The sequence below is a fragment of the Tumebacillus flagellatus genome (genome assembly GCF_000714935.1).
Classification (GTDB): Bacteria; Bacillota; Bacilli; order Tumebacillales; family Tumebacillaceae; genus Tumebacillus; species Tumebacillus flagellatus.
Genome location: NZ_JMIR01000002.1, coordinates 54,458 through 258,537, shown reverse-complemented (window position 1 = coordinate 258,537; position 204,080 = coordinate 54,458). Strand labels below are relative to the sequence as shown.

The 204,080-nt window shown below is 56.0% G+C and carries 194 protein-coding genes, 7 pseudogenes and 1 riboswitch (1 of these 202 cut by a window edge); of the genes and pseudogenes, 135 read left to right on the top strand and 66 right to left on the bottom strand.

Annotation, left to right across the window (positions count from 1 at the left end; all coding sequences use genetic code 11):
• Window positions 1-302: pseudogene (locus EL26_RS25290) on the top strand (hypothetical protein); the annotation flags it as partial.
• Between the two features lie 79 nt (window positions 303-381).
• Here the strand turns inward: EL26_RS25290 and EL26_RS02815 are convergent.
• Window positions 382-777, bottom strand: coding sequence for a hypothetical protein (locus EL26_RS02815; protein WP_038084200.1), 396 nt, complete (start codon window positions 775-777; stop codon window positions 382-384).
• Window positions 778-972: 195 nt separating this feature from the next.
• Between EL26_RS02815 and EL26_RS02810 the strand changes: the two genes are divergently transcribed.
• A complete protein-coding gene (locus tag EL26_RS02810; RefSeq protein ID WP_038084198.1) occupies window positions 973-1,455 on the top strand; it encodes a glutathione peroxidase in 483 nt (160 codons plus the stop codon).
• Between the two features lie 20 nt (window positions 1,456-1,475).
• A complete protein-coding gene (locus tag EL26_RS02805) occupies window positions 1,476-1,955 on the top strand; it encodes a MarR family winged helix-turn-helix transcriptional regulator (RefSeq protein ID WP_038084195.1) in 480 nt (159 codons plus the stop codon).
• On the opposite strand, the gene EL26_RS23340 is transcribed toward EL26_RS02805, so the two are convergent.
• The gene (locus EL26_RS23340; RefSeq protein ID WP_052035910.1) at window positions 1,936-3,135 is read right to left on the bottom strand and encodes an MFS transporter; all 1,200 of its coding nucleotides are present in this window, start codon (window positions 3,133-3,135) and stop codon (window positions 1,936-1,938) included. The two genes, EL26_RS02805 and EL26_RS23340, sit on opposite strands and share 20 nt — an antisense overlap.
• 117 nt (window positions 3,136-3,252) lie before the next feature.
• Between EL26_RS23340 and yycF the strand changes: the two genes are divergently transcribed.
• The 5 genes from yycF to EL26_RS02775 all read left to right on the top strand — a co-directional run bounded on the left by yycF (window position 3,253) and on the right by EL26_RS02775 (window position 8,863).
• Window positions 3,253-3,942 carry a response regulator YycF gene (gene yycF / locus EL26_RS02795; RefSeq protein ID WP_038084326.1) on the top strand — a complete coding sequence of 230 codons (690 nt, stop codon included), beginning with the start codon at window positions 3,253-3,255 and terminating at the stop codon, window positions 3,940-3,942.
• A gap of 6 nt (window positions 3,943-3,948) precedes the next feature.
• Window positions 3,949-5,748 carry an ATP-binding protein gene (locus EL26_RS02790; protein ID WP_038084191.1) on the top strand — a complete coding sequence of 600 codons (1,800 nt, stop codon included), beginning with the start codon at window positions 3,949-3,951 and terminating at the stop codon, window positions 5,746-5,748.
• Window positions 5,745-7,118 carry a two-component system activity regulator YycH gene (yycH, locus tag EL26_RS02785; RefSeq protein ID WP_038084189.1) on the top strand — a complete coding sequence of 458 codons (1,374 nt, stop codon included), beginning with the start codon at window positions 5,745-5,747 and terminating at the stop codon, window positions 7,116-7,118. The genes EL26_RS02790 and yycH overlap by 4 nt, the downstream gene beginning before the upstream one ends.
• Window positions 7,105-8,004 (top strand): two-component system regulatory protein YycI, encoded by a 900-nt coding sequence (gene yycI / locus EL26_RS02780; protein WP_038084187.1) that lies wholly within the window; start codon window positions 7,105-7,107, stop codon window positions 8,002-8,004. Before yycH ends, yycI begins: the two co-directional genes overlap by 14 nt.
• 61 nt (window positions 8,005-8,065) lie before the next feature.
• Window positions 8,066-8,863: an MBL fold metallo-hydrolase gene (locus tag EL26_RS02775; protein ID WP_038084324.1), complete on the top strand. Its 798-nt coding sequence runs from the start codon at window positions 8,066-8,068 to the stop codon at window positions 8,861-8,863.
• A 90-nt stretch (window positions 8,864-8,953) separates the two neighbouring features.
• On the opposite strand, the gene EL26_RS02770 is transcribed toward EL26_RS02775, so the two are convergent.
• Window positions 8,954-9,166 carry a hypothetical protein gene (locus tag EL26_RS02770; protein ID WP_038084185.1) on the bottom strand — a complete coding sequence of 71 codons (213 nt, stop codon included), beginning with the start codon at window positions 9,164-9,166 and terminating at the stop codon, window positions 8,954-8,956.
• Between the two features lie 246 nt (window positions 9,167-9,412).
• Between EL26_RS02770 and EL26_RS02765 the strand changes: the two genes are divergently transcribed.
• From EL26_RS02765 to rlmH, 3 genes are all read left to right on the top strand, one after another.
• Complete coding sequence (locus tag EL26_RS02765; RefSeq protein ID WP_038084183.1) at window positions 9,413-10,624, top strand: S1C family serine protease; 1,212 nt, start codon at window positions 9,413-9,415, stop codon at window positions 10,622-10,624.
• A gap of 112 nt (window positions 10,625-10,736) precedes the next feature.
• Entirely contained in the window at window positions 10,737-10,907 is a 171-nt protein-coding gene (locus EL26_RS02760; RefSeq protein WP_081856932.1) for a CxxH/CxxC protein, read from the top strand.
• Window positions 10,908-10,942: 35 nt separating this feature from the next.
• Window positions 10,943-11,422: a 23S rRNA (pseudouridine(1915)-N(3))-methyltransferase RlmH gene (rlmH, locus tag EL26_RS26115; protein ID WP_238546042.1), complete on the top strand. Its 480-nt coding sequence runs from the start codon at window positions 10,943-10,945 to the stop codon at window positions 11,420-11,422.
• A 540-nt stretch (window positions 11,423-11,962) separates the two neighbouring features.
• Here the strand turns inward: rlmH and EL26_RS26110 are convergent.
• Window positions 11,963-13,012 (bottom strand): annotated as a pseudogene (locus tag EL26_RS26110) (recombinase family protein); the annotation flags it as partial.
• Entirely contained in the window at window positions 13,012-13,494 is a 483-nt protein-coding gene (locus tag EL26_RS02750) for a helix-turn-helix domain-containing protein (protein ID WP_038084179.1), read from the bottom strand. The gene EL26_RS02750 and the pseudogene EL26_RS26110, both read right to left, overlap by 1 nt.
• Window positions 13,495-13,651: 157 nt before the next feature.
• Between EL26_RS02750 and EL26_RS25285 the strand changes: the two genes are divergently transcribed.
• The 6 genes from EL26_RS25285 (at window position 13,652) to EL26_RS02725 (ending at window position 18,624) form a co-directional block, all read left to right on the top strand.
• Window positions 13,652-13,822, top strand: a complete 171-nt coding sequence (locus EL26_RS25285) for a hypothetical protein (RefSeq protein ID WP_161780649.1) — start codon at window positions 13,652-13,654, stop codon at window positions 13,820-13,822.
• A 214-nt stretch (window positions 13,823-14,036) separates the two neighbouring features.
• Window positions 14,037-14,402 carry a hypothetical protein gene (locus EL26_RS02740; RefSeq protein WP_038084175.1) on the top strand — a complete coding sequence of 122 codons (366 nt, stop codon included), beginning with the start codon at window positions 14,037-14,039 and terminating at the stop codon, window positions 14,400-14,402.
• 17 nt (window positions 14,403-14,419) lie between these two features.
• Window positions 14,420-14,593 carry a hypothetical protein gene (locus EL26_RS25280; protein WP_161780648.1) on the top strand — a complete coding sequence of 58 codons (174 nt, stop codon included), beginning with the start codon at window positions 14,420-14,422 and terminating at the stop codon, window positions 14,591-14,593.
• A gap of 1,012 nt (window positions 14,594-15,605) precedes the next feature.
• Window positions 15,606-16,937, top strand: a complete 1,332-nt coding sequence (locus EL26_RS23335) for a helix-turn-helix domain-containing protein (protein ID WP_052035908.1) — start codon at window positions 15,606-15,608, stop codon at window positions 16,935-16,937.
• A gap of 2 nt (window positions 16,938-16,939) precedes the next feature.
• Window positions 16,940-17,119 (top strand): hypothetical protein, encoded by a 180-nt coding sequence (locus EL26_RS02730; RefSeq protein WP_038084173.1) that lies wholly within the window; start codon window positions 16,940-16,942, stop codon window positions 17,117-17,119.
• 212 nt (window positions 17,120-17,331) lie between these two features.
• Entirely contained in the window at window positions 17,332-18,624 is a 1,293-nt protein-coding gene (locus EL26_RS02725; RefSeq protein WP_038084170.1) for a helix-turn-helix transcriptional regulator, read from the top strand.
• Here EL26_RS02725 and EL26_RS26630 read toward each other — a convergent pair.
• Both EL26_RS26630 and EL26_RS02720 read right to left on the bottom strand, forming a co-directional pair.
• Complete coding sequence (locus EL26_RS26630; protein ID WP_081856918.1) at window positions 18,592-18,801, bottom strand: Spo0E family sporulation regulatory protein-aspartic acid phosphatase; 210 nt, start codon at window positions 18,799-18,801, stop codon at window positions 18,592-18,594. The two genes, EL26_RS02725 and EL26_RS26630, sit on opposite strands and share 33 nt — an antisense overlap.
• Before the next feature lie 376 nt (window positions 18,802-19,177).
• Window positions 19,178-19,540, bottom strand: a complete 363-nt coding sequence (locus tag EL26_RS02720) for a helix-turn-helix domain-containing protein (RefSeq protein WP_038084169.1) — start codon at window positions 19,538-19,540, stop codon at window positions 19,178-19,180.
• 147 nt (window positions 19,541-19,687) lie between these two features.
• Between EL26_RS02720 and EL26_RS02715 the strand changes: the two genes are divergently transcribed.
• The 3 genes from EL26_RS02715 to EL26_RS02705 all read left to right on the top strand — a co-directional run bounded on the left by EL26_RS02715 (window position 19,688) and on the right by EL26_RS02705 (window position 22,430).
• Window positions 19,688-20,131 carry a hypothetical protein gene (locus EL26_RS02715; protein ID WP_038084167.1) on the top strand — a complete coding sequence of 148 codons (444 nt, stop codon included), beginning with the start codon at window positions 19,688-19,690 and terminating at the stop codon, window positions 20,129-20,131.
• A gap of 323 nt (window positions 20,132-20,454) precedes the next feature.
• Entirely contained in the window at window positions 20,455-21,432 is a 978-nt protein-coding gene (locus tag EL26_RS02710; protein WP_202962841.1) for a DNA methyltransferase, read from the top strand.
• 2 nt (window positions 21,433-21,434) lie between these two features.
• Window positions 21,435-22,430: a hypothetical protein gene (locus EL26_RS02705; protein ID WP_038084159.1), complete on the top strand. Its 996-nt coding sequence runs from the start codon at window positions 21,435-21,437 to the stop codon at window positions 22,428-22,430.
• A gap of 1,218 nt (window positions 22,431-23,648) precedes the next feature.
• On the opposite strand, the gene EL26_RS26625 is transcribed toward EL26_RS02705, so the two are convergent.
• Together EL26_RS26625 and EL26_RS24855 are read right to left on the bottom strand one after the other, a co-directional pair.
• Window positions 23,649-23,765: a putative holin-like toxin gene (locus EL26_RS26625; protein ID WP_420802047.1), complete on the bottom strand. Its 117-nt coding sequence runs from the start codon at window positions 23,763-23,765 to the stop codon at window positions 23,649-23,651.
• A gap of 383 nt (window positions 23,766-24,148) precedes the next feature.
• Window positions 24,149-24,268 carry a putative holin-like toxin gene (locus EL26_RS24855; RefSeq protein WP_152559151.1) on the bottom strand — a complete coding sequence of 40 codons (120 nt, stop codon included), beginning with the start codon at window positions 24,266-24,268 and terminating at the stop codon, window positions 24,149-24,151.
• 299 nt (window positions 24,269-24,567) lie between these two features.
• Here EL26_RS24855 and EL26_RS02700 point away from each other — a divergent pair, with 299 nt between their 5' ends.
• The gene (locus EL26_RS02700) at window positions 24,568-25,230 is read left to right on the top strand and encodes a Type 1 glutamine amidotransferase-like domain-containing protein (protein WP_038084157.1); all 663 of its coding nucleotides are present in this window, start codon (window positions 24,568-24,570) and stop codon (window positions 25,228-25,230) included.
• A 158-nt stretch (window positions 25,231-25,388) separates the two neighbouring features.
• On the opposite strand, the gene EL26_RS25780 is transcribed toward EL26_RS02700, so the two are convergent.
• Complete coding sequence (locus tag EL26_RS25780; RefSeq protein ID WP_162835153.1) at window positions 25,389-25,955, bottom strand: hypothetical protein; 567 nt, start codon at window positions 25,953-25,955, stop codon at window positions 25,389-25,391.
• A 344-nt stretch (window positions 25,956-26,299) separates the two neighbouring features.
• On the opposite strand from EL26_RS25780, the gene EL26_RS02695 reads away from it, so the two are divergent.
• The 8 genes from EL26_RS02695 to EL26_RS02660 all read left to right on the top strand — a co-directional run bounded on the left by EL26_RS02695 (window position 26,300) and on the right by EL26_RS02660 (window position 34,030).
• The gene (locus EL26_RS02695) at window positions 26,300-26,794 is read left to right on the top strand and encodes a hypothetical protein (protein WP_038084155.1); all 495 of its coding nucleotides are present in this window, start codon (window positions 26,300-26,302) and stop codon (window positions 26,792-26,794) included.
• A 2-nt stretch (window positions 26,795-26,796) separates the two neighbouring features.
• Window positions 26,797-27,171 carry a GntR family transcriptional regulator gene (locus EL26_RS02690; RefSeq protein WP_038084152.1) on the top strand — a complete coding sequence of 125 codons (375 nt, stop codon included), beginning with the start codon at window positions 26,797-26,799 and terminating at the stop codon, window positions 27,169-27,171.
• Between the two features lie 14 nt (window positions 27,172-27,185).
• Entirely contained in the window at window positions 27,186-27,866 is a 681-nt protein-coding gene (locus EL26_RS02685) for an ABC transporter ATP-binding protein (protein WP_338010847.1), read from the top strand.
• Window positions 27,867-28,028: 162 nt separating this feature from the next.
• A complete protein-coding gene (locus EL26_RS02680) occupies window positions 28,029-28,289 on the top strand; it encodes a hypothetical protein (RefSeq protein ID WP_202962839.1) in 261 nt (86 codons plus the stop codon).
• 311 nt (window positions 28,290-28,600) lie between these two features.
• On the top strand, window positions 28,601-30,031 hold the full coding sequence (locus EL26_RS02675) for a YfcC family protein (protein ID WP_038084146.1): 1,431 nt from the start codon (window positions 28,601-28,603) through the stop codon (window positions 30,029-30,031).
• Window positions 30,032-30,058: 27 nt separating this feature from the next.
• Window positions 30,059-31,183, top strand: a complete 1,125-nt coding sequence (locus tag EL26_RS02670; protein ID WP_038084144.1) for a M20 family metallopeptidase — start codon at window positions 30,059-30,061, stop codon at window positions 31,181-31,183.
• Window positions 31,184-31,300: 117 nt separating this feature from the next.
• Entirely contained in the window at window positions 31,301-33,439 is a 2,139-nt protein-coding gene (locus EL26_RS02665) for a sigma-54 interaction domain-containing protein (RefSeq protein WP_052035907.1), read from the top strand.
• Window positions 33,440-33,688: 249 nt separating this feature from the next.
• Window positions 33,689-34,030: a zinc ribbon domain-containing protein YjdM gene (locus EL26_RS02660; protein WP_038084141.1), complete on the top strand. Its 342-nt coding sequence runs from the start codon at window positions 33,689-33,691 to the stop codon at window positions 34,028-34,030.
• 53 nt (window positions 34,031-34,083) lie between these two features.
• On the opposite strand, the gene EL26_RS02655 is transcribed toward EL26_RS02660, so the two are convergent.
• A complete protein-coding gene (locus tag EL26_RS02655; protein ID WP_052035906.1) occupies window positions 34,084-35,121 on the bottom strand; it encodes a DNA/RNA non-specific endonuclease in 1,038 nt (345 codons plus the stop codon).
• Between the two features lie 237 nt (window positions 35,122-35,358).
• Between EL26_RS02655 and EL26_RS02650 the strand changes: the two genes are divergently transcribed.
• The 13 genes and pseudogenes from EL26_RS02650 (at window position 35,359) to EL26_RS02590 (ending at window position 48,739) form a co-directional block, all read left to right on the top strand.
• Entirely contained in the window at window positions 35,359-35,922 is a 564-nt protein-coding gene (locus EL26_RS02650) for a response regulator transcription factor (RefSeq protein WP_038084139.1), read from the top strand.
• A 160-nt stretch (window positions 35,923-36,082) separates the two neighbouring features.
• Window positions 36,083-36,718, top strand: coding sequence for an HD domain-containing protein (locus EL26_RS02645; protein WP_038084138.1), 636 nt, complete (start codon window positions 36,083-36,085; stop codon window positions 36,716-36,718).
• 230 nt (window positions 36,719-36,948) lie between these two features.
• A pseudogene (locus EL26_RS02640) lies at window positions 36,949-37,206 on the top strand (SRPBCC domain-containing protein); the annotation flags it as partial.
• A 12-nt stretch (window positions 37,207-37,218) separates the two neighbouring features.
• Window positions 37,219-37,566, top strand: a complete 348-nt coding sequence (locus tag EL26_RS02635) for an SRPBCC domain-containing protein (RefSeq protein ID WP_238546041.1) — start codon at window positions 37,219-37,221, stop codon at window positions 37,564-37,566.
• A 362-nt stretch (window positions 37,567-37,928) separates the two neighbouring features.
• The gene (locus EL26_RS02630) at window positions 37,929-39,023 is read left to right on the top strand and encodes a threonine aldolase family protein (protein ID WP_038084137.1); all 1,095 of its coding nucleotides are present in this window, start codon (window positions 37,929-37,931) and stop codon (window positions 39,021-39,023) included.
• A 116-nt stretch (window positions 39,024-39,139) separates the two neighbouring features.
• On the top strand, window positions 39,140-39,550 hold the full coding sequence (locus tag EL26_RS02625; protein ID WP_038084135.1) for an HD domain-containing protein: 411 nt from the start codon (window positions 39,140-39,142) through the stop codon (window positions 39,548-39,550).
• Between the two features lie 1,034 nt (window positions 39,551-40,584).
• Window positions 40,585-41,478, top strand: a complete 894-nt coding sequence (locus tag EL26_RS02620) for a phosphotransferase family protein (protein WP_038084133.1) — start codon at window positions 40,585-40,587, stop codon at window positions 41,476-41,478.
• Between the two features lie 116 nt (window positions 41,479-41,594).
• Window positions 41,595-43,238 (top strand): glutamine--tRNA ligase/YqeY domain fusion protein, encoded by a 1,644-nt coding sequence (locus EL26_RS02615; protein ID WP_038084131.1) that lies wholly within the window; start codon window positions 41,595-41,597, stop codon window positions 43,236-43,238.
• A 159-nt stretch (window positions 43,239-43,397) separates the two neighbouring features.
• Window positions 43,398-45,140, top strand: coding sequence for an ABC transporter ATP-binding protein (locus tag EL26_RS02610; RefSeq protein WP_038084130.1), 1,743 nt, complete (start codon window positions 43,398-43,400; stop codon window positions 45,138-45,140).
• 19 nt (window positions 45,141-45,159) lie between these two features.
• Window positions 45,160-45,834 (top strand): response regulator transcription factor, encoded by a 675-nt coding sequence (locus EL26_RS02605; RefSeq protein WP_038084128.1) that lies wholly within the window; start codon window positions 45,160-45,162, stop codon window positions 45,832-45,834.
• Complete coding sequence (locus EL26_RS02600; RefSeq protein WP_038084126.1) at window positions 45,831-46,904, top strand: sensor histidine kinase; 1,074 nt, start codon at window positions 45,831-45,833, stop codon at window positions 46,902-46,904. The genes EL26_RS02605 and EL26_RS02600 overlap by 4 nt, the downstream gene beginning before the upstream one ends.
• Window positions 46,905-47,040: 136 nt before the next feature.
• On the top strand, window positions 47,041-48,168 hold the full coding sequence (locus tag EL26_RS02595) for an NADH-dependent flavin oxidoreductase (RefSeq protein WP_038084311.1): 1,128 nt from the start codon (window positions 47,041-47,043) through the stop codon (window positions 48,166-48,168).
• A gap of 175 nt (window positions 48,169-48,343) precedes the next feature.
• Window positions 48,344-48,739, top strand: a complete 396-nt coding sequence (locus tag EL26_RS02590) for a DoxX family protein (RefSeq protein WP_038084309.1) — start codon at window positions 48,344-48,346, stop codon at window positions 48,737-48,739.
• On the opposite strand, the gene EL26_RS02585 is transcribed toward EL26_RS02590, so the two are convergent.
• Window positions 48,730-49,572 (bottom strand): P-loop NTPase family protein, encoded by an 843-nt coding sequence (locus EL26_RS02585; protein WP_052035904.1) that lies wholly within the window; start codon window positions 49,570-49,572, stop codon window positions 48,730-48,732. The genes EL26_RS02590 and EL26_RS02585 overlap by 10 nt on opposite strands.
• Before the next feature lie 256 nt (window positions 49,573-49,828).
• Between EL26_RS02585 and EL26_RS02580 the strand changes: the two genes are divergently transcribed.
• The 6 genes and pseudogenes from EL26_RS02580 (at window position 49,829) to EL26_RS02560 (ending at window position 54,156) form a co-directional block, all read left to right on the top strand.
• Entirely contained in the window at window positions 49,829-50,047 is a 219-nt protein-coding gene (locus tag EL26_RS02580; protein ID WP_038084124.1) for a DUF3311 domain-containing protein, read from the top strand.
• Window positions 50,047-51,555, top strand: coding sequence for a sodium:solute symporter family protein (locus EL26_RS02575; protein ID WP_038084122.1), 1,509 nt, complete (start codon window positions 50,047-50,049; stop codon window positions 51,553-51,555). The genes EL26_RS02580 and EL26_RS02575 overlap by 1 nt, the downstream gene beginning before the upstream one ends.
• A gap of 108 nt (window positions 51,556-51,663) precedes the next feature.
• The gene (locus tag EL26_RS02570; protein WP_081856914.1) at window positions 51,664-52,317 is read left to right on the top strand and encodes a DsbA family oxidoreductase; all 654 of its coding nucleotides are present in this window, start codon (window positions 51,664-51,666) and stop codon (window positions 52,315-52,317) included.
• A gap of 198 nt (window positions 52,318-52,515) precedes the next feature.
• Window positions 52,516-52,647: pseudogene (locus EL26_RS26105) on the top strand (SDR family oxidoreductase); the annotation flags it as partial.
• A 28-nt stretch (window positions 52,648-52,675) separates the two neighbouring features.
• Complete coding sequence (locus EL26_RS02565) at window positions 52,676-53,323, top strand: futalosine hydrolase (protein WP_052035903.1); 648 nt, start codon at window positions 52,676-52,678, stop codon at window positions 53,321-53,323.
• A complete protein-coding gene (locus tag EL26_RS02560) occupies window positions 53,320-54,156 on the top strand; it encodes a 1,4-dihydroxy-6-naphtoate synthase (protein ID WP_038084120.1) in 837 nt (278 codons plus the stop codon). Before EL26_RS02565 ends, EL26_RS02560 begins: the two co-directional genes overlap by 4 nt.
• A gap of 58 nt (window positions 54,157-54,214) precedes the next feature.
• Here the strand turns inward: EL26_RS02560 and EL26_RS25865 are convergent, their stop codons facing one another.
• Together EL26_RS25865 and EL26_RS25840 are read right to left on the bottom strand one after the other, a co-directional pair.
• A complete protein-coding gene (locus EL26_RS25865; RefSeq protein ID WP_038084303.1) occupies window positions 54,215-54,538 on the bottom strand; it encodes a CHY zinc finger protein in 324 nt (107 codons plus the stop codon).
• 60 nt (window positions 54,539-54,598) lie between these two features.
• A pseudogene (locus tag EL26_RS25840) lies at window positions 54,599-54,892 on the bottom strand (DUF1284 domain-containing protein); the annotation flags it as partial.
• A gap of 116 nt (window positions 54,893-55,008) precedes the next feature.
• Between EL26_RS25840 and EL26_RS02545 the strand changes: the two are divergent.
• Window positions 55,009-55,407 (top strand): GNAT family N-acetyltransferase, encoded by a 399-nt coding sequence (locus EL26_RS02545; RefSeq protein ID WP_038084118.1) that lies wholly within the window; start codon window positions 55,009-55,011, stop codon window positions 55,405-55,407.
• 18 nt (window positions 55,408-55,425) lie between these two features.
• On the opposite strand, the gene EL26_RS26100 is transcribed toward EL26_RS02545, so the two are convergent.
• Together EL26_RS26100 and yedE are read right to left on the bottom strand one after the other, a co-directional pair.
• A complete protein-coding gene (locus EL26_RS26100) occupies window positions 55,426-55,605 on the bottom strand; it encodes a sulfurtransferase TusA family protein (protein ID WP_274518863.1) in 180 nt (59 codons plus the stop codon).
• Window positions 55,606-55,682: 77 nt separating this feature from the next.
• Window positions 55,683-56,933: pseudogene (yedE, locus tag EL26_RS02540) on the bottom strand (selenium metabolism membrane protein YedE/FdhT); the annotation flags it as partial.
• 153 nt (window positions 56,934-57,086) lie between these two features.
• On the opposite strand from yedE, the gene EL26_RS02535 reads away from it, so the two are divergent.
• The 5 genes from EL26_RS02535 (at window position 57,087) to EL26_RS02515 (ending at window position 63,315) form a co-directional block, all read left to right on the top strand.
• Window positions 57,087-58,802 carry an ABC transporter ATP-binding protein gene (locus EL26_RS02535; protein WP_038084114.1) on the top strand — a complete coding sequence of 572 codons (1,716 nt, stop codon included), beginning with the start codon at window positions 57,087-57,089 and terminating at the stop codon, window positions 58,800-58,802.
• Between the two features lies 1 nt (window position 58,803).
• Complete coding sequence (locus EL26_RS02530; RefSeq protein ID WP_038084112.1) at window positions 58,804-60,678, top strand: ABC transporter ATP-binding protein; 1,875 nt, start codon at window positions 58,804-58,806, stop codon at window positions 60,676-60,678.
• 271 nt (window positions 60,679-60,949) lie between these two features.
• A complete protein-coding gene (locus EL26_RS02525) occupies window positions 60,950-61,564 on the top strand; it encodes an AAA family ATPase (RefSeq protein WP_038084110.1) in 615 nt (204 codons plus the stop codon).
• 70 nt (window positions 61,565-61,634) lie between these two features.
• Window positions 61,635-62,090, top strand: coding sequence for a PTS sugar transporter subunit IIA (locus tag EL26_RS02520; protein ID WP_038084108.1), 456 nt, complete (start codon window positions 61,635-61,637; stop codon window positions 62,088-62,090).
• A 115-nt stretch (window positions 62,091-62,205) separates the two neighbouring features.
• Complete coding sequence (locus EL26_RS02515) at window positions 62,206-63,315, top strand: NADH-dependent flavin oxidoreductase (protein ID WP_038084106.1); 1,110 nt, start codon at window positions 62,206-62,208, stop codon at window positions 63,313-63,315.
• Between the two features lie 43 nt (window positions 63,316-63,358).
• On the opposite strand, the gene EL26_RS02510 is transcribed toward EL26_RS02515, so the two are convergent.
• Together EL26_RS02510 and EL26_RS02505 are read right to left on the bottom strand one after the other, a co-directional pair.
• Window positions 63,359-64,288, bottom strand: coding sequence for a hydroxyacid dehydrogenase (locus EL26_RS02510; RefSeq protein WP_038084103.1), 930 nt, complete (start codon window positions 64,286-64,288; stop codon window positions 63,359-63,361).
• Between the two features lie 2 nt (window positions 64,289-64,290).
• Window positions 64,291-65,184 (bottom strand): YheC/YheD family protein, encoded by an 894-nt coding sequence (locus EL26_RS02505; protein ID WP_052035902.1) that lies wholly within the window; start codon window positions 65,182-65,184, stop codon window positions 64,291-64,293.
• Between the two features lie 104 nt (window positions 65,185-65,288).
• On the opposite strand from EL26_RS02505, the gene panD reads away from it, so the two are divergent.
• From panD to EL26_RS26395, 9 genes are all read left to right on the top strand, one after another.
• Window positions 65,289-65,657 carry an aspartate 1-decarboxylase gene (gene panD, locus EL26_RS02500; protein ID WP_038084101.1) on the top strand — a complete coding sequence of 123 codons (369 nt, stop codon included), beginning with the start codon at window positions 65,289-65,291 and terminating at the stop codon, window positions 65,655-65,657.
• 137 nt (window positions 65,658-65,794) lie between these two features.
• Window positions 65,795-67,423, top strand: a complete 1,629-nt coding sequence (locus EL26_RS02495; protein WP_038084099.1) for a catalase — start codon at window positions 65,795-65,797, stop codon at window positions 67,421-67,423.
• Between the two features lie 96 nt (window positions 67,424-67,519).
• The gene (locus EL26_RS02490; protein WP_038084098.1) at window positions 67,520-67,846 is read left to right on the top strand and encodes a metal-sensitive transcriptional regulator; all 327 of its coding nucleotides are present in this window, start codon (window positions 67,520-67,522) and stop codon (window positions 67,844-67,846) included.
• 136 nt (window positions 67,847-67,982) lie between these two features.
• A complete protein-coding gene (locus EL26_RS25275) occupies window positions 67,983-68,129 on the top strand; it encodes a hypothetical protein (RefSeq protein ID WP_161780647.1) in 147 nt (48 codons plus the stop codon).
• A 63-nt stretch (window positions 68,130-68,192) separates the two neighbouring features.
• Complete coding sequence (locus EL26_RS02485; protein ID WP_038084296.1) at window positions 68,193-69,584, top strand: DJ-1/PfpI family protein; 1,392 nt, start codon at window positions 68,193-68,195, stop codon at window positions 69,582-69,584.
• A gap of 51 nt (window positions 69,585-69,635) precedes the next feature.
• Entirely contained in the window at window positions 69,636-70,133 is a 498-nt protein-coding gene (locus EL26_RS02480) for an NUDIX domain-containing protein (RefSeq protein ID WP_038084097.1), read from the top strand.
• Between the two features lie 172 nt (window positions 70,134-70,305).
• On the top strand, window positions 70,306-70,998 hold the full coding sequence (locus EL26_RS02475) for a hypothetical protein (RefSeq protein WP_038084096.1): 693 nt from the start codon (window positions 70,306-70,308) through the stop codon (window positions 70,996-70,998).
• A 300-nt stretch (window positions 70,999-71,298) separates the two neighbouring features.
• Complete coding sequence (locus EL26_RS02470; RefSeq protein WP_038084095.1) at window positions 71,299-72,489, top strand: helix-turn-helix domain-containing protein; 1,191 nt, start codon at window positions 71,299-71,301, stop codon at window positions 72,487-72,489.
• Entirely contained in the window at window positions 72,489-72,620 is a 132-nt protein-coding gene (locus EL26_RS26395; RefSeq protein ID WP_274518862.1) for a hypothetical protein, read from the top strand. The genes EL26_RS02470 and EL26_RS26395 overlap by 1 nt, the downstream gene beginning before the upstream one ends.
• A gap of 159 nt (window positions 72,621-72,779) precedes the next feature.
• Here the strand turns inward: EL26_RS26395 and EL26_RS02465 are convergent, their stop codons facing one another.
• A complete protein-coding gene (locus EL26_RS02465; RefSeq protein WP_038084093.1) occupies window positions 72,780-73,079 on the bottom strand; it encodes a hypothetical protein in 300 nt (99 codons plus the stop codon).
• Window positions 73,080-73,197: 118 nt separating this feature from the next.
• Window positions 73,198-73,764 carry a hypothetical protein gene (locus EL26_RS02460; protein ID WP_038084091.1) on the bottom strand — a complete coding sequence of 189 codons (567 nt, stop codon included), beginning with the start codon at window positions 73,762-73,764 and terminating at the stop codon, window positions 73,198-73,200.
• 286 nt (window positions 73,765-74,050) lie between these two features.
• On the opposite strand from EL26_RS02460, the gene EL26_RS24845 reads away from it, so the two are divergent.
• From EL26_RS24845 to EL26_RS25270, 5 genes are read left to right on the top strand one after another with little or no spacing between them, the layout of a single operon-like run.
• Entirely contained in the window at window positions 74,051-74,605 is a 555-nt protein-coding gene (locus tag EL26_RS24845) for a tetratricopeptide repeat protein (protein ID WP_152559149.1), read from the top strand.
• Window positions 74,544-74,897 (top strand): hypothetical protein, encoded by a 354-nt coding sequence (locus EL26_RS02455; protein WP_038084089.1) that lies wholly within the window; start codon window positions 74,544-74,546, stop codon window positions 74,895-74,897. Before EL26_RS24845 ends, EL26_RS02455 begins: the two co-directional genes overlap by 62 nt.
• A gap of 25 nt (window positions 74,898-74,922) precedes the next feature.
• On the top strand, window positions 74,923-76,221 hold the full coding sequence (locus tag EL26_RS02450) for a helix-turn-helix domain-containing protein (RefSeq protein WP_038084087.1): 1,299 nt from the start codon (window positions 74,923-74,925) through the stop codon (window positions 76,219-76,221).
• Window positions 76,221-76,463: a helix-turn-helix domain-containing protein gene (locus tag EL26_RS26620; RefSeq protein ID WP_038084085.1), complete on the top strand. Its 243-nt coding sequence runs from the start codon at window positions 76,221-76,223 to the stop codon at window positions 76,461-76,463. Before EL26_RS02450 ends, EL26_RS26620 begins: the two co-directional genes overlap by 1 nt.
• A gap of 19 nt (window positions 76,464-76,482) precedes the next feature.
• The gene (locus EL26_RS25270; protein WP_161780646.1) at window positions 76,483-76,653 is read left to right on the top strand and encodes a hypothetical protein; all 171 of its coding nucleotides are present in this window, start codon (window positions 76,483-76,485) and stop codon (window positions 76,651-76,653) included.
• 33 nt (window positions 76,654-76,686) lie between these two features.
• Here the strand turns inward: EL26_RS25270 and EL26_RS02440 are convergent, their stop codons facing one another.
• The gene (locus EL26_RS02440; RefSeq protein WP_038084083.1) at window positions 76,687-77,709 is read right to left on the bottom strand and encodes an aldose 1-epimerase; all 1,023 of its coding nucleotides are present in this window, start codon (window positions 77,707-77,709) and stop codon (window positions 76,687-76,689) included.
• A 145-nt stretch (window positions 77,710-77,854) separates the two neighbouring features.
• Between EL26_RS02440 and EL26_RS02435 the strand changes: the two genes are divergently transcribed.
• Complete coding sequence (locus EL26_RS02435) at window positions 77,855-78,319, top strand: MarR family winged helix-turn-helix transcriptional regulator (protein WP_038084080.1); 465 nt, start codon at window positions 77,855-77,857, stop codon at window positions 78,317-78,319.
• Window positions 78,316-81,480 (top strand): MMPL/RND family transporter, encoded by a 3,165-nt coding sequence (locus EL26_RS02430; RefSeq protein WP_038084078.1) that lies wholly within the window; start codon window positions 78,316-78,318, stop codon window positions 81,478-81,480. The genes EL26_RS02435 and EL26_RS02430 overlap by 4 nt, the downstream gene beginning before the upstream one ends.
• Window positions 81,481-81,747: 267 nt before the next feature.
• On the opposite strand, the gene EL26_RS25265 is transcribed toward EL26_RS02430, so the two are convergent.
• A complete protein-coding gene (locus tag EL26_RS25265) occupies window positions 81,748-81,915 on the bottom strand; it encodes a hypothetical protein (RefSeq protein ID WP_161780645.1) in 168 nt (55 codons plus the stop codon).
• A gap of 25 nt (window positions 81,916-81,940) precedes the next feature.
• The gene (locus tag EL26_RS02425) at window positions 81,941-82,474 is read right to left on the bottom strand and encodes a hypothetical protein (protein WP_152559148.1); all 534 of its coding nucleotides are present in this window, start codon (window positions 82,472-82,474) and stop codon (window positions 81,941-81,943) included.
• Between the two features lie 136 nt (window positions 82,475-82,610).
• On the opposite strand from EL26_RS02425, the gene cls reads away from it, so the two are divergent.
• On the top strand, window positions 82,611-84,083 hold the full coding sequence (gene cls, locus EL26_RS02420) for a cardiolipin synthase (protein ID WP_052035901.1): 1,473 nt from the start codon (window positions 82,611-82,613) through the stop codon (window positions 84,081-84,083).
• A 46-nt stretch (window positions 84,084-84,129) separates the two neighbouring features.
• On the opposite strand, the gene EL26_RS02415 is transcribed toward cls, so the two are convergent.
• Window positions 84,130-84,540 (bottom strand): VOC family protein, encoded by a 411-nt coding sequence (locus EL26_RS02415; protein ID WP_038084073.1) that lies wholly within the window; start codon window positions 84,538-84,540, stop codon window positions 84,130-84,132.
• Window positions 84,541-84,580: 40 nt separating this feature from the next.
• On the bottom strand, window positions 84,581-85,708 hold the full coding sequence (locus EL26_RS02410) for a PepSY-associated TM helix domain-containing protein (protein WP_038084071.1): 1,128 nt from the start codon (window positions 85,706-85,708) through the stop codon (window positions 84,581-84,583).
• A 204-nt stretch (window positions 85,709-85,912) separates the two neighbouring features.
• On the opposite strand from EL26_RS02410, the gene efeO reads away from it, so the two are divergent.
• The 4 genes from efeO (at window position 85,913) to EL26_RS02390 (ending at window position 91,269) form a co-directional block, all read left to right on the top strand.
• Window positions 85,913-86,782 (top strand): iron uptake system protein EfeO, encoded by an 870-nt coding sequence (gene efeO, locus EL26_RS02405; RefSeq protein ID WP_038084290.1) that lies wholly within the window; start codon window positions 85,913-85,915, stop codon window positions 86,780-86,782.
• Window positions 86,782-88,095 carry an iron uptake transporter deferrochelatase/peroxidase subunit gene (gene efeB, locus EL26_RS02400; protein ID WP_038084070.1) on the top strand — a complete coding sequence of 438 codons (1,314 nt, stop codon included), beginning with the start codon at window positions 86,782-86,784 and terminating at the stop codon, window positions 88,093-88,095. Before efeO ends, efeB begins: the two co-directional genes overlap by 1 nt.
• Before the next feature lie 14 nt (window positions 88,096-88,109).
• Entirely contained in the window at window positions 88,110-89,894 is a 1,785-nt protein-coding gene (locus tag EL26_RS02395) for an FTR1 family iron permease (protein WP_038084068.1), read from the top strand.
• A gap of 142 nt (window positions 89,895-90,036) precedes the next feature.
• Window positions 90,037-91,269, top strand: a complete 1,233-nt coding sequence (locus EL26_RS02390) for a C39 family peptidase (RefSeq protein WP_052035900.1) — start codon at window positions 90,037-90,039, stop codon at window positions 91,267-91,269.
• Between the two features lie 127 nt (window positions 91,270-91,396).
• Here EL26_RS02390 and EL26_RS02385 read toward each other — a convergent pair whose 3' ends face one another.
• Together EL26_RS02385 and EL26_RS02380 are read right to left on the bottom strand one after the other, a co-directional pair.
• Window positions 91,397-93,346, bottom strand: a complete 1,950-nt coding sequence (locus EL26_RS02385) for an N-acetylmuramoyl-L-alanine amidase (RefSeq protein WP_038084066.1) — start codon at window positions 93,344-93,346, stop codon at window positions 91,397-91,399.
• Between the two features lie 178 nt (window positions 93,347-93,524).
• Window positions 93,525-94,886 (bottom strand): MATE family efflux transporter, encoded by a 1,362-nt coding sequence (locus tag EL26_RS02380; protein WP_038084064.1) that lies wholly within the window; start codon window positions 94,884-94,886, stop codon window positions 93,525-93,527.
• A 164-nt stretch (window positions 94,887-95,050) separates the two neighbouring features.
• Between EL26_RS02380 and kynA the strand changes: the two genes are divergently transcribed.
• Window positions 95,051-95,890: a tryptophan 2,3-dioxygenase gene (kynA, locus tag EL26_RS02375; protein WP_038084061.1), complete on the top strand. Its 840-nt coding sequence runs from the start codon at window positions 95,051-95,053 to the stop codon at window positions 95,888-95,890.
• A gap of 103 nt (window positions 95,891-95,993) precedes the next feature.
• Complete coding sequence (locus tag EL26_RS02370; RefSeq protein ID WP_052035899.1) at window positions 95,994-98,429, top strand: penicillin acylase family protein; 2,436 nt, start codon at window positions 95,994-95,996, stop codon at window positions 98,427-98,429.
• 142 nt (window positions 98,430-98,571) lie between these two features.
• Here the strand turns inward: EL26_RS02370 and EL26_RS02365 are convergent, their stop codons facing one another.
• Entirely contained in the window at window positions 98,572-98,967 is a 396-nt protein-coding gene (locus tag EL26_RS02365) for a globin domain-containing protein (RefSeq protein ID WP_038084059.1), read from the bottom strand.
• A 104-nt stretch (window positions 98,968-99,071) separates the two neighbouring features.
• On the opposite strand from EL26_RS02365, the gene EL26_RS02360 reads away from it, so the two are divergent.
• From EL26_RS02360 to EL26_RS02350, 3 genes are all read left to right on the top strand, one after another.
• Window positions 99,072-99,995, top strand: a complete 924-nt coding sequence (locus EL26_RS02360) for a phosphotransferase (RefSeq protein ID WP_038084057.1) — start codon at window positions 99,072-99,074, stop codon at window positions 99,993-99,995.
• A 116-nt stretch (window positions 99,996-100,111) separates the two neighbouring features.
• Complete coding sequence (locus EL26_RS02355; protein WP_038084056.1) at window positions 100,112-100,690, top strand: matrixin family metalloprotease; 579 nt, start codon at window positions 100,112-100,114, stop codon at window positions 100,688-100,690.
• 15 nt (window positions 100,691-100,705) lie between these two features.
• The gene (locus EL26_RS02350; protein ID WP_038084053.1) at window positions 100,706-101,374 is read left to right on the top strand and encodes a hypothetical protein; all 669 of its coding nucleotides are present in this window, start codon (window positions 100,706-100,708) and stop codon (window positions 101,372-101,374) included.
• Between the two features lie 68 nt (window positions 101,375-101,442).
• Here the strand turns inward: EL26_RS02350 and EL26_RS02345 are convergent, their stop codons facing one another.
• Genes EL26_RS02345 through EL26_RS02335 form a run of 3 tightly spaced genes read right to left on the bottom strand, consistent with a single transcriptional unit; the run spans window position 101,443 to window position 104,015 of the window.
• On the bottom strand, window positions 101,443-102,429 hold the full coding sequence (locus EL26_RS02345; protein WP_038084052.1) for an ABC transporter ATP-binding protein: 987 nt from the start codon (window positions 102,427-102,429) through the stop codon (window positions 101,443-101,445).
• 13 nt (window positions 102,430-102,442) lie between these two features.
• The gene (locus EL26_RS02340) at window positions 102,443-103,228 is read right to left on the bottom strand and encodes an ABC transporter permease (protein WP_038084050.1); all 786 of its coding nucleotides are present in this window, start codon (window positions 103,226-103,228) and stop codon (window positions 102,443-102,445) included.
• A gap of 7 nt (window positions 103,229-103,235) precedes the next feature.
• A complete protein-coding gene (locus EL26_RS02335; protein ID WP_052035898.1) occupies window positions 103,236-104,015 on the bottom strand; it encodes an ABC transporter permease in 780 nt (259 codons plus the stop codon).
• 86 nt (window positions 104,016-104,101) lie between these two features.
• Here EL26_RS02335 and EL26_RS02330 point away from each other — a divergent pair, with 86 nt between their 5' ends.
• The 3 genes from EL26_RS02330 (at window position 104,102) to EL26_RS02320 (ending at window position 106,520) form a co-directional block, all read left to right on the top strand.
• Window positions 104,102-105,385 (top strand): cytochrome P450, encoded by a 1,284-nt coding sequence (locus EL26_RS02330; RefSeq protein ID WP_038084049.1) that lies wholly within the window; start codon window positions 104,102-104,104, stop codon window positions 105,383-105,385.
• Window positions 105,386-105,511: 126 nt separating this feature from the next.
• Window positions 105,512-106,117: a deaminase domain-containing protein gene (locus EL26_RS02325; protein WP_081856909.1), complete on the top strand. Its 606-nt coding sequence runs from the start codon at window positions 105,512-105,514 to the stop codon at window positions 106,115-106,117.
• Window positions 106,098-106,520: a hypothetical protein gene (locus EL26_RS02320; RefSeq protein WP_038084045.1), complete on the top strand. Its 423-nt coding sequence runs from the start codon at window positions 106,098-106,100 to the stop codon at window positions 106,518-106,520. Before EL26_RS02325 ends, EL26_RS02320 begins: the two co-directional genes overlap by 20 nt.
• A gap of 31 nt (window positions 106,521-106,551) precedes the next feature.
• On the opposite strand, the gene EL26_RS02315 is transcribed toward EL26_RS02320, so the two are convergent.
• Complete coding sequence (locus EL26_RS02315; RefSeq protein WP_038084043.1) at window positions 106,552-107,112, bottom strand: PadR family transcriptional regulator; 561 nt, start codon at window positions 107,110-107,112, stop codon at window positions 106,552-106,554.
• 108 nt (window positions 107,113-107,220) lie between these two features.
• On the opposite strand from EL26_RS02315, the gene EL26_RS02310 reads away from it, so the two are divergent.
• On the top strand, window positions 107,221-108,684 hold the full coding sequence (locus EL26_RS02310; protein ID WP_038084040.1) for a DHA2 family efflux MFS transporter permease subunit: 1,464 nt from the start codon (window positions 107,221-107,223) through the stop codon (window positions 108,682-108,684).
• Between the two features lie 55 nt (window positions 108,685-108,739).
• On the opposite strand, the gene EL26_RS02305 is transcribed toward EL26_RS02310, so the two are convergent.
• Window positions 108,740-110,014 (bottom strand): ATP-binding protein, encoded by a 1,275-nt coding sequence (locus EL26_RS02305; protein ID WP_038084038.1) that lies wholly within the window; start codon window positions 110,012-110,014, stop codon window positions 108,740-108,742.
• A 126-nt stretch (window positions 110,015-110,140) separates the two neighbouring features.
• Window positions 110,141-110,629: a lecithin retinol acyltransferase family protein gene (locus tag EL26_RS24840; protein WP_161780644.1), complete on the bottom strand. Its 489-nt coding sequence runs from the start codon at window positions 110,627-110,629 to the stop codon at window positions 110,141-110,143.
• 183 nt (window positions 110,630-110,812) lie between these two features.
• Here EL26_RS24840 and EL26_RS02295 point away from each other — a divergent pair, with 183 nt between their 5' ends.
• Window positions 110,813-112,222 carry a bifunctional metallophosphatase/5'-nucleotidase gene (locus tag EL26_RS02295; protein ID WP_052035896.1) on the top strand — a complete coding sequence of 470 codons (1,410 nt, stop codon included), beginning with the start codon at window positions 110,813-110,815 and terminating at the stop codon, window positions 112,220-112,222.
• Entirely contained in the window at window positions 112,219-112,995 is a 777-nt protein-coding gene (locus EL26_RS02290) for an SDR family oxidoreductase (RefSeq protein ID WP_038084036.1), read from the top strand. Before EL26_RS02295 ends, EL26_RS02290 begins: the two co-directional genes overlap by 4 nt.
• Before the next feature lie 24 nt (window positions 112,996-113,019).
• Here EL26_RS02290 and EL26_RS02285 read toward each other — a convergent pair whose 3' ends face one another.
• The 3 genes from EL26_RS02285 to EL26_RS02275 form a co-directional block, all read right to left on the bottom strand.
• A complete protein-coding gene (locus tag EL26_RS02285) occupies window positions 113,020-113,898 on the bottom strand; it encodes a dCTP deaminase domain-containing protein (protein WP_038084034.1) in 879 nt (292 codons plus the stop codon).
• A 72-nt stretch (window positions 113,899-113,970) separates the two neighbouring features.
• Window positions 113,971-114,420 (bottom strand): dihydrofolate reductase, encoded by a 450-nt coding sequence (locus EL26_RS02280; protein WP_420802048.1) that lies wholly within the window; start codon window positions 114,418-114,420, stop codon window positions 113,971-113,973.
• Window positions 114,421-114,437: 17 nt separating this feature from the next.
• Entirely contained in the window at window positions 114,438-114,956 is a 519-nt protein-coding gene (locus EL26_RS02275; RefSeq protein ID WP_038084029.1) for a metallophosphoesterase family protein, read from the bottom strand.
• Window positions 114,957-115,054: 98 nt separating this feature from the next.
• Here EL26_RS02275 and EL26_RS02270 point away from each other — a divergent pair, with 98 nt between their 5' ends.
• Window positions 115,055-116,578, top strand: a complete 1,524-nt coding sequence (locus tag EL26_RS02270; protein WP_081856905.1) for a protein O-GlcNAcase — start codon at window positions 115,055-115,057, stop codon at window positions 116,576-116,578.
• 94 nt (window positions 116,579-116,672) lie between these two features.
• Window positions 116,673-117,641, top strand: a complete 969-nt coding sequence (locus tag EL26_RS02265; RefSeq protein ID WP_038084027.1) for an alpha/beta hydrolase — start codon at window positions 116,673-116,675, stop codon at window positions 117,639-117,641.
• A 46-nt stretch (window positions 117,642-117,687) separates the two neighbouring features.
• On the opposite strand, the gene EL26_RS02260 is transcribed toward EL26_RS02265, so the two are convergent.
• The 10 genes from EL26_RS02260 to EL26_RS02215 all read right to left on the bottom strand — a co-directional run bounded on the left by EL26_RS02260 (window position 117,688) and on the right by EL26_RS02215 (window position 127,257).
• Window positions 117,688-118,635 carry an ATP-grasp domain-containing protein gene (locus tag EL26_RS02260; protein ID WP_038084025.1) on the bottom strand — a complete coding sequence of 316 codons (948 nt, stop codon included), beginning with the start codon at window positions 118,633-118,635 and terminating at the stop codon, window positions 117,688-117,690.
• 107 nt (window positions 118,636-118,742) lie between these two features.
• Window positions 118,743-118,982: a YiaA/YiaB family inner membrane protein gene (locus tag EL26_RS02255; RefSeq protein WP_038084023.1), complete on the bottom strand. Its 240-nt coding sequence runs from the start codon at window positions 118,980-118,982 to the stop codon at window positions 118,743-118,745.
• Between the two features lie 97 nt (window positions 118,983-119,079).
• Window positions 119,080-120,456: a sensor histidine kinase gene (locus tag EL26_RS02250; protein WP_038084021.1), complete on the bottom strand. Its 1,377-nt coding sequence runs from the start codon at window positions 120,454-120,456 to the stop codon at window positions 119,080-119,082.
• A gap of 5 nt (window positions 120,457-120,461) precedes the next feature.
• Window positions 120,462-121,136: a response regulator transcription factor gene (locus EL26_RS02245; RefSeq protein WP_038084274.1), complete on the bottom strand. Its 675-nt coding sequence runs from the start codon at window positions 121,134-121,136 to the stop codon at window positions 120,462-120,464.
• Between the two features lie 2 nt (window positions 121,137-121,138).
• Window positions 121,139-121,990, bottom strand: a complete 852-nt coding sequence (locus EL26_RS02240; RefSeq protein WP_052035895.1) for an RnfABCDGE type electron transport complex subunit D — start codon at window positions 121,988-121,990, stop codon at window positions 121,139-121,141.
• On the bottom strand, window positions 121,987-122,907 hold the full coding sequence (locus tag EL26_RS02235) for an FAD:protein FMN transferase (RefSeq protein ID WP_052035894.1): 921 nt from the start codon (window positions 122,905-122,907) through the stop codon (window positions 121,987-121,989). The genes EL26_RS02240 and EL26_RS02235 overlap by 4 nt, the downstream gene beginning before the upstream one ends.
• Window positions 122,908-122,940: 33 nt before the next feature.
• On the bottom strand, window positions 122,941-123,573 hold the full coding sequence (locus EL26_RS26095) for an FMN-binding protein (protein WP_038084019.1): 633 nt from the start codon (window positions 123,571-123,573) through the stop codon (window positions 122,941-122,943).
• A 125-nt stretch (window positions 123,574-123,698) separates the two neighbouring features.
• A complete protein-coding gene (locus EL26_RS02225) occupies window positions 123,699-124,484 on the bottom strand; it encodes an alpha/beta hydrolase family protein (RefSeq protein ID WP_038084017.1) in 786 nt (261 codons plus the stop codon).
• Window positions 124,485-124,596: 112 nt separating this feature from the next.
• Window positions 124,597-126,048: an NAD(P)/FAD-dependent oxidoreductase gene (locus EL26_RS02220; RefSeq protein ID WP_038084014.1), complete on the bottom strand. Its 1,452-nt coding sequence runs from the start codon at window positions 126,046-126,048 to the stop codon at window positions 124,597-124,599.
• Between the two features lie 14 nt (window positions 126,049-126,062).
• Window positions 126,063-126,160, bottom strand: a riboswitch (purine riboswitch).
• Window positions 126,161-126,249: 89 nt separating this feature from the next.
• Complete coding sequence (locus EL26_RS02215; protein ID WP_052035893.1) at window positions 126,250-127,257, bottom strand: metallophosphoesterase family protein; 1,008 nt, start codon at window positions 127,255-127,257, stop codon at window positions 126,250-126,252.
• 219 nt (window positions 127,258-127,476) lie between these two features.
• Between EL26_RS02215 and EL26_RS02210 the strand changes: the two genes are divergently transcribed.
• On the top strand, window positions 127,477-129,258 hold the full coding sequence (locus EL26_RS02210; RefSeq protein ID WP_038084011.1) for an AAA family ATPase: 1,782 nt from the start codon (window positions 127,477-127,479) through the stop codon (window positions 129,256-129,258).
• On the top strand, window positions 129,255-129,953 hold the full coding sequence (locus tag EL26_RS23320; protein ID WP_052035892.1) for an HNH endonuclease: 699 nt from the start codon (window positions 129,255-129,257) through the stop codon (window positions 129,951-129,953). The genes EL26_RS02210 and EL26_RS23320 overlap by 4 nt, the downstream gene beginning before the upstream one ends.
• 51 nt (window positions 129,954-130,004) lie before the next feature.
• Here the strand turns inward: EL26_RS23320 and hrpB are convergent, their stop codons facing one another.
• The 4 genes from hrpB to EL26_RS02185 form a co-directional block, all read right to left on the bottom strand.
• Window positions 130,005-132,632, bottom strand: coding sequence for an ATP-dependent helicase HrpB (gene hrpB, locus EL26_RS02200; protein WP_038084009.1), 2,628 nt, complete (start codon window positions 132,630-132,632; stop codon window positions 130,005-130,007).
• 269 nt (window positions 132,633-132,901) lie between these two features.
• Window positions 132,902-134,512 carry a gamma-glutamyltransferase family protein gene (locus tag EL26_RS02195; protein ID WP_038084006.1) on the bottom strand — a complete coding sequence of 537 codons (1,611 nt, stop codon included), beginning with the start codon at window positions 134,510-134,512 and terminating at the stop codon, window positions 132,902-132,904.
• 48 nt (window positions 134,513-134,560) lie between these two features.
• A complete protein-coding gene (locus tag EL26_RS02190; protein WP_038084003.1) occupies window positions 134,561-135,502 on the bottom strand; it encodes an ABC transporter ATP-binding protein in 942 nt (313 codons plus the stop codon).
• Window positions 135,499-136,491: an ABC transporter ATP-binding protein gene (locus EL26_RS02185; protein ID WP_038084001.1), complete on the bottom strand. Its 993-nt coding sequence runs from the start codon at window positions 136,489-136,491 to the stop codon at window positions 135,499-135,501. Before EL26_RS02185 ends, EL26_RS02190 begins: the two co-directional genes overlap by 4 nt.
• 175 nt (window positions 136,492-136,666) lie before the next feature.
• On the opposite strand from EL26_RS02185, the gene EL26_RS02180 reads away from it, so the two are divergent.
• Genes EL26_RS02180 through EL26_RS02160 form a run of 5 tightly spaced genes read left to right on the top strand, consistent with a single transcriptional unit; the run spans window position 136,667 to window position 141,191 of the window.
• Entirely contained in the window at window positions 136,667-138,223 is a 1,557-nt protein-coding gene (locus EL26_RS02180; RefSeq protein WP_038084000.1) for an ABC transporter substrate-binding protein, read from the top strand.
• A gap of 27 nt (window positions 138,224-138,250) precedes the next feature.
• The gene (locus tag EL26_RS02175; protein ID WP_038083999.1) at window positions 138,251-139,207 is read left to right on the top strand and encodes an ABC transporter permease; all 957 of its coding nucleotides are present in this window, start codon (window positions 138,251-138,253) and stop codon (window positions 139,205-139,207) included.
• Window positions 139,204-140,109, top strand: coding sequence for an ABC transporter permease (locus EL26_RS02170; RefSeq protein WP_038083998.1), 906 nt, complete (start codon window positions 139,204-139,206; stop codon window positions 140,107-140,109). The genes EL26_RS02175 and EL26_RS02170 overlap by 4 nt, the downstream gene beginning before the upstream one ends.
• A gap of 22 nt (window positions 140,110-140,131) precedes the next feature.
• Window positions 140,132-140,623: a chromate efflux transcriptional regulator ChrS gene (locus EL26_RS02165; protein ID WP_038083996.1), complete on the top strand. Its 492-nt coding sequence runs from the start codon at window positions 140,132-140,134 to the stop codon at window positions 140,621-140,623.
• A gap of 28 nt (window positions 140,624-140,651) precedes the next feature.
• Entirely contained in the window at window positions 140,652-141,191 is a 540-nt protein-coding gene (locus EL26_RS02160) for a chromate transporter (RefSeq protein ID WP_038083995.1), read from the top strand.
• A gap of 96 nt (window positions 141,192-141,287) precedes the next feature.
• Here the strand turns inward: EL26_RS02160 and EL26_RS02155 are convergent, their stop codons facing one another.
• The gene (locus tag EL26_RS02155) at window positions 141,288-141,635 is read right to left on the bottom strand and encodes a DUF1904 family protein (RefSeq protein ID WP_038083994.1); all 348 of its coding nucleotides are present in this window, start codon (window positions 141,633-141,635) and stop codon (window positions 141,288-141,290) included.
• A gap of 122 nt (window positions 141,636-141,757) precedes the next feature.
• On the bottom strand, window positions 141,758-142,573 hold the full coding sequence (locus tag EL26_RS02150) for a hypothetical protein (RefSeq protein ID WP_038083992.1): 816 nt from the start codon (window positions 142,571-142,573) through the stop codon (window positions 141,758-141,760).
• A gap of 156 nt (window positions 142,574-142,729) precedes the next feature.
• Between EL26_RS02150 and EL26_RS02145 the strand changes: the two genes are divergently transcribed.
• From EL26_RS02145 to EL26_RS02135, 3 genes are all read left to right on the top strand, one after another.
• The gene (locus EL26_RS02145; protein WP_152559145.1) at window positions 142,730-143,239 is read left to right on the top strand and encodes a DUF3291 domain-containing protein; all 510 of its coding nucleotides are present in this window, start codon (window positions 142,730-142,732) and stop codon (window positions 143,237-143,239) included.
• Between the two features lie 77 nt (window positions 143,240-143,316).
• Window positions 143,317-144,678, top strand: coding sequence for a cytochrome ubiquinol oxidase subunit I (locus EL26_RS02140; RefSeq protein ID WP_038083990.1), 1,362 nt, complete (start codon window positions 143,317-143,319; stop codon window positions 144,676-144,678).
• The gene (locus tag EL26_RS02135; protein WP_038083988.1) at window positions 144,671-145,705 is read left to right on the top strand and encodes a cytochrome d ubiquinol oxidase subunit II; all 1,035 of its coding nucleotides are present in this window, start codon (window positions 144,671-144,673) and stop codon (window positions 145,703-145,705) included. Before EL26_RS02140 ends, EL26_RS02135 begins: the two co-directional genes overlap by 8 nt.
• Before the next feature lie 50 nt (window positions 145,706-145,755).
• Here the strand turns inward: EL26_RS02135 and EL26_RS23315 are convergent, their stop codons facing one another.
• Window positions 145,756-146,589, bottom strand: a complete 834-nt coding sequence (locus tag EL26_RS23315; protein WP_052035890.1) for a MerR family transcriptional regulator — start codon at window positions 146,587-146,589, stop codon at window positions 145,756-145,758.
• 139 nt (window positions 146,590-146,728) lie between these two features.
• Between EL26_RS23315 and EL26_RS02125 the strand changes: the two genes are divergently transcribed.
• The 7 genes from EL26_RS02125 (at window position 146,729) to EL26_RS02100 (ending at window position 152,204) form a co-directional block, all read left to right on the top strand.
• On the top strand, window positions 146,729-147,547 hold the full coding sequence (locus tag EL26_RS02125; RefSeq protein ID WP_038083986.1) for a GNAT family N-acetyltransferase: 819 nt from the start codon (window positions 146,729-146,731) through the stop codon (window positions 147,545-147,547).
• A gap of 6 nt (window positions 147,548-147,553) precedes the next feature.
• Window positions 147,554-148,567, top strand: a complete 1,014-nt coding sequence (locus tag EL26_RS02120) for a phosphotransferase enzyme family protein (RefSeq protein WP_038083984.1) — start codon at window positions 147,554-147,556, stop codon at window positions 148,565-148,567.
• A 39-nt stretch (window positions 148,568-148,606) separates the two neighbouring features.
• A complete protein-coding gene (locus EL26_RS23310) occupies window positions 148,607-149,698 on the top strand; it encodes an alpha/beta hydrolase family protein (RefSeq protein WP_152559144.1) in 1,092 nt (363 codons plus the stop codon).
• A gap of 47 nt (window positions 149,699-149,745) precedes the next feature.
• On the top strand, window positions 149,746-149,883 hold the full coding sequence (locus tag EL26_RS25260) for a hypothetical protein (protein WP_161780643.1): 138 nt from the start codon (window positions 149,746-149,748) through the stop codon (window positions 149,881-149,883).
• A 99-nt stretch (window positions 149,884-149,982) separates the two neighbouring features.
• Window positions 149,983-150,699: a purine-nucleoside phosphorylase gene (gene deoD / locus EL26_RS02110; RefSeq protein ID WP_038083981.1), complete on the top strand. Its 717-nt coding sequence runs from the start codon at window positions 149,983-149,985 to the stop codon at window positions 150,697-150,699.
• Between the two features lie 6 nt (window positions 150,700-150,705).
• Window positions 150,706-151,398 carry a YdeI/OmpD-associated family protein gene (locus tag EL26_RS02105; RefSeq protein ID WP_038083979.1) on the top strand — a complete coding sequence of 231 codons (693 nt, stop codon included), beginning with the start codon at window positions 150,706-150,708 and terminating at the stop codon, window positions 151,396-151,398.
• 98 nt (window positions 151,399-151,496) lie between these two features.
• Window positions 151,497-152,204 carry a YetF domain-containing protein gene (locus EL26_RS02100; RefSeq protein WP_052035888.1) on the top strand — a complete coding sequence of 236 codons (708 nt, stop codon included), beginning with the start codon at window positions 151,497-151,499 and terminating at the stop codon, window positions 152,202-152,204.
• 64 nt (window positions 152,205-152,268) lie between these two features.
• Here the strand turns inward: EL26_RS02100 and EL26_RS02095 are convergent, their stop codons facing one another.
• Together EL26_RS02095 and EL26_RS02090 are read right to left on the bottom strand one after the other, a co-directional pair.
• Window positions 152,269-152,994 carry an NAD(P)-dependent oxidoreductase gene (locus EL26_RS02095; protein WP_038083977.1) on the bottom strand — a complete coding sequence of 242 codons (726 nt, stop codon included), beginning with the start codon at window positions 152,992-152,994 and terminating at the stop codon, window positions 152,269-152,271.
• Between the two features lie 20 nt (window positions 152,995-153,014).
• Window positions 153,015-154,607 carry a serine hydrolase domain-containing protein gene (locus EL26_RS02090; protein ID WP_052035887.1) on the bottom strand — a complete coding sequence of 531 codons (1,593 nt, stop codon included), beginning with the start codon at window positions 154,605-154,607 and terminating at the stop codon, window positions 153,015-153,017.
• 82 nt (window positions 154,608-154,689) lie between these two features.
• On the opposite strand from EL26_RS02090, the gene EL26_RS02085 reads away from it, so the two are divergent.
• From EL26_RS02085 to EL26_RS26090, 3 genes are all read left to right on the top strand, one after another.
• On the top strand, window positions 154,690-155,505 hold the full coding sequence (locus tag EL26_RS02085; protein ID WP_038083974.1) for an aminoglycoside adenylyltransferase domain-containing protein: 816 nt from the start codon (window positions 154,690-154,692) through the stop codon (window positions 155,503-155,505).
• A gap of 54 nt (window positions 155,506-155,559) precedes the next feature.
• Window positions 155,560-157,773, top strand: coding sequence for a DNA helicase RecQ (gene recQ / locus EL26_RS02080; RefSeq protein ID WP_038083971.1), 2,214 nt, complete (start codon window positions 155,560-155,562; stop codon window positions 157,771-157,773).
• A gap of 137 nt (window positions 157,774-157,910) precedes the next feature.
• A complete protein-coding gene (locus EL26_RS26090) occupies window positions 157,911-158,030 on the top strand; it encodes a putative holin-like toxin (RefSeq protein ID WP_238546035.1) in 120 nt (39 codons plus the stop codon).
• Between the two features lie 188 nt (window positions 158,031-158,218).
• Here the strand turns inward: EL26_RS26090 and EL26_RS02075 are convergent, their stop codons facing one another.
• The 3 genes from EL26_RS02075 to EL26_RS02065 form a co-directional block, all read right to left on the bottom strand.
• Window positions 158,219-159,661, bottom strand: coding sequence for a PAS domain-containing sensor histidine kinase (locus EL26_RS02075; protein ID WP_052035886.1), 1,443 nt, complete (start codon window positions 159,659-159,661; stop codon window positions 158,219-158,221).
• A gap of 179 nt (window positions 159,662-159,840) precedes the next feature.
• On the bottom strand, window positions 159,841-160,599 hold the full coding sequence (locus EL26_RS02070; protein ID WP_038083969.1) for a DUF4931 domain-containing protein: 759 nt from the start codon (window positions 160,597-160,599) through the stop codon (window positions 159,841-159,843).
• Window positions 160,574-161,818, bottom strand: a complete 1,245-nt coding sequence (locus EL26_RS02065) for an MDR family MFS transporter (protein WP_038083967.1) — start codon at window positions 161,816-161,818, stop codon at window positions 160,574-160,576. Before EL26_RS02065 ends, EL26_RS02070 begins: the two co-directional genes overlap by 26 nt.
• A 111-nt stretch (window positions 161,819-161,929) precedes the next feature.
• Between EL26_RS02065 and EL26_RS02060 the strand changes: the two genes are divergently transcribed.
• Together EL26_RS02060 and EL26_RS02055 are read left to right on the top strand one after the other, a co-directional pair.
• On the top strand, window positions 161,930-162,775 hold the full coding sequence (locus tag EL26_RS02060) for an AraC family transcriptional regulator (RefSeq protein WP_038083964.1): 846 nt from the start codon (window positions 161,930-161,932) through the stop codon (window positions 162,773-162,775).
• Between the two features lie 5 nt (window positions 162,776-162,780).
• Window positions 162,781-163,077: a hypothetical protein gene (locus EL26_RS02055; protein ID WP_038084250.1), complete on the top strand. Its 297-nt coding sequence runs from the start codon at window positions 162,781-162,783 to the stop codon at window positions 163,075-163,077.
• A 130-nt stretch (window positions 163,078-163,207) separates the two neighbouring features.
• Here EL26_RS02055 and EL26_RS02050 read toward each other — a convergent pair whose 3' ends face one another.
• On the bottom strand, window positions 163,208-163,795 hold the full coding sequence (locus tag EL26_RS02050) for a beta-class carbonic anhydrase (RefSeq protein ID WP_038083960.1): 588 nt from the start codon (window positions 163,793-163,795) through the stop codon (window positions 163,208-163,210).
• Window positions 163,796-163,892: 97 nt separating this feature from the next.
• Here EL26_RS02050 and EL26_RS02045 point away from each other — a divergent pair, with 97 nt between their 5' ends.
• The 4 genes from EL26_RS02045 to EL26_RS02035 all read left to right on the top strand — a co-directional run bounded on the left by EL26_RS02045 (window position 163,893) and on the right by EL26_RS02035 (window position 166,655).
• Window positions 163,893-164,699 (top strand): phosphotransferase family protein, encoded by an 807-nt coding sequence (locus EL26_RS02045; RefSeq protein ID WP_081856904.1) that lies wholly within the window; start codon window positions 163,893-163,895, stop codon window positions 164,697-164,699.
• 98 nt (window positions 164,700-164,797) lie between these two features.
• Entirely contained in the window at window positions 164,798-164,941 is a 144-nt protein-coding gene (locus EL26_RS25255) for a hypothetical protein (RefSeq protein ID WP_161780642.1), read from the top strand.
• Between the two features lie 108 nt (window positions 164,942-165,049).
• Complete coding sequence (locus EL26_RS02040) at window positions 165,050-165,322, top strand: LPD28 domain-containing protein (RefSeq protein ID WP_038083957.1); 273 nt, start codon at window positions 165,050-165,052, stop codon at window positions 165,320-165,322.
• Window positions 165,323-165,452: 130 nt separating this feature from the next.
• Window positions 165,453-166,655, top strand: coding sequence for a multidrug effflux MFS transporter (locus EL26_RS02035; protein WP_038083954.1), 1,203 nt, complete (start codon window positions 165,453-165,455; stop codon window positions 166,653-166,655).
• A 64-nt stretch (window positions 166,656-166,719) separates the two neighbouring features.
• Here the strand turns inward: EL26_RS02035 and EL26_RS02030 are convergent, their stop codons facing one another.
• From EL26_RS02030 to EL26_RS02015, 4 genes are read right to left on the bottom strand one after another with little or no spacing between them, the layout of a single operon-like run.
• Complete coding sequence (locus EL26_RS02030) at window positions 166,720-166,947, bottom strand: hypothetical protein (protein WP_038083951.1); 228 nt, start codon at window positions 166,945-166,947, stop codon at window positions 166,720-166,722.
• Between the two features lie 6 nt (window positions 166,948-166,953).
• Complete coding sequence (locus EL26_RS02025; protein WP_038083948.1) at window positions 166,954-168,096, bottom strand: Ger(x)C family spore germination protein; 1,143 nt, start codon at window positions 168,094-168,096, stop codon at window positions 166,954-166,956.
• Window positions 168,093-169,175, bottom strand: coding sequence for a GerAB/ArcD/ProY family transporter (locus tag EL26_RS02020; protein ID WP_038083946.1), 1,083 nt, complete (start codon window positions 169,173-169,175; stop codon window positions 168,093-168,095). The genes EL26_RS02025 and EL26_RS02020 overlap by 4 nt, the downstream gene beginning before the upstream one ends.
• A gap of 14 nt (window positions 169,176-169,189) precedes the next feature.
• The gene (locus EL26_RS02015) at window positions 169,190-170,719 is read right to left on the bottom strand and encodes a spore germination protein (protein ID WP_081856903.1); all 1,530 of its coding nucleotides are present in this window, start codon (window positions 170,717-170,719) and stop codon (window positions 169,190-169,192) included.
• A gap of 186 nt (window positions 170,720-170,905) precedes the next feature.
• On the opposite strand from EL26_RS02015, the gene EL26_RS02010 reads away from it, so the two are divergent.
• The 4 genes from EL26_RS02010 (at window position 170,906) to EL26_RS01995 (ending at window position 176,273) form a co-directional block, all read left to right on the top strand.
• Window positions 170,906-172,156, top strand: coding sequence for an MFS transporter (locus tag EL26_RS02010; protein ID WP_038083944.1), 1,251 nt, complete (start codon window positions 170,906-170,908; stop codon window positions 172,154-172,156).
• Between the two features lie 72 nt (window positions 172,157-172,228).
• Window positions 172,229-173,179 carry a type I phosphomannose isomerase catalytic subunit gene (locus tag EL26_RS02005; protein ID WP_038083942.1) on the top strand — a complete coding sequence of 317 codons (951 nt, stop codon included), beginning with the start codon at window positions 172,229-172,231 and terminating at the stop codon, window positions 173,177-173,179.
• 109 nt (window positions 173,180-173,288) lie between these two features.
• The gene (locus EL26_RS02000; protein ID WP_038083940.1) at window positions 173,289-174,905 is read left to right on the top strand and encodes an ABC-F family ATP-binding cassette domain-containing protein; all 1,617 of its coding nucleotides are present in this window, start codon (window positions 173,289-173,291) and stop codon (window positions 174,903-174,905) included.
• A gap of 171 nt (window positions 174,906-175,076) precedes the next feature.
• Window positions 175,077-176,273: a GNAT family N-acetyltransferase gene (locus tag EL26_RS01995; protein WP_038083938.1), complete on the top strand. Its 1,197-nt coding sequence runs from the start codon at window positions 175,077-175,079 to the stop codon at window positions 176,271-176,273.
• A 54-nt stretch (window positions 176,274-176,327) separates the two neighbouring features.
• Here the strand turns inward: EL26_RS01995 and EL26_RS01990 are convergent, their stop codons facing one another.
• Window positions 176,328-176,630, bottom strand: a complete 303-nt coding sequence (locus EL26_RS01990; RefSeq protein ID WP_038083935.1) for a DUF4190 domain-containing protein — start codon at window positions 176,628-176,630, stop codon at window positions 176,328-176,330.
• Window positions 176,631-176,690: 60 nt separating this feature from the next.
• Window positions 176,691-177,914 carry an MDR family MFS transporter gene (locus tag EL26_RS01985; protein WP_038083933.1) on the bottom strand — a complete coding sequence of 408 codons (1,224 nt, stop codon included), beginning with the start codon at window positions 177,912-177,914 and terminating at the stop codon, window positions 176,691-176,693.
• A 258-nt stretch (window positions 177,915-178,172) separates the two neighbouring features.
• Here EL26_RS01985 and EL26_RS25860 point away from each other — a divergent pair, with 258 nt between their 5' ends.
• The 17 genes and pseudogenes from EL26_RS25860 to EL26_RS01900 form a co-directional block, all read left to right on the top strand.
• Window positions 178,173-179,099 carry a hypothetical protein gene (locus EL26_RS25860; protein WP_193789819.1) on the top strand — a complete coding sequence of 309 codons (927 nt, stop codon included), beginning with the start codon at window positions 178,173-178,175 and terminating at the stop codon, window positions 179,097-179,099.
• Between the two features lie 2 nt (window positions 179,100-179,101).
• Window positions 179,102-179,353 carry a hypothetical protein gene (locus EL26_RS26085; RefSeq protein ID WP_038083931.1) on the top strand — a complete coding sequence of 84 codons (252 nt, stop codon included), beginning with the start codon at window positions 179,102-179,104 and terminating at the stop codon, window positions 179,351-179,353.
• Between the two features lie 403 nt (window positions 179,354-179,756).
• Window positions 179,757-182,150 (top strand): penicillin acylase family protein, encoded by a 2,394-nt coding sequence (locus EL26_RS01970; RefSeq protein ID WP_052035883.1) that lies wholly within the window; start codon window positions 179,757-179,759, stop codon window positions 182,148-182,150.
• A gap of 58 nt (window positions 182,151-182,208) precedes the next feature.
• Entirely contained in the window at window positions 182,209-183,837 is a 1,629-nt protein-coding gene (locus EL26_RS23300) for a PAS domain S-box protein (RefSeq protein ID WP_052035882.1), read from the top strand.
• A gap of 37 nt (window positions 183,838-183,874) precedes the next feature.
• Complete coding sequence (locus tag EL26_RS01960) at window positions 183,875-184,081, top strand: YwbE family protein (RefSeq protein WP_038084241.1); 207 nt, start codon at window positions 183,875-183,877, stop codon at window positions 184,079-184,081.
• 85 nt (window positions 184,082-184,166) lie between these two features.
• Window positions 184,167-184,730, top strand: coding sequence for a nucleotidyltransferase family protein (locus tag EL26_RS01955; RefSeq protein WP_038083928.1), 564 nt, complete (start codon window positions 184,167-184,169; stop codon window positions 184,728-184,730).
• 109 nt (window positions 184,731-184,839) lie between these two features.
• Window positions 184,840-191,589: an S-layer homology domain-containing protein gene (locus EL26_RS01950; RefSeq protein WP_038083925.1), complete on the top strand. Its 6,750-nt coding sequence runs from the start codon at window positions 184,840-184,842 to the stop codon at window positions 191,587-191,589.
• Between the two features lie 281 nt (window positions 191,590-191,870).
• Window positions 191,871-193,080 (top strand): annotated as a pseudogene (locus tag EL26_RS26390) (GTP-binding protein).
• Between the two features lie 25 nt (window positions 193,081-193,105).
• On the top strand, window positions 193,106-194,038 hold the full coding sequence (locus EL26_RS01940) for a metal ABC transporter solute-binding protein, Zn/Mn family (RefSeq protein WP_052035881.1): 933 nt from the start codon (window positions 193,106-193,108) through the stop codon (window positions 194,036-194,038).
• A gap of 101 nt (window positions 194,039-194,139) precedes the next feature.
• A complete protein-coding gene (locus tag EL26_RS01935; RefSeq protein ID WP_052035880.1) occupies window positions 194,140-194,976 on the top strand; it encodes a metal ABC transporter ATP-binding protein in 837 nt (278 codons plus the stop codon).
• Entirely contained in the window at window positions 194,963-195,778 is an 816-nt protein-coding gene (locus tag EL26_RS01930) for a metal ABC transporter permease (protein ID WP_038083923.1), read from the top strand. Before EL26_RS01935 ends, EL26_RS01930 begins: the two co-directional genes overlap by 14 nt.
• A complete protein-coding gene (locus EL26_RS01925) occupies window positions 195,779-196,069 on the top strand; it encodes a hypothetical protein (RefSeq protein ID WP_038083922.1) in 291 nt (96 codons plus the stop codon). It begins immediately after the preceding gene.
• A 227-nt stretch (window positions 196,070-196,296) separates the two neighbouring features.
• Window positions 196,297-197,256 carry a 5-oxoprolinase subunit C family protein gene (locus EL26_RS01920; protein ID WP_038083920.1) on the top strand — a complete coding sequence of 320 codons (960 nt, stop codon included), beginning with the start codon at window positions 196,297-196,299 and terminating at the stop codon, window positions 197,254-197,256.
• Window positions 197,257-197,295: 39 nt separating this feature from the next.
• Window positions 197,296-199,701, top strand: a complete 2,406-nt coding sequence (locus EL26_RS23295; protein WP_052035878.1) for a bifunctional diguanylate cyclase/phosphodiesterase — start codon at window positions 197,296-197,298, stop codon at window positions 199,699-199,701.
• Window positions 199,702-200,043: 342 nt separating this feature from the next.
• Complete coding sequence (locus EL26_RS01910) at window positions 200,044-201,840, top strand: ABC transporter transmembrane domain-containing protein (RefSeq protein ID WP_052035877.1); 1,797 nt, start codon at window positions 200,044-200,046, stop codon at window positions 201,838-201,840.
• Window positions 201,797-203,533, top strand: coding sequence for an ABC transporter ATP-binding protein (locus EL26_RS01905; protein ID WP_052035876.1), 1,737 nt, complete (start codon window positions 201,797-201,799; stop codon window positions 203,531-203,533). The genes EL26_RS01910 and EL26_RS01905 overlap by 44 nt, the downstream gene beginning before the upstream one ends.
• A 129-nt stretch (window positions 203,534-203,662) precedes the next feature.
• Window positions 203,663-204,080, top strand: partial view of a hypothetical protein gene (locus EL26_RS01900; RefSeq protein ID WP_038083917.1) — the 5' portion only. The gene runs 29 nt beyond the window's last position; only the first 418 of its 447 coding nucleotides appear in the window; its start codon is at window positions 203,663-203,665; its stop codon lies beyond the right edge, outside the window.

Genomic DNA, 204,080 nt, shown 5'->3' with positions numbered 1-204,080 from the left:
CGCAAGGCGTCGACAAGCAAGCGGTGATCGACCTGCTCGTGAAGCAAGAAAACGCACGCCTCGACCAAGCGGTGACGGACGGCAAGATGACCTCCGATCAAGCGACGCAAATGAAAGCCAATGTCACCCAACACGTAACCGATCAAGTCGACGGCAAAGGATTCGGCGGCGGCAAAGGCGGTTTCGACGGCCAGCGCGGCGGTCACGGCAAAGGTCGCGGCGGCCATCAAAACGGCCAAGCGAACGGGCAACAAGGCCAAGCAACGCAAGGTCAATCCCAATCCACCCAGACCCAACCATAACGCAGCATGACAAAAAGACCGCCCCTCCCCCGGCGGTCTTTTTGTTTTTTCCTGAAAAAACGGAAGCGATACGGAGGGATCAGTGCATGCCGCCGCACTCGTTGATGATGTCCAGCGCTTGGTCGAGTTTCGCAATCGGCGCGACGACCGTCACGAGGTAGTTGCGACCGGACGTGCGCAATCCCTCGCGGTCGTCGTACCCGTCCGACATGCCGGAAACGGCGGGGTCGGACCCAAGCGCCACGCCGACGTTGCGGTCGATCCCGTCACCGCCTTCGACCAATTCGCCGTGCGAGCCGAAGTCGCCCTGAATCGGGTTCTCCAAGTTCTCCATCCCGTCGCCGGGCACCGCCGAGAAGCGGTCGACTTGCACGTCTTCGATGTCCAACTCATGCTGTACCCGTTCGGCGGCAATCTGCGCTTCGTCCGGGGAACTGAAGTAGGCGAGAATCGCTTGTTCCTGAGGTTGGTTCATGAGCAATCCCTCCTTTTCACTCGGTAGTTTGCACGGCGAGGGGGGAGAGGACACGCGGAAAGTTTTCACTAAGCACCGGAAAGTGTGCGCCCGCTCACATTGACCCGCCGACGGGGCATGCTAAGATAGTCTCAACGATAATTCGATTGCGCACAATCTAATTTGAAAAAACCAATCAGCCCAGGAGGGATCTCCATGTCCAATCTCTACGAACTGTCCGCGAAACGTCTGAACGGCCAAGAACAATCGCTGTCCGACTACCAAGGCCAAGTGTTGCTCATCGTCAACACCGCCAGCAAGTGCGGCTTCACTCCGCAATACACCGGCTTGCAAGAACTCTACAACAAATACCAAGATCAAGGTTTCACCGTCCTCGGCTTCCCGTCGAACCAATTCGGCAACCAAGAACCGGGCACGGCGGACGAGATCCAAGAGTTCTGCCAACTGAACTTCGGCGTCACGTTCCCGCTGTTTGAGAAATCCGATGTCAAAGGCCCGAACATCAACCCGGTCTTCAAGTATCTGACCGCCAACGCGGGAGGTTTCCTGACCGATTCGATCAAGTGGAACTTTACCAAGTTCCTCGTCGACAAACAGGGCAACGTCGTCGAACGCTACGCTCCGACCACCGATCCGGCGAAAATCGCGGCCGACATCGAAGCCCTGCTCGCGAAGTAAAAACAGAAAGGGGGCCGACCATGTCCGACGAGCATCTCCTCCTCGACAACCAACTCTGCTTCGCACTCTACGCCTGCACCCGTGAGGTGACGCGTCTCTACCGTCCGTTGCTCGAAGAACTCGGCCTCACCTACCCGCAATACCTCGCCCTGCTCGTGCTCTGGGAAGAGGGAGAAGCGACTGTCAAGCATCTGGGCGAGCGGCTCTTCCTCGATTCCGGCACGCTGACCCCGCTTCTGAAACGTTTGGAGTCGGCGGGGCTGCTCACCCGGGAACGGTCCCGTGCAGACGAGCGCGTGGTGATCATCCGCCTCACCGACGCCGGGCGTGAACTGAAAGCCCGAGCCTCCGAGGTGCCGCACAAACTCATGTGCAAAAGCAACCTCGCCCTCGACGAATACCATCGCCTCAAAAACGAATTCAACTCCTTGCTCCAGCGCCTGCACGCCCTGCAAGACGAAGACGACACAGAAAAAGCGCCTAGACCTCCGCGGGTCTAGGCGCTTTTTTCTTCTCCATCCAAATCGAACGCAACAGCGGCACCATGAGAATGAACACGGAGCCGAACACCGCAAACGAGACGGCGAGCACGTTGCCTTGGACATAGTATTGCAAGATCAGGAATACAACTAACCCGATCGTACGCCCGACTCCCAGCGGAATCTCGCGGATCACCACGTAGTCCAAGCGGCGGGCGGCGTACTGCGGGTCTTTTTCAAACGACGCGTACGTCCAGGCGTAGAACGACTGCGTGATCAAGTTCATGCCGACGTTGGAGAGCACGGTGTAGATCACCAACGCCACGAACACCATCTGCAAACTCAGCCAGATCGACGAGACGCACATCAGCAGCGCGCCGATGAAGTAGATCCGCAAGCGGTACTCCGGTTTGGACACCTTGGAGAGCACGAACGAAGTCAGCATGGAGATCACGGCTGCGAACGTGGTGATGCCCCCGAGGGACAGTTCGTTTTTGAGAATCGCGTAGCCCATCATCGTGATCAGGAACGTGCCGTACACGCCCTCCACGAAGCCGGAGCCGATCGTGATCCAGTACATGCCGCGCCACTCGCGGGTGGGGCGTTTCCAGACTTCGAGCAAGTGCGATTCCTTGGCGACGAACTGACCGCGAATCTTCATCGAGACGAGCACCGCCAGCAGATACCAGACGAGCGACACGGAGAACACGAAGTAGTACCCCGTCATCTCGTTGAAGCGGTCGATCAGGAAGCCGGACACGAGCGGTGCCGCGATTCCTGCCACACTGTTCAGTAAATTGCTGAGGTATAAGAACCGATCTCGCCCCGCATCCCGCGTCGAGTCGAGCGTCTGCATGTGCATCCCGATCGCAAAGAAACTCGACCCAAGCCCGGTGCCAAACCCGATCAACCAGATGAAATCGCCGGACGCTTCCTTCAAGTACAGCATCAGTCCGTACGTCACGATGAAGCAGAGAATCCCCAGCCGCAGACTTCCCATCGGCGATTGATGCCGCGCCAGTTTCGCGCAGAGCGGGAAACTGAGCACCACCACCAACGAGTAGATCATGCTGTAGACGGCAAGCAACGTAAACGAAGAGTGCAACTTCCAGATAAACACGTTGAGAAAAAGCCCCGACATCGTCGAGCCGAACGTAAAAAGCGCCATCATCAGCAGATACAAACGCGATTCCCGCTCCACACAAAGCCTCCTCTATTTCGGAACCCGAAATCGTTTTCGATACCTCTATCGTACTGCAACTCATCCCGAAGAAGAAGACCCAATATGCTACAATGGAGATTGGAGGTGACCCCCAACATGGACTACAAGATCCTCGTCGTCGACGACGAGCTTCCGATTGCAGATATTTTAAAATTTTCCCTGGAGAAGGAGGGCTACGAGGTCGTGCTCGCACACGACGGCCAAGAAGCGGTCGACCGCGCATCGGCCGAATCGCCCGACTTGATCCTGCTCGACATCATGCTCCCGAAGAAGGACGGGTTCGCCGTCTGCCAAGAAATTCGCACGTTCTCCACCGTCCCGATCATCATGCTGACGGCACGGGACACCGAGATCGACAAAGTGCTGGGCCTTGAGATCGGCGCGGACGACTACGTGACGAAGCCGTTCTCGAACCGCGAGCTGATGGCGCGCGTCAAAGCCAACTTGCGCCGCCAACAGCCGGAAACCGTCCGCAGCGAGCAAAAACCGAAGTGGACGGTCGGCGACCTCGTCATCGACACCGGCACGTACGAAGTGCGGAAAAAGGACGCCAACCTCGACCTCACGCACCGTGAATTTGAGCTGCTCGTGCACTTGATCAAACACCGCGGCACGGTGCTCACCCGCGAACAACTGCTCCAAGAAGTCTGGGGCTACGACTATTTCGGCGACGTCCGCACCGTCGACGTCACGATCCGCCGCCTGCGGGAAAAAATCGAAGACGATCCCAGCAACCCGGAGTACATCCTAACCCGCCGCGGCGTGGGCTACACGTTGAGGAGGTAGGCGCGGTTGCTTCGAAGCATCCAATGGAAATTGGTGTTGATGTACCTGCTCGTGATCTTGGTCGCGATCCAGGTGATCGGCTTTTATTTCATTCAGCGCGTCAACGAACACTTCCTGAACTCCTTTCAAGACAAAGTCAGCGGGCAGGTCAGCGTCCTCTCCGACGTGTTGCCGCGCTACTTGGGCGACAACGGCGAGCATCCGGAGAGCACCAGCGATCTCGATTACCTCGCCGACTCCTTCGCCAACGTCGCCGGAGCGGAGATCAACATCATCAACGCGAACTCGATTTTGCTCGCGACCTCCGGCAACAAGAACTACATCGGGCAAAAAAACCTCCAGACCGAAGTCACCCGCGCTCTTCTCGGCACGCAGGTGGAAGCGATCAAGGTCGACCCGAAAAACAACCAACGCTACCTCTACCTCTCCGTTCCCGTGAAAAAAGCTTCGCAGACGCTCGGCGTCGTCTACTGCATCGCGCCGCTTTCGTCGGTGTACCAGACGATCCACGACATCACGGTGATTTTTTACACGGGGACGGGGATTGCCGTACTGCTTACGGGCCTCTTGGTGATCCTGCTCTCGCGCACGATCACCCACCCGATCGTCGAAATCACGAAGAAAGCGGGCGCGATGGCGCGCGGCGATTTCGACCAAGAAGTCTCCGTGAAAAGCGACGACGAGATCGGGCAATTGGGCGAGATGTTCAACACATTGAGCCGCCGCCTGCGGGAAGCGCTCAGCGAGAACGCCCAAGAGAAGGACAAGCTCGAAGCGATTCTCGAACACATGTCGGACGGCGTGGTGGCGATCGGCTCCGACGGCCGCATCTTGCTCGCCAACGCCGCCGCCGCCAAGTTGCTCGGGGCGGACCATCCCGACCAACTGCTGGAGCAGCCGATGAACAGCGTCATCGTCCTGACCAGTTCCGACGGCGACGGGGAAACGGACACCGCGTCGGAGCTGTTGACCGGTGAGCACGAATTCACACTGAGCAACCCGTCGGGGCGCATCTTGCACGCCTATGCCGCATCGTTCCGCTCTTCGATTGAACAGCGCGGGGCGGTCATCGTGTTGCGCGACGTGACGGAGCAAGAGCGCGAAGACCGCGCCCGTCGCGATTTCGTCGCCAACGTCTCGCACGAAATCCGCACGCCGTTGACCACGATCAAGAGTTACATCGAAGCACTGGAGGACGGCGCCGTCGATTCGCCGAGCCATGCCCGCAAGTTCCTCTCCGTGATTCACACGGAGACGGACCGCATGGTGCGGATGGTGTCCGACTTGCTCCAACTCTCGCGCCTCGACTCCGGCCGGGAATCGTGGAAGTTCGTCACGCACAACTTGCGCGAACTGGTGCAGAACGCCTGCTTTCGTTTCGCCATGCAGTTGCAGCGCCGCGAAGTGTCGCTGGCGTTTGAAGTGCCGAGCAATTTGAGCGTCGCCGTCGACGCGGACAAGCTCGACCAAGTGTTTGACAACTTGATCTCCAACGCGATCAAGTACACCCCGGACGGCGGCCGCATTCGCGTCATTGCCTACCGACCGAGCGGCAAGTTCATCCTCGTGCAAGTGGTGGATACCGGCATCGGGATTCCCAAGCACGACTTGCCGCAGATCTTCACCCGTTTCTACCGCGTGGACAAAGCGCGGTCCCGCGCAGCCGGCGGCACGGGTCTGGGTCTCTCCATCGCCCGCCAGATCGTCGAAGCGCACGGCGGACAAATTCAAATCGACAGCGAGGAAGGCAAAGGCACAACCGTTTCCTTCACGCTGCCGGTCGGAACAGGAGGGAGCAGCGCATGAGAGAACGCGTCAAAAACGTCACCCTCACCGCTCTCGTCCTGATTTCGCTGCTGCTGTCTCTGGGCATCTGGGGCATCACGCCGCAGTACGAATCGATTGATGAGCCGCAGTACTCCTCGAACATCGGGGTGAACGACCCGAGTTACTACCGTGGGTTTGAAACGGTGGCGTCGCCCAAACAGATCGTGTTGCATCTGGGAGAAGGGAAGCACACCGTTTTATTTCCCGGGCAACCGAATTACGAAGACGGGATGTCGCTGCTGGAGAAGTCCACGTTTCTCGATACGCAATTGACGACCGAATACGGGGAGACGGAATGGCGCAAGATCGTCGACGAGATCCCCGGCCTGCAGTTTGAGTTTGACGCTTACATGCCCGCTCAAGCGTTGAGCGACAACGGCATGCTGAAATTCAACACGCAGATCGACCCGCAGATGCAGATTCGCTCGCTGTACCTGTTCAAGCTGCCCGAAGAAAACGACTACCGGGCGTTGATCTACGGAGGACCGGATGCTCGGATGTACCTCGCGCATGTGGTCGTGCCGAAGGAGAAAATGGCGGCGCTTCTGGACAAAGGGAAGCAGGAGCCGGAGTACGGCATGTTCGGGCAGAGTTTGTACAAAAACTTCTACTTGCCGCTGAACCGAATCCAGTTGCCGAAGTACGCGCTGGAGTTGAACTTGGAGACGCACAACCAGCGGTTGATCGATTCGTTTTTTCTCGACAATTCGTTGACGTCGCGGGTGTTGGAGAAAGACGGTTCGGAGATCGTGACCGACGGAAACCGTTCCGTGCGCGTCGGAGCGTTGGACAGAATCATCGAGTACCGCAATCTCACGGTCGACCGCACGTCGGTCCGGCGGCCGGAAGGGGAATACGGCGAAGTGCGGGCGCTCGATTTCGTGAACGAACACGGAGGGTTTGCGGGCAGTGTGTTTTTGTACGAAGCGCAGCGCAAGTCCGGGCAAAGCAACAAAAACGACATTCACGACTACCAGTTCCGCCTGTATCAAAACGGTTTGCCGGTGATCGGGGAGCAAACGACGGTCGACCTCCGCGTGTACCGAAGCGATGTCGCGCAGATGTCGCGTTCGCAGTACAACTACGTGAAGGCGTACAACGATCATACGGTCGAGATCCTCTCCGGGCCGGAGTTGCTCAAACTGGTGGAGAGCAGCGTGTGGCTGGATCGCAACCGGATCACCAACGTCTACTTGGCGTATCTGTTGGGCGAGCCGCGCGAGGGAATTTGCGCGCTGCGTCCGGTTTGGGTGGTCGAGCAAGCACCGGATGACCGCGTCGGCATGTTTGACGCGGCGACGGGGGAGAGGCTGCGCAGCGAGGAGGGGATGTTGCTTGGATTGGAGTAAAGCCAAAACCTACTTCATCGTGACGTTTCTGCTTCTCGATCTGCTGCTCGGGTATCAGTTTTACAGCGCGCAGAAGGAAGCGGCGGAGTATGTGCAGTCGTTTTCTTCTCAGCTGCAAGAGTTGAAGGACGTGCTCTCGGAGCGCAAGATGGTGTTGCAGACGGAAGTGCCCAAAGAGACGCCGGTGATGCACTTCTTGCAGGCGAGCCATCCCAAGGAACCGTTTGCCGACATCGCGCAGGACACGTTTCACGGGGTGTCGTTGGTTGAAGATGACAAGAGCAAGGGCACGATGAAGTTCAAGACGAACGACGGCGAGTTCGGCGTGACGGGCAACGGGTATTTTACGATGCGGTATACGCCGACGCTCAGGATGGACGGAGACTCGACGCCCTCAAAGCTCGGAGCGCTCGTCATGGCGAAAATCGACGGCACCGTGTGGCACCAAGATTTGTATCGGGAAGACCTGATCAACCATGACCGCTCCGTGGTTCGCTATCTGCAAAGTTACCAGAAGTATCCGATCTTCTCGGCGTTGTTGGAAGTGCACCTTCAAAATTCGGAGATCGTGGGCTATAATCAGAAAGCACTCGAGGTCGGGGACGAGCAAGAGAGCGGGCAGCGCGTGCTCTCGGCGATCAGCGCCGTGCGCGCCGTGGCCGACTCGCTCGATCCGGGGACGCCTGCGCATCTGCAACCGGCGAATGCCGGGGACGGGAACAGCGGCGCTCCGGTCGCCATCCGCGACATCAAACTTGGCTACTACAGCCCGAACTACGACGATGCGGACGTGTGGTACCTCTGGCCGATGTGGCGGATCGTCACCGATCAGAAAGTCTACTATGTCAACGCGTTTACGGGGCAAGTGGAAAACGGAACGCCGTAGGGGATTTTTTTCAGGAGTTTTTTCGAAACAGCTTAGAATTGGGCGGGAGGAACAGCAGTTGATACGCTTTAGCGTTTTGGCAAGCGGCAGTACGGGGAATGCGATCTTTGTCGAGACCGACGAGACCGCCGTGTTGATCGACGCGGGTGTCAGCGGCAAGCAAATCACCACGGCCCTGACGGAAATCGGCGCCGATGTGAAAAAAATAGAAGCCTTGCTCGTCACGCACGAGCACTCCGACCATGTGCGCGGCGTCGGGGTCATGTCCCGCAAACAGGACTTGGATGTTCACGCGACGGCGGGCACGTGGGAAGGCATGGAGAAGTACGTCGGGGAGATCGACCCGGCAAAGCAACATACGTTTTCGGTCGGAGATTCGCTGTCGTTCGGCGATCTGAAGATCGAGCCGTTTCCGATCTCGCACGACGCGCGCGAACCGGTCGGGTTTTGCTTCTATCACGGGGAGACCAAGTTGGCGCTCGCGACCGACTTGGGGTATGTGTCGACCCGGGTGAAAGACGCGATCACGGGGGCGGACGCGTTCATTTTTGAATCGAACCATGATGTGGAGATGTTGCGCGTCGGGCCGCATCCGTGGAACGTGAAGAAGCGCATCTTGGGCGACAAAGGCCATCTCTCCAACGAGACGGCGGGAGATGCGCTGACGGAAGTGTTGGCGGGGAACTCGAAAGACGTGTACCTCGCGCACTTGAGCCCGGACAACAACATGCCGGAGATCGCCGAGATCACCGTGCGCGGCATCTTGACGCAAAACGGCATTGCCGTCGGGCAGGATGTGGTGCTGCATGATACGTACCGCGACAAACCGACGCCGCTGAAGTCGATCAAGCGGCTGTGATTTTTTTATCAAAAAAAGGGCCCACCTCAAGCGAACGAGGTGGGCTTTCAATATAGAGAAGGGGGAGACAAAAGCAAGCTGGCTCACAGCTTAGTTGGCATACAGCGAACGATCGAGCTCCAGGGAGAGATCGGTATCGAGTTGGCGGGCTTTTTGGATGACTTCTTGTCGGGTTAGGAGGCCCTTGTCCACCAGAAGTTCCACAATCGCGGTGAGAACGAGAGTGTTTTTGTAATCCACTTCCTTCAAATCCGCGAGTTGGGCGATGATGTCGACCTCGCCGAAGCCTGCCAGTCGGTTCATGAGAAGATCCCTCCGTTTTGCGAACTTGTTTCGTCCGTGCCTAGTTGTCAGTATGGGCACGGAATTGGCAGCGTATACCTTCCCTTAGAAATTCCTTAGAGAAATGTGTAGAGACTGCAAACAACCCGTTGAACGAATTGTGAATTGGAAAGTTGAGCCCTTGAGGAGAAACCAAACAGGTTTGTATAATAAGGTCAACAACCGATACTGGTAAACAGAAACCTTACAAAATGGGAGGTTCTTCATATGGGATTCTACGATGATTTCGATAACAAGCCGAAGAAAAAGTCCGGCGGCAACTTGACGAGTTGGGTCGCGGTGGCGCTCGTGTCCGCGGTGATCGGATCGGGCACAACGCTGGTGATGGTGCCGAAGCTGATCAACGCCAACGTCATCAACGTGAACGGCAACAATTCTTCTTCGCATACTTCCACCACGGCGGGCAGCACCGCCATTGGCAACGCGACGAACATGAGCGTCAACGTCAACACGGGGATCACCGAAGCCGTGAACAAAGTCAAACCGGCGATTGTCGGCGTGTCGAACATGCAAAAGCAAAAAGACTTCTTTGGCCGCACCAAGACCAACGAAGACGAAGTGGGCACGGGTTCCGGCGTGCTGTTTGACGCGAAGGGTTACATCATCACGAACAACCACGTTGTGGACGGCGCGGACGATGTGCAAGTTTCGCTGCCGGACGGGAAGAAAATTCAAGCGAAAGTGTTGGGGACGGACTTCTACACCGACTTGGCGGTGTTGAAAGTGGACCCGAACGACGTGAAGGATATCACGCCGGCGAAACTGGGCAACTCCGACTCGCTGACGATCGGGGAGCCGGCGATTGCGATCGGCAACCCGCTGGGTGCGAAGTTCGCGCAGACGGTTACGGTGGGCGTCATCTCGGCGCTGAACCGCGAACTGCCGGTGACCGATGAGCAGTCGGGGCAGGAAGTGTATTCGATGAACGTTATCCAGACGGACGCCGCGATCAACCCGGGCAACTCCGGCGGCGCGCTGGTGAACATCAACGGGGAAGTGGTCGGCATCAACTCCGCGAAGATCGCGACCTCCGGCGTGGAGGGGATCGGCTTCTCGATTCCGATCACGGAAGCGGAGCCGATTGTGCAACAACTGATTGATAAGGGCAAGATCGACCGTCCGGTGATGGGGATCACGCCGGTTAACCTGTCCGACCTGTCCGCAAGACAGAAGCCGGCGGATGTAAGCGTGGATACCGGCGTCGTGATCTACGACATCTCCGACTACGCGAAAAAAGCGGGCCTGGCCGTCGGCGACGTCATCACCAAGATCGACGACACGCAGGTGGACGATCAGATCGCGCTGCGCAAGGCGTTGTATAAGAAGCAACCGGGGGATAAGATCACGGTTGAGTTCTACCGCGGGAAAGATAAGAAGACGATCACGATGACCCTTGGAAAGCAAGGGGACGTGAAGTAAAGCAAAAACAGGCAGATCTCATTTGAGGTCTGCCTGTTGTGTTTTGGACAAAATCGGGGGAGACTGCTAGTATAAGAGAACAAGCTAACGAGGTGAAACCGAGGTGGAATCTGTGTACGTTGTCTGCAAAGAGCATGTCGAGATCGCACTGGATGAATTCGTTGACGAGTATGAAGGCCAAGCGCCGGACGTGTACAACCTGAAGGAGATCTCCTTCACCGCATGGAGTGCGCCTGCGAAGTGCGAGTTCTGTGATCACGAGCCGAAGTATTTGATCGTCTAAGGTCTTTCGAGCGCACAGGGGGTAGGAGTCGAGGCGTGAATATTAACTTGCTGACGGTAGGAAAGTTAAAAGAGAAGTATTGGGTGGGAGCCGTGGAGGAGTATAAGAAACGGCTCTCTTCGTATGCCAAGGTAACGGTTGTGGAAATCCCGGACGAGCCGACGCCGGATAACGCCTCGCCCGCGCAGGAAGAGCAGATCAAGCGGAAAGAGGCGGAGAAGTTGCTCTCGAAAGTGGGGGAGAGGGATTATGTGATTGCCCTCGCGATTGAGGGGAAGTCGCTGACGAGCGAGGAGTTTGCGGAGCACCTGGATAAGATGGCGAATCAGGGGTACAGCACTTTTACGTTTGTCATTGGCGGGTCGCTCGGGTTGCACGAGACGGTGCTTCAGCGGGCGAACTACAAGCTGTCGTTCTCGAAGTTTACGTTTCCGCACCAGATGGTGCGGGTGGTTTTGTTGGAGCAGGTGTACAGGGCCTTTCGGATTCAGCGGGGGGAACCGTATCATCGCTAAGTGCGACATATGAAGTAGAGGGGAGACCTCGCCAACAGCTTTTTCCTGTTGGCTGAGGTCTTTTTGTGTTGGGGTCTTTCGCGGGATTTCTATATGGAGATTGATTTTGTCGAGCTTACGTTGAGGGGTCAGTGTGATGTCCTTGACCAGTGTTTTCAGGAACAGCTTTTTCTTCTCAGGCTCGGCAGTTGCGAACACGCGGGCAAAGTCTAGGATAACGTCGAGGATTTGTTTTTCAGGTAGCTCCGTGTCTTGATCGTCTTTCAGTTCAAACATGATCTCTTGACGACGCTTATCCATACCAACCTTCTCTTGTTCGAGTGCGTCCTTGCGTTTCTTTAGCTCATTGCTGTCGATTGCATCAGCATAGAACAGGTCAAAGGTCTTATCAATCTTGCCGTCGATCTGTCCGATCTGCCTTTCAAGTACAGCCAATTCTTCCTGTAATGGCTTGCTCCTTTGCTTGCGGGTCGAGTTCACTTTACGGATGATCTCACGGATAATCTCGGGCTGTTGTACGATCCCTGAGAGCCGTTCGGCAACTTCCTGTTCAATCACTTCCAACTTAACGGTATTGCTAGAACAAACAGACGAACCGCTTCGATGAGACCTTCCACAAACGTACTTTAGGTATTCCTTTCTCTCTCCACTAGCAAGGGTACGCTTGTCGTTCTTGCCGACCATTGCGGCTCCACATGTCGGACATCTGAGAAAACCCGCAAGGATGTGTTTTCCTGTGAACTGGCGGTTGTTCTTGGTGGTCTTCTTAGTAATCAGTCCTTGTGCTTGGTTCCAAACTTCGACTGAGATGATCGGTTCATGTTGACCGTCAGCAAGGAGAGGGTCTTTCTTGCCGTTGCGTCGTTTTTCGCTCCACTTCTCGACTTGCCCCCATCTGATCTTCCCGATGTAAGTTGGGTTGTGTACAATCGTGCGAATCGCACCGATAGAGAACGGGTTGCCCTTCTTGGTCTTGAATCCTTCCTTGTTCAGTTGGTTTGCAACGGCTTTAAGCCCTTTGCCTTGCGTGTAGAGGTCGAAGATGTGATGAACAAGGAGCTTTTCAGATTCGTTTACTACCAACTTCCCTTCTACGGTGTCATAGCCAAGAATTGTTCCTCCGTTCCATTCGCCTTCCTTGGCTTTTTGCTTCATCCCTAGCCTGACGTTTTCTCCAAGGGTTTCCCGCTCCAACTGAGCAAACGTACCTAGCAACGAGAAGAAGGCTCGACCGTTTGGGGTAGTGGTGTCAAATTGCTCTGTGATCGAGCAAATTTCCACGTTGTGACGTTGTAGCTGTTTCACGATAGTCCATTGGTCGTGCTGATCGCGGGAAAGGCGGGACAGTTTCCAGAAGATAACTTTGGAGAACAAGCCTTGTTCCGCATCCCTGAGCAACTGCAACAGCCCCGGTCTTCCCGTGATGTTCTTTGCACTAATCCCTTCATCCTTATATTCATGGACGATTCTGTAACCGTGTGTCTCACAGTAGGCGTTGAGGGTATTTGACTGTGCTTCGAGGCTGTAGCCTTCTTCCGCCTGTTCTTCTGTCGAGACACGAATATAAAGCGCGACATTGACCTTTTCCATCATTCTTCCTCCTTCAACATGTCGAGTTCAAACTTGATTCGCTTCATGAGCCTTTCAAGTTGCTTAGGGGTAAGGCTTGCTGACAGGTTCAGGACTTCCTTTTTGGAACTGACTATGCTGATCTGGTATTCACTTGTAGCGGGTTTGGCGGGGGCAACTATTTGCTCTATTTCCCCAACGTCCCCGAGTTTGAACGGCTTGTTCACGGTCGTATAGTATTCGTCGAATATGACGTTGTGCGGTACACGGTAGTAGTCGGCAAGAGCTTGAATGGTCTTCGCAGACGGGCTAGAAGTTTTGCCTGTTTCAATGGCAGATAAGCCCTGTGCTGAGATAGCCCCCGTGTCCTTCGCTACGCTATTAATGCTGTAGCCCTTTTTGTACATCGCCTGTAGTTGTTCACGTATCCATTTCAGGCGTTCCCCGATGGTCATTCCCCCGAGGAGTTCCAATTCTTTTGTGGTGACTTCTCTTACGATCACTACAGACACCTCCTTTCATCCACTAGCATACATCAACCGCCGTTTATAAGCAACCATATGTTATAGTCAAATATTCAACTGTTACAACTATACTTGATAAAAGGGGTCTGTTGTGGCATACTATCGTCAACGACAGTTGAAAGCGAGGTCATCAGCCGTGGATGAAGAAAAAATACAGTTGAGCGGCGAGACACTGGACTTGCTTGTCCAGATTGCCGCGCTGATCGTCAGCGAATACCTTGCAAAACAGGCTTCTAAGGAAGAAGGGGAAGAAGATCGGGGAGAAGATCACGACTCCGACACCGACCCGCTTATAGTCGAAAATTAGACTGTAAGGACACATTCGGAATACCCCGAAATGATGGTAGACCGATAGCATACTTTATAGGCTTGCCAGAAGCTTATAAGAGGAGAGGACGAAAAGGGTTTCCGCAACTTTCCCTTATCGTCGTCCCATCCTCCACTTCGATAGATGCGGCGGTGGGCTTGCCCACCCACCGCTGCCAACGTGTCACCAACAAACACGAAAGGAGTTGCAACACATGCGCGAAGTTCAAATGAAACGGACATACGGGAGCAACGGTCTGACGATCTATGTGACCGTTGACCCCAAGACACTGAGCCGGAGAACTAGCCTATACTTCGATCTGGCTTCCCTTGCGGAAGTCATGGGGGTGGATGAGCAGACGATCATGAGGGCGATGAATCTTGATCTGGCGGCGAAAGGCTCTCTGGCCTTGGTGAGAATGGGAGCAGGATACAGCCCATTGAAGCGGGGAGTTGACGCAACAAACCTAATCCACATGTTCAAAATGCTAGTCCACATGGTAGAGCCTGAGACCTTGCGTGCCGTGATGAATCTTTGTCAGGCAGTCAAACAGGAACTACAAAATGAAATTCTGACCTAGAAAGGAGCGAACTAAAGATGATCGAAACATTGATTCGCTTGGAGCCTGAGCAATACAGATTCCTCCAGCTATACAAAGTCACACATGGTCTTGCAATGACCGAAACAATTCGGACTCTTATTGACGATATGATGGCTTCTGAATCCGCATTGTGTGAGCAATTCGCCGATCTGATTTTCAAGGGGGAGTAACCCCCTTTACGTGCAGAACTTTTCAAAACGATTCCCTAATATAGATGCAACTTAATATCGACAGCGAGCCTACTTCCCGCCCGCGCTGTGGGGCATGAACGACATGGGAAGTAATACATGGAGCGTGGCTGTATATGAACTGGCTGATTGCAAGGTGTTTCCTTGTGTAAGCGAAGGGATTGTAGTGGTCATGCTGTGAAGTGTAAACCCAGACGCTAGACCAAAGTACATTTGGGTATTGCAGGAGCAATACGACGAGGGCGGATGTTGTGCATGGTGAGCACCCCGAACGTGGAGTTGCGCCATGTCGGGAAAGACTTGGTTAGAGCTGGGACAGAGCCGAGGACTGTTCTCTCGGTGGCAACAAATTCCAGATGTGGTTAGCGTGACACACGACTGACCGACCGTCCCGCTCACAGAGATGTGAGGGAGACGTGAACGAACAACACACACTCGATCAAGCCGGACCTGGCGAGTGCCCCACAAGGGGATAGTTCCCGTCTCTGCCCGTGGGGGGGGATATATCTTTTTCAGAAACTAAGTCAAGAAATACACGCCGTAAGGCGTACCAATCTCTTCCATGACTGGACTCACCGACAGAGAGATTGGTGAGTAAAGCTCGGGGTCAAGATAGTGATTACTACTGACGTAGAAGACCAGTTCCATAGTCAACTCGTCTAACATCTCGTTGACTTAGGAACTCAATCCCGTCAGGAAAGAGCTTGCGGGGTCAGAGACGGGATTGATATAAAATACTACTTTCGTCTTGATCTACCATACTTGAGTCTGTGGTATAAGATCATCGTGACCAAGACAAAGACGATCTCCAAGGCTCCAAGAGCATACATCCAAGGTTCGTACATCATTTCACTTCCTCCTGACACAGCTTTAGTTACATTGAAAGATCGGTTCTATAAATATGAATGGCGCAATAATAATTGAATCTATTCCAAGAACCGTTATTCTGTTATAATTGTCAGAAACAGTAACACTTCTCGGGAGGACTTCTCAAATGGGAACTGAAGTGAAGAATAGTGTTGGTGAAAAAATTCGAAGATTCCGTGAGGAACGCGGTTTGAGCCAAAAGGAGCTTGCTGACAAGGCAGACGTATCGCCGTCCACGATCAGCAAGGCAGAAGGCGGTATTTTTACACCTTCTCCAGATAAGTTGCAGCGCGTCAGCGACGCGCTGGGTATCCCGTTCCATGAACTGATTGAGGCTACCTCTGAGTTAGAAGTTAGTACCTTAGTGGTAATTGTCAAAATCTTTGTGGAGCGGAAGGAATACCACCATGCGTTAAAACACATTGCTGATTTAGAAAAGCGTGGCGATCTGCTAGAACATCAGAAGCAAGAAGTGTCCGTGTACAAAGCTGAATCATTCATGAGGACAAACAGAGCGGAAGAAGCCATTAATCTGCTCGCTGATCTTCGTGCAAGCCTCGAATCGGCCCAAGCAGACGAACACCTTGTTGCAGACGTGTTCAACCGATTAGGCAATGCTTACTTCCTTGCTTCAAACATGACCCATGCTCATGCACACTATCTGAGAGCACAACAGATTGCGTTGACGTTCGCTGTATTTGATGAACTGGCGGCGAAAATATCCTACAATCTTGGTATGGTGTGCAGTTGGCTGAAAAAGCCTTCGGAAGCAACGGAACATCTCGAAAAGGCAGAACAGTTCTTCCGTGAGATTTCTGACAACATCAGGCTAGCAGATACCCTATTTAGGCAGGGTCAATGTTATCGCGATCTGAACAAGTTGGAACTTGCAGAGAGGTATTTGAACGAATCCTTTGCCATATATAAATCACATAACCTATTGGAACTTGCTCAACATGTACGGTACAACCTTGCAAGCTCAGTTACAGCCGCAATAGAGATTGACCTTGCGATTGAGGAGCTTCAAGTTTGTGTTGAAAACTTTAAATCCCTCAAAGATTACTTCATGGTTGCTTACACATATGTAAGAATCGCGGAACTGCAATTGGAGAAAGCGCAAGTCAAAGAGGCAGATCAGAACCTAGTCGAAGCACTTCAAGTAATGCAGACGTTCGAGATTTCCGAGTTCTACCTGAATAATGGCTATGCCTTCTACTACAAGGTGCTGGCAAGATCGTTGTACGCAAAAGAAAAGTATGGTGAAGCGATTGAAACGTCTTTTAATTCATCGAAACTCTTTGGTAAAATAGGAGTTAAGAGAGACGAAGCTGATTCATTGGAGATTGCAGTTGACGCTTACTTGAAACTTGGTGACTCGAACGAGGCTATCCAGCTTTCAAGACGTATTAGTGACCTGTTAAGGCACTCTCTCGACCTATTCGCCAATCCGGAGGTGTAATGATGAAAAAACTCGTCAAGATCATGGCTTGTGCGGCTCTCGTTGGTTCAGTTCTTTGGGTGACTGCATCGCCAAAGCAACAAAACGCTGATGTAACAGGACCCGGCCCCATGAGTATTGGAAAACCAATTGCTGTCTTCGAGACTCCAGAACCTCATGGTATCGTCTCTTACAAAGGATAGTTACCTGTAAACGTTCCAAACCCTAGCTAACGCTGGGGTTTTTCTGTTTGAAGAACTCGAAGAATGACAACGATTATTTTGTCTTGCAATTCAACGTTTATTATTGCGCCTTTTCCCTTTAACATGACGGTATAAGCGGTTGACGGTAGTGGCATAAAGCTCTTTTGCAGATGAAGAAAACCGTTTAACCAATGTCAAAGGGGGCATTGAGTATGTCGTTAGGAAGCAAGATCAGAGAGCTTCGCGTGAAGAAGGGTCTAACTCAAAGTGACTTGGGTTCAGGGCTTGTCACTCCATCCATGATCTCACAGATTGAATCGGACAAGGCTAACCCTTCGTACAAGGTTCTTGAAGCGATTGCCGCACGGTTGGAGGAACCATTGGAATACTTCCTCGCCGATCTCGAAAGCCAACTAGAGCACCATACAGCCCACAAGGTTGCAAAGGCACTTATGTCCTCGGGGTCATTTGACCGTGCTGTCGATCTTCTGACAGTGGTTGTCCAGAATCCCTCCTCGAACCTGAATGTGGTAGACGTGAAGATTGATCTTGGGAAGTGCCTTATGGAACTGCATCGTTCCGATGAAGCAAGCGACGTTCTGAATGAATCCGTTGAGCTTGCCGTTGATAAGTTGCAATTCCAACGTGCGCTGTCTGCTCTGAACATATTGGGAGCCTTGGAGCAACGCCGCAAGAAGCACCACAGAGCGGTTTATTACTGGCGGAAGGGTTATGACCTCTTCCCGCAACTGACCGTTCCTGAGCCGTTTCTACAGGGGGAATTGCTTAACAATCTCGGGTCGATTCATAACGATCTCGGGGAGACACATGACGCTCTCACGTATTTTCAAGAAGCGAAGAAGCTCCTAGCTGACACGGACAACTTTGAGCAGATCGGGAAGACCTATCTAGGACTTGCGTTGAGTCTCCGCCAGCAAAGGGAGTTTGATCTTGCCGCCGAATACGCTTCGTATGCTGTTGCGCTGTTCGAATCGGTCAAGAACATGAAGCTGGCAATTGAGGTCAAACGCAACTTTGTCACCGCGGGCCAGAGCGGGAAGCCGACAGCCAAGGCTCTCAACAGCCTTGAAGAATGCTTAGAGCTTTGCAAGTCAAACAGCTTCACCGACGAGGCGGCGGTGATCTATGGTGACATTGCCCTGCTTTACATCCAGCAGAAGAAGCCACAGTTGAGCCTTAAAGCGTCTGAGGAAGGTCTTGCTATTGCACCCGCCGGTTCAGCGGCGGCTGCAACACTTCTCAGGGTCAGGGGTCTTGCCCTTGGGAGCTTGGACAAGCACATCGAAGCGGTACAGGCATTCGAACAAGCAATTGAACTGTATCAGTCGCATGACTTGAAAGCCGACATTGCAGATTGCTACTCGCTCTTAGCAGAGGTTCACCAGAAGGCGGGGGACGTGAAAACCGCTTATGACTGTCTCCGTCTCATGAGAGAGGTTATCCAAGACAGCCTAAAAGATCGAGGCTTTGTCTTCACCGCTTGACCCCGCTTCGCCCTGGCTCCCTTTAGTTTGTTGCTGAAACATCACAAGGTACAGATCAAGTTCTTGACTCAGGGCGATCACGGTTTCATGTCCGAGGTCGCCCACCATTTCATATGCCCGAACCATCTCAGTCCTGAGATGATGGATTGTTGTCTCAATGCTTGCCAAGTCCTCCACGGTTCCCACACCTCGCCGCTAGATGCTCAAAAAAATAAGGTAGCAGTAAGGCTTACCTGCTACCTCAATGAATGTCATTGTCCGTTTTCATTCGCGTCAATCAGCAGTAGTCGAGAACGTGGTGAGGGCAATGACATTTGGGAGGCCATCCAAAATGAGCAAAAGCCGCCACTGGCATGACTTTCACTCCTTAGATGGTTTGTAAGGACATCCCCTCTCAGGTGTTTAGCCCCCTACCCATTTCCCCATGTCGGAAGCTCCGGTAGCTGGATGCCCTTACAAGTGGATATTAACAAGGAAACTATACAGTAACAACGGTTTAATTTCGTGACAAGTTTTCTGGTTGCATTCTTGCCCAACAAAAAAAGGCATCCTGTCAGATGCCTTCGCGTTCATCGGGTCGCTGTGACTTTGAGAGTTCCTTTAGTATGTTCCGAGCGGATACAAGTCCGTTGACTCCGAACGTCTCCAGTATGGCGGTTATCTGGTGCAGAAGCTCTGTCTTCTCTGCATCCTCGTCGTCATGGTGTAAGTTCGTGAAGAACTCGAACACTTCCACGTCAAGGCATTCGGCGATCTTCTCCAACGTTTTGACAGTGACGTTTCTTTGCCCTCGCTCGATACCGCCTATATAGCTAAAGTGCGTCCCCGCCTTCTCCGCTAACTCTTCCTGAGAGTACCCGCGCTGTTTCCGTAGATCACGAACCCGTAACCCCACAAGCATAAGAATGTCGCTCATCGTTTCCACACCTCTCCTACAGCGTAGGGAATAAAGGTGGACACGAACATGTATAATCAAGAATCGAAAATGATTCTCATAAGTATCATTCCGTTGTATCATGGTCCTTGAAGTCAGATTTCAAGGAATTGGAATGGGGGAGTGGGAATGAGAAATGGTATACGATTCTTGATACTGGCAGTTCTGGTAGCCTCGTTGACTATGGTGGGGTGTTCGTCGGATAAGCTCTTAACCGATGAAGAGTATGTGTCCAAGACAAAAGCTGAACTGACCGAGTTCATGAACGTTGTCAAGGAAGGCAAGAGCTTCCACGTCGATGACTACCGCACGATACAGAAGCCTGTCGAGGAACAGAAGCGCAAACTTGAGAAGATTCAAAAGAACATTGAAGCAATCCAGCCGCCGCCGAAGTACGTTGATGAGCACATGCAAGTACGGATAGTTATTGATGACTTCGTGAAGGGCGACGAAGCATTACTGAAATATGCCAAGAGCGGAAGCGGTTCTGATCTGGCGACAGCAAACGACTACTTTCAGGTTGGCATGAACAACATGGATGAAGCTCCAACGTTCTTTACAAAAGCAAACTGACCTTTCGGGAAGCCTCCAAGATCGGGGGGCTTCTTTTCGTTCGGATGAATAAGTTCTTTAGTGCGCTAAAGGATTGGGTGCAACGCTGTTTCGCCGTTCGGAAGATCGGATGTCAGGGGATTGGTTATATGTATGCTAATCCCTTTACTTGACTAAAGAACCCCAAATAGCCCGAGTTTTTATGTGTGAAGGTGCGCCTATATGTTTTGCTGATTAGTAAAAGTTAGCTTTGAATAACCCCCTACCTCAATGGTCGAGACGCTTGAAGTCTGCTATGCTATAATATTAGCAACTTGAAAGATATGAAAGGTGGTCGCAGATCAGTGGGACAAGCCGCACGAGATCATGACATAGATTGGAAACAGTTACTTCTGGAGCGGCAGAACGACAGTTGGAATAGGATTCGGGAAATAGGTGTTGGACAACGTCATCATTTGTCAGACGGTGCTACATATGTTCTGGCAGACGCAATCCGTTGGGTCAATGAGTTGCCGCCAGAGTCAATTCATGCTGTCGTTACCGACCCGCCTTATGGACTCATCGAGTACGAGGACAAACACCATGACAAGTTGAAAAGTGGGAGTGGTGGGGTATGGCGTATCCCGCCGTCGTTCGATGGTGCTAAACGCAGTCCACTACCTCGTTTTACTGTTCTCTCACAGGATGAAATCGCAGAACTCTACTCGTTCTTTAACGCTTTAGCCTACGGACTCAAACAAGCACTCGTTCCCGGTGGTCATATTTTTGTTGCATCGAACCCGCTACTTTCCTCGTGGACTTTCCATGCTTTCACACAAGCGGGGCTAGAGAAGCGAGGAGAGGTTATCCGTCTCGTTCAAACTTTGCGGGGGGGAGATCGTCCCAAGGGCGCAGAACAGGAGTTCTTCGATGTCTCCGTCATGGCACGATCATGTTGGGAGCCTTGGGGCATTTTCCGTAAGCCGTTTAACGGAACTGTCGCAGAAAACCTTAGACGTTATGGTACAGGCGGACTACGTAGAATCTCTGACACTGAACCATTCAAAGATGTCATCCAGTGTTCTCCTACACGAAAGACTGAAAAAGAGATAGCTCCGCATCCCTCGTTAAAACCACAACGTTTCCTGCGTCAACTTGTACGTGCGTCATTGCCACTTGGGATTGGGATTGTGTACGACCCATTTGCGGGTAGCGGTTCGACTCTTGCCGCCGCTGAAGCTGTAGGGTACAGAGCAATTGGTACTGACCGTGATGGAGAATACTTCGAGTTGGCTAAACAAGCATTTGAACCATTGTCAAAAATGGTGGTGAAGGAAAAGTGAACTTGACCGAGTTGTTTGAATCATTCACACAAGGTTTCCCAAAACGAAAATTCTCAGCGGGTCTTCTCATGGCGTTTATTGACCTTTATCTGGAACTAGGCATACCAAGCAAGGGGCTAAGTAGCTTTGAGGAATTGCTTGGAGTTTTTCCACGTCAAACAACTACTGCCGCTGGTAAGCAGGCAAACACTCTAATAGTTGAACGAGAGGACGGCAACACAATAAGTCTTCGTCCGTTCTATAATGCCGCAGAACGTTTCTTTAGAGCCGAACACAAGCGTTTTGATTATCCAAGTTGTGCCCCTCATGCTACGCAGGCATGGGGGGATTACAGGCATTGGCTTGATGCACTAGCTACTTTCTCTGAGGAAGAGCTTCAAACATTACGTGGTATGATAGCCGACTTTGTTCTGACAGAACTTAAAAGTCAAGCCTTCGAGCCGTCGTCTGTCAAGAGGGAGGCGCCCCTCTTTCAATTGTTCCTTGAAGGGTTCGACTTCTCTGCAAAGACAAAGAAGGGTGAGCCTACCGGTGCGGCGTATCAAGGGACAGTATTCGGTTTTTTGAGAGCCGACAACCCCCATTTACAGATCGAGATTGACAAGGTAAGAACTGGCTCGAAACGCTTGCAACGTGTAGGGGACATAGACGGTTGGGATGGTGCAAGACTTGCGCTCTCTGCCGAAGTCAAGCAATATGTTCTTGAAGCAGATGATGTCCCCGACATTGCCGCATTCGCGAATGAAATTGGGCGACGTGGCGGTCTAGGGGTTGTAGTGGCACTAGGGTTTGGTGAAGGTGCTAGAAGTCTTCTGGAAGAGCTTGGAGTAAAACCGCTTGACCTAAGTGATATGCTTCGTATCGTTGAACTATGGGACCCGTTGAAACAACGAACTGCAATATCGTCTTTGGTCTACTACGCAAGGCATGTAGAGAAGAACAGTTCCCTAGCTGAGCGGATAGAGGCGTTTTTGGAAACGATTGAACAGCAAACATAGATCACAGGTTATGACCATTCCGAGCATCATTTTCGGGCATGGTCTTTTGTTTGAAAAAGCCCGAGTTTTTATGTGTGAAGGTGCGTCATTACCTTTTGGCGAAGGGTGGAGGTGAGCTTTGAATAACCCCCCGGCCCCATGACACGGAGCATGGAAAAGGTGCTTAGTTTGTTGCAAAAAGTGAGCTTCTATAAGCTCTCTGTAGGCTGTCAGAATCTGGGGGATACCCATAGTGTTCATAGCTACAACGGGAGGGCAGGAGGGACTAATACGGGGCTGTGAGCGGTGTCAGGATATGGTATGATGGGGGACAGGGCGGGCATCTCAGAGGGCTTCACGTTACCTTGTATGTTGCTACCCCTGTTGACCTAGACTAATGATCTACAGCATTCCCGCGCCGTCACAGAGGGCTATCATTGGCTCAGGGAATGGAGGGCTGCGCCCTCCTGACAGCACAAAGAAAGAGCCTGCCCGTTGGGTGGGCAGACTCGCGTTTAGAACTTAGAGCGATACGGTGAACCGTATCACAAATAGGGAAACGATAGCGTTGAGGTTTCATCACGTCATATGGTAGAATAAACTTGCAAGGAATGAATAAACTAAAAAATGACCGCAGGTGCGGGAAACACCTACGGCCGTTTGCACAACTGATACCCATCAAGGGTGTCGGCTCAATGTCTGCTAGAAATAGATCTCCTAAGCGGCCAAGCTCAAGGGAGGTCTATTTCTTTTTTGTCAGGTTGAGTATGGACAGTATTACAGTCAACGTTCCGAAAATGATAGCACTACCAAGAGAACCGAATGCAATCATCACCGTCAATGTCTGAAATTCCGTCATACCGATCTCACCCCCTTTCGTGAGGGGATGAGCCGACCACCCTTGAGGAGCCTATTCAATTGTGTTGGTTGTATTTTATCATAGGGGAAACTAAAGTGGAACGCTTGTTCTTTAGAGCAAGATAAAAATTTTATTGGTTGTCAAAAGTTTGTGCTTGGTACCAACACGGTGAACCGTACCATAAGTAAGCACAACCCTTGAAGGTTGAGTTTGGTAGCTCGGATATGCTAGAATAATCTTGCACGGAATGCATAAACTAAAAAATGACCGCAGGTGTTGCTATCACCTACGGCCGTTGGCACAAAAGATACCCTTCAAGGGTGTCGGCTCAGTAAAGCTAGAAATAGACCTTCTCCTAGCCGTCCAAGCTCAAGGGAGGTCTATTTCTTTTTTGTCAGGTTGAGTATGGACAGGAGAACAGTCAACATGCCGAAGATGATCGCTGTTACCAGAGAACCAAAAGCAATCATCACAGTCAGAGTCTGAAATTCCGTCATACCGAGCTCACCCCCTTTCGTGAGGGGATGAGCCGACCGCCCTTGAGGAGCCTATTCAATTGTGCTGGTTGTATTCTATCATAGAAGAAACTAAAGGGGAACGCCTGTTCTTTAGATCGAAATAAAAATTTTATCGTCAGTCAAAGGTTTGTGCTTGCTACCGCCACGGTGAGCCTTATCATAAATTAAATAGGGGAACCTCTACATTGAGTTTCCATCTCGATATGTGTTAGAATAGACCTGCAAGGATCGCATAAACTAAAAAATGACCGCAGGTGCTGGAACACCCACGGTCGTTGCACAACGGATACCCATCAAGGGTGTCGGCTCATATGGTTTTCATGCGAAATAGATCGCCTGAGTGGCCAAACTCATAGGGCGATCTATTTCTTTTTATTTTGGTTGTCCAACATATGTTTCATGATCGTCAGGACCAAAGTAACAGCCGCGATTAAAAACAGCCCGAATTGGAGCATGAGCGAAATGACTTCATGTGCAGACATGGCAACACCCCCTTTCAACAGGGGATGAGCCGATCACCCTTGAGGAGCCTATTCAGTTGTGCTGGTTGTATTCTATCATAGAAAAATCTAAAGAGGAACGCATGTTCTTTAGATTCAGATAAAAACTTTATCGACTGCCGACGCAAAAGTTTGTGCTTGCTACCCCCACCCATAGGGGGAGTCTCGTTGCTTCTCTAGACTCATTTGAATTGATCAATTGTTGCACGATCTGGTATTATTAATTCGGCAACTAATTGGTTGATTTTACAAATACGCACACAAAGACGAGGAGTTTGATTGTGAAACTACTTCTTACATCTGCAGGCATCAAGAACAAAAGCATACATGACGCGTTGGTTGGCATGCTGGACAAACCGATTGCCGAGTGTAGCGCCCTCTGCATACCCACTGCGATCTACGCAATTTCCGGTGGTGCAGACAAGGCTTGGAAGTTTCTCAGTGGGCAAGCCGAAACACCGATGTGTGAGCTGGGCTGGAAGTCACTGGGGGTGCTGGAGCTCACCGCTCTGCCCAGCATCGATAAAGAGCTTTGGGTTCCAATGGTCAAGGAGACGGACGTTCTATTGGTGAATGGTGGTGACCCGTTGTATCTGTGTTACTGGATGCGGCAATCCGGACTGGCAGACCTCTTGCCGTCGCTGCGTGCGGTCTATGTGGGATTGAGTGCCGGGAGCATGGTGATGGCACCTAACATCGGAAAAGACTTCGTTGGCTGGACTCCACCCAACGGTGGTGATGAAACGCTGGGTCTGGTCGACTTTGCCATGTTCCCGCATCTGGATCACGAGATGCTGCCGGATAACACGATGGCGAATGCGGAGAGATGGGCAGCCGGGTTGCAGGGACCGGCTTACGCAATGGATGATCAAACCGCCATCAAAGTGATCGATGGAGAGGTTGAAGTGGTCTCCGAAGGACAATGGAAACTGCTTCAATCATGATCTTCCTATGCTGGTAGATTCTTGTGATGCAAAAATGGAAACTATGGTTATCGGAGAACGCACGAGCGTATCTGCGGTATCGACACTTGGTCATAAAAAGATGACTCCTGATGAAATCAGGAGTCATCTTCCGGCCGCACAGCAACCGTGGTTCTTTTTTATCGTCCACCTGTATTGGTAGCCCAGACAGGCATCCAGGTGCCCCCGCCATGAACTGTGTCATAAAGAACACAATTCCCGTCATTTTGAACGATCAGGGTGTCACCAACGAGACCTGTCGGCTTAATCATCGGCGGACGGTACCAGTTATTCATCCATGAATCGGTATCTGCCATCCAAAACGCATGTGTATTTTTCGCATCTGTTAGTAACAGATGTCCGGAGTTGTCGAGCCTCAATACTCCTCCCGAAGACCATACGGTAAATTGTGCGTAGACGTACATACTTGGATCAGTAGAAAAAGGGCTATAAAAAGGGTTAGGGTTATACCATGCGCCATTCGTATGTGAAGACCAAAGAGAAGTACCGGCATTATAAAGAACGAGATTCCCATCCGACTGCATGTCGAGAGCAAATCTACCATCAGAGGATGTTATCATTCCATTATTCGAAAGCGTTTCGCCAGGGTGGAGAGTGTCCGCTGCAAAGGCTGAAGAGGCAGCGGGGATCTGAAGCAGGGATAGCGCAAGAAACGTAAAACAAGCCGCTTTAACAGACGTTTTCACAGATAAGTTCCCCTTTCAAAGTACAATATTTTATTTCGTGTTAAAATGATAACATCATATATTTTTGTGTCAATTACGATTGTGAATGGAATATTCTTGTTGAAATATTAATGTTAAGAGTTTCGATGTACGTAATTTTGATGACCTATGTGGATAGCGGCTTACTGATTAACGGGTTTCTATCGGAGTTGAAATCGGTCACATCGCTTCTATGAAGTTGGCGAAGAGGGTTTTCCTTCTTCGCCTTTTTTTATACCCTATGCACGTGTTAGGGTGACACAGCGTACTATGTCATTAGGGCACTAACCAAGTAATACACTTCGTAAAACAGGGGTGAGGAGGATATGCGGAAATGGTTAGCTTTGTTTGGTAAAGATTTCAAGTTAACAAGAACCGTGTTTTTCGTAGGATTACTCATGAATGTGTTAATTTTTATGGTAACGCTTTACTTGGGGAGGGTAGCGGACGATTCTCTGCTAATGTTCGTCCCATTGGCGATTGGCGTTGCGATTCATGTGATCTACGTTCCAATTCTGGTATTTGTCAGTTTGAAGTCGGAGGGCAACCACTTGCCTGTTTGGCTGAACAATCCCCAGCCGGCTTTTAAATTGTTGTTGAGTAAATTAGCGAACGGTTTGATGATGATCGTGATTTCATTAGCTTTGTTATATGTGTTGTCCGGACTTTTGATCGTACCCAAGTTCAGCTTCATTGAGCCGTATTGGACGGATATCGAATCCGATACAAACCTACACAGGAGAGTATGTGTACGACTTCATGATGATCGTTGGATTGTCCACCTATCCGCGTGGTTCGTGGACAACAAAGTTGAGGTATAACGATGGATGAATTTAATGCTTCAAAGCCGATCTATTTGCAATTGGCGGATCGCATACAACGACAAATTCTAAGCGGAGACATGAAAGCAGGCGAGAAGCTTCCTTCGATCCGCGATATGGGGATCAAATACAGCATGAATCCCAACACCGTTCAACGCGCTTACAGCGAGTTGGAACGCCAAGGAATCTTGGAAACGAAGAGAGGTCAAGGCACATTCGTTTCGGAACGACAAGATCGCCTGGTTCTGCAGCGTGATAAGTTGAAACATGAACAAATTCAACAATTCGTTCACGTCATGCAAGAAATGGGATACAGCGTAGCGGAGATCCTATCAGGGCTGGAAGAATATTTGAATCACGTTGAGAGAGGGGGATGAGTGTCGTGATTCGGATGACCAACGTTACGAAGAAATATAGAAATCAGACCGTGCTCAAGGACATCTCATTGACGGTGCCTCCAGGTAAAATCATTGGAATTGTGGGCAGGAACGGCAGCGGAAAGTCAACGTTATTGAGGTTGATTTCCGGACTTTCGCTTCCTACGAGCGGCAGTGTGACGGTAAACGGGGAGACGGCCAATCGAAGGATCGGCAAAGTTGTTTCTTACTCAGCCGAGCTGGGTTCCTTTTATCCCATATTCACGGTAAGAGAAGCTATGCGTTTTCAGGCTTCGCAATTTGCTGACTTTAACCTTGCGAAAGCGGACGAAATCATGAAGCTTATGCAGTTGGACCCTCATATGAAAATCAAAGCGCTCTCGAAAGGACATCGCGGCCGATTACAAATCATGCTTACTTTGGCCAGAGAAGTCCCCTACATTCTGATGGATGAACCATTGTCCGGGCTTGATCCGATGGTTCGCGAGTCTATCGTGAAAGGAATGATTTCTTACGTTGACTTGAAATCTCAAACCTTACTCATGACAAGCCATGAAGTTTCGGAAATTGAAACCTTACTAGATGGATTCATTGCGCTTCATGACGGTTCTTTGCATAGAACGGCCGATGTGGAGGAATTGCATGAATCAGAGGCTTTACGTATTTCAGAATGGATGAAGAAGACTTATCTCTAGAGGAGAGGGGATTACGAACGTGACGGAGCCTAACAAAATGGAATCGGTTGGCGAGGTCTCGTTGTTACGTCTTACTTTGTTGAGGGGCTCGGTATTAAGGTGTGGCCTGATGTCGTCAATCGGTCACACTCATGGGAGCTGATGGAGGGGGTGGTTCAATGCATGCTGGTCGCCTTCTGGGTGCTGTGCGTCCTCGGGTTGCGGTATCCGCTGAAGATGCTGCCCGTGCTCTTGTGGGAATTGGCGTGGAAGTCGCTCTGGCTGATCCTCGTTGCGCTCCCGATGTGGATTTCCGGACAGATGGACAGTTCAACTATGGAGACGGCCATCGCTTGTTTGTGGATCCTGATATTTCCCTTCGTCATTCCTTGGCGTTTCGTGTTTGCAAACTATTTGAAAAAGCGCGGAGATCGGTGGATTTAGCCGGTCAGCTCATCGATCGATGTGCAGGGCTCCCGATAGGGAGCCCTGCAAAATTTGCCAGATACAGCCCCCTTCCGCGACACCGCCGAAGAAAAACATAGTGGATTATTAAATGGTGCCCGTATTGGTCATAATGGCTGTTTCTTGGTGGTTATCCTCCTATAAAACAACCTAAAACGGTATAATATCGTGATTTTTTAGAATAATCAAGGAAGCGTATTTTGGCATGGTTTTTGCAACGTTTTCGTATGGGTAAAGGGGCAGAATGTGATATGTCCAAAAACCACCACGGTATGGGAGGAGTCAAGGTAATGGGAAAGTTAACTACGCAAGAGGTGGCTCAAGGGAAAAAAAGGAGGTTTGGACAGCCTGACGCTTACGTTCTATTATTTTTTGTTGCATTGGTCTGTGCGATTGCCACCTACATTTTACCGGCGGGAGTCTTCAAAACGGTAAAAAAAGGCGACATCACCATGACGGTTCCGGGAAGCTATCATGCTGTTGCTTCAAATCATACGAGTATCGTAGATTTCTTTACCGCGATCCAAAACGGTATGGTAAAAGCCGCACCCTTGATTTTCCTTATCCTTTTTACAAGCGGAGCTTTAGCCGTCATTGAAAAATCAGGCGCAATTGATGCGTTTCTGAAGTCGACGATTACTCGGTTCAGTAATCGGTTGCTGCTTTTAATCATCCCTGTAGGTCTTGTATTTTCTGTTTTGGGCACGACTGGGATTGTTGTCAATTCCGTCATTGCCTTCATTCCTTTAGGATTAGTCATTGCACGGGGATTAAAATTGGATCCCGTTTTCGGTGCCGCACTTATTTATCTAGGGACATATGCCGGATGGAATGTACCGGTGTTTGCTCCGCAAACGCTTGGCTTGTCCCAACGTATAGCGGAACTTCCTCTCTTTTCTGGTATCGGCTATCGGATGGTTATGTATCTGACGGTCTTAGTTGTTACGCTTCTTTATATTTACTGGTATGCGCGCAAAGTTCGCAAAGATCCAACGAGAAGTATCGTGGGCTCAGATTGGAACAGCAATACGGTTGGAAGTGATGATGCTGGATCAGGCAATAAAACAACCGTTACTCTTCAGCAAAAGTTCATTCTTACGTTTGCGGGATTATCTCTTCTGGGCTTTATTGTTTTCTCCCAGAAATTAAAATGGACAGAAAACGAAATGGCCGGTCTCTTTATTTTTATTGCCATCGGCTGCGGTTTGATCGCTCGTATGAGTGCGAATGAAATCGCTTCCACATTTATTCAAGGTTGTAAACAAATGATTTATGGGGCATTGATTGTGGGCATGGCCAGAGCCGTGGGCATCATCCTCGACGATGCAAAAATTTTGGATACCATCGTCAATGCGCTGGCGACCGTGTTAGCTCCGTTGTCTCCTATGGCGGCTTCGATTGGAATGTTTTTCGGAAGCGCTGCTCTGCACTTTTTGATCTCTTCCGGTTCTGGGGAATCGACAGTGTTAATGCCGATTCTTGTTCCTTTGGCCGATTTGTTGCATATTACGCGCCAAGTAGCTGTTCAGGCGGTTATGCTAGGGGAAGGATTTGTAAATACGATCAATCCCACATCCGGTGTCATGATGGGTGTGCTTGCGACGAGCGGCATCTCTTATGCAAAATGGCTGAAATTCATGCTTCCATTAACGGCTGTATGGTTTGTTCTCGGAATTATTTTCATCATAATCGGTGTCATGATCAACTGGGGACCATTCTAACAATTCACAACATGGGGGCTTTCAAAGATGGATGACGTAGTAGAGTACTTAAAACAACACCAGGAAGAGATCCTGGAGGATCTTAAAACGCTTGTGCTGGCCGAATCGCCCACGCGTTCGAAAGAACGGGTAGATCAATGTGGAGCTGAAATTCAAAAGCTGTTTAAGAAGCATCTCGACCTCACTTCGGAAGTAATTCCTCAAGAGCATGCGGGAAACCATCTGCTATTTCAGTATGGAACGGGCGATGAACAAATCCTGATCCTTGGTCATTTTGACACGGTTTGGGATGTGGGAAGGCTGTCCTATCGGGTAGAAGGAAACAAAGCGTATGGACCGGGCATCTTGGATATGAAGGGGGGGATTATCCAAGCGCTGTGGGCGGTTAAAGCCTGTCGTGAGTTGGGGATCTCCTTAAATAAGCGAATTGTTTTCTTATTCACCAGTGATGAAGAGACAGGAAGCGGTTCGTCCCGGGAGCTGATCGAGCGGGAAGCTGTACGAAGTCGTGCGGTACTCGTTTCGGAGCCGGCAGCGTCGCAAACGGGTGCGCTGAAAACGGCCCGTAAAGGGGTTGGTCGATTTTCGATCAAGATCACAGGAAAGGCAGCGCATGCGGGGAATCATCATCAGGATGGAATCAGTGCGGTACAGGAAATGGCTCATCAAATTTTATTCCTGCACTCACTTACCGACTATGAGTTGGGGACAACCCTAAATGTGGGCGTGGTACGAGGAGGAACCACCGAAAATGTGGTAGCCGAACACGCGGAACTGAGCGTGGACCTGCGAATCACCCAAATGAGTGAGGGAGATCGAATTTCGAAAGTTATTTATGGGTTAAAGCCTCAATTGGAAGGGATTGCGCTACAAGTTTCCGGAGGAGTCAATCGTCCGCCAATGGAAAGAACAATGGGGAATGAAAAATTGTTCAGACTGGCTGCAGCATGCTCATCTGAATTAGGTTTTCCCTTGACAGAGGAATCCGTGGGTGGAGGCAGCGATGGGAATTTCACATCTGCATTAGGCATTCCGACATTGGACGGGTTAGGTGCTGTGGGGGAAGGAATTCATGCTGAAAACGAGCATGTTGAAATCGATCAACTTCCTGTCAGGGCTGCACTGATGGCGAGACTTCTTTGCAAGATATGATGGATGCAAAAAAAGTGCAAGTGCCGAAGGGTGCTTGCACTTTTTTATTTTTTGGTGTTGTTTTAGGTTCATTTTTGGGCTAGCATGATTTCAATAACCGTTAAGAGGGGAGAAACCATGGGAAGACCAAGCGTTCTGCTGATAACGAAAAGCGAAAAGGTGAGCCAAACCTTTGAGAGCAATCTGAGGATGTTTTTTGGGACCAACGTTCAGATCTTTACCGCTCATGAGAACCTGGAGTTAGACAGCCAAATCGTGAGTGAGTGCGACCTGATTCTCGTTTCCTCCCATCATGTCTTAGAGAGTTTGCCGAAAACGTTCGACCAAGCTCGGGCGTTGGTAGCAAGAAGAACCGTTCAAATGGCAAAGCTCGAACAACTGATGGGTTTGGCACCCGGTACTCGATGTCTTTTTGTCTCCAACAGTATGGACACGGCTGTAGATGCGATTCAACTTTTGATCCGGCTGGGTTTTGATCATTTGCACTTTATTCCTTATGTAGCGCAACCAGGTGAGAACAGAGCGGATCTGGAGCGCATTGATGTGGCGATTACGCATGGATTCAGAGAGCTCATTCCGGATACGATTGAAAAACTGATTGATTTGGATACGCGCCCGATCGATTTGACCACTATTTTTGATATTGCTAGGCTATTGGATTTACCCATGGAGAAGGCCCATTTTTATACAGCTGAATTCTTCCGTGATTTTGTCCGGCTAGGGAGGAATTTAGCCAACTCCGTGAACAATGAGAAGCAGCTAAATCAAAAGCTGGAGTCCGTCTTCAATGCGGTTCATGAAGGGATTATCAGTATTGACGAATGTGGACGCATCACGGTCTTTAATGAAGAAGCGGAGAAGATCCTCAAATTGTCTGCGGAGAATTGCATAGGAAAATCGTATTTGGATGTGATTCCTGAGTTTAAGCTGAATCAAATCTTGCAGTCTCGCGCCGGAGAGTCCAATCAATTGTTGGAGATTCGGAACTTGGTACTGCTGGTCAGCAAGGTTCCCGTGATAGTAGAAGGACACTTAATGGGAGTCGTTGTTACCTTTCAAGACGTCACAATTGTCCAACGAATCGAACAGGAAATCCGCAAAAAGAGTACCAGTCTCGGGTTAACCACCAAATATTCATTTGAGCATATTATCGGTGTAAGCGAGTCTATCAATTCTACGAAACAGGTTGCCGTCAAATTGGCAGAGAGCGATTATACCGTATTGATCACGGGTGAGAACGGGACAGGCAAAGAAGTATTCGCCCAAGCGATTCATAGGCATTCCTCAAGGCGGGACGGCTCATTCGTACCAGTCAACTTTGCCGGTCTTGTGGAGAACCTGGCGGAAAGTGAATTGTTTGGATACGAAGAGGGCTCTTTTACAGGAGCAAAAAAGGGAGGGAAAATGGGGCTGTTCGAGTTGGCCCATAATGGAACCATATTTCTGGATGAGATTGGGGATGCACCCCTCAGTATTCAGGCAACCTTGCTGCGCGTACTTCAGGAGCGGCAAGTGATGCGGGTTGGAGGAAATCGTGTGATACCCGTCAATGTAAGGGTGATCGCCGCCACAAACCGCAACCTCGCGGATATGATCTCGAAGGGTACATTTCGGGAAGATTTGTACTACAGACTAAACGTTCTGCCGCTCAACATCCCGAATCTACGAGAACGGCGGGAGGACCTTTTTATACTCATTGACTATTTTCTTCATGATAAAAGGAAACGGCTTCATTTTACCCCTGAAGTCAAAAATGTCCTTTTGAATTACAATTGGCCGGGTAATATTCGAGAGTTGCAAAATTTCATGAAATATCTGATGGTGATCGTGGAAGGAGATACAGTGAAACGAGAACACATTCCTGAACGGATACTGAACTGTGGAGCATTCCCATCCCATTCTCTCGATCCATCCGCTAGACGAAAAGCGGAGGAAAGGGAAGACATCCTTCATATTTTAGCTCGGCACGGTTCCTTGATCGATTATGAGAATATATTGAGTATCCTGTGGGATTTCAGCAAACGGCAGGAACGGGTGGGACGCACCGTGATCTGTTCATTGCTCTCCAGTCCTTTGTCCGAATCCCAAGTCCGCAACAAATTAGCCTTGCTCAATCGTTGTGGTTGCATTTCGATTGGCGTTAAGAAACAAGGTACAACCATAACCGCGATCGGAATTCAGGTTCTTCAAAAACTTAGAGAGGAAGTAGAACGATTGCCGAATCAAGCGCCTTCTTACTTTTCGCCGATCCGGTAGTCAGGGCCTGTCGACAGGGTGCGAAGCTCATCAAATGAACCGTAAGACGTTCTATTACCGGTTGATTCATATTCAGGCATTGTCAGCGATCAGATCAAAGCGGTTCTTCAGGCACCGCCCAAAGGGAAAGGGCAGCTCTGGGATTGAGTTCTTTTTGGATGAGAAAATGGACAAGACAACAGACTTGGCATATGATAATATTTGAATCTATGAATATTGAAAAATTCTCATGCAGAAGGGGATCATAGGATGTCCAATTTGCCGAATTGTCCGGCTTGCAACTCCGAATACACGTACGAAGACGGCCGTTTTTTGATGTGCCCGGAATGCGGGCATGAATGGACGCTTGAAGGAGAGGCGGCCATGACGGAAGAGGCCCAGGTTGTCAAGGACGCGAACGGGAACGTCTTGCAGGATGGAGATACGGTCCTCGTGATCAAGGACCTGAAAGTCAAAGGCAGCTCTTCGGTGCTGAAGATGGGCACCAAAGTGAAAAATATCCGATTGGTCGACGGCGACCATGATATTGATTGCAAAATTGACGGCTTCGGGGCGATGAAATTGAAGTCCGAATTCGTGAAAAAGGCATAAAAAACCGAGGTACAAGCCTACGCTTGGCACCTCGGTTTTTTTTATCTACGTATTTAGCTCGTCGGCCCGTTGTCCACTTTGGACTCGATCATGCTTTGAATGCATGCCGGCACCGCAGAGAGGAAGTCATACCCGAGCTTGGATTCGAGGCTGTCGACGCTGACCCGGTAGTAGCCCCAGGGTTGGCTGTTGATGGTTTGGTTGTTCGGCATCAGCACCGCGATGACGCGTGTCGTGGTGGAAATACGGCTCAAATCATTGTTCCCGTTCGGCAACACGACCATCACTTTCCACGTATAGGCAGGCACCACAACCCCGTTCCCGACCGTGGTGGCGTATCCGTTCGAACCGGTGCCGCCTTGCCCGTAACCTCCGGAGATGATGTACAATTCGTTGCCCGCATTCACCAAGGTACGGCCATAAGATTCCATGTTCGCCCACGTAATCTCGTTGTTGTTCGGAGATTGCGGGATCATGTTGGTCATCAGGAAGGTCGCTGAATTGTTGGCTACAGAAGAAGCGCGGTCTGCAGACGGACACATGTGCCCTCTGTCAAACCCGGACCCCGAAAACTCCGACGCCTGAACTTGGTACCATCCGGACGGCAACGTAGTATCCGCTCGGAAGTCATCTTGACGCGCCGTGCTGCCAAGGTCGGAGGCGCCGACATGCCAACTGACCCAGTTCGCTTCGTGTTTGGTGTTGTTGTAGGAAAGAGCGTATTGCGGTTTCACCATCAAGTAGTTGGTGGAATTGGACGTACTGGTGGTCGCCCCGCTGGGATTCCCCAACAACATGTTGTCATTGTCGGTCCCGGTACTGCCGCCGCCGCTGGACTCTTTCACCAAGTAGTATTGATGGGCACCGATGCTTCCCGACAGATTCGTGACGGCACTAAAAGAACCGGATGCAGAGGCGTATTGAACAGACCAACCGGACAAGCTGATACTGGAACTGGTCGGGTTGTAGAGCTCGATGTAATCATTTTTGTAGGAAGAGCCGCTGTTTCCGCCGCCCCCGTACACTTCACTGATCACAACATGAGCTGCTGCTGCCGCATGGGCAGAAGGGGTCGAAAAATTGCCCAGCAAGGCAAAAGCTCCTACGCTCACACAAGCCGGCAACGCAATGTGTTTTTTCTTGTAAACGATTTCTCCATTTCGGTAACCTCCCATTGATATCTACCTGCATTTTACCGATAAATAAGAATCAGGTAGTAGATCGCAAGGGTCACAAGGAGGTCACGATTTTTCTGTTTTTTCGTGATTATGGCACGGGTTTGTGTCGGTACGGCACATCATGGAACCGAACGGAGTTGTGTGAAGGGTATGGTCAAAGTTCTGATCGCGGACAGTACCAGAATTTTTCGAGAAAGCCTCAAACACCTGATCGAACAAGACAGTGAACTCACAGTAGTCGGCCATGCTGAAAACGGGCTTCAAGCGGTGGACTCCTGCGGCACCCTCGCCCCCGAAGTGGTCATCATGGACGTCGTGATGCCCGGATGTGACGGCATCAAGGCGACGAGAAGGATCGAAAGTAAATTCCATGATAGTAAGGTACTGATACTGACCAACCAAACCGACACAGAAAACGTCGCCTCTGCCCTCAAATCGGGCGTGGACGGATATGTTTTTAAGGATATAAAAGGCTGCGAGCTGATTCTCGCGGTCAAGTGCGTCGCCAGCAACTTGAAGATCTTCCACCCGAATGCGTTCGATGGCATGGGACTTTGCATTCAAACGAGCGGCAAGAGCAACAAGGAAATCGCCGGCCTTTTTCATTTGAGCGAAGGCAGGATCAAGAACATCATCACCGGCATCTTGAAGAAAAACAACCTGCATGACCGCACCCAACTCGCCCTCTATGCCATCGAAAACCTCTGCATGTAAAAAACAAACTACATCGCGACCCTCACATCGCCAACCCTCTCTACTCCCATCCATTTCCAAACCGAAAGTGCTTGTCTTTCCCGCCCTTCTCCTGTATACTCGTTCGAAATACCTGCAACCAGACACGGTACTTTACAAACAGAGAAGGGAGAGAACAGACATGGGAATTCACAACTACTTCAAAAGCTTGTCCGACTTGGAGGGCATGAACCGCTGCCCGGGGAAGTTCAAATACCAGGAGCACTCGGTGGCCAGCCATTCCTTCAAAGTGACCAAGATCGCCCAGTTCCTCGGCACGGTGGAAGAGCATCACGGACAGGAACTCGACTGGCGCATCCTGTATGAAAAAGCCCTCAACCACGACTACGCCGAATTGTTCACCGGCGACATCAAGACGCCCGTGAAATACGCGATGCCGGAGCTCAAGCAACTCTTCTCCCAAGTGGAAGAGATGATGACGCGCAAATTCATCGAACAGGAAATCCCGGAGGAGTTCCAAGCGATCTACGAACGGCGCTTCAGCGAAGGCAAGGACGAAACTCTCGAAGGCAAAATCCTCGCCGTCGCCGACAAAATCGACCTCCTCTACGAATCGTTCGGCGAAATCCAAAAAGGCAACCCGGAGCCGCTGTTCCTCGAAATCTACGAAGAAGCGCTCTCCACGATCCTCCGCTACCAAGAGATGCACTGCGTGCAGTACTTCTTGGACAACATCCTCCCCGAAATGCTCGAGGAAGGCGTCATCCCCTACACCCAGATCAACAAACTCTCCAAACACCTGCTCGGAAAAAAATAAACGTGTAAAAAGATCCCTTGTAAGAATCTGCCTCTGTCAAGCAGACAGGACAAAGGAAAACCCCACGAATCCAATCGCAGAACGAAGCAGCCATAGTCCGGTATCGTACGGGCTATGTTTTTTTTTGTCAGAGCGTTCCAAATTCGCTTGCATCTTACGTAACGTAATGTTTTACAATTGAGCTACCGGTACATAACTGGCGCCAAAGAGTGGAGACGGTTCATGAAGAGACCTTCAACGCCATCTATCAGGAGCTTGTTCCAGAGCAGCGCATCGTCTGTACGTACACGTTGGATTCGGGAGGCATACGCATCTCCGTCTCGATCACAACGATCGAACTTCTCAAGGTGGAGGGCGGTACGAAGCTGATTTTCACGGAGCAAGGGGCGTTCTTTGACGGACATGATACGCTGGAAATGCGTGAACACGGTACAAACGTCATGTTGGACGCACTGGGCCAGGTAGTGGAAGGGAAGGCAGGAGCATGACGAGAGTTGAAAATGAGCTTGTTTGCTGCGCGCGAGTACAAGTTTCCGCGTGAGCTCGTGTTTCGGGCCTGGACAACGCCCGATCTGTTAGCTCAATGGTGGGGTCCGCAAGGGTTCACGAATACGATTCACGAGTGCGAGATGAAGCCGGGAGGGACGTGGCTGTTCACCATGCATGGACCGGATGGCGTGGAGTATCCGAACCATAACCTCTTTGTTGAGATCGCGCCGCCGGAGCGGATCGTGATCGATCATCTATCCGGCCAAGAATTTCGGGTAACGGCTACCTTCGAGAGCTTCGAAGATCGCACGAGGTCACCTTTCGTCAACTTTTCAAGAAAAAAGAGGAGTTTGAACTAGCGAAGCCGATCTGCGTAGAAGCGAATGAACAGCTACTTGACCGACTTGGCAGAGTGCTGGCGGATATTGCGTACTAGCTTTGCAAAGTACGATTGTTTTTACCCGAACCGCACAATCTGATTGTATAACAAAAGACCCTGCCGCGCGGTCAAGTTGGCGGCTGGGTCTTGTTTCATTCCCAGACTTCATCTGATCTTGCTTCACCCGTCCTTCTTCGCGCAGTTGAATCGCTTCTGCCAAGCGGTCTCGATTCATCAGGAGATCACTCCTTTTTCCAATTTCTGATTTTTCAAGTATATCACAGACTTGTGGTAAGATGAGGATATACCAGAGGATGTTTCACCCAGAGGAGGCAATTTCAGTTGGCGGAAAACAAGTTGTTGGAAGCGTTCAATCGCAGCTCGTACCCTGTCGCAGGGCATGGGAAGCGCACGGTTGGAGTTTTGCAAGAAGCGTTGGCAACTGTTGACGCCGAAGTCGACAGCGATGTATACGGCTCCGGGAAGTTGATCGAAGACTTCCAAGCCAAGATGGCAGACGTACTGGGCAAGGAAACGGCGGTGTTCTTCCCGAGCGGCACGATGGCGCAGCAAATCGCGTTGCGCATCTGGAGCGACCGCAAAGGGTTGCAGAAAGTCGCCTACCACCCGCTTTCTCACTTGGAGATCCACGAGGAAGACGGTTTGAAAAAACTCCACGGGCTCGAATCGGTTTTGCTCGGCGAGAAGGACCGGGTGCCGACGCTTGCGGACATTCAAAAGCTCGGCGACGACGTCGCCTGCGTGCTGCTTGAACTGCCGCAGCGCGAGATCGGCGGGCAACTGCCGGAGTTTGCGGAGTTGGAAGCGATCTCGGCATACTGCCGGGAGCGCGGCATCGTGCTGCACCTCGACGGGGCGCGCCTGTTTGAGATTCTGCCGTTCTATCAAAAAACGGCGGCGGAAGTCTGCGCGCTGTTTGACAGCGTGTACGTTTCGTTCTACAAAGGCATCGGCGCGATTGCCGGGGCGATTCTGGCGGGCGACGAGTCGTTCACCAAGGAGTCGAAAGTCTGGAAGCGGCGCCACGGCGGGGATTTGATCTCGCTGTACCCGTACATCCTCAGCGCCGACTATTACTACGAGCAACGCGTGCCCAAGATGGCGCAGTATATGGAAGAAGCGCGTGAACTCGCCGCTCTCTACAACGAGTGCCCGGCGGTGGAAACCCGACCGGAAGTGCCGGTTTCAAACATGATGCACGTGCACATCGCGTTGCCGAAAGAGCAGGTGGAGCCGATCTTCGTGTCGGTCTGCGAAGAGACGGGGGTTGGGTTGACCGCTTCGCTTCGCGAGGTGGATGCGGACTATTGCTACTTTGAAGTTTCGATTGGGGATCGCTATGCGACGGTACCCAAGGAGGCGCTTCGCAAGGCGTTTGCACTGTTGAGCGAGAGTCTGGGGACGGTCGCTCGATAAGGGGAAGAGAACCTGCTTGCGCGGCAGGTTCTTTTTTTGTGCGGGCGTGTTCCAGTAATTGGATTTTTGTGCTAGGCTGAAGGCAGCAAATCACAGCAAACGAGGTGCGTCCGCTCATGGACATGGAACGCTTGCAAAAACAAATCCACTTCATCGTGGAGATCGACGCGGGAGATGTCACGCCGTATGACGAGGCGGGGCAAGTCGGGAAGTACGACCGCGAGTTGGCGGCGGCGCAGCGGTTGTTCGGTTTGCTGCCGGAAGACCAGCGGGACGAGATGATCGATCTGTGGCAGGAATTCGAGGAGCGGAAAACGCCCGACTCCCAATTCGCCTGTGCGCTCGACCGACTGGCTCCGCTGTTGATGAACTACCACACCGAGGGGGTCGTGTGGCAGACGCACGGCATCACGCTCGACAAAGTGTTGGACCGCAACGCGCACATCGGCCACGGTTCGGAACGCCTCTGGGCGTTCGCGCAGGAATTCATTCGCGATTCGGTGGAAAAAGGGTATCTGCCGGCGTAGGGTGAGGGATGGAAACAGGGCTCTGTCAGCAGACGGGGACCTTTTGGTGGCTCGGGTTTTGATGAGGCTTTGAGAACAGCACGGAAAAAGGCTCTTTCATTGGACGGAGCCTTTTTGGTGGCTCGGGTTTTGATGAGGCTTTGAGAACAGCACGGAAAAAGGCTCTGTCGCTGGACGGAGCCTTTTTTGGCTTGGATGTGGGTTTGGATGAGGGCTTCGGCGTCGGTTTTGGGAGTGGCGAGGTCTTTGGATATTGCTTCGTCGTACTGGGAGACAGAGCGGAAGACTCGGCCCTCTTGGTCTTGGATGTGGAATTTGCCTTGGTACATGCCGAGGATGCCGTAGAACGGTTCGTCCAAGTAGTGAACCGTCCTTGCCTGCGAGAGGAACAGCAGCACGCGGTCGCCTTGGGACATCACGGGGATGCCGTCCATTTGCACGTCGACGACTTCTGACAGTTCTTCCGGAGGGAGGTTGAACTTTTCGCCGAGGCCGAGTCCTTGTTTCGTGTTGAAGCCTCCCGCTTCGACGACGGTGAGAACATCGCCGCGTTTGATTCCATCGCTGAACGATTTCGTAACCTGCACCCTGACTTTGGTCAAGGAAACGGTGCGCTCGCTGGACTCCGATTCGCGGTAGGGAATCGGCGTGGAGTCTAACGCAGTGCCTTCGATCACAACTTCCGCTTCGTCGGCGAGTTGTTCGATGGAGTTGTAGAGTTTGGTGAATTCGACCAGCGGCATGGAGACTTGCGCTTGGGGTCTCGGGACGGCCTGAACTTCCGGGAGCGGGGGTTCCGCTTGTGTTTCTTGCCATGCGGGCGCGGCAGGTGGTTTTGTGCTGAAACTGCCGGAATAAGAAAACACAGCAAGAACGGCACCGATCCCGCCAAGCAGAGGCAACGCGACGGCGAGAGGTTTCATAGAGGACGCCTCCTTCTATAAAAAAACACCACAGGCACCCCTGTGATGTCGTGTTGTACTCCAATCCTATCAAGTATAATCTTGGTATGCAATGGAAGAGGTGGTATCGAAATGGAAGACTTATTGCAATGGATTGCGAGTTCCGTGGAGGGAACGACGGAGATCCGGGCGGTCACTCCGTTAAAAGGCGGGATCTCCGCCACGTTACATCGTCTCGACCTCCTCGTAGACGGAGAGGTACAGCCTGTCGTCGTGCGGGAGTTTACGTTGCTTGAATGGCTCCGCGAGCAACCGGACCTCGCGGAGCATGAGGCAGAGAGTTTGAAGCGTGCCGAGCGGGTGGGCGTGGCGACTCCGCGCTTGATCGCGTATACGGAAGAGCGGGAAGTTCCGGCGATCCTCATGACGAAGTTGCCGGGTGAAGTGGTGCTGGAACCGCAGGAGTTGGACGTCTGGCTTCGGCAATTGGCGGAGACGCTGGTTGCGATTCACCGCGTGCCGGCGGACGGGTTCAAGTGGACGTATCGCTCCTACAACGACCCGATGCAGCTGCAAATCCCGGACTGGTCGGAGCAAAAAGACCTCTGGCGGCAAGCGCTCGCGCTGGTGCAAGGACCGCGACCGGAAACGCGCGAGTGTTTCATCCACCGCGATTACCACCCGACCAACGTGCTCTGGCAAAACGGCGAAGTCAGCGGCGTGGTCGACTGGGTCAACGCCTGCCGAGGTCCGGCGGGAATTGACGCGGGGCATTGCCGACTGAATCTGGCGTTGCTGAAGGGCGTGGAGGCGGCAGATTATTTTTTGGACGAGTATGTGCGGCTGGCGGGAGACGCGTTCACCTACGACCCCTACTGGGACCTCCTCGCCGCCATCGAATTCCTCCCCGGCCCGCCGTCCGTCTATCAAGGCTGGGTGGATGTAGGGGTCACAAACCTGACGCCCGCTCTTATGAAGGAACGGTATGAGGGATTGGTGGCGGGGATTTTGGCAAAACAGGTTTAGAACCTTACAAGAGAGCGCACAAATAACATAAAAATGCCTTTCCCCGCAGCCTGCTTTTTTTGTATGATAGAAGCAAACTATTCATGTGACTCAGTACATGTCGAAAGGTTGGTACCATGGAAAACACATCCGCCTCTTCCGACTTTATTCGGGAGATTATTACAGAGGACCTCAAAGAGGGCAAGGTCGACACCGTCGTCACCCGCTTCCCGCCTGAGCCCAACGGTTACTTGCACATCGGACATGCCAAAGCGATCTGCATCAACTTCGAAATCGCCAAGGAATACGGCGGCAAAACCAATCTGCGCTTTGACGACACCAACCCGGTCAAGGAAGACGTCGAGTACGTCAACGCGATCAAACAAGACATCGAATGGCTCGGATTCCAATGGAACGGGTTGTTTTTTGCTTCCGATTACTTCGAGGAAATGTACAACCGCGCCGTGCTTCTCATCAAAAAAGGCCTCGCGTTTGTCGATGATCTGTCCGCCGAAGAGATCCGCCAAACCCGCGGCACGCTGACCGAACCGGGCCAGAACTCTCCCTACCGCGACCGCTCCGTGGAAGAGAACCTCGACCTGTTCACCCGCATGCGCAACGGCGAATTCCAGGACGGGGAAAAAGTCTTGCGCGCCAAAATCGACATGACCTCCCCGAACATCAACTTGCGCGACCCGGTCATCTACCGCATCTCGCACGCCACGCACCACAACACCGGCGACAAGTGGTGCATCTATCCGATGTACGCATTCGCCCATCCGCTCGAAGACTCCATCGAGGGCGTCACGCACTCGCTCTGCTCGCTGGAGTTCCGCGACCAACGCCCGCTCTACGATTGGGTGATTCGCGAATGTGAAATGCCGCACATCTCGCATCAGTACGAATTCGGCCGCTTGAACCTCACCAACACGATCATGTCCAAGCGCTATCTGAAGAAACTGGTCGACGACGGCGTGGTCGACGGCTGGGACGACCCGCGCATGCCGACGATCTCCGCTCTGCGTCGTCGCGGGTTCACGCCGGACGCGATCCGCGCGTTCGTCCGCGAACTCGGCGTTACGCTTGGCGGAGGTGAAGTCGACTACAAGATGCTCGAACACTACATCCGCGAAGACCTCAAGCTCAAAGCGCCGCGCACGATGGGCGTCGTCCGTCCGCTGAAGGTCGTCATCACCAACTACCCGGAGGACAGCTCCGAGCTGCTCGACGCGGAAATCAACCCGGAAGTGCCGGAAATGGGCAAGAAGCAAATCTCCTTCTCCCGCGAAATCTACATCGAAGCGGACGACTTCATGGAGAACCCGCCGGCGAAATACCACCGCCTGTTCCCCGGCAACGAAGTGCGCCTCAAGAACGCCTACTTCATCAAGTGCAACGACGTGATCAAGGACGAAAACGGCAACGTCGTCGAACTGCACTGCACGTACGACCCGGAAACGAAGTCCGGCAGCGGCTTCACCGGCCGCAAAGTCAAAGGCACGATCCACTGGGTCGACGCCAAGACCGCCGTTGCTGCCGAATACCGTCTGTACGAATCCCTGCTGACCGGCGAGAAGGAAGACGGCGACTTCAGCGAACGCCTCAACCCGAACTCGCTGGAAATCGTGCACGGTTTCGTCGAAGCCGATCTGAAAGACGCGAAGCCGCAGGACAAGTTCCAATTCTTCCGTCACGGCTACTTCAACGTCGACCCGAAACACAGCACGCCGGAACACCTCGTGTTCAACTTGATCGTCTCGTTGAAGAGCTCCTTCAAGTAAAAAAGCAGACAGACATGAAAAAAGCCGACCACTGCGCAGTGGTTGGCTTTTTGTCTTGCGGTCGGTTGTCGGAAACACCGGGTGCTTTTTTTGTTTATATGGAGTTTACAAAGAGCGGGTATCATGGGAACCATCAAGAAGAGATAGAGGAGTGAGCACATGAGAGAAACGAAGACACCGATCAAGCGCTTTGCACGGCTGATTTTGGAGACGAATCCTCCCAAAGCGGTGCTGACCGTCGCCGTCCTGCTCAGCATGATCAACACGCTGGTCGGTTTGACGATCCCGCTGTTTACGAAGGGGTTGGTCAACGGGTTTTCACTGGGATCGCTCAGCGGCGGGCAAATCGCGGCGATGGCGGGAGCGCTCGTGGCGCAGTTGGTATCCGGCGGGATTTCCGTCTACTTGTTGCACTACGGCGGCAATAAAATCGTTTCGGCGATCCGCGAACGCCTGTGGAGCAAACTGCTGAAACTGCCGGTTCCTTATTACGACAGCAAGGAAACCGGCGACACGATCTCGCGCCTGACCAACGACACGGCGGTGATCAAGGGGTTTGTGACGGAGAACGTCGCGGGGTTTTTCACCGGGTTGTTGTCGATTGTCGGCGCGATTGCGCTGATGTTCTCGATGAACTGGCAGATGTCGCTGGTCATTCTCTTGCTGTTCCCGATGGTGGCGCTCGTCATGGTGCCGGTCGGGCGGGCGATGCATCGCATCTCGAAAGACACACAAGCGGAGAACGCGAAGTTCACGTCGGTGATCACCCGCGTCGTCTCCGAAATTCGCTTGGTCAAAGCGTCGGGGTCGGAACCGATTGAGCACGAACAGGGACGCGGCGGGATTCGCAACCTGTTTCAATTCGGGATCAAAGAAGCCCGCATCCAAGCGATTGTCTCTCCGATCGTTTCGTTTCTGATCTTGCTGGTGCTGGTGGCGCTGATCGGCTTCGGCGGCGTGCAGGTGTCGACGGGCAAGATGACCGCCGGCGAGTTGGTGGCGTTTCTGATGTACCTGTTTCAAATCATGTTCCCGGTCACGCAAGTCGTGCAGTTTTTTACCCAGTTGCAAAAAGCGAAAGGCGCAACGGAGAGCATCATCGGGATTTTGGAAGCAGAGGAAGAGGACCAAGAGTCGGGGCGTCCGGTCGAAGATGCGCAACAGCCGATCTTCATCGAGCAGGTCTCGTTTGCGTACAAACCGGAAGAACCGATTTTGCGCGATGTAACGCTGATGATCGAACCGGGCAAAGTAACGGCTGTCGTCGGACCGAGCGGCGGCGGCAAAACGACGCTGTTCTCCATGCTGGAGCGGTTTTACTCGCCGGATGCCGGGGGAATTCGATTGGGCGGACGCGACATCTCGGAATTCTCGCTGCGCTCGTGGCGACGCAACATCGGGTATGTTTCGCAGGAGAGCCCGATTCTGGCGGGAACGATTCGAGACAATCTCTGCTACGGTCTGGACCGGGAGATTACGCAGGAAGAGCTGGAGTCCGCGGCGCGCATGGCGTATGCGGAAGGTTTCATCCAAGACCTGCCGAATGGATACGACACGGAAGTCGGCGAGCGGGGCATCAAGCTGTCCGGCGGTCAGCGTCAGCGCATCGCCATCGCGCGGGCGTTGCTGCGCGACCCGCAGATTTTGATGTTGGACGAAGCGACTTCGAACTTGGACAGCAAGTCGGAAGAAGTGGTGCAACAGGCGCTGAAGAACTTGATGCAAGGGCGAACGACCGTCGTGATCGCGCATCGTCTGTCCACGGTCGTCGACGCGGACTCGATCGTGTTTGTGGAGAAGGGTCGGATTACGGGAATCGGCACGCATGAGGAGCTGTATGCCTCGCATGCGCTGTATCGGGAGTTTGCCGACGGGCAGTTGCGCGTAAATCTGGTTTCGTGACGGCAGGGGGGGTTTCGAGATGGTGAACGTGCTGGTGGTCGATGACGATCCGCACATTCGGGAGTTGGTGCGGGTGGTGTTGCAACAACAGGGTCTCGCCATCCGCGAGGCAGGCGACGGTAGAGAAGCGTTGGCGATGATGGAGGCCGACCCGGCGGACATGGTCATCCTCGACATCATGATGCCGAACATGGACGGCTGGACGCTGTGCAAGGAACTGCGTGCTGTCTCGGACATCCCGTTGCTGATGCTGACTGCCAAGGGCGAGACGGCGGATAAAGTGCGGGGGTTTCATGCGGGAACGGACGATTACCTCGTGAAACCGTTCGATCCGGCGGAATTGGTCGTGCGGGTGCAGGCGCTGCTCAAACGCTACCGGATTCATGCGTCGCAGCAATTGGCGCTGGGCGAAGTGTTTCTCGATCGCCAAACCTATGAAGTCAAGGTGAACCGGGAGCCTGTCGCGCTCCCGCCCAAGGAGTTTGACCTGCTGTTTGCGATGGGCAGCCATCTGGGGCGGACGCTTTCGAGAGACCAGTTGATCGAGACGGTATGGGGCATTGATTTTGACGGGAACGAACGGACGCTGGACGTGCACATCAACCGCTTGCGGGAGCGGTTTGCCGATTGGGGCGTCTCGCTTAAGATCAGCACGATTCGCGGGCTTGGGTATCGCTTGGAGGTCGTGCGATGAGAGGCAGACGCCGCCATCACGAGAAGCTCCCGTTCGCCGTGAGAGTCGCCGGTGCCGTCCTCATGATGCTGCTGGCGAGCGGGGCGGCGTTTACGGTGGCGTTTTTTCTGACGAGATGGGTGCTTTCGGCGGCGGGAGCGGAGTGGTCCGACTTGCCGAGACAATTGCTGACGTGGTTTGTGGGGATGTTGTTGCTGGTGGCAGCGTCCACGGTGTTCGGGATCTTGGCGAGACCCAAGCAGCTGGCGTTTTGGAACGAGATCAACGCGGCGTTGAAGCGCATTGCCAAGGGCGATTTCAACGTCAATTTGGATCAGGAAGACGAGCGCTACCAAGGGCAGTTTGCCGGTTTCATCGAGACGATCAACCAGATGGCGCAAGAGCTCAAACAGATGGAAACTCTGCGTCAAGAGCTGATCTCCAACGTCTCGCACGAGATTCAATCTCCGCTGACTTCCATCCGCGGGTTCGCCAATACCCTGCAAAACGAAGGTCTGAGCCTTGAGGAGCGGCGGCGTTACCTGTCGATCATCGAGATGGAAAGCGCGCGGCTCTCCAAGCTGAGCGACAACCTGCTCAAATTGACCTCGCTAGAATCGGAGCACCAACCGTTCGAACCGCGTCCCTGTCGGCTCGATGTGCAACTGCGCAACGTGGTGCTCGCGTGCGAGCCGCAATGGTTGGAGAAGTCGCTGGAGTTGGAGGTAGACCTGACCGAGACGACGGTGAACGCCGACGAGCAGCTGCTGCTCCAAGTGTGGATGAACTTGATCCACAATGCCATCAAATTCACTCCGCACGGAGGCAGCCTGCACATCTCTTTGGACAAAACGGCAGAGGGAGCCCGCGTCCGCGTCACCGACACGGGGCCGGGCATCGCGCCGGAAGATCAACTGCGGGTGTTTGAACGATTTTACAAAGGCGACAAGTCTCGAACCCGCACGGCGGGCAGCGGAAGCGGACTCGGTCTCGCCATCGCGAAGAAGATCGTCGAACTGCACCAAGGGCGAATTCTGGTGGCAAGCCGGGTCGGCGCGGGTTCGACGTTTGAAGTGACGCTGCCTCTCTGAACGAGTGGGTCGGGTGAAAAACATCTGTCTGCGGGCAGGTGTTTTTTTTCTTGTAAGATGCATTACTTACTTGCAGGAAGGAACTTTATAAACTGAAGAGCATCAAGTACCCTCGAAGGGAGTTCATTTCATGTCCATGAATCCGAAATACCAATCACTTTTTGAAAGCTTCCCCCTGCGCTCCGGCGTCACACTGAAAAACCGCATCGCCCTCGCGCCGATGACCAACTTTTCCTCCAATCCGGACGGCACGGTGACCGATGCGGAAGTGGAATACTACGCACGCCGCTCGGGAGGTGTCGGCACCGTCATCACGGCGTGCACGTATGTGACGCCGAACGGCAAAGGCTTCCACGGCGAATTCGGCGGCGACCGCGACGAGATGATTCCGAGCCTCCGTCAACTGGCGAGCGCGATTCAAGCCAAAGGCGCCAAAGCGATTCTGCAAATCTTCCACGGCGGCCGTTCCTGCCCGCCGAGCCTCGTTCCGAACGGCGATGTCGTGTCGGCGAGCGACGTGAAGCAAGACGGCGAAGACCGCGTCCAGCCGCGTCCGCTGACCGAAGATGAAATCCACGAGATCATCCACGCGTTCGGCGAGACCACCCGCCGCGCGATTGAAGCGGGCTACGACGGCGTGGAAATCCACGGCGCGAACGGCTACTTGCTCCATCAATTCTTCTCTCCGCACTCCAACCGCCGCGAAGACCAATGGGGAGGCAGTCTGGAAAACCGTATGCGCTTCCCGTTGGCCGTCGTCGACGCTGTCAAAAAAGCAGTCGCCGAGCACGCGAAATCGCCGTTCATCGTCGGCTACCGCTTCTCTCCGGAAGAGCAAGAGGAAGACGGCTTCACGATGGCCGACAGCCTCGAACTGGTGAACGCGCTGGCAGACCTTGAGCTCGATTACCTCCACGTTTCGCTGATGGATTTCTGGTCGAAGCCGCGCCGCGGTGCTGATGAAAGCAAAACCCGCTACGAGTGGATCGTCGAGCGTGTCGGCAACCGCGTGCCGGTGATGGGCGTCGGCTCGATTCACACCGCCGACGATGCGCAGAAAGCGATCACCGAAGGCGGCGCGCCGCTGCTGGCGATCGGCCGTGAACTGATCATCGAGCCGGATTGGGTGGAGAAGATCGCGGAAGGACGCGAATCCGACATCCAAACCACGCTCACCAAAAACGACCAAGCCCGCCTCGTCGTGCCGGACCCGCTCTGGCAAGCGATCCTTCACACGCCGGGCTGGTTCCCGGTCGTGGACTAAGGACTGAACAGCTTCCGAAATCGCAAAAAGACCTCGACAAGCCCTATGGGTGTCGGGGTCTTTTTGGTGCCCTGCGGCGGTATTGGGTTCTGGAAAAGAGGAGAACGTAACAGAAACGAAACCGCAAGCAAAACCGAGGAGGTACAAGGGAATGGACAATCTCAATCTCGGATGGATGGCAGCGTTTGGGCTGTTGATCATCCGTTTGGTGATCGGACTTACGTTTGTCGGGCACGGTGCGCAGAAGCTGTTCGGCTGGTTCGGCGGCACGGGTCCGAGCGAGACCGGGAAGTGGTTGGAATCGATCGGAATCCGCCCGGCGGGCACGATCTGGGCGGTGATCGCCGGAGTGTTTGAACTGGTCGGCGGGTTGCTGTTCACGGTCGGCTGGTTGACGTGGCTGGGAGCGGCGCTGATCATCGTGATCATGATCGACGCGATCATCACCGTCCACGGCAAAAACGGCTACTGGGCGCAAAACGGCGGCTTCGAATACAACCTCGTCCTCATCGCCGTCGTCCTCGGCGTCGCCTTCATCGGGCCGGGGCAGTACGCGTTGTTTCAACCCTGAAGTAACGCCTGCTCCACCTTCGGCAAGATCGCATCCCAATCATGGCTGGAGTTTTCCAAGACCAAAGTTTGGAACGGGAGTTTGGTGCACAGCTCCAACTCCAGCTCTTGTCGCATCTCCAAGAAGGAGATCAGACCGTCGAACCCGTTCCATCCCTTCGCGCGTCCGAGTCCCTGTTCCGTATGATAGGAAATCACGAAATCCAGCCATTCTTTCGATCGCACTTGGCACACGCGTTCCACCGACTCGCGGAGGTTGGTTTGATAGAAATACACCAGGAGGGGATTCAGCGGTTGGACCTTCTGCGCGAGAGTCAGGATGTGTTCAACCACGGCATCCCGCCCCGCATCATGCTTCGCCAGAAACGCACACATCGGATTTTGAAAAAACGCACAGTCAAAAATCATCGTGCTCTCCCGCGCCGCCTGCTCCGACGCAAATTCACCCCACCGCGTTTGCAACAACTCGCGATGCTTCGCCAGCGTGATCCCTTCATAGATGTCAAATCCCTGCAACGCTTCCCAAAGCGGCAACGAGATCGCGCGGCCTGCTTTCCCATATGCAACCAGCACGTCATCCCCCCGCCGCGTCACAAACGGAGCCGACGCCGCCGCGTCGCCGGGGTGTTTTTTCATGAAAGCGTCGAACGCCTCCGCATCCAAACAAGCGACGCGGTCAAAGTCTGCCGGATGATCCAGATCTCCTTCCAAATACAACTCCACAGGACGGTTGTATCTCTTCAAAACATCTGCCGCAAATTGAGCCGTGGATGACTTCCCCGAACCCATAACTCCTTCAAAAAGCACCAACTTCGTATCTCCCACTTGCCACATCGCTCCTCTCATTTTCTTCCAGAATAACACAGTCTCACAAATTGGACTGCTGAAAATCCAGTCAACCGTCTGGTTGGAGGTTAATGTCGAAACTAAATAGGGCTTAATTTTGAGTATACAGTAGAAAAAACAAGCTTACCCCTTTGCCTTGCGTCGAATTGTCAGATTATACGAAAAAGTAGAATTGCCTTCTACCGACTGTGGAGCTACGATTGGCAAAAATCAGCTTTTTGCAGAAGGAGGCAGCCCTTTCGCCATGAACAACAAATTTGCACCGAAACTGGCCGTCATCATCTTGGCCTTGCTACCCTTTGTGGCGCAGCTGCTCGTGCTGCCGTTTGTGAACCGGATGGACCCTGTCATTTTCGGACTTCCTTTTTTGCATTTTTGGTTTTTCCTGTGGATCGTGCTCAGTCCGGTCTGTACGTACAGCATCTATCGGATTCAGAAAGCCCAAGGGAGGTTCGTTGACTGATGACTGGCAATTCTACTGCATTTACGATCACGGCAATCATCGTTTTGCTCGTCGTTATGATCGGTTTCGTCGCCGGACGCAACAAGTCGTCCCGCAGTTCCGTTGAGGAATGGTCGGTCGGCGGCCGTCGCTTCGGCACGCTGCTCGTGTGGTTTTTGGTCGGGGCGGACTTGTACACCGCGTACACGTTCCTCGCGCTGACTTCGCAATCGTATACTGCCGGGTCGCTGGCGTTCTTCGCGATTCCGTACTGCATCTTGGCGTATTCGATCGCCTACTTCTTCCTCCCGCGCCTGTGGAAAGTTGCCAAGGCGTACAAATTCACCACCCTCGCCGACTATGCGAAGGGACGGTTTGACTCCAAACTGCTCTCGGCGATCATCGCGATCGTCGGCGTGCTGATGTTGATTCCGTACATCGATTTGCAGCTGAGCGGCATCCAAAACACCTTGCAAATCGCCGGTTCCGGCATCGTCAACGTCAAGATGGTCGTCATCATCTCGTTTCTGCTCGTCGCGCTCTACACGTTCTTCAGCGGCATCAAAGGTCCGACCTACACCGCCGTCATCAAGGACATTCTGATCTGGGTCGTCATGCTCTTCCTCGTCGTCTCGCTCCCGATGATGCACTTTGGCAGCTGGGGTTCGATGATCGACACGATCTCGCAGAAAGCGCCGAAGATGCTCACGATCCCGACGTCCGGCCCGAAGAGCTACCTCTGGTTCACCACCGCTTCGCTCGTTTCGGCGCTCGCTCTGTTCATGTGGGCGCACGCGGCGACCGGCGTGTTCACGTCGAAAAGCGCCAACGCCCTGCGCAAGAACGCCATCTTGCTTCCGCTCTACAACGTCGTGTTGATCCTCGTCATCTTCCTCGGCCTCCTCGCGAAGATGGTGCTTCCGGCGAACACCGACGCGAAATTCGCGCTGTTGGAGCTGGTGCGCGTCTCGTACGGCGGTTGGACGCAAGGCGTCGTGTACGCCACGATCGCGCTGGCGTCGCTGATTCCGTGCTCGATCATGGCGATCGGGGCTTCGAACTTGTTTGCAAACAACATCTACCGCGACATGATCAACCCGAACGTCTCTCCGAAAAAACTCACGCTGTTCACCCGCTCGATGGTCTTCGTCGTCATCGGTCTCGCGCTGATCTGCGGCCTGATGTTCCCGACGGCGCTGGTTTCGCTGCAATTGCTCGGCGTCTCCGGCATGGTGCAGATCTTCCCGGCGATCGTGTTCTCGCTGTTCTGGAAGACGCAAACCCGGGAAGCGACGATCGCCGGCCTCCTCGTCGGCCTCGTCGTCACGTTCACCGTATACGGCACGAACTCCGCGCACGGCATCTACGAAGGCGCGTGGGGCCTTGCCGCCAACTTCGTCGTCGTCGCGGTGCTCAACCCGTTCTTCGTCCGCAATCGTCAAGCGAACCCGGTTACGGAGTTCCTGTTCGGCGATCAGAAAGCAGCGGAAGCGGCCGCGCAAAAGCAAGAACAAGCCATGATGTCCTAATCGAAAAAATGGACCTTATCCTCAGCCGGGGATAGGGTCTTTTTTTCGAGGTGGATTCTGGATATACTGAGCCAAAGGGTTTTATCTATAGAATGGAGTGACTGTGCCGTGACGTTGAAGATTCAAGTGTACTCAGACTACGTCTGACCGTTCTGCTACATAGCGGAGGTTCCGCTGCAAAAAGCGATCGAAGGACGAGATGTGGAAGTGGAATGGATGCCGTTCGAACTGCGTCCGTACCCGAATGAAACGCTGCGCCCCGAGGGCGATTATTTGAAGAACGCGTGGGAGCAATCGGTCTACCCGTTTGCCCGCCGCTTCGGTTTGGAAAAAATGACCCTGCCCGCCGTCTCGCCGCAACCGCATACTCATCTGGCGTTTGAAGGGTTTCAGTTCGCGAAGGAGCACGGCATGGGCAACGCATACAACCACCGGATGTTCCAGGCTTTCTTTGAAGAGTCGCAGGACATCGGCGACGTGGACGTGCTGACGAAGCTCGCCGGGGAAGTCGGGCTCGATCAAGCGGCGTTCCGCAACGCCCTTGAAACGCGTCACTATAAGGAAGCCCACCAACAAGCCCTTCACCACGCCTATCACGAGGCGAATATCCAAGTCGTGCCGACGATCCGCGTCGGCAGCACCGTGCTCGAAGGCGTGCGCGGCCAAGCGGTGTTGGAAGGCATCCTCGACGAAGAACTCGCCAATCAAAAAGGAACCGACGAGCCGGGCGAGGGCGCGGCTTGCGGGATGGACGGGTGTTGATGTAATCTGAGAGACATGCAGGAGCTCGTGGATACGGGCTGAGAGGGCAACCAGCAACTCCGTTGCCGACTGTTTGAACCGGTCTGGGTAATGCCGGCGGAGGAAGTTGGCCTGCCATTTGGCAGGCGTGATGTGGTGGTTTTGACAAACCGCTCCTTTTGCTGGAGCGGTTTTTTTGCGTACCCTTACGAAGTTGGACCTTTTGGACGCTTGGCTACGCCGGACGACATTGCGCGGGCGGTGGTTTTTGCAACGGATGCGTCCGTTATTATCACGGGGCAATGCTTGCACGTTGACGGCGGATTGGTCATGCGCTGGGGGTTGTGCTAGAATTTTAATAGAAAAGGGGAGTTCTCCGATGCGCGTACTCATTCTAACAGCAGTTTCGCCGGAACGTGAAGCGGTCTTGCGCGGGCTGGCAGATGCGGAAGCGGGCGTTTTTGACGTGCAGTTGGCAGGCGTCGGCCCGATGCAGGCGGCGATCAACACGACGAAAGCGCTTGCCGCAGGACAGTATGATTTGGTGATTTCCGCCGGTATTGCCGGGGGCTTCGTGGGCGTGGCGGACGTCGGATCGGTCGTGATTTCCACGGAAATAATCGCGGCTGACTTAGGAGCGGAAACGCCGGACGGGTTCAGTTCATTGGACGAGCTGGGCTTTGGCAAGACCCGCGTTCCCGTCGACGCAGAGCTTGTGAAGCGCGTCACGGAAGCGGTGCGTCAAACGGGGTTGGCGGTGCACGCCGGGCCGATTTTGACGCTCTCGACAGTCACAGGCACGGCGGAAACGGCAGCGGAATTGGCGCGTCGCATTCCGGGCGCGTCTGCGGAAGGGATGGAAGGCTACGGCGTGGCACTTGCCGCACACGAGCGCGGCATCCCCGTGCTGGAACTCCGCACGATCTCGAACCCCGTCGGCCCGCGAAACCGGGCGGCTTGGAAGATGAAAGAAGCATTTGCAGCACTCGAAACCGCAAGCAAAGCACTGATGGAGGTACTACGATGAAAATTGCGTATTCGCCATGCCCGAACGATACTTTTGTGTTTCACGCGTGGGCGCATGGTTTGATTTCCGGCGCGCCGGAATTGGAAGTGAAGTATGCAGACATTGACATCACGAACGGACTGGCGGCGACCACGAAGGAGTTGGACGTGATCAAGATTTCCTACGCGGCGCTGCCGTGGGTGTTGGAAAACTACGCGCTGCTGCCCTGCGGCGGTGCACTGGGTCGTGGTTGCGGCCCGCTGGTGTTGACCGCAGACGCGGCGGCGGCAGGCAACCCGTCCGCCCTCTCCGGCAAAAAAGTCGCCGTCCCGAGCGAGCGTTCCACCGCGTACTTGCTGTTCCGTCTCTGGGCGGCGCAGAACGTGCCGGGCGGTGTCGGCGAAATCGTCGTCATGCCGTTCCACGAAATCATGCCGGCCGTTCGCGACGGCAAGATCGACGCGGGACTAGTCATTCACGAAGCGCGCTTCACGTACCAGAACTACGGTCTGACGCAACTGGTCGACTTGGGGAATTGGTGGGAGTCGGACACCGGTTTGCCGATCCCGCTGGGTGCGATTGTGGCGCGCCGCGATCTGGATTTGGAAGCGATCACGCGCTGGGTGCGCGAGTCTGTCGAGTATGCGTGGGAGCATCCGGAAGCGTCCAAGGACTACATCATGTGCCACGCGCAAGAGCTCTCGCCGGAAGTGGCGCAACAGCACATCGACCTCTACGTCAACGAATTCACCCGCGACCTCGGGGACAAAGGATACGAAGCGATCACCGGACTTCTGACCCGCGCGGCGGCAGAAGGGCTTGTGCCGGAGTTTGATCTGGCGAAGTTGAAATAAAAACGACCCTCCCGTTCACAGTTCGAACTGTCGGGAGGGTCTCTTTTTCTATACTTCCTTACGCCTCGAAATACAGATGGGAATGCAACTGACACCCCGGATTGAACGAAGCCCCGCACGACGGGCACGTCGAGTCGCAGGACTTGTACTCATGCACCGTCAACTCATGCCCGCAAGCTCCGCAAAGCACAGCGGGCTCATCAAAGCGGGACTTCGGCCACGGCTTGGGCTCGTGGTCGGCGGTTTCCAGGTGGCATTCGTAGCAGGGGTAATAGCGTTCGCAGCACCCGAACTTCAGCGCGATCACGTCGACGTCCGAATGATAGTGCTTGCAGCGCGTCTCTGCATCCACGTCCACACCGTACACTTTCGGGCGAACCATCGGCAGGGGTTCACCTGCAACCACCATTCGAATCCCATCCTGACAGACCCCGTATTGCAACCACGGACACGTCGAGCAGATCTGCAACAGATCATCAGGCTGCAACGACTTCGCCACGCGCGCGAGAATGTCTTCCCACGTCGTGACTTGTCCGCTCTCCAACCCCAACTTCTCCAAAATCAGCGCATCCCGCTGTGCCACATTGCGATCTTCGCAGTGATATTCCCCGTCTGCCGGGAAGCACGCGCACAACTGATCCGGCCCCGAGACGATTTCGCACTCCGTCGCCGGATGCTCCAGCAGTTTGCGATACACGCCCGTCATATTGTCCACATACGTATCCGAATACCCCATCCCCCGATACCCGAGCAGACAGAGCAAATGATGTCCCCGCAACTGGATTGGCAACCTGCATCTCTCCTTGCTGTTTCTGCATGTACTCCCTAAACTATAGCATGAGGTGAATTCCAATGGATGTAAAATTGCATCGAGAACGACCCATCCCGCCGGAGGGAGTTTTGGAACTCTATCAAAACGTCAACTGGTGGCCGGAACGCACCCCCGAGGACGTCGCCCGCGTGTTGGAGCGCGACCCCGCTTGCGGAGTGTGGGATGGGGAACGGCTGGTCGGATTTGCCCGCGCCGTCACGGACGATCGAGTGCGTGCGTACATCGAAGACGTGGTCGTCCACTCCGACTACCGCCGACAAGCCGTCGGGCAGGAGCTGCTCGCCGTTTTATTGAAGGAACTGGCTCACATCGACGTGGTCAGCCTGTTTTGCGAACCGGAACTCGTCCCTTTTTATGAAAAAAACAATTTTCGTAGAAGCCGAACCCAAGTCGTGATGCACAGAAAAAGCCATCCCTAAGCGGGACGGCTTTTTTGTTTACCGCAACACACGAATGAAAAAGTGCAGATCCTGCCCTGCCCGCTCAGGCTCCCGCATCAGTTCATAGCCGTGCTTCACCACTTCTTCCGGCACGGTTTGAAACGATTGCGGGCAGTCGGCGATCACGTGCAGGATTTGGTTCGCTTTCATGGTTTCCAACGCTTCCAGCGTGGAGATGACGGGGAACGGTCACGGCTCGCCGCGGATGTCGAGGACGAAGTTTGCTTGGACGTCGTTCAAAAGTTGCGCCTCCCCTATTTCATAGCTTTGCGCGCGGTCAATACGTCAGACTTCACTTGCAGCCCGCGCCCGAACTTGTAATGCTGGCTCCACCAATGCGCCAACAGCCACCAGCACGCGAGCATCACCAGCGTCCCGATCAGGCCGGCCGGCTCGCCCCACGACTTCAGCAGGTTGATCGGCTGCCAACCCTTGGTGAGCGCGTTGTAGATGCCGAGGTGATCCCACCCGTACGCGAGCACCGTCGCGCCGACGAGGTTCCCGATCCCGACGAAGAGGTAATGCACTTGCCCCTCCATCATCCGGTACATCATCCCCGTCTCGCAACCGCCCGCCATGACGATGCCGATCCCGAACAGCAGACCGCCGAGCAACGTGCTCGGAGCCGCCGGTTTGATCAACGCCGGCATGCCGTTGTGGATGTAGAAGAACGTGCACACCGTCGCCACCATCATCCCGACGGCGATCGCTTTGGTCATCACCGAACGCCCGGAAATCCACTGGTCGCGAAACGCCGACGTGAAGCAGATCTGCCCGCGCTCGATCAAAATGCCAAATCCAAGCCCCGCCAGCGCCGCAATCGCAAGCAAATTCTTGCCTTGCAGGGCAAAATACACCACGACCCCGAGAAAAAACACACTGACAAGCAACCCGAGCAGCGGTTGCAGGGTGCGTTTTTTCCCGACGGGGAGTTTCGTGACGGTTGCCGTAGCGGGTTTCAAATTCGGCTTCCCGCGCCACCACTTGGTCATGACGATCTTCACGCCGATGTACGTCCCGACCGCCGTGGCGAGCATGAACAGCCACGCGTGAAACGAAAACTGCGGCACGCCGGAGAAGAACGCCGCGAGATTGCAACCGAGCGCCAAGCGCGCGCCGAACCCGGCGATGATCCCGCCGACGAACCCTTGGACGAGGCGGCGTTTTTGTTGCGGGACGCGGATTTTAAACGAGTTGCTGAGCAACACCGTGATCAACGCCCCGAACAGCATCCCGATCACGATCCAGCCGTCCGTGCGGGTAAGCGGCGAGCCTTGCATCTTGATCAGTTGGAAATACGCCCACTTCGAGGTGTCCACCCCGAACCATTCCAGCACGTGACCGCCGAGTCGCGTAAACTCCCCGGTCACCGCCCACACCGTGCCGGTCGCGCCGAAATACAACGCGCTGAGCACGCCCGCAAGCGAGATGGCGACATACGGATTCCAGTATGTTTTAAAGATTTTTTGATAAAGACTGCGCAAATGAATTACTTCCTTTCTGCCTGTTCTTCTCTTACGACACTACCACAACTATCTATATGTAGGAACCCTTCTTAACTATGTGGATAAAGAAGGAATGAAGTTGCTCGTTGGGGAATGGAGTAGTAGATGTGTGACGGAACTCGAAATTTTTAGCGGGAGTGTGAAGAGAAGCGAATGGGCTTTTTAAAACCTTATGTGGGCAAATACTCACGGCCCTTTTTGACGGCTGTTTTGTTCTTGTTGTTTGAAGCGTTGTGCGACTTGATGCAGCCGACGATCATGTCGAAGATTATCGACGTCGGCGTGGCGGGCGGGGACTTGCACTATGTCTTCAAGATGGGCGGATTGATGCTCTTGATCACGGCGCTCGGCGCGATTTCCGCTTCGACCCGCAACGTGGTCTCCTCTCATGTGTCGCAGAATTTCGGGACGGAGCTGCGGTCGAACTTGTTTCGCAAGATTCAATCGCTCTCGTTTGCGAACCTCGACCGCTTCGACCGGGCGTCGCTGGTCACGCGTCTGACCAACGACGTAAACCAAGTCCAAGTGTTCGTCAACGGTCTGATGCGCATCTTCGTCAAAGCGCCGCTGCTCTGCCTCGGCGGGCTCGTGATGGCGACGCGTCTCAACCCGAGACTGGCGGTGGTGCTGGCGGTCGTCGTGCCGGTGGTGGCGATCTTGATCGTGATCAACATGCGCGTCGGCTTCCCGAAGTTCAAAAGCGTGCAAAAAGCGCTCGACCGCGTCAACGGCTCCATGCGCGAATACCTTTCCGGCGTGCGCGTGGTCAAAGCGTTCAACCGCTTCGACTATGAAGTCGCGAAGTTTAACGTCGCAAACGAAGAGTTCCAAACGAAGTCGGTTTCGGCGATTCGGAATATGGCGGTTTTTTCCCCGCTGATCATGTTGACGGTCAACTTGGGGATCGTCGCGGTGCTCTGGATCGGCGGTTTGCGCGTCAGTCAAGGCAACATGCAAGTCGGGCACATCATCGCGTTTACGAACTACATGACGCAGATTTTGTTCTCGCTGATGATGATCTCGATGGTGTTCAACATGTACGTCCGCGCCAAAGCGTCGGCGGTGCGGATCGGAGAAGTTTTTGACGAAGAGAACGTCATGCAGTGGGATGCCGGCCAGTCGGTTGAGGCGGGCAACGGACGCATCGAGTTCGAAAACGTCTCGTTCTCTTACGAAGGCGAACCGGTGCTCAAACGCATCACGTTCACCTGCAACCCCGGCGACACCGTCGGGATCATCGGCTCGACCGGTTCGGGCAAGAGTTCGCTCGTCAACTTGCTGCCGCGCTTCTATGACGTGGACGGCGGCACGATCAAAGTCGACGGTCAAGACATCCGCGACCTCGAACCGAAACAACTCCGCGAGAAGATCGCGATCGTCCCGCAAAAAACCACCCTGTTCACCGGCACCATCCTCGAAAACATCCAATGGGGCCGCGAAGGGGCGACGTTTGAGGAAGTCGAGCAAGCGGCCAAAATGGCGCAGGCGCACGACTTTATCACAGGGACGCCGGACGGGTACAACACCCGCCTCGGCCAAGGCGGCGTCAACCTCTCCGGCGGGCAGAAGCAGCGCGTCTCCATCGCCCGCGCACTCGTGCGCAATCCGGAAATTCTCATCCTCGACGACAGCACAAGCGCTGTCGACGTGGCGACGGAAGCGAAGATCAAGGAAGCGCTGAAAGCGTATGCCAAGGGTCTCACGTGTCTCTTGATCGCGCAACGGATCACGTCGGTGATGGACGCGGACTTGATCGTCGTCTTGGATCAGGGCGAGTTGGTCGGCTACGGCACGCACGACGAACTGCTGAAAACGTGCGACGTCTACCAACAGATCTACCGGTCCCAGATCGGGAAAGAGGTGCAATAGCATGGCCGAAGCCAAGAAACGACAAGAACCGACTCCGACCCCTCCGTTTGGCGGTGCTCCGCGTCCCGGAGGTCCGGGCGGACCCGGCGGGTTCGGCGCCCGCGGACGCGGCCCGGTCGTCAAGCCGAAGAATTTCAAAGGCACGCTCAAACGCCTCTGGCAGTACTTCGGCCGTGAGCGCAGCCTGCTGACGCTGATCTTCGTGCTGATCTTGGTCGACGCGGGGATCACGCTCTGTGCTCCGTACTTGATCGGGCGCTCGATCGACGCGATGTCGGAGCAGGGCGGCGTCGATTTTACGTTGCTGGAGATGATCATCGGCACGCTGCTCGTCGCGTATGTTGCGGACGCGGTGCTGACGTTTTTCCAAGGATGGTTGATGGCGGGCGTGTCGCAGCGGATCGTGAAGCGGCTGCGCGGGGCGTTGTTTGAGAAGCTCCAGAAGTTGCCCGTTTCGTTTTTTGATACGCGGACGCACGGGGAATTGATGAGCCGCTTGTCCAACGACATCGACAACGTCTCCAACACGATCTCGCAAGCGACGACGCAGTTGATGTCGGGAGCGATCACGATCGTCGGGACGTTCATCATGATGCTGGTGCTCTCTCCCCTGTTGACGCTGGCGAGTGTGGTCACGATTCCGCTGGTGTTCTTGCTCACCCGCACGATTGCCAAGCGCACGGCGGTGCTGTTTAAAAACAACCAAGTGCACCTCGGCAAACTGAACGGGCACATCGAGGAGTCGATCACGGGGCTGCATGTGGTCAAAGCGTTCAACCATGAGGACAAAGTGATTGAAGAGTTTGAAGCGATCAACCAAAACTTGAAGGAAATCGGTTTGAAAGCGCAGATCTGGTCGGGGTTTTTGATGCCGATCATGAACGTGATCAACAACCTCGGGTTCACCATCGTCGCCGTCGTCGGCGCGGTGTTGGCGGTGAACGGGATGGTCACGGTCGGCGTGATCGCGTCCTTCCTCAGCTACTCGCGGCAATTTGTTCGTCCGCTGAACGACTTGGCGAACATCTTCAACGTCTTGCAGTCCGGCGTCGCCGGGGCGGAGCGGGTGTTTGAGATCCTCGACGAGCAAGAGGAGCCGGACGATGCGCCGAACGCCATCGAGTTGAAAAATCCGGCGGGCCGCGTGGTGTTTGAGAACGTGAGCTTCGGGTACAACCCGGACGTGCCGATTTTGAAAAACGTCAACTTCGACTCTCCGGCTGGGACTTCCACGGCGCTGGTGGGACCGACGGGGGCGGGCAAAACGACGGTCGTGAACTTGCTGACCCGGTTTTACGATGTGACGAGCGGCGCGATCTATCTGGACGGGCGGGACATTCGCGAGTACACGCGGGACAGTTTGCGCAGGTGTTTCGGGATCGTGCTGCAAGATACGTACCTGTTCTCCGGGACGATCAAGGAGAACATCAAGTACGGGAATCCCGATGCGTCGGACGCGGAAGTGGAAGCGGCGGCGAAGATGGCGAACGCGGACGTTTTTATCCGGCGTTTGCCGAAGGGGTATGAGACGGAGCTCGCGGAGAACGGGGGCAACCTCTCGCAAGGGCAGCGGCAGTTGCTGGCGATCGCCCGCGTGATCCTCGCCAAGCCGTCGCTGTTGATCTTGGACGAAGCGACGAGTTCCATCGACACGCGGACGGAGTTGCACATTCAAGAGGCGCTGTTGCAGATTCTGAAGGGCCGCACGAGCTTCATCATCGCGCACCGGTTGAACACGATTCGCGATGCGGATCGAATCATGGTCGTGGATCAAGGGCACATCTTGGAGCAAGGCAGCCATGAGGAGCTGATTGAGCAGCAGGGGCGGTATTACAACATGTTCTACAACCAGTTCAAAAACATCGAAGGTAGTTGAGGAAGCCCTGCTTCGTGTGCTAGAATAATAAAACATGAAACGCGTAATATAAAAAATGACCGCAGGTGCTAGTAACACCTACGGTTGCACGACTGATCCCTTCAAGGGGGTCGGCTCTCAGTTTTGGAGATAGAAATAGACCCTCGTCCAAAAGCCGGTCAGCTCAAGGGGGGTCTATTTCTGTTTTAGAAGATTGATCACGATGTTGAGGATCATAAGAACATAGGAGAATCTAAAGCGGAACAACCGTTCTTTAGATTGAGATAAAAACATGATATTTAAACTGATGCACCGCGTTTTGCTTGATAAATTGAACACCCAGTCCCGCGTCCTCATTGGACTCGACGGCTTCAGCGGTTCCGGCAAAACCACATTGGTGGACACCCTGCGTACGGAACTCGCTCTCTACAACCTCCCGCTCACCGTCGTCCATCTCGACGACCTGATCACCGAACGCAGCAAGCGGTACAACAGCGGTTTTGACGAATGGCACGAACACTACCACTTGCAGTGGGACGCTGCACGCATTGCAGAGACCCTTTTTCAAAGTTGGGCACGCGGGGATCATCAACTGCCGCTCGACGTGTACGACTCCGCAACCGGCACCGTCTCCCTCCAACCGCTTGAGGTCCCGCCGAACGGAATCCTCCTCGTCGAAGGCGTGTTCCTCCAACGAGCGGAGTGGCGTGATTTCTACGACTTCCTGCTCTACCTCGACTGCCCGCGCTCGACCCGCTTCCAGCGCGTTTCCACGCGCGGCCACCAAGACCCGAACGACCCGGCCCGCCTCGCCGTGTACGAACGCCGTTACTGGGCGGCGGAAGACCATTATCTGCAAACCGTCCAACCGCTGCAACGCGCAGACCTCGTGCTGGACTCGAAGTGACCCCTCCCCTGACCTATAATGGAGAAAGCGCATCCGTTTTCACCGCACCTACGAAAGGGGACTCCCACTCTTGAAACTCACCGATCTCGTCCCTCCGGAACTGATCGAACTACACCTCCAAGGCACCACCAAAGCGGACGTCCTCCAAGAGCTCGTCCGCGTGCTCGACAAATCCGGCGACCTGAACGACGCGGAGGGCTGCCTGCAAGCGCTCCATGAACGCGAAGCGATCGGCAGCACCGGCATCGGCTTCGGCGTGGCGATCCCGCACGGCAAGACCGACGCCGTCAAAACCCCGCGCGTCGCGTTCGGCATGCACAAGTCCGGCGTGGACTGGCACTCCCTCGACGGTCTCCCGGCGAACTTGGTCTTCCTGATCGCGGTTCCGGAGACCGCCACGGACCGTGAACACCTCAAGATCATCCAAACGCTCTCCCGCACGGTCATCCGCGAAGACTTCCGCTCGGCGCTCCTGCAAGCAAGCTCCAAGCAGGACGTCCTGAACCTCCTCGGCACCATCGAATAATAACGAACTTCCAACCAGGAGCCCTGCAAATTGCGACGGGGCTCCTATTTTTACCGTTTGGGGATTGGTATGATACAGACACAGACATTTTTACATAGCAAAGGAGACTTCGTTCATGAACGAAACGTACAGACCGATCTTCGAACCCGTGTGCCTGCCGAACGGTATCGAATTGAAAAACCGAATGGTCATGGCACCGATGACCATCGTCTCGTCCAACCCGGACGGCAGCGTCACCGACGCGGAAGTGGACTATTATGCCCGACGTTCCGGCGGGGTCGGCATGGTGATCACGGCGGCGGCCAGCATCGTGACGACCGACGGCTTCCCCGGCATGTTGTCAGCCAACCGCGACGAACTGGTGCCAAGCCTCCGCCGCCTGGCTGCCGCGATCAAGGAACAGGGCTCCCGTGCGGTCATCCAACTCGTCCACGCCGGCCGCAAAGCCCAGCCGTCCGAACACGGACCGGTCGCGCCGAGCGCTTTCCAAGACGACCAAGGCTCTCCGATCCCGCGCGAGTTGACCGACGCGGAAATTCGCGACTTGATCCGCGCGTTTGGCGACGCGACCCGCCGGGCGATCGAAGCCGGATTTGACGGCGTGGAGATTCACGGAGCGAACGGGTATCTGATCCAGCAGTTTTATTCTCCGTTCACCAACCGCCGCGAAGACCATTGGGGCGGCACGATGGAGAAGCGCTTGAACTTCCCGCTCGCAATCATTGAAGAGATCAAGCGCGTGGTGAAAGAGCACGCCCGAGAGCCGTTCCTGATCGGCTACCGCTTCTCTCCGGAAGAGCCGGAAACGCCGGGCCTCACGATGGAAGAGACGTTGTTCCTCATGGATCATCTCAAAGAACAAGGATTGGACTACCTCCACGTCTCCCTGCACGATTTCTGGTCGAACGCCCGTCGCGGCGCGGATGAGTCGCGCACGCGCATCGAGCTCTTGCTGGAGCGCATCGGCGGCAAAGTTCCGCTGATCGGCGTCGGCAACATCTTCACCGCAGACGAAGCGGTCAAAGCGCTGCAAACCGGCGTGGAGCTGCTCGCCTTGGGCCGCGAGTTGATTATCGAACCGGAATGGGTGCAGAAAGTCGCCGAGGGGCGCGAGGGGGAAATTCAAACCTCGTTCACCAAGCAAGACCAAGCCCGCCTCACGCTGCCCGACCCGCTTTGGAACATGATCCAAGGCAATCCGGAGTGGTTTCAATTGAAGGACTAACGCAAAAAAAGGCTGTTTCCCGCGTCAGGGAGCAGCCGTTTTTTCACTTTGCGATCTGCAAGAGGGTGTGCAGTTCGCGGAGCACGCGGTCTGTCACCTGCGCTTGCGACTCGTGCGTGAGACCGGCGATGTGCGGGGTCAGCAACACATTGGGCAACTGGGCGAGAGCATCCGGTTGAGACGGAGGCTCGTGCTCGCGGACATCAAGCACGGCGAACCGGTGCGGGTGTTCCTGCAGGCTGTGCAGAAGTGCGGACTCGTCCACGACTCCGCCGCGTGCCGTGTTGATCAGCACCGCTTCCCGTTTCATCGACGCGAATTCTGCCGCGCCGATCAGATGACGGGTGTTGGCGGTGAGCGGGACATGAAGCGAGAGATAGTCGGCTTCCCGGCACACGTCTGCGAGCGATTTCTGCCGGACGCCGCCGTCGTGCACGGCGGGATGCGCCGGATGGAGCAACGGATCGTACGCGATGATCTCCAGTCCGAGTGCATGCGCCCGCGAGGCGACGCGCTGCCCGATTTCGCCGAATCCGATCAAGCCGAGCGTTTTGCCGTGCAACTCCCGCCCGATGCCCGACGCGCGGTTCCACTGCCCTTGTTTCGTCTCGCCGCTCAACCGTCCCAAAAACCGCGCATGCTCAAACAGCGCTGCGATCACATACTCCGCAACGGCGTTCGCGTTGGCACCCCGTGCCGTGACGACAGAGACGCCGCGCTCCGCCAGCGCGTCCAGATCGAGATTCTCCACCCCGACGCCAAGCCGTCCGACGACGCGCAAGTTCGGCAAGTGCTCGATCAGCTCGCGGTTGACCTGCGTGCGGTTGCGCACGACCAGCGCTTTGGCTTGCGAGCAGGTCTCTGTCAAACGCGCCGGGTCAAGTCCGAGGTCGTGGTCATACACCACCGCCCATTTTTGCAAAAACCAATCCGGCACCGGGCCCCATAAATCTTCGGCGATGATGACTTCCATCGTTATCGCCGTGCCTTTCGTGACGAAGACGGCCCTTTTCTTGCTGACTCGCCGTGTTTCGAAGCCTCTGTCATTTGCGACTTGCCAGCCGCTTTTCCCGTTGCTTTCGTTTTTTCTTTGCCCGCTTCCCGCTTCGTTTTGCTCCTCTTCCAAATCCCCGTGATTTCCTTGATCCTCCGGTACATCCGCTGGTCTTTCAACTTCGCAAACAGCGAATGCGCCGGTCCCGTATTCTCTTCGATCATCCACAGCCGCCCGTTCACGTCCACCGCCAAGTCGAGCCCGATCTGTGAATAGTGCTTCCAATCCTCAAACCGCTTCACCGTGCGATGCCCGAGCGCGATCATTTCTTTTTTTAACGCACTGCGCTTCTTTTCCGACAGACCGAGCGACTTGCGCAACGCAGTGTCGATGTCGGCGACGTATCCTTGACCCCTCGCCACGTTGGTGATCACGCTGTTTTTGCCCGCGACTTTGGCGAGCATGCCGACATACTCCCAGCGTCCGTGCACGCGCATCATCATCAGCCGAATGTCATACGCCCGCCCGTCGATCTTCGCCAGCTGAATCCCCTGCTGCACGATGTACACGATCCCCGGCCGCTGCCGACGGTGCAGCTTCCGATATAACTGTGCCATCGTGTCGCTGTGCACCGCTTTTCCGCGTTCCACGACGAACGCATAGCCGCCATCCGCACGCTTCCAAACTTTCGTGATCCCCCGACCGCCCCACCCGGCGCTCGGTTTCACATACACGCTGCCGTACTTCTCCAGATAACGCCGCAACGAACTCTCCGTCAGCACCGCCGTCGACGGAAGGTACTTCCGAATCTCCGGCACCTTCGCAAAAAAACGCCAGCAACCCCACTTTCCCAACTCCGGCTTCCGCTTCTCCAAGGAAGTCCACCTCCTCCCCCACAGAGTATGACGGGCATAACGAAAACGCATTGGGTCACATATCCTGAGAGTGACAACTTTTGCCCCCAGAGGAGATGACGCACGTGCAGCGGTTGATGTGCAAAGGCAAAATTCACCGCGCAATCGTCACCGAAGCCGACCTCGACTACGTCGGTTCGATCACCATCGACTCCAAACTGATGGAGGCGGCGGACATCCGCCCGTTTGAGATGGTGCAAGTGACGTCCCTGCGCAACGCCACGCGTTGGAAAACGTACGCGATCCCCGCCGACCCCGGCTCCGGCAAGATCTGCCTCAACGGGCCGCCCGCGCGGTTGTTCCAACCGGGCGACATCGTGTTCATTTTGAGCATGGCGACGTACGACGAATCGGAGCTCGGCACCCTCAAACACCGCGTCGTGCTCGTCGACGAACACAACCAAATCACCGAAATCCGCGAACACGACATGTAAGCGGGCCATGCAAGAGGGCGAACTCTCCCGGCGAACGGCGGCGGAGTTCGCCCCTTTTTTCTGTATGCCCTCCTTTGGTTTTGGAAAAAATGCCCTGTGTAGCACGACAGCACGTACAGACGGAAGGTGGCTCACGCATGGTCAACGAAACGTACGGAACTTCTGTCAACGGTGTCGGAGGCTCGACAGACTCCCGCACGGGAGACGGCGAGACGCAGCAAACGCTGACCGACCGCCAAGGACATCCGATTTCAGATAACCAAAACGTCAGAACGGTCGGCAACCGCGGCCCCGTGACGCTGGAAAACTACCACTTCCTCGAAAAAATCTCGCACTTCGACCGCGAACGCATCCCGGAGCGCGTCGTGCACGCGCGCGGCGCGGGGGCACACGGCTACTTCGAAGCGTACGGCACTTGCGGTGACGAACCGGTCTCGACGTACACCCGCGCCAAACTGTTTCAGGAAAAAGGCAAGCAGACGCCGGTCTTCGTGCGCTTCTCCACCGTCGTGCACGGCGGCCACTCGCCGGAGACGTTGCGCGACCCGCGCGGCTTTGCGGTGAAATTCTACACGGAGGACGGCAACTGGGACTTGGTCGGCAACAACTTGAAAGTGTTCTTCATCCGCGACCCGTTGAAATTTCCGGACATGGTGCACGCCTTCCGACCCGACCCGGTGACGAACTTGAGCGACCCGGAGCGCATGTTTGACTTCCTCTCGTTGACTCCGGAAGCGACGCACATGGTCACGTTCTTATTCTCCCCGTGGGGGATTCCGGCGAACTACCGCGAGATGCAGGGCTCCGGCGTCAACACCTACAAGTGGGTGAACCAAGACGGAGTTGCGGTGCTCGTGAAATACCACTGGGAGCCGATCAAACAAGGCATCCGCAACTTGCGCCAAAGCGAAGCGGACGAAATCCAAAAAACGAACTACAGCCACGCCACCCAAGACCTCTACGAAGCGATTGAGCGCGGCGACTGCCCGGAATGGGAGTTGTGCGTGCAGATCATGAGCGACGACGAGCACCCGGAACTCGACTTCGACCCGCTCGACCCGACGAAGCTCTGGCCGCGCGAGCAATTTCCGTTCCTGCCGGTCGGCAAGATGGTGTTGAACAAAAACCCGGAGAACTACTTTGCGGAAGTGGAACAAGCGGCGTTCGGCACGGGCGTGCTCGTCGACGGCTTGGACTTCTCCGACGACAAACTGCTGCAAGGCCGCACGTTCTCCTACTCCGACACCCAGCGCCACCGCGTGGGCACGAACTACCTGCAAGTCCCGATCAACGCCCCGAAAAAGCACGTCGCCACCAACCAGGAAGGCGGTCAGATGGAAGTGCGCGTCGACCGCGCGCCGGGCCAAAACCCGCACGTCAACTACGAGCCGTCCACGCTCGGCGGCTTGAAAGAAGCGCCGAAGCCGGGACGCGACCACGAGCCGCAGTACGACGCGAAGCTCGTCCGTCAAAAAATCGACCGTGCCAACGACTTCCAACAAGCGGGCGACACATACCGCGCGTTTGAAGAGTGGGAGCGCGAAGAGCTGATCTCGAACTTGGTCGGGGCGCTCAGCGTCTGCCGTCCGCACATTCAAGAAAAAATGATCGAGTACTTCACCAACGCCGACGCCGATTACGGACGCCGCGTCCTCGAAGGGCTTGCGCTGGCGAACAATGGCAAGCAAGACCACACGTCCACGGCTGCGGCAGATCAAGCGGCAGACAAAGCCCGAGGGCTGGGCGGCAAAACGGACGGATATTAAGGAAAAATGAGAGGCGCCCGCCATCGGGTGCCTTTTTTCATCCGCTTGACATACCATCAGGGGGTATTCTATCCTGAAAGAAAGGAGGGATGCGGCATGGAAGAAATCCAGAAGGAAAACCTGAAAGACTGCCACGCAACCGAACGCAAAGCGGAGCATTCCGACAAGATGAAGGGCGACCTCGTCACGCGCTTAAACCGCATCGAAGGCCAAATTCGCGGCATCAAAGCCTTGATTGAAAAGGACACCTACTGCGACGATGTCCTCAACCAGATCGCGGCGGCGCAATCGGCCTTGAACTCCGTGGGCAAACTGTTGCTGGAAGGCCACATGCGAAGCTGTGTCACGCGACGCATCCAAGAGGGCGATTCCGAAGTGATCGACGAATTGCTGACCACGATCGCGAAGCTGATCAAAAAATAAACCATCCAACACCCGAAACCAAATGCGCCAAGCGGCCCATTTGGTTTTTTTTGTGTGATTGGGCGTTGACGTTTTATACTGTAGGGGGGTATACTATGAACAACAAAGAACTCACAAATTGAAGGAGCTGTCAAACATGAAGTTCAAATGGGTCGCAAGTGCAGTTATGTTCAGCACGTTCGCCCTCCTGACGTTGACGGCAGGATGCAAGGTCGTCTTCCCAGAGAGCGCGTCAGGGAACGAGCAGTTGATGACGGTGCCGCTTGTCGTGGACGGGAAGTAATTTTTTTACGCGATATATACAGTAGGGGAGTATCCTATTATCTTGGAAGGGGATCAAACCAACATGAAAAAAATCTTGATGCGCTGCGTGCTCTATCTCGTAATCTTGGCGGTGTTTCTCGGCGGGGTCGGTATTTATGGCATGAAGCGTTCTGCGGCTGAATTTTACTTCAATGTCAACGACCGGCCGATGCCTGCCGACCTGCAGGACATCACACCACCGAAATTGGACCCGAACAAACCGACGGTTGCGCTGGTCATGGACGTGGGCACGACGGAGATCTTCGACTTTTTGATGCCGTATGAGTTGTTCTCGATGACGGAGAAGTACAACGTCGTTTCCGTAGCATCGGATACCAAGTTGAGAACGCTCTCCGGCGGCGTGGACCTGTTCCCGAACTACTCGTTTGCGCAATTGGATGCTTTGCTTGGCAAAAGCCCGGACATCATCGTCATCCCCTACATGCCGTCTGTGAATCAAGCAGGATACCAGCCCGTCCGCGAATGGATTCAAAAGCACGGGGAAACCACCTTGCTCAGCATCTGCGGCGGCTCCGGCAACTTGGCGGACACCGGATTGCTCAAGGGCAAATCCGCCACGTCGCACTGGCAGGCGATCGACTTGGAATTGCAGAAAAAGTACCCCGACACCGAATGGCTGAAGGATCACCGTTATGTGGCGCAGGGCAACATCGTCACGTCGGGCGGTCAAACCGGCGGCATCGACGCCGTGCTCTACGTGATCTCGCAAAAACTCGGCATGGCGGAAGCGGAGAAACTCTCCAACGACATCCACTACCCGACGTTCCAATTCGTCCAAAACCCTGTGGTCGCGCCTTACTCGGTGGATCTGAAATACTCGACCTACGTGCTCAACAAAGCATTCCAATGGAACAAAACACAAACGGGCGTGATGCTGTACAACGGCATGGACGAAATGGCGATGTCGTCGGTGTTCGATGCGTTTGCCGACACGGGCACCACGCAAGTTTCGACGTTTGCAAGCGTTCGTCAGCCGGTCGTCACCAAGCACGGCTTGACGTTGCTCCCCCGCTATACGTATGCGGACGCAGACGCGCCGAAGCTCGACCATATGTACGTCACGGGCATCGAGGCGAAGTCGCTTGCGTCCGACGAGATTCAGAAATACAACGCGCAAAGTAAGCAACCGTCTCTGCAATACATGCACGCCGATGAACCGGAGCGCTTTGTGTTTGAACAGCCGTTGGAAGCGTTGGCGAAGCAAGAAGACATGATGACGGCGAAGCACGGAGTCAAACGATTCGAATACCGCGGGCAGAACTTGCATCTGGAAAGCAGTTCCGCGATGCCGTATGACACCTACAGCGAGTTGCTGTTGACGGTGCTTTTGGCGGTGTTGACGGCCTGGGCGATCGACAGACGCTTCCTCTCCAAGCGAAGTGCTTCTCGGAAAAAAACGGAACTGTCCGCCTAGGGAACAGGAATTTTATGGGGATTCAGCGAATTGCACCATGAGGTGATCTTCATGAGCGTATCTTGGGCTGACAGCTACGTCGGGCAACTCCGGCAAAAAGTCGGGCACCAGCAACTGATCGTGCCGTCTGTGCGGGCGATTTTGCAGAACGAGCACGGCGAGATTCTATTCATTGACAGGCGCGGTGAAAACTCGTGGGGGATGCCGGCGGGGTCGATCGAGCTGGACGAATCGATCCTCGACTGCCTGAAACGGGAAGTGTACGAAGAAACGGGCCTCACGGTCGAGCGAGCGGTTCCGGTTTCGCTGTACACGAGTCCGCAGCACACGCAAACCAACGGTTTTGGCGATCGGTATCAGATGTTTGAGTTTGTGTTTCGGGTGGAGGCGTGGAGCGGAGCCCTCGTCACGGAGACGGACGAAACCACCAACGCCAAGTTCTTCCCGCCCGACTCGCTCCCCCCGATTCCCGACCCCTACTGGCACCAACACACCCTCGACGTCCTTGAAGACCTGCGCAACTTTCAGGGGATGTTGATCCTGAAATAGAAAAAAAGACCCGATTCCTTTGATCGTATACTTCCTACGCGAAGTAACAATGAGCCGTATGGTGGATGCTTGAAAAAGTGTCCTTCATACGGCTTGTTCAGTAAATTCACAAATACAAAGTGAAACTTGTAGTCTGTTTTTTCGTAACAATACATAGAAAGGGGGAACTACCTTGAAAGAAACCTACGACATTTTTCAACTTCTCGGAGCTTCACTTGAACCAAGTACTAAAAATGCCGTACTCGTTATCGTAGCCATTTCAATTGCCTTTTGGAAGATATTTTCAATTGGACATAAAGAACAAGATACGGACGATAAACGGTTAAGGGAGGTACTAGAATTATTTTATTCGCCAGCGATCATCTACATTAAGATGAGGAAGAGAAATTTGATGACCGAAAAAGAGTTTAAGGATAAATTCTCGGAACTCCTTATCAAATATAGAGGAAAAGTACTCAATGAGATTGTACTGAAGGAAATCGATAACTGTATTGATGGGGTTGGCGATGAGTATAAACTGTTATCGAATCTAGAAGCCCAAGAAGTGTGGATTCGTGAAAGACTTACACGAGAAAAGGGGATAAAAGCCTTATCCTGGATGGTGAGTACATATCTTAATTTAATGGGGTTACTTGCAGTCTTAGCTCTTGTGGGGACTCCGATTCTAGTCGCTGCTTTTGTGTTAACGAAAAAAATATCGACTACTTATGGATTGTTCATCCTCTGTTCTATTGTAGTTGTTGTTCTCGTATTACTTTATATTGTCGCAAGAAAGCGGCAACAAAGGATTGAGAAACGATCAAATGAACTGAGAGCAAAGTATGAAAGAGAGTTACATGCATACGCTGAAAAGGCCTCGATCTAGTTGATCGGGGCCTTTTCATTACTGCAAGAAATCAGGGTTGTTCATTCAAAACTTTAGGGTTCCAACTAAGAAAAGCCTCCCTAAAGTACAAATTGCCAAGGGAATTCTTTTCCTTTTGAATGAGGGGAAGGGCGTTTGATTGGTGTCTTTAGAGCATCCAAAAGGTATTTCATCTATTCACAATTGAGGAAACTAACGGTATACAATTTATAGTTTTTTATATATAATTGAATGTGGGCATGTTTTGACTTTCGGTTTATCATTGCACATAGAAATCTTAGACATAAGGAGGCCGACGCCTTGAGTACAATCGAATACGCAACGGATTCTTCTCAGGGAAATCTCAATTTACCCTCCAGAATTCTTGATTTGATGTATACAAAGGGTGAAGCATTCACCATTCGAGGTTTTGCGCAGAGGTTGGGAATCAGTCGAGAGTACCTTCGCTTAATGTTATCCGGGCAGCGAGAAATTCCGCCTCAAATGCTTGAGAAAATCGCTTCGGGGTTAGGGGTATCGGTGGCACGGTTGAAACAATTGGATACCAAAAAGCAAACAGAGGAACTCAATAAATTTTTCAATAGCAAAAAGAGGACGAAGCCGATGTTTCGTCGTGCCTTATCTATAGCTTCTGAGCTCGTTCAAGTCGCACTAGGTGCAAAGGAATTAGGATATGCCTTGAACAACCTAGGAAGAGTCCAATACTTGCAAGCACTTTACGAGGAAGCGCACGAATCTTGGTTACGCGCACTGGGGTGTGCCAATAAACTAAAGGATCAATTCGAAGACGATCATTTATTCCTTCTCGTGTCTTCAAACCTAATGCTCACATACACGATTCGTAAGGAATACAGCAATATGGAGTCCCTTCTTGAAGTCGTAGAGACAGGCTATGCCGATAACCCTGATAAATTAGGTAAGGCCCAATATACTCGAATGAAGTGGCAAGAAGATCGAGGAAACTATGAACTAGCGAGGCAACATGCTTATCGTGCGCTAGAGTTTTTCGAACAAACGCGTGATAGTAAACAGATTGGAATTTCGCTTATGAACGTCGCTCATTTCGAGTATATAACAAAAAATTACCAATTATCTGCAAATTACTTATCTAAAGCAATACAATCAACAAGTTTATCTGATCGTGCATTAATTCATGCTGTAAAGGAATACACGAAAGCTCTTCTTATGTTGAAGGATTATCAAACAATCATTCGTATTGTGGATGAGTATTCTTATCTTGGTAAGGATTATCCAGAGTATTGGGCGAAGCTACAGATCGCATATACGACGGCATCGGGGGATCCGTCCTATGCGGAGGCAGTAAAAAACAACAATGATCTAGACATTAACACTCGATACTTGTCGTGTAAGTGTCTTATGGAGTTTTATTACTTAAAGGGTGACGCAGAAAAGGCTATGCGCTACTATGAAGAGAGCCGCATTTTTTCCAGTACTAGATGCGAGTATCTTAAAGAGGAGGCGTTATTTTGATGAAACGGTTTTTACTGACCTCGTTTTTGATCGTTGCGCTAGGCACCCTGGTTCTTGGTGATGCAAAAATAAGCAAAAATGCAGAAACATTTCCCATCGAACCATCTGGGATTGCTGTGTTCCACAAGTAAATCATCCAGCCCCCTCGTCTTCCTGGAGGGGGTTGTTGTTATATTTGCCTCGTCATCAAGACGAGTTTTTTGCAATAACACCAAATTTTTGTCATTTATGATGGGTTAAAAATGGTTGTAAAAAAGAGAGCGGAATACTTTCCCGCTCTCTTTTTCTTATTATTGTCGCACAAATGTCCCGTAACTTGTTACAATCTTGGTCGTATCTTCATTGGCGTTCAAAGAATCTGAAACAACAACATCATCTGCTCCGATTTTCGCCTGATCATCACGAACGAAAGTCCCTGTTTTCGTGAAAATGGTCTGGATTTGACTTAAATGTTCGGCGTTTTCTTGTGGAGTCATTTTATGCTGTTCAGACGTCGTATTGTTACTACCCATCGCATGAGCTGCGATAGCCCCAAATCCAAGAGCTACCACGCATGCGGAGATCGAAAGAACTACTTTTCTAAAAACCATTTTGCGTCCCTCCGTTTCTTTGATGCTTCGATAATAATAACCAATGTAAGTTAACTTGTAAAGACTAACCTAAAAAGCAAACCTCCATATCAAATATAGAGGTTTGCTTTTTCTAACACTAGTAATAGTATACGTATCCATTACCAGCCATATTCACAGCACCGGAACCCGAAGTATCGTTAAAAATCCGCAGTCTCCAAGTCCCAATAGGTACATTGTAAAAACTGAAGGTGAAATTGGTGGAATCATAATTTCCCGTTACTTGATACGGTTGAATATAGCTCGATCCTACAAGTTGATAAGACGCTTTTGCAACATAACTTCCATAAGTTGCAAGGTCAGGGTATTGGACAAGTTTTACCACGACTTGCTCACCGTTCGTTGTGGTTGTATAGGTAGTATTGGTGTCGATGTAATGACCGGGCCAAAGAGCACTGTAAGACCAGTTCGGCGACGTGAGAGACGGTTTCGGGTCTTTGTTGGAGAAGTCGAACTTGTACCCTTGGTCTTGGACTCTTTGGAGATTGGCAGTTTGAAGTTCTTTTTGGTGTTGAGCTAACTCATTGGCGGTCATCTTGTGCTGAGCACTAAAACCGCTCTTGTTAACTTCATCACCAAATGCAGATGGGGTGACCGCGCAAGTTAAGAGACTAAGTGCGATCGAAGCAACGATTGTTGTTTTCATTTTGAATACCTCCACATAAATGTATAGAAACATTTTATATTATATCATTTCGTGACATGTTGTGTATTGTTAAAAGTTAAATATTTTTATTTGGAAAAAACGATACTACTCCCTCGTATGTCTCAGCACAACATTCGCACGAGAGTCAGTTGTTGTCGCTTTTCGTGATAAACAACAAATGTATGTTGCGTATACATCTAAGTGACAACTGATACGCTAAATATCTATTATAAAAATCGAAGTCGTAATTTATGTTTTTGTTTGTAATCTTATGAAAGCGAAGGTGATGATTTTGGAAATTGGGGGTTCCAGCATTCAATCACATGCCGAAAGCCTAAGTGGTTTGACGCAATTCGAAAACTCTCATCTCTTTTTGATGTTGGTTGAAAGTGCATTGAACCTGTATCTTGGAAAACTCGCAACGGCATTTGGATATGAACCAGAGTTTGGAGGGGATTTTGAGTATTCGTCCCCTGTTGATTTTGGCGATCTCCTAACCCACATGTCCTTGGTTCGGGTCGCGGAGGTGTATAACTCAAACGCACAAATGTGCCTAAAAGATTACCTGCAAGAAGGAAATTCACTTTCGCTAGAGGATGCGTATGATTTTCTGAAACATTCAGTTGAACTTGCACCGCCAAGGCATCTGGAACGAGGCCTTGCCCACGCTATGCTTGGCGAATATCACCTGCACTTGGCGCAGCATGAGGAAGCGCTCTCGCAGTTGGAACAAGCCCTGCAAGTGTTAGCGTGCTTAGGAACGGAGGAATGTGTTGAGCATGAAAACCGAGTACGGGTTCTACTTGAAAAGTGCCAACCTCAAAGCGAGTCAGTCAAGTAAGCAAGCCATGATTGAAGAAATATCGAAGTGGATGAAAACCAAAAGAAAAAAGAAATATGCACCACTTCTCGGCTACAAGTATCTGTTTGCGAAATTCGGCGGTCGTGGTTTGTTTTTGATTTACGACGAGCAAACAGGATTGGGGGATTTAGATCGGCAATCCTATGCTGAGTTGTACAGGGAAGCTGAACGGGCGGGATTGAACAAGCCCTTTGTGGTATTTGCAAAATTTGAGTCGTTACATGCAAAGAGCGTTTGTTTCCACAAGGTGTTAAGTAGGTTTTTAGAATAGTTTTGGGGCGAGGAGGTATGAGATCGTGAATAACCAAATAACACTTGGTCAGAAGATCCGCCTCTTCCGTTTGAGGTTGGGGCTTTCGCAAAGAGAATTTGCGAAAGGAATCTGTACTCCCAGTATGATCTCCCAGATCGAGTCGGGTCGTTGCAATCCTTCAAATCACCTGTTGCAGGCGATTGTCGATCGTCTTGGAGTATCCTTATCTGATGTTGTGGAAAACGCCCACTTTAACATGAAGTCCGTCAGTCTGTTTTGGATGGCGAAGACGTTACTATCTCAAAGCAAATTTTCGAGCGCGTTGCAAGTTCTTGATCAACTGGAGGTAGGTTTTTCTGAATTGACGGAAACACCCGACTTCCATTTTCATAGAGCCCTTTGTCTAATAGAACAAGACATTTTGGATGAAGCGCAAACGATGATCTCGTTGCTTGCAGATCCCGTATCAAAACTCAGCGACCGACACTCCTACGCTCGTGCCGAGTACCTTCTTGGACGGATTGAAATGAAAAAACAATACTGGCAAACAGCACAACACCACTTCAACAACACACTGAAAGCCTTGGAGGAAGGGGGGATTTCAGACGATGAAGTAGAGATTTCAGCCTTGATCGGGTTCGCAAAAGCTCAAAAGCACCTTGGAAATCTCCAAGCCGCTTGGGAGACAAACAACAGAGCGATGACCGCTCTTCAACGGATCGGCGACCTTGAGTCACAATGCACTTTGTTACTTGAAATGGCGCAATCCTCTCTCGATCAACAGCAGCCGATTCAGTCTGCCGAATACGCGCAACGCGCTTTGGGTTGTGCACAAGCATTGAACAATCGTTACAACCAGTTGCAAGTGGAGCTTCAGATTGCCAGCACGCAAGCGGCCGCTGGTCAACCAGAACTTGCAGAATTCGCCTTGGAGCGAATTGCGGACGAACTTCTGAAGCTCAACCAATCGACAGAAGCGGGAGTTGCTTTTGCGGAACTATCGAAGGCACGGATGGTAGGCGGGAACCTTGCAAAAGCAGAGGAAGCAAGTCAATTTGCCAAGCAACTGTTGCCGCAAAATCACCATCATTATGCCGAAGCGTTACGTGTGGAGGCATATGTTGCAAAGGAAAACAGGCAATGGGAACTAGCTTTCAAACGGTTCAAACAATCCGCAGACTGCTTTCAGTTGGCGGGGTCACTTGATGAATATGAAGCAACTGCGTTTGAACTTTCGCGTATGTATGCTGAGCATCAGCAAGACGGACTCGCCTATAAGATCCTTGCCGATCTGTGGGCAACCCGTTTTCAAGTTCACAGGAGAAGGGGGCATGTGATCTAATGCAAATACAATCCAAATACCCTGCCTTCATCCAACGCCGTATACGAGCAGGTTTTTCACAAAGACGACTTGCACACGAGTCAGGTCTGAGTTCCCCGTTCATCTCGCAAGTGGAGAACGGGAATCGAAACATTGGACCGGAAGCCGCCAAAGCCATTTGTGAGGTTTTGAAATGCGGATTTGACGAAATCTTCGAGTTAAAACAGAAAGCAGAGGGAGACATACTAGTGACAACGGCTTGACCTCAGAGGTGACACAGTGATGCAAAAAAAGAATATGGACGTGCATGGAAACTTCATTCCTCCTGTAATAACCGGTCGACTTGCCCAAGAAATCCTCAACGAGCTGGCTCGCCCTGCTGGGACTCGACAACTGACAGCCCTCAAGAAAGCCCTGAAAAACCGCGTCGGCAAAAAAGCACCGAAAGCCTAAAAAAGACCCGCCTCACGCGAGGGGGTCTTTTTCTCATTCCGTACAATCAGCCTTCAAACTCTCCACCCAAATCCGCGAGGCCTCGCTCCAGACTTCGCAGGGTTGCAAGATCACAAAACCGGTATCCTCCACCTGACCCTCCAGTCTTGGCGCGTTGACGAGGTTGGTTTGGGGCTCGGGGCAGAAGTAGCCGCTTCGGGCGTCGGCGTTGAAGAGCATCCAGTACTTGTACTTTGTTCCCGCATCGTAGACCAGCCGGACTTGCTCCCGCGTATCGATCAACGCAACGTAATTCCGCCCCGCTTGTGCTTCCGCCGTGTAATGATGATCCAGTGTCGCAAAAAACGGCGACACTCCATCCCGCCTCATCTCTTCTTCCCCACCCGTAAGCTCCACAAACTCCCCCGTCGGCAGCATCCGTTCACTCATCTCGACCCGCTGACCGATCGTCGCTTTCACCACGAGGTCTTGCGCCGAACTCCCCGCCGCAAACGGAGCGTTCAGCGCCGTGTGAAACCCGAGCATGCACGGCATCGCATCATCCCCGCGATTCGCAATCGCGATCTCCTGCGCCAACCCGCGCTCCGACAGCACATACTTCAATCGAAACTCAAACGCATGCGGAAACAGACGATACAGCGCGGCATCGGCATGATTCACGAAGCGCAGTTCCACAAACGCTTCCTGATCCGTCACTCCCGACGCATAAACCTCCCACTCCCGATCATACAGAAAGCCGTGGATGTGATTCCCGTGCTCCGCATCATTGACCGGCCAGCGATACGTCCTCCCCGCCAACTCAAACGTCCCGTCTTCATAGCGGTTTGGCGGGAACAGCACCGGGATTCCGTGAACCACGGGATGCTGACGAAACCACTCCATCCGATCCGGCGCGGGCTCGCAAAGCAATCGGTATCCCCTCTCCGTCTCGCGCAACGACACCAAATTCCCGCCGATGTGCGGCAAGACCACTGCTGTATAGGAAGAGACCGACAGCTCGACCGCCGGTTCTCCGTGAAAGTGCGTTTTTTTGACTGTTGGAGCCTGCTTTTTCAAGTAAGCGTCCTCCCCTGTTTTCACATGTTGACCTTCGAGTTAGTATACCGCTTTTTCCGTTGACTCGCGAGGAAATCCCGTGATATAGTTTCACTGTCGAACCATTAGAATACGGAACGTTGCATAGTCGAACAAGGAGGACGAGATGGAGACCCTACAATTAAAACCGCTGATCGCACGCTACATGACCGCCTCGTTCAACGTGAACCGCATCATGTCAGCCCGTCTGGGAAAGCTCATGCCGGAGAACTTGACCGCCGACCAGCATCAGACGCTGTGCTACATTCATGAACGCGGGATGTGCACGTCTTCGGAGCTGGCCGATACTTTTTTTGTCGGCAAGAGTTCGATCACGGCGATTGTGAAGCGTCTGGTGGAGAAGGACTTGATCGAACGCATCCCCGACGAACGGGACCGCCGTGTGACGTACTTAGCCCTCACCCCCTCCGGCAAACAACTGATGCTCGACGTGCAACTCAAAATCGAGCAGTTGCTGGCGCGGTACATCGGGCATTTTCAAGAGACAGAAATCCTGGCGTTTATCGAGACGTTTGAAAAGCTCGCCCGCCTGCTGATTTCCGAAGAAGAGGAGGTCACCGAGAATTCATGAAGACCATCGTCAAACTCAAATGGCTGTGGCTGCTGCTCTGGATCGCCGCCGCCGTGGGCCTGACGCTCGGCGCTCCGAACATGGAGCAGCTCGTCCATGACAAAGGCCAAATCAACGTCCCCGACGGCTATTCCTCTTCCACCGCCGCCCATCTCCTCGACGAGATGAACAAAGACAAAGGCGCGCAGGACGAATCCGCCGTCCTCGTCTTCCACGACGACAAGGGACTCAGTTCCACGGAACTCGACGATGCCAAGTCCGCCGTGGAATCGATGAAGCAAAACCAAGACCAATACGGCATCACCTCCGTCGTCTCGCACTTCGACACCAAGGAACTGGAGAAAAACATGGTGTCCAAGGACGGCAAGACGGTTATCGTCCTCGTCAACTTCAGCATCAAGGACCGCACGCCGGCCGAAGCGCGCGACGCGCTGAACAAAGCCGTCGCAAACGTCAAAGTCGAGCACTACTACACCGGCAACCTGCTGATCAACGAAGACGTCATTCAAAGCTCGCAAGACGGCCTGAAAAAAACGGAATGGATCACCGTGGTGTTCATTCTCGGCATCCTCTTGCTGGTGTTCCGCTCGCTGGTCGCTCCGTTTATCCCGCTGGTCACCGTAGGGATTTCCTACGTCGTGGCGCAGTCGGTCGTCGCGTTTTTGGTCGATCTGTTCAACTTCCCGCTTTCGAACTTCACGCAGATCTTCATGGTCGCCGTCATGTTCGGGATCGGGACCGACTATTGCATCCTCTTGATCTCCCGTTTCAAAGAAGAACTCGCGCACGGGCATGACCGCCTGAACGCAATCTTGAACACCTACCGCACTGCGGGACGCACCGTGTTCTTCTCCGGTCTCGCCGTGCTCGTCGGGTTCGTCTCGATCGGCTTCTCGCAGTTCTCGCTCTACCGTTCGGCGGTCGCCGTCGCGGTCGGCGTGGCAGTGCTGCTGCTCGCGCTGATCACGCTGGTTCCGTTCTTCATGGGCGTGCTTGGCACGACGATTTTCTGGCCGTCCAAGGGATCGCTTGAACACAAGCAAAGCAAAGTCTGGGGCGCGGTCGGCAGTTTCTCGCTGAAACGCCCGCTCTGGGCGATCGTGATCCTCGCCGTGATCATCGTGCCGTTTCTCACTGCGTACAAAGGCTCGACTTCCTTCAACTCGCTGGAGGAACTCGGCGACAAGTACGATTCCGTCAAAGCGTTCAACGCGATCTCGAACGGATTCGGCCCCGGCGAATCGATGCCGTCCAAAGTGGTGTTAAAAGTCGACAAACCGATGGACACCTCGGCGGGCCTCGCCACCGTGGAGCAAGTCTCCCGTGAACTGCTCCAAGTCGACGGCGTCAAAGCGGTTCGCAGCGCCACCCGCCCGAGCGGCGATGCCGTCGAAGAATTCGGCATCCCGAAACAAGCGGTGCAACTGGGCGACGGACTCGGTCAAGGCACCGACGCGCTCGGCCAGATCAACAAGGGCCTGACCGACGCTTCCAAAGCGCTCAGCGACAACGCGCCGAAACTCAACCAAGCGGTGACCGGCGCCAACCAGTTGATCGACGGCACCAACGCGCTGAAATCGGGCGTCTCGCAACTGTCCGACGGCTTGAAACAGATTGAAAAAGGTCTCCAAGACGGCTCCGTCGGCGCGGCAGACCTCAGCAAAGGATTGAAACAAGCCAAAGCGAGCGCCGATCAACTCGCGACGGCGTCTCAAGATCTGCTGAGTCACTACAATGAAGTGGGCTCCGGCCTCGCGCAGATTTCCCAAGCGTATGAAGGCGTTGCCCAGCAGACGGCAGGTCTCGCGCAGGGGCTTTCCAGCGTCGGAACCGGCCTGAACGCCGTCGCGCAAAAGCACCCGGAACTGCAAACAGACCCGGACTTCCTCAAAGCGCAAGGCACGCTCACCGGCTTGCAAACCGGCGCGGCGCAATTGAACGACGGACTCACGAAGCTCAACCAGCAGCTCGCGGGTGCCATCAAAGGTCTGAACGATGTCAACACGGGCTTCCAACAAGCCGTCGACGGGCAAAAAGCGCTGTCGGACGGACTGAAGAAGCTCGCCGACGGGCTTGACCAACTGCAAGCGGGCATCGCCCAAGCGGCAGACGGCCAAGGCCAGATCGTCACGAAACTGCCGAGCGTCACCAGCGGTTTCGACCAGCTGACGACCGGCCAGAAACAGCTGGCGAACGGCTTCAAAGATTTGAACTCGCAACTAGGCCTTCTGACCGACGGCTTGAACAAGTCCGCAGACGGACTCAGCCAAGTCTCCGGCGGTCTGAAAACGGCAGACGACTATCTGAAGGAACTCTCGTCCAACCCGAACGCCGACCTCTCCGGCTGGTACATCCCGGACGAAGCGCTCAAGGACGCAGACTTCCAAAAAGCGCTGGATACCTACATGTCCAAAGACCGCAAGACGGTCACGTTCGACGTGGTGTTTGACGGCAACCCGTACGCTGTCGACACGTTGAAAAAAGTAGACGGTCTGCAAGACGCCGTCGCACGCGCGCTCAAAGGCACCGACTATGCGGGCGCCACGTACGCGGTCAGCGGCGTCACCTCGATCAACAACGACTTGAAAAACATCTCGGCAAGCGACTATTCCCGCACGCTGATGATGATGTTGATCGGCATCGGGATCATCTTGGTGCTGATGTTCCGCTCGATCGTCATGCCGCTGTACATCTTGGCGTCGCTGATGTTGACGTACTACACGTCGATGGCGATCGCGGAAGTGATCTTCGTCCGCCTGCTCGGACACACGGGCATCTCGTGGGCGGTTCCGTTCTTCGGGTTCGTGCTCTTGATGGCGCTTGGGGTCGACTACTCGATCTTCCTCATGGACCGCTTCAAGGAATACCGTCACCTGAAGCCGACCGAAGCGATTTTGCTCGCGATGAAGAATATGGGCGGCGTCATCATCTCGGCGGCTGTCATCTTGGGCGGGACGTTCGCGGCGATGCTGCCGTCGGGCGTCATGTCGCTCCTGCAGATCGCGACGATCGTGCTCTGCGGCCTCGCGCTCTACGCGCTCGTCATGCTCCCGCTGTTCGTCCCGGTCATGGTTCGCATGTTCGGCGAAGCGAACTGGTGGCCGTTCATGGGCAAACCGAAAGAAGCGAAGCAGCAGAAGCAAGTCGAAGCCATCCTGTAAAAAAACGAACTGTCACCAAAAAAGCCTTCGTCCGGGTTTTCACCGAACGAAGGCTTTTTGGTTTTTACTAGTGCGTGACATACGTCCCGAAGTCATCGTACGAAGACTTGTCGGCGTGGCACCTTCGAACGCATCGCCGACTCCCTCGAAGACCTCATCCGCCAGTTTCAACCGAGCGTGCCTTCATCAACATGATGGATAGGCATGATGAACCCGTTTCGGAAAAACAAAGAGACATCCCCGGCGCGGGAATGTCTCTCGTTTGGTCTACGGCCCCGTAGTCCCCGATGTACTCGGAGCAGGACGGAAATGGCGCTCCTGTTCCACTACGACTTTCTCGGGGTGAAGCACTTTGTAATACAGCGCAGTTCCGCCGACGGCGGCGACTGCAATGAGGACGCCCAGCAGCGACAGGGCAAACTTCACTTTTTTCATCCGCAACTCTCCCCTTTCCGCCGTCCTACAGCATGTGCAGGAGCGCGCCTGCCGCAAAGACGAACGCGAAGCCGATGTGGTACAGTTTCACGCGCTTGATCTTCTGCTTGTCCGCCAGCTTCTTGTCAAAAAAGACCCCGAGCAGCGTCAAGACGACCAGCACGCCCCACGAAATCCACCCCGTATACACTTCAAACGTCTTGTTCGTCGACACGAACAGGTAGTACAGCCCGTGCGCCGTGACGGTGACGAGCGTGATCCAGCCAAACACGATGTGATTTTTGCGCAGGAACAGGATGGCTTGCCGGGTCAGTTCGAAGTCGGGCAGTTTCCGTTTTTTCATCTCGACGTAGATTCTGCGCGCCACCCAGATTGCGATCGCCGCTCCGCCCACGATCATGCCGAAAACGCCGTTCTGATTGCTCAACCCGCGAAATGGAAAGTCCGATGCCGTTTGACCGGACAGGAAATACACATACAGCGCGTACAACGCATAGATGCCGAACACGAAAGCAGTCCCTCGTGCCACCCATGACAGGACCAACGAAATTGGTTTCATCCTCTCGACTCCCCGTTTTCTCTGTATTATTATATTGAATAGTTTACCCGATTCTGATGAAAACTCCTTGAAAAACGAGCTTTTTCTTGTTTTGTGATACACTCTACATACAGAAAGAAGGGTGCGGGGTGTACAGATGGTGGATGCGATTTCAGGTTTCTTGAATTGGGAAACGGGGGCGACGGTGCTGCCGCTGTTGGATTTGGTCTTTGCGCTGGCGATCGTGTTCCTGGAGCGGCGCAACGTCAGCACGACGTGGGCGTGGATTTTGGTGATGGCGTTTCTGCCGGTGGTCGGGTTCATCCTCTACCTGTTCCTCGGCCAAAACCTCGCCCGCAAGCGCGTGTACAAAATGGAGCGCTACATGGCGGAGCGCTTTCAAACTCTCGCGCGCGACCAAGCGCGGCTGCTCTCCGACCCCGACCACAGGGACCGTGAAGCGTCCGTGTATCTGCACGACTTCGGCTCGCTGATGCACTTGAACTTGCAGAGCAACTTCTCGTTTCTCTCCCGCAACAACGAAGTGCGCGTCTTCACCACGGGCAAGGAGAAGTTCGACCACCTCTTCCAAGCGATCGCAGAGGCGCGGGAGCACATCCACCTTCTCTACTACATGATCAAAAAAGACCGCGTCGGCACCGCCCTGCTCAACCTCTTAGAAAAAAAAGCCCGCGAAGGCGTCGAGGTTCGCATCATCTACGACCACGTCGGTTCCGGGGGCCTTTCCAAAAAAGCATTTCGCAAAGTCACCCGCGCGGGCGGCGAAGTGAGGCCGTTTTTCCCCTCGCGGATTCCGTACTTGAATTTGCGGATCAACTACCGTAACCATCGCAAAATCGCCGTGATCGACGGCAAGATCGGCTTCATCGGCGGTTTCAACATCGGCGACGAGTACTTGGGCCTCGACCCGAAGCTGGGGTTCTGGCGGGACACGCACTTGGCGGTGGAGGGCAATGCGGTGTATCGCTTGCAGGCGCAGTTTTTTCTCGATTGGAACGCGGCGTCCAACCAGGAGATCGAGTTGCCGGACCGCTACTTCCCCGACATCGAAACGTCCGGGCAGACCACGATCCAAATTGTCTCCAGCGGCCCGCACTCGAATCTCGCGCACATCAAAAACGCCTACTTGAAACTGATCTACGCCGCCAAGGAGAGCATCTACCTGCAAACGCCGTACTTCGTGCCGGACGACGATGTGATGAACGCGCTGCGCATCGCCGCGCTCTCCGGCGTCGATGTCCGCATCATGTTCCCCCGCAAAGCGGATCACTGGATCGTGCACATCGCGTCGCTCTCGTACCTCGGCGAGCTGCTGGAAGCGGGCGTCACCTGCCATCTCTATGAAAACGGGTTTCTGCACGCCAAAACGATCGTCGTCGACGGCGCGGTGGGCGTGGTCGGCACGTGCAACATCGACCACCGCAGTTTCCACCTCAACTTTGAGATCGGGGCGTTTCTGTACGACAAGTTGGAGGCGGAGAAGTTGAAGCAGATCTTCGAAGCCGACTTGGCGAGCTGCTCGACGTTCACCTTCCAAGACTACGCCGCCCGCTCTCCGCTTTCCAAGTTCGGGGAGTCGTTGGCGAGGTTGCTGTCTCCGCTGTTGTAACTTCCTATAAAAAAGGCACCCGGCTCTCGGCAGGGTGCCTTTTGCTTTACTCGCTCTTCAACGTGTGGTTCAGGTCCCAGTTGATCCCGAACTTGTCGGTCAACTTGCCGTACAGAGCGCCCCAGAACGTCTTGCCCAGCGGCATGAACACGCTGCCGCCGTCTGCGAGGACGTTGAACGCGTGGTTGACAGCCTCTTCGGAGTCGAACTCAACGGCCAGCGAGACGGAGTTGCCTGCGACCACGTCGCGGTCGGCGTCGGAGAAGTACAGGAAGTTGTCGCCGCCGAACTTCACACGGCCGTGGATGACTTTGTCTTCCCAGCCTTCCGGGATCTGCATGCCCGGCGCGCCGCTGTAGCGGTCCAGTTGCACGATTTCGCCTTGCAGGGCTTTGGCGTAGAAGTTCATCGCTTCTTCGGTGGTGCCTTGGAACGTCAGGTACGGGATCACATTCATCTGTCGGAACCCTCCAAGTATGTAACAAGAATGAATCTAATTATACTTGGAAATCAGCTTGGGGGGCAACTGCGGGTTGGGGTGTTTTTTTCAAGCGTCGGAGGTTTGCTTTCAGTCTCCAGATCACGAGTCCCGTCACCATGAAGAACAGCGGCAGCAAGCCGATCAGCACGTACAGCACTTTCGAGAACACCCCGCCCCAAGAAGCGAAATGCAACCCGCGCTTCCAACGCTGATAGAGCGTGATGCCTGCGTGCGGGTTCGTTTTGTGCAACACCTGCCCCGTGTACGGATTCACATACGCCGTGGCGTTGCCGATGTCCGCCGGGTTGTACCCTTCCTCCAAACTCACCGTCACCGCTTGCTTGCCGTCCGTCGGGAGTTTCAAGTTCATCCACTTCGCTTCGGGATACGCCCTCTGCACATTCTCAAGCAGTTGCCCCGCCGGCAGGGCGCTCCCCTCCGCTTTCACCTGCGTCGCCGATTTCGGCACCGCCTCTTGCGTCGGGCTGCCAAACCAGCCGAACACGAATTTGTCGAGCGTGAAGGCTGTCCCGGTCAATGCCAACACCAGCAAAAACGGCACCGACACGATCCCGAGCGACTTGTGCAAATCCCGGTTGAACATCAATTTGCCCTTGGTGCGCACGATCCGAAAGCCCAGCGCAAAGCGGCGAACGCCCGGCCACCACAAGTACGCGCCCGTGCCGAGCACGACGATCAAACCGACGCCCATCACGGCGTTGACGTACTGCGCCGTCTGTCTGCCGAACAGGTCGCCGAGCAACAGATAACGATGCAGTTTCAAAGTAAGATTCACAAACTTCGCGCCGGCTCCCGATTGTCCCAACACGTTGCCGGTGCCGGGATCGAGATAGAGTTCGCGCTGCGCCTCGCCTTTTTTGGAAAGGCGGACATGATAGCGGCCGTTCGCCATCTCCGGCGACTCGATCTGGTCGACATGATACTCCGGATACAGCGCGGCGGTCTTCGCCAGCACGACTTCCACCGATACGCGCCCCGGCGTCGTCTCATATAACTCCGGATTGACCCACTTCTGAATGTCCTCGCGCAACACCAAGACACTCCCCGTCAAACAGATCAACACAAAAAACAATCCGACAACCAAACTTACCCACAAGTGCAGTTTTACCATCCACTTCCGCACGAACGCTCACCTCGATATTGTAATAGTGATAATCATTCTCAGTTACGATGTCAGAATAACCGTATCACAATTTAGTTGTCAATACCGCAATTCCCAAAATTTTTTCTTGACGGGGGTGGGGGGAACTGATAAATTGAGCGTGTAAGTGATAACGATTATCATTACCAATACCATCACACGAGGGGGACTCCTCCAATGACTCATATGAAAAAACGCACGAAGACTTTGATCGGCCTCACCCTGTTCACCTCTCTTGCGCTGGCAGGCTGTTCTTCTGCGCAAGACGCTGCCGCTCCGGCAACCGATAAGAAAGATTCCGCCGCACAAACGCAAGCCCAAGCGGTCGATCTGAAGCAACCGATCGCCGACTACCGCACGTATGTCATCGAGCAAGCGGACGCGCTGATCGCTTCCACCACTCAATTCGTGAACGCCGTCAAGTCGGGCAACATCGAAGAAGCGAAAAAACTCTATGCGCCGACCCGCCAGTACTACGAGCGCATCGAGCCGATCGCCGAAGCGTTCGACAACCTCGACCCGGACGTCGACGCCCGCGAGAACGACGTTGACGCATCGGAGTGGAAAGGTTTCCATAAGATCGAGAAAGCGCTCTGGGAAGCGAACACCACCAAGGGCGAAGAGCAAACCGCCGACGAGCTCCTCTCCAACGTCCAGTTGCTGCGCGCCAAAGTGGAAACGGCAGACATCGAACCGGCGCTGTTCGTAACCGGCCCGGTCGAACTGCTCAACGAAGTGTCCGCCACCAAAGTCACCGGCGAGGAAGAACGCTACTCGCACACCGACCTCTACGATTTCGCGGCGAACGTCGAAGGCGCTGACAAGATCTTCACCCTGCTCCAATCGACCCTGAAAGCGCACGATGCGCAACTGACCGACACGATCGCGTCCCGCTTTGCCGATTTGAACAACGCGCTTTCCAAGTACAAAAAAGACAGCGGCTATGTCTCGTACACGGAACTGAGCAAGGAGCAAACCAAAGAACTCAGCCAAGCGGTCGACGCGCTTGCCGAACCGCTTTCGCAGATGGGCACCGTTCTGGGGGCGAACAAGTAATGGAAACCAAAAACGACTTCCAGAAGGAACCCCAAAACAACTCCCAAACGGAACCGAAACTCAGCCGTCGTCAATTGTTGAAGATGGCCGGGGTCGGCGGCGCCGGACTTCTCCTCGGAGGAGCCGGCGTCGGTTCGTTGTTCGCCACGGGCGCGGTCGGCGCGGCATCTTCCACCGCTACGGCGCAACCGGCTGCCGACATCTTGCCTTTTTACGGGAAATATCAACAGGGCATCGTCACGCCGCAGCAGGACTTCTTCCACTTCGCGGCGTTTGACATCATCGCGAAGAAACGATCGGACGTGCGCGCGCTGTTTGAAAAATGGACGGACGCCGCCGCCCGCATCACGCAAGGGCAACCGGTGGGCGACGAGTCGAACAACCAGCATCTCCCGCCGACCGATACCGGCGAAGCGATCGGGTTGACCGCGTCGAAGCTGACGATCACGTTCGGCGTGGGCCCGACGCTGTTTACGAAGGACGGAGCCGACCGCTTCGGTCTCGCGTCGAAGCGTCCGGCTCCGCTTGCGGACCTGCCCGCCTTCTCCGCAGATGAATTGCAGGCGGAGTGGTGCGGCGGGGACATCGGCGTGCAAGTGTGCGCGAACGATCCGCAGGTGGCGTTCCACGCCATTCGCAACTTGGCGCGGATCGCGCGCGGCTCGGCGGTGATCCGCTGGAGCCAAGCCGGTTTCCAACGCACCGAGCGTGCGGCGGCGAAACCGGGCACGGCGCGCAACTTGATGGGCTTCAAGGACGGCACGGGCAACCCGGATGTCAACGACGACGCCGCGATGAACGACGTCGTGTGGGTGCAGCCGTCGGAAGGGCCGGCTTGGATGACGAACGGCTCGTACATGATCGTCCGCCGCATCCGCATGCGCATCGAAGAGTGGGATCGCTCGACGCTCCAAGACCAAGAAGCGACGTTCGGGCGCGCCCGCATCTCGGGGGCACCGCTGGGCGGCACCGACGAATTCGAGAAGCTCGATCTGGATAAAAAGGACGCATCCGGCAAGCCGCTCATCCCTGTCGATTCGCATGTGGCGTTGGCGCACGGCGACGGGAAAGTGCGAATTCTGCGCCGTTCGTACTCGTATACAAACGGGATTGACGCGAAGACGGGGCAGTTGGACACGGGGTTGTTTTTTGTCTGTTTCAACCGCGACCCGCGCAAGCAGTTTGTGCCGATGCAACAACGGCTTGCCAAGAACGACCGCTTGAATGAATACATCGTGCATGTGGGCAGCGCGGTGTTTGCGTGTCTGCCGGGCGCTTCGGCCGGAGGGTTTCTCGGCCAAGAACTGTTTTAGGAGGAGGATGTCACATGGCGAACTTCAGATCGCGCCTGTTAGGGTTTGTGCTGGCGCTGTTGCTGGTGCTCGGCGTGTCGGGTACGGCAATCCCGGCATTGGCGGCCGACCCGCTGCTGCCGCTGGTCGGCAACGCGCTGACGCAAGCGAAGGCCGGAAACTGGCAAGCGGTGAACTCCGACCTGCAGCAGTTTGAAACGACCTGGCAAGGGCTTTCCGCGCAACACCCGGAAGCCGCGCAGAAGAAAATCAACGACGCCCTCGCCGCCGCCAAACAAGCGGCACGCGGCGCATCGCCCGATCCGTCAGCGGTCAACACGGCGCTGGCGAACTTGGCCAAAGCGACCGACGCGCTGGCGGATGACCAAGCGGCGGCGGGCAACGACGGCACGGCTGTCGTGAAAAAACTCGAAGGCTACCTTCAGCAAGCACAGACGGCTTTGGAGCAAGACGATCTGGCGAAGGCCAAGAGCCAATACAAGCTGTTCGACAACAACTGGACGAAAGCGGAGTCTGCGATTCGCAACCAAGACTTCGCGATCTATTCGAAGTTTGAAACGCACCGCACGCTGGCGACCGTCGCGCTCAACGCCGAGACGGTGGACAAAGCGAAGGCGAAATCGGCTCTGCAAAACTTGTTGCAAGACGCGGACAACTTTCTGAACAGCGCCGCGAACGGCAACGCTTCCGCTTTAAACGGGAACGCTGCAAACAGCACCGCTTCAGACGTCACGCTCTCCGACGCGATCGCTCTGCTGACTGACGCAAACTCGGCACTGCAATCCGGCGACGCCGCGTCTGCCTCCGACAAAGTCCAGCAGTTCATCACGCTTTGGCCGTCTGTCGAAGGCGCGGTCTCTGCCCGCTCGGGGCAAGCGTACAGCGAGACGGAAACCAAGATGACGCAAGCTCTGCAAGACCTCACTTCCACCCCGCCGAACACCGAATCGGCCGTGAGCGTCTTGCAATCCATGATCACGCAACTCCAACCCTTCGCCGACCGATCTCACTACACCGCATGGGATGCGGGTATCATGCTGTTCCGCGAAGGATTGGAAGCCCTGCTCGTCGTCGCCGCTCTGCTTGCGTTCCTTCAACGCACCGGAAACCGCAACAAGCAAAAATGGATTTGGGCCGGCGTCGGCTCCGGCCTCGGCGTCTCCGTCGTGTTCGCGGGGATCATGTCCCTGTTCTTCTCCTCGCTCACCGCAGGCGGCAACCGCGAAGTGATCGAGGGCGTCACCGGCCTGATCGCCGTCGTGATGATGTTCACCGTCGGCGTCTGGCTGCACAGCAAATCCAGCTCCAAAGCGTGGAATTCCTACATCTCCACGCAGATGAGCGCAGCGCTTGCGGGCGGCAGTCTCTGGTCACTGGCGCTGATCTCCTTCCTCGCGATTGCGCGCGAAGGCGCCGAGACGATTCTCTTCTACCTCGGCATGGCGGCTTCCATTGAAAAAACGCAACTGTTCCTCGGCATCGGCGTCTCGCTCGCCGTGCTCTTGCTGATCGGGTTTGCCATCTTGAAATTCGCGGTGCGCATCCCGCTCAAGCCGTTCTTCAGCGTCGCGTCTCTGCTGATCTACTACATCGCCTTCAAGTTCCTCGGGCAATCTGTGCACGTCCTGCAGATCCAAGACTGGTTCTCCGTGCACACTCTTGCCGGCTTCCCGACTTGGGAGTGGCTCGGCCTCTACCCGACGTGGGAAACGACGGGAGCACAAGTCCTGCTCATCGTGCTCATCCTCTTGACCACCACGTGGAACAACCGCCGACAATCGGTCAGCGCCCACGCGTAACCACATAGTAGTAGAAAAAACGTCCTCTCCGCCTATTCAGGAGAGCGGCGTTTTTTTCTGCATCAGGAAAAGTTGTACTTTTCTTAATTTTCATATAGCATAGTAACTATATAAGAAGAAAAACAAAGGGAGGAATGCACAAATGAAACAGCGAAAAGCATGGAAGCGCGTCTTGGTCACCGCCTTGGTGGGCATGGGGGTACTCGGCTTGATGAGTCCCGCAGGTCCGGCGGGTGCGACGGGCGCTGCACAATCGAAAGGGGCAACTTCGATGAAATCCACCGTCCTCGACGTCAAAGCCTTCCGAGAAATCCCCAATTTCTCGACCGGCTCGCAGTCCGGGTTAATCGTCTCTTCGTCCGGCCTCACGCTCGACCCGAACGCGCTGCTCTCCGGCACCGACACGCTTGGCCGCTACAACGGCGGCGCGTATCAATACGGGCAATTCACATCCGACCCGATCTCCGTGAACTTCACGGAAGCGATTCCTTCGATTCAAGCCAATACCGCTCCGAACACGTGGACGGAAGTGGAACTGAGCGCCCAAGTGAACGGCGTTTGGACGAAATGGTACAGCATGGGGGTGTGGCTGCAAGGCGATCTGCCGTTCAAGCGCCATTCCGTCAACGGCCAAGGAGACACCAACGGCACCGTCTACACCGACACGCTCTCGCTCGCCAAATCCGCAACGGCGGTCAAAGCGCGCGTCACCCTCTTCACCACCGATCCGGGCGCGACGCCGACGGTCCGCGCGCTTGGCATCACGTTCTCGAACGGCAAGGACACGGCGGGCACCGTTGCGAGCACGGGCCTCGTCAGCGATTTGCCGGTGCCCAAGCGTTCGCAGATGGTCTTCCCGAACGGCGGCGAAGTTTGGTGCTCTCCGACTTCCACCTCGATGGTCATGGCGTACTGGGCAAACGTCACGGGCAATTCCGCTCTGAACCAAACCGTTCCGACCGTCAAGGACGGCGTGTGGGATTACACGTACAACGGCGCGGGCAACTGGCCGTTTAACACGAACTACGCGTCTTCGTTCGGGCTCAACGGCAAAGTGGCGCGCATGAGCTCGCTGGCGGAACTGGAGCAATGGACGCACGCGGGCGTTCCGGTCGTCGTCTCCGTCGCGTACAAAAAAGGCCAACTCGACGGCTCGCCGATCCCGAGCACGTCCGGTCACCTCTTGGTCGTGCGCGGCTTTGACGCGAACGGCAACGTCTTGGTCAACGATCCGGCGGCCGCATCGGACGAAGCGGTCGGCATCACGTACAACCGCTTGCAGTTTGAAACCTGCTGGCTCGGCAACTCCAACGGCACCGCGTACTTGATGTACCCGCAAGGCTGGGCGATCCCGTCCAGCAACGGCCACTGGTAAGCAAGCAAAGTGAAGGGCTCCCGCGATGTTGCCGGGAGCCCTTTTTCCTTAAATTTCGATATCGATATCCCTCACCGGCAGAATAAAGCCCCCTTCCCGTGGAGAGAAGAGGGCCATTTTCATGCGATTACGGTTGCACAATGTCCACGTCGCTTGCTTTGACGAACGCGATGCGGTGGTTGAAGGAGATTTGATAGAACTCATCCTTGCCTTTGACGACTTGGTAGGTCTCCGGCAGGTTGAACAGTTTGGCGTAGAAGTAGTCGGACGGCACAGTGCCGGCCGAGACGTAAACTTGGCCTGCGGTCACGTTGTATTGCAGCGGGTTGTTGACCGCTCTCGGAATGCCCGCTGCCGCAAACGCTTCCGCCTCCGGATACGCGGTGCCGTAGACCGGGATCGAGGTTTTGCCCGCTTTCGGCGTGACGAGGATGCCGCGGCCCGGCGTGGTGTTGGAGTTGGACGGATTGTAGAACCAGGCTTTTTGCGCGCCGTACCAGATCGCGGTCCAGTCGCCCTGTTGATCGGCTTTGTAGAACGTTTGGCCGATCGTCGCTTTGTCGCCCCAGTCGGAGATCTGCGTCGTGCCCGGAACGCCCGCCGCATGCAGTGCCGGGTCGCTCAGCAGCGGCGCGTCAAAACTCGGTGCTTGGTAGAGGTAGAGGAAGTTCGACGGCTGCGGGTCGAGCACTTGCGAGCCGTAAAGCACCGGCGACGGTTGGTTTTTCGAGAAGTGCGGGTTGATCGTAACGATCGGGTTGTTTTGCTTGTCGCGGTTGTGCGCGTTTCCGTTGCTCGGGTTGATCGGTGCGCCCAGCAGATCGAAGTAGTGCGACCAATCCCAGTACGCGCCCGGGTCCCAGTGCATCGAACGCTGGGTGGCTTGCGAAGTGCCCGGCAGGTCGTCATGGCCGAGGATGTGCTGGCGGTCGAGCGGAATGTCGTATTTTTTAGCAAGGTATTTCACGAGTTTCGCCGAAGCGTGGTACATTTGCTCGCTGTACCAAGCGCCGCCCTCTGCGGCGATCCCGCCGTGCTCGATGCCGATCGAGTGCGAGTTGATGTACCAGTTGCCCGCTTGCCACGCCACGTCTTTCGGGTTGACCATCTCGGTCACTTGACCGTCGACGTTGTTGACGACATAGTGCGCGGACACATACGACTTCGAGAGGAACGTGGAGATGCCCGCTTCGTACGTGCCTTCGATGTCGTGGATGATGATGTAGCGAATATCGTCCCCGTCTGCTTGACGGTTGCCGATGTCATAGTTGCCGTAGTCGGTTTGGCTTGCCGAGAACTGCTGGTACAACGCCGGAATTTCACGGCATTCGAGACCGTTCGGGCAGTCGGTGCCGGTTTTCTTCGCGTTGCGCAGGTGCAGGGAGTTCGCGGTGGTTTTGTTCGGGGTGACCGCATCGGCGGCGAGCGTCACCGTTTGACCTTCCGGCGTGGTGCGCGCTTGGCCGGTTTGGATCGTCGCGTACACGTCGTCCGCGAAGTCTTGCGCGATTTCGTCGAGGTCGGAGCCGCTGTATTTCGCCACCGCGCCGTACCAATCCGCCGCGTCGGACGGCGTGTTGCCGACTGTTTCGCGCGCGTATTGCGCGAGCAACGCCGCGCCGCCGCGGACGTTTTCGGTCAGGTCGGTTTTCAGAACCTCGGTGTTCGTGCCAAGCAGTACGGCTGCCGCGTCGAGGGTGTTGACCGACGGGTCGTTGTTCGCCGGGAGAGCAGGGGTCGCTTCCGTCGCAGCGCTTTCATCGCCCGTTTCGCCGCGCGCGGAGAGGTCTGCTTGCCCGAGATGGGTCAAGTGCATCACGCCGTAGCCGCCGGAGAGCGACGGTTGGCCAAGATGTTGTTCCCAGCGCGATTCGTTGTAGGCGACCGACATCAAGACGTTCAGCGGAACGCCGAACTCTTGCGACGCGTTTTGGAAAGCGGTTTGCAACGCATCCGGACCTTGCTCTTGCGTGTCGGCGGCACCTGCTTGAGCTTGGGTTGCGGACGGCAATGTGGACGGGACCACCAACAAACCCGCCATCAGCACCGCGAGAAACATCGGACGACGCTTCGACATGGATGAAACCTCCTCTATCTCTTCTGGAAAAACTATTTGTCAAAATTTTATAGAAATAAATTAGGTTCGTCAATAAACAAATTGGGACTCGAAATGACAAATAAACCGTTTATTCCGACCTTCGAATCTCTGGAACGACTTCTAGAAGAACCGCCTCGGTTGCGGGACGGTTCTTTTTTTATGAGTGAATCCAATTGCGTTTGAGGCGGTAGCGGCGGTAGAGATACGCGCGCACCATGTGGTCGAGCCCGATGCAGAGCCAGACGCCGGAGAGTTCCAAGTGGAACCCGTAGAGCAGAACCGGGATGAAGATCAGGCGCACGCCCCAGACGCCGAGGATTGTCACCCACATCGTGTACGTGGAGTTGCCGCCCGCTTGGATCGCCGCGCAGTCGATCAAGTTTGCGGCGAAGAACGGTTGGCAGAAGATATAGAGAAAGAGCACGAGTGTCAGGTCGTGGAGGACGCGAGGGTCGTCGGTGAACCAACGCCCGATCCAAGGACTGAGCGCCCAGAATAGCAGGGTCGCTGCTGTCATCGAGACTGCCGCACCGAGAAAGCCTTGGCGGCGAATGGCATCCAAGCGGGATTGCAAGACGGATAGATCCATGCTTTCGGCTGCACTGGACGCACCGGATTCACTGGATTCATCAGTCTCTCTCGATTGTTTCGCTTCCCCAATCGACTTCCCCATCGCCACAGTAACGCCCGTGGCGAGTCCGTCTCCCAACAGGGAGATAAACCCGGCCAACGTATTCGCGATGTTGTTCGCCGCATACGGCTCTGTCCCCATGCGGACGACGAAGCTCAGGTACACCACTTGCCCGCCTCGCTTGAACAGCCGCTCCGTGACCGCCGGAACCGCAAAGCGCAACCATTTCGCCAGCATCCCCCGCGAGAGCCGCAAATCCGACCTCGTAGGCAAAAACCCCCTCGCCCGCCACCAATATTGAAGCAACACCAAAACCTGCACTCCCAGATACGCCAGCCCCGCCCCCGCCAATCCCAACTTCAAGCCGAAGATCAGCAACGCATCGAGCCCCGCATGCAACAGATTCATCTGCAAGCCGATCTTGAGCGGCGTTCTCGTGTCCCCCCGCGCCCGAAAGCAAGCCGCCAGCATCGTATGCAGCGCCAGAAACGGCGTCGACCCGAACACCAAGCAAAAGTACGGCCTCGCCGCCGCCGTCAACTCCTCCCCCGCTCCTGCCAGATGCAACAGCGGCGCCGCGAGCAGCAGACAGAGTAGCGAAACCGTCACTCCGACCCCGCCGCCGAGCACGAGTCCGTGCCAGACGAGAGAGCGGGCGGCAGAGGGGGTTTTTTCCGAAGCGGTGCGCGAGAGAAACACGGTCATCGTCACGCCCAGCGCGTTGAGCACCGAAAGCAACACGACGCTGAACATCGCCGTCACGCCCACCGCGTTGATCGCGAGCAAGCCAAGCCGCGCCACAAACAGCGCATCCACAGCGGCGAGCACATTCTGAAGCAACAGTTCGCCGATCACAGGCAAAGACAGGCGGTAGAGTCGCACTTTCATTCCTCCCTTGTGCTTCTCATTGTGGAGAAAACGCCCTGTAACATCTAGACTGTGATTTCAAAATTTGATACACTGATGATTGAGGACTGTGTAAAAATCGAGGAGTCACCCCCGGCGGGCGACTCCTTTTTTGACTTAACCACGACATCAAAGGAGCGACACGCATGTCCAATTCGAATCATCCGCAGCACCCGCACGGCTTGCACACCGATTTTTCCAAAGACATGACGTACGGCGACTACTTGCAGCTCGACAAAGTCCTGGACGCTCAGCAACGCCTCTCCGGGCATCATGACGAGATGCTGTTCATCATCATCCACCAAGCCAGCGAGCTCTGGATGAAGCTGATCCTGCACGAGATGAACGCCGCCCGCGCTTCCATCTTGCAAAACAACTTGGAGCCCGCGTTCAAGATGCTCTCCCGCGTCTCGCGCATCCAACAGCAACTGATCCAATCCTGGGATGTGCTCTCGACGCTCACCCCGTCGGAATACATGGAGTTTCGGGACAAATTGGGCCGCTCGTCCGGCTTCCAATCCTACCAAAACCGCCTGATCGAGTTCATGCTCGGCCGCAAGAACGCCGCCACGCTCGGCGTCTACCAACACCAAGCGGAACTCTACTCCGTCTTGCAAGCGGCGCTGAACGAGCGCTCCATCTACGACGCCGCGATCTGGGCGATGTCGGAACGCGGATTGGAAGTGGATGAAACGGCTCTTCACCGCGACTGGTCGCAAGAGTACCAGCACAACGACAGCGTGCAGAAAGCGTGGCTGGAAGTCTACCGCAACGTCGACAAGTACTGGGACCTCTACGAACTCGCGGAGAAGCTCGTCGACATCGACAACCGCCAGCAACAGTGGCGCTTCAACCACATGATCACCGTTGAGCGCGTCATCGGCTTCAAGACCGGCACCGGCGGCTCGGCGGGCGTCGAGTATTTGAAACGGGCGCTCGACCACCGCTTCTTCCCGGAGCTGTGGAGCTTGCGCACCGAACTGTAAGACCTGAGAGACCCGTTTGTAAAAAACGACCCTGCCGCTTTGGGGCGAAGCGCCTCGCGACAGGGTCTTTTTTTCTTGCTATTCGCGGGAAGATTCTGTCATTATGGAAGCAAAAGGAGGGATCGCGTTGCAACCTGCCGTACACCAGACCAAAAGCTTACGCCGCTGGTGGCCCAAGCGCCGCTTGTGGAAGATCGTGACGAGCGTGGTGCTCGTCTTGGTGTTGCTGTTGATCACCGCATCCGGAACCGGCTATTATCTGATTCACAAAAGTCTGCCCGTCGTCGACGGCACCCTGAACGTGAGCGGTCTGCAGCAAAGCGTCGCCGTCTGGCGCGACGACCACGGCGTTCCGCACATCGAAGCGCAAAACGAACACGACCTCTACCTTGCCCAAGGGTATGTCACCGCGCAAGACCGCCTGTTTCAAATGGACCTCTCCCGCCGCCAAGCGTCGGGCGAACTTTCCGAAGTCGTCGGGGACAAAGCACTCTCGCGGGATAAATTCTTCCGAACGTTCGGTTTGCGCCGTGCTGCCGAAGCGAGTTGGAATTCGTACTCGCAGGACGCAAAGCAAGTGTTGGAATGGTACGCACAGGGCGTCAACGCGTACCTCCACCAAGCGGTGCAAGACAACACGCTGCCGATCGAGTTCACGCTGCTCGGCTATCAACCGCGCGAGTGGCAACCGGTCGATTCGCTGACGATCGGCAAGTACATGGCGTTCGATCTCGGCGGGCACTGGGAAGAGCAAGCGTTTCACTACGACCTCGCCCAGCACGTGTCGGAGGACCAAGCGCTCGACCTGTTCCCGTCCTATCCGGTCGACGCGCCGACGATTATTCAAGCGATGAAAGACAATCCGCTCGACGTCGGCCCCTTGCTCGCCGAAGCGGTGAAGCCGAATCCGTTTAACGGCAGCAACAACTGGGTCGTCGCAGGCTCCAAGACCCAGAGCGGCAAACCGCTGCTCGCCAACGACCCGCATCTCTCGCTCGCCACGCCGTCGATTTGGTACGAGACGAATTTGAAGACATCGTCGCTGAACGTCTCCGGCGTGATTTTTGCAGGCATTCCCGGCATTATCCTCGGGCACAACGACCACATCGCGTGGGGCGTGACGAACGTCGGCCCGGACGTGCAAGACCTCTATATTGAAAAACGCAACCCGGCGAACCCGAACGAATTTCAGTACCAAGGCAAGTGGGAGCCCGCGCAAGTGATCCACGAGGAAATCAAAGTCAAGGACGCCGCGCCCGTTTCCTGCGACGTGCGCATCACCCGCCACGGCCCGATCATCTCCGAATTCGCCAACGACAAAAGCACCGACACCGCCCTGTCGATGCAATGGACGGCGTTGCAACCGTCGACGGAATTGGAAGCGGTGCAGCGGTTTGCCAAAGCGCAGAACTGGGACGAATTCAAGCAAGCGCTGACGTACTTCCAGACTCCGGCGCAGAACTTTGTGTTTGCCGCCGAGGACGGCACGATCGCCTACCGCGCCAACGGCTTGATCCCGATTCGCACCAAGGGCGACGCGTCGACGCCCGTTCCCGGCTGGACGGGCGAGTATGAATGGAAAGGCTACATCCCGTGGGAGGAGCTCCCAACCACCGTCAACCCGCCGTCCGGGTTCATCGCCACGGCGAACAACAAAGTGGTCGGCGACGACTACCCGTACCACCTCTCCAACGTCTGGGCGCAACCCTATCGTGAGAAGGAAATCTCGCAAACGCTCGCGGGCAAAAACGACCTCACCGCAACCGACATGCAGAAGTTGCAATTCGACCCGACCAACCTGCAAGCGAAAGAGTTCCTCCCGATTCTCACCGGTCTCCTCCAAGGGCAACAGGACAAACTGCGCGACATCGACCTCGCCGCTCTGAAGGAGCTTTCGGACTGGGACTGCCGCGATACGCTGGACTCCAGCGGCGCGTTGGTGTTCAACTTGTGGGAAAGCGAATTGCCGAATGTCTTGTTTAAACCGGAGCTCTCCGACGAAACTCTGTCGCTGTTTGAAGACAAGGCAGGCACCGTCGATCATCTGATTCGCAACGCGGCTTCCGGCAACCCCGGCCCTTGGGTGCAGGAGCGAGGCGGTCTCGCTGCCGTTGCGCTCACGGCGTTCCAACGCGCGGTTGACCATGCGGTGGAATTGCAAGGCAAGGACGCGTCGAAATGGAAGTGGGGCGAGTTCCACCAAGTGCCGTTCCACCATCCGCTGGCAGCCGTCAAGCCGCTCGATCTGCTGTTCGACCCGTCGAAATCGCCGGTGCCGGGCTCGAAAGTCACCGTCGAAGCGGCGGGCTGGGACGCCAAAACGGGCGAAGTCAATCACGGCGGGGCCTGGCGGACGGTCGTCGACTTCTCCGATCTCAGCCAAACGTACAACGTCGTCGGCCCCGGTCAGTCAGGGCATCTGCTTTCGCCTTGGTATGACGACCAAGTGAAAGACTGGACGACAGGCGGGTATCACGTGACGAGCACCGACCCGCAGGTGTATCAAGTGAAGGGACATCAGTTGACCCTGACGCCGTAGTTGGTTTTTTTGCAAGACCTGCCTTGAGAGTTGGGGCGGGTCTTTTTTGTTATACTGGGGGAAAAACTTAAAAAACCGCCAAAGTGTTTGGGCGGAGTTCGATAGGCTGATGACAACGTGGATCAATTGGAGTCAGGAGAAGTTACTCAGAAGTATTAATGAAGTTTTGCGCCACCATCGCCAAGCGGTCGTAGAAGAATTTCCGCAGAGCTTCGTGGATGTCGAGATGCTCCAGAGTGTCCTTCATGCACCACAGCCATGCTTTGGCGCGTCTGGGGGTGATGGGATGCTCGCTGTGAATTCGCATCATCGAAGGCGGGCCGTACGTTTGCGAGTAAAGCGGTTCGCCGCCGAAAAATTGCGTGAGGAAGCAGTATTGTTTTTCGCGGACTTCGGTGAAGTCCTCGGGGAAGATCGGAATCAAGTCCGGGTGTTGGCTCACGCGGTCATAGAAGAGATCGACCAGCGTGCGAAACCCGTCCGCTTGGAGAAAAGCTTGCAATTCAGAAGTCAAATTCACAGTCGGTTCCGGGATCATGATGTCAGCCCTCATTTCTTTGGAATGGTGGTTTCATCGTATCGAATTCCCGCCGACGGCATTGTGCGTTTTATCACAGAAAGACAGGCAGAGGAGACCCGATTATGACGCAACCTTGGTCGCCGGAGCATGTCGTGACAGTGACATTGGCTCGGCAGTTAGTAGAAGAACAATTCCCGGAACTGGTGCCTGTGCGAGTACAGGTGCTGGGCGAAGGGTTTGACAATACGGTGTATCAGATCAACGAGGACTATGTGTTTCGCTTTCCCCGCCGCGAAATTGCGGTGGAGTTGTTGCGGGCGGAAGGGCGGTTGCTTCCGGACTTGGCGGGGCGGTTTTCGTTGGCGATTCCAGAGCCTCTGTTTTACGGTACGCCCAGTGAGCGGTTCCCGTGGCCGTTCTTGGGGTATCGATTGGTGCGGGGTGTTGCGCCAGAGCGGGTGCGGGCACTTCGACGGATAGAAGCTGCGCAACCCCTTGCTGAGTTTTTGCGGGCGGTTCATTCGTTCCCTCTTGAAAAAGCGAAGCGGTGCGGCGTTCCCGAGACGGACATCATGGAGCGCTTCCTTCTCGACAAACGCAAACCGCAACTCCTCGCGAATATCGAAAAAGCCGCCGCGCTCGAACTCCTCGAATCGGCGACTCTGCACACGCTGCGGGAGTACGCCAACGCCCTCTCCCCCGCGCAATGGACACCGCCGATCTACGACACCCTCGTCCACGGCGATCTGCACATCCGCAACCTCGTCGTCGATGCGGAGGGCAACCTCACCGGCGTCATCGACTGGGGCGACACGCACATCGGACATCGAGCGCTGGACTTGTCGATCGTCTACAACTACCTGCCGCCGGAGGGACGCACGGTTTTTTACCAACACTACGGCGAAGTGGACAGACAAACACAAGAAATGGCGCGGTTCAGGGCGGTTTTTTCCACGCTCGTCCTCATGCTGTACGGGCATGACCAACAACAGGAACAGCTCGTCGCCGTATCTAAACAGAACCTCGCCCTTGCGCTTTTGGTATAATCGGAAACATTTATATAATTGTTAAATAAATAAATATTGATACAACTCGTCGATCCCTTGTAGAATCTTACTCAGAAAATGGTCTGAATAGATTTTGAAGAAGGGAGAAAACCAAAATGTCAAAGGTTTATAAGTTTGGGTTGGGTATCCTTACAGTCCTCGCAGGGGTCTCAATCGGAGCGAGTGCCGCATACTCTTGGGCTATTAACTCGCGGGGTTACAACGTACCTCCCGCATATGTCCATGCTTATTCGGGTTTTTCCTCTGAAACAAAGTCAGCGATTAGCGCGGCCTGCGGGCAATGGAATACAGCAGGAGCTGGCAGCCTATGCTTTAGTAGTTTGCCGGAACATTCGTTGACAACCTATCCGTTCGCCAACAACGAGAACGACATCACAAGAGGAAATCGTGGGACCAACACGTATTTAATGCAGACCTCAACGATGACCAACTCCAACAACAAAATCGTTGAAGCTGATATCGATATCAATGTATCCTATCCTTTTGCAAATGATGGTTCTAGCGGAAACTATGATATCGGAGGTAATATTACGCATGAGTTAGGTCACCTATTGGGCCTTGAGCACAGTGTAGATCCTGAGGCTACCATGTATGGGCAGAGCCCGATGGGTGAAACGAAGAAACGGACAATTGAGCAGGATGACAAAAACGGGATCCTGTTCCTGTATAAATAGGAGGCGGGAAACTCAATGAAGAGAACACTGCTCATCGTTTTTTGTGTATCAGTTGGAATGGGTGCGTTGGGTTATACAAGCTGGAGTCAGTCAACTTCGAGTACGGTGGAGGCACAACCCGCTCCTGCAATGGACGATCAAACCGTTAAAACCATCGAAGTTCACGGGATACTTCCTTTGAAAACGAAAACTGACCTGATCGGGGAATCAGAGGTCATCGTTAGAGGGAAAGTCAAAGACCTGTTACCAAGCAGGTGGAGCAATCCCAATTGGGAGCGAGGACAAACGATTCGAAACATTGTCCAAACCGATGTTGTGGTTCATGTAAATCAAGTATACAAGGGGACCCCCTACGACAAAGACATCGCAGTTCGTGTCGACAAGGGGGAGGTCGGCAATACCGTATGGAAGTCGGAGGACGAACCTGATTTTACAAAGGGAGAGGATGTCATTCTCTTTCTGAATCAGGATAACAGTGATGTAGCAAGACCTGAAGAAACGTACTATGTTCTGTCTGGAATGTTGCAAGGCAAATTCAGCCTTGACCCGAAACATCCTGAGGACAAGCGTTTCCATAACGACAAAGAGTCGATCGACCCTGCCTCGCTGACCGATGAAATCCCTAAGGAAGAAGAAGCCTACAAGAAACGTCCGAAACCAACTCCTGCTAAGGGAGATATCTAGGAAGAAATCCACCCAAGAATTTGGGTGGATTTCTTATGAGCCACGCTTGATTTCCCAGGCAATTCTCCTCAAACCAACTGCACCTGCGGCCGCTCGTACATCTCGGAGATCACATCTTCAATCTTCGGCGTCTGCACGCGAATGTCGCGCACTTCGCCGCACTGCCCCATCCGCTCCATCAATTCCAACGGCTTCGTCTTCCGCTTGTCAAACGAGATCCGCGCCACGCCGCGCGACGGGTCGAACTGCGCCCCGTTTGGCAACAGCAATTCCTCTACCGCCCCGTGATACTCCACTTCCAGCACGCTCGGCAACGGGTACATCTCCCGCAGCGACTCCAGCGTCCCGTCGTACACTTTCTGCCCGTGGTTGATGATGATAATCTGCTTGCACAACTGCTCGATGTCGTCCATGTCGTGCGTGGTGAGCAGGATCGTTTTTTGCTCCCGTTCGTTGAGGTCTTTCAAGAAACTCCGTATCCGGTTCTTCGCCGTCACATCGAGTCCGATCGTCGGCTCGTCCAGAAACACCACGTCCGGATCATGCAACAGTGCCGCGCACAAGTCCGCCCGCATCCGTTGTCCCAGCGACAACTTGCGCACCGGCGTGTCGAGAAACTCGTGCAAGCCGAGCAGCTCGCCGTAGACTTCCATCGCTTTGTCGTACTCTTGCTGCCCGACTTTGTACATCGCCGCCAACAGCTCAAACGAATCCCGCGTCGGCAAATCCCACCACAACTGCGTGCGCTGCCCGAACACGACGCCGATTTTGCGCGCCACTTCCTTGCGCTGTTTTTGCGGCGAGAGGCCCGCGACTTCCACCGTGCCGCCGTCCGGGTGCAAGATTCCCGTCAGCATCTTGATCGTCGTCGACTTGCCCGCTCCGTTTGGCCCGATGTACCCGACAAACCCGCCGCGCGGAATCTCAAACGACATGTCGGACACCGCCGGCACTTTGCGCCCTTTGCCGGAGACAAACGAGCGCAAGGTGGCGAAACGGCCTTGCTTGACTTCGGAGACGTGGTAGAACTTCGTCAGATCGGTTGCTTTGATCATCGAAAAAACCCCCTTAACTGCCCGTGCTGTGGTAATGCTTGATCCCAAATCCCCAAAACTTCCACGTCACACCCATCGCCAACAGCGCCACCAGCGGCGAGACGATCAGGTACCAAAACGCCCCGCCCTTGTCGAACAGGTACAGCGCCGGAACGTACGTGATAAACGCCACCGGAATCAGCGTGAACAGAATCCCGCGCAGCCACCCCGGATAGATGTGCAGCGGGTAACTTGCCGCGTTGAGCGGCCCGTAGTGCGTGAACGCCAGAAATTCGTTGATCCTTACCGTCCAAAACCCGATCGTCGCCGTCGCCAGCCCCAGCGAAAACACGATGATCGTGCCGGAGAAGAGCGAAACGGGCAGATAGAGCAGCGCCGGTCCAATCGCCACGCCCTGCCCGTGCAGGCCCCAGAGGCAAAGCCCGAGCATCAGTGCGCCTTGCAGAAACCCGCCGATCTGGTTCCAATACACGCCGCGCGCAATCAACAGCGTCAACGGCGACACCGGGCGGGTCAGCAGTTGGTCGAACTCGCCGTTCGCCGTGTACTTCTCAAAATTGTGAATGTCGTTGGCAAACACGCGGTACAGCGAGCGCACCATCGACGCCACCGCAAACAGACAGCCGACTTCGTACAGGTTCCACCCGCCGACCGTGTCAAACTTCAGCAGGATCGCCGCCACCAGCAAGAAATCGAGCGCCTGCAAGATCATAAACACCAACAATTCCATCAAAAACGCCGCTTTGTACTCCATCTGCGACTTGATGCTCGCTTTGAACAGCTTCCAATAGAGATTCACGTCGAACCTAACCCCCTTGCACTTCGACCTTGCGCCTTGCCAATCGAGTGAGCCAGACGGCAAGCCAGGTCAGCGCGACACACCAAAACAGCGGGAGCAAGATGCCTTCCCACGACACGCGCCCGAGCATGAACATCGCCGGGAAATAATGCATGCCCGCATACGGCGAGTACAGCGAAATCGTCGAGAGCCAGCCCGGCAAGATCGGCAGCGGCACGAGGAAGCCGGAGAAGGTCATAATGAGTGTATACTGGACGATGAACGACCAGCGGATCGAGTTCGTCCAAAACGCCGTAATGCCCACAAAGTACGTCATCAAAAACGCGAGAACCATGGAAAAAAGCACGGAGAACAACACCAGAGGAAGGTTTGCCGCATGGACGGCCGGGAAGCCGACGAACAGCGACAAGATGATGTAGACAGGAAGGGAACGGAAGATGATATTATACACCTGAAACCCGAAACACTGCGCCGCGTAGTAGCCGAGGAAGCTCACCGGGCGCATCAATTGCAGCGATATCTCGCCGGACCGTACCGCTTCGTCGATCCGAAACCCTCTGGGCAAGCCCATCGTCAGGAAGAAAACCCCCTGCACGAACGCCATGTACCAACCCATCTCATCGGAGCCAAATCCGATCACGCGCCGGCTTGAACCAAGCGTCCCTTGCCAGATCGCGATGTACATGAACCCGAAGATCAAACTTCCGAAGTTGTTGATCAACGCCGCGATCCGGTACTGGAAGTTGCGTACATACGTCTTGCGAAACAAAGTCAGATAGAAATGCACGATGCTCTCAGAACCCCCTCTCAAAAGAGACAGAAATTCATAATAGCACGACTTGGAGTTTATTGGAAGGAGGATTTTTGCAAATCATGACAACTTTTGCGCGCATGCCGGGTTCCCGGCTGCAAAACTACCTGTGGTTCCAGCGCGACCCTTTGGGGTTCCTGCTCGCCACCCGCGGTTTCGGCGAGGTCGTCTCGCTGTATAACTCCCGCAAACGCCCGTCGTTTGTCGTCCACGACCCGGACGTGATTCAGCAAATCCTCGTCACCAAGGAAAAAAGCTTCGTCAAAGGCCGCTCCTCCGCCATCCTCGGCCGCACCGTCGGCACAGGGGTTTTGACGTCGGAAGGCCAAACGCACGAGAAGCAAAAACGCGTGATGTCCGCCGCGTTCACCAAACCGAATTTGGAGCTCTACGCGACGGACGTGGCGCGGTATGCGGCAGACACCGTCGCGGCTTGGAAAAACGGAGAGGCCCGCTCGCTTTCCCACGACTTGATGCTGTTGACCCTGCGCATCATCTGCAAGACGATGCTCGGCGTGGAACTGCACGAAGAAGCGGAGCGGGTGGGCATCGCGGTCGAGGAGTGCATCCAGTACAGCGCCGACCGCATCTACTCGCCGGTGCCGATTCCCTTGGCGTTGCCGCTCAAAAGCAACCGAACGTTCAAAGCGTCGCGGGCGGTGCTCAGGAGATTTGCCCAAGAGAATCAGAGCAACCGGGCGCCGCTGTTGAGCCCTCTTTTGGCGAACGCGTTTCCGGAAGCGGACATTCGGCATGAGATCATCACGATCTTGATCGCCGGGCATGAGACGACGGCGAACTTGCTGGGCTGGGTGTTTTACTCCTTGGCGAAGAACCCGGAGGCGGGCGAGAAGTTGCGGCAGGAGATTCGGGACGTTGTCGGCGACGGAGAGCTGCGTTATGAGCATGTTGCACAGTTGCCGTACGCCCAAGCCGTGATGCAAGAGACGCTGCGGCTCTATCCCCCGGCGTGGGCGATCCTGCGCGAGAACGTCGAGCCGGTGGAGCTGTCAGGCCATCGCGTGGACGGGCGGGGGACGTACATCATCTCGCCGTATGCGATCCATCGGAACCCGGCTGTTTTTTCCGATCCGGAGCGGTTTGATCCGTCGCGGTTTCTTGAGCGGGAGCAAGAGATTCCGCGCTTTGCGTATCTCCCGTTCGGTGCGGGGGCGCGGGCGTGCATCGGCAGCCAGTACGCGATCATGGAATCGGTGCTCATCCTCGCAACGCTTTGGCGCACCGGCCGCCTCCGCCTCGCCGTTCCTAACTTCCAAGCGATCCCCGAACCCTCGATTTCGCTGCGCATCCAAGGCGGGTTGCAGATGGTCTGGGAACAGGAGTAGAGAAACGAATGGAACAACCGCGCCCTCACGGTGCTGGTTGCCCGCAAAGCAGGGCTTGGACTGGAGAAGTAGATTCGGAAAAAAGAAACCGCGGTACGCAGCTGGTGCATAGCTGCGGTACCCGCGATGATCTATCACATTGATTCTGAAAAAGGACCACGATTCAGGAATCGTATTGAGCAAGACTTGGAGAGGTTAAGACTCCACGTTGAACAGCTGAAAAACTCGGCAAGCGGTTTGGAGAGAAAGAGATATAAAACGCTCTTTGCAGAGAGGGCTAATTTTGCAATCGCGTACCTTCACCTTCCTTCAGGTATCAAAAAGTACCTTGCATTCAGCGGGGTACAAGAGATTGCAGAAGACCTTCCCTCTTGGCAAGACAATCACGGATTTCAATTGGTTGAAATCGTGGAATTGGGATCTATGAGGTATCCGGCTCAATCGGTTGCCTTGGACAATGTGATCTTGGACATCGATCAGCCCTACCTGCGTAATGTGGACTCCGAATCAAAAATCATTGAAAAAGTCGATCGAGATCTGGATATAATGAGGCTGGAAGGGCAACATCGTGTCGGCACACTCCTTCTCTATTCGTTGAAGGAGCCTTGCGCCAGCTGCGAGCAATCTCTGTTTGACTTTATGATAAACAATCATAAGTTGCTGGATGTGACCGTACTCTTTAGCAACTATCTAAAAAACGGGGTGAAAAAACATGGCAAACCAGTATTCTAAGGAGTTCTTGGATCGGTATGAGGAGTTGGTGGATTCCATCGAAGTACTCGCCGCGAGCGTGCTACGCGGAAATCGATTCACTCCTGCGGAAGCCGTCGCTTTCACACTGAATGAACTTGGCGATGACGATTTGCACGACGAACCTCATCTTGCGCTTGTCGGCTATGTTCACTTGCTCGGTCTTTTAGATGAAAGTAAAGAGAGTCGGAAACTGCATAGCCAATTGGTGCAAGCTCTCTATGAATACTTCGATCAAGGTGATGTAACTGTCGAACACATACAAGAGAGCGTCGTATCGATTCTTCTATCCGTGGGTGAAACGGATGCTGCGGATAAGTTTCTGTTCTTATATAACAAAACCTTAGGCGGTATGTCCTTTCTAGACCAATTGATGATGGCCTAACCAAAAAAAGCCCTGCCGACACCCAAGTGTGTCAGCGGGGTTTTTTTGCACTCTGTTCGATCTGTTTGAGGAACTCGTAGCACCAGTCCAGCTCCAGGCGTGCGGTCGTGATGGCGCGCTCCAGCAGTTTGACGCGCGTGAACACCGGCGAGAGGATGTCCGGCACGTCGAGCTCCGAGTGGTGTTCCGTCTGCACGTCGTCCAAGATGCCTTCCAAGCGTTGCAGCCGCTTGCGGAAGTAGGCGATCCGCTCTTCGAGCAAGCGCCGGGCGGCGTCGTGGTCGCCAAGCCACAGCGAGTACGCTTTCAGCAACATCTCGTCGCGGATGTTCGGGTCGCTGCTCGGTTCGTGCAACCACGCTTGCAGGGCTTCGGTGCCCTTGGGCGTGATCGAGTAGACTTTCTTATCCGGTTTGTCGTGCTGCAACACCCGCTCGAAATCGACGTGGCCTTCCGCCTCCAATTTCGAAAGCGTGGGATAGATTTGGCTGTGCTTGGCTTGCCAAAGCGGTTGAATCGCCAGCATCAAGTCATACCCGGACATCGAACGTCGCGCCAAAAAACTCAACAATGCAAATGCAAGCGTATTCATTAGAACCTCCGTATATGTAAGTGTTGACATAGTATTTCGGGAAGCGTAACATGAGATATTATATGTCATTTCTGACATATCCTCAACTCTAGTAGGGGGAGATCCAGTTTGAGTGAAACATCGCAAACACAAGGCTCAGACGTGAAGTTCTGGCCGGTGATGATCGCGCTCTTCTGCGGGGCCTTCCTCACGGTCCTCAGCACGTCGACGATCAACGTGGCGGTACCCGTTTTGATCGAGCATTTTCATTCCGACCTCAGCACCATCCAGTGGGCGCTGACCGGATTTTTGTTGGCGACGGGGACGACGGCTCCGATCTGCGGATACTTGGGAGAGCGCTTTTCCTATAAGCGGCTCTACTTGGGGTCACTGATCGGATTTACGCTGTTCTCGCTGCTTTGCGCCGTGGCGTGGAACGATTGGTCGCTGGTGGCGTTTCGCACGATGCAGGGCGCGTGTAACGGATTGGTCATGCCCGCGACGATGACGATCATCTTCCAAGTCGTGCCCAAGCCCCGCCAACCGATCGCGCTCTCGCTGTGGTCGCTCTCCAGCATGTTGGGGCCGGCGATCGGCCCGACGCTCGCCGGGTGGCTGATGGAATACAGCTGGCATTGGATGTTCCTCATGAACGTGCCGATCGGCCTGCTCTCGATCATTCTAACCCAGCGGCTCGTTCCGTACTACCGCTTGAACGTCCCGAAAAAATTCGATTTGCCGGGCCTGATCACCTGTGTCGCGGGCTCGCTGTCGCTCTTGATCGCGTTCTCCAAAGGCAACGCCTGGGGCTGGGGGTCGGGCAAGACTCTCGGTCTGCTGATTTTCGGCGCGGTGATGGTGGTGCTGTTCTTCGTGCGCGAACTGCGCACCGACGTGCCGCTGCTCTACGTGCGCGTCTTCCAAAACAAGCGCTACAACATCTCGCTGATCATTCTCTGCATCATCACGCTGTCTCTGTACTCCGGCACGTACTTGACCCCGCTGTTTTTGCAAAACGTCCTGCTCGCTTCTCCGCTTGACGCCGGGCTGATCCTCTTGCCCGCCTCGATCGCGATGGCGTTGATGACGCCGCTCGCCGGGCGTCTCTACAGCAAGATCGGCCCGACGGTGCTGTTGACCACGGGCATCCTGTTCATCGCGCTCGGCACGTGGATGATGGCGCAGTTGACGCCGGAAACGTCCAAGAGCTACGTGATGCTCTGGATGATCGTGCGCAACATCGGCATCGCGCTCTCGTTCACGCCCGCGCAGACGTCGGCGATGGAAGAGATTCCGCGCAACGTCTCCGGGTACGCATCGTCGATCACGAACTGGCTGCGCAACGTGGTCGGCTCGTTTGCAATCGCGATGTTCACATCGATGCTCGGCGCGCGCGAGACCTCGCACTCGGCAGAACTTGCTCTGCAACAAGCGGGCGACGCCAAGAGCATCGCGCTGCATTCTTTCACGCTGTCGATGAACGACGTGTATTTGCTGGCGACGTTCATCGCGCTGGCCGGCATCCCGGTCTGCTTCTTCATCCGCAAGAAGCGCCAAGCCCACAACCTCCCGACGCAAGCGCTCAAAGCCTAAACCCGCCGCACAAACAAAAACCCTTTTTCCGCTGATTGACGGGAAAAGGGTTTTTTTAGTCGTCCGCGACCGGGAGCCGGATCGTCGCTTCGGTGCCGACGCCCGGCGTGCTCTGAAACGACAACTCGCCGCTCATCTTCTCCACGATGCGAAACGTCACCATCAGACCGAGGCCGCCGCCCTGCTTTTTGGTGGAGTAAAACGGCTGGCCCAACTGTTTGACTTGGTCCTCTGTCATGCCAATGCCTGTGTCGAGCACGCGCACGCAGACGGACGATTGCTCGACGCGTGCCTGCAGCGTGACCGTTCCGCCGCTTCTGGCGCTGGCTTCGACGGCGTTTTTCAAGAGGTTGATCACCGCTTGCTTCAATTTATCCGAGTCGGCGCACACCCGGAGGGGAGGGTCGATGTGCGCTTGCAGCTTTAGGCCGCGCTGTTGCGCATAGGGCTTCATCAACGTCACGACATCGTGCAGTACCGGGGCGGCGTCCAACACCGTCATCGACTCCGCATGCGGTGTGGCGAAGTTCAGATAATCGCTGATGATGAATTCGGCACGATCCAATTCGGCGAGTGCCGTGTTCAAGTCGTTTTTTTGGTTTTGGTCATCCAAGTTTCCGCGCACCAATTGCAAGCAGCGGCGCACGACGGTCAACGGATGCCGCACTTCATGGGCGATCGACGGTGCCAAATCGGAGATGACGCGGAGTTGTTCCGATCGCTTCACTTCGTCGCGCATCCGGGTCGTGGAGATCATGTTTTCGAGGAGCCACGCGGCGACCGCCATGACAGCGGCTTGCAAGAGTCCGTACAGAATCAGAAACAGCCAGTTCTTGGCGGCTTCGGCGCGATAGGAGAGATGTGCGAACAGATTGATTTCATAGGAGAGGCGCACGAGAAATATCAGATACTCCACCATCGTAAATCCCACGACGACGGCGAGGCGTTGCCGGGGGCGGAAGGAGTAAAACTTTCGGACAAACGGAAGCAGCAAGAGCAGCATCGCCAACTGAAACAAAATGGAAAACCAAGCGGATTGCCCCCCGACCCACAGGCGGAAGGACATCTCGATACCAAGCGAGAGACTTGCGGACAGAAAACCGCCGTACAGAAGCGACAGCGTCAACGGAATCGCCCGCAAGTCCCAATAGAATCCGTAGCCGTCGATATACGGATATCGCAAACACAACAACGCGGAGATTCCATAGAGGATTCCGACCCACCACGTATGGCGACGCGTCAGCTTTTGAAGCGGGTTGTTGTAGAAAACTTGGAAGATCAGCACGGGAAACAGCACAATCATCACATTCAAGAAAAAATCCTTGCTCAAGGCGGTACCCCTCTTCCACGGAGTCGGAATGACATCGTGACTCTAGTATGCCAGAAAGATCTCGCATTGCCATCTGGAAATCAAGACCGAAAAAAGAGAGCGGCACCGGGGCCGGCTCTCTCCTTCTCAACCGCCGTTGCGGCACCAGTTGGCAAAGTGCTCACAGTTGTTGTGAAACAGATTGTAGTCCCGCTCTCCGACCCGCGCATACGCCCGGCGGACGATCTCGCGGTCGGAATAACGCTTGATGCTGTGTTTGCGGTGCACGTTGACGCCCGCCGCGAAGCCTTCGAGCGAGTCTTCGATGACGCCGTGGTCGAGCAAGTAATGAACGACGCGGCCGGACCCGACGTAGATGCCGTGGTGCGTATAGCCGAGGCGTTGGCAATAGACGTGATCGCCCGCTTGCAGCCGGTGCGTCTCGTCGGTGAGCAGCCTGCGCGATACAGAGCGCGGGTCGTTGGCGTCGAGAAAGTTTTCCACCGTTTGGGACAGATTGCGGATCTCCCGCACCGACGAATGCTTGCCGATCTCCGTTGCCGCTTGCACCGCTTCCCCCAACAGCCCCAAGACCCCGACTCGCGAACTCCCGGAGCGGCGATTCCTTCTGCTCATGTTCATACCCTCCCCTGAAAGTGAAGCGATTGTATTTAATTTTAGTGTACTAAATTTAGTGAGATTTTCCAAGGTTGTAAATGAGGTTACGGGGTGGTTTTTGATCAAGAAGGGGGAAGAAACAGGGAATTTTTTGCAGACTATCGAATACAAACACAAACGAGCAGGAAGGGAGTCTACCCATTGAAACGCAACTTGACGATCTTGCACACCAACGACATTCACTCCAACTTTGCCCACGAGCTCAAACTGGCCGGGTTGCTTCGGGAAAAAAGAAACAGCCTGCGCGCGGCAGGCGTGCCTGTTTTGGTTGTGGACGGCGGCGATCATCTGGATATCTCGATTTTGGAATGCCAAGCGACAGACGGACAACTCAATCTCGACCTGCACGCGGCGCTCGGCTACCACGCCGCAGCGGTCGGCAACAACGAACTGTCGCGCTTCACGCTGGAGCAGATTCGCGGACTAAGCCGTGCCTCCCGCGTGCCGTGGTTGCTCGCCAACGTTGTGGAAGGAGACGGTTCTCCGATCGGCGGCATGCAAGAGGCGTTGCTGCTCGACCTCGACGGTATCAAAATCGGACTGACGGGGATCACCGATCAGTTCGGCACGTTCTATGAAGACGCGCTGCACGTCAAAAACGCAGACACCGTCACCGCCGTCCGCACGCAAGCGGAGCGCTTGCGTGCTCAAGGCGCCGACCTCGTCGTCCTGCTGTCGCACGCCGGATTGAACCAAGACCAAGAATTGGCGCCCCGCTTGGCGGGACATGTCGACTTGATCATCGGCGCGCATACGCATGACGCGTTGCATGAACCGTTGCACGAGGCGGGCGTATGGATCGCTCAAGCGGGGGCGATGGCGCGATTCTTGGGCGAGTTGACGCTGGAATTGGACTTGCAGGCAGCGCCCGGTCAGACGATCACTTCTCTGCAAGGCTGCCTGCATCCGGTCGAAGAAGACATGCTTCCGGACGCGGAACTTCAACAGATCTACGAGGACGCTCAATCGGTGATCGAAGCGAAAATCTCCGAAGTCCTCGGCGTGCTTGAAACTCCGGTGTCCCACGACGAACTGATCGCGCACCTCGCCGCCGTCATGCGCGACTATTACCAAGCGGAACTCGGCATGATGTTCGGAGCGGTTGCGGTCGCGGGATTTCCGGCGGGGCCGCTCACCGTGGGCGACATCTACCGCAACCTGATGAGCTTGGTCAACGTCACCAAGTTTGAATTCCAAGGCAAGCAACTCCTGGGCTTGCTCCACGAACGAAACAACCCGGACATCTACAACCGCCACAAAATCGGCGGCGGCGTCCGTCCCAAGGAAGGGCTTCCTGTCGGCAAGATTCAATTCGACGGTCTGACGTGGGACGAAAGGGACAGGGAGATTACCAACTGCCGCGTCAACGGTGAGCCGCTCGACCCCGAACGCTGGTACACCGTCGGCGGCGGCGAGCACTTGGGTTATGCGGACTCGCTCTACTACCCCTCGCTGGAGGGGTCGAAGATTCTGCACGTCGATGACTATACCTACGTCAAGGACGCGTACATCGCACACATCCGCAATCAACGCAAGGAGGTCACTTCATGACCCGACTTCCCCTGCAAAACCGGCTCGCGATCATCACCGGAGCATCCCGCCGTGTCGGGATCGGCGCGGCGGCGGCAAGAGCTCTGGCGGCACGCGGTGCCGACATTCTCATGGTGTACTGGAGTTCGTACGACCAGCTCTCGGCGGAAGAAGTTCGCCGTGTCGAACCGTTGCAACTGCAGGAGGAACTGCAAGCGACGGGCGTGCGCTGTGAGCGGCTTGAACTCGATCTTGCACAGCCTCATGCTTACCAAGAAGTTTTCAAAGCCGCAGAACTGATGGGAACGCCGCAAATCCTCGTCAACAACGCTTGTTATTCCACGAACGACGGCCTTGACGCCCTCGATGTGGAGACGCTGGATCGGCACTATGAAATCAACGTCCGCGCGACCACGATGTTGACGGTTGAGTTTGCGAAGCGATTTTCGCTCCCGTCGGGAGGGCGCGTCATCTCGCTGACATCCGGGCAATCGCTCGGCCCGATGTACACGGAAATCGCGTACGCGATCACCAAAGGGACGGTGGAGACGCTGACCACGACGCTCGCGCCGGTGCTTGCCAAGAGAGGAATCACCATCAACGCCGTCAACCCCGGCCCCACCGACACCGGCTGGATGGACGCGGAGTTGGAGCAAGCCTTGCTGGCTCAATTCCCGCTGGGCCGCGTGGGGAAACCGGAAGACGCGGCGCGGTTGATTGCGTTTCTCGCGACCGATGAAGCCGAGTGGATCACCGGGCAGATCATTCATTCCGAAGGCGGCTTTCAACGATAAGAGGGCGGGCGACTCCCACCCTCTTCATTTTTTCAGAAAAAGAACCCCCAACAACATCCCGCCAAACGCCAAAAACGTCCAATCTCCAAACGCCACCGCCTGATATCCCATATACGACAACACCCCGACCAGCGCCGCACCGAATCCGCCCTGCCGCACGCCTGCCACCAAACGCCTGCGCGTCAACACCTCCCGACTGATCCTCTGCCCCCGCTCCGTGTAAAACCGAATCCGCTTCAGCGCTTCCTCATAATTGCGCTTAAACACTTCCGCCTCAAACCGCTCGCCCTGCCCCGCCAAGAAATCAATCTCCGCGATTCCGCGCAAACACTCCGCCAGCGGGTCTTTTTTACCCGACTGCGCTTCTTGCGGAAACGACAACCGAGCCTCGCGAATTTCCGACTTCATGCCCATAAACGACCGAATCAAATCAAACCGCAGCGCCGCCACCGTGTGCTCGCGAACTTCGCCGTCCTCCCCGACCGTGACAAACGGCAACTTCACCCGCCGCCCCGTCGGGTTGTTCATCGCGAGCAACAACGGCCCCTGCCACTGGGCATCCAGCGCCATCGAAAAATGCCCGAACCCGCCCGCCGTCACGCTCGCTTTGGACAGCAACGTCCCGGCGATATACCGCGGAAGCCGCACCGCCTCCCGCGTCAAGACCAACACCGTATCCTGCGGCTCCACCCAACAAAACTTCTCCGCTCCCTCGTGCACGACGGGCACCAACAACCGCGAGTTTAGCGAAAACACCCACTCCGTCGGCGTTAAATCATACCCGGCGGGCGTTATCTTGCCTTCCTCAAACGGCCAAATCACCACTTCGCCGCTCGTTAAGCCTTCCCGAATCTCGTTCTCCGTCAACAGACCGATTACCGGCTGCGCTTCTTCTGCCTGCATACGACTCACCTCTTACCACTCGGTCTAGCCATAAGCACGCAGAAAAAAACGGAGCCGCAACAGCGGCCCCGTTTATTTTTTTCGCTCGAACGTGAAGTACGTGTGGCGGTAGACGTTGTGCTCATCCACCGTGCCGGGCTTCTGCTCCACGACCCGCCATTCCAGCGGATCGAACTCCGGGAACACCACGTCCCCCTCAAACGTGTGCCGGATCACCGTGATGTACATCCGTTCCGCTTGCGGCAGCACTTCGCGGAACAGCTCTGCGCCGCCGATCACGAACAGGTCGCCCTCCGGCAGTTCGTCCAGCGCATGAATCACGTCCACGCCCGCTGCCGACCAGTCCTGCTGGCGCGTCAGCACCACGTTGCGCCGCCCCGGCAGCGGCTTCCCGATCGACTCAAACGTCTTGCGCCCCATGACGACCGTGTGCCCCGTCGTGGTGGCTTTGAAGTGCGCCAAGTCGGCCGGCAAGTGCCACGGCAGTTTGTTGTCAATGCCGATCACACGGTTCTCATCCATCGCTACAATCAAGGAAATCAACCCGACACCCTCTCTCCGCTTTTGTCCAAGTAAAACACATGCTCCAAGGAAATCCCCGCGTCTTCCACCGTGATCAAGCCGTAGGAAAAAAGCGGCTGTTTTCGCTTATCCGTCGCCGAACCGGGGTTGAACAGCCGGATGCCGTTCTCTTCCTTCAATAAAGGTATATGCGAATGACCGAACACGATCACGTCGACCTCTTCTCCGGCAAACGCCGCGAGGGCGCGCTGCTCAGTCGTTTTTCCCTTGCCGTCGCCGTGGACGAGCCCGATGCGAAAGTTCCCGGCGGAGATGATTTTTTTCCGACCGAAGCGCTCGACGAGCTCCTCGCCGTCCACGTTGCCCGCCACGCCGTTAACCGGTGCAATCTCTGCGAGCATATCATACACCGCCAGAGTCTGCCAATCTCCGGCATGCAAAATCAAATCGACACCCTGCAACCCCTCGCGCAACGCGGCGGGAAGCACCTTGCCGCGCTTGGGCATGTGGGTGTCGGACACCACACCGATTCGCACGTGCAACACCTCCCCTTCTAGGATAGAAAAAATTCTCTGTTTCAAGACGGGGTTCCTGCGCGTCTACTTCATAAGCAAACTGAAAGGATGGAAGTCCCATGACGCTGAACACCCGAATTTGGATCGTACTCCTCGCCGCCCTGCTCCTCGGCGGGTGTTCCTACCTTGGAAAAAACCAAACGGCCCCGCAAGCCGATCGCCCTTTGCCAGACAATGGTCCCGCGCAAGTCTCGCCTGCGCAGAGCCGTCCTCACAACGAGGCTCGCGACATCCGAGGCGTGATCGAAGGCTTTTACGGCGACCCGTGGACAACCGCACAGCGCATCCGCATGCTGAGCTTCCTGGGCGAGCATCACTTCAATACCTACGTCTACGCCCCCAAGGACGACCCGTACCAGCGCAAACGGTGGAGCGACCTCTACCCGTCGGAGAATTTGCGCGACATGCAAACGCTCGTGCAAACCGCGACGACGGGCGGCATCCACTTCGTCTACTCCCTCTCGCCCGGACTGCCGGCTCCCTTGCCGGGCGAAACCTCCAAACCGGACGACGAGGCGCGCTCGATCACGTACTCCTCGCCCGCCGACCGCGACAAACTCGCCGCCAAGATCGACCAATTGCGCAGTATCGGCGTGCATGACTTCCTGCTCTCCTTCGACGACGTGCAGGAAAAACTGAAGCCCGCCGACCAGAGCGCGTTCGGAAACAACTACGCGTCGGCGCATGTCGCACTCGCCGATGATCTCTATCAGAGAGAGCACGCAGTCGACCCGAATTTCAAGCTCTGGTACGCCCCGACCACTTACTACGGCGTGCAAGACAACCCGTACTGGCAAGAGATCCGCACGCGTCTCGACACGTCGATCTCCGTGATCTGGACGGGCAAGTGGGTGCTTAACGAGACGATCACCAGCGCCGAAGCGGATGAAGTCGCGACATTGCTCGGCCGCAAGCCGCTGCTCTGGGATAACTATCCTGTCAACGACTACACCTACGTCGTGAAAAAAGCGCCGCAACTGTTCCTCGGACCGCTCGAAGGACGTTCCCCCGATCTGCCGGATCACCTCTCCGGCTACATCGCGAACCCGCAATTGCAAGAGGAAGCGTCCAAAGTTGCCCTTGCGACCGCCGGAGACTATTTGCAAAACCCGGCGGGCTACCAACCGAACACCGCTTGGAAAAACGCCCTCCCAAGCGTCGGCGGTGTCGGTGACCCGACCGCTTGGCAACACTTCGCCGGCTATGCCGAGGAGAGCACGCTGCGCACGACGGGCAACCCCGAATTCACGAGGTTGACCCTCGACTACTGGAACGCTCCGAACGCGGAGGCACGCGCTTCCGCAGAAGCCCGCCTGCGCGCCGAGTTTGAATCTCTCGCCGCGTTGCCCGAGCACCTGCACGCGACCCTCGACAACCAAGCGCTGCTGACGGAGATCGACCCGTGGCTCCAAAAGCTCGCGGCCGAAGCCCAAGCCGGTCTCGCCGCGCTCGATCATCTGCACGACCCGCAGAATTCTGTGCTGCGCCAACAACTCAAAGCCCGCTTGCAAGCCGCCCGATCCACCTCCTATAAAATCGGCGACGAACTGCTCACCTTCGCTCAACAAGCCGCCGCCCGCTGAGAAAAAACGAACCGCACGCGCAAATGCCCGTGCGGTTTTTACAATTCTCTACTATACTGATTAATAGAAGTCAAGAAGGGAGGTCGCTGCATTTATGACCCTCGACCCGCAAGTCGTCCGGATGATGGAACTGCTCGCCAAAAGCAAACTGCCCCCGCTGGAAACGCTGCAACCTCCGGCTGCGCGCAAAGCGTTGACCGTCCGTCACCTGCGCGCCCGGCAAGCCGTCGGGAAACTGATCCCGCCCGAACCGGTGCATGCGGTGGAAGACCTCGTGATCCCCGTGTACGGCGGCGAGATCCAGATTCGTCTGTACCGACCGGAGGGCACGGGACGGATGCCGGCGTTGGTGTTTTTTCACGGAGGAGGGTTTGTGCTCGGAAGCCTTCAATCGCACGACGACATCTGCCGGGCGTTGGCGAACTTTACGCCGTGTGCGGTGATTTCGGTGGAGTACCGCCTCGCCCCTGAATACAAGTTTCCGACTCCCTTGATGGACGCGTATGCCGCGGCGGAGTGGGTGTTTGCCAACGCGGACGACCTGCAACTCGATGCGCAACGCATTGCTGTTGGAGGAGACAGCGCGGGCGGCAACCTTGCGACAGGCGTGTGCCGTTTGGCGCAGGAACGGGGCGGGTTTCGGCCTTGCTTTCAACTGTTGCTGTACCCCGCGACCCACCTTGCGGACGAGACATCCTCGAAACGGCAGTTCGCCAAGGGGTATCAGCTTGACGACACGTTGCTTCATTACTTCCACCAGCATTATGTACATACAGAGGACGAGTTCCAGAACCCGATGGTCTCGCCGCTTTTGCACGCCGAGTCCGATCTTGCGCAACTTCCTCCCGCGCATGTCCTTACCGCCGAATGCGATCCTCTGCGCGACGAAGGAGAAGCGTACGCCCGCAAGTTGCAACGTGCGGGCGTGCCTTGCACGTTGACCCGCTATGACGGCATGATTCATGGATTTCTGGCGATGGGGGCGTTCTTGGATCGGGCGGAGGAAGGGTTGCGCGAGGTGGCGGAAGTTTTGCGAACGAACGCCTTTCAGAGATCTGTATAGAGAACCCGTGGAGCAGATGCCCACGGGTCTTTTTTTCGAAACGGTTTTACGCGTTGATTTGCAGTTTGGCAAGTTCCGCACCCAGGAACTTCGCGACTTCCAGCATGCCGTACTTGCCGGCGGCTGCTTCGGCATCGGAGTTGTAGTTGGTGTTCGTGTTGATGTCGTACGTGTAGATCTCGCCTTCGGCGTTGCGGATGAACTCGATGCCTGCCACTTGCACGCGGTTCGCTTTCAGCACCGCCGCGTACTTCTCCAGAATCGGGTCGTCGAAGCCGTCGAGGATCTGGAACTTCGGCTTCTCTTCCACTTGCTCGCCCACCGGGCAGAACAGGTCGCCGATCTGGCATGCGTCAGCCGGGCAGAGCTCAAACCCGCCGGACGTGTCCACGCGTACCGCATAGACGAAGTTCCCGCCGACGAACTCGCAACGGGTGATAAACGGCTCCGGTGCTTGGATGTACTCTTGGATCAGCGTGATCCCGTCGACCGGTTCTTCAAACTCCGGCGAGTTCAAGTACGCTTCCAACCCTTCGAGCGTTTGGAACAATTGCACGCCCAAGCCCTTGCCCGCGCGGTTGTGCTTCGTGATGAACGGCTGGCCCGCATACGAACGCGCCGCCTCCAAGATCTGCTCTTTGCCCACCGCAGCGGTGGTTTTCGGCGTGCGCACGCCGCCTGCGTTCAACGCGAGGTACTGCTTCACTTTGCTGACTTCCAGCTCCAGGGCGCGCGTCCCGTTGAACACAGTGCGGCCGTGCGCTTCCAGCCACGCCAACACGTTCGACGTAAACTCCGGAGCGAAACGGTGATCGCGCGTATGCGCCGATGCGCTCATGCGGGAGTAGAAGATCCCCTCCGGCGGCGTTTGCGTCAAATCGAGCGTGCCTTGGTCGAGATGCCATTCCTCGTACGGCAGGTTCAATTCTTCCAGACGGCGGGTCAAGTGCACCGTCCACTCGCTGTTTTCATGTATCACATAAATTTTCGCCATCGGGCATACTTCCTTTGCTGTTTGAATTTTGCTTTATTATAGCACAGTGTTTCCCGCTCGGAAAACCAAGAAAAACCCGCTCCGAATCTCTTCGGGGCGGGTTCTTTTTACAGCATCGGCGGCTCGGAGTTGGTCGAAGGCATCCGGTCGGAATCCTCTTGGTTGTCGCGGATGGTTTTTTGCAGCACAAACGACGACATGATCAAGAACAAAGCCGTGACCGAATAGTACCCTTTGACAGAAAGGTCTGCATCAAGCGTATAAATTCCGATAAACATGGCGAAGGTTGCCAGAACAAAGGAGGCCCAAGCCAAGAACGTAAAAGCCTGCGTGTTGCGTTTTTTCATGAATGACACCCCTCCTAAATAATGTCATCTTACAATGGAATTTATTCCTTTGCAACTGGTGGAGTAAAAATTCATTACAGAGGAGGTTAAAAACGTGTTACCCGCGCAACGGCAAGCGGACGGACATCGTCGTGCCTTGGCCCAATTCGCTCTCGGCGCGAATCTTGCCGCCGTGTACTTCGACGATCCACTTGGCGATCGAGAGCCCCAAGCCGGTGCCGGGGTGCGTGCGCGCGCGCATCTTGTCCCCGCGGAAGAAGCGATCAAACACACGGGGCACATCTTCCGCTGAAATGCCGATGCCGTTGTCGGTCACTTCGATCTGCACATGGTTGGCCATCTTGCGGCAAGAGATCTGCACGCGCCCGCCCTCTTGCGTGTATTTCAAGGCGTTGTCGAGCAAGATCACCAGCAATTGCTGCAACCGCTCTTCATCGGCGAGAATTTCCACGGGGCTGTCGACGGTGGACTCCAACTCGATCTCCTTTAGCATCGCCAATTCCCGGAATCGGTCTGCCATCCGCTCCACCAGCGTGTCGATGCGCATCGGTTGACGCAAAATCTCCAACTCGTTGGAGTCGGAACGGGCGAGGGTCAGCAGTTGCGAAACCAACTTGTTCATGCGGTTGGCTTCGTCAATCGCGTCGGAGATCCCCTCGCTCTCTTGCTCAATCGTGTGGTCGGGATGGCGGAAGAGGCGTTCCAGCGATGTTTTCATGACGGTCAGCGGCGTGCGCAGTTCGTGCGAAGCGTCGGCGACGAACTCTTGTTGTTTGTTCCACGCTTGCTGGATCGGACGCAGCGCCCGCGACGCGAGGTAGATGCCCGCCCCCACGGCGAGCAACGCGCAGACCGCGCCGGAGACGATGATCACCCAGAGCATGCTCGTCAGCATCTCTTGGGACTGCTGCAAGTTCGAGAGCAGTTGCAGGGTGCAAATTGATTGCCCGGTGCTCAATTGGAAGTTCACCGGAACGTTGAGGACACGGTAGTCTTCGTTGCCGAGCGTCACGGTCAAGTATTGACCGTTCACGTCCACGGGCAGGAGATCGTCCGTTTGGTGTCCGTTCTTGGCACCCGGTTTCGCAAGCGCGGCGGCGGTGGCACTGTCTGGCGCTTTGCCCGCCGTCGAGCTGTCGGTCTTGCCCGCGTCCGATTTGGCCGGGCGCAGTTTGCTCATGTCCTCTTGAAAAAGGGCACCCTGCGGCATCTGCAACACCGGGGTGCCTTTGTCGTCCCAAAGCACGTAGACGGCGCGCCGTTCCGCTTCGCGCTGCTCCAGCGGACGGCGGTCGATCGTGCCGTGTGCCGCATCGTGCAGGAAGTGTTGGGCGTTGTCGTTCAAGGTCTGGTCGGTTTGCGCGTACAGACGCTGTTTGGTATAGATGTACAGCGTCGTCGAAAACGCCGTCAACAGCAGGAAAAAAACCAGCGTGTTGAGGAGGACGAGGCGCAGTTTGGTTTTTTTGAACATGCGCCTTACGCCTCCTTGAGCATGTAGCCGACGCCTCGGACGGTGCGGATCATGGACTCGCATTGGAAGGGGGCGAGTTTCTTGCGCAGGTAGTGGATGTAGAGGTCGACGATCGAGTCGTTCGCCTCCGAATCCAAGCCCCAGATGCGGTCGAAGATCTGACTGCGGCTGAGGATCTGTTCGCGGTTTTGCACCATGTATTGCAGGAGTTCGTATTCCTTGTTCGTGAGCTTGAGCGGCGTGCCTTGCACACAGCCGTCATGTTCTTTGGGCAAAAACGTAATCGGTCCGTACGAGAGTTCCCCCTCCGGGCCGATCTTGCCGTCGCGGCGCAGCAGCGCGCGGATGCGGGCGAGCAGTTCTTCGACGGCGAACGGTTTGACGAGGTAGTCGTCCGCGCCGGCGTCGAGCCCGCGCACGCGGGCGTCGACGGAGTCCTTGGCGGTCAGGAAGAGCGCGGGCGTTTTGATGCCTTGCTTGCGGAGTTCTTTGATCAGGGAGAGACCGTCGAGGCCGGGCATCATGATGTCGAGGATCAGCAGGTCGTAGCCGTTGGTTTCTGCGAGCAGCAGACCTTCGTCGCCCGCTTCCGCTTCGTCGGTTTCATAAGATTCGTCTTGCAGGACTTGGACGACGGCGTGCCGAATGGCGCGGTCGTCTTCGACAACTAAGACTTTCATCGTCATTTCTTCCAGAGCCTCCATGCGTTCCAGAGGTTTGCCGTCAACAGGCCGATCAACAGGTAGGCGAGACCTCCCCAAGTCAAGTAAAGCACAATGGAGACGACGACGGCAATCAGAGCGAAAATCGCTTGGTCTTTCGGTTTGCCCGGCGAGGTCGGCGGGTCGGTGAGCATCACGAACCCGAGAAACAGCGCCGAGTTGACAAACGGCACGCGCAGGGCGTCGCTGGCGAGGTCGCTGTGGAATCCGGTCAGCCCCATCACGAGAAACGCGAGGAAATAGACGCCGAGAAACGTGAGAACTTGCGTGTATTTGTGCACGCGGCGGGTGACGGCGATGCCGACGGCGAGCAGGGCGAGCGTCCACCACGGCGCGAGTTCCGCCATGCCGCCCCACCAGTCTTGATTCGTGGAGAGGGCGAAGACGGCGAACAGCAAACCGACGGCGGCCGGGTTGAGGATCGGTTTTTTCTTGACGCGCAGCAGGTTTTTGACCAGCACGCCGACAGCCGATGCGGCGGCGGCGATGTACCACGGTGTCGAGACGGCGAGCACCATCGCCACGATCAGGCCGGTGAGCAGGGCGCCGTCGGACAGTTTGCTTTTGCGATTTTGCAGGAAGGCAAACGGCAAATCGACGAGCGCTCCGGCAACCATCGCGGCGGTTGCGTTGAGCAGGCCCGTTGTGTTGTGCGTGAAGCCGAGGCCGATCGCGGTGAGAAACAGCAACGCGAGCAGCACGAACGCTTTGGGGGTCGACCAGTAGCTCGGTTTCTGCGCGGTGCGGGTCGGTTCGTTTGGGACGGAAGCAGGGGGCTGTGAGTTGGGCGGTTGTGCGGCTTGCAAGTTCATTTCGATGCCTCCCTTCCTCCGAGAATTGTCAAGTCCGGCGTGATGAAGAGTCCGGAGAGTCCCGCTTCGTCGAGCAACGCTTGCCCGTCTGTCGGGCCGAGCAGAAACGCCGCGGTGGAGAACGCGTCCGCCATCATCGCATAGGAGGCGGTGACGGTGCAGGAGAGCAAGTCTTGCGCGGAAGTGCCCGTGCGCGGATCGAGCAGGTGGTGCGTGAGCGTTTGATCGGTGCTGACGGCGACGCGTTCATAACTGCCGGACGTGCAAACGGCGGAATCGGTCAGGGTGAGCGACGTGATGATTTCGTCGGGGTGCGCGGGATGCTGGATGCCGACGCGCCAGAGTTCGCCGTGTTCGTTGCGTCCTCCCGCATAGACGTCGCCGCCTGCGTTGATCAAGAAGCCTCCTGCGCGTCGCAATCCTTGCGCGGCGAGGTCGATCGCCAAGCCTTTCGCGACCGCTCCAAGGTCGAGGCGGAGCGGTTTTTTCAAGAGGATGGTGCGGTTTTCTTCATTAAGAAGGAGATCGCGGTACGTTGCGGGCTCCAGCGCTTGCGGGGCGGTTTTTTCCCCGGTGAGGTAGTTGCGGGTAAAGCCTGCGTGTTCCATACGGTGCCCGATGGTCGGGTCGAACACGCCGTGCGTCATGTCGGCGACTTCCCAAGCGAAGCGAACCGCTTCAAACAGCAGCCCGCTGACGGGAACAGGCTCTCCGACGATTTCGCACAGCCGCCGCAGTTCGCTGTCCGGGTCGAATCGCGAGCAGACCCGTTCGACTGCGGAAAAAGCGGCAAAGGCCAGGTCGAGTTGATGTTGCAGAACTTCGGGTGATTCATGTGACACCACTTGGATGGAGACGAGGGTGTCCATGTGGAGGGCGGAGCGCGTTTTCGTGCGTCGTTGGAGTCCGTTTGTCATCTCGCGTCACCTCCCTTTCGGTTGTGGATGGGATTACGATTGCGCTTGTGCGAGCGCTTGGTTCATCGCGGTGCGGAAGTCGTCTGTGGACTTCGTGGCACCGCTGACGGTGTCGACGTTGGAGCTTTGCCGCTCGACAGCTTGCGCGGGCAGTCCGTCGATGTCGCTTTGCGGATAGTGTGTGTCACAGTTGGTGATTTCTACCGCTGCGATTTTGCCGCTCTTGATGGTGACGGCGACTTCGACGGAGCCGATGCGGTTGGAGCCTGTGCCGGTGTATGTTCCGTCCTTGTACGGTTTTCCGGCGGTCGGAGTTGCGAACGCTTGCCCTTGAGAAGTGGAAGTGCCGCCGTTGGGAGCGGTGTTGGAGTTTCCGTTCGGTGCGGTCGGGGCATCGCCACGTTGCCCTTGACCTTGTCGCGGCATGTCGCCGTTGAAACGTCCCCGGTCGCGGCCGAATCGCTGTTGACCTTGGCCCGGTGGTTGCGTGAAGTTGTTGTTGTTTTCTGTATGAAGATCGGATGAGCGGAACGCGGGAGTGGACGGGTTGGCTCCGTTTTGCATCGCCTGCGCGGAGCCGGGGTCCGTTACCAGATACCCCGCGATATAGATTGCACCGATGGCGGCGGAACACAGCGCCGCCATTTTGTCCGCTTTTTTGGCCATTCTGCTCTCTCCCTCCGAGAACGCTTTTGTGGATTTTAGGGATAGGATACAACACGAAAATTTGATTTCTCTTTGAGATTTCTAAGAAAAAACCGCCCCAGGAGCAGGCGGTTTCTTGAAAGCGTCTAGTTGAGTTTGGCAAGCCAGGTCAAGAGATGCTCAGACAGGCGGTCGCGCGCGTCGGTCCAGTTGTGGTCGGTGTCTTCGAGGATGTGTTCCAGATGCGGCGCTTCGATGCGCGTGAACGCTTCCACCAGCGTGTCGTGGTGCACCGCCACCGGCCCTTCTTGGTCGCGTTCGGCTCCAAGCAGGAGAACCGGACGGTCGGTCAACCGGTCGACTTGGCGGATCAAGTTCCACGCCGGGCCGTGCTTCGTCACTTGGCTCGTCAACATCTCGCCGTCCGCTCCCGTCAGGAAGTACGACGACTCTTCCAACATGGCCGTCACTTCTGCCAGCGCTTTCGCTTCGCCGCCCAGAATCTCCGCGACGAGGCCGAAATTGAAACCGGAAATCGAAGCGACCGCTTTCACGTCCGGCACCGCAGCTGCCGTCATCAGGCTGAGAAACCCGCCCATGCTGTGCCCGATCAGCACTAAGTTCGCAAGATTCAAACGGTATGGCGCCGCCACATCCTCCCGGCGCAAGTACGCCAGCGCCGCCTGCACATCTTGGAGCGCATGTTCAAATGAAAAACTCCCTTGGCTCCCCCAAGACCCCCGGTAGTTGAACACCAACACACTCCACCCGGCGTTTTGCAACCACATCGCGAGGTCGTGGTTTTGCTGCACGCCGGGAAACCCGTGCAACAACAAAATCACCGGATGCGGACCCTCCCCTTTGGGCGTAAACAAACGACCCGCCATCACATCGTCCCCTGACGGAATCTTCAATAACGACAGCCTCTCCATCTCGTACCTCCCTCTCGTTGCCAGTTGTTAGATTTATTCTACCAATTCAAACCACTTTTGTGTATCAAAGAAAAAAGACGAGCCCTGTACGGACTCGTCTTGAGTGGATGGTTTACGCGTGAACCGGCTCGCGGTCGCGCAGTTTTTTGTGGATGTGGCGGGCGACATGCACGCCGGCAGCAGACGCTTGGGCGAGACCGCGCGTGATGCCCGCGCCGTCGCCTACCGTGAAGAGGCCGTTAATTTCCGTCTCAAAGTGATTCGTCAGCTTCGGACGAGCGGAGTAGAACTTCGCTTCCACGCCGTAGAACAGCGTGTGTTCCGACGCGATGCCCGGCGTGACTTTGTCGAGCGCGTCCATCATCTCGATCAGCGACTTCATGGTGTTGTACGGGAGCACCAGCCCGAGGTCGCCGGGAACCGCTTCTTTGAGCGTCGGTTCGAGGAAGCCTTCTGCGATGCGCTTCGGTGTCGAACGGCGGCCTTTGAGGATGTCGCCGTACTTTTGCACGATGACGGAGCCGTTCGAGAGGTCGTTGGCGCGGCGGGAAATTTCCTTCGCGTACTCGTTCGGCTTGTCAAACGGATCGGTGAACGTGTGCGAGACCAACAGCGCGAAGTTGGTGTTTTTCGAGCCGAGTTTCGGGTCTTTGTAGGAGTGGCCGTTCGCCGTCATGACGCCGGAGTGGTTCTCGACGACGACGTGCCCCGACGGGTTGGAGCAGAACGTGCGCACGCGGGTGCCGACAGAGGTGTTGAAGATGAACTTCGCTTCATAGAGATGCTTGTTGATCTCGGCCATGATCACGTCGGACGTTTCCACGCGCACGCCGATGTCCACTTGGTTGTTCGTCATGCGCAACCCGTGGCGCTTGAGGATCTCGCCCAGCCATTGCGAACCGTCGCGGCCCGGGCCGATGATAACTTTCTTGGCGCGGAGTTCTTCGCCGTTTTTCAACACGATGCCGGTGACGGTCTTGCCGTCTGCCGTTTCTTCCACGAGCACGTCCTCAACGAACGTTTTGAAGCGGGTTTCGATCTTGGTTTTGATGCCTTCGAAGATGTTCGAGAGGATCTTCAAGTTCTCTTCCGTTCCGAGATGGCGGACGCGGGCTTTGAGGAGCTTGAGTCCTGCCGATTGCGCTTTGCGTTCAATCTCCGTCACATGCGGCGTGGTCGGGTCGGTGATCGAGAGCGTCGCACCGTGCGCGAGGTTGATTTCATCTGCATATTCGATCAATTTCAGCACTTCGGACGGAGCGAGGTAGTCGCCCATCCAGCCGCCGAATTCGGTGGTCAAGTTGAATTTGCCGTCGCTGTACGCGCCGGCGCCGCCCCAACCGGCGGTGATGGAGCACGCGGGCAGGCAGCCTGCGTATTCCTTGCGCTCATGCGCGGGCGGGCATTTCACGAGTTTTTCCTCCAGGATCGGGCAACGGCGGTGGTAGATGTCGTGCCCCTTGTCGATCAACAGAACTTTGGCTTCCGGATCGAGGTGCGTCAATTCATACGCTGCAAAAATTCCACTGGGCCCTGCGCCCACGATGATCACGTCATACAACATCGTCAGGTCTCCCCTTTCAGGTTCACAGGACACGTAGTCGGCACTTTACGGGTACCGGTAGAGACACTGAGCCATATTCCCAGCGTATACGAGTCTCAACGGGTTCCATTGTACGGGAAAACACGAACGATCGTCAATATCCATTATATTTTGTTCGGGAAGAGGGGAGTGGAGCAGATTCGAGAAAAAAGAAAACCTGCCTTAGTTTGCAGGTTTCCATGTGTGCACGCTGCCGGGAATCCACTTGCCGGTGAAGTCCCGTCCGCGCAGGGTGACCGTTCCGTTTTTGACTTCGACGAACATGCCCTCGCTGTCGGGTCGCACTTGGCCGTCGGGGTTGTAAGGACGGCCGGCAGAGGATTCGTTGACCATCAGGAATCCGTCTTGGAAGAACGTCGTCGGGCGGTCGAGGTTGATGTGCGTGTGCCCGGAGAAGAAGATCACGTTCGGGTGGGCGCTGAGGATTTTTTTCAATTCCTCGTGCTGGATGACGGTGCGGTTCCAGCCTTGGCGCGCCGTGCCGGAGACGGTGTACGGCAGCGGTTGGTGCAAAAACACGAACGTTGGCTTGTCGGAGGGGGCTGCTTGCAGTTTGCCTTGCAGCCAGTTCAGTTGGGTGTCGGACAAGTAGGCGTCGTCCAGGTAGCTCGGGTCGCTCATGCGTGACTTCTCCGAACCGAGGAAGAGGAAGTGGAAGCCCTTGATCACTCTCTCCGTATAGACGGTCTTGCGCCCGGCGAAGTCGAGGAAGCGCCCGAGCGCTTTGGCATCGGTGTCGCCGTTGGGGAACGCGGATTTGTTCATCGTTTCGCTTGCGTCGTAGAACGCTTTGTAGAATTCATGGTTCCCGATTGTCACTTCAAGCGGCGGATGCGGTGTTTCCGCCAGCAGTTTGGTGATCGTGTTGTAGTCTTCCGGGAAGCCGTTGCTCAGGTCGCCGTTCATCACCAGCAAGTCGCTGTGAGGTGCGGCTTTCTCGATGTCGCCGAGCACGCGTTTGAATTTGTCTTGCGTGGCGGTGTCGCTGTGCGAGATATGGGGGTCGCTGATCACTTCAAAATTCAGCTCGTCAGGATTCTCGTTGGGAGTTGTGACGTTGGCTTCCAGCGGGGTCTTCGCATGCACGTACAGGCCCGGTTTCACGTACCAAACCAAGAGGGCAATCAGAACGGTTGCTAAGGAGATAAGCCACATACGTTTCGTCTTCATCTGATCACCTCAACTAGATTTTACACGCAATTCAAATAATTGTCTCGCGGTCATTCATGGAAACCTAAAAATAGAAGCCGCCGGGGCGGGATGTTGCCTATGTTTCTCGTAAGATCGGTATTAATAGAGTCAATGTTTATCCCGTCCGTGATGGTTGATGTTTCCTAGCAGATGGTATAATAGAAGGTATAGTCTTACACATAAGTGAGGTGTTTCTTGATGGCAGAGACTAGGATTCCAGAAGCGATTCGAAACGCTTTTGCAAGTGTAGATTTGCAAAATCAACAGATCGCTTTGGATTTTTTAGAGCATCTGTTGAGCATGGGCTTTTCTTGTGAGTACGTAAAGAACTACGGTGTGTTCGTGTTTACCTATAATCAGTTTGAGGTATGCCAGATACTTTGGGACTATCTAAATGGATTTAGCAAGATTCCGGGTTATTTGATGTTCTTAGCACCTACTCCAATAAAAGAAAAAGTCTGTTCTGAAACCCTCTTTCCGATCAAGGAGCAACCGCTCATTCGAAAACTAGTAGAAGCAAAAGAGTTTCATCATAGTTACAATGCCACACTGGGTGATCTGGATCTTCTTATACCGTTCTTTGAGCAAATTCGAGATGCGTTCTTTCGCACGGAAATTACGGTAGATTTTCGAATTGAATCGTTGGAACTTACCAACTTTCGTTGTTACAAAAGTGAAACGTTCACATTTAACCCGCAATCAACCGTATTGATTGGGAAAAATGCAAGCGGAAAAACAAGCCTGTTGGAAGGTATCACCGTTGCAATTGGCGGGTTCTTACGAGCCATCGATGAAAAAGTGGACAAGCGGGCCTTTGAAGCAAGCGACGTTAGATTCACCAGTAAGTGGGTACAAAACGCCCCTGCAACCGAACACCATCCTCCAACGGAGATGAAAGTGACCTCACGTCTCATCAACAATCGCCTCGTGTGGTCAAGAAGCCGTACCCTCTATGAATCGGATAAAAACTCTCGTACAACTTATAAAGAATCGAATGAAATCACGAGCATTGTGAAGCAGCTTGTCTCTGATGTTCGTGATGAGAAGAACTCAAGGCAAATCATTCTGCCCGTGTTTGCTTATCACGGCACAGGGCGTGTGGCCAATTTCAATCGAGATATGGGAGAAGTCGGAAAAACGGAAAAAATTTCACGATTTTTTGCATATAAAGACTGTCTGAAACCGAATTCTAATTACAAAACTTTCATTGCATGGTATCGCAAAATGAAATACTTGGCGTTCGAGATCAATCAGCAAATCCCAGTGCTTGATGCCGTAACAGACCTTCTTGTGCGTGGCTTGCGCTTGTTGACAGAAGATGAGGAGCACTTTGTAGAAGGATTGTTCTATTTTGAAGGTGAGCTTCATCTCAAGTACGAAGATGGAACTTTTTATCCAATCAGCACTTTAAGCGATGGTTACCAGGACATCATTGGGATTCTTTCAGACATTGCGTTTCGCATGGCGGTTTTAAATCCACAATTAGGTACCGAAGTATCCGCGAAGACCCCAGGGATCGTGTTGATTGACGAAGTTGATTTGCATCTGCACCCTAAATGGCAACAGAAGGTTCTATACGTATTGAAAACCCTGTTTCCCAAAGTGCAGTTTATTTCGACTACGCACTCACCCGTCATCATTTCCGCAACGGAGAAAGACGAGGCGTTTGAACTCTATCAAGAGGAAGATACAATCCTTACGAAACCGATTGGAAACCCAGCTGAATGGTACCTCTCTGATATATTGGCACAAGCTTTTCATGTCTCTTCAAAGCCGCCAGCACGAACTGCGAACTCGATTTCGGAGTCCTTGGAGGAGCTGTTGCACCGTTTCAGCGAATTGGTGAAAACCGCTGTACCCACACCCAGTGACGAGCAGAAGCGAGAGATCGAAGTGCTCTACGAACGGTTGCTTCCCAGCCTGCCTATAGATAGTCCTCGGAGAAAAGCGGTAGACGCTTTGAAGGGGCTCGTCAAATGAAACAAGTCACCAGGACAGATGCCCCGCATCCTTTGAATTGCTCGGAAACGAAACGGTCGTTCTATGAGGACCTGTACGATGAAACCGGAACCCAAGTCAAAAAACGCTGGAATGTCGTGCGAGATGCTTTGTCAGAGATGTCAGGTCATCACTGTGCCTATTGCGGGAAAAAGGCAAAAGTAGAAGTAGATCACTTTTTTCCAAAAAATAAGCGAGCCGCTCCCTATCTCGCCTATTGTTGGGAGAATTTGATTCCGGCTTGTCATGATTGCAATCAGCGAAAATTAGCATTTTTTCCTCGTTCCCTGTCTGGAAAAAGGATTATCGAATCCTGTGCGGAGGGGGTCGTTCCGCATGACCTTCTCTATGAAAAATCCACGATCATGGAAATAGCCAGTAATGACCGACTGCTCGACCCGACATTTGATCGAGTCGAGGAACATCTTACACTTGATTGTGAGTTTTTCTGCTATAACTCGCATACCAAAATTGGTGAAATCACCAAGGAAAGGTTTTTTGGTGAGGCGTTTGAGAGAAACCTCGAAAAGTTAAGTCACCTCGCCAAGAAATTGGTGAGTGAGAAGGTAACTGTCGACATACTGAATCCTATTTTTGATTTATACGGAGATGAATTTTATCTACGTGCCTACTACGAGTATTGGTATCTAGAGAATGCTGAAGGACGAATGCGTTAAGGCAAATAAAAAACACCGCATCAGCCCGTTTGTGAGCTTGCGGTGTTTTTATTAGTTTCTCGGTTTGGCGCGGTTGGTCGGGGTCGCGTTCCACGGGTCTTCGGGCCAGTAGTGTTTGGGGTAGCGGCCTTTGAGGTCTTTTTTGACGTCGAAGTAGGTGGTGGCCCAGAAGCTGGCGAGGTCGCGGGTGACTTGCACCGGGCGTTGGGCGGGAGAGAGCAGGTGCAGAAGCAGCGGCACGCGTCCGCGCGCGATGCGCGGCGTTTCCGGGAGGCCGAATACTTCTTGGAGCCGCACGGCGAGCACGGGGGATTCCGGGTCGCTGTAGTCGACGGGAATACGCGAGCCGCTCGGGACGGCGATATGCGTCGGCGCGCTCGCTTCGAGTTCGCGCTGTTGCTCCCAAGTGAGGAGGGATTCCAGAAGTTGCGTGAGGTGCAAACGGGAGACGGCGTTGAGATTTTTCGCTCCGTAGAGGTGCGGGCCGAGCCAGTCGGGCAGCGTGCGGGTGAGCGCTTCGTCCGAGACGTCCGGCCAGTTTTGCGGGTCGGCGCGGTGGAGGAAGTGCAGGCGCTGTTGGAGTTGGCGGGCGTTTTTCGTCCATGGCAGGGCTTTGTCGACGCCGAGTTCGGCGACGCCTTGCAGGAGGGCGTGCAGGATTTCCTCCGGGCTTGGGTCGTGGAGTTGGGATTCGCGCAAGATCAGCGCGCCGAAGCGTTCGCGCTTGCGGGCTTTGACCGATTGCGTGGAGGAATCCCATTCGACGAGGTGTTCGTCGCTTATTTGGGCGGCGAAGTGCTGTTTGAGCGTTTCGAGGTCGAGCGGGGCGGCGAGATCGATGCGGCTCTCGCTGCCTTGGTCGTCGAGTTCGGCGGCGACGAGATAAGGCTCGCTCGACAGATTTTGAAGCGTCGGCAGGACGGCGCCGCGTCCGTTTGCGAGCAGGTAGCGTCCGTTGGGTCGGCGCTGTGCGATCCGATCCGGGTACGCGAAGGCAAGGAGCAGTCCGACGTCCTCTGTGTGTGTGCTTTGTTTGAGATCGAGCCCCCGTTTCCACTGCCCGGCTTCGGCGAGGATGCGGCGGGAGGTGGAGAGGTCGACCGTGTGGGGCGGTGATGTTTTTTCCTGCACGGCGTGGAGCGCTTCCAGTCGCAAACGGAGATCGGCGTCGGCGAGGCGGTCGCCGCGCAGGATGTCGCGTTCGTTCAAGAGCGCCGCCAGATCGCAGGCGAGGGCTCCGTCGCCGAGCGGGATCGCTTGCAAAATCATGTGCGCGAGGCGCGGGTGCAAGCCGAGTTCGCCCATGCGTCGTCCGTGCGCGGTGATGTTGCCGTCAAGGTTGAGCGCGCCGAGTTGTTGCAACAGCGTGCGGGCTTGCGCGTAAGACGCGGCAGGCGGCGGGTCGAGCCAGAGCAGTTCGGCAGGGTCGTCGACGCCCCATGCCGCCAGTTCGAGCGCGAGCGGCGCCAAGTCCGCTTCGAGAATTTCCGGCGTGCTGCGGGATTTCAGTTGCGCGTCTTCCGCTTCGGTCCACATCCGGTAGCAGACCCCCGGCCCTAAGCGTCCGGCGCGTCCGCGGCGTTGGTCGGCCGAGGGGCGCGAGACCGTCACCGTTTCAAGCCGCGTCATACCCGTACGCGGGGAAAAGCGCGGAACGCGCATCTGCCCGCTGTCGATCACGACGCGCACCCCCTCGACGGTGAGCGACGTTTCGGCGATGGAGGTCGCCAGCACGATTTTGCGCTCGCCGGGCGGGCACGGCGTCAGTGCGAGGTCTTGGTCTTCGCGGGTCAGACTGCCGTGAAGCGGGGCGACGCGGATGCGCTGAGGTTGGCGAAGTGAATCTGAGCCAGCGCCGAATTGCTGTGAAAATGACGGGATGTCTTTGGCAGGAGCACTCTTCCATGAAGCGGCGGAGGGGTCATTGGAAGTCGTTTCTTCGCGAGCGGACGCGGTTGCCGTCCTGATCCCCTGCTCCGCAAGCAACGCTTCCGTCCGGCGAATCTCGCCCGTGCCCGGCAGGAACACCAGAATGTCGCCCTCCTCCCGATTCAACGCCTCCATGATGGCTTTCACAACGGCAGGCTCCACCCGCCCTTCCACGCGGTGGGCGGCTAAGCGGGTTTCCACGGGGAATGCGCGACCTTCGCTTTTCAGCACAGGCGCAATTCCGAGCAGATTCGCAACCGGCTCCGCTTCAAGCGTCGCGGACATGACGAGCAGGCGCAAGTCGTCGCGCAGCATCTCTTGCGATTGCAGGCACAGCGCCAGCCCCAAGTCCGCATGCAGACTCCGCTCATGAAACTCGTCAAAAATCACGATGCCGTACCCTTCCAACGCCTGATCTCCTTGCAACATCCGTGTCAGCACGCCTTCGGTGACAACTTCAATCCGCGTCTTTGGTCCGACTCTGGTGTCCATCCGCACGCGGTAGCCGACCGTTTCGCCGACTTTCTCCCCCAGCACGGAAGCCATGAATCCGGCGGCGGCCCGTGCGGCGAGGCGTCGCGGCTCCAGCATGAGAATTTTCTGCCCGGCAAGCCACGGCTCGTCCAACAGGGCAAGCGGAATTCGCGTCGTCTTGCCCGCGCCCGGCGGCGCGACCAGCACGGCGCTGATTCGCTCCCGCAATGTCTCTTTCAACTCCGGCAACACCACATCGATCGGCAACCCCGACATCCCTTTGACCTCCATCTGAATCGATCAATCAATAAAAAAAGATCGCCCTTGAGTTTCCACAGCTCAGCGATCTATTTCAACTAGAAATTATGAGCCGACACCCTAGAGGGTAGTCAGTTGTGCAAAACGACTGTAGGTGTTTCCAGCACCTACGGTCATTTTTTTATCCTGCCCTCATTTTACCACAGACGAACTCCGCACCTCAACATAGCTCTTCATATGTAAAAAAGAGACCGCCACCCGCACGGTCTCTTTTTCCATAGCCAAACTTAAAACGCCGCCACATGCCCGTCGGTGCGCATCTCCGTGCCGCCTGCGAGCACGCCGCTGTCGGTGTCGCGCCAGATGATCTGACCGCGGCCGAAACCGCCGCGTCCGATTGCGACTTTGACCGCGTGCCCCTTGCGGTGCAGCGCGTCGACGATGTGCTCCGGCACCGACGCTTCGAGCTCGACGTTCAGCCCGGACGTCCACTGCCAGCGCGGAGCATCCAACGCCGATTGCGGGTTGAGCGCAAAGTCGACCGTATTCATGACGACTTGCACATGCCCTTGCGGCTGCATGAAGCCGCCCATGACGCCAAACGGCCCCACCGCTTGCCCGCCCTTGGACAGGAAGCCCGGAATGATCGTGTGGTACGGACGCTTGCCCGGTGCCAAACAGTTGTCGTGCGTCGGGTCGAGCGTGAAGTTGTTTCCTCGATTGTGCAAACCAACCCCCGTGCCCGGCACGACCAAACCGGAGCCGAAGCCCATGTAGTTGCTCTGGATGAACGACACCATGTTGCCTTCGCCGTCCGCCGTGCACAGATACACCGTGCCGCCGCTTCTCGGGTCGCCCGCTTCCGGTTGGCGCGCCAGATCGCCGATCAACTTGCGGCGCTCGTCCGCATACGCCTCCGACAGCAATTGCTCCACCGTCACCGTCATGTGGTTGAGATCGGTGATGTACTTCTGCCCGTCCGCAAACGCCAACTTCGTCGCTTCAATCGCCGTGTGGTACGCCTGCACCGTCTCGCGCTCCGTGAAATCGAAGCCCTTGAGCAGATTGAGCGCCATCAGCGCGACGATGCCGTGCCCGTTCGGCGGGATTTCCCACACGTCGTAGCCTTTGTAGTTGACGGAGATCGGCTTCACCCACTCCGGGCGGAAGTTCGCCAAATCCTCTCCGCACAGATACCCGCCGTGCTTTTTGGAATAGGCGTCGATCTTCTCCGCGAGCTCTCCGCGATAAAACGATGCCGCTCCCGTCTCCGCAATCTCTTGCAACGTCTTGGCATGGTTCGGCGAACGCCACATCTCGCCGATGCGCGGCGCGCGGCCTTCCGGTGCGAACGTGTCAAACCAATGCTTGAACTCGTCGCCCTTCAAGTTTTCGCTGAAGATCTTCACCGCCCGCTCCCAGTAGTACCCGAGCGTCGGCGACAGCGGGAAGCCGCGCTGGGCGTACTCAATCGCCGGCGCGAGCACGTCCGTCAAAGGTAACTTGCCAAACTTCGCCGACAATTCCGCCCACGCGGACGGCGCGCCCGGCACGGTCACCGGAACGAAACCATACTTCGGCATCTCCGTATGCCCTTGGTTTCGCAGTTCTTCCAGCGAGATTGCCGCCGGAGCCGGGCCGCTCGCGTTCAACCCGTGCAGTTCGCCCTTCGTCCAGATCAGGGCAAACGAGTCGCCGCCGATCCCGTTTGACGTCGGCTCCACGACGGTGAGCGCCGCCGCCGTCGCGATCGCCGCATCAATGGCGTTCCCGCCCTTGCGCAGAATTTCCAAACCCGCTTGAGCGGCGAGCGGTTGCGACGTCGCCACCATGCCGTTGCGGGCATAGGTGGTCATGCGGCGCGAAGCATAGGGATGGTGCAAAGCATCGAGATTCATGGGGTCAGACTCCCTTCCACATGTTCGGTTTTCGACCTGTCTCTTCAATTAATATAGGTGGCATGCCACGAAGTGTCCATCCCCTGTTTCCTTCAGTGCGGGACGCTCCGTTTTGCAAATCTCCATGCAGGCGTGGCAACGGGTGTGGAACGCGCACCCGCTCGGCGGGTTCGCCGGGCTCGGCACGTCGCCGGTCAGCACGATCCGCTCGCGCTTCTCGCCCGGCGTCGGATGCGGCACGGCGGAAAGCAACGCTTGCGTGTAGGGATGCAAGGGGTTGTCATAGAGGCTCTTCTTGGGCGAGAGTTCGACCATCCGGCCCAAGTACATCACCCCGACGCGGTCGGAGATGTGGCGCACGACCGACAAGTCGTGCGAGATGAACAGGTAGGTGAGTTGGAATTCCTCTTGCAGGTCTTTCATGAGGTTTAGAATCTGCGACTGAATCGACACGTCGAGCGCGGAGACCGGTTCGTCGGCGACGATCAGCTTCGGCTGCGTGATCAGCGCCCGCGCGATGCCGATGCGCTGGCGTTGCCCGCCGGAAAACTCGTGCGGGAAGCGGTCGTAGTGCGCTTCGGTGAGACCGACGGTTTCGAGCAGTTTTTTCACTTTTTCTTTGCGTTCTGTCGCCGTGCCGATCCCGTGGACTTTCAGCGGTTCTTCCAGAATCGCGCCGACCGTCATGCGCGGGTTCAGCGACGCAAACGGGTCTTGGAAGACCATCTGCAAGTCGCGGCGCGCTTTGCGCAGTTCGGCGTTCTTGAGTGCTGTCAGCGGTTTGCCTTGGAACAGCACCTCTCCCTCCGACGGCTCGATCAACCGCAAAATCGCCCGTCCGGTCGTGGACTTCCCGCAACCGGACTCGCCGACGATGCCGAGCGTCTCGCCTTCTTCAACGGTAAACGAGACGTCGTCCACCGCTTTTACAACTTCCTTGCGCGTGCCGTAGTACTTTTTGAGACCTTTGACTTCCAGCAGCGTGCTCATGCGTGCTGCACCTCCCCGATTGCAGATTCTTGGTTCAACCAGCATCGGCTTTGACGGCCTTCCCCCAGCTCAAACAGCGGCGGCGTGTCGGACAGGCACTTGTCGTGTGCCTGTTCGCAGCGCGACGCGAACCGGCAGCCTTGGCGAACGGAGCCCGGCAACGGAACGGAGCCCGGAATCGATTCCAGACGGTCGAGGTCGGCGTCCACTTTCGGAATGGAGCGCATCAAGCCTTGCGTGTACGGATGCGCCGGACGCTCAAACAGCGAGTTCACGTCCGCCGCTTCCACAACTTGTCCCGCGTACATGACGATGACGCGGTCGCACATCTCGGCGACGACGCCCAAGTCGTGCGTAATCAACAGGATCGACGTGGACTGGCGGTCGCGCAGATCGCGCATCAGGTCGAGAATCTGCGCTTGGATCGTCACGTCGAGCGCCGTCGTCGGTTCGTCGGCGATCAACACGTCCGGGTCGCAGGACATCGCCATCGCGATCATCACGCGCTGGCGCATCCCGCCGGAGAGTTGGTGCGGGTATTCGTGCACGATCTTCTCCGGACGCGGGATGTTGACTTTCTTCAGCATCTCGACCGCATGGTCGAGCGCTTGTTTTTTGGAATAGCCCCGATGGAGCATCGTCATCTCGGAAAGCTGTTTGCCGATCGTGTAGACCGGGTTCAGCGAAGTCATCGGTTCTTGGAAGATCATCGCGATCTCGTTGCCGCGCACGGAGCGCATTTGTGCTTCGGAGAGGGAGAGCAGGTCGCGGCCGTTGAAGTGGATGCGGCCCTCGGCAATCTTGGCCCCCTTCGCCAACAGACGCATGATCGAAAGCGACGTGACGCTCTTGCCGCAGCCGGATTCGCCGACGACGCCGAGCGTCTCTCCCTTTTGAAGAGAAAACGAAATGCCGTCGACGGCGGGGATGACGCGGTTTTCACCGTGAAACTGAGTTTTCAGATTTTGAATCTCCAAGATGGTGGACATGCGCTCGTCCTCCCTTTCAGAAAAATAACTTTGTACCAATGTCTCAAAAACTTTTTGTTCAGTCAAGGACGAATTTTCTGATTGCTTGGAAATTAATTTTGGTGTAAGGTAGACGAAACGAAAGCAAATCACAAAAAACACTTTCGAAATGACAATAACCAGGGGGTCAGTCAGGATGAAAAAACCGTTACAATTGAGCTTCACGTTTTTATTGGCAGGTGCCTTAATCGCTTCGGCCGGGTGCTCTTCCAGCAACAGCGCCGACACGTCCAAGTCCGATGCCAAACCGGCAACCAACGCAGTGAAACAGGGGGGGACGGTCAACATTTCCCTGGACGCAGACCCGCCGAAACTCGACCCGAGCTTCTCCACCGCGCTGGTCGACCGCATGGTGTTCCAAAGCATCTACGACAAACTGGTCGATCTGGATGACAAAGGCAACATCGTTCCGATGCTCGCAGACAAATGGGACGTGTCGCCCGACCAGAAATCGTATACGTTCCACCTTCACCCGGGCGTGAAGTTTACCGACGGCACCGACTTCAACGCCGACGCCGTAAAATTCAACATCGAACGCTACATGGACAAAGCGTCCACCCGCCGCAACGAACTGCAAGCGGTCGACAAAGTGAGCGTCGTCGATCCGAGCACCGTCAAGATCGACCTCAAGCAGCCGTTCGCGCCGTTCCTCTCCGTCCTCACCGACCGCGCCGGGATGATGGTCTCGCCGGCTGCCGTGAAACAGTACGGAGACGACTTCCTGAACCATCCGGTCGGCACCGGCCCGTTCGTTTTGAAAGACCGCGTGAAAGGCTCGACCCTGACGCTGGAGAAAAACCCGAACTATTGGAAGGAAGGACTCCCGCACCTCGACAAAGTGGTCTATAAGATCATCAACGACTCCAACCAAGCGCTCAACAACTTGAAGTCCGGACAAGTCGACATCACCAATGTATTCCCGACCAAGGAGATTCCGAACTTCGCAAACGATCCGAAGATCTCCGTCGTCAACCAAGCGGGCCAAGGTTTCCAAGGCATGCACTTGAACGCGTCGAAAGCTCCGTTTGACAACGCCGCGCTCCGTTCCGCCGTCGACCTGATGATCGACCGCGACGCGATCGTCAAAGTGGTGCTCAACGGCGCAGGCACGGCGGGCCACTCGCCGTTTGCTCCGACGCAATTTGCGTTCGGCGACACCGACAAGTTCGAAAGACCGAACGTGGACAAAGCAAAGGAATTGCTCAAGCAGGGCGGCAAACCGGACGGCTTCTCGTTCACGCTGAAGATCGGCACGACGCCGACCAACCAACAGCTCGGCCAAATGATCCAAAACATGCTCAAACCGGCGGGCATCACCGTCAATTTGGAAAAAGTCGAGTTCGGCACCCTGATCGACCAAGCGAAAAACGGCAACTACGAAGCCGTGCAACTCGGCTGGAGCGGACGTCCGGACCCGGACCAAAACCTCTACGATTGGGACGTGACCGACGGCACGCAAAACTACTCGCGCTACAGCAACAAGGACGTGGACACTCTGCTGCAAAGCGCGCGCGTCGAAGGCGACAACAACAAGCGCAAGGAACTCTACGACAAAGCGATGCAGATTCTCAACACCGAGAACCCGTACCTCTACCTCTACCACTCCAACAACGTGTTCGGTCTCTCCAAAGAGGTCCAAGGCTTCGTGTACGTTCCGGACGGCTTGATCCGTACCGCAACTCTGAGCAAGTAAGCATTCTACGCAGGAAGGAGAATGAGTATGGCATTCCTGGTCAGGCGATTGTTGCTGGCCGTACCGGTCATTTTTTTGGTGACGATCTTGGTTTTCTCTCTCATGCACATGCTGCCCGGCGATCCAGCAACGGTTATCCTCGGGCAGGAAGCGCCTCCGGAAGCGGTCGCGGCGTTGCGCGAGCAGCTCGGTCTGAACGATCCGATCGTCATGCAGTATCTGCATTGGCTGGGAGGCGTTCTGCACGGGGATCTCGGGCACTCGCTCGTCGACAACTCGCCGGTCTCTGATCTGATCGCCCAGCGTCTGCCGGTCACGGTGGAGCTCACGATCGGCACGTTCTTGATCGCGCTGATCATCGCGATTCCGGCAGGCATCATCTCGGCGACGAGACAGGGCAAATTCTCCGATTATGTCGCTTCGATTCTGGCGATGAGCGGCATGTCGATCCCGTCGTTCTGGTTTGCGATGATGTTGATCGTCCTCTTCGCCGTCAAACTGGGCTGGTTCCCGGCTTCCGGGTACACGCCGTTCTTCGAAAACCCCGCCGCCAACATCACGGCGATGATTTTGCCGATGTTCGCGACGGCGCTGCGGGAAGCGGCCGTGCTGATGCGGATGCTGCGCTCGTCGCTGCTTGAAGTGATGAGCGCGGACTACATCCGCACCGCCTACTCCAAAGGACAGCGCGAGCGCGTCGTCGTCCTGCGCCATGCTTTCAAAAACGCACTGGTCCCGGTCGTGACCACATCCGGCCTGATGGTCGCAGGTCTGCTCGGGGGTCTCGTAATCACGGAGTCGATCTTCTCGATTCCGGGGTTTGGCAAGCTGATCGTCGACTCGATTTACCAACGCGACTTCGTGACCGTGCAAGGCGCGGTGCTGGTGTCCGCACTGCTGGTCGTCGTGATCAACCTCGCAGTCGATCTGACCTATTCGCTGATCGACCCGCGCATCAAAGTCGGAAAGGGGGCAGAAGGATGAGCCACTCCGCAACGCAAGCGTCCGCTTCCAACACCGCCGTTCCAGTTGTCAAAAAAGAAAGACGCGCCCGTCAATTTTGGCGGCGCTTCTCCCGCAACAAGCTGGCGGTTGTCGGGGGCGTGATCATCCTCGTCCTGATCTTGACGGCGATTTTCGCGCCGCTGATCGCCACGCACGATCCGATTTTTGACCAAGACTACAACAACTTGATCTCCAAGCCAGGCAACGGGCATCTCCTCGGTACCGACGACCTCGGGCGCGACACGTTCTCGCGCTTGATCTACGGGGCGCGGCTGTCGCTGGAAGCGGCGGCGATCTCCGTCGGGATCGCGCTCGTGATCGGCGTGCCGATCGGGCTCGTCACCGGCTATTACCGCGGTGTCTGGGACGAATGGGTGATCATGCGCATCGTCGACGCGATGCAGGCGTTTCCGTCGATCATCCTCGCGCTGGTCATGGCCGCCGTGCTTGGCGGAGGATTTTTTAACGCGATGGTGGCGATCGGGATCGGGTTCCTGCCGTCGATCATCCGCATCACCCGCGCCCAAGTCATGACGGTGCGCAACTTGGAATATGTGCAGGCCGCCAAAGCGATCGGGGCTCGCGACGGACGCATCATGTTCCTGCATGTACTGCCAAATTGCCTGGCTCCGCTGCTCGTCCAAGCGACGCTGTCGATGGCGGCGGCGATCGTTGCGGAAGCCGGCCTTTCGTACTTGGGTTTGGGCGCGGCGCCGGAGCAACCGAGCTGGGGCTCGATGCTGCACATCGCGCAGGGATACTTGAATATCGAACCTTTGCTTGCCTTCTGGCCCGGCCTTGCGATATTTTTAGTGGTGCTCGGCTTTAACTTGCTGGGCGACGGAATTCGGGAGGTACTCGATCCGAAACTAAAACGCTAACGGGGCACAGGGGGACACAAACATGGTGTACGAATATGCAGATGCAGACAGTGAACTGCCGAAATTGGAACTCGACGATGTTGACAAACAGATTTTGGAAATCCTGCATGAAAACAGCCGCATCTCGTACACGGACTTGGGGAAACGCATCGAGCTCTCGCGGGTAGCTGTCCAAACCCGCATCCAGTCCTTGATCGAAGCCGGGGTGATCGAACGGTTTACCGTCGTGATCAACCCGGCGATGGTCGGGATGAAAGTATCGGCTTTTTTCCATGTAGACATCGAACCGTCGCATCTCGATGCTGTGGCGCAAGAGTTGGCGAAGGACCCGGCCGTGACGAGTTTGTACCACATGACGGGGCCGAGCACCTTGCACATGCACGGCATCTTCACGAGCAACTCCGAGCTGCAGAAATTTTTGAAGGAAAAACTCTATGCAATGCCCGGCATTCTCAAGGTCGACTGTCAGATGCTGCTCAAACGCTACAAGAGCCGAATGGGGATGAAACTGTAAGTCCCCTCCATTTGAAAGGAGGATTCCCATGTCGTCCATCTGGTACTTGTTCATCGCCATGATGCGCGCCGGTCTGCTTGGTTACGGAGGCGGGCCGAGCGCCATTCCGCTGATCCGCACCGAGGTCGTCGAACGCTATCATTGGTTGAGCGACCAAGAGTTCGCCGACGCGCTGGCGATCGCCAATACGCTGCCGGGGCCGATTGCCACCAAACTGTCCGCTTTCGTCGGGTACAAAGTCGCGGGGATCTTAGGGGCGGCGTCTGCGCTGATCGGCATGGTCGCGCCGACGGCGATCGCGGTCATCGTGCTCGTCAAACTGCTGACCACGTTTAAAAACAGCCCCTACCTGAAGGGCTTGATCGCCGCCGTCCGACCGGTCGTTGTGGTCTTGTTGATCCAGACGGCGTTTCAAGCGTCGCAAAACGGCACGTTCAGCGACTGGAAGCCGATCGCCGTCGGCGTGGCGTCCGCGCTGGCGCTGTTCTGGTTGAAGATTGACGCACCGTATGTGATTTTGGGCGCGATGGTGCTGGGGCTGTTGTTTTTTAGAACGCCGAGTGTGTGAGAACTTGTGTGAATGTGAATGTGAATGTGAATGTGAGTGTATGCGGTTACGAAAAAGAACCTCCGGGAGCGGAGGTTCTTTTTGGCGTGCGCGCGTTTAGGAGTGGACGGCGCTGGACTTTTTGGGAATCTGATTCAAAGGGACGCCGCCCTTGTAGTAGAGCGCGGGCGAGAGGAGGTTGTAGTAGATGTGGGCGCTCGGGCACCCGTGTTCTTGCAGCAGCGTGTGGATCATCAGCGCGATGGCGTCATGCGTCTGCTGGTCGCGTTGGAACATTTGAATCTCGACCGATTGCGGCGAGTTCAAGATGGGTTCGATGGCGGTTTTTTCGATCTTGATGATCTCGTGCGGAATGTTGACGATCGCCGCAAACCGATCGACGAGGGTCACTGCGATTTTCTGCAGCAACGACGTTTCAAATCCAGTAAACCGGATGTATGGCATGTTGTTCCCTCATTTCGTATTTCGTGTTGCTAAGGATCACTTCTCTCTATTGTATCAAAAAAACGCCCTCGGCAAGCGGGACCTTTTGGGGGCGGGTACACACACGCCAAAAAGCGGCCTCGTCAGGGAAGAGGCCGCTTTTTTTGAGAGGTGAAGAAGAACACAAGTCCGAAGCCGAAGATCGAGAGAATCACGCCGAGGAAGACGATCCCCAAGAGCGTCGTGACGGGGATTCTCGGCGGGGTGGGGCTGGTGTTGCGGTTGAGGTTGTTGCCGAGGTTGTGAGAATTGGCGGTGCCCCCTCCTGCACTCCCGCCGCCGCTCAACTGGAGCAAGCCGTCCTTGGTCTGTGCGGGATTGCTCATCCGTTCTTGGAGACTGCGCAGCAGTTCCGTCGCCGGATGCACTTGGAAATCGCTATCCGGGACGGCGATCTGCGCGGACGTTTGGCGGCCGACGAAATAGCGGGCGGACATGTCGTGCAAGAGCACCGGCGGCGTCGTCGCGTGCTGGTCATAGGATTCCCACGCTTCCATGAACGTGCTTCCGCTCCCTCCGGTCAACACGAGCGACAGCTGGCCGTCTTGCTTCTGTACGTCCAGCAAGACTTTCGGCTCTCCGTTTGCCTCCAGCACGAACTCCCACTGCTCAATCGGCTTCAAGACGTCCAACAGCGAACCGTCCCGGCTCTGTTTGGTTTTTTCCACGTCGGGGAGATACACTTGCAAGCCCGGCCCGACAGTCAGGGCTTGCACATCTTCCCCCGTGATCTCCAACAGGCGTTTGGCTTCCTGCAATCCCTCGTGTTCCGCGTATGTCTGCACGTCCGGCGGGACGTTCGAAGCAATTGCAGCGGAAACCGGGTGCGGGATCGACACACCTGACATCATCAGCGCCAGCGCAAAGCCGGCGAATAAGGTACGTGTACGTGTTTTCATACTCTAGGTATACAAGATTTGGAAATCAGCGTCAACTCCAAGTTAAGATGTGATTCCCAATATGGATCGTGAAATTTGTCAGTAAAGTGCCGGGGAATTTTTACTAAACTTGTGCTAAAATAAATTTTATTCAACCATTGGAAGGGAGACAAAGCCATGAGAGGAAGAAAGTGGGTGCGGCACCCCGGACAGCGCGTCACCTACGGCGAACCGGACGCTTCGCAGCTGGGGCCGGAGTCGGTGATTACGATCACGCGCTCGGAACGTCTGAGTCTGTTCCGGTTGTTGGTCGCGGCGTTTCTGAATGAAACGATCATGCGGCAGATGGTGAAGCGGGACACGGTGATCTACGCCGAACTGGAAGCCGATGTGCGCGCGGGTTGGGCGCAGACGTTGTCCGTCTGGAAAAACGGGCGCGAGATGACGGAGTTTCGCAACTCCGGCGCACACGGGCGGGCGTTGCGGTTTTTCCGCTGGGTGTTCTACGGAGGCAAGGTGCAGGCGTACGTGCTGTCGTACAAAGCGTGGGGCGAGATTCCGAACATGGAGGAAGCCGCAGCGCTCGCCGTCGAGTACGGACGCTTTGCAGACGGCGGCGAGATCGTCCGTCAAGCGAAAAACCTAACAACAGACGCGAAAAAAAACAACGGGAGCGCGGGTGCGTGACTCGTTGTTTTTTTTTGCTATGAAAATCCATCTGGAAGGGGAAGGTAAGACAGAGAAAAATCAGGAGGTGCCGCAGCATGGATCAAGTGGTGCTTGCACGGTCGCTGTTTGGAACGACGATGGCCTTTCATATTATCTTCGCGACGATTGGGGTCGGGCTTCCGCTGATGATTTTGATCGTGGAGGTGCTGTTCCAATTTACCGGAGACAGCGATTACGCGCTGATGGCGAAGCGTTGGACACGCGGGTTTGCCGTGTTGCTCGGCGTGGCGATCCCGTCGGGCACGATCGCCGGCGTGCAGTTGTCGCTGTTATGGCCGCAGTTTATGAAGGTTGTGGGCAAGGTCATCGCATTGCCGTTTCAGATTGAGATCTTTGCGTTTCTGCTCGAAGCGTTGTTTATGTCGATCTACGTGTACGCGGCGGATCGCCTGTCGCGGGGGATGCGAATCCTAAGCGTCGTGCTCGTGGCGTTCGGCGCCGTGATGTCGGCGATTCTGATCACCAACGTGCACGCGTTTGAAGGCACGCCGACCGGGTTTCGGATCGTGGGCGGCGAGATTGTGGACATTCGGCCGTGGAAAGCTTTTTTTAACCCGAGCTTTGCCGTTTCGGCGGGGCATGTTGCCGTTTCGGCGTACATGACCGGCGCGTTTGTGATCGCGTCGCTGGCGGCGTTCAAGATGCTGCGCCGCGGTTTGTCGGACAAGCATTACGCGTTTCACCGCAAGGCGTTGATGGTGGGCTTGGTGGTCGGCGGGCTGTTCTCCGTGTTGACGGCGCTCAACGGCCATGCGTCGGCGCAGCACTTGTACGACGAGCAGCCGGAGAAGCTGGCGGCGGCGGAGGGACTGTTTGTCACGCAGGATCATGCGCCGCTGACAATCGGCGGTTTCACCGACAAAGAGACGCATGAAGTGAAGTACGGCATCGAGATTCCCTGGGCGCTGAGCTTCTTGGCGAACAACCGCTTTGACACGGTGGTCAAAGGCTTGAACGAGTGGCCGGAAGACGAATGGCCGCCGCTGTTCATCCACACGCTGTTCAACGCGATGGTCGGCGTGGGGATGTTGCTGTTGCTGATGTCGATCGTCGGATTTTGGTGGCACCGCCTGTTAAAAAAACAAACTTTCCCGCGCTGGATGGTCTGGAGCTTCTTCGTCTCGGGGCCGCTGTCGATGCTCGGGATTGAGTTTGGGTGGATTTTTTCCTGCACGGGGCGGCAACCGTGGATTCTCTACCGGGTGATGCGCACGTCGGAAGCGGTGACGCACACGGGGAACTTGGGCACGCTGTTTTTGCTGTTCACGGGCGTGTATCTGCTCTTGGCGATCTCGGTGGTCGTCGTGTTGCGCGCCTACTTCAAGCGCCACCCGCTCGGCGACGAGTTGGGCGGTTCGGGCGACGTGAACGGCGAAGAGGAGGGCCTGCATGTCTGACGAGCTGATTGCGGTAAGTTTGCTGTGGCTGTTCGTCTTCGTGTACGCGATGGCGGCGTCCATCGACTTCGGGGCGGGGTTTTGGTCGCTGATCTATCTCTATCGCAAGGAAAACAACATGACCCAGATCGCCAACCGCTATCTCTCCCCGTCGTGGGAAGTGACGAACGTGTTCATCGTGTTGGTGGTCATCGGGACGGTGAGTTTTTTTCCGGGGGCAACGGCGGTTTTGGGGACGGTGTTGCTCTGGCCGTTCTCGATCGGGTTGTTGCTGTTGACGCTGCGCAGCGCGTTCCTCGTGTTCTCGCACGCCGCGGAAAAAAAATACGCCCGCGCCCTGTCGGTGATCTCCGGTGCGACCGGCGTGTTTTTGCCGATGTTGTTGATTTTGGTTCTGCCGATCACGTACGGCGGCATGATCGGAACGACGGACGGGCGGGATCAGTTGTTGTGGGGGTCGTTGCTGTCGAGTGCCAGCACGTATGCGTATCTGGCGTTTGCCGGGCTGTCGACGCTGTTTCTCTCGTCGCTGCTCTTGGCGGACTACTCGCACGTGTCGGAGGACTGGCGGGCGTATCAGGTGTATCGCAAAGACGCGATCTGGCTCGGGCCGTTTGCGTTTCTCGCGGCGATCTTCGTGATTGTGACGATGGCGCGGGACGCGCCGTGGATGTATGACAACCTGCAAAACAACAAAGGCTGGATTCTCTCGTCCGGCGTGCTTTACGTGTTGGGGTATCTGGCGTTGTTCACCCCTCGAAAAGCGGGGTCTCCCGCTGCAGGGCGGCCGCGTCTCGCCGTGGTGGCGACGGTGTTTCAGTACTTGCTGGCGGCGACGGGGTACGGGGAAGCGCATCTGCCGTACATCGTGTATCCGTCGGTGACGATTCAGTCGGGGTTTACCGACGAGAGCACGTTTCACGCGCTGTTCGTTTCGTACCTCGTGGGGTTTGTGGTGCTGACGCCGGGGTTTTGGTTGTTTTGGCGGATGTTTATGCGGGACAAGAAATATCTGCGGCAGAAATAGCAAAAAAAGCTCTTCACGTCGTGGCGGCGTGAAGAGCTTTTTTGTTGCCGTTACGGGGTGGCGGGGCGCCTGCTGTGGAAGTGGGTCATCGCTCGTTTGAGGAAGTCGCGTTCGGCGTCTGTGAAGTGGTACGCGGGCGGTCGCTTGTCTTCGGGGAGCTCGTTGTAGCGGTTCCACGCGGTTTTCATGCCTTCGAGGACGGCGGGGTCGTTTTGCGAGACGCGGGCGTTGATTTGGGTGAGCAAGTGCGCCATATGTTGCGCTTGCGGCGAAGTCGGGTCGGCGTTCTCGGCGGTGAGGCGCTGGAGCGTCGAGCGAAATTCGTCGTATTGCCGGTAGTGCTCGCGGCGGGATTCGTCCGTCCACTCGCGCGATTCCAGTTTGCGACGGGCTTCCTCGGAGTACGACGTTTCGTAGAGTTCGCGCATGTGCGAGCGTTGGGACGGCGTGAGATGTTGGCGCACCCGCTCTTGGTTGTGTTCCGCTTGGTAGACATGGAGGATCGACGAGAGCGCTTCCGGGTCGTCGGGGTTTTTGCGCAAGAGATGGAGCGACGCGTCGACGGCGCGGAGAATCAGGTCGAGTTCGGCGCGCTTGTCGAGGAGCATGGCTTTTTGCTGAGCGAGCCGCTCGGAGAGATGCCGGGGGCTTGCTTGGAGGCACGCTTTGATCTCGTCGAGGGAGAAGCCCAAGTATTTGAGGGCGAGGATGTATTGCAAGCGTTGCAGGTCGGATTCGGTGTACAGCCGATATCCGGCCTCGCTGTGTTGGGACGGAGAGAGCAGACCGGTTTTGTCATAGTAGCGCAACGTGCGGATGGAGATGCGGGCTTTTTGGGCGAGTTCGCCGGTTTGGTAGAGTTTTATGTTCTGATCAGACGGCATCGGGTTCCCTCCTTTTTTTCAAGCGTAAGGGGTGACGTTGGGTCAGGGTCAAGCCATATCATAACGGAATCTTGCAAAAATTGGAACTCTATCGTACGCTGGTGAGAAGTCATACCCGAATCAGCGAGGTGCAGAAAAAATGAACCACAACCTCCCGTTGCTGACGGCAGAACTGGCGGATCTGATCGAGAAGTCGGACTGCGATGTCATGCGAGGACGGATGGAATACATCGGCAAGCAGCAAGGCAACCCCTACGGCGTGGAAATCAAGACGTTCGGCCGCGCCGTCGCGATGTTGGCGCATCACTTTCCGGTGATCGACTTCAACCGCGTATACGGCATCGGTGCTGAGGAAATTCAGCACGTGGACGACATCTGCGCGTTCTTCGCGTCTGCCAACCGCAACTTTATGATCGACGTCCCCCCGCAACGCACGACCCCGGAACTGCTTCAAGCGCTTACCGCACGCGGGTTCCGGCAATCGGGCTTCCACACGGCGATGTACGGCGTGCCGGATGTGAGCAAGGTTCGCCCGGTCGAAGGTTTGGAAGTCCGTCGCGTGCAACCGCATGAGGTGGAGCTGTACGGACGTATCTTCACCCGTTCGTTGGAGATTCCCGACGACATTCCGGAGCGGACGGAGAGCAACTTTCTTTTAGTAGAAGACCCGGAGTGGCATCTCTATCTCTGCTGGCAAGGCGACACGGCGATCGGCTTTACCATGATGCAGATCGTGGACGGCGTCGCGGGGTTCGCGCTCGCGGCCACGCTTCCGGAGTACCGCAACCGGGGCGCGCAGACGGCGATGCTGCACCAACGCATGCTCGACGCCGAAGCGGCCGGCGCGCATCTGATCGTCGCCCAGTGCGATTTCGCCAGCGGGTCCCATCGCAATCTGCAACGAGCCGGCTTCCACGTCGCCTACACCAAGGCGGTCTGGAAACGAGAGGAGGCATAACACCCCATGATCCCAGCGATCCAAGAACGCTTCAACGACCAAATTCTCCACGAAGCCGCCAACCGTTACGGCATCACCCCCGACGGGTTGAAAAACCTCGGCGGTTTCGAAGCGAACGTCTACGAATTCCAGCGCGACAACTCCGCGTACATTTTGAAGATCACCCACACCATCCGCCGCTCCGTCAACTACCTGCTCGGCGAACTGGAATGGCTGAACTATCTTGCCGAAGGGGGCGTCTCCGTCTCGCGCTGCATTCCCTCGGTGAACGGCGAACTCGTGGAAGTGATTCCCGAAGGAGACGGCCACGCGTTTCTCGCGATGGCGTATGAAAAAGCTCCCGGTTCTCGCGTCACCAAGGAAATATGGGGCCCCGACCTGTTTCGCGAATGGGGCCGCGTGATCGGGCGCATCCACAAACTCACGCAACACTATGTTCTCCGCGATCCGGCTGTCAAACGCCAAGAGTGGTACGAAGAAGAGCACCTCAAACTCCGCAAATACCTCCCCGCCGACGACCAGGAAGTGATCGCGGCAGGCGAAGAACTGCTGACGCGCATCCACGCGTTGCCCAAAGACTCGACGTCCTACGGACTCTGCCATACCGATTTGCACCAAGGCAATCATTACGTCGACGAAACCGGCAAGATCACCGCGTTCGACTTTGACGATTGCGGCTACAACTGGTTTGCCAACGACATCGCGATCATCCTGTATTACGAAATGCAGTACAAGTCCGAGACGTATCCGACGCGGGCGGCGACGACGGAGGCGTTTTTGACGCATTTCATTGAAGGGTATCAAGAAGAGAACGCGTTCAACCCGGAGTGGCTGACCCTCTTCCCGGACTTTCTGCGCTTGCGGCACCTCTTGCTGTACATCGTGTTGCACCAAGCGGGCGACACGCTGCCGGAGAAGTACCGCCAAGAACTCCCGCGCCACCGCCAAGAAATCATCGACCGCACGCCGAGGGTGGAGTTTGATTTCACGCGGATTCCCGTCAACGCGCCCACGATCTGATCGTCTCTTCATGACTCAGGATAAAAGGAGCTTTCCCGCATGACTATTGGTAGAATTGTGATCTCCCTCACCGACCCTGCGCGCCGGGAGTCGTTGAACACCCAAGAGGCACCGGAAGCGTCCCGCCGCTTTCCCGTGAGTGTGTTCTACCCGGCAGAGGCCGGAAACGAACTTCAGCAAAAAAGTTCGGTGCTTTCATTGTTCGAGCCGGCGGTGGAGCGGAGTGCGGAGTTGTTTGCGATGGTGGGGCTGGCAGAAGAACGGCTGCGCGCGACTGCCGTTCCTATTTATAACGACGCGCCGCCCGCGCGAACGGACAAACCGCTTCCGGTCGTGGTGTTCGCGCCGGGATTCGGCGTGGATCGAGACCTCTATGTGCGACACATCGCAGCGCTGGTGCAGGCCGGATTTCTCGTGGTGACGGTGGGAGCCACGTACGATACGCTCTTCACCGTGTTTCCGGACGGCGATGTCGAGATGCAATCGCCGCGCTGTTCCGGCCAAGACTTCACCGATTTCCCGACGTTGCGTGAACTCGTCCGCGTCCGCCAAGCGGACGTGCAGTTCACTTTGACCCAACTGCCGCTCTGGAACGAGGGCGAAAGTCCGCTGAACGGGCTGTTCGATCTGGAGCGCATCGGCTTGATGGGACATTCGCTCGGCGGCGCAGGTGTTTTTGGCGCGGCGCAAGCAGATTCGCAAATCCGCGCCGTGGTGCTCCTCGATGCGAGCCTGCACGTCCTGCCAAGCGAGTCGCCGATCTCGTTTCCGGTGTTGAACGTGCGGCAAGAAGCGGCATCGCTTGAAGAGATGCTCCAAACCGAAATGAACGACAAAGTCGCCCGCGCGATGGCGGAAGGCCAGCAACGCCTGCACGACCTTGCAGGCGCGGACCGCTGTTTCGTCAAAATCCAAGGGGCCGATCATATGACGTTCTCCACCATCCCGGCGCTCTTTCAAGAGACGGAGAAGCTGACCCGCGGGCAAGAGGCGATCCAAGCGGTGACCGTTGCGTTTTTGGAAGAGTTTGCGGGAGGGCGTGCGGGGCGTTTTGCTGACTTTCTCGCCGGCGGAGAACGCCCGGCGCAAGTGCTGGAAATCGACCGCGACGGACACCTGTCCCGTCCGTGAGTGAAAGCCTCGCAACCTGCACAGACTGCAAGCAGGGGGTGAGATTCATGAACCAAAACCAACTGGCAAACCTCAACGAAGAGCAATCCCGCCGCATCGACCAACTCGAATCGGAACTCGGCGTGGTGCTGATCGCGTACGACGGCTACCGGCAAGAAGACAACCAAGGCCGCCCGAATAAGTAGGAAAAAAACGCCTTTGTCGCGCCCGTTGGCAAAGGCGTTTTTTTCCGTGCCCTTTCGAGGTATACTAGTTCGTATGAGTCATAGAGGAGGAATTTGTGAATGAGCGTACATATTGGTGCAACTGAAGGACAAATCGCAGAAACGATCCTGCTGCCGGGCGATCCGCTGCGGGCGAAATACATTGCGGAAACGTTTTTGGAAGGCGTGCAGGAACCGTATAACACCGTGCGCGGGATGTACGGCTTCACCGGCACCTACAAAGGAAAGCGCGTGTCTGTGCAAGGAACCGGCATGGGCATTCCGTCGATCTCGATCTACGTGCATGAGCTGATCAATTCGTACGGCGTGAAGAACTTGATTCGCGTGGGCACGTGCGGCGCATACAAGCAAGACGTGAAAGTGCGCGACCTGATCCTCGCTCAAGCGGCTTCCACCGATTCGGCGGTCAACCGTCATCGGTTCGGCGGCAACCTCGACTTCGCGCCGACGGCGAACTTCAAGCTGTTGAAGAACGCGTACGACGTGGCGGTTTCCCGCAACATGCCGGTGCATGTCGGCAATATCTTCACCAGCGACACGTTCTACAACGACCGCGGGGCGGAATTGGTGCCGTTGCTCGCATCGTACGGCGTGTTGGCCGTTGAAATGGAGACGGCGGCGCTGTACACGCTGGCGGCGAAGTTCGGCGTAAACGCGCTGGCGGTCATGACGGTCAGCGACCACTTGATCACCGGTGAAGAAACCACGTCGGAAGAGCGTCAGACGACGTTTAACCAAATGATCGAAGTGGCGTTGGAAGCGGCGTTGCAGGAGTAACTTCCGATGCCTGCGTCCGACCTCGCTTTGAAAAAACTCCGGCTGCGCGAAGACGCCAAAGCGGTGGTGTTGAACGCGCCGGAGGGGTATCTGGAGTTGCTCGGAGACTTGGAAGGGTTCGATGTGCGAACCGAGGTGGACGAGCCGGGGACGTTTGATTTTGTGCAGTTGTTCGTGAAAAGCGTGGCGGAGTTGCAAGAATGGGTTCCGCTGGCGGTGAAAGCGCTTGGCGGCGGGGATGCGATCTTCTGGATTGCCTATCCGAAGAAAAGCGGCAAGATCAAAACGGACATCTCCCGCGATGTCGGCTGGGACGTGGTGGACGAAGCGGCGTACGAAGGAGTTTCGTTGGTGTCGATCGACGAAACGTGGTCTTCGATGCGGTTTCGCCCGCGCGCGTCTGTGGATTCCTCCTGGACCCGGTCCGGCAAGACCCGTGTGGAGCGGTTGGCGGAGAGGAAGCAAGCCGCCAAGGAAAAACCGCCCGTCGACCGCACGGTGGAAGTGCCGGAAGATTTCCAAGCGGCGCTTGCCGAAAGCGCGGCGGCGAAGGAGCTGTTTGACACACTTGCGTATTCGCACCGCAAGGAGTACGTCACGTGGATCACGTCCGCCAAGCGCGAAGAAACGCGCACCCGCCGCATCGGACAAGCGATTGAGAAACTGCTCGAAGGCAAAAAACGCCCCTCGGGGATGTGACGTAAGGGCACCTTTTAGGGGTGCTCTTTTTTCGTTCTGAGGCTCATGCATAGCGCCCTCTTCCATTGGAAACCATTGGGGTGGGAGGTGGAACGAAGATGGCGTTTGATTGGTGGGACATCCTGGGTCGGGTGGGGTTGGCGTTTGTTTTGGTGTTGATTGCGACGCGCACGCTTGGCAAGAAGATGATGCAGAGCTTGAGCTATCTCGACTTCATGGCCGCCATCACGCTCGGCTCGCTGACCGGCGCCATCGTGCTCGACCATAACATCACGCTCGGCGATCTCGTCTTGGCGATCTCCGCGTTTACCGTGCTCGTGCTGATCATGTCTTTTTTTCAACTCAAATCCAGACGCATTCGCCGCCTCCTCTCCGGCGTGCCGATTGAAGTGGTGCACGACGGCAAGATTTTGGAGAAGGAACTGGAACGCTCCCGCCTGACGATGGAGAACCTCACCCAGCAACTGCGGCTGCGCGGCGTGTTCGACATCGCCGAAGTCAAGCAAGCCTATCTCGAAACCAACGGCCAACTCAGCGTCCTCCTGCGCCCGGAAGCGGAACAACTGCGTACGGGCACCTTCCTCACCCGACAAACGAAATTGCCCGACCAACGCCACCCGGTGGAGTTGATCGTCGACGGCAACGTTCTCTCGCACAACTTGGAACGCTGGGGCTACGACCTCGCATGGCTGATGCAAGAACTCGACGCCAAGGGCGTCCGCGACACGTCGGACGTCGCCTACGCCGTGCTCAATTCCAAAAACGAACTGTACGTCGACCTCTACCGCGACAACCTGATGCAATAAGAAAAGCCTTCGTCCGCACGCACATCGGCATGCAGACGAAGGCTTTTTTGACGAAGCCAAAAAATTACTCGGCAATCCCCACGCGGCACCGCAGAAACTCCTCGCTCTGCAATTGCCCGTAGGCAAAAACCGCCGTGTCCCCCGTGGTGATGCGCATCCCGCCCTCGGGGAGCACCTCCCGTTCCACGCGGTAGTGCCCGGTCGCGGCGCCTTCCGGGAGGTACGTGGGGCAGACGAGCGTCCAGTCGAGGTTCTCCGTGGACGCCAGCATTCGGTACGCCCGTTCGTGGTCTTCCGCAGCGGCGGTCGTCGTGCGGCGGGTTTCGCTGGAGCGGTAGCGGAGCAAGTGCGGCTCGGAGCGGGCTTGCAAGATGCCCGCCGTGCCGATGGAAACAATCCGCCGAATCCCGTTCTCCCGCATGACGTCCAGAATCACCGCCATGCTCTCCGACAGCACCGTGCCGCCGTCCGTGTTCAGCGAGCAGAGCACGGCGTCCGCTCCCGTCACGGCCTGGGAAACGTCAGATCGAGACCGCGCATCTCCAAAAGCAAACTTCAGGTTGGGCACAGATGCCAGCAAACTGGAATTCGTCTCGGGCAAGACATCGTGACGCGAGGATTCATTCTCGGTCGTCGCGTTGCAGGGAGTTGTTGTTTTCAGCCAATCCAGCAACGCCTCGCTTTTTTCCACCGACCGCACAAGGGCGGTCACATCATGCCCGTCTTGCAGCGCCAGCCTGACCATCTCGCGCCCGACGCGGCCCGTGGCGCCGAGGATCAAAAGCTTCATGCCGCGTCACGCTCCTTTCTCTACCGTACTTTTGCGAGCCTCCAGGCTTCGTGAAACACAAGCGTCGGTTCTGTGTCACGTCCCAGACGCTGCAAGCGAATCAACCCCGTCTCCTTCGAAAGAAACAGGTTGGGCGACAGCGCGTCGAGCACCGACGTCTTCTTCCCGCCGACATGGTGAACCGCCAATTGGTCTTCCTGCATCCACACCTCATATTGATCTTCCCCATCGTCGTACAACCCCAACCAGTCTGTCCAATCGGCGGGATTCGGCGTATACTCGGGTAGATTCGCACGTCCCCGCACCTGTCCGTTCATCATGATCCCGCGCACGGGCTCTTCCCCTCGGATCGGGAACCCGACGGTGTGCGTGTGACCCGATTTCGATTTTGCGAAATAGAGGCGTTCTCGAAGGGGGAGCAGGTTCATTGTTTCCCCGTGGACGCGAAGCATCAGTTCGTCGTTCTCGATGAACACGTCCACGAGACCTTCAAACGTGGAGGACAGATACGTCCCCGTGTACAGCGGCCACTCTGCGGGATTCGCAGTGTCCGGATTCTCCTGCGGCTCCGCTTCCGGCACCTCTTGCCCCCACTGCAACAAATCCATGATTCGATGCCCCAACTCGTACATCATCTCGCCGTTGCCAAGCGCCGCGACCGCTACTTGGTCTTCCGGTGAGAACAGCAGCAACGACGTGTACATGTAACTCGCTTGCCCGTAGTGGTAATACCGCGTCTTGCCGTTTTTCGGCAAGATGAACCATGACAGCCCGCATTGAAAACCGTTGGCGCGCATGACTTCGACGTGCGGCGTCAGCATGGTCTCCACCGTCTCCGGTTTCAACAGCGAACCGCCGCCTTGCAAAAACGCTTTGGCCACTTGCGCAAGATCGAGGACCGTCGAGAGCCCCATCATCGCCGGCGCACTCGCCGCCGCGTCATAAAAATTGTGCCACAGCGACAACTCTCCTTCGGCGTCGCGCAGGTGCGGGCGGGCGATCGGGTACGTCAACGCCACCAACGGATCAAACGTCGTGCGTTCCATGCCGAGCGGCTCAAACACATATTCCTTCATCAATTTTGCATAGTGCTTCCCCGTCACCGCTTCGGCGATATACCCCGCGATGTTGAAGTTGTGGTTGCTGTACGACCATCCCGTTCCCGGCTCTGCAAGCATCGGAATCGTCGGCACATACTCGCGCACGTACTTCTCCAACCCCTCCGGATCACGCGACCCGAACGCGTCGCCGCCCGTCGGCAAGCCGCTTTGGTGAGAGAGCAGCAGGCGCAGCGTGAGCTTCTCCGCCGCGCCCGGGACGCTTAGTTCCAGCCACGGCACATACTCGCGAACCGGTTTGTCCAACTCCAACACGCCCTCTTCCACGAGGCGCAAAATCATCGAGGCGGTCAGCGGTTTGGTCACGGAAGCGATGCGGTAGATCGTATCGGCCGTCACCGGCGGCGAATCCGGGAGGATGCTCTCCCGCCCGTACCCGCGCGCGTACGCGATCTCCTCGCCTTGGACGATGGCGAGCGACGCGCCGGTGATCTTGAAAGTCTCCCTATGAGCTTCCACAAGGGCGTCAATTTTTGTGAGCAACGTACCATCCATCTATGCTTGTCCTCCAAAATATTGCGGCATATACTAGGTAGTATCTAATAGTTGGACATTTCTGGCAACCGGAGGACACGCCATGAACGAAAAAACCGCCCTGCCCCCAACCCTCGTCCCCCTGCTCGACGGGTATCAAAAACTGCTCCACTCCGCGCTTGGCGACCTCATCCACGGCGTCTACCTCTACGGCTCCACCGCGTTGGGCGCGTACGAGCCGACCCGAAGCGACATCGATTTTCTCACGCTGCTGAACCGCCCCTTGCAAGGTAGCGAACTGGAGCGGTTGCGCGGCGTGCATCTGTGGCTGGAGCGCGAGTTCGAAGACGCCGGGAAATTGGAGGGCATGTACATCCCGCTCACCGATGCGGGGCTGACCGTCCCGCAACTGCCGGAGCACCCCTGGTACGCCAACGGACGCTTTATGCCCAAGGGGCACTACGACATCAACCACGTCACGTGGTGGACAGTCAAAAACCGCGCCATTTCCCTCGTCGGCCCCGCACCTGCCGATCTCCCGTTTGACGTTCCGTGGGAGCGCGTCGTGGAGACCATGCAGTACAATTTGGAGCACTATTGGGCGGGGAAAGCGGCGCGCAGGTTTCTTTTTTTCCTCGACGAGTGGATTGAGTTTTCGGTTTTGACGCTGTGCCGCATTCACTACACGCTGGCGGAACGGGATCTTCTTTCGAAAACGGCCGTCGTCGACTACGCCCTGCAAACCTTCCCGCCGCGCTGGCATCGTTTGATTCGGGAAGCCCTACGCGTGAGGGAAGGCCGGGAGAAAAAGTCGGTTTTTTCCTCGCGCAGAGAGCGGTCGCAGGAAGCGAAGGAATTTGTTGCATTTGTGCGGGAGGAAGGTGCTCATTTTTTTAATAAAAAGCCCGGTTCCCAGTAGGAGAGCCGGATTTTTTTTGCTAGAATGGAACGTATCTAAAGTGAGGTGTTTCAGTTGCTAGACCATGCCACACAGCTGCTGAAGAAATACTACGGCTACGATTCGTTCCGCAGAGGACAGGAATTTATCATCCGCAATATCTTGCAAGGCCGCGATACGCTGGGCATCATGCCGACCGGCGGCGGGAAATCGATCTGCTACCAGATCCCGGCGCTGTGCTTCGATGGGCTCACCCTCGTCATCTCCCCGCTCATCTCCCTCATGAAAGACCAAGTCGATGCACTCCACAGCATCGGTATTCCCGCCGCTTTCATCAACTCGTCCCTTTCCCAAGCTGAAGCTGACAACACCCTGCGCGCCGCGGGCCAAGGCGCGTACAAACTGCTCTACATCGCGCCGGAGCGATTGGATTCCGAGCGGTTTCGTTCAGAGTTGAAACGCTTGCCGATCTCGATGCTCGCCATCGACGAAGCGCATTGTATTTCGCAGTGGGGGCATGATTTCCGCCCAAGCTACTTGGCGGTGCCGAAGATTCTCGATTTGCTGCCGGAGCGACCGCTCGTCACGGCGTTTACGGCGACGGCGACGCCGGAAGTCACGCGGGATATAAGGCAGTTGCTCGGGATTGCGGGCGATGATGTTTTTGTCACGGGGTTTAACCGGGAGAACTTGCGCTTTCAGATTCTGCGCGGGGAGAACAAGCGCGATTTCACGCTGGACTATCTGAAGCGAAACCGCGACCTCTCCGGGGTGATCTACGCGGCGACCCGCAAGGAAGTCGACCAGTTGTATGAGACGTTGCGGGGCTTGGGGTTTGCGGTCGGGAAGTACCATGCCGGGCTGACCGACGAAGAGAAATCGACGTGGCAAGACCAGTTTCTCTATGACGATGTGCGGATCATGGTGGCGACGAACGCGTTTGGGATGGGGATCGACAAGTCCAACGTGCGGTTCGTCCTGCACTTCAACATGCCGAAGAACATGGAGTCGTACTACCAAGAAGCGGGTCGCGCCGGGCGTGACGGAGAGCCGTCGGAGTGCATCTTGCTGTATCATGCGCAGGATGTGCAGTTGCAGAAATTCCTGATTGAGCAGTCCGTTTCCGCACCGGAGCGCAAAGCGGGCGAGTACAAAAAACTCCAGAGCATGATCGACTTCTGCCACACCACGCAATGCCTGCGCAACGCGATCTTGGAGTACTTTGAAGACGAGATCCCCGAGCCGTGCGGGGTTTGCTCCAACTGCAAAGACGACCGGGAGTTGCGGGACATGACGCGGGAGGCGCAGATGATTTTTTCCTGCATCCGGCGCATGCGGGAGCGCTTCGGGGCGTCACTGGTCGCGCAGGTGTTGAAGGGGTCGGCGAATAAGAAGGTCAAGCAGTTCAACTTTGACCAACTTCCGACGTATGGGTTGATGAAGCAATATAAGGAGAAGGACATCACCGACCTGATCCACGTGCTGACGGCGGAGGGTTATCTGGCGCTGAGCGAGGGGCAGTATCCGGTTGTCCGGTTGGAGCCGAAAGCGGTGCTGGTGTTGCAGGGGCAGGAGCAAGTCTTCCAGCGTGTGCAAGTGCAGAGCGAGACGGTGTACGAGCGGGACGACACGCTGTTTGAGCGCTTGCGGACGCTGCGCAAAGAGATTTCGCAGCATGAAAAAGTGCCGCCGTACATCATCTTTGCCGACAGCACGCTGCGCGAGATGGCGGATACCTGTCCGACGGACGAAGCGGCGCTCGGCAACATCAAGGGTGTCGGGGAAGCGAAGATCGCTCGATATGGCGAGGTGTTCCTCGAACTGCTTCGAACGTACGCGAGGGAGAAAGGTCTGCAACCCGTGGCGGTTGGGGCTTCGGATGTATCGGCATCCAGCGAAAGTTTCGGTGCCGCTTTAAACTCGACTCCCGGATTTGCAGGTTCGACGGGTTCGACGGGTTCGACGGCTCGTTCCGGCAGTGCGGCCGAATCGGACGAGACTCCGAGCCACATGCTCACCTACGAGCTGTTCCAAGCGGGGTATGACGTGGACGCGATCTGCGCGGAACGAGGAATCAAAGCGCAGACGGTGCAAGACCACATCATCCGCGCGGCGACCGAGGGGAACCCGCTTGACTGGACGCGAATCATCCAGCCCGACCACGAACCCCTGATCTACGCCGCCATCGAAGACCTCGGAGCCGAAAAACTCCGCCCGCTCAAAGACGCCCTCCCCGAAGAGGTTGACTACTTCGCGATCAAAGCGGCGATCTGCAAACGGGCTCTCTAATGAAATAAAAAAAGGAGGCGTCGTTTGACTCCTCCTCATTTCACTTTATTTTCTCCTGTGGTAGAATCAAACCAACACAATTGAATAGGCTCCTCAAGGGCGGTCGGCTCATCCCCTCGTGAAAGGGGGTGAGAGGGATGTCAACTCATGATGTGGTTTCGCTCATGTTGCAGTTTGGCCTGTTTTTGCTTGCAGGGCTTACGCTGATCGTGACGATCATCAAGTATTGGTTTGACATGCACAATAAACAGAAATAGATCGCCCCATGAGTTTGGCCTCAGGCGATCTATTTCGCTACCAATTTGAGCCGACCCCCTTGAAGGGAATCAGTTGTGCAAAACGACCGTGGGTGCTACCAACACCTGCGGTCATTTTTTAGTTTACTCGCTTCTTGTGAGTTTATTCTACCACAACCCGTGCCGGTCCTTCAACGACCGACCGCCCCTCAATCCTGCTCCGGCAGCGGCAAGTGCACATCCACAATCGTCCCCACGCCGACCTCGCTTGCGATCTCCAAGCGGCCGTTATGCCCCTCGATGATCTTCTTGCTGATCATAAACCCAAGCCCTGTCCCTTTCGTCTTGGTCGTGTAAAACGGCTCGCCGATATGCGCGAGTTGCTCTTTCGGAATCCCGGTCCCCTCGTCCTGCACGCGAACCCGGATGTGCGTCTGCCCCGCAAGGCTTGCGAACATGCGCAGCGTCCCGCCGCCCGGCATCGCTTCGATGGCATTCTTAATGAAGTTGATGAACACCTGCTTCATCTGGTTTTCATCGCAATCAATCTCCGGCAACCCCTCCGCAAACTCCGGTTGGATTTGCACGTTGTGCAGGATCGCCTGCGTTTCGCTGAGCGTCAACACATCCTGCAATATCGCCTCGATCCGCCGCCGCTTAAACACGCTCGCCTGCGGTTTCGCCAACACCAGCAACTCGCTGACGATCATCTCGATGCGCTCCAACTCCGACTCCATCACATCCAGGTACTTGCTCTGCCCCTTCTGACTCAAACTCATCAGCTTCACAAATCCTTTGAGCGCCGTCAGCGGATTGCGAATTTCATGCGCAAGCCCCGCCGCCAACTGACCGGCGATGCTGAGTTTCTCTGTCTGTATCAACATCTCCTCCGACTGCTTGTTTTGGGTGATATCCCGGCACGTACCGCTCACCCCGATCACTTCACCTTGTGTGTTGCGCACCGGTGACAGCGTCGCGCTGACATGAATCAGCCGCCCGTCCTTGCACAAGCGCTGTGTTTCATACCCGCTTATCCGCGCGCCCGCTTTGATCTTGCGGTGAATCTCCTCAATCTCGTCCGCCAAAAAATCCGGCACAATCGGCAAATTTCTCCCCAGCACTTCCGCTTCCGTCCAGCCAAACAACGACTCAAACGCCGGGTTGACTTGTAACAGCCGGTCGTCGAGGTCAATCATCCAAATCGCATCCGCACTGTTGCTGATGAACGCTTCCAACCGCTCCTTGGTCTTGCGCAGTTCTTCTTCCGACTGCTTCATGCGGGTGATGTCCCGGCAGGTTCCGCTGATGCCGATCACGTCACCGTTGGTGTTGCGCACCGGAGAGAGCGTGGCGCTGACGTACACCAACCGTCCGTCTTTGCAGAGGCGCTGCGTTTCATAGCCGATCTCCTTGTGGCCCTGCAGGATTTTTTGATGCAGGAGTTCGATCCGCTCGGCCAGATCAGGCGGCACAATCGGCAGCGGTTTGCCGACGACCTCCTCTTCCAACCAGCCAAACAGCGCTTCAAACGCCGGATTGACTTGCTGGACATCCCCCTTCACATCAATCATCCAAATCGCATCCGCGCTGTGTCGCAAGAACGATTCCAGTCGCAGGACTGTGGTGTGCACATCCGTTTCGCCCGCAGTCATGATTATCTACACTCCCAGTAGAGAATATTTTATTTTAAGTCGCATCACATGATGAGAAAGTTTTTTTTTGTTTATCTACTATATAGTACGTCGCCTACTTTTTTAGACCTTTATAATGAAAAAAATAGACCTCCAGACGGTGCGTTCTACCGTGTCGGAGACCTATCTCTCTCGATTCTCTACAAGTACCGCTCCTGCATCAACGCCACATGATCCCCGATGTTCTGGCTGACCTGCGGGATCGAGTACCCCACAAACAGCGGCGACGTCGGGAAGCGCGGCACGATCTTGCACAGCAGCACTCCGTCCATCTCGTAGAAGAACAGATTGTAGCTGTTGTTGTTTTTATTGAAATGATTCATCACATAATCGGTTGCCATCTGAATGTAGTCCGCCCAGAGGTCGATCTGCGAACGATCCCGCAAGATCGCGTTCCATTCAAAAAAGCCGATCCGCGGCTTCGTGGAAATGTTCAATTCCACGCCCGGCTGCTCGGTGATTACCAAGCCTTCAAACTGCTCCCACGACACCTCTCTGCGGTAATCGAGGTGCTTCAACCCGACGATTTGCATGTGCGGATGGCGAATCGAACCGCCGGAGAGCGGGCCGTGGTTTTTGTAAAACATCACCGAGCGAAATTCCCCGGTCGCCTCCATCGCTTCCCATTGCTCCACGCCGAAGCGAATCAACTTGTGCAGATGCTCGCGGCTGTACAGCCACAACTCCGAATCGCACTCGTCCGTCTCGATCAGCACGGTTTGCAACGTATCGCGCAGCACGGGGAATTTGTTTTTGACCAAGAGGATCGAGTCTTGCTCCGCCAGCACGTCTTCCAAACTGTCGCGGTCGCAAAACGGACAAGCGGTCGTGCGGTTGACGATGCTGTTCGGTTTTTGCCGTCCGAGCATCGAATCAAAGTGGAGATGAGTATGGGTCATGTGCAACGTCACTCTTTCTACCTGATTTTTCTCCGGCCCGGTAGAAGGGCACCGCCAGCAGGGTCAAGAGCGCCAACACGCCAAACACGGCAAATCCATGTCCATAGCCGAACGTCTCCAACAAAAACCCCCCGGCCCACGGGCCGAAGCTCTGCCCGAGAAACTGCAGTCCGGTCGCACCGTAGTACGCCCCGCGCAAGCCCTCCGGCGCCAAGTCTGCTACTGCGACTTCTGACACCACAAAACATAAAATCTCGCCCACCGTGAACAGCAGCATGCCCGCAATCAACGGCACCAGCGTGTGAAACACGCCGAACACCACGAGCGAGAGCGCAAAACTCACGCCGCCAAGCGTCACGGCGCGCAGCGGCGGAATCCGCCCCGCCCATTTGCTCACGGGAGCCTGCAACACCAAAACGCCCACCGCGTTTGCCACCAACAGATACGAAAACCACTGCACCCCGTGCGCGAAATCCGGCGATGCGCCCAAGTATTGCCCCAGCGTCGAATCCAGATGCGAATACGCCGTGCAGACGAACGCCTGCCCGATCAAGAGGTTGCGAAACACGCGGTCTCGCACGACGACCGACAGCGCTTCCCGCACCGTCACGCGGTTGACTGAAGTTGTAACTTCAGATTGCAATCCGCTTCTTCTCGTTCCCATCATAGCACAGAACAGAGCCGCTCCATAGAGACCGTAGACCGCCGCCGTCACGTAAAAAGGCGTCGTGCTCACCGTACTTCCCGCATACACGCCCGCGAGCGGTCCGAGTGAAGCGCCCAAATTGATCGCAAAATACCGCACGGAAAAAACCCGCAAGTGCTGCTCCGGCGGCGTCACGTCCGCCAGCATCGCCCTCGCCGCCGGCTCAAACAAATTCCGAAACAGGCCGTTGAGCATCGAGTAGAGCAAAAACATCCACACCTGCGACGCCAACGCGAACCCGACAAACACCAGAACCATCGCGAGCACCGACCCGATCATCACCGGAAACCGCCCGAAGCGATCGGACAGCAGCCCGCCCGCAAAACTGCTGACTGTGCCGACCAACAGACCCGCGCCGAGAATAGCGCCGACCGACGCGGCCTGCAACCCCTGCACCTCATGCAGATAAATCGCCAAAAACGGGATCGTCATGAAATACACGCCCCGTGATAAAAACGTCCCCGCCACGACCAGCCACGCCATCGGATGCATGGTGGAAAGTTTCACTTCCATTCGCTTCCACTCCTCTCTTATAATCGAAATTGTAAAGAGAGAAGGCACGGAACGCTTGGCAACGGTTGCGCGCCGGGCACCGCAATTTTTGACGGGCAGGGGGACGGACCCGTGAGATACCTGAACTTAAAGTTGGGTCGCAGCAAGATCATGCTGACCCAGTTTGAACCGCATGCATCCGATCCGGAATTGCACGGGCACGGAGACGAGTTTCAACTCTCCATCCCGCTTGCGGGCGTGCCTTTGATGGAACACGGAGACACGCCGCAGGTGGAGAAACTGCCGGACTTCGGCCGCTACCTGACCCGGCCCGGCGAGATGCACCGGCACTTTGCGGGCGACGGAGCGTCGCGCCTCCTGCTGATCAACTTCAAACAGGCGTTTTTAGAGGATGTGTTGCGCGATCGACTGCAACATCTGCCGACCTCGCTTGAGTTTGCGGCGTGGAGCGAAGGGCCGAACGACGCGTTTCGCAAACTGGCGGAGCGGATCATCCGCGGCTCGATGGCGGGGCCGGAAGACGTGGAGACGCAGGAGTTGGAGCTGGAATTGGCACAAGTGTTGCTGTCGGCGCAACCGGGAACGCACACCGCGTACTGGAACGCCTCTCCGGACGCGCAGCATCATCCGGCACTGGGCCGCGTCATGGCGATGATTCACGACACGTACGCATCGGGCGAGCTGTCGTTGGACACTCTGGCCCAAGAAGCGGGACTGAGCAAATACCACCTGCTCCGCCTGTTTCGCACGACGATCGGACGCACGCCGGGGCAGTACATCGCCGACTTGCGTTTGGAGCACGCGGAGCGGTTGCTCGCCCGGACGGACGACGAAGTCACGACGATCTGCTTTGATGCGGGATACGGCAGTTTGAGTTCGATGGAACGGGCGTTTAAGCAACGGTACGGCGTCACGCCGACCGAATACCGCAAACAGAAACGAGGGACGACATCATGAGTTCACTGCATTATTACGGAAACGAGACGATCATGTCGCTGGATCAAGCGGTTCACCTGCGCCCGAATGAAGTGCGCGTGTTGGAGTGGGTGCGCACGTACGAATTTCTGGAGAACAGCGCGGGCGAGGACGACCCGGTGCCGGAGTTTTTGGAGATTCGCATCTTGGAAGCGGGTGCCGTGCGCATTCGGCGCAACCGGATCACCGACTTCCCGGAGTTTGTGACCGAGCGCGAAGAAGTGCATCCGGACGTGGAGGCGGCTCTGCAAGTATTCCTCGACTGGGCAGAAGCCCTTTTGTAAAAAACACACCGCAGACGAGGCTCGTAAAAAAGCCCCTCGCTTGAAAGAGTCTCTATTCGTACGCGTTGTTTGAACGGTAACCGATCCGGCTCGTAAAAAAAAGACCCCCTTGGCGGGAGTCTTTCGGTTCCTACTCGTTGCGGGACGCGGCCGGCAGGTTCTCGTACCCGTCGACGACGAGATCGAGTTTGCCGGTTTCCGGGTCGATGACCAGCCCGTGCACCGGCACATGCTTCGGCAGCAGCGGGTGGTGACGGATGATTTCGACGGAGCCGCGAACCGACTCTTCGACGTTGTCAAAGCCGTGCAGCCACTTGTGCAAGTCGAGGCCGGAGTAGTCGAGGACGTTGAGCGTTTGCTCTTCGATGCCGGCCGCTTTCATTTTTTCAATCGTGGCGGACGGGTTGATGCTCGCCATGCCGCAGCCGTGGTGGCCGATGACGGCGACTTCCTGCGCGCCGAGCTCATAGAGTGCGACGATGATCGAGCGCATGATCCCGCCAAACGGCGAAGTGAGGATGCCGCCGGCGTTTTTGACGATTTTCGCGTCGCCGTTGCGCAGGTTCAGCGCGCGCGGCAGCATTTCCGTGAGGCGGGTGTCCATGCAGGAGAGGATGACGAGTTTTTTGTTCGGGAACTTCGTGGTTTGATACTGCTCGTATTCCTTGTTGGCTACGAACTCTTCGTTGTACGTCAGAATGTCTTGGAGGATGCTCATGGGTTTCCCACTCCTTCTACATCTGAATTGAACTATGTAGGTCATAGAGGTTTTCTGCGCTGCACAAGTACCATTGTACCATAGGAGGTAAAGGGACATGTCAAGTCTTGGTGAAATGATTGGACAAGGCCGCACGGCAGAAGTCTATGCGTGGGGAGACGGCAAGATTCTAAAACTGTACCGCGAGGGCTTCCCGACGTCGTGGGTGGACTACGAATTTCGCGTGGCGCAAGCGGTGAACGAGGCGGGTGTGCAGGCGCCGCTGGCGTACGAGCGGGTTTCCACGGACGGGCGCGAAGGAATCGTCTACGAGCGCTTGGAGGGCGGCACACTGCTCGAAGCGTTGCACATCGGCTGGTCCCCGCAACAGATCGGGGAAGCGCTCGCCGACCTGCACGCCGGCATGCACGCGGTCGAGGAAAAAAACGAATGGGTGCCCTCCCTTCGCGCGCGCTTGGAATCGGAGATCGCCGGCGCCCAAGGAGTGAGTGAAGACGTGCGCGCGCAAGTGCTCGACTTGCTGGCGAACCTTTCGGACGGTCGGGCGTTGCTGCACGGCGACTTTCACCCGGAGAACGTCTTGCTGACGACAACGCGCGGCCCGGTCGTGATCGACTGGGTGACGGTCGTCACCGGGCATCCGCTCGCCGACGTCGCCCGCACTTCGCTCTTGCTCTCCTTGGCGCAACTTCCGCCGGGACTGGACGGCAATCCGGTGATCGAAGCGATGCGTCAAACCATCCATGACGCCTACCTCGCCCGCTATCAGGAAGTGACGGGCACGACGCCCGCCGACCTCCTGCCGTGGCAGATCGTCAGTGCGGCTTCGCGGTTGAGCGAGTCGTTGCCGGACGCGGAGTTGGAGCGGGTGCGCGGTTTTTTGGAAGCGAATCTGAACAAGTAAATTCCCTGCCGGTCGGTCGGGAAATCCCTTGCTCTTCTCGTGGGATTCCCTTACAATTTAAGAATATGAGATTTAAGAGAGGGGGTTGCGCTAGACTCATGGCACACATTCCGATGAACCCGAACCCGAAGAAGACCAACAACGATCCGATCAACGCGACGATGGCAGACGTTGTTCTGTTCCCGCTGCTGATCGTTGCAATGGCAATCGGCACCCTGGCATTCGTCAGCAACTTGATCTAATACATCTTATCGTCTGAGATCAAAATCCCTGTGCCGCACTCGCGATGCAGGGATTTTCTGTTCATACTAAGAGTACATACCAAGTCTTGGAGAGAGGAGCTTCCCCCCATGATTAAAACCACCAAGTTCAAAGGTGTGCGCGTCCAGTTCACCCGCGACCGCATCGACGTGGACGACCGCGATCCCGACAAGTTCTACTATGAAATTCAGCATGACGACGTGCGGACGCACCTCCCGATCAAGTTCGAGGAGGAAGTCGACGAGGACTTCTGGGGCACGATGATCGCCGACGAAGAGATCGAATTCAACAACGGCGACTTCCACGCCCTCTCCGAAGACCTCGGGTTGAAAATCGCCAAGGCGTTCGGATTGGTTGACTAACCATTTCAATCCCCAAAAGTAAGGCAACGTACAGAAAAAAGCCCTCTTGCCAAAACCTCATGCAAGAGAGCTTTTTTTCGCATATACTTGTTTCTGTCTTAGTCTTGGATAAGAGTTTGGAGGGAAGAATTTGAACACGGTTGCTGCTACCAAACCGGCTAAATTCGCGAAGGTTTGGCTGATCATCGTGCTGGGCGCGCTGGCGGGATTTGCCCCGCTCTCCATCGATATGTATTTGCCGGCGCTTCCGACGATGAGCACGGAATTGAACGCTTCCACTTCGGCGGCGCAGTTGACGCTGACCGCTTGTTTGCTGGGTTTGGCGCTCGGGCAGTTGTTCCTCGGCCCGCTCAGCGACATTCGCGGACGCCGGGGGCCGCTGTTGATCGGACTGCTCGTGTATACGGCCGCCTCGTTTCTCTGCGCGGTTTCGCCGAACATCTGGATGCTGGTGGGCTTGCGTTTCTTGCAAGGCTTGGCGGGTTCGGCGGCGATCGTCATCTCGCGGGCGGTCGTGCGCGACTACTACTCCGGCAGCGAGATGACGAAGTTTTTCTCGTTGTTGATGCTCGTCAACGGGTTGGCGCCGATCTTGGCGCCGATCATCGGCGGGCAGTTGCTGAAGTTCACCTCGTGGCAGGGCGTGTTCGTCGTGCTGGGGGCGCTTGGGCTGCTGATGTTCCTCGCCGTGCTGTTTGGATTGCGGGAAAGTCTGCCCGTTGAAAACCGCTCGCAGGGCGGGATCAAGAACACGCTGGTGACGCTGGGTGCGATCATGAAAGACCGTGTGTTCATGGGCTACGGCCTGTCGCAAGGTCTCGTGATGGCGTCGATGTTTGCGTACATCTCCGGTTCGCCGTTCGTGTTGCAAAACATCTACGACGTTTCGCCGCAATTGTACTCGTTGCTGTTTGCGATCAACGGGATCGGGATCGTGCTCGCCGGGCAGGTGACCGGGCGATTGGCTTCCCGCGTGGCGACGGGCAACGTGTTGACGGCGGGGCTTTTGATGTCGCTGGTCGGCGCGGTGCTTTTGAACGTGATGTTCGCTTCGGGCGCGGGATTGGTCGGCGTGATGGTCGGACTGTTCCTGATCGTCTCTTGCGTCGGCGTCGTCGGGCCGACGTCGACGTCGCTTGCGATGGAAAACCACGGCCGCAACGCGGGCAGTGCAGCCGCTCTGCTTGGCGTCACGCAGCTGTTCGCCGGCGCGATTGCCGCTCCGCTCGTCGGTCTTGGCGGCAGTTATTCCTCCACCCCGATGGGCCTCGTCATCCTCGTGGCGTCGGCAGGGGCGATGCTTTGTTTTGTTTTTTTGGCGCGTCGACGTTAAGATGCCAACCCACTCAAGAAACCATCGTCGGGAATCTCGACCCGGCGATGGTTTCTTTTTGGTGTCAAAAACTCATCCATTTGAACAGCGGCTTGAAGAGGGCGTCCAGCCAAGTCGTCGGCCCGGGCAGTTTCGGGAAGATCACGAGCAAAGCCGCCATAAGCCATCCGATCCCGATGAAAGCGAGGAAGACCCCGCGGTCTTTGCGGGGAGATGTGCGCAGGTGCCGCCATTCCAGATACGCAATGGTGCCGCTTACGGCCGTGATGCCTGCCAATTGGGGCAGAATCATGCTGCTTCACCTCGTCTCGTTCATTTTCAAAGGCTCGGAGATCATGCCGGTATTCAGAATGTTGACGTTGGCATCGACTTGCACCTGCAGACGAGGAAAGGCTTGCTCATTCCAGGTCTCTTGGAGGGCTCGAAGCGATTTCGGGTCTTTTTTGTGAAACGCTTTCCAAAAACCGAATACATCCGCTTTTTCCTCCGTTTGACGCTTTTGAATGACCGTTTTCATGAGCCTGCCGATCTCTTTTTCCGCTTCCTGTTCCAACGTTCGCGAGACTTCGGGATCGGATTCTTTGAGTGACGTCGAGTTGTTCATGACGATCCCGTCCGCGTTCACGTGGATCACGATGTGTGGAATCCCTTTTTCAAACGTCGGTGTCAGCTTGGTCGTGGAGTGCAAGATCTGGACGGTGATAGGTGCCGAAGTGTTTTTCGGTTGGAAGGTGATCATTTGCGGTTTGAAATTGTCGCGAATCCATTGGATGAGGAATCCCTCCTCCAGCCCCACCTCTCCTGCCATTCGATCCCGCTTCATGATGACGCCGCCGTTGATAAACGGAACACTCTGCTCTTTGGTTTTGGCAGAGACCTTTGGCAAAAACGCCACATGACCGTCTCGGGTCAACATCTGCGCGACTTCATTGATGGAGATCTCCCGTTTAAACATCAATTGCGAGTGGTCGCGCATCACGTCCCCCAGCTCCGTTCCCAACCGAGGCTTTGCGAGCATGACGTCCCGTGCGTCCCCTTCGCAGGCGTACGGTTCGATGCGCAATCGAGTCTCTCGGTCCCGAAGAATATAATCCAACTCGTCATGGAACCCGGTTTTCAGCAGATTCTCTCCGAGGAACAGCACCTCTGCCTGCCCCCAAAAGATGCGGCGCGACAGCTTATGCTGCAACAAGAAAACAGCATCTCCGATCGTGGCGGCACTGGCTGTCACCACCATTTTTTGCGTTTCCCCCGACGGTCCTGTTTGGCTCGTCGAGCCGGCGGGGATCACCAATTCGGTGGACAGCGCGATTTTTTGATCCGCGGTCTTGTCCAAACCGATGGAAGTGACGATGGCCAAATCGTTGACTTCGACGCGGTCCCAACACCCGACGCTTCCGAAACTCAAGAGCAAGACCAACCCAAGCATCCGGATCTTCATGCGCTTTTCTTCCTCCTCAACCAAGACGCGACGACCAGCAAGATCAAGATCACGATCGCCAGGTCGCAAGAGAGCGTGCTGTCGACGCTCAGGATCTCACGGAGCTTCTGCAGATTTGGAATGTCCCACACCGAGAGCACCGTCCAGATCATACCCAACGGCAGCGCAAGCGGCGGGTAGCGGGACAGCTTGAACCATTGAGCGGTTCCCAATACGACGGCGTAATGAGTGACGCATAACTGCAAGAAGGTTCCTGCGACCCAAACGACAATCAGCACGGCATCGACATGCTGGAAAAAATCACCGAAGCGAATGTAGCGAACCACCTCCATAAAAGGATAGGTGATGACGGCGACATTTTCCCCGAAAATAAACAGGGCGGACAAACAGGAGACGACCATGGACGTTAGCAGGCCGCCCCAAACCAACAGGGACCACTTGGTGATTTTCGTTTGTTCCTTGACATAGGGGTGCATCATGGACATCAGCCAGAAAAACACGAACCAACTGGCCGGAGTCAGGGCTCCCTTCAGGGCAGGGACGATGCCGTACTCCATCACGGGCAGCATGTTGTCTAATTTCCAACTGGGACTGCTGCACAACACGAGAAGCGCAAACAACACCAAGGAACCCGGCAACAAGAGTCCCGCCAATCTTCCCAGCACTTCCAGTCCGCAGCGAACCGCCAGAGAGACGAGCAACACCATGCCGCCTGAGATCACGAGGGCAGGCGTTTGATCGAGAAAGACAGCGGAAATAAAGTCTGTATACTCTCTCAATATCAGAGCGTTGGTGTGGAGAAAGAAAAACAACAGCACAAAACTGATGCATTTCCCCAGCACGGTTCCTGCCAAACGGTCACAGTATTGGATCAGCGTCTCTTGCGGATACACCCGTTGCAAACGGAGCACGCAAAACAAAACCGCCAATCCGACTACGGAAGCCAAGAGCGGGGAAATCCACAAATCACGCATGGCGAGCAACCCGGTGGTGGACGGGATGGTCAAAACGGTGTCAAACGCGATGCTGCTGTAGAGGAGCATAGACATCTGTTGAACTGAAATCCGGCCGTGTTCCATCGCATCTTCCTCCGTTAGTCCTTGCTGGGGTTCGGTTTTTGATCTGGCTTTTGCCGGTACTTGTTATACGCTCCGGTAAAGTGCGGTCGCTTGTCCATTTTCCAATGAGGCACGCGAACGAACGTATCTTTGAGTTCGCTCGTTCGCAGGGGCGTGATCGGGAACAGGTAGGGCACGCCAAACGACCGCAGCGCGCACAAATGGATGCAAATTCCCAGCAGCCCGAACATGATGCCAAGCATCCCGATCATCCCGCCCAACAACAGCAACCCCAAGCGGATCAATCGAATCGTCTGTTCCAACGCATAGTGCGGAGTGGTGAACGAAGCGATCCCGGTGAGCGCGATCACGATGACGACAGGCGCGCTGACAAATCCTGCCGACACCGCAGCTTCTCCGATGACCAAAGCGCCTACGATCGTGACGGCAGACCCGGCTTGCCTTGGCAGGCGCAGGCCGGCTTCCCGCAAGATTTCGTAGGCGATTTGCATCATGAAAGTCTCAACAATGGAGGGGAAGGGCACCACTTCGTGAGCCGATGCGATGGAGATGAGCAACCGTGTGGGAATCATCTCTTGATGAAAATTGAGCATCGCCACAAACACACCGGGCAAGACCAAGGAAATGATCAACACGAAATACCGCAACAGGCGGATGGAGCTGACAAACAGAAAGCGCTGGTAGTAATCATCGGACGCTTGAAGCAGCGCGTTGAGCGTCGTGGGCAAAATCAGCACGTCGGGAGTGCCTTCGACCACCAGCGCGACGCGGCCTTCCAGCAACGCGGCGGCGACAACGTCCGGACGCTGCGTGTTTTGCACTTGCGGAAAGGGCGAATAGGGAGTGTCCTCAATGAACTCTTCCAGATAGCCCCCTTCCAAGATGCCGTCTGTTTCGATGCGCGAGACGCGGTCATGCACCTCTTGAACCAATTGCGGATCGGCGACGCCCGTGATCGAGAGGAGCACGACTTGCGTGTTCGTGTAACTTCCCAGTTCGATCATTTGGGATTTGAGGTGCGGGGAGCGAATGATGCGGCGCATGATCGACAAGTTGGTGGGGAGCGATTCTGTGAAACCCTCCTGGGAACCGCGGACGGCGGGTTCCGACTTCGGTTCTTCAATCCCCCGCTGCTCCACATGTTCAAGCCCCATGCGCAGGGCAAACTCCACCTGGTCCTGCAAGAGAATCGGATTCCCGTCCAAGATGCTGCGCGCGCATTCTTCGAGGCTCCTGATTTCCCGGACGGAAGCGACGGGCAGGCTTTCTTTCACGAGGTCGGGAAGCGAGGGGTCGCTCGGCGTCATCAACGGTTTTAAGACGCTGTCATGGAGCGCCCTGACATCGGTGAGCCCCTCTAGATAAATCAGCGCCGCTTCTTTCCGCTTGGCGATCAGAAAGGAGCGGAACACGACATTGTGCACATCGGCTAACGTCTCCTGAAGCTCCTTGACATTCTCTTGAAGGTGGAGAGAAAGGGAGGAGGGAGGCGAAACGTCCGGCGGTTCCGGACGCAAGGGTTGAGGCTTGATACGTTTTTTCATAGGGTCGTTCTCCCTTGTTTGGGATTCTCTGCTTAGTATTCATGCAGGGCGCTTCGGCTATGTACGCATCGGCAAAGTCCGCGAGATCTCGTCATCGCGTGAGGATTCTTTATTTTCGGATTTAATCTTTTACATTCTCAGGGAATTCGGTACAATGACTTTGCGGACAGAGGGGGTGCCTGTGCAATGCTTCAAGAAGTCCAAACGACTACATCCAAAAGCGGACTGTTCTCTCCGCTGAAATCTCGGAATTTTGCGGCGCTATGGGGCGGACAGACGATGTCGCGGTTCGGCGATATCCTCATGAACTTCATGTTGCCGCTGATCGTCTACGATTTGACCGCTTCCACGGTCGAGATGGGCAAGATGATGATGTTTTTAACGTTGCCCCAAGTGATCTTGCTGCCGTTCACCGGCTTGTTGGTGGACAGGTTGCATCGCGTGCGGTTGATGATCTTCACCGATGTGATTCGGTTTGCGCTCATGGCGCTCTTGGTCGCGCTCAGTGCGACCGGGCATCTGAACATGGCGAGCCTCTACCTGCTTGCGGTCATCTCCGGCGCGATGAGCGCGATCTTCAACCCGGCGTATTCCGCCGTGCGCGCGCAAGTGTTCACGCCGGACATTCGCAACGCCGCCAACTCGCTCACGATGTCGAGTTCGCAAGTGGCGAGTCTCGTCGGGCCGTCGTTAAGCGGTCTCTTGCTCGGCGTGACCACGTACTCGGTTGCGCTCGGCATCAACGCCCTGACGTTTGCGATCTCCCTTGGCACGCTGCTGATGCTTCGCGTTTCGGCACCCGCTCAGAAAGGCGGGCAATCGTGGTCGATCACGTCGTTTGCCAAGGACCTCGCAGGCGGCTATCAAGAACTGCGCAAACATGCGTGGTTGTGGATGACCATCCTCGCGTTCTGCCTCTTCAACATCTTCACGGCAGGCGTTCTGTCCGTGTTGCTCCCTTGGTTGGTGAAGCAGCATCTCGGCTGGGACGGCGTTTCGTTCGGGCTTGTCATGTCGTCAGGCGGCGTGGGAGCGCTCGTGACCGCGGCGATCTGGGGTCGACGCCAAGTGTGGAAGCGGCGCGGGATGCTCGCGTATCTGTGGATTGCGGGACAGGGCGTTTTTTTGTTCGCGATGGCGTTTGTGCATTGGCTGCCGGGGTTGATGCTTCTCGCCGCTCTGGAAGGCGCGGCGGGGATGGTCTTCGGCTTGATTTGGGAAGGCAGTTTGCAAGAACTCGTGCCCGAGGAAGCGTTCGGGCGCGTGGTCAGTCTCGATATCTTCGGCTCGATCGCGCTGCTTCCGTTCGGCTACTTGGCGACGGGGATTCTCGCGGACAAGTTCGGCGGCTTGAACGTGATCATGGTCGAGGGCGCCTGCGTGTTTGTGCTGGCTCTGTTCATGTTGACGCTCAAGCCGATTCGCAAGTTCGATTGATCACGAACCCTTCCAAGCTCTCCCACATACCCTCTTACTAGCAGCTAGGCAAGAGCGGAGGAGGGAGCTTGGATGCGGGCGTATCCTGTGAAGTTCGCCCCGGTGATCAAACCTCGCGTTTGGGGCGGAGATGAATTAAAAAAAAGCTTCGGGGTGGAGACCTCGGAGCCGATTGGCGAGTATTGGGTGCTGTCCGGACTGGAAGGCGACGCGAGCGCGGTCGTCAACGGTCCCTTGGCGGGCAAGACGCTGACCGAGCTTGCGGCGGAAATGCCGCAAGAGTATCTGGGGAGCGGATTGCGGGGCCAAGCCGGGCAGCCCTTTCCTCTTTTGATAAAGTTTTTGGAAGCGCGGGAGCATCTGTCCGTGCAGATTCACCCGGACGATGAACAGGCGCAGGCGTGGGAAGGGAGCCTCGGCAAGACGGAGGCTTGGTACATCCTCGACCATGATCCCGGTGCCACGGTGATCTACGGGCACACGTTTCCCGATGCCGAGGCGTATTGGCAAGCGGTGCGAGAGAAGCGGGTGACGGAGTATCTGCGCGAAGTGGAGATTGCGCGGGACCAGTTGATTTTCGTCCCGTCGCGGACGTTGCACGCGTTGAAAGCGGGCACGGTGCTGATCGAGATCCAGCAGAGTTCCGACATCACCTACCGCGTCTACGATTGGGAGCGCCCGCGCGAGTTGCATCTGGAGAAAGCGGCGCTCGCCATGACCTACGACGAACCGGCCCCGCTTCCCGACCAACGCCGAACCCTTTTGGAAAAAAACAACCTGTCTCATGAGCACCTGCATACCTGCCCCTATTTCACCATCGAGAAACTAACCCTCCAAAACACGTCCCACACCCTGCAAAAAAATCACCCCACCCCCGACATTCTGGTGGTGGCGGAAGGGGAGGGAACCCTTGATTCACTCCCGCTCAAACCCGGCGACACCGTCCTGCTTCCGGCAAGCACCGCAGCCTACACCCTCACGACTCCCGCTCATCTCAAACTCCTGCGCACCTATTACGTATAATTACTAGCGCTTTGAAAATTCCGTTCTTCTCTTGGTTATGCTATAGTAGTAGATTGAGATTACTTTTTCGATTTCAGGTAAAAAACCAACAGAAGGATGGTACTCATACATGATCTCCACGAACGGCATTACCCTGCGCTACGGCAAACGCGCACTTTTCGAAGACGTCAACATCAAATTCACGCCGGGCAACTGCTACGGCCTCATCGGCGCCAACGGCGCGGGCAAATCGACGTTCCTGAAAATTCTCTCCGGCGAAATCGAACCGTCCAAGGGCGAAGTCTCGATCACCCCGGGCGAACGTCTCGCCATCCTCAAACAGAACCACTTTGAATTCGACGACTTCGAAGTCCTGAAAACCGTCATCTACGGCCACAAAAAACTGTACGACATCATGGTCGAAAAAGACGCGATCTACGCCAAGGGCGACTTCTCCGAAGAAGACGGCATGCGCGCCGCCGAACTCGAAGGCGACTTTGCCGACCTCAACGGCTGGGTAGCCGAATCCGAAGCGGCGGAACTGCTCCAAGGTCTCGGCATCACCACCGACCTGCACGACAAACAAATGAAAGAACTGGACGGCTCCCAAAAAGTCCGCGTGCTCCTCGCGCAAGCCCTGTTCGGCAACCCGGACATCCTGCTGCTGGACGAACCGACCAACCACTTGGACATCGAATCGATCCGCTGGCTGGAAGACTTCATCCTCAAGTACGAAAACACCGTCATCGTCGTGTCCCATGACCGTCACTTCCTGAACACGGTCTGCACGCATATCGCCGACATCGACTTCGGCAAGATCCAAGTCTACGTCGGCAACTACGACTTCTGGTACGAATCTTCCCAACTCGCGCTCTCTCTCATGAAGAACGCGAATAAGAAGAAAGAAGAGAAAGTCAAAGAACTCGAAGAGTTCGTTCGCCGCTTCTCCGCCAACAAGTCCAAAGCGAAGCAAGCGACGTCCCGTAAGAAACTGCTCGACAAAATCACCCTCGACGACATCAAACCGTCGAGCCGCAAATACCCGTTCATCGATTTCAAACCGGACCGTGAAGCGGGCAACGACATCCTCTCCGTCAAAGACCTCACCGTCACCATCGACGGCGAGAAAGTCCTCGACAACATCTCGTTCACCCTCAACCGCGGTGACAAAGTCGCGTTTGTCGGCCCGAACGAACTGGCGAAAACCACGCTGTTCAAAGTCCTGATGGGCGAAATCCAACCGGACTCCGGCGAGTTCACGTTCGGCGTGACCACCACGCAGGCGTACTTCCCGAAAGACAACGCGGAGTACTTCGAGAACAGCGACCTCACCCTCGTCGACTGGCTGCGTCAATACAGCCGCGACCAAGACGAGACGTACGTGCGCTCCTTCCTCGGCCGCATGCTGTTCTCCGGCGAAGAATCGCTCAAGAAAGCATCCGTGCTCTCCGGCGGCGAGAAAGTCCGTTGCATGCTGTCCAAGATGATGCAAACCGGCGCGAACGTCCTGATCATGGACGAACCGACGAACCACTTGGACCTCGAATCGATCACGGCGCTCAACAACGGCCTGATCAAGTACACCGGCACTCTGCTGTTCGTCTCTCATGACCACCAGTTCGTCGAAACGATCGCGAACCGCATCATGGAGATCACTCCGAACGGCCTCGTCGACAAAGTCACCACCTACGACGAATACCTCGCCGACGACCGCGTCAAAGAACAACTGGAAAAAATGTACGCGTAACGCACGCGTACTACTTGATTCAACAACGAGGAGCCTCCGAAACCGGAAGGCTCCTTTTTGGTACAAACGGCGCGGGGAACGCACGAGCAAGGGAGGTATTCCTTTTTGTTGACAAATTGGGAACAATGTCATAATATGGCTCCTACCAGATGAAAAACGGAGGCTTCCACTTTGACTCAAACCCAAGCGAACATCTTGATCCGCTCTGCCTGCGCTCACGAACTTCCGCACGTTCTCGAACTGATCGAGGCGGCGTTTACCCAGTATACGGAAACTCCCGACGAAGCCAACGGCCGCTCGCACGCGGAGCTGTTTTCGGCGGTCTACCAGCGCTCCGACCTCGATCTCGACTTGCTCCTCGTCGCCGAAGACACGAGCACCGGCCAACTTCTCTCGATGGCGAGCTTCCTCCCGAAGCCGGCGTTGATCGGAGAGCGCGACATCAACGGCGTGATTCTCTCGCCGGTCGGCACGCTGCCGGACTGCCGCGGCCAAGGCATCGCGGAGAGCGTCTTGCGCTTCGGCCTGCAACTCGCCAAGGAAAAAGGCTATGCGTTCTCCTGCGTCCTCGGCCACCCGGACTACTACCCGCGCGTCGGCTATGTGCAAGCGTTCCCGTGGTACCGCTTGAACCAAACCCTGCCGCAGACAATCGGGGCAGGCGCAACTGCACGCCCATATGAAAAAGGCGATGAGCAATCGCTGAGCGCACTCTACAACACCGAGCGAGACGGTTTTTTCCTGAAGCCGAACCGGACGCTCTCGTGGTGGGAAACGGAACTCGCGCATCTTGGGGAACACGGACGCTGCTTCTCCGACCTCCGCGTATTCGAGCAAAACGGCGAGATCATCGGGTACGCATCGCTTGGCGAGCAAGACGACAAACTTCTGCTGAAGGAAGCGCATCTCTTGGAAAAAACGCACGCACCCGCCGTGCTGAACGCTCTCTACACCCTCGCCTCCGAACGCGGCAAGGCATCGGTGGAAGCGACGTTCCCGGCTTCCACGGCGCTCGGTCTGCAGATGAAACTCCAAGGCGCAACGGAAACGGTGCACGCGCCGTCGGCGTGGATGATGCAAGTGTTGGATTGGGAGGCGTGGCTGGAAGCGTATGCGATCCAAACGGGGATGGAGATGCTCGTGAGCTATGACGAAGCGTCGCAACAGCTCTATGTGGACGGCGAATTGCAACCGGCACTCCGCCTTGCGCCGGACGCGCTCACGAAACTGAGCCTCGGGCTGTTCACGGTCGACGAACTGCAAGCGCTCGGGCAGGCGGCTCTGCTGCAAGAGCATCACGCGCTCACCCTGCAACAGCTCTTCCCGAAGCGCAGCCCGTACTTCAACTTGAACGAATCCCTTTTCTAGATGGGGATAAAAAACCACCTGCTCCGAAGGGAACAGGTGGTTTTTACAATTCATTTAGTATCCGGCACTGTTGAGCGAAGCGAGCGTGATGCCGAAAATGAGGACGCAGATGATGAAGATCCCGTACAGAATGACCGCGATCAGGCCGGTGACGAAGCCTGCGGTCGCCATGCCGTGGCCGGCTTGACCGGAGCGGGCGATCTCTTTCTTCGAGGAAGAGCTGAGGACCATCGCAATGATGCCGGTGATGAGACCTACGTACGGGATGACCAGAGAGACGATGCCGAGAATCATGGAGGCGATCGCTTTGCCGTTGGTCGCCGGTGCCTGGGGTTGCTGATGAATCGGAGTGTTCATTGGAAAAAAATCCCCCTTATGAAAAAATGATACTCCCTGATTATAGCCTACTTCTGGAATTTAGACATCGAAATTTCGCGGGACGCTAAATGATTTTTTAGAACCGAACTTGTTGTAGATCAGGAAAAATACCGCCGCGACCACGCAGAGCACGATCATGAACCCGATCATGCCTTGAGCGGACGCCGCTTCGAACAGAAAGGCTCCGAACAGCGGCCCGACCATCCGACCTGCCGATTGTCCGCTGGTGACGATGCCTTGGAACATGCCTTCGCGTCCGGGAACGGCCATCTCCGCCGCCAGTGCGGGGACGCCCGGCCACGCGAGCATTTCGCCCATCGTGAGGATCACCATGCCGATCACAAATCCGGCGTAACTCGGCCAGAACATCACGGTGGTCATGGCGAGCGCGAACAGTCCGGCGGCGATCAAGATCTGTGTCTGCAGCGACCACGAGTACGTGCGGATGCACCAGGAGAGGAGAGGTTGCAAGAGCACGATCACCAGCCCGTTGACCGTCCACAGCACGCTGTAGCTGGAGAGCGAGATGCCGGTCGACTGCACGTACATCGACATCGTGGTCTGCCATTGGCTGTACGTGACGACCATGAGGCCGAGCCCGATGGTGAGCAGCCAGAGCGCGACCCACGTTTCGCGTTTGACTTTGGGAGCGGCTCCCGATGGGGAAGCGGAGCCGGGTTTGGTGGACTTTGCTGTTTGCACGTGCGATTCGGAGACGTTGCTCATGAAAATCGCGAGGAAGAGGAGATAGGAAAGCGCGTTGCCGTAGAACGCCATCGAAAACGAGTGCGACGCCAGCACCCCGCCGGTTGCCGCGCCGACGGCGACGCCCAAGTTGTTGGCGACATAGATCATGTTGATCGCGCGCCGCCCGCCTGAGGGCCAGATGACGGTGCTGAGCGCCCGTTGAATCGGCCAGAACGTGCCTTGGCAGAAGCCGAGCACGATCAGCAGGCCGACATAGAGCGGGAACGAGCGCCACGTGCCCATGGCGAGGAGGATCAACATCGCGGCGGTGATGGAGAGCACCAGCGTCTTGCGCCCGCTCCAGCGGTCAAACAGCCAGCCGCCCGCCAAGTTGCCGAGCAGCATCGTCGCGTATTGGCAGAGGAGCACGGTGCCTGCTGCCGTCAACGTTTTTCCGAACGTTTCAATATAGGCGGTTGTCAGCGGCCACAGAAAACTCTCCCCGATCGCAGAGATCGTCACGCTCAGAGCCATCATCCACAACGCGCGCGGATACGCCCTAAGTGATTCCAGCATGTCTGCCACCCCTGTTTTGTGTAGTTTCATTGAAGCAATTCACCCCATTGTAGCAGGGGTGTCAGGAAGCGACAAGGAGAAGGAAGAAACTTACGAAATGCTCTCCTGTATGCGGCTTCACGCTTTCAAGCGGGTGCCCAAGAACTGCGTTCGCAGGCGACTCGACTGTTGAGTCGTACGTCCGATCTGGTCGCCAGCGGCTGAAGCGGAACGGCTGCGCAGACGTTTGAAGGTCACGTCGAAGCGCAGGCGCCGGGTTTGAGCAAAAACGCCACGGTCCTTGAAAGCGCAGCGGGAGTCCTGAATACTCTTGCTGGTCAAATCGATCAAATCTTGGATTTGCGCAGACAAGCCGAGCGCTTTGAGATGGCGAGTTGGGAGTACGGCGGAGATACTCCTGACGACCTGCACCACAGACAGAACTTAGCCCGGCAAGCCGCATCCCTCCGCCACCAAGCCGACCAAGAAGCGATGCAAGCCGATTCCCTTGCGGCAGGGAAGTTGTATGAGCTTTTGTCGTTGGTATCGATTGGTTTCGAACGGGCACACCGTGATCAAAAGCAGAAAGACCTCTATCAAGAGATGGAGCGCGAACAGCAAAAACCGCTGGACCACGGAGCCGTGAAGGAAGACCCATACCCGGAACTGATCTACGACGCGTTGACAGGAGTTTTCGGGCTGGCTAAAGGATTGGCGAAGTACGCAGGGAAGAAAGCAGTTGAAGGAACTGTCGAAACAGCCTCAATAGAGGCCTCAAAAGAAGCCAGTGAAGCTGTATCTGAAACGATTCAAACTGGGGGCAGAGAACTTTCAGTTGATGATTATCTCAAGAGACTCGACCAAGCGGAAGAATTGTATGAGTCATTTAGAAAATCAAATGTTGATGTACAAGCTATTGCCAAGAATACGGGAATGACTGAAGAAAGAGTACAGAGAATAAAAGATCACTTGTTCTTTAAGGAACATATTAAAGACCATGGAGTAGGTAGTTTTGAGGCTGATTATGAGATTGCACAAGCATGGGAGAGGTTGCAAAACGGAACACACAAACAAAATGATCTTGATTTATTGAACCATGAGCTATTCGAGTCTAGATTTGAAGGGATTTTTAACACCGATTATCGGACAGCTCACGATAAAACTGTGAAATCCGGCAGACCGTGGTATCCACCTGAGGAGGAGTAACTTTGGCATCGTATGTACTATTGATAAAAGAGCATGAAGACGAAACGTCTGTAATCTATAAATTTGGCCCCAATGAGCAAGTGATGGGAAAGATTGAGCTTAATAAAGAAACTAGAAAATTCTCCGAGCTCGAATCACTACCTGATCCCAGTATTCCTTCGGCTTTTTATTTTGATAGAGCAGCGCAGAGGCTCGCGGTTTGCTTCGTTAGGGAAGGTGGGAAATTTCCGGATAGGACGTCATTTGAGTCTTAAATGTACGGGCGAGAGGTAAGATGAATACAAGTGAACTACAGCATAGATTGAACGTGACGCGCGTCCCGAAGCACTTGTTTCAGATAACAGGTGGGTTACCCAACGAAGCATTCTGTCTGAACGAGGAAGACGGCGTTTGGGAAGTCTATTATAGCGAACGCGGCGTGAAGTCGCAGTTGCGGAGATTTCATTCAGAAGCGGAGGCTTGCGAGTATTTGTATCGTACCATTCTGGAAACACTCTCTTGATTCACAACACCAACCAGGCTTGCTTCCTTTGCGATTCAGTAAAGGAGCAAGCCTTTTTTCATAAACTACCCATTTGTGAAGGAGATTAAGGCGGTTTTTGTCGAAGTAAATACTTGGATTTCAAGCTGTGAAGAGGCAGAGGAGGCTTTTATATAATGAGTTCATACACAAGTGTCACTCTCAAAGGTCTGAAACAAGAAGCAAAATTGGTACTCCAGCCGGACGGCACCCCGCATGTGAAAGCGCACAGCGACGCCGACGCGTACTTCTGCGTCGGGTATCTTCATGCCAAAAACCGCCTGCTGCAAATGGACTTCATGCGCCGCCAAGGCACCGGCCGCCTGTCGGAACTCATCGGCCCGGCTATGCTGGAGTCTGATAAATTCCAACGCGAAATCAACATCTCCCGTCTCGCCGAGAGCGAGTGGAACTTGCTCCACCAGCACGACGACACCCGCGAAGTGCTGGAAGCGTACGCCGCCGGCGTCAACGCCGTGATCGACGAATACACCGCCGGCGGACAGTGGCCGCTGCTCTTCCAACAGCTCGGCTACACCCCGGAACCGTGGACGCCGCAAGACTCCATCGTCTGCAACGCCGTCCTGTCCCAATTGCTTTCCCTCACCGAAATTCCGGTCGCCTACTCGCTGATCGCAGAGAAGTTCGGTACGGAAACCCTTGCGAAGTTGTTCCCGCTGCTGCCTCCAAACGAGCAGCAACCGTTCGACCAAGGACCGTTTGAAAAACTCCCGCCCCAACCGTTCCCGATTTCGCAGGAGCAATACTACCGTGAATTCCACGCCCAAGCCAACGCCAGCGCCGAAGAGCTGGTCGCGGCGGCGGCACAATCGAACGACCTTGACGCCGGCGTGGAATTTCTCTCCCGCGTGCACAACATCCCGTTCTTGCGGGACAAGCGCGATCGTCACTCCAACTCGTGGGCCGTCTCGGCGGAGAAATCCACGACGGGCACTCCGCTTCTGGCGGCCGACCCGCATCTCGTGCTGACGCTCCCGGCGGTGTGGTACCACGTGCACATGGAAGCGCCGGACTTCGACATCACCGGCGCGACGGTGCCGGGCATTCCGTTCGTGCTCGTCGGACGCAACCAAGACGTGGCGTGGGGCGTGACGGCAGGACAGAACGCATCGAACTTCTTCTATAGAGAGCACACCGACGAAGCACACCCGAACCAGTACCTCTGGGACGGCGCGTGGCGCGACTTTTTCTCCACGACGACGGACATTCAGGTGCGCGGACAAGAAGCGGTCTCGCACACGTACCAATCTTCGGTGCACGGCCCGATCGTCACGCGAAACGGGGCTCCGTATGCGCTGACTTGGCTGTACGGCGTGCCGAGCCGCGGCATGGCGGCGTTCCATCATGCGACGAAAGCCAAGGATGTGCACAGCTTCCGCGAGTGGATTCAACTGGGTGAATGCACGCCGCTGAACTGGGTCTGCGCCGACCGCCACAACAACATCGCGGTCACCACCGTCGGCCGCTTTGCGATGTTCCGCGAAGGCGTGACACCGTGGCTGCCGATGCCGGGCACCGGGGAAGCGGACATCATCGGGATCGTTCCGAAAGCCGCGATGCCGATGGCGACCAACCCGGACTCGCACATGCTGGCGTCCTCCAACCAGCGTCAAGCAACCGCCGAGTACCCGTACTATCTCGGCACGGCGACGAACTTCGATCCGGGCTACCGTTCCAACCGCGTCTACGAACTGCTGGCGTCCCGCGACAAACTCTCGCCGGAAGACTTCAAAACCATGCACTACGACGCAGGCGATTATCTCGCCTCGAAGATCGTTCCGCACGCCGTGAACATGCTTACCGCCACCACCGACTTGGAGAAACAAGCGTTGGAAACCCTCTCGCAATGGAACTTCCAGATGCGCACCTCCGAAGTCGCGCCGACGCTGTGGTGGTCGTTCTGGACGACGTACTTGCGCGAAACGTTCGACCCGTGGATGGTCCCGGCAGGTCTGCCGGTCGCGGAATACAACGCGTCGCCGATCGACTATCTGAACTCCGTGCTCAACCAAAATCTCGAACGCTGGACGCTGCACGAACCGGAGCACGACTGCTTCACCGATCCGTCGACGGGCGCGGTTCGCACGGCGCCGGACTTGATGCAGAAAGCTTTCACCCAAGCGGTGGCAGCGCTCCAAGAAAAACTGGGCGACGACCTCGCGCAATGGACGTGGGGCAGCGTGCATCATCGCATCATCGGCTCGATTCTCGGCGAACCGTCGTTGAGCTACGGCCCGGTTCCGGCAGACGGCGACACGTTTACGATCAACGTCGGGCCGGGGATGTTGGCGACGTTCGGCTCGTCCTACCGCATGGTGGCGGCGCTCGACCCGAATTACACCGGTCAAAGCGTCTATCCGGGCGGTCAATCGGAAGACCCGACGACACCGTGGTACACCGACCGCATCGCGCGTTGGGAGACGGGAGACTATGAAGCGTTCCGCTCCTTCGCCGAGGCGGAGGCAGACGAGGCGAACACGCAGCGCCTCCATCTGCACCCGGTGAACTAAGACCAATTTCATGCATCGTACGGGGTGGGTGCAAGTCTTATTGGGGGTTTGGACTTTAGTGATCGTGATCCTTCTGTTTGGCGTGTTGGACAGTTTGCCCAAGCGTCTGCAACTGGAAGGAGGCTGGCACGAATACGTGCTGGATATGAGCGTGGCCGCCGTGTTGCTGGTTCCGCTGTGGTATGTGGGCAGATGGCAAGCGAACCGCTTGGCGGTGAGCGTGAAGCAGTACCGCGACCTCGTGGAATCGTCGCCGTACTGCACGCTGGTGCTGATCGACGACCGGATTGTGTTTGCCAACCAAGAAGCGGCGCAACTCTTGCAGGCTCATTCACCGGAAGAGTTGCTGGGACGGGGAATCTGGGAATTCTCCGTCCGCAAGCGCGAAGCCGCGGCGGACGAGTGCTTGGCGGCGTTTCGCCAAGCGTGGATCAGCGGCAAAGTGGAGAGCGTGATCGTGGATTTGCAGGGCGTCCTGCACGACATTTCCGGCAGAGGGAGCTGGATTGACTGGCAAGGACAGCGGGCGATGCTCAGCGTCTTCCAAGACGTCACGGTCACGAAATCGTTGGTGGAAGACCGCCGGAGGGCGCGGGAAGAGATTGAGCGGCTCAGTTTGCACAACGATTTGATTTTGCAGACGGCGAGCGACGGGATTTTCGGCGTGGACTTTGAGGGGCGGATGATCTTCATCAACCCGGCGGGAGCGCGGATGCTGGGGTATGAGCCAAGCGAGTTGATCGGGCTGTACTCGCACGAGATGTTTCACCACTCGAACGCCAACGGCGACCCGTGCTCGTCCAAGGAAAGCCGCATCCAGATCTCGATGCGGGAGTTGCGGATTGAGTCGAAGAGTGACGAGGTGTTCTGGCGCAAGGACGACACGTCGTTTCCGGTGGAGTACAGTTCGGTGCCGGTGCTCTGGCAAGGAACGGTTGCCGGAGCGATCGTCACGTTTCGCGACATCACCGAACGGAAGAATACCGAAGAGCTCATGCGCCGCTCGGATACCCTGTCGGTCGTCGGCCAGTTGGCGGCGGGGATTGCGCACGAGATCCGCAACCCGCTGACGACGTTGCGCGGGTTACTCCAGTTGTTGTTGGCGGACGAGACGACGAAGTCGAAAGCTCCTTATTATGAAGTGATGCTCTCGGAGCTCGACCGGATTAATTTCATCGTCGGCGAGTTGATGATGCTGGTGAAGCCGAGGGCGCTTAGTTTTGAGCAACAGGACGTGCGGGTGATTTTGCAGAAAGTGGTGTTTTTGCTCAAGGCGCAAGCGAATCTGCACAACGTGGACTTGCGGATGGAGTTTGACGAGCAGATGCCGCTCGTGACGTGCGAAGAGAGCAAATTGAAGCAAGTGTTCATCAACGTTCTGAAAAACGCCATCGAAGCGATGCCGCACGGCGGAGAGATCGTGATCGGGGTGCAGATGTTGGGAGAGGACGAAGTGCGGGTCACCGTGCAAGACCACGGCGTCGGCATCCCTGAAATACAGCTTTCGAAGATCGGCCAGCCGTTCCACACCACTAAGGAATCCGGCACCGGCCTCGGCTTGACCGTCTCGTGGAAGATCATCGAAGACCACCGCGGCACGTTCCGGATTCACTCCCGCGAAGGCGTCGGCACGACGGTGGAAATCACGCTGCCGGTTTTGCAAACGGCGCAAGATGTGGCACTCTAGGGAGAGAGGTTTTTACTCACCCAAGGAGGTCATCCCCATCGACGGCAAAAAACGAACCAACATCCGACCGGGCTTGACGGTCGATATCGTCTTGAAGCAAGACCAGCGCACCGGCAAGCGAACGCGCGGAGTGGTCAAGGACATTTTGACCAACTCCCCGAATCATCCGCACGGCATCAAAGTGCGCCTCACCAACGGACAAGTCGGACGTGTGCAGGAAATCATCACGACGACAACTCCCTAACGAGAAACATGGAAAAGGCAGGGCACACGCCCCTGTCTTTTTCCCCTTTCACAAGGTTTTTTATGACTGGAGGTTGATCTGACAGATGGAGATGCAACACGCGATTGAAAAAACAGCACGCTGCCTCAACGCCGCCGGTGTCACGTGGGCCGCAGGTGCTTCGTGGATGCTTTTGCAAAACGGAGTGGTGGAGCAAGCGCGGGATTTTGATTTGCTCGTGAAACTCGACGATGCACAGCGCGCCAAGGAAGTCCTGCTGCAACTGGGGTCCGGCCGGCCGGGCGTCACGAAGCAGCCGTATCTGACGAAGCAGTTTTGGACGTTTGAGGTCGACGGGATGGAAATCGACATGATGGCCGGGTTTACGCTCGCGCACGCGGGCGGAGAGTATTTGTTTCCGTTTGATGAAGCGCACATCGTCGGGCACGCCGCCGTCGGCACCCAATCAGTCCCGCTCAGCGCACCCGAAGACTGGCTGGTGCTCTATCTGCTCATGGGCCGCGAACCTCGCGTTGGAGCCCTTGAAGCACACTTTCAAAAAAAAGGACTCGCCAACCCGCACTTGTTGCAAAAAGCGCTGGAGCAGCCGTTGCCGACGGAGATCCGAACGCGTGTTGAGTCGGTTTTTTCCGCTTGCCAAGGTTTCTGAATTTGCAATACAATTAGAGCAGCATGAGCGCAAGCGGTTGCACGATTTTTTCAGCCTTTAGATGCAAACGCTTTCAATCTGATGTTGCAAGTGTAAAGGGGGGTTCTGAATGAAGTTTTTTCTGCGTAAGAAGCAGGCGCGGCTCTGGTCGCTGATCACGGCATTCCTGATGGTCGTGCAAGCGGTCGGAGGTTCGATTTGGCCTGTGATCGCAGGAGCGACCGGCATCAACGGGACGTATGTGGACGGCAGCGCGATTCATTTCGTTTTGCCGAAAACGGCGATTCACGTGGAAGCCAAGGGCGGGTTTGACAACTGGAGCGATCCGGCGGTCACGCTGACCGATGACGACAACGACGGAACGTACACCGCCGATGTCACGGGACAGACGCCTGACACGCCTGTCGAGTACAAAATTCTCGTCAACGGCACTTGGATTGCCGACCCGAACTTGAGAGGCACCGCCGATTCAAACGGGGTTTTGCATCTGAGCTATGCCCCGCACTTTACGGTTGCGGGCAGCTTTGACAACAATTTCGGCACTCGCCACGACTTGACGGCGGTGCCGGGAACCGGAAACTTGGAGTACGTCAGCGACGCGTTGGCAGACGGCGATTATACGTACAAATTCATTGCGTCGGCGGACGGCTTGCCGGACATCTGGTTCCAAGATCCGACCAATACGGCCGTCTCCAACGGCAACAGCACGATCACCGTCGGCACTCCGCCGGCACCGACCGTGCAACCGGACGCGCTGACCGACCAACCGGGGGGCAAGTCCAAATGGGTGGTTGCAAGTTCCTGGCAAGGCTGGAACAACGCTTCGACCGACACCCAATTCAAGCATCTCGTCGGCGATTTCTACGAATACTCCACCGTGCTTCCGGCGGGCCATTATGATTTCAAGCTCGTCAAAAGCGGCACGTGGGACGGATATTCGGACAACGGCAACAACTTTGGCTTTGATTTGGCCGACACGTCCAAAGTTAATTTCTACGTCAACGAAGCGCTGAACCAAGCGCGCATCAACTTGCCGAACGTGCAAGGTCTTCCGCAATACACGCCGAAACTGAACGCGGATCAATGGCCGCGACTGGTCGGCGATGTGCAAACCGTGTTCGGCGAACCGGCATGGAGCCCGGACCAAGCGCAGCAGTTTTTCGTCGACTACAACTTCGACGGCTCGCTCTACAAACTGCAGCGCGCGCTTCCGGCGGGCACGTACAACATGAAAGTTGTGCAAGGCAACTCGTGGAACGGAACCGACTTCGGGACGGGCGGCAACAACTTCGTGTTGACCACGCTCGACCCGGCGGACGTGACGTTCTCGACGACGCTTGCGGACCGCAACCTCGTCTCCGATTACAAACCGGCCGACGGCAAATCGGACGGCATGATCCACCGTGACAAGATTCAATTTGACTCCCGATCGGTCACGTTCAAAAAACCGTTCGGCGCGATCAAGGAAGCGGGCGAAGACTTGACGCTTCGCATCGCGACCGAAGCGGGCGACGCGCAAGTGGTGCGTGCGGAACTGACCAACGCGCAAGGCGCGGCGTCGGCGTTTGACATGCACAAAGCCACTTCGTTTCACGACACCGACTACTGGGAAGTGACGATTCCGAAAGCGACCTTCCAAGGCATCGGCGTCTGGGGCTACAAATTCATCTTGATCGACGGACCGACCAAAGTCGAGTACGGCGACGACAGCACGCGCGGCGGCGCGGGCGTCGCGGCGGACGACGGCGCGGTTCCGTTTGACCTCACCGTCTACAAAGCGGACTTCAAAACTCCGGACTGGATGAAAAACGCAGTCGTGTATCAAATTTTCCCGGACCGTTTCTTTGACGGCAATCCGGATAACAACCGCGCCAAGACGGTGGACGGGTATCGCGGCGGCGCCGATGTGCCGGGCGTGACCAAAACCGACAAGGGCGGCTACCCGTACCAATACTTTGACGGCGGCGTCGCCAACGATCCGACTCCGGGTCAAGTGTGGGGCAAATGGTCCGATGTGCCGGAGAATCCGGACCGTACGACGCCGGAGCAGAAGCCGTACTTCCCGAATGCGAAGACGGACGGTATCTGGACGAACGAATTCTACGGCGGCGACATCCAAGGCGCGCAGCAGAAAATCGACTATTTGAAGTCGCTGGGCGTCACCGTCATCTACTTCAACCCGGTCGCATGGGCGTCTTCGAACCACAAGTACGACGCGACCGACTACAAACACCTCGATCCGATGTTCGGCGAGCCGGTGTACAACACGCCGGGCGATCCGACGTCCGGGCTGAATTACGAAGCAACCCGCGTGGCTTCCGACCGCGTCTTCTCTGAATTCGCGAAGCAAGCCCGCGCCAAGGGCATCCAATTGATCGTCGACGGCGTGTTCAACCACGTGGGCGACGACTCGATCTACTTCGACCGCTATTCCAAATACCCGGAAATCGGGGCGTACGAGTACTGGGCGAACGTGTACGACAAAGTCAACGCGGGTGAAGATCAAGCGACGGCTGTGCAGGAAGTCAACAACTTCTACACGGCGCAGATCAACCCGTTGACCGGCACGAACTACAAGTATCCGGAAGACTTCGATTTCACGACGTGGTTCAACGTCGAAAATGTCAAAGTCGACGGGCACTACAAGTATGAAGGCTGGTGGGGCTACGATTCCTTGCCGGTGATCAAAGCGCAACAACCGGCGGCAGGCGACTCCGAAGGTCTGCCGGGTGAACACGAATGGAACACCATCGGCTATCGCGACAACGTCATCGGCCACGACTTGACCGGGCTTTCCTCCGATCAACAGACGGCGCTGATGAAATTCGCAAATTCGCAGCGTTGGGAGTACTTGGGCGCGCGCGGCTGGCGTCTCGACGTCGCGCCGGACGTTTCGGCGGGCACGTGGCAGCAGTTCCGCAAAGCGGTCAAATCCACGACCGGCCTTCAAGACACCAACGGCGAAAGCATCGACGACCCGATCATCCTCGGCGAAGAGTGGGGCGTGGCGACGCGCTTCTTGCTCGGCGACCAGTTTGACTCGGTCATGAACTACCGCTTCCGAGGCGCGCTGCAAAGCTTCATCATCAGCGGCAACGCGCAGCAGTTCCACGACACGCTGGAGTCGATTCGCGAAGACTATCCGAAGGAAGCATGGCAAGTCATGCTCAACCTCGTCGATTCGCACGACACCATCCGCTCGATCACCAAGTACGACCATCCGGACTGGGAGGAAGAGCATTTCGCCATCGCGCCGGATGCAACCGACACCGCGCTGAAAAAACAAGCGCTCACCGCCATCTTCCAGATGGGCTATCCGGGTGCGCCGACGATCGATTACGGTGACGAAGTGGGCTTGACGGGCACCAAGGACCCGGACTCCCGCCGTTCGTTCCCGTGGGAGCGCGTGACGGAAACGGGCGGAACGTATGCAGGAGCCGACCGCTATGCCGGGTTGTTTGACACCTATCAAAAAGCGGCAAACCTGCGCGACAACAACGAAGCGTTCCGCACCGGCGACCTGAAAGTCGCGTACGAACAGGGCGATGTGATCGCCTATGCACGCAAAACCGACACCAAAGCAGGCTTCGTGGTGATCAACCGCGGCGCAAACAACGCCACGATCCAAGCGGACGTCGCCGGGTTCCTGCCGGACGGCCTGACTTTGCAAGACCAACTGGGCAGCAATGTCCAAGGCACCGTCACGGGCGGTAAACTCTCGCTGACCGTCCCGGGTCTGGGCGGCTTGATGATGACGAGCGCGAAAAACCTCGTCGCGGTCCCGCAAGTGCAAAACGTGCACGCCGTCGGCGGCAATCAGCAAGTCACCTTGACGTGGGATGCCGTGGCGCAAGCGACCGGCTACAACGTCTACCGCGCTCCGATCGAAGGCGGCGCGCTGCAAGTTGTCGGCTCCGTCACCGATCCGACCTGGTCGGACGTGAACGTGGAGAACGGCAAGAAGTACTACTACACCGTCACGGCGAAAACGGACAACGGAGAATCTCCGCTCAGCGACTACGCAGCGGCGACCCCGGCGTTCCCGATTCAAAGCGTGGAGATCACGCAACAGTCCACCCCGGTCACGCTCGGGGCGGGCAACACCACGTCGGAAATTCAAGTTACCGTGAACATTCCGGGCTTGACCGACGACCCGGCACTCTCCGGCAAGGAAGCGCCGAACCTGCAAGCTCGTCTCTTCTACTATAAGGAAGGCACGAGTCAGAAGTACGCGTTGGACACGAAACTGCGCTACAAGTCGGACGACGGCAACGGGTCCAAAATCTACTGGGCGAAGTTTGAGCCGACACAAGCCGGCGCGTACTACTACTTCGCCAAAGTCTCCACCGACAACGGCGAAACGTGGACGTCTTCGAGCCAGACGTATGTCGATGTCTACGCCGATCCGAACGACACCACCCCTCCGGACGCACCGGTGCTCGCGGCGATCAACGTCGAGTCGAACCAAGCGCAACTGAACTGGACGGAGAGCGCAAACGATGTGCACCAGTTCGAAATCTACCGCAAAGCACCGGGCGAATCGGAGTTCCAACTGATCTCCGTGCTGCCGAAAACCGCAACTTCTTACGTGGACTACACCGTCTCCAACGACACGCAGTACACGTACAAAGTCGCAGCGGTCGACGCTTCGTACAACCGTGCGTTCTCGACGGAACAAAGCGTCACCCCGACCCTCGTCATGGTCGACGTGAAACTGCGCGTCCACCTGCCGAGTTACACCCCGGTCAAGGACGACATCTATTTGGCGGGCGACCTCAACGGCTGGAACTCCTCGGGCTACAAATTGAACGTCCCGAGCGGCGCCACCACCCGCGATGTCGTCGAGTACAGCTTCAAGATGATGGCAGGCAAATCGATTCAGTACAAGTACACGCGCGGAACGTGGGACACCGAGGCGCTGACCTCGCACAACCGCCTCGCCAACGACACGCAAGACCCGAGTAACTACGCGTACTCGTCGACCGACACCAACATGAAGTTGACGATCAAGAACCAAGGCGGCAACCAAATGGTCGTGGACGATTATGTCTTGCGCTGGGTGGATATGCCGATGATCGTCACCATGCCGCGCATCTCCTATGGTGAAAAAATCGCGTACACGACGTCCGACGATCACTTCACGCTCAAAGCGAACGTGCCGTACGGCGTCAACTTCACGATCAACGGTCAACCGATTCAAGCGGGTCAAATGGATGCACAAGGCAACGTGCTCGTGGATAACATCCCGCTGCAGACGGGCCAAAACCACTTCACGCTGCACATCGAGCCGAGCGCCGAGACGATGAACCTTCCGTGGTACACCGACAAAGGCAGATCAAGCCAAGCGACCAAGTCGCTTGACCTCGACATCACGCGAGACGGCGGCACGAATCCGGACCCGGACCCGGGCCCGGGCCCGGGCCAAACCGTTCCGGTCACGGGTGTCGCGCTGAACACCGACCGTGTGAAAATTTCGATGAACAGCCATCCCTATCAACTGACCGCTGCCGTCCAACCGGAGAATGCGACCACCAAGGACGTGACCTGGAGCTCCAGCAACCCGAACGCGGCAACCGTCGATGAAACGGGTCTCGTCACGCCGAAACATCCGGGCGTGACCGTGATCACCGTCACGACGAAAGACGGGAACAAAACGGCCACCGCCAAAGTCACCGTCAACTACGCCGGCGGCAAGGGCAACGACGACAACAACGGCAACGGCAAGCCGGATGACAAAACCAAAACCGTCACCGAACAGGATCTCAAGGACGCGCTGAACACCGGCAACTCCTCCGATAAATCGGTAACGTTCAACGTAGACGGCAACAACCAAGTGCTCTTGCCGTCGAACGCATCCGACCTGCTCGGTGACAAAACTCTGCAACTTACCGAGAGCGATGTCACGCTGAACGTGCCGGGCAACACCTTGAAAGAGCTCTTGAAAAAAGCGAACGGTTCCATCAAAGGCGGCGAGCAAATTCTCTTGAAGATGCAACCGCTGGCAGAACAGACGAAACAAGACCTGCTCTCCAAAGCGGGTGAAACCGGCAAAGCGGGGCTCACCGCCGCGTCGAACGTTTATGACTTCCACCTCGCGCTGGTGGACGCGGACGGCCAAGAAATCGCCGCCCTCAGCCAGTTCGATCAACCGCTGACCTTGACGTTTACCGTCAACGAAAAAGCGAACAAGAAACTGGCGGGCGTCTACTGCCTCGCCGACGACGGCAAGCTGGAGTACATCGGCGGCAAATGGAATGCCGACGGCAAGTTGACCGTCGACGTGCAACACTTCTCCATGTACGCGGTGCTGGAATTCAACAAGCAGTTCAAGGACCTCTCCGCCGACCACTGGGCGTCCGGCGTGATTCAAGAACTGGCCGCCAAGCACGTGATCACCGGCACGAGCGACGACGCGTTCGAACCGGAGCGCAGCATCACCCGCGCCGAGTTCGCAGCACTCCTCGTGCGCACGCTGAACTTGAAAGCGGCGAAAGCAGCTGCCTTCACCGACGTGGCGGCAAGCGACTGGTATGCAACGTCTGTCGCGGCGGCCAACGAAGCGGGCCTCGTCTTCGGCCGCACGAGCACCGAATTTGCGCCGAACGACATCATCACCCGTGAAGAGATGGCGACGATGCTCATGCGCGCGTACGCAGTCAAATCCGGTCAGCAAGCGGACGGTCTGGCCGATCTCGGCTTCTCCGACGCAAGCGACATCTCCCCGTGGGCGAAAGCTGCCATTCAAGCAGCGGTGAAGCTCGGCTTCCTCGCAGGCGAAGACGAAAGCCACTTCGTCCCGCAAGGCCAAACGACCCGCGCGGAAAGCGCACAAGTGATCTCCAAACTGCTCGGCGAATAAGTTCCTTTTCTGCCGAAGGGACACAAAAACCGGCCTTGTCAGGAGGTCGCTGAAAAAGTCCCATTTTGAAAAAACGCATAAAGCCGTTGATCAAACAAATCCCGCATTATTGTCTACAAAAACGCTTCCTCTGGCAAATCAGAGGGAGCGTTTTTTCGCGGTGTGGTTCGGAACACAGACTACTATTCATGAAAATAAGAAAAATTCCTGTTTACATAGCGGCGATGGAAGGTATATGATTGGGAGGTAATCGTAATCGTTCTGAATTAGGAGGTTATTCAATGACCCAAGCACCCCCAAAAATCCCTGTTACCGTGCTGAGCGGATATCTTGGAGCAGGTAAAACCACCATCTTGAATCATGTTTTGTCCAACCGCGAAGGCTTGCGTGTGGCGGTCATCGTTAACGACCTGTCGGAAGTGAACGTGGATGCTGCTTTAGTCAAAGACGGTCTTTCCCGAATCGATGAGAAGTTAGTGGAGATGTCAAACGGCTGCATCTGTTGTACTTTGCGGGAAGATCTGCTGCGTGAGGTGGAGCGACTGGCACGAGAGGGACGCTTTGACTATATCTTGATCGAATCGACCGGGGTCGGTGAGCCTGTGCCGGTTGCTCAGACGTTTACTTATGTGGACGAAGAGCATGGGATCGATCTCTCCCAATTCTGCCGCTTTGGATACGATGGTCACGGTGGTGGATGCGTACCGTTTCTGGCATGACTTCGCTTCGGGTGAGACGCTGCTCGACCGTCAACAAGCGGTTGGAGTAGACGATACACGCGAAGTGGTGGATCTCTTGATTGATCAAATCGAGTTTTGTGACGTTTTGATCTTGAACAAGTGCGACATGGTTTCCGAAGAGGAACTGCTGAAATTGGAAGGCGTTTTGCGCAAGCTCCAACCGCGTGCTAAGTTGATTCGCTCCTCGAACGGGCAGGTGAATCCGCACGACATTCTCAACACCGGGCTTTTTGATTTCGAAGAAGCGAGCGAATCCCCGGGATGGATTCAAGAACTGAACAAAGAAGAGCATACGCCGGAGACGACCGAGTACGGCATATCTTCGTTCGTCTACCGTCGCCATGTGCCATTCCATCCAGAACGTCTCTACGGCTGGCTGCAACAGTTTCCGACCGAAGTGGTGCGTGCCAAAGGGATTGTCTGGATCGCGAGCCGCAGGGAGATGGCGTTCATGATCTCTCAAGCGGGACCATCCATTCAATTGAACGCGGCAGGGAATTGGGTTGCCGACATGTCAGAAGAGGAACGTGAGCAGATCCTCTCCGAAGAACCGGAATGGTTGGATGACTGGCATCCTGTTTATGGGGATCGCAAAACGGAATGGGTGTTGATCGGCGTTGATTTGAACAGTGAGCAGGTCACCGCGTCCTTGGACGTTTGCCTGTTGACCGAAGAAGAACTCTTGCAAGATTGGACGCAGTTCCCCGATCCACTTCCTATCGTGGAGCAAGAGCAGGACGAAATGAAGTAAGTAGCCAAGGAAGGGGCTGGATCTCATGAACAGCAAGAAAAAAGTCAAACATTCCGCCCTCAAGATCGGGGCTGTACTTGCACTCTCCGCAAGTCTGCTCACCGCGTGTTCCAACGGAGGTACACAAGCAACCAACGCGACCAAGTCGTCCGGCGAAGGGAAACTGAAAGTGGTAGCGGCTGAAAACTTCTACGGGGAGGTGTTGCAAGCGGTGGGTGGCGAACGGGTTGAAGTCGTATCGCTTCTGACCAGCCCGGAGCAAGATCCACATGAGTACGAAGCTACTCCTGCGGATTCCAAATCAGTGGCGGACGCCAACTATGTGGTATACAACGGCATCGGATATGATGAATGGATGGAGAAACTGTTGGGCGCTTCCACGTCCACCAAGACCAAGGTGGCGGTCGGGAGCGATGTCATGGGCAAAAGGCTCGGCGATAACCCTCATATCTGGTATGACCCTTCCACGATCTCCAAGCTGACCGAACGAGTCGCACAGGATCTCGGAACCCTCGATCCCTCACACGCGAGCGAGTACAAACAACGTGCCGAGGAGTATCTGAATACCTTGAAACCTCTGGTTGAAAAAGTGGAGAAGCTTAAACAAACGACTCCTGTTCTCATTGACGTGTCGGAGCCGGTCTTCCAATACATGGCGGATGCTTTGAATTTGAAAGTGAACAACGAGAAATTTTCGGAAGCCATCGAGGATGAAAGCGATCCGGCACCTGCGGTCCTCGCCGATGTGCAAGACGATCTGAAGCAAAAACGCGTCAAGCTGTTTGTTCACAACATTCAAGTAGACAGCCCGACCGTGCAAAACATCGCCAAACTGGCGGAATCTTCCGGTGTGCCCGTCGTAAGAGTGACGGAAACCGAACCGAAAGGCAAGAACTATCCGGAATGGATGAATGATCAACTGGACCAGATCATGAAAGGATTAGAGGTTACACCGTAGCAAGCAAAGGGACAAGAACCGTCGTCAGCCTTGCCGACACGGTTCTTTTTTATAGGAAGTAGAATCGCTTGGGATTTTGGAGATGAAAGGGAGGTTTTTCTGTGGTGGATACAGATGCATTGCTTGTCGTTGATTCTGTCGATGTTCATCTGGAGGGGAAATGGATTTTGCGGGATCTCTCGTTTGCCGTTCAACCGGGAGAGTTTGTGGGGATCATCGGGCCAAATGGTGCGGGCAAAACAACTTTGATGCGTACCTTGCTCGGATTGTTACAGCCCGCGGCCGGCAAGATCGAGTTTATGCAAAGTGATCGCGTTGTTTCAGGTTCCTCGCTGCTCGGGTATGCGCCGCAATCGAGACAGATCGATCCAGAAACTCCTTTGAACGGATGGGATTTTGTAAGTTTCGGATTGCCGAGGCGAGTGAGACCGTGGTTGACTCGTGAAGAACGTGCGCGTGTGAAGGAAGCGATGCGTCACACCGATTGCTTCGAATTTGCCACCCAACCAATTGGCAAACTGTCAGGCGGGCAACGGCAGCGGCTCTTTCTCGCGCAAGCTTTGGTGCGCAATCCGCAAATCCTCTTGCTTGACGAGCCGACGGCGGCTCTTGACCCGGGAGCGCAGGAGGGGGTTGCCGAGTTGGTTGCGACCATTGCTCGAACTCGTGGCATCGCGGTATTGTTTGTCTCGCATGATGTCAATTTGATCGCGAAGCATGCGGACCGCGTCCTCTATCTCACACCGGGTCATCATGTGATCGGTTCCGTTGAAGAGGTGTTGCAGAGTCGAGTGTTAAGCCGTTTGTACGGAAGGCCTGTCGACGTGATGCGGGTCGGCTCGAAGATTTTCGTGGGGACCATCGAAACGGACCGGGTGGATGAAACGATTTGCTATCATACCGAACAGGAGGAGGTCATACGGTATGTTTCAGTATGATTTTATGCAGCATGCGTTTCTTGCGGGGGCTTTCGTGGCGATCATGTGCGGCACCATCGGGGTTTACGTTGTGGCGCGGGGCTTGTCGTTCTTGTCGCATGCGTTCTCCCATCTCGGATTTGCGGGAGCTGCGTTTGCCACTTGGATCGGGATGGATCCGCTAAACGGCATGTTGATGTTTACCGGGAGCGCGGCGCTGGCGATTGGTCAGATGGGAGTGAAAGTGATTCGGCGAGATATCGCTATCTCCGTCGTGTTGAGTGTGTTTTTGGGGGCTGGTCTTCTGTTTCTCTCCTTGACGAGCAAAAACGCGAATGCTATCTCCTCCCTTCTGTTTGGCAGCGTAGTGGGCATCTCCCAGGCGGAAGTCTGGAAGATCGTGTGGTTGTCCTCCACCGTGCTCATCTTGCTCGTGCTGGGATACCGAATGCTTACGTTTGATTCGTTCGATCCGATAGGAGCACAAGCGGCGGGGTTGCCTGTGAAGTGGATTTCCGTGCTCTTTCTCTTATTGCTTGGCGTTGCGACGGCGGAGGCCGTGCAGATTGTGGGGGCATTGCTCGTCTTCACGCTGATGACGGCACCTGCAGCGGCGGCGAGGCATTTCACACAATCGGTGCCTCGGATGATCCTGTTATCAGCGGCGTTTGCTTGGGGGGGTGTGTGGATTGGGCTGGTGCTTGGCTACTACACGAACGCACCCGTTTCGTTTTTTATTACGGCGATCCAAGGCGGGGTGTATTTTGTAGGGGTCGGTTGGCATTATCTACGGGAAAGGATGCCCCCGAGTGTGAGTTTGTAAATGAGTCGAGCAGAAGAAATAGAGTACCGATTGCGGGGGCCGTTGCAAAAGTCCTCTCCAGCCCAAAAAGCACAGCCCTTCCATCTTCATGAGGAGTCTGTGTTTTTTTCTAGTATAAGAAGAGAATCAAATGCGGCAGGTGATACGAAGGGTACCCCAACAACAGCCGCTGGTCGTAAGTACCTCACGGGTATGATGCAGCTACATCCTCGGGTCTTTGGCAAGAAATTGCAAGGTGCGATGGCGATCTTCACCGTCAATCTCAAGAGAATTTTGAACCTCAAGCCGTAAACTTCCACAGAAAAACAGATAGGATTGAACAGCAAAAAGACGCCACGATCTCCGAACAACGGAGCGGCGCGTCTTTTTGGGAATAACCTGTCGGGCAGTTTGTGGAGGAGGGATTTTTTCCCCTGCCTCCCATAGCGGACGGGTTCTTTTTTTGTTATCCTATAAGTGTAATCATATTTACGGATATCTTTTATTTAATTTAGTTACAAACGAAAGGGGGAACTTCCATGTGTATGAAAATTATCCGCAGGGGGTTGTTTACCACTCTGCAAGAAGCGAGCGACGGAGGCGGCACGGTGGATGCGTTTGCTCTGTATGCCGCCAACTTGTTGGTGGGGAACACGGAGGGGGAAGCGGCGCTGGAAATCACGCTGCTCGGCCCGGAGATTTCCTTTGAGACCGGGGCGTTGATCGCGATCTGCGGCGGCGACCTCGCGCCGATGGTGGACGGCAAGCCCATCCCGAACTGGCGGCCGGTGTTTGTGCGGGCGGGCAGCACGCTGACGTTCACCGACGCGCGGGCCGGATTTCGCGCTTACCTCGCTGCCGCCGGCGGGTTCGATCTGCAGACGGCGCCGGAGCGACGCACCGCCGGGTCCCTGCATCTGGGACGCCCGCTTCGAGAGGGAGATACGTTGCGGTTGAAGCCGCGCTCGGACGACGGCGAGAAGTTTTACGCCAAGCTGCGCGACCAAGCGGCCAGCCTTGCGTTTGCGACGACCTCTTGGTTTGTGTCGCATGAAGTGATGCCCTCTTACAACGCCAAACGGCGGATTCGCGTGTTGAAAAGCGAGGACTTCGCGCTCTTCTCGTCCGCCTCCCGCGAGCGCGTGTTTGCCAGCCCCTTTCAGATGAAGCCGGAGACCGACCGCCGCGGCTATCGGTTGGACGGCATAACGCTTCATCTGGAGGAATTCTCAGCTTCTCCTTCCACTCCATCTCCTGCCGGCGCGCTCTCCGTCCGCGAAGACGGCGCGCCGACGATCACCATGACCCCGCATACGCATCACGCACCTTCCATCGCCCGCGTCATTCCTGTCGACTTCCCTGTACTCGCCCAAGTCCGCTCCGGCGAGCGCGTTACATTCCATGAAATTTCTGAAGATGAGGCTCACGAACTGGCGTACTTGCGCGGGATGGGCCTTGGCATCCTCAAAAACACCATCCTCACCCTGCAAGGCCGCTGACGCATGAGCTGAGCCCTCCGGCAGAAAGGAGATGACGAGATGAAACTGTGGAAGTCGAGCATTTTTTGGCGCATCTATTTGATCAACTCCGCGATCCTCTTGATCCTGCTGGCTTCCATGTTCGTCACCTCGCGCATCACGTTGCCGGAGATTTCGCGCGGCAATTTTCATGAGATCACCGATGCCACCGTAGACCGCCTCAAGGGGCAGGTCGGAGACGTGCTGGAGTACTTCCGCGAATTGACGGACTATGTCCAACACGAGCCGGAATTCCGCTCCGGCATTCCGGCGAAACTGCAAAAGGAATTGAAAGATCTCGTCTCCACCTCCGCATTGGTGGACAGCGCGACGATCACCGACGAGGACGGCGTAGTCCGCGCCTTCTACCCGCAAGACCTCTCCCACACGGTCGGCGAGTACATCGGCAACGAGGAATACGTGCAAAAAGCCATGGCGGGAAGCCGAGTCTACATCAGCGACGTGAACTGGACGAACACGGGACGCCCGGTGCTGATCATTGCCATTCCGATTCAGGATGAGTTGGACCATAACATTCACTGCGTCAACTTGGCGTTGCGCTTGAACGAAAACACGATCTTGAGCAACTTGCTTCAAAAAAACGACCTCGGCGCGGGCGGGTACGTCTACATCGTCGACCGCAACGGGCATTTGATCTCGCACCCGGATCACTATCGAATCGGAGAAGACGTTTCCGACTTGTCGATCGTCCAAGCGGCCATGACCCAACAAAACTCCGGCTACCGGCAAATCCGCAACGGCGAGGGTGTTGTGATGAACGCTTCGTACGCGTATGTGCCGATCATCGGGTGGAGCGTCATCGCCCAAGTGCCGGAATCTGCGTCGCTGGAGTCGTTCCTCGCGTTTCGCAAGACGCTTACCGTCGTCAGCCTGATCTCGCTCGCGGCGTTTGCGCTGCTCAACTGCCTGCTCGCCCAGCAGATGATCAAGCCGATCCGCTCCCTCCACCAAGCGGTGGACGGGGTGGCGCGCGGCGATTACGAATCGGAATTGCCCGCCATCTCCACGAGAGGCGAGATCGGGCAACTCGCCAAGCGGTTTGGCGAGATGCTGCAAACGATTCGCGACGCGCGCGGGCAGATTCAATACCAAGCGCTGCACGATCCGCTGACGGGACTGCCCAACCGCATTCTCGCCGTCGACCGGATCGGGCAGATGATCGCGCACGCCGAGCGCTCGCGGACCCAAGTGGCGGTTGCGTTTTTGAACCTCGACCGCTTTAAGGGCATCAACGACTCGCTCGGGCACAGCGCCGGAGACCGCTTGCTCTGCGAAGTGGCGGCACGGGTGAACGCCTGCGTTTCGGAAAAAGACACGGTGTCGCGCATCGGCGGCGACGAGTTCCTGATCGCCATGCCGGACGTGGAGCAGCTGCAAGACGTGCTCGGCGTGGTGCAGGAGATCTTGGATCGGATGAAAACCCCGTTTGAGTACGAGGGCAACGAGTTGTTCCTGACGGCGTCGTTTGGCATCTCGTTTTACCCGAGCGACGGGCAGACGGTGGAGGAGTTGATCAAGAACGCCGACATGGCGATGCACGGCGCGAAGGAGCTCGGGCGCAACCTGTGGCATCTGCACGCGCCGTCGATGAACCAAGAAGCGTCGGAGCGACTCTTGCTGGAAAACCATCTGCGCCGGGCGTTGGAGCGCGACGAAATCCTCGTGTACTACCAGCCCAAAATCGAGCTGCAAAGCGGCCGCGTGGTCGGGATGGAAGCGTTGGTGCGCTGGCATCACAGCACGTGGGGCTGGGTGTCGCCCGCGAAGTTCATCCCGATTGCCGAAGACACCGGTTTGATCGCGGCGATCGGCGAATGGGTGCTTGGCACCGCCTGCCGCGATACGAAGCGTTGGCAAGACCTCGGCTTGCCGCCCGTGCGCGTCGCCGTCAACCTCTCCGCGCACCAAGTGCACCAGCCGAATTTGGTGGAGCGGGTGGAAGAGATCTTGCAGGAGACCGGCTTGCCTCCGCGCTTTCTGGAGTTGGAGTTGACGGAGAGCATCCTTATGCAGAACACGGAGCGCGTCATCGACACCCTGCACCGCTTGCGACGGATGGGCATCACGATCGCCATCGACGATTTCGGGACGGGCTATTCGTCGCTTTCTTATCTGCAGCGCTTCCCGATCTCCACGCTGAAAATCGACCAGTCCTTCGTCTCGTCGATCTCCCGCGACGGCGACCGACTCGAAGGCGTGATCGCCAAAGCGGTGCTCGCGCTCGCGCAAAACCTCGACCTCGAAGCGGTGGCGGAAGGGGTGGAGACGCTCGACCAGCAAGCGTTCCTGCGCGACGCGGGCTGCGACTTCGCGCAGGGGTTTCTCTACAGCCGTCCGCTTCCGGCGGAAGAGTTTGAAAAATTATTGACAGAGCGCGGTCACACATCATATACTGAAAGCGTCTAATTTCTACCAATCCAAACAGTTTGTAAAAAGGAGGTCTACGTCAGATGAGAAACTTCAAATTTTGGGCTCGGGCCTTGACTCCGAAGTTTGTACAAGTGCATATTGGCGTAGAACAGCCGTATGGATCGGTGACGGCATCCTAGCATTCCCTTGGCCGGGAATGGGAGCGATGTTGTGTATGAACACCAGTTCAACCATAGGCCGCCGTTCTGCGCGTGCGAGCCTATGGTTTTTTGTTGCCCTGAATGGGCAGATACAGGAAGCCGTGGAATCTCTCGGGATTTTTTGCGGCTTCCTTTTTGTATTGCGGAACCGAATGCTGGACTGGAGAAGGGGGAACTTATGAAGATTTTTCTCGACCTGTTGTGGTTTTTTAGGCAGGAGAAGCGGGCGTACCTGATCGGCGTCGGCACGCTGTTGATCGTGGCGATGCTGGAGATGATCCCGCCGTACGTGGTCGGCGTGGTCGTCGACGGTGTCAAAGACCAGACGCTGACGATGAGCACGCTCTTGAAATGGACGGGAACGATCGTCGGGGTGGCGGTGGTCGTCTACGGACTGCGCTATCTCTGGCGGATCTTCCTGTTCGGGGCATCTTCGCGGCTGGCGAGGCTGCTCCGCAACCGTCTGTACGAACACTTCACGGAGATGTCGCCGCAGTTTTTTCACCAGCGCCGCACGGGGGACCTGATGGCGCATGCGACCAACGACATCTCGGCGATTGAACTGACGGCGGGCGACGGCGTGTTAACGCTGGTCGACTCGCTGTCGCTCGGCGGGATCGTCGTGCTGACGATGGCGACGACGATCTCGTGGAAACTCACGCTGTTTGCGCTGCTCCCGATGCCGATCATGGCGTGGGCGACGTCGCGCTACGGCAACATGCTGCACGAGCGCTTCCACGCGGCGCAAGAAGCGTTCTCCACGATCAACGACAAAGTCCAAGAGAACATCTCCGGCGTGCGCGTCGTCAAAGCGTTCGGCCAAGAAGAAGCGGAGAAAGCCGATTTCGCCCGCCTCTCCCAAGACGTTGTCCAAAAAAACATCCGTGTCGCGAAGATCGACGCGCTGTTTGACCCGACGATCTTGCTCGTCGTCGGCTGCTCGTACTTCCTCTCCGTGGCGATCGGCGCGCGCTATGTGCTGCACGGCGAGATCACGATCGGCGAATTGACGCAGTTCACGATCTTGCTCGGTCACTTGATTTGGCCGATGCTGGCGTTCGGCTGGCTGTTCAACATCGTCGAACGCGGGCGCGCTTCTTACGACCGCGTCGACGCGCTTTTGAACATCAAAGCCACCGTCGTCAGCCAAGAGGGGGCAAGCGTTGACATTCCGAGCGGCGAACTGCGCTACGAGATCGAGCAGTTCGTCTACCCGGAGAAGGAAACGCCCGCCCTGCGCGACATCCACATCCAACTTCCTCAAGGCCAAACGCTCGGCATCGTCGGCAAAACGGGTGCCGGCAAAACCACGCTGCTCAAACTCTGGCTGCGCGAGTTCGACGTGGCACAAGGCGATTTGAAGATCGGCGGCACTTCGATTTATGACACGACGCTGAGCTCCCTGCGCTCGGCGGTCGGCTATGTGCCGCAGGACCATTTCCTTTTTTCCGCGACGATTGCGGAGAACATCGCGTTTGGCCGTCCCGACGCGACGCAGGCGGAGATTGAGGAAGCGGCGAAACTCGCCTGCATTCACGAAGACATCTTGCACTTTTCGGAAGGGTACAACACACTCGTCGGTGAGCGCGGCGTCACGCTCTCCGGCGGGCAGAAGCAACGCATCTCCATCGCCCGCGCTCTGCTGTTGAACCCGGAAGTGCTGATCCTCGACGACTCGCTGTCTGCCGTCGACGCCAAGACGGAAAAAGCGATCCTCGACGCGCTGCAAGCGAACCGTCAAAACAAAACCACGCTGATCTCCGCGCATCGTCTCTCGGCGATTGAACACGCGGAGCAGATCGTCGTCCTGGAGGAAGGGGCGATCGTCGAGCGCGGCACGCATGAAGACTTGATGAACGTCGACGGTTGGTACGCGACGATGTACCAGCGTCAGCAACTCGAATCTCTGGTAGCACAAGGAGGTGGCGCGGATGATTCTGAGGAGACTCGCCGCTTATCTCAAGCCACATCGTAAGACCCTGTTACTCGCGTTCCTGCTGCTCTTGTGCGGGACGTCGGCGGAAGTGTGGACGCCGAAGATGGTGCAGATCTTCATCGACGACTATCTCACCCCGCGCAATTTTGATGTCAACGCGCTGACGTGGCTGGGAGCGGGCTTCCTGCTCCTGCACGTCGCCGCGGCGGGCTTTAACTATTTCCAACTCGTCATGTTCAACAAAATCGCCCAATGGGTCGTGCAGCAGCTGCGCATCGACGTGTTCGGCAAAGTGCAGCACTTGGGGTTGGAGTTTTTTGACCGCACGCCGGCGGGGTCGTTGGTGTCGCGGATCACAAACGATACGGAAGCGGTCAAAGAGCTGTTTGTGAGCGTGCTTTCGACGTTTTTGCAAAACACGGTGTTTTTGATCGGGTGCTTCCTCATGATGTTCTCGCTGGACGTGAAGCTGGCGTCGTACTGCCTGCTGTTCATGCCGGTCGTAATCGGGATCATGTGGCTGTACCGTTACTTCTCCACCAAGATCTACCATATTACCCGGGAAAAGCTCTCGCAGTTGAACGCCAAGCTCAACGAGTCGATTTCCGGGATGAACATCATCCAAGCGTTCCGCCAAGAAGCGCGGCTGCGCAAAGACTTTGCCGAGACCAACCATGAGCACTACACGGCGAACGTGCGCAACATCCGCTTGAACGGTTTGTTGCTGCGACCGATCATGGACATGATGTACCTCTTGGCGCTGGTTTTGATTCTGTACTTTTTCGGCAAACAGTCGCTCTCGACGTCGGTGGAGGTGGGCGTGATCTACGCGTTCATCAACTATATCGAGCGCTTCTTCCAGCCGGTGATTCAGATGATGCTGCGCCTGTCGCAGATGCAGCAGGCGTTGGTGTCGGCGGAGCGGGTGTTTGTGCTGCTCGACGACGAGCGGATGGCGCCGACGCAGCAGGGAGCGGAGAATCCGGAGGTCGGCGACGGCCTGATCGAGTTCCGCGACGTGTCGTTCTCATACGACGGGCAGACCGACGTGTTGAAAAACATCTCGTTTACCGCCAAGCCGGGGCAGACGGTGGCGCTGGTCGGGCATACGGGGAGCGGGAAGAGCTCGATCATCAACTTGCTGATGCGGTTCTACCCGCAGTACCGGGGCGAGATCCGGATCGACGGCGCGTCGCTCAGGGAGTTTGCCGACGAGGAGCTGCGCAAGAAGGTCGGGTTGGTGTTGCAAGACCCGTTCCTGTTCGTCGGCGACGTCAAAGGCAACATCCGACTCGCCAACGACGGCATCACCGACGAGCAGATCGTGGAAGCCGCGAAGTTCGTGCAAGCGGACGGCTTCATTCAGAAGTTGCCGCAGGGGTATGAAGAGCCGGTCGTGGAACGGGGGGCGACGTTCTCCAGCGGGCAGCGGCAGTTGCTGTCGTTTGCGCGGACGATGGCGCTGAACCCGAAAGTGCTGGTGTTGGACGAAGCGACGGCGAGCGTGGACACGGAGACGGAAGAAGCGATCCAAGCCGCGTTGGAGAAGATGCGCCAAGGCCGCACGACCATTGCGATCGCGCACCGTCTCTCCACGATTCAGGACGCCGATTTGATTTTGGTGCTGCACCGCGGCGAGATCGTCGAGCGCGGCACGCACCAAGAGCTGTTGGCGAGTCAAGGGCTGTATCACAAGATGTACCTGCTCCAACAGGGCGGGGTGGCTTCGTAAGCGAGACTTTTATCTTCTATAGAGAAAACGACCTGTTCCTCTGCGAGCAGGTCGTTTTTTTTTTGCTTGAAACTTTTGCGAGGCTTGTCCGTATGTAAGAAAAAAGGACTGTGGAACGGAGGCTTGGGGATGTCGGCGACGGCGCGGAGTCGATGGTGGGAGTGGGGCAATTCGTTGTGGATGCTGTGGACGTTGGTGCCGTATCTGTACAGTGTGGCGTTTCTGTACATCGGGGTGCGGACGCGGCAGGTGAAGTGGCTGGTGAGCGGCTTGGTCTACGCGCTGCCGCTTGCCGATCTGCTGTCGTGGTTTACGTTGAGCGGCGGCCATTGGGCGTATTCGTTGCTGGCGGCGACGGGGTTTGGCGTGTGCTCGATCCTGCACGCGCTGTTGGTGCGACGCGAGTACCTCGTGCGGCTGTCGGTGTTGCAAGAGCGGCAGACGTGGGATCACCACGACTTGCGCAACGAATTGGAGATTCGCCACGGCGTGAACGTGCGCGCGCGGCAGGTGGCGGAGGAGAATCGGAAGAACGCGCCCAAGACGG

Excerpts from the sequence above, each read along its gene's own strand:
- EL26_RS02815 (WP_038084200.1), bottom strand. The coding sequence starts at position 777 with ATGAACCAACCTCAGGAACAAGCGATTCTCGCCTACTTCAGTTCCCCG.
- EL26_RS02810 (WP_038084198.1), top strand. The coding sequence starts at position 973 with ATGTCCAATCTCTACGAACTGTCCGCGAAACGTCTGAACGGCCAAGAA.
- EL26_RS02805 (WP_038084195.1), top strand. The coding sequence starts at position 1,476 with ATGTCCGACGAGCATCTCCTCCTCGACAACCAACTCTGCTTCGCACTC.
- yycF (WP_038084326.1), top strand. The coding sequence starts at position 3,253 with ATGGACTACAAGATCCTCGTCGTCGACGACGAGCTTCCGATTGCAGAT.
- yycH (WP_038084189.1), top strand. The coding sequence starts at position 5,745 with ATGAGAGAACGCGTCAAAAACGTCACCCTCACCGCTCTCGTCCTGATT.
- EL26_RS02770 (WP_038084185.1), bottom strand. The coding sequence starts at position 9,166 with ATGAACCGACTGGCAGGCTTCGGCGAGGTCGACATCATCGCCCAACTC.
- EL26_RS02765 (WP_038084183.1), top strand. The coding sequence starts at position 9,413 with ATGGGATTCTACGATGATTTCGATAACAAGCCGAAGAAAAAGTCCGGC.
- EL26_RS02740 (WP_038084175.1), top strand. The coding sequence starts at position 14,037 with ATGCGCGAAGTTCAAATGAAACGGACATACGGGAGCAACGGTCTGACG.
- EL26_RS25280 (WP_161780648.1), top strand. The coding sequence starts at position 14,420 with ATGATCGAAACATTGATTCGCTTGGAGCCTGAGCAATACAGATTCCTC.
- EL26_RS23335 (WP_052035908.1), top strand. The coding sequence starts at position 15,606 with ATGGGAACTGAAGTGAAGAATAGTGTTGGTGAAAAAATTCGAAGATTC.
- EL26_RS02730 (WP_038084173.1), top strand. The coding sequence starts at position 16,940 with ATGAAAAAACTCGTCAAGATCATGGCTTGTGCGGCTCTCGTTGGTTCA.
- EL26_RS02725 (WP_038084170.1), top strand. The coding sequence starts at position 17,332 with ATGTCGTTAGGAAGCAAGATCAGAGAGCTTCGCGTGAAGAAGGGTCTA.
- EL26_RS02720 (WP_038084169.1), bottom strand. The coding sequence starts at position 19,540 with ATGAGCGACATTCTTATGCTTGTGGGGTTACGGGTTCGTGATCTACGG.
- EL26_RS02715 (WP_038084167.1), top strand. The coding sequence starts at position 19,688 with ATGAGAAATGGTATACGATTCTTGATACTGGCAGTTCTGGTAGCCTCG.
- EL26_RS26625 (WP_420802047.1), bottom strand. The coding sequence starts at position 23,765 with ATGACGGAATTTCAGACTCTGACTGTGATGATTGCTTTTGGTTCTCTG.
- EL26_RS24855 (WP_152559151.1), bottom strand. The coding sequence starts at position 24,268 with ATGTCTGCACATGAAGTCATTTCGCTCATGCTCCAATTCGGGCTGTTT.
- EL26_RS02695 (WP_038084155.1), top strand. The coding sequence starts at position 26,300 with ATGCGGAAATGGTTAGCTTTGTTTGGTAAAGATTTCAAGTTAACAAGA.
- EL26_RS02690 (WP_038084152.1), top strand. The coding sequence starts at position 26,797 with ATGGATGAATTTAATGCTTCAAAGCCGATCTATTTGCAATTGGCGGAT.
- EL26_RS02685 (WP_338010847.1), top strand. The coding sequence starts at position 27,186 with ATGACCAACGTTACGAAGAAATATAGAAATCAGACCGTGCTCAAGGAC.
- EL26_RS02680 (WP_202962839.1), top strand. The coding sequence starts at position 28,029 with ATGCTGGTCGCCTTCTGGGTGCTGTGCGTCCTCGGGTTGCGGTATCCG.
- EL26_RS02675 (WP_038084146.1), top strand. The coding sequence starts at position 28,601 with ATGGGAAAGTTAACTACGCAAGAGGTGGCTCAAGGGAAAAAAAGGAGG.
- EL26_RS02670 (WP_038084144.1), top strand. The coding sequence starts at position 30,059 with ATGGATGACGTAGTAGAGTACTTAAAACAACACCAGGAAGAGATCCTG.
- EL26_RS02665 (WP_052035907.1), top strand. The coding sequence starts at position 31,301 with ATGGGAAGACCAAGCGTTCTGCTGATAACGAAAAGCGAAAAGGTGAGC.
- EL26_RS02660 (WP_038084141.1), top strand. The coding sequence starts at position 33,689 with ATGTCCAATTTGCCGAATTGTCCGGCTTGCAACTCCGAATACACGTAC.
- EL26_RS02650 (WP_038084139.1), top strand. The coding sequence starts at position 35,359 with ATGGTCAAAGTTCTGATCGCGGACAGTACCAGAATTTTTCGAGAAAGC.
- EL26_RS02645 (WP_038084138.1), top strand. The coding sequence starts at position 36,083 with ATGGGAATTCACAACTACTTCAAAAGCTTGTCCGACTTGGAGGGCATG.
- EL26_RS02635 (WP_238546041.1), top strand. The coding sequence starts at position 37,219 with ATGAGCTTGTTTGCTGCGCGCGAGTACAAGTTTCCGCGTGAGCTCGTG.
- EL26_RS02625 (WP_038084135.1), top strand. The coding sequence starts at position 39,140 with ATGGACATGGAACGCTTGCAAAAACAAATCCACTTCATCGTGGAGATC.
- EL26_RS02620 (WP_038084133.1), top strand. The coding sequence starts at position 40,585 with ATGGAAGACTTATTGCAATGGATTGCGAGTTCCGTGGAGGGAACGACG.
- EL26_RS02615 (WP_038084131.1), top strand. The coding sequence starts at position 41,595 with ATGGAAAACACATCCGCCTCTTCCGACTTTATTCGGGAGATTATTACA.
- EL26_RS02610 (WP_038084130.1), top strand. The coding sequence starts at position 43,398 with ATGAGAGAAACGAAGACACCGATCAAGCGCTTTGCACGGCTGATTTTG.
- EL26_RS02605 (WP_038084128.1), top strand. The coding sequence starts at position 45,160 with ATGGTGAACGTGCTGGTGGTCGATGACGATCCGCACATTCGGGAGTTG.
- EL26_RS02600 (WP_038084126.1), top strand. The coding sequence starts at position 45,831 with ATGAGAGGCAGACGCCGCCATCACGAGAAGCTCCCGTTCGCCGTGAGA.
- EL26_RS02595 (WP_038084311.1), top strand. The coding sequence starts at position 47,041 with ATGAATCCGAAATACCAATCACTTTTTGAAAGCTTCCCCCTGCGCTCC.
- EL26_RS02590 (WP_038084309.1), top strand. The coding sequence starts at position 48,344 with ATGGCAGCGTTTGGGCTGTTGATCATCCGTTTGGTGATCGGACTTACG.
- EL26_RS02585 (WP_052035904.1), bottom strand. The coding sequence starts at position 49,572 with ATGTGGCAAGTGGGAGATACGAAGTTGGTGCTTTTTGAAGGAGTTATG.
- EL26_RS02580 (WP_038084124.1), top strand. The coding sequence starts at position 49,829 with ATGAACAACAAATTTGCACCGAAACTGGCCGTCATCATCTTGGCCTTG.
- EL26_RS02575 (WP_038084122.1), top strand. The coding sequence starts at position 50,047 with ATGACTGGCAATTCTACTGCATTTACGATCACGGCAATCATCGTTTTG.
- EL26_RS02565 (WP_052035903.1), top strand. The coding sequence starts at position 52,676 with ATGCGCGTACTCATTCTAACAGCAGTTTCGCCGGAACGTGAAGCGGTC.
- EL26_RS02560 (WP_038084120.1), top strand. The coding sequence starts at position 53,320 with ATGAAAATTGCGTATTCGCCATGCCCGAACGATACTTTTGTGTTTCAC.
- EL26_RS25865 (WP_038084303.1), bottom strand. The coding sequence starts at position 54,538 with ATGGTTCGCCCGAAAGTGTACGGTGTGGACGTGGATGCAGAGACGCGC.
- EL26_RS02545 (WP_038084118.1), top strand. The coding sequence starts at position 55,009 with ATGGATGTAAAATTGCATCGAGAACGACCCATCCCGCCGGAGGGAGTT.
- EL26_RS02535 (WP_038084114.1), top strand. The coding sequence starts at position 57,087 with ATGGGCTTTTTAAAACCTTATGTGGGCAAATACTCACGGCCCTTTTTG.
- EL26_RS02530 (WP_038084112.1), top strand. The coding sequence starts at position 58,804 with ATGGCCGAAGCCAAGAAACGACAAGAACCGACTCCGACCCCTCCGTTT.
- EL26_RS02525 (WP_038084110.1), top strand. The coding sequence starts at position 60,950 with ATGATATTTAAACTGATGCACCGCGTTTTGCTTGATAAATTGAACACC.
- EL26_RS02515 (WP_038084106.1), top strand. The coding sequence starts at position 62,206 with ATGAACGAAACGTACAGACCGATCTTCGAACCCGTGTGCCTGCCGAAC.
- EL26_RS02510 (WP_038084103.1), bottom strand. The coding sequence starts at position 64,288 with ATGGAAGTCATCATCGCCGAAGATTTATGGGGCCCGGTGCCGGATTGG.
- EL26_RS02495 (WP_038084099.1), top strand. The coding sequence starts at position 65,795 with ATGGTCAACGAAACGTACGGAACTTCTGTCAACGGTGTCGGAGGCTCG.
- EL26_RS02490 (WP_038084098.1), top strand. The coding sequence starts at position 67,520 with ATGGAAGAAATCCAGAAGGAAAACCTGAAAGACTGCCACGCAACCGAA.
- EL26_RS25275 (WP_161780647.1), top strand. The coding sequence starts at position 67,983 with ATGAAGTTCAAATGGGTCGCAAGTGCAGTTATGTTCAGCACGTTCGCC.
- EL26_RS02485 (WP_038084296.1), top strand. The coding sequence starts at position 68,193 with ATGAAAAAAATCTTGATGCGCTGCGTGCTCTATCTCGTAATCTTGGCG.
- EL26_RS02480 (WP_038084097.1), top strand. The coding sequence starts at position 69,636 with ATGAGCGTATCTTGGGCTGACAGCTACGTCGGGCAACTCCGGCAAAAA.
- EL26_RS26395 (WP_274518862.1), top strand. The coding sequence starts at position 72,489 with ATGAAACGGTTTTTACTGACCTCGTTTTTGATCGTTGCGCTAGGCACC.
- EL26_RS02465 (WP_038084093.1), bottom strand. The coding sequence starts at position 73,079 with ATGGTTTTTAGAAAAGTAGTTCTTTCGATCTCCGCATGCGTGGTAGCT.
- EL26_RS02460 (WP_038084091.1), bottom strand. The coding sequence starts at position 73,764 with ATGAAAACAACAATCGTTGCTTCGATCGCACTTAGTCTCTTAACTTGC.
- EL26_RS24845 (WP_152559149.1), top strand. The coding sequence starts at position 74,051 with ATGATTTTGGAAATTGGGGGTTCCAGCATTCAATCACATGCCGAAAGC.
- EL26_RS02455 (WP_038084089.1), top strand. The coding sequence starts at position 74,544 with ATGAAAACCGAGTACGGGTTCTACTTGAAAAGTGCCAACCTCAAAGCG.
- EL26_RS26620 (WP_038084085.1), top strand. The coding sequence starts at position 76,221 with ATGCAAATACAATCCAAATACCCTGCCTTCATCCAACGCCGTATACGA.
- EL26_RS25270 (WP_161780646.1), top strand. The coding sequence starts at position 76,483 with ATGCAAAAAAAGAATATGGACGTGCATGGAAACTTCATTCCTCCTGTA.
- EL26_RS02435 (WP_038084080.1), top strand. The coding sequence starts at position 77,855 with ATGGAGACCCTACAATTAAAACCGCTGATCGCACGCTACATGACCGCC.
- EL26_RS02430 (WP_038084078.1), top strand. The coding sequence starts at position 78,316 with ATGAAGACCATCGTCAAACTCAAATGGCTGTGGCTGCTGCTCTGGATC.
- EL26_RS25265 (WP_161780645.1), bottom strand. The coding sequence starts at position 81,915 with ATGAAAAAAGTGAAGTTTGCCCTGTCGCTGCTGGGCGTCCTCATTGCA.
- EL26_RS02425 (WP_152559148.1), bottom strand. The coding sequence starts at position 82,474 with ATGAAACCAATTTCGTTGGTCCTGTCATGGGTGGCACGAGGGACTGCT.
- cls (WP_052035901.1), top strand. The coding sequence starts at position 82,611 with ATGGTGGATGCGATTTCAGGTTTCTTGAATTGGGAAACGGGGGCGACG.
- EL26_RS02415 (WP_038084073.1), bottom strand. The coding sequence starts at position 84,540 with ATGAATGTGATCCCGTACCTGACGTTCCAAGGCACCACCGAAGAAGCG.
- efeO (WP_038084290.1), top strand. The coding sequence starts at position 85,913 with ATGAAAAAACGCACGAAGACTTTGATCGGCCTCACCCTGTTCACCTCT.
- efeB (WP_038084070.1), top strand. The coding sequence starts at position 86,782 with ATGGAAACCAAAAACGACTTCCAGAAGGAACCCCAAAACAACTCCCAA.
- EL26_RS02395 (WP_038084068.1), top strand. The coding sequence starts at position 88,110 with ATGGCGAACTTCAGATCGCGCCTGTTAGGGTTTGTGCTGGCGCTGTTG.
- EL26_RS02390 (WP_052035900.1), top strand. The coding sequence starts at position 90,037 with ATGAAACAGCGAAAAGCATGGAAGCGCGTCTTGGTCACCGCCTTGGTG.
- EL26_RS02385 (WP_038084066.1), bottom strand. The coding sequence starts at position 93,346 with ATGTCGAAGCGTCGTCCGATGTTTCTCGCGGTGCTGATGGCGGGTTTG.
- EL26_RS02380 (WP_038084064.1), bottom strand. The coding sequence starts at position 94,886 with ATGAAAGTGCGACTCTACCGCCTGTCTTTGCCTGTGATCGGCGAACTG.
- kynA (WP_038084061.1), top strand. The coding sequence starts at position 95,051 with ATGTCCAATTCGAATCATCCGCAGCACCCGCACGGCTTGCACACCGAT.
- EL26_RS02370 (WP_052035899.1), top strand. The coding sequence starts at position 95,994 with ATGGAAGCAAAAGGAGGGATCGCGTTGCAACCTGCCGTACACCAGACC.
- EL26_RS02365 (WP_038084059.1), bottom strand. The coding sequence starts at position 98,967 with ATGATCCCGGAACCGACTGTGAATTTGACTTCTGAATTGCAAGCTTTT.
- EL26_RS02360 (WP_038084057.1), top strand. The coding sequence starts at position 99,072 with ATGACGCAACCTTGGTCGCCGGAGCATGTCGTGACAGTGACATTGGCT.
- EL26_RS02355 (WP_038084056.1), top strand. The coding sequence starts at position 100,112 with ATGTCAAAGGTTTATAAGTTTGGGTTGGGTATCCTTACAGTCCTCGCA.
- EL26_RS02350 (WP_038084053.1), top strand. The coding sequence starts at position 100,706 with ATGAAGAGAACACTGCTCATCGTTTTTTGTGTATCAGTTGGAATGGGT.
- EL26_RS02345 (WP_038084052.1), bottom strand. The coding sequence starts at position 102,429 with ATGATCAAAGCAACCGATCTGACGAAGTTCTACCACGTCTCCGAAGTC.
- EL26_RS02330 (WP_038084049.1), top strand. The coding sequence starts at position 104,102 with ATGACAACTTTTGCGCGCATGCCGGGTTCCCGGCTGCAAAACTACCTG.
- EL26_RS02325 (WP_081856909.1), top strand. The coding sequence starts at position 105,512 with ATGATCTATCACATTGATTCTGAAAAAGGACCACGATTCAGGAATCGT.
- EL26_RS02320 (WP_038084045.1), top strand. The coding sequence starts at position 106,098 with ATGGCAAACCAGTATTCTAAGGAGTTCTTGGATCGGTATGAGGAGTTG.
- EL26_RS02315 (WP_038084043.1), bottom strand. The coding sequence starts at position 107,112 with ATGAATACGCTTGCATTTGCATTGTTGAGTTTTTTGGCGCGACGTTCG.
- EL26_RS24840 (WP_161780644.1), bottom strand. The coding sequence starts at position 110,629 with ATGAGCAGAAGGAATCGCCGCTCCGGGAGTTCGCGAGTCGGGGTCTTG.
- EL26_RS02290 (WP_038084036.1), top strand. The coding sequence starts at position 112,219 with ATGACCCGACTTCCCCTGCAAAACCGGCTCGCGATCATCACCGGAGCA.
- EL26_RS02285 (WP_038084034.1), bottom strand. The coding sequence starts at position 113,898 with ATGCAGGCAGAAGAAGCGCAGCCGGTAATCGGTCTGTTGACGGAGAAC.
- EL26_RS02280 (WP_420802048.1), bottom strand. The coding sequence starts at position 114,420 with ATGGATGAGAACCGTGTGATCGGCATTGACAACAAACTGCCGTGGCAC.
- EL26_RS02270 (WP_081856905.1), top strand. The coding sequence starts at position 115,055 with ATGACGCTGAACACCCGAATTTGGATCGTACTCCTCGCCGCCCTGCTC.
- EL26_RS02265 (WP_038084027.1), top strand. The coding sequence starts at position 116,673 with ATGACCCTCGACCCGCAAGTCGTCCGGATGATGGAACTGCTCGCCAAA.
- EL26_RS02260 (WP_038084025.1), bottom strand. The coding sequence starts at position 118,635 with ATGGCGAAAATTTATGTGATACATGAAAACAGCGAGTGGACGGTGCAC.
- EL26_RS02255 (WP_038084023.1), bottom strand. The coding sequence starts at position 118,982 with ATGAAAAAACGCAACACGCAGGCTTTTACGTTCTTGGCTTGGGCCTCC.
- EL26_RS02250 (WP_038084021.1), bottom strand. The coding sequence starts at position 120,456 with ATGTTCAAAAAAACCAAACTGCGCCTCGTCCTCCTCAACACGCTGGTT.
- EL26_RS02245 (WP_038084274.1), bottom strand. The coding sequence starts at position 121,136 with ATGAAAGTCTTAGTTGTCGAAGACGACCGCGCCATTCGGCACGCCGTC.
- EL26_RS02240 (WP_052035895.1), bottom strand. The coding sequence starts at position 121,990 with ATGAACTTGCAAGCCGCACAACCGCCCAACTCACAGCCCCCTGCTTCC.
- EL26_RS02235 (WP_052035894.1), bottom strand. The coding sequence starts at position 122,907 with ATGACAAACGGACTCCAACGACGCACGAAAACGCGCTCCGCCCTCCAC.
- EL26_RS26095 (WP_038084019.1), bottom strand. The coding sequence starts at position 123,573 with ATGGCCAAAAAAGCGGACAAAATGGCGGCGCTGTGTTCCGCCGCCATC.
- EL26_RS02225 (WP_038084017.1), bottom strand. The coding sequence starts at position 124,484 with ATGGAGAGGCTGTCGTTATTGAAGATTCCGTCAGGGGACGATGTGATG.
- EL26_RS02220 (WP_038084014.1), bottom strand. The coding sequence starts at position 126,048 with ATGTTGTATGACGTGATCATCGTGGGCGCAGGGCCCAGTGGAATTTTT.
- EL26_RS02215 (WP_052035893.1), bottom strand. The coding sequence starts at position 127,257 with ATGAAGACGAAACGTATGTGGCTTATCTCCTTAGCAACCGTTCTGATT.
- EL26_RS02210 (WP_038084011.1), top strand. The coding sequence starts at position 127,477 with ATGGCAGAGACTAGGATTCCAGAAGCGATTCGAAACGCTTTTGCAAGT.
- EL26_RS23320 (WP_052035892.1), top strand. The coding sequence starts at position 129,255 with ATGAAACAAGTCACCAGGACAGATGCCCCGCATCCTTTGAATTGCTCG.
- hrpB (WP_038084009.1), bottom strand. The coding sequence starts at position 132,632 with ATGTCGGGGTTGCCGATCGATGTGGTGTTGCCGGAGTTGAAAGAGACA.
- EL26_RS02195 (WP_038084006.1), bottom strand. The coding sequence starts at position 134,512 with ATGAATCTCGATGCTTTGCACCATCCCTATGCTTCGCGCCGCATGACC.
- EL26_RS02190 (WP_038084003.1), bottom strand. The coding sequence starts at position 135,502 with ATGAGCACGCTGCTGGAAGTCAAAGGTCTCAAAAAGTACTACGGCACG.
- EL26_RS02185 (WP_038084001.1), bottom strand. The coding sequence starts at position 136,491 with ATGTCCACCATCTTGGAGATTCAAAATCTGAAAACTCAGTTTCACGGT.
- EL26_RS02180 (WP_038084000.1), top strand. The coding sequence starts at position 136,667 with ATGAAAAAACCGTTACAATTGAGCTTCACGTTTTTATTGGCAGGTGCC.
- EL26_RS02175 (WP_038083999.1), top strand. The coding sequence starts at position 138,251 with ATGGCATTCCTGGTCAGGCGATTGTTGCTGGCCGTACCGGTCATTTTT.
- EL26_RS02170 (WP_038083998.1), top strand. The coding sequence starts at position 139,204 with ATGAGCCACTCCGCAACGCAAGCGTCCGCTTCCAACACCGCCGTTCCA.
- EL26_RS02165 (WP_038083996.1), top strand. The coding sequence starts at position 140,132 with ATGGTGTACGAATATGCAGATGCAGACAGTGAACTGCCGAAATTGGAA.
- EL26_RS02160 (WP_038083995.1), top strand. The coding sequence starts at position 140,652 with ATGTCGTCCATCTGGTACTTGTTCATCGCCATGATGCGCGCCGGTCTG.
- EL26_RS02155 (WP_038083994.1), bottom strand. The coding sequence starts at position 141,635 with ATGCCATACATCCGGTTTACTGGATTTGAAACGTCGTTGCTGCAGAAA.
- EL26_RS02150 (WP_038083992.1), bottom strand. The coding sequence starts at position 142,573 with ATGAAAACACGTACACGTACCTTATTCGCCGGCTTTGCGCTGGCGCTG.
- EL26_RS02145 (WP_152559145.1), top strand. The coding sequence starts at position 142,730 with ATGAGAGGAAGAAAGTGGGTGCGGCACCCCGGACAGCGCGTCACCTAC.
- EL26_RS02140 (WP_038083990.1), top strand. The coding sequence starts at position 143,317 with ATGGATCAAGTGGTGCTTGCACGGTCGCTGTTTGGAACGACGATGGCC.
- EL26_RS02135 (WP_038083988.1), top strand. The coding sequence starts at position 144,671 with ATGTCTGACGAGCTGATTGCGGTAAGTTTGCTGTGGCTGTTCGTCTTC.
- EL26_RS23315 (WP_052035890.1), bottom strand. The coding sequence starts at position 146,589 with ATGCCGTCTGATCAGAACATAAAACTCTACCAAACCGGCGAACTCGCC.
- EL26_RS02125 (WP_038083986.1), top strand. The coding sequence starts at position 146,729 with ATGAACCACAACCTCCCGTTGCTGACGGCAGAACTGGCGGATCTGATC.
- EL26_RS02120 (WP_038083984.1), top strand. The coding sequence starts at position 147,554 with ATGATCCCAGCGATCCAAGAACGCTTCAACGACCAAATTCTCCACGAA.
- EL26_RS23310 (WP_152559144.1), top strand. The coding sequence starts at position 148,607 with ATGACTATTGGTAGAATTGTGATCTCCCTCACCGACCCTGCGCGCCGG.
- EL26_RS25260 (WP_161780643.1), top strand. The coding sequence starts at position 149,746 with ATGAACCAAAACCAACTGGCAAACCTCAACGAAGAGCAATCCCGCCGC.
- deoD (WP_038083981.1), top strand. The coding sequence starts at position 149,983 with ATGAGCGTACATATTGGTGCAACTGAAGGACAAATCGCAGAAACGATC.
- EL26_RS02105 (WP_038083979.1), top strand. The coding sequence starts at position 150,706 with ATGCCTGCGTCCGACCTCGCTTTGAAAAAACTCCGGCTGCGCGAAGAC.
- EL26_RS02100 (WP_052035888.1), top strand. The coding sequence starts at position 151,497 with ATGGCGTTTGATTGGTGGGACATCCTGGGTCGGGTGGGGTTGGCGTTT.
- EL26_RS02095 (WP_038083977.1), bottom strand. The coding sequence starts at position 152,994 with ATGAAGCTTTTGATCCTCGGCGCCACGGGCCGCGTCGGGCGCGAGATG.
- EL26_RS02090 (WP_052035887.1), bottom strand. The coding sequence starts at position 154,607 with ATGGATGGTACGTTGCTCACAAAAATTGACGCCCTTGTGGAAGCTCAT.
- EL26_RS02085 (WP_038083974.1), top strand. The coding sequence starts at position 154,690 with ATGAACGAAAAAACCGCCCTGCCCCCAACCCTCGTCCCCCTGCTCGAC.
- EL26_RS26090 (WP_238546035.1), top strand. The coding sequence starts at position 157,911 with ATGTCAACTCATGATGTGGTTTCGCTCATGTTGCAGTTTGGCCTGTTT.
- EL26_RS02075 (WP_052035886.1), bottom strand. The coding sequence starts at position 159,661 with ATGACTGCGGGCGAAACGGATGTGCACACCACAGTCCTGCGACTGGAA.
- EL26_RS02070 (WP_038083969.1), bottom strand. The coding sequence starts at position 160,599 with ATGACCCATACTCATCTCCACTTTGATTCGATGCTCGGACGGCAAAAA.
- EL26_RS02065 (WP_038083967.1), bottom strand. The coding sequence starts at position 161,818 with ATGGAAGTGAAACTTTCCACCATGCATCCGATGGCGTGGCTGGTCGTG.
- EL26_RS02050 (WP_038083960.1), bottom strand. The coding sequence starts at position 163,795 with ATGAGCATCCTCCAAGACATTCTGACGTACAACGAAGAGTTCGTAGCC.
- EL26_RS02045 (WP_081856904.1), top strand. The coding sequence starts at position 163,893 with ATGTCAAGTCTTGGTGAAATGATTGGACAAGGCCGCACGGCAGAAGTC.
- EL26_RS25255 (WP_161780642.1), top strand. The coding sequence starts at position 164,798 with ATGGCACACATTCCGATGAACCCGAACCCGAAGAAGACCAACAACGAT.
- EL26_RS02040 (WP_038083957.1), top strand. The coding sequence starts at position 165,050 with ATGATTAAAACCACCAAGTTCAAAGGTGTGCGCGTCCAGTTCACCCGC.
- EL26_RS02030 (WP_038083951.1), bottom strand. The coding sequence starts at position 166,947 with ATGATTCTGCCCCAATTGGCAGGCATCACGGCCGTAAGCGGCACCATT.
- EL26_RS02025 (WP_038083948.1), bottom strand. The coding sequence starts at position 168,096 with ATGAAGATCCGGATGCTTGGGTTGGTCTTGCTCTTGAGTTTCGGAAGC.
- EL26_RS02020 (WP_038083946.1), bottom strand. The coding sequence starts at position 169,175 with ATGGAACACGGCCGGATTTCAGTTCAACAGATGTCTATGCTCCTCTAC.
- EL26_RS02015 (WP_081856903.1), bottom strand. The coding sequence starts at position 170,719 with ATGAAAAAACGTATCAAGCCTCAACCCTTGCGTCCGGAACCGCCGGAC.
- EL26_RS02010 (WP_038083944.1), top strand. The coding sequence starts at position 170,906 with ATGCTTCAAGAAGTCCAAACGACTACATCCAAAAGCGGACTGTTCTCT.
- EL26_RS02005 (WP_038083942.1), top strand. The coding sequence starts at position 172,229 with ATGCGGGCGTATCCTGTGAAGTTCGCCCCGGTGATCAAACCTCGCGTT.
- EL26_RS02000 (WP_038083940.1), top strand. The coding sequence starts at position 173,289 with ATGATCTCCACGAACGGCATTACCCTGCGCTACGGCAAACGCGCACTT.
- EL26_RS01990 (WP_038083935.1), bottom strand. The coding sequence starts at position 176,630 with ATGAACACTCCGATTCATCAGCAACCCCAGGCACCGGCGACCAACGGC.
- EL26_RS01985 (WP_038083933.1), bottom strand. The coding sequence starts at position 177,914 with ATGCTGGAATCACTTAGGGCGTATCCGCGCGCGTTGTGGATGATGGCT.
- EL26_RS01970 (WP_052035883.1), top strand. The coding sequence starts at position 179,757 with ATGAGTTCATACACAAGTGTCACTCTCAAAGGTCTGAAACAAGAAGCA.
- EL26_RS01955 (WP_038083928.1), top strand. The coding sequence starts at position 184,167 with ATGGAGATGCAACACGCGATTGAAAAAACAGCACGCTGCCTCAACGCC.
- EL26_RS01950 (WP_038083925.1), top strand. The coding sequence starts at position 184,840 with ATGAAGTTTTTTCTGCGTAAGAAGCAGGCGCGGCTCTGGTCGCTGATC.
- EL26_RS01940 (WP_052035881.1), top strand. The coding sequence starts at position 193,106 with ATGAACAGCAAGAAAAAAGTCAAACATTCCGCCCTCAAGATCGGGGCT.
- EL26_RS01930 (WP_038083923.1), top strand. The coding sequence starts at position 194,963 with ATGTTTCAGTATGATTTTATGCAGCATGCGTTTCTTGCGGGGGCTTTC.
- EL26_RS01925 (WP_038083922.1), top strand. The coding sequence starts at position 195,779 with ATGAGTCGAGCAGAAGAAATAGAGTACCGATTGCGGGGGCCGTTGCAA.
- EL26_RS01920 (WP_038083920.1), top strand. The coding sequence starts at position 196,297 with ATGTGTATGAAAATTATCCGCAGGGGGTTGTTTACCACTCTGCAAGAA.
- EL26_RS23295 (WP_052035878.1), top strand. The coding sequence starts at position 197,296 with ATGAAACTGTGGAAGTCGAGCATTTTTTGGCGCATCTATTTGATCAAC.
- EL26_RS01910 (WP_052035877.1), top strand. The coding sequence starts at position 200,044 with ATGAAGATTTTTCTCGACCTGTTGTGGTTTTTTAGGCAGGAGAAGCGG.
- EL26_RS01905 (WP_052035876.1), top strand. The coding sequence starts at position 201,797 with ATGATTCTGAGGAGACTCGCCGCTTATCTCAAGCCACATCGTAAGACC.